Raw genomic sequence first — 227,067 nt, forward strand, 5'->3', positions numbered from 1 at the left:
TACCGCGAGAAGTTCGTGTCGGAGCTGTCCACCGGAACCCGGCGGATTGTCGATCTTGCCTGCCAGACAGTGGGCGCGCCCCGGGTGATCCTCTTCGACGAGCCCTCCTCGGGCATCGCCCAGCGGGAGGCGGAGGCACTCGGACCGATGCTGGAGCAGATCCGCGACAACACCGGCGCGAGTCTCCTGGTGATCGATCACGACATGGCGGTTCTGGCGTCGATCTGCGACCGGATGGTGGCCCTCGACCTCGGCGCCAAGGTGGCCGAGGGAGCAGTGGGCGATGTACTCGAGGATCCCGCGGTGATCGCCTCCTACCTCGGCGGGTCCCGCGCCGCCATCCAGCGATCCGACGGGGCGCGACCTGGCAGGGCACCGGAGGGCCGTGATCCCGATCTCGGCAGGGCGACATGACCAGGCTCGAGTCGATGCGGGAGCGAGCGGCCGCCACCACTACGGCGGCGCGCCGGTCGCTGGTGTGGATGCTCCTGGCCCGCCAGAGAGGGCCGGTGCGCGCCGTGCTGGCCTTGATCGTCCTGAACAGCATCTTGACCCTCATGATTGCCCAGGCGGTGGTGAACCTGGTGGACAACGGCATCGTCGACCAGGCCGCTCCCATCGGGCCCTATGTGTCCCATATCGCCAAGCTGGCCCTGCTGGCCTTAATCGTGGGTTTCGCCAGCCGCCAGATGACGGCCCGGATCGGCTATCAGCTGGAGTACGACCTTCGGGCCTGGCTCTACACCCGGGTGCAGTGGGCCGACCTCCGGATGCCCAAGCAGATGGCCACCGGGCAACTCGTCACCCGGTCGATGACCGACCTCAAGATGGTGCAGCGCATCATCCAGTTCCTGCCCTCCATCGTCACGCTGGTGCCGGCGACAATCGCCCTGCTGGTGTACCTCGCCTATCTCAGCCCTCCGCTGGCAGTGATCGCGTTTTTGGCGCTGCCCCTCAACCTGTGGTTCCTCTCCAAGTTCCGGGTGCGCCTGTGGGGGCTGAGCTGGGCGGAGTTGAACGAGCGGGCCGAGGTTGCCACCGCCATCGACGAGCCCGTCCGCGGGGTGCGGGTCATGCGGGCGTTCGGGCGCGAAGAGCACGAGCGGGAGCGACTGGGGGCCACGGCGCTGCGGGCCTACCGCTATTCGATGACCCGAGTCCGGCTGCTGGCCCGCTACGACATCTTGCTCAAGGCCGTACCCCTGCTCATCAACGCGCTGGTGCTGGTGGCCGGTGCTCAGCTCATCGCCGCCGATCAGCTGTCGGTGGGGGTGTTCCTCGTCACGTTCCAGGTGGCGGGGTACGTCATCGCCATCGCCCAGATACTCGACGAGCTGGCCAGCTCCTGGCAGTTCCTGCGCACCGCCCAGAGTCGGCTGGCCGAGGTGCTCTCGCTGGGCGCCCGGCCCACCGAGGGGCGGCCCGCCGCCAGCCGCTTCGAGTCGGTCGAGCTTCGCGACGCGAGGGTCTCCTTTGAAGGCACCCCGGTGATCGACCGCCTGTCGTTCGAGGCTCGTCCCGGCCAGCTCGTGGTGGTGAACGGGCCGCCCGGCTCCGGCAAGACCACGCTGGCCGGCTTGGTCGGCGGACTGGTCGAGCCGACGAGCGGGGAGGTGTTGCTCGACGGGCGGCCCCTCGGCGAGCTCGACGTCACCACCATCCGCACAATGGTGCGGATCGTGGCTGAGGATCCGGTGTTGTTCTCGGGGTCGCTTCGCCAGAACCTCGACCTCGGGGCGGCGTGGACGGTGTCCGACGACGAGATCAACGCCGCGCTGTACGCAGCGGGCGCCGACGACATCGTGGCCGGGATGCCCGACGGGCTGAGCACCCATGTGGGCGACCGGGGCCTCACGCTGTCGGGCGGGCAACGCCAGCGCCTGGCCCTGGCCCGGGCGCTGGTGGCCCGGCCCCGGGTGATCGTGCTCGACGACGCTTTGTCGGCGGTCAACCCCTCCCACGAGATGGAGATCATCCGGCGGGTTGCCCAGTTCCTGCCCGAAACCGCGATCGTGGCCATCACCCGGCGGCCCGGTCCCGCCACGATGGCCGACTCCGTCGTGCAGCTCGGCCGCCCCGGCGCGACCACCCCGCCTGCCCCCGCCGCCGCCCCCGCCGCCGCCCCCGAGCAACCGGGCACCGGCGAGGCAGCGTCGGAGCTGATGGACGTCGTGCACTCGCTTGAGGTGAGCGAGGAAGCGCCCATCGTCTCCGACGCCCAATGCCGGGTGGACGCCATGCCCCGGGTGCGGTGGCTGGTGGGGATCACCCTGTTCACCCTTCTGGCCGTGCTCATCCTGCTGGTGGTCAACTCCCTGGCCGGGCTCGGTCCCGAGATTCTCTTCGCCGAGGCCACCGATTCGGCCGTGGACGGCGAGACGAGGGCCATCTACGGGATCGGTCTCGCCGTGGTCGCCATCGGGGTCGTGTTCGCGGTCAGCGGCTACTTCGTGAGGGTGTTGTCGATGAAGATCGCCCAGTCGATCGGCTATTTGCTACGGCGCCGCATCTTCCACCGGCTCACCAATCTCGGCATCGACTTCTACGACAGCGAGCTGCCAGGCGAGGTGGCCACCCGGGTGGTCAACGACCTCGACACCATCCTCGGATTCGTGGGGGAGAGGCTGTTCCGGTTCATCTCCAGCCTGGGCCGCTTCACCGTGGGGATTGTGGTGGTGATCGTCCTCGTACCGCAGCTGACTCCCGTGATCATCGGCATCACCGCGTTGATCCTCGCCCTCACCGCCGGGCAGCTCTACCTGGGCATGCGGGCCTTCAATCGGGCCCGCGACGATCTCGGCCGCACTGTGGCCACGTTCGAGGAGCACTTCGCGGGGCGCAGCGAGCTGCGGGGCTGCGGGGCCGTCGACAAGGCGAATCGCCGGTTCGTGGAGGATGCCTGGGAGCTGCGCCAGAGCCGGCGGTGGGCGACCTCGATCGCCAACCTGTACTCGGAGCTCGTCGCGTTCATCACCCACGTCGGCGGGGCGCTCATCTTGTGGGGCGCGGGCCACGAGGTGCTGGCCGGCACGGTGGCGGTGGGCACCGCCCTGTCGGCCCGGTTGGTGGCCCAGCAGGCCCTTCAGCCCCTGTCGTACATGAGCTCGATCTACACCGAGCTTCTCGAGGCCCGGGTCTCCTGGAACCGCCTCGCCGAGCCGTTCGACACGCCGATCCTGCCCGCCGAACGGCCCGACGCGACCCAGGCGGGGCCTCTCGCTGGCGACGTGACCTTCGAGTCGGTCGCCTTTGCCTACCCGCACACCACCCGCCCCGTTCTCGACGACATCTCGTTCACGCTCCCCGCCGGCGCGGTGACCTGCCTCGTGGGGTTCACCGGCGCAGGGAAGTCGTCGATCACCAAGCTGCTCGCCCGGATCTACGACCCGACCGCAGGCCGGGTCCTCGCCGGCGGCGTCGACATCGCCGATTACGAATCGCGCTCCTACCGGCGGCGGCTCGGAATCGTCCCCCAGGACGCGTTCTTGTTCAAGGGGACCATCAGCTCCAACATCGCCTACTCGCGGCCCGACGCCTCACTCGATGAGATCGACCGGGCGGTGCGGGCCATCGGCGCCCACGATGTGCTCACCGCCCTCGACGGCGGCTACGAGCACCCCGTCGACGAGGAGGCCCGTAACCTCACCGCCGCGCAGCGCCAACTCGTGGCGCTGGCGCGGGTGTGGCTCGCCCGGCCCGACATCTTGGTGCTCGACGAGGCCACGTCCAGCCTCGACGGCCCGATGGAAGACCGGGTGCTGGAGGCGATCAGGGCCTTGGGGGTCACCACCCTCACCGTCACCCACCGCCAGAACGTGGCCCAGCACTCCGACCTGGCCATCGTGCTCGAGGCTGGCCGGGTAGTCGAGATCGGTTCCCCCGACGAGCTCATCGGGACCGGCAGCGCCTACGACCGCCTGTGGGCCGCGGTCGACGACGACAGCACGGAGGTCTCCGAAAAGGCGTGAGCCTCGCGGGCAGCTCGCTTAGCGCTCGTAGCTCGGCGGGGTGTCGTTGGGGGGAAGTTCGTAGAGGATGCCGATGGCCGCGTCCGGATCGAACACTCTCGGCTGCTGTTCGGTCCACTCGCCGACTGCGTAGCGGCGCCCGCCGTCGACCTTCATGTATTCGCCGACCCGAACGCTCCCGGTCGAAGATGTGCGCTCGAACGTGGGGTCCCACCACTTCTCGGTCATGTCGTCGTAACCGGTGTAATCGGTCCAGGGAAGCCGGCCATCGCCATAGGCTGCGCCTGGGCTGGTCACGCAGTCGCAGTAGGCCCCGAGCGACGGGGGCAGCGCGAAGCAGCCCTCGGTGAAGCTCTCGGGGGTGAGATCGGGTCCGGCCATGTGGAGGCACGCCATCGGCGGCTTCAAGGTCGAAAGGGAGAACCTCTCGGCCAGCGAGACCGGCTCTCGACCGTGGTGCCACTCGAACAACGCCGCCGGTGCGTTGGGCTGGTCGGCGACGCTCACCCCGATCGGACCCGGCCCGAAGGCGTGGGCCCACTGCTCCTGGTCGTAGCCGCGGGCGAAGAAGGCCGTGTCCTGGCCGCTGTAGCCGGTGATGATCCACTCTGGGAACCACTGCTGCTCGGTTGCCGCCGCGGTGATTGTCCTGGTGAACAGGTTGTCGGTCCCGGCGATCACTGTGGTGACGCCGGCATCCTTCATCCGGGCGGCGATCACCCGGGCTCGCTCCTGTCGCTGCGTGTTCTCGGCGCCCTCGTCGTAGCTCACCGCCTCCACGAGTTCGAAGCCGTTTTGGGCGGCCTGCTCTTCCATGAAGTCCCTGCTCCACCGGTCGGTGTAGATCATCCCGATCCGCCGGGGCTCGCCGATCATGTCATCGTCGCCGGCCCACTGCACTGGGTAATCGGCGACGCGCTTGCCGATGTACTCGGCCACGTGGAGCATTGTCACCCTGTCGTCAGCCAGGGCCGACCAGCGGAAGCCGGGCTGGTCCTGGGATTCCTGCCAGGAGACCCCCGTGCTCCAGACGATCACCCCTCGGGCCGCCATCTCGGCCTCGAAGATGGCCTTCCCCTCGCCGCTGGTGGTGGCGTCGGTGGCCAAAAACGGCTGGAAGTCATTCACGGCCCGGGTGGCGTCGGCCCTCTGGGCCACCTCGGTTGATCCGCTCGCATCGATGAACTCAAGTCGAACCTGGCGGCCCCAGAACTCGAAGTTCTGGTTGAAGATGTCGGCGCCGTCCAGCCAGCCGCGGGGGATGCTGCCAACGTCGTTGACAAACTCCGTCTGACCGGAGTCCACCCTCACCACCATGACGATCTCCTCGGCGGTGACGCCCGGGGCCGTGCTTCCGCCGTTGTCGGCACCCTCAGGCCACTCGAGCACGCACGGCGGGGCGTCCACGAGGGGAACCCGGATCCTCCCGGTCTCCGGGTCGCAGTGCGGGTTGGCCAGCGCTGCTTCGGACCCGATGCCCGGGAACTCGGGCTCGGGGGGCGCAGGCGGCGCAGTTGGCTCGGCGGCGGTGTCGCTGGATTCGGACTGGTCAGCGGTTGCTTCGGTGGTGTCGTCATCCATCGGTTCGTCGCCAGCGGGCTCGTCGGTCGCGGAGGGCGCGGTGTCGCCGGTGGCGTCGTCGCCAGCCGTCGGGGCGTCGTCCATCGGTTCGTCGTCAGCGACTTCTTCGGCCGCCGGGGGCGTGGTGTCGCCCGTGGCGTCGTCGCCGTCGCCGTCATCGGAGCCGCCGCCGGACACGACCAGCACGATGATCACGACGGCGGCCACCACCACGATGGCGATGTACCAGCGCAGGCGGCGCAGGAGGCTCTGTTGAGGCGCCGGTTCGGGAGTGTTTGCTGAATCAGTCATGAGGTGGGCTCCTCTCGGTGGCTCAAGGCAGTTCTAGATCTGTCACTCCTGCGGTGCGGTCGGCACAATCAGGTACTCGTCGAATCGGGTGATCCGCCCGTCGACGACCAGGGCCACCAGACACCCCGGTATCTCGATCGGGTTGCCCTCGGCGTTTGCCAGGCGGATCACGAACTGGCGCACGAAGCCTTGGTCGGTTACATGGCGGCGCACTTCGTCGAGCGTCATGTCAACGTTCTCGGCCTCCCACTTGGCCCCGGTGACCAGGGAGTCGACGGTGAGGTCCCGGCCTCCGAAGGAGCTGCTCCACCCCTCGAAGTCGGGGGCGAGGACCTCGCGGATGCCGTGTTCGTCCGCGGCGGCGTAGACGGCAAAAAACCGGTCGGCCACCGCTTCGATGCTGGCCTGGTCGGTCGTCATGACCCTCCCCGGGGTGATTGCTCACAGCGTAATTCCATGCCGGTCAGCTCGTCGTCGGCGCGCCAGTCGCCGAGGAGTTGGAGGAACTCGATGGTTCCCGGCCCCACGCCGTAGGGGCCGTTCTGGCTGTTCCGGGCCTGTCCCTCGTTGTTGTAGTACCCGGGGGTGCAGTCTTCGAAGAACCCGCGGTTGTTCGCCTGCCCGCGACACGCGTCTACCCAGGCCTCCTCGGCCTCGGCAGAGACCTCCACCGTCACCGCCCCGATCTCCCGGGCGCGGGCGACGATGTAGGAGAGGTGGATGGCCTGCTCGTCGAGTATGTGGGTGTAGTTCACGGTGTTGGCCGACTGGCCGATGGACATGAGGAAGAGGTTGGGGAAGCCGTGCATGTGCATGCCGTGCATCGTGCGAAGGCCGTCGGCCCACTTCTCCATGAGCGTCTCCCCCTGGCTGCCGATGATCTCAAATCCCCCTCGTTGCGACAGCGGGGTTCCAACCTCGAAGCCGCTGGCGTAGATCAGGCAGTCCACTTCGTACTCCCGATCACCGACCACGACACCCGTCGCTGTGATGCGGTCGACGCCCTTGCCCGCCGTGTCCACGAGGGTCACGTTCGGGCGATTGAACGCAGGGAGATAGTCGTTGTCGATGCAGGGCCGCTTGCAGAACTGCCGGTAGTAAGGCTTGAGGAGCTCGGCGGTCTCGGGGTCGTCCACCAGCTCATCCACCCGCGCCCTGACCTGCTCCATCTTCTGGAGGTCAGCCAGCTCGACGGCCCGCTGGATGCCCTCAGGCGACAGATCCACGCCGTCGCCGTCCCGAAAGAGCCTGACGAGATTGCCGATCAGGTCGGTCCAGCCATCGTCGACCAGATCCTCCTCCTGGGGGACGCCGGACACCAGGGCGTTGAAGTTCTCGCGGCGGTGCTGGTGCCAGCCCGGTGACAGCGACCGGGCCCATTCGGGGTCGGTCTCCGGGTTGTGCTTGATGTCGACCGACGAGGGGGTCCGCTGGAACACGTAGAGATGCTCCGCCCACTCGGCGATGTGGGGCACCACCTGCACCCCGCTCGCGCCGGTGCCGATCACCCCGACCCGCTTGCCGCTCAGACCGGTGAGATTGCCCTCCTGGTTTCCTCCGGTGTAGTCGAAGTCCCAGCGGCAGGTGTGGAACGAATGGCCCTCGAATTCCTCGATGCCGGGAATCCCCGGCAGCTTGGGCTTGCTCAGCTGGCCGAGCGCGAGGCACACGTACCGGGCTTTTATCTCATCGCCGCGGTCGGTCTCGACGGTCCAGCGAGAGGCGGCGCCGTCCCATCGCACCTCGGTGACCCGGGTTTGGAAGCAGGCGTCCCGGTAGAGGTCGAACTGACGGGCGATGGCGTGGCAGTGATCGAGGATCTCCTGGCCGTAGGAGTACTTGCGCTTCGGCACATAGCCCACCTCCTCCAGCAGGGGGAGGTAGATGTACGACTCCACATCGCAGGAAATGCCGGGGTAGCGGTTCCAGTACCAGGTTCCGCCGAAGTCGGACGCCGGTTCGACGAATCGGATGCTGTCGAGGCCCTGCTGGCGCAGCCGAGCCCCGGCCACCAGGCCGCCGAGGCCTCCGCCGACGACGAGGACCTCAACCTCGTCGTGGAGCGGCTCACGGGTGAATTCGGGGTCGGCCCAGGGATCGTCCATGTAGTGGGCGAACGACCCCTTGACCTGGATGTACTGGTCGGGGCCGTCGGGCCTCAGGCGCTTGTCGCGCTCGGTGCGGTACCGGTGCCGGATCTCGTCCAATTCCGGCAGAGGATGCGTCGGCTGATCATCGGTGATGCTCATCTGCTCCGTCCGCTATAGCCAACTTCTTAGTAATCTTGATACATTAGCAAGAGTCGAGACAAGGGGCAGGCCCGGTGGCACCCGATGCCGGGCCTCCAGGAGGTCGACCGATGAGCACTATCGCCAACGAACCCGGATATGGGGCCCGACCGGGCATGGAAGACGCGTTGTTCGAGGTGGGGCCGATGCGGTCGGACCCGGCCTCGGTGGCCGACTTGAGCCGACGCGTTCGGATCGCCCGGGAAGGTGCCGGCCAGAAGCGCTATCCGTTCCCGATCCCCAACGGCTGGTTCGTGGTGGAGGAGTGCCGCGAGCTTGCACCGGGTGAGCACAAGAACCTCTATGCCTTCGGCAAGGATCTCGTTTTGTTCCGGTCCGAGAGCGGCGAGGCCCGGCTCATGGACGCCTACTGCCCCCACCTAGGCGCCCATATCGGGGTGGGCGGCCGGGTCGACGGCGAAGGCATGCGGTGCCCGTTTCACGGCTGGCAATTCGACGGAGACGGCCGCTGTATCGACATCCCCTATGCCGAGGGCAAGGCGATTCCCGCCAAGGCCAGGGTGCGCACCTATCCGATCATCGAGCGCGACCAGATGATCTGGGCGTGGCACCACCTCGAGGGCGGCGAGCCGTTCTACGACGTGCCCTACTTCCCGGAATTCGAGGATCCCGACTGGCAGCCCTACCAGGTGCTCCGCTTCGAGGTGGCCACCATCGTCCAGGAATTCTCCGAGGGCGAGTTCGACGTCCAGCACTTCAAATACGTGCACGGCGCGCCCCCGCTGCCCAGCACCGACATGGTCGTCGAGGGGACCTACCGCAGCAACTCCAACGGCAGCTTTACCATCGAGAACTTCGGCCTCGGCTGCACCCTCATCTCGATTGGCGACTCGATACGCATCGGCCAGTCGCTCCTCCCCACCGACGAGGAGAACGTGCATATGACGTGGTGGTTCACCATGCCCAACTCGATGGGGGAGGCCGCCCTGTCGGGCCTCGTCGCCAGCTTCGCCGACGGCATCAGCCAGGACATCGTCATCTGGGAGAACAAGCGCTACGAGCCCAAGCCGCTGGTGACTGCCGTCGAGCGCAACATCCGCGTGGGCCGGCAATGGGCGCTCCAGTTCTACTCCGGACTCGACTCGTAGAACCGCGGCACAACCCGCGGCGGGCGGTGGTGAGAGGTTGATTCCAGCTAGTTATCCTCACGCCTGATGCCCCGGTCGCCCGAGCCCGCCCGAGAAGCACTCATAGCCGTCGCCGAGCGCCTGTTCGCCGAGCGAGGCGTCGACGCGGTGACGGTGCGTGACGTCGTGAAGGCAGCCGGGCAGCGCAACAGCTCGGCCGTGCAATATCACTTCGGCAACAAAGCCGGGCTCCTTCAGGCGATCCTGGAGCCGCACCAGACCCGCCTCGACGCTCGACGCGCCGAGATGCTCGACGAGCTCGGCGAGCGGCCGGGACTTGAGGCGCTCGTCGAGGCGCTCATTCGGCCCCTCGCCTCCCTTTTGGAAGACGAGTCGGGCCGCCACTACATCAGGATTCGGGCGCAGTTGGTTGGCGCGGCGAAACTTCCCAGCGACTCCGACCTGATACGAGACACGCTCACTGGCGCAGGAGACGGCGGGGCCTCCGCCGAGCCGAGACCCGGGATTCGTCGGGTGGCTCGCGCCCTCGTCGAATTGGTGGACGATACGCAGATTGCCGACCTCGGACACCGGCTGACGCTCACCGCGGTGCTATTGCTGCACGGACTCGCCGACTTCGCCCGTCGCCACCCCGACGCCACCCCGGCCGAGTGCAAGGACTTCACCGACATCCTCACCCGCAGTGTCATCGCAATCAACCTCCCCGACAACCGCACCCAAGACGTTGCATTGGCGCCCAACAGCACCCCAGCCCCCAGCTGACTCCCCGACTGGCGACAGAATGGTCAGTCGGGGATGGCGAGCGTGTCGCCGACGTTGATGGTGCCTGCCGCGGTGACCTCGGCATTGGTGCCGAAGCAGGCGAAGGGCCCGAAGTCGAACTCCTTGCGGGCGGTCGCGGCGAGCACTTGCAGCACACTCCTGGCTTGCTCGTAGCCCGGCTGGGCCAAGGTGGTCATCACGCAGCGGGGGGTGGCATCACCGATGCGAAGCTCCACGTCGCCGATCTTCGCGTCGAGATCTTTCCAGGCCAGATCGGCAAACCCCTCTGAACCGGTGTCGTCGTGAGCGTCGAGCACGACGTTGGGGCGAAATCGCTCGACACCGAGCTTGACGCCATCCAGTAGCGAGCCGAGGTGCGTCATCGACTGGTTGACGATGATGTGGACGGCAGAGGCGTCGACAAACGAGGTCTTCTCGGTGAGCGCGGCAACGGGCAGATCGACCTCCACATCGGAGAGGACGGTGCCGGGGATCTCCGGCCACTCACTGCCGTACGTCTCCTCGCGCCCCTCCTCCACTTCCGCCAACCGGACGGGTTCACCGAGCACTTCGGTCAACGCGGCATCAAGCTCACCGCTGCCCGCGGTGTACTCCCGACCGTCAGGGGCAGCCACGACCACGCGGCCATCAGCCTCTGCCCTTGCGCTCCATGAAAGGAGCTGCCCATAAGGTCGCGGCCGCTTGGCACTGACGATCTTGCCGGTCTCGATGTTGCGCACCGCCCAACGCCGATCCCCGACAATGGAGCTGGTGCGCAGCTCAAGGCTCTCAACCCGCTCCCCGCCCATCGACTTGACGGGATACCGCCACAACTCAGCAATGGAATAAGTAGTCATTCAGCGCCCACGGCAGGATTCGAACCTGCGACCTTGGACTTAGGAGGTCCCTGCTCTGTCCCGACTGAGCTACGTGGGCGGGTTGGCGGGCACACAACCCGCATTACTTTGAGAGACGAATTCTAGGTTGGCTAGAGCCTGACTGGGAGGGTGGGCCTTCTACCCCACCTCTTAGACGTAGTCCTCGTACTTGTCCAGGTGGCGGGTGGGGCGTTTGAGGGCGTCTTTGCGGAAGGGGTCGCCGAGCTCCATGGTGCACATGGCCTCGATGACGGTGGTGCGGCCGCCGTTCATCTGGGCGTCGATGGCCTTGGTGAGCGCGGGGCCCACCTCTTCGAGCTCGTTGACGCGAACGCCGTCGGCACCCATAGCCCGGGCTACTTCCGACCAGTCCTCGCCGCCGTCGAGCTCGCCGGCCACGAACCGGCGACCGTAGAAGTCCACCTGGTTCTTCTTCTCCGCGCCCCATTGGCGGTTGTGGAACACCACCGCGGTGATCGGGATGTTGTGGCGCACCGCGGTCATGGTCTCCACCATGCTCATAGCCCACGCCCCGTCGCCGGCGTAGGCCACCGCGGGCCGGTCCGGCGCGGCCTTCTTGGCCCCGATGACGGTGGGCAGCGCATAGCCGCAGTTGCCCCAGCTCATGGCGGCGAAGAACGACCGGGGCTCCTCGAAGCGCAGGTAGCTGTTGGCCACCGAGTTGATGTTGCCGATGTCGGTGGACACCATCACCCGCTCCGGCATGGCATTCTCCAGCTCGCGCAGCACTTGGCGGGGGTGCATCCAGTTGTAGTGCTCCTCGGTGGCCTGCTTGATCATGTCGACGCTGAAGTCGTCGGTCTCGTGGATCCAGTCGTCCAGCTCGGCCTCCCAATCGGCCTTGTCGGCCGCGATCTCGGCCGCCCGCTGGACCCGGGTGGCGTCGCACGCCAGCTCCCGGCCCTCCAGACGCTGGAGAAGCGCCGTGGCCGCGGCACCGGCGTCGCCGCAGATGCCCACGTCGATGCGCTTGACCAGCCCGAGCATCTTGTTGTCGGCGTCCACCTGGATGACCTTCGCCTCGTTGGGCCAGTAGTCCATGTCGTGTTGGGGCAGGGTGCCGAACGGGCCGAGCCGGGTGCCCAGCGCCAGCACCACATCGGCCCGGGAGATGAGGCGCATGGCCGCCTTGGAGCCCTGGTAGCCCAGAGGCCCGCACCACAGCGGATGCGACGCCGGGAAGGAGTCGTTGTGCAGATAGCTGTTGACCACCGGACAGCCCAAGCGCTCGGCCAGCGCCACCGTCTCGGCCATGGCGTTGCCCATCACCACCCCGCCGCCGGAGACCATCACCGGGAACGAGGCGTTGGCCAGCAGCTCGGCGGCCTCGTTCAAGGTGCGCTCGCCGCCCGGGCCCCGATCGAGCTGCTGTGGGGTGGGGATTTCCACGTCGATGTCGCCGTAGAAGCGGTCGCGGGGGATGTTGAGCTGCGTCGGCCCCATTTCCGACAGGGCCCGGTCGAAGCAGCGGGCGGTTAGCTCGGCCATGCGGTGCTCGTTGTTGACATGGCCCTGGTACTTGGTGAACTCCTCGAACATTGGGAGCTGGTTGGCCTCCTGGAAGCCGCCCAGGCCGATGCCCATGGTTCCGGTCTCGGGGGTGACAATAACCACGGGGCTGTGGGCCCAAAACGCGGCGGCGATGGCGGTCACGCAGTTGGAGATGCCCGGCCCGTTCTGGCCGATCACCACCCCGTGGCGACCGCTCACCCGGCTGAATCCGTCGGCCATGTGGGCCGCGCCCTGCTCGTGTACCACCGGCACCAGCTCGATGCCGGCCGGCTCGAAGATGTCCATGGCGTCCATGAACGCACTGCCCATGATGCCGAAGATGGTGTCGACGCCGTGGGCGACCATCGTCTCCACGAACGCTTCGCTAGGAGTCATGCGGGTCATGGCTCGTTCCTTTCGTATAGGGGAATCCTCCGTTGAATAAGAATCCGGGTGCAAGAGAGAGATCAGAGGGCATAGGCCGAAGGGGTGGGTTTGAGCGGGCGGGAGTACCACAGGGGCCGGCGCAAGCCGCCGGGGCCGGGGGCCGGGCGGGTCATGGCCAGCCACTCCTGGTAGGCCTCGCGGGCTTCGGCGGTGTCCACCACCACGTCGCCCGGAACGTCCCCTGGCTGGGCGGGCGTTACCCGCACCCGCTGGTGCCAGCACTGCATGCCCGACACCGGGTCGGGCTGCACACAGAACGTCAGGTTCTGGTGGACACCGGTATCGCTCCACCAGATCCGCTCGGTGTCGTCATCGGCGCTGGAATGGCGCTCCGGTTGGCCTCGACGGGTGAGCCGCCACAGCGTGCCGTCGTTGGTGATATCGGCGTCGCCCCCGGTCCACGACCCGCCTTTGCCCGGATCGAGGCGCCAGCGGCCCATGTGATGCGATGCCGCCACCACACCGGGTCGGATGCCCTCGGTGCGCCACGCCCCGATCACGAAGTGGCCGATGCGGGTGGTGATCCTCACCAGGCCGTTCATCTCGATGCCCAGAGCCTCGGCATCAGAGGGATGGATCCACAGCGGGTGGCGATGGCTGAGCTCCGACAGCCATTTGCTGTTGGCCGAGCGGGTGTGAATCAGAGTCGGGATGCGAAACGTCGGAATCAAGATGCGCTCGTCGCCGGAGAGGTCGAGGTTCTCCCAGTGCACGTGCGAAGGAATCCAAGTTGGGGTGGCGTATTCGGGCCAGCCCCAGTCGGCCAGCGTCTCCGAGTACAACTCCAGCTTGCGAGACGGCGTGGGAAAGCCCTCCTTGGGGGTGCCGTCCACCTGCACCGCCGGAGAGCCGTCCCCCAGACCGGCCAGCTCCAGAGCGGCCAGGTCTTCCGCCGAACCCGACCAGGTGCCGGGTGTGCCGGAGCGGCGGTACACGCCGGAGTCATCGAGATGGCAGCCATCCAGCTCGGCGGGGTCCACCTCCCGCTCGTAAGGTTGGTACATGTCGCCGTCGAGGGCATAGGCGCCCCGGTCGCGCATGAACTCCAACGGACTCTGACCGGCCGCTTCGGCGTCGTCAGCCAAGCCGGGCACGCCCGCGAACATGACCCCGTAGTACTCGTCCACGCTCATCGGCGTGCCGGGCCGCTCACTGCTCTCGAACCAGCGGCGGATGCCCATTGAGCCGTCGGGGTCGATACGCCACGACAGGTCGATCCAGAACTCGTTCTCCTCCCAAACCTCGCCCGGGTTGAACTCGTGAGTGCGCGACCCGCCGGTCACCCCGGTGCCCCGGATCTCGGCGAAGCGGCGCAGCACCGGCTGGCGAAACCCGATCCAGCGCCCGGCGTGGGTCTCGAAGCTGGCCACATCGTGGCGCTCGGCCCCCACCCCCATGGGCAGCACGTAGTCGGCGAACGTGGCCGTCTCCGACCAGGTGGGCGTGAGTGCCACGTGGCAGGCCACCTTGTCCGGATCCTTGAGCGCCTCCAGCCAGCTGAACCCGTCGGGGTTGGTCCACACCGGGTTGTACACCCGGCTGAAGTACACCTCGAGGCGACCTCGGCCCTCGGCCAGGAAATGGGGCAGCAGGATCGACATCTCGTGGTGGGCCAGCGGGTATTCCCGGGGCCAGCTCAGCTCGTTCCACTGCTCGAAGGGCGGCGCCCCCGCCGGGTGGGGTGCCTTGTACTTGTTCCAGCCGTTGCCGGTGGTGCCCCCCACAGTGCCCACCGAGCCGGTGAGCACGTTGAGGAAGAACAGGCACCGGGCCGTCTGCCAGCCACCCAGGTTGCCGGCGCCCGCAGCCCGCCAGTTGTGGGAGGCGAACTTGGTGGGATGGGCGCCGATGATCTCAGCGATCTCGATGACCTGGGCCGCGGGCACCCCGCAGACCCGCTCGGCCTCCTCAGGGGTGTAGGCGGCGTAGTCGTCAGCCAGGGCGGGGCCCACCGACTCAAACTCCACCGGCCGGTGGGGATGGCGCTCGCGCAGATAGACCTCCCAGTTGGTCCAGCGCCGCACGAAGTCGCGCTCCCAGGTGCCGTTGAGCACCAGCAGCCGGGCGATGGCCAGCAGCAAGAAGGGCTCGGTGCCCGGCCAGGCCGGCAGCCAGTAGTCGGCCTTCGAGCCGGTATTGGAGAGCCGGGGATCGACGCAGATGACGGTGGCCCCCTTGGATTGGGCCTCGACGATCCGCTGGGCGTGGGGGTTGAAGTAGTGGCCCGACTCCAGGTGCGACGAGATGAGGAATATCACCTCGGCGTTGGTGAAATCCGCCGACGGGCGGTCGTGTCCCATCCAGCTCTGGTAACCGACCCGGGCGTTGGAGCTGCACACGTTGGTGTGGCTGTTGTGGCCGTCCACCCCCCAGCACTGGAGCACCCGTTCGGCGAAGCCGTCCTCGCCAGGACGGCCCACGTGGTACATCACCTCGTCGTGGCGGCCTTCGGCGATGGCGGTGCGGATGCGGCCCCCGATGTCGTCCAGAGCCTCCTCCCAGCTCACCCGCTCCCACTGGCCCGATCCCCGCTCGCCGGCCCGGCGCAGCGGATACAGGATGCGCTCGTGATCGTCGATCTGGTTGAGGGTGGCCGGGCCTTTGGCGCAATTGCGGCCCCGACTGGCGGGATGCAGGGGGTTGCCCTCGATGCGGTCGATGCGACCGGTGGCATGGTTCACATGGCACACCAGCCCGCAGGCCGCCTCGCAGTTGAAACAGGTGGTGGGCACCAGGGTGTGACGGTGCTCCACCCGGCAGGGCCAGGCCTTGGCGTCGAGCGACACGGCGTCGTGCCACGTCTCGTGGGGCGGATAGCTGTGCAGTTCAGTCATCGGTCGACATTCACCTACGACAGCGGCACGGACTGGCCCGCCCGCACGAAGCTGTCCTCATAGCACCACATGCCCGCCACCGCGCAGATACCGGCCACCGCGGCCAGGACCGGCCCAGAATCAACGGCCAGGCTGACCGCAACCAGCACCGCCGGCACAACCAGCCCCAACGCCACCCCTCCGATCCAGAATTGCCGGGCGTATCGCCCCCGGGCCATGGCCGCCACTGCGGCTTCGACATGGGGCGTTCCCCGTCCCAAGAGCTCGGCGGCCACCAGCATCGCGGTGGCGAGCACCCCCGCCAGCAGCACCCACTGCACGGCGACAGGGGCGGGCCCGTCCACCGCCAGTTCCATCACCGCATAGCCCGCACCCCCGGCGACTACCGCTTGGGCCAACAGCGTGGGAAGAACCAGGGGCGACTGCCACAGATCGCGGCCCTCGCACTGGGCGAACAAGAAAGCGGTGTAGCCCGCGGTGGCCAACCCCAACAGCGCGGCGGGCGCAGCCAGCACTTGCAGCGCTCCCTCCGACTCCACCGCACCAGCCACAAACCACGCCGCGCTCACCGCGGCAAACCCGCCCAGCACGGCCGCGCCCTTCACCAGCCACGACCGGCGATTGCCCCGGGTGATCAGGTAATAGAACCTCTCCGGGCGCTTCAGATCCCCCACCAGCAGCACTGCGGTCAAAGCCAGGAACACCCCCGCCACCACCGGCGGTACCACACCCACCGCGGCCTGCTCGCCGCCATGGCCCAGCAGTACCAGCAGCGCGGCCACCATCATCATCCCCGCGGCCACCGCCTTGGTCACCAGATAGCTGGACACCTTTGCCTTCCACGTCATCTCATGGGCCGTGGTGTAGGCGGTGCGGGCCACTACCCCATCGCCGCCGAGATCGGCCGTCGGGTGCTGGGCGGTGGTGTCGGCCCAGATCATCCCGTCGTCGGCGATGGCGGTGCGCAGCGGGTCGAGCGACGCCGCGTCTGCTCCCCGGTAGTACACCTTGGGTTGCGTGTTCTGCTCTGGGGCCCGCACCGCGGTCTCGCTTCGAGCGATGAGCCCGGTCACCTCGTCGGCGGGATCGTCGAGGTCGGCCACTTTGATGGCGTGGGTGGGGCACACCACCACACAGCTCGGCTCAAGGCCCTGCTCGATGCGGTGGTTGCAGAAATTGCACTTGTTGGCCGTATTGGTGGCCGGATTGATGTAGATGGCGTCGTAGGGACAGGCGTTCATGCACCCCTTGCAGCCGATGCAGTTGTCGTCGTCGAAATCCACCACCCCGTTGTCGGCCCGGAACAGGGCGTTGGTGGGGCAGATGGAGATGCACGGCGCGTCGTCGCAGTGGTTGCAGCGCATCACCGAGAAGTGCCGGCCGACATCGGGAAACGTGCCGGTCTCGATGTACTTCACCCAAGTCCGATTAACCCCGATGGGCACATCGTGCTCGGCCTTGCACGCCACCGTGCAGGCGTGACACCCGATGCAGCTCTCGCTGTCGAGCAGGAACCCGAGTCGGGTCACCCGACGCCCTCGGCACTCATCTGGGGGTTGCCAGTCATCCCGTCACCTCGGCACTCATCTGGGGCTTGCGGGAGAGTCGCTGGATTCCGGCGCACAACAGCTGCACGAGGCGGTCGAAGGTGTCCTCGGGATCGTGGGGCAGGGGATGGCCGTCGCCTGATTCGAGATGGCTGAAACCGTGAAAAGCGCTGCGCAAGGCGCGGGCGGCATGCACGCGGTCCTCCTCGGTGAGGTCGTAGCCCCGCAGGGTTTGGCCCAATACGGCCAGCACCCACTCCACGGCCGCCTCCAACTCCTCGTCGCCGGCGCACGGATAGCGATCGGTGGCCGCGTAGATGCCGGGGTGGTCCCGAACCATCTGCCGCCAGGCGTGGCCGACCGCCGCCACCGAATCGTCGCCCGAGAGGCCTACCGCGGCATCAGCCAGCCGCTGGGCCAGGATCTCGCGTCCCTGCAGGCTGAGGCTGCGGAGGAGGTCATCGTAACCGCCGATGTGGCGATACAAGGCCGGCTGGCGCACGCCGAGCTCATCGGCAACCCGGGTAAGGGTCAGCCGATCCAGCCCTTCGCTGTCGGCGATTCTCGCCGCGGTGGCGATCACCTTGGCGCTATCCAGCGGCAGCCGCTGGGTGGATGGAGCTCCCTTGCGTTGAGTCATGGCTCCCGTCCTTCCGTGCCCATTCCCACTACCCAGGGGTAGATGGCAGGTAAGTTAGCAGCTATAGCGATTTTGTTAGAGCGTATTGACATCAGGGGCAGCCCTTCTCGGCCTGGCAGGCCGCTATCACGGCCACAGTGGCGATGTCGTCGGCGCTGCAACCTCGCGACAGGTCGTGGATCACCCGGGCGGTTCCCTGAAGCAGCGGACCGTACGCTCGGGCGCCGGCGAGCCGCTCGGTGATCTTGTAGGCGATGTTGCCCGAGTCGAGATCGGGAAACACGAACACGTTGGCTCGACCGGCCACCTCTGAGGCAGGTGCCTTGGCCGCCGCCACCTGCCGGTCCCAGGCCGCATCGAATTGCATCTCCCCGTCGACGGCCAGTGACGGCATCCGCTGGCGCACGATCTCGGTGGCCGTGCGAACCCGCTCCACTCGAGAGCCATCGGCACTCCCCTTGGTGGAGTACGAGAGCATGGCCACCCGAGCCCTCTCCCCCGCCAGCTGCTCATGGGTGGTTGCCGTCGAGATTGCGATGGAGGCGAGCTGGTCGGGGTCCGGATCGGGGACCACGCCGCAATCGCCGTAGGTGATCGGAGTCCCGTCGGGCAGTACCAACAGGAAGCAACTGCTAATGGTGTCGACTTCCGGTGCCAGGCCGATGCAGCTCAGGGCGGCCCTCACCACATCGGGCGTCGGTCGGCTCGCGCCCCCCACGCAGGCATCGGCCTCGCCGGCCGCCACCATGAGAGAGGCAACGTGGAGCGGGTCCCCCAGGTCGATCTTCTCGGCTCTCGGCGACGCCGCGGCCTGCGCCTGCACCGCTGGTGAGCAAAAGCTCGCCGGGTCGTCGAGAACCAGAGGATCGGCCAGGCCCTCCCGATCCAGGTAAAGGGCTGCGGCGCGGGCCCGCTCGTCGTCGCCGTCGGCCAATACCACCCGCTGTTTCGAGGCGCGCGCCTGTTGGCGCCACGACTCGGTGATGGGGACGTAGCCCGCGGCCGGTTCGGGACTGGTCAACCTTTGCCCCGCCAGGGGATGAGCCGCTTCTCAGCCATGCGCATGGCCACATCCATGCTCACCCCGAGGATGCTGATGAGGATGACAGCCGACAGCATCAAGTCGAGCAGGAAGAACTGCCGGGCTTTGAAGATGGTGAAGCCGAGACCGGCGCTGGATCCGAGCAGCTCGGCGGCCACCAGCGTGCCCCAGCACACCCCGATGGCCACCCGCAGCCCGGTGAATATCTCGGGCAGCGCGTTGGGCAGGATCACATGGCGCAGCACTTGGGCTTTGGACGCGCCCAGTGAGTAGGCGGCATGCACCTTGGTGGTGTTCACCGCCAGCACCCCGGAGCGGGCGGCGATGATCATGATCCAGACCGCCGCGAACAGCAGCAGGTTCACCTTGCCCTCTTCGCCGATGCCGAACCACACGATGAACAACGGGATCAGCGCCAGCGGCGGGATGGGCCGCAGCAGCTCCACGATGGGGTCGAAGATGCCCCGCCAGCGGCTGGAGAGGCCCATGGCCAGGCCGATGGGCACGCCGATGGCCACCCCCCAGAACAAGCCCTTGGCCAAGCGGCTGAAGCTCAGCCACAGGTGCTGCCACAGGGTGAATCCGCTGTAGCCGTTGCGGGCGAAGTCCCAGGTGGCGTCCCACACCTGGCCGGGGCTGGGAAGCACCGACTCACTGAGCCACTGTTCGTAGGAGCAGGCGGGAAGCCCGGGGAACTCCTCCGGATTGCCGGCTGCTCGGTCGCAGTCGCGCAGCAGGTCTCTTTGGCCGTAGCTCTCGTCGGCGGAGAGCCCGGCCCGAACCTCGTCGGCGTAGTCGTACCAGGCCTGGGGCAGGCCCCAGACCTTCGTGGATATGAACCACATAGCCAAGATCACGATCAGGCTGGCGATGGTCCACCGCAGCGCGCCGCTCACCTCGGCAGCGTCGCCGAAGGTCACCGTCTTGCGGGTGCTCTGGCCGGTCTTGCCCCGGAACAGCCAGTTGAAGGGCCAATTGGCCGTGCGGTTCTGCTGTTCGATGTTCTCTTTCACGGCGTGCCCACCCGGTCCCTCTACCATCAGGCACCTCCTCCCGTTCCCACTCCCGTGCCCATGATCTGTTCTTCCATCTCCCAGATCATCGTGAGGATCTCCTCACGGGTGTCGATGAACTCCTGAGACGTCTTCAGCTCCCGGGCATCGGCGGTCAGTGCTTCCTGAGCGAAGGGGAGGTCGTAGGTCCGCTCGATGCGACCGGGCCGCGGCGCCATCACGAAGAGCTGGTCGCCCAGATAGAGCGCCTCCTCCACGCTGTGGGTGACCAGCACGATGGTCTTGCCCGTCTCGTTCCACAGATTCAGCACCAGGCTCTGCATCTTCTCCCGGGTCAGCGCGTCCAGCGCGCCCAGGGGCTCGTCCATCAAGATGATCTTGGGATCGTTGGCCAAGCACCGGGCCAGCGCCACCCGCTGCTGCATCCCGCCGGACAGCTCGTACACGGCTTTGTCGCCGAAATCCTGGAGGCCGACGATGTTCAGCAGATCCTGCACCGCCTCGCGGGAGGCGGGTCGGGAGCGCCCGTTCATGCGAGCGCCGAAGCCCACGTTGTCGTTCACGCTCAGCCACTCGAACAGCGCCCCCCGCTGGAACACCATGCCCCGGTCTTGCCCAGGCCCGGTGATCGGATCGCTCCCCAGCTTGACGTCACCGGAGGTGGGGGCCAAGAAGCCGGCGATGATGTTGAGGAGTGTGGTCTTGCCACATCCCGACGGGCCCAGCAGGGTGAGCAGCCGGCCCGGCTCGAGGGTGAAGGTGACATCCTTGAGCGCCTCCACGCTGCCCCCGTCGGGCAGCTCGTACACCATGCCTAGCTCCTCCACCACCAGAGGGCTCTCGGTCTTGGACTCCCGGGCCACCTCCACCCTGGACGGGTCGAAGTACACCTCGGGGCGGGCCAGCGTGAACCACGCCCGGGCGATCACCAGCGCCGCCACCAACAGCCCCATGTAGGGAATGGAGGAGCCATTTCTCACCCATTCCTTCCGCCACAACTCAACAGCAGTGTCGTCATTCTGCATTCCGGCCAGCAGTACCGCGATGGCGACAGTGATGGCCAAAGCGAGCCATACGAACCACGCCGTGGCGGCCTGCCGGTCCTCGTCAGCCCGCCGATAGAGCATCAACAAGGCCAGCAGCACGGCACCGCCCAACAGCGCCACCACCGGTTGCCACGGCGACGCGGTGTCGCGGAACGACAGCACCACGCCCCCGATGAGGGCCACACCGGCCATGATCTGGCCGATCAGGATTGTGCCGTCACGGGGCAGCGCAGCCCGGTCAGCGGCTTTGAACCGGCGCGACGGGGTAATGAGCAGGTCGATGAGCATGCCCGCCACTCCGATAGCGGCTGCCCACCAGAACACTACCGAGAGCCAGTAAGCACCCCGAGCCACCACAAAAGTGAAACCGTTGTATACATCGGCCAGGCCATGAACAAACGAATCCATAACGTCCGCCTTTGGCGTAGAGGATCAACCCAGAAGGAACTTAGCTGCTCCGCGATGAGCACCCAGCGGGGGCGGGCATAGAGGGGGTTGTGCCCGCCCCCGCTGCCGGTGCTCAGTTGACGGCTTCGAGGAAGCTGGTGTCGACGAAGCTGTTGTAGCTGGGCAGTGCCGAGGCGATCTCGCCTTGTTCGACGAAGAAGTCCATCTGGTCCTTCATCACCTGCTGCACGGTCCCGCCGAGCCAGGCCGCAGACAACTGCACGTCCTTCTCGGGGAACGAGAAGGCGTCCAACAGCGCAATCGTCGGCGCCCGGTCCATGTCCGCGGCCCCCGCGATGGTGTCGATGAACGGCTCCCGGTCGTCGTTGTACGCCCGGTTGGCGTCCTCGGTCACCTGCAAGAAGCCCGTCAACAAGCTGGGATAGGTGTCGGCGAAGTCTCCGGTGGTGGAGATGATGTCGAACACGCGGATGCCGATGGCCTCCTGCTCCGACCCGGTCATCACCAGGTTGCCGCCGTTGGCGATCATCTGGTTCACCGCGCCGCCGAACGCGCACGCCATGGCCACCTCGCCCGAATCCAGCGCAGCCACCGCAGCCGGGCCGCCCTCAGACTGGATCAGCTCCACAGTGGCGGTATCCACCCCCAGGTGCTCGAGCATCTTCAACAGCTTGAAGTGCGTCACGTTGCCCAGCGGCGTGTAGATGCTCTCACCCGCCAGCGTCTCCGCCGCATTGGCCGCGGTGACCCCGAAGTCCGGGTGGGCCACGCAGTTGTCGGCGTCGGCATAGCTCACCGCCACACCGATCAGCACCAGATCAGACCCGCCGGTCACGAAGTTGGCGAACGGCGTCAGCCCCTGCGAATAGGAGATGTCGATATCACCGGCCTCCATCGCCTGGGCCATGTCGCCCCCAGAGGCGAACGGAATCCAGTTCACCTTCAAACCCAAAGCATCGTCATAGGTCTGCTCGGCCTGGGCCACCTGATTGGCCGTCGGCCACTCCAGGAAAAACGCCACATTCAACTCGTCGGGCTTCGCTCGGCCTTCGACGGCTTCAAGGAAGCTGGTGTCGACGAAGGCGTCGTAGCTGGCTAGTGCGGACTCGATTTCGCCTTGTTCGACGAAGAAGTCCATCTGCTCTTTCATCACCTGCTGCACGGTCCCGCCGAGCCAGGCCGCAGACAACTGCACGTCCTTCTCGGGGAACGAGAAGGCGTCCAATAGCGCAATCGTCGGCGCCCGGTCCATGTCCGCGGCCCCCGCGATGGTGTCGATGAAGGGCTCCCGGTCGTCGTTGTAGGCCACGTTGGCGTCCTCGGTCACCTGCAAGAAGCCGGTGATGATGTCGGGATGCTCGTCCGCAAATGTGCCGGTGGTGGAGATGATGTCGAACACGCGGATGCCGATGGCCTCCTGCTCCGACCCGGTCATCACCAGGTTGCCGCCGTTGGCGATCATCTGGTTCACCGCGCCGCCGAACGCGCACGCCATGGCCACCTCGCCCGAATCCAGCGCAGCCACCGCAGCTGGGCCGCCCTCAGACTGGATCAGCTCCACAGTGGCGGTATCCACCCCCAGGTGCTCGAGCATCTTCAACAGCTTGAAGTGCGTCACGTTGCCCAGCGGCGTGTAGATGCTCTCACCCGCCAGCGTCTCCGCCGCATTGGCCGCGGTGACCCCGAAGTCCGGGTGGGCCACGCAATTGTCGGCGTCGGCATAGCTCACCGCCACGCCCACAAGGACGAGGTCGGAGCCCCCGGTCACGAAGTTGGCGAACGGCGTCAGCCCCTGCGAATAGGAGATGTCGATATCACCGGCCTCCATCGCCTGGGCCATGTCGCCCCCAGAGGCGAACGGAATCCAGTTCACCTTCAAACCCAAAGCATCGTCATAGGTCTGCTCGGCCTGGGCCACCTGATTGGCCGTCGGCCACTCCAGGAAATAGGCCACGTTCAACTCATCGAGCATCATCTCCTCGGGCGCCGCAGGGGCCTCCGGAGCCTCAGTGGCAGCAGCCTCGTCGGGGGCAGCATCGTCGTCGTCATTGCCGCAGGCCGCAACAATCAATGCCATCACCATGAGCAATGCCAGTAGTCGCTTCATATTGGTTCCTCCATCTCGATGGATGTTTCTTGCCTCATTTCAAGGCCTTAAGCCAACCGCTCAAGCGGTTGAACACCTGGTCGACCCGGCTCAGCAGGTCATCGATCACTTCAGCGTCGGCCACCAGCGGCGGCGAGATCATCAGCATGGCGGCACCGCGGGAATCGGGGCGCACCAGCACCCGCGCCTCCTTCACAAGCCGGTCCAGCACTCCGCCGGGCAGCAGCGACGCGAACTCGGCCTCGGTCAGGTCGGTGCCGGTGTCCCGGTTGCGCATCAGCTCCACTGCGTAGAAGTAGCCCGTCCCCCTAACATCCTTCACGCAGGCGTGGGCCGACATCAGGTCGCGCAGCCCGGCAGCCAGGCGGACTTCGTTGTGCAGCACGTTGGCCAAGACTTTTTCGTCGCGCAGCGCCGTCATGTTGGCGGCGGCGACCGCAGTAGCCACGGGATGGCCGCCGAACGTGGACCCGTGGACATACATGGCCAAAGAGGAGTCCCACACTCGCTCCACTAGCGAGCCCCGCACCACGAGGCCGCCCAAGGGCACATAGGCGCTGGTGACCCCTTTGGCGAATGTGATCATGTCGGGCACCGCGCCGAAGCGCTCGCTGCCGAACCAATGGCCAAGACGGCCGAACGAGTTGATCACCTCATCGGCGCAGAGCAGCACGCCGTGGGTGTCGCAGATGCGGCGCAGTTCCTGCCAATAGCCCTCCGGCGGCACCAGCGCGCCGCGGCCGTTCTGCACCGGCTCGGCGATCACCATGGCCACGGTTTCGGGGCCCTCGGCCACGATCGCCTCCTCGATGGCGGTCACGCAGGGAAGCTCTGCGGCCGTTTGGCCCGGCTCGAGCAGACAGCCCAGCGTGTTGGGCACGTGTCGCACCAGTCCGGCCAGCATGGGCAGGAAGGGATCTCTCAGGTTGGGAATGCCGGTCAAGGAAAGGGCACCGAGCGAGGTCCCGTGGTAGGCCCAGTTGCGGGCGATCACCTTGTGGCGCTTCTCTTCGCCGTTGGCCAAGTGGTAGCAGCGGGCGAACTTGAGGGCCGACTCCACTGCCTCAGAGCCGGAATTCACAAAGAACACCCGGTCGAGATCTCCGGGAGCGACCGCGGCGATCATCGATGCGGCCTCAATGGACGCAGGGTGGGCGAAGCCCCAGTTGGAGTAGAACGCCAGCTTGTCCATCTGCTTGGCCGCCGCCGCGGTCAGATCGCTTCGACCGTGGCCGAGGTTGGTGCAGAACAAGCCGGCGAGCCCGTCGAGGTACTGGTTGCCGTCGGCGTCCCACACATAGCAGCCCTCGCCCCGGTCGATCACCACGAGATCGTCCGACCGCCAGGCGTCGCCCCGCGTGAAATGGGGGACTAGGTGGCGCCGAGCACGCTCGCGGTCATCAAGCATCTACCCCCCTCCCTGAGAGCCCCGGGACCCAATTGAGTTAGACGCTATACAAATGAGTTAGAGAGCGCAATAAATCTGCAAGAAGTTCTAATTATTAAGTTATGAGCTATGGACCTTGCAGCACCGATAATCCTTCTTGGAATCTGGGGTCGCGTCGGTAGGCTGAACGACGGTGGCCGAGAACGCTGTCGGGTTGCTGAATGAGGACGACGGCGTGGTCGTCGGCGGGCCTTGGATTGAGACCGAGCCCAAGGGGCGCGCCCTGGGGGCGGCCCGGGCACTGCTGGCCGGGATGGGGCTCATCATGGCGGGCAACGGCCTCCAGGGAGCGGTGCTGGGGGTGCGGGCTGAGAACGAGGGGTTCGGGCTGGCCGTCAGCGGCGCGGTCATGGCCGGCTACTTCGTGGGCTTTCTGCTCGGGGCCAGGCTGGCCGAGCACTTCCTGGGCGCGGTGGGCCATATTCGGGTGTTCGCGGCATTGGCCTCGGTGGCCTCCGCGGTATCCATCCTCCACCCGCTGTGGGTGAATCCGCCAGCGTGGGTGGTGCTGCGGGTGATCTTCGGGCTAGCGATGGCGGGGATCTACGTGACGGTGGAATCGTGGCTCAACGACATGGGCACCAACACCAATCGCGGTCGTGTGCTGGGCATGTACCTGGTGGTGACCATGGGCGGGTTGTCGGCCGGACAGCTCCTGCTCAACGGCGGTGACCCCGCAGATTTCGACCTCTATATCTTCTCCTCTGCGCTCATCTCGGTTGCATTGGTGCCCATCGCCCTGTCGGCTACCAGTGCACCTCCTCTGGTTGCGCCCGAACCCCTGCCGCTGCGCCACCTCATCGCGCTGGTGCCCTCCGGAGTGCTGACCAGCTTCTGCGCCGGCATCAGCCATGGCGCCCTACTCGGGGTGGGCGCGGTGTATGCAGCCAGTGAGGGGCTGCCCGCTTCGCGCATTGCGCTATTCCTGTCGGTGGCCACTATCGGGGCCATCGTGTTCACCTGGCCCATCGGGGCGATTTCTGATCGCATGTCCCGGCGAGTGGTCATCTTTGTGGTCGCGGCGGCGGCCGCGGGCATCGCGGGGATCATGGCCATGATCGAGCCTGGCTCGGGGCTATCGCTGGCCCTCATGTTCCTTTTCGGGGGCACCACCTTCCCCCTCTACTCCCTGGCCATCAGCCATACCGGCGACTGGGTTCCGTCCAATCAGCTAAACGGGGCCAGCGCGGGACTGGTACGAGTGACCGGAGTGGGTGCGGTGATCGGCCCCGTTGCGGCCGGGCTGGCCATGGCCCTCACCGTCCCGTGGGCCTTCTTCATCGTGCTGGTGGCGCCCCACGCGGTGATCACGATGTTCATCGGGTGGAGGATCGCAGCCCGCAAAGGCGTCCTCGTCAATGAGCAGACCAAGTTCGCGCCATGGCCGGTGCGAGCCTCGGCGATGGCCGTCAATCTGCTGCGCCGCCCCGTCCGGCCCATGAGGAAAAGCGGCCGGTCGGGAACCAGTCAATCGCCATAGCAATCCCCTATAGCTTATTTCATTAGGTTTCGATATCTTTCCTTTATGCCCACCGTGGGGATGGATGCCGAGGTGGCCTTTGAACTGGCCATCGACTACCAGGTTGCCGCCGACGAGATCGACCGGCGGCGCCAGCGATGGGCCGCGGTGGTGGCCGAGGTGGAGTATTGGCTGGGAGGCGAGCAGTATCCGGTGGAGCAGTCGCTAGGCGGGATCAGCCAGCAGCTTCGGATCGACTCCGGGGACATCGCCCAAAGAGCGCAGATGATTTTGCTGGGCCCTGAAGGGCTGAACTTGGCCCTGTGGGCCATCGAGATTCTGCGAGACACCCCCGAAGCGTGGGGCGGCGACCACATCGTGTCGCGGGGCGACTTGGAGGGCTTCGTCACCCGCACCGACGATCTGGGCGAGGCGGCCCGGATCCTACTCACCAATCGCAGCCTGTTCACCATGGTGGACACGGCCAAGAACAATCGCGACTACCTGTCCGACCCCACCGAGGGATTCCACGCCAGCGGCGGCGACGGGCACATCAGCCTCGACGACCTGGATGCCTTCGAGGCCAAGATGTCGGCCTACACCACCCTTTTACCCTATCTGGCCACCATCGACACTGCCGCCCAAGGCGATCCGTCCAAGGCCGACCGATTCTTGTCGAAGGCCGACTTCGAGGCCATCGCCGCCGATGTGAGCCTGCCGCCTGAGGTGCGGGAGGCGGCCGCCGCGGTCATCGCCCACGGGGCCTACCATCGAAAGGACGGCTTCGGCTGGGACGACGTGGGGTTCTGGGCCATGGAGGCCGCCGGGGTGCTGCCGGTGGTGGGCGAGATCGTCGACACCACCCGGGCGCTGTATGCGCTGAGCCAGGGCGACTGGAAGTCGGCGCTGATGTTCGCCGGGCGGGTGGCCATGCCCCTGGGGACGGGCAAGACGCTGAGCGCGGCCCGGGCGCTGGTGGAGATGGGCCGTCGCCGGGCGTTCAAGGAGATGCAGTACTACACCATCACTCAATCGGCGGAAAAGGCCAAGAAGAAGGTGTCCAAGACCGTCCGCAAGAAGGCGACCAACAAGGCCAAGGACACCTATCAAGACTGGCGGGACGACGCGCCAGCGGGATTCGAGTACCTGTCATCTGTGCCCCGCCCGTAGTCTTTGGGCATGGTCTCGGAGCTGTTCGACGCCGAGCGGTGGAAGCCGGTGGAGGGATTCGACCTGTCCGACGTGACCTATCACCGCGCCGTGAACCAGGCCACGGTGCGGATCGCCTTCGACCGCCCCGAGGTGCGCAACGCCTTCCGCCCCCACACGGTGGACGAGCTGTATCGCACGCTGGACCACGCCCGCATGACCCCCGATGTGGGCACCGTGCTGCTCACCGGCAACGGGCCGTCGCCGGTCGATGGCGGCTGGGCCTTCAGTTCCGGGGGCGACCAGCGCATCCGGGGAGCCGACGGCTACCAATACGCCAGCGGGGAGACGGCCGACACGGTGGACGATGCCCGCACCGGGCGCCTGCACATCCTGGAGGTGCAGCGGCTCATCCGGTTCATGCCCAAGGTGGTGATCGCGGTGGTGCCGGGGTGGGCGGCCGGCGGGGGCCACAGCCTGCACGTGGTGAGCGACATGACCCTGGCGTCGGCCGAACATGCCATGTTCAAGCAGACCGACGCCGATGTGGCCAGTTTCGACGGCGGCTTCGGCTCGGCCTATCTGGCCCGCCAGGTGGGCCAGAAGCGGGCCCGGGAGGTGTTCTTCGTGGGCAAGGCCTACACCGCGGCCGAGGCCTACGAGATGGGCATGGTCAACGCCGTGGTGCCCCACGCCGAGCTGGAGCAGGTGGCGCTGGAGTGGGCCGCGGCGGTGAACGCCAAGAGCCCCACTGCCCAGCGCATGCTGAAGTTCGCCTTCAACCTCATCGACGACGGACTGGTGGGCCAGCAGGTGTTCGCCGGGGAGGCCACCCGCCTGGCCTACGGCACCGACGAGGCCGCCGAGGGCCGGGACTCGTTCCTGGAGAAGCGCGACGCTGATTTCTCCCAGTTCCCCTATCACTTCTAGGTCAATTCAGTTCTCGCTCTAGGGTGCGGCCATGGCCGACTCCCCCGCCGCAGATCCCACCACCGACCCGAAGTTCGCTCCCCGGCCCGACTCGGGGTCGCTGGACGCCGCCCAGATGTTCGACCTTTCGGGGCGGGTAGCCATCGTCACCGGGGGCAGCCGGGGCATCGGCCTGTCCATCGCCCACGGCTTCGCCGCCCAAGGAGCCATGGTGGTGGTGGCCAGCCGCAAGGCCGACGCCTGCGACCGGGCTGTGGCCGAGATCACCGAGGCTGGCGGCGAAGCACTGGCCGTGCCCACCCACATGGGCGACCTCGACAGCGTGAACCAGCTGGCCGACGCCACCCTGGAGCACTTCGGCCAGATCGACATCCTGGTGAACAACGCGGCCAACCCGCTGGGCCTGCCCATGACCGACATCACCCCCGAAGCGTGGGAGAGCTCGTTCACCGTGAACCTGCGGGGACCGTTCTTCTTGTTCCAACGCTGTTTGCCGGCGCTGCTGGAATCCGACCACGCCTCGGTCATCAACGTGATCTCAGTGGGGGCCTACATACCGGCGGGCAACACCTCCATGTACTCGGCCGCCAAGGCCGGCCTGCTGTCGTTCACCCGGTCGATGGCCGGTGAGTACTCCCCCCACGGCGTGCGGGTGAACGCCATCGCCCCCGGCACCGTCGACACCACCATGACCCGCAACACCGGCCCCGAAGCCATGGCCCGCATGTCCGACCTCAGCCACATCGGCCGCATCGGCCACCCCGACGAACTAGTAGGCGCCGCCCTCCTCCTAGCCTCCGACGCCGGCAGCTACATAACCGGCCAATGCATAATCATCGACGGCGGCTTCATCCCCCCGCGCTAGCTAGCTGGGTGAGGAAATCGGGGAGGGAGTGCAGGGGGACGACCTCTCCTTTTTGGCGGCTTTGCCGGTCGGCGCCGCCGTAGACGACTGCTTTGGTCGAGATTTGGGGCAGTACTTGGGAAATCTGGTCGAGTGAGTCGAAGTAGTCGGAGGCGAAGGTGGCACCGGACTTGATCTCGATGGCGTCGATGCTCTCGGCGCTCTCCAACAGGAGATCGCACTCCAAACCTCGGGCATCCCGAAAGAACGACAGGTTCGATCTGAGCCCCCGGTTGTAGCGGTGCTTGAGAACCTCCATCACCACTGCGTTCTCAAACAGCTGTCCCCGCAGCGGGTGGGTGGCCAGTTGCTTCGACTGCTCGATCCCAATGAGATGGCTGGCCAGACCTACATCGTAGAAATACAGCTTTGGTGACTTGACCAAGCGCTTGCGGATGTTGGTGAAGAAGGGCGGCAGGCGGAAGACGACGTAGCTCGCCTCCAAGACCGTCATCCACTGGTTCGCCGTGGTGTGGGAGACCCCGGCGTCTGCCCCGAGAGAGGACAGGTTGACGATCTGGCCCACCCGACCAGCGCACAGCCGAACGAACTGCTGGAAGCTGGCCAAATTGCGGATCTCGCCGATCCGGCGCACGTCTCGCTCAACATACGTCTCGAAGTAATCGCCGAGCGCTTGACGCGGCTCGAGGCCTTGATCGTGGATTCGTGGGTAGAACCCGGAATACAAGATTTCGTCGACCTCGCCGCTCGCCCCCGTTTGGCTGCGCTCGGCCAGCGAGAACGGAAGCAGGCGGAGCAGCGCGGTGCGTCCGGCCAGTGACTGGCTAATGGCTTCCGAGAGTCTGAACTGCTCGCTGCCAGTCAGGACGAAGAGCCCGTTGTGTCCCCTGTCATCGGCTAATACCTGGAGATAGGACAAGAGATCAGGGGTGCGCTGGATCTCATCGAGAATGGCGCCCTCGCCGAACTGGGCGAGAAAGCCCACCGGATCATTCTGGGCATGCTCCCTTTGGTTGGGAGCCTCCATGTTCACGTACTCAAGATCAGGGAAGGCTGTTCGGCACAGCGTGGTCTTTCCCGATTGACGCGGGCCAGTAACCGTGACGAAGGGATATTGGTCGAACAGCCCCAGCAAAATCGGCGTGATCTCGCGCTCAATCACCTAAATAGGCTACCAGGGTAGCGACAATCTGCAAGTATCACTTTCAATTTGTACAGAATGGGGGGAGTTTTAGGCGACTTTGAAGAGGGTGGCGGCGTTGTCTCGCATGATTTGGCGCTGCTCTTCTTCGGGGCGGTTGGCGATGAGGGTGATGAAGGAGTTGGGGTCGGCGATGCCTTCGGGGTGGGGGTGGTCGGAGCCGAATAGGACCTGGGAGGCACCGATGCGCTCGACCAGGGCTTCCACGTCGTCCTCGGGGTAGGGGGACACGAAGCAGCACTGCTTGAAGATCTCGCTCATGCGCCCGGCCGGGCGGCCGGCGGGCCAGGGGCCGAAGCGGGCCATGCCCTTTTTCTTGTCCATCAAGGTGAGCAGGTAGTGGACCCAGTCGGATCCGTTCTCGATGCTCAAGAAGTTGAGGTTGGGGAATCGCTCGTGCATGTTGCCGTAGAGCAGCGCCCCGAACGTCTCCATGATGGGGCGGTCTCCGTGGAGGAAGGCCCACTGGAAGGCCGACATCTCCCGCACATTGGCCACCGGGTCGTCGCCCATTCGCACAGCCAGGTCGCCATAGCGCAGGTCGGAGATGTGGAACGCCACGGGAATCTGGGCCTCGTTGAGGCGGGCCCAGAACGGGTCGTAGTAGGGGGCGGCGATTGAACGGCCATCGCCGCCCCAGGGACAGGGGCGCAGGTGCACGATGCGGGCTCCGGCTTCGAGCACTCGGTCGAGTTCCTCGATGGCATGTTCTAGATCCAGCAACGACAACAGCGGCGGGGTGAACAGTCGATTCTGGTAGTCGTAGGCCCAGTCGTCCTCTAGCCAACGGTTGAAGGCCCGCAGGTTGGCGTAGGTCTGCTCGATGTCGTCCACCATGTACTCCTCTACCGAAACACCGAAGGTGGGGAGCAGGATGGCCCACTCCACGCCTTGGGAATCGAGCAGGTCGAGGCGGGCGTCGGGCCGCTTGTAGGCGGACAGCATGTTCTCTGCGGTGTAGGAGTCGCCCCAGCTCAGGTCGGGGTTGTCCCGCTTGGCCTTGAACATCTCGTACATGGAGCCGGGAGCGTTGGTCTTGTCGAACTTCACGTGCATGAAGTTGTAAGGCCGGTCCCCTACTTTGACTTCCCACTCCCCGTCGGCCTGCTGGGAAGCGGTGATGGCCTTTTCCCGATAGCGGTCTTCGATGTGGCGGCTGAAGCAGTCAGGCGCCTCGTAGTAGTGATTGTCGGAGTCGAACGTGCGGTAGCCGAGGTCGGCCATGGGGTTCAGCTTAGGTTCTGGGCGCGAATGACAGCCCAGCAGCTACTGGATGCCCAAGACCAGCAAGTCGATCGTTAACGCGACGGCGAAGTGGAGGGCGGCACCCAAGTAGACGGAGCCGGTTCTTAGGCTGAGGAAGCCGAGGACGGTGCCGGCGACTATGGAACCGAGGGCTTCGGCCAGGGGCTTTGTAAGGTGGATCATCACGTAGGGGATGAGGGCGATGAACACAGCCATGGCGCCGAAACGGCGAGCCAGGCCGTGGATGAGGACGCCGCGGAAGAAGAACTCCAGGGCCAGGAACTGCCCGGCGTACACCGCCTCCCAGATGTAGAAGCGGGGCCAGTACCCGATGCCGGGGGGCGGCTCGTAGAAGGGGTAGGTGTCCTGGAATTCGCCGTTGAAGCTGGCCGCCACCACGAATGGCAGCAGAACTAGGTAGAGGCCCAGATAGAGGGGAGCGTGGCGGCGGAGTTCGGGGCCGGCTTTGAGGCCGAGGTCCCGCAGGCGGGTGCGCAGCACATAGCGGGCCACCAGCACGGCGGGCACCACGTACACCACCCAGCGGAACAGGCCCCAGTACATGCGGCGGTTAAACCCGGCGTGCTCGGAAGCACTCAACGCTTCCTCGAAGCGGTTGGACAATCCGTCGAGGGCCACACCGTCGAGGGTGGCGGTGAGCCAGTCGGTGGTGGACGACAGCCCGCCGTAGCGGATGGCGATGACGGTGCCGATGGCCAGCAGGATGAGAGCAACCGCGTTGCGGTCCACCTCCCCCGGCGCTGGTGCCGCGGCTCGAATCCGGTCGCCGACCCCGCTCATCGGCCCAGACTCAGGGTCACGGGGTGAGGTACCACCCGCCGGAGATGTTGATCACCTGGCCGGTGATGTGGGCCGACTCGTCGCTGCACAAAAAGGCAATAGTGTTGGACACGTCCTCGGGCTCGCCGTGGCGGCGCAGCGGAGTCTCCTCTCGGAACGACTCGTAGTACTCGGCTTGGGCGTCCACCCACTTGGAGCGGATCAGGCCGGGGGCGACCGCGTTGACCCGGATGTTGTACGGACCGCCCTCGATGGCCGCTCCTCTTGTCACTTCATTGAGGGCGGCTTTGGCCGCGGCGTACGGCCCTTCCCTGCCGTTGCCCCCCAGGTAGGCGGCCACAGACGAAACGTTCACGATGCGCCCCCACTGGCGGTCCCGCATTGCCCCGATGGTGCGCCAGATCAGCCACCAGCAGGCGGTGAGGTCCACGCCGATGACCCAGTCCCAGTCCTCGGGCTTGTAGTCGAAGATGCTGCCCTGCACGTTGACCGCTGCGCTGTTCACCAAGATGTCAACCGACCCCATCTCGGCGTAGACCTCGTCCATGGTCTTGGCCATGTGCTCCCGATCACCGATGTCGGCAACCGCGGCCATCACCGGCACGTCATAGGCCTCCCGCAGGGCCTCGGCGGTCTCATGGGTACGACGCTCGTGGTTGTCCAGCACCACGATCCCGGCCCCATAGGAGGCCAGCGTCCGACAAGTGGTCGACCCAATGGCCGCCCCCGCCGCACCCGTGACCAGCGCGACCCGACCAGCAAACTCATTCTCCGCAGGCATGGGGCGATGGTAGCTATCCGACGAGGTCGCGGTTGTGGGCGTGGCGTTTGGCGGCGGCTACGGCGGCCATGGCTTCAGCGAAGCGGGTGAATGAGGGGAGATTGGCATCAAGGCAGGTTTGTTGGATGCGGGCGGCGGTTTCGGGCGGGGCGCAGTCGAGGTTGCGGAGCACCAAGCTCAGTCTGGTGTGAGGCCAGGCGCGGGCGGCGGTGGTCTCGATGATGGGGAACAGGCGCTCGATGCCGTCGCCGGCGTAGCTGAAGAAGGCCTGGACGTTGGAGTGGATCACCACGTCGGGGTAGGGCTGGGTCTCGAGGATGGGATCGAGGGCTTTGACCAGCACGTCGGGGTCGGAGACCGGGCCGAAGCCGATCTCGATGGGGTTGCGGATGCTGGTGCCCACTCCATAGCCCAAGTCCCTTACCGCCTGCTGGCCCTGGTCGCTGACCGGGGTGGTGACCAGGCCGGCCTGGTCGGCGGCGTCGGTGCCCAGCACAGATGCGCCTCCACCCACCCCCAGCACCAGGGTGTCGAGGTCGCCACTGATGTCGGCGTCGGTCCAGCGCTGGAGATAGGCGATGGCCGACAGCAGCTCCTCGAGAGTGCCGACGACGCTGACTCCGGTCGACGCGCTGATGGCATCCCAGATTCGGTGATCGGCCACTAAGGCCCCGGTGTGCGACACCGCCGCTCCCCCGCCCTGGGCGGTGCGGCCCCCCACCAACATCACCACCGGCTTGCGGCCCTTGGCCTTGTGGAGGGCGTCGTAAAGACGACGCCCGTCGCGGGGATCCTCCAGGTACAGGCCGATGATGGCGGTGTCGGGGTCGTCCACCAGCCACTCCAGCAATTCGCCGGGAGTGACGTCGATGCTGTTGCCGACAGTACACAGCTTGGTGTAGCGGATGCCCCGGATCGCCCCGCCCTTCACCATGTCGCCGGCCAGCCCGCCGCTCTGGGAGATCATGGCCACCCGGCCCACGTCCATGGGGGCGTTGCGCAAGAAGGTCTGCCGACCGGCCGGGGCGTAGGCCCCCAGGCAGTTAGGGCCGAGTACCCGCACCCCCGACTCCCGGGCCACCGCGCCAAGCGCCTCTTCCAGATCGGTGCCCTCCTCGCTGGCCTCCCGGAACCCGCCGCTGATGACGTGGACGAACTTGGCCTTGCCCGCCGCCCCCCTCACCAGATCAGCGCAGGCCGCAGCGGGCACCGCCCCCACCACGTAGTCCACATCGCCATCGATGTCGGCCACCGCGGGCACCGCGGGCACGCCGTCGATCTCCGACGCTTTGGGGTGGACGGCCCACAAGGTGCCCGGCCCCCAACCCAGCTCCTTGTACGCAGTCAGGAAGGTGTTGCCGAATCCGGGCCGACTGGTTGAGGCACCGGCCACCGCGATGCCCCGGGGGGCGAACAGCGGTCCGAAGTCGGTGGGCGGTGGCTCAGGGTGCGTCTCGTCCGGCGCATCCCGGGTGATGAGCCGGGCATCTACGGCGATGGCGCCATCGGGCCCAGCAATAACCGGGTTGCACTCCAGCTCAGCCAAGCGCTGGCCCAGCTGTTCGGCCACTCCATCGGGCCCGGCCACCGCCAGCAGCAACTCGACCAGTGAGTCAATGTCCACTGGCGGCTGCCCCCGGAATCCGCTCAGCAGCTCCGCGCCCTTGAACCCCCGCACCATTTCCCCCGCGTCAGCTCGGGAGATCGGAGCCAGACGCAGCACCACCTCATCGAGCACCTCCGTGAGCGTGCCGCCCAGGCCGAGGGCGACCACCGAGCCGAACGGGGGCCGGTCCACTACCCCGACCAGCAGCTCCACCCCAGCCGCGGCCTGCTCCTCCACCAGAAACCCGTCGAGCCGCACGCCCGCCGCTGCGGCCTCCGCAGCCATCGTCGAGGCCTCGTAGTCCAGCTCGTAGGGAGCCAGCCCCAAATGCACCGCCCCCACGTCCGACTTGTGCACAAGCCCACCGCCCCAGCCCTTGAGTACCAACGGCCCGGCCAATCCTTCAGCTTCCGCGGCCGCGGCCAGCACCGAAGGGTCGGCCACTACATCCGCGAAGGCCACGCTGACCCCCTTAGGAACCGCTACCCCCGCCGCCGCCAACTGCTCCTTGACCTCGGGCTCAGGAACAATCATCCCCAACACCGCAGCAGAATCCACCCGGATGGGATCATCCCGCGAGGGCGGGGGGTGGCCGGGTTCAGGGCGCCCGCCGCCCGCAGCGCCAGCGAGGACGGTGGGCTGGACCCGGACAGGACCCGCCGCCCGGACACTGCCAGAAACCCGGCGGGGCTTCTCGCCAGCAACGTCATAACAGGCGAGTAAACACCCGGCGGGCGGTACCCCCGAGAAGGTTGGCTGTGGCCTCTTCGCCCAGCCCCACCTCGCTCAACTGGCCGAGGGCGTGGCGGTGGCCCACGGTGGGGAAGCCGGTGCCCCACAGGCACTTACGCCGTCCGGCACCGTTCATGAACGCCACCAGTTCGCCCGACCAGTGGCGGGGCGGATACACCGACGTGCCCAGGTACACGTTGGGGAACTTGAGGGCCATGGCGATGCACTCGGTCACCCACGGCCAGCCGGTGTGGGAGAGCACGAAGCGCACATCGGGGAAGTAGAGGGCGGGTCGGTCGATGCTGATAGGCACCCCGCACTCGCTGGGCATGAGTCCGCCCGAGGTGCCGGTCTGCATCACGAACGGCACGTCGTGGACCGAGCACAGGGCGTAGTAGGGGTAGTAGTCGGCGTGGTCGAAGCGGCGGTCGAAGCTGTGGGTGTGGGTGTGCAGGCCCACGCACCACGGCCGCTCCAGCATGGCGGCGGCCTCTTCCACCCCGGCCATGCCGATGCGAGGATCAACCGACCACTGGCCGAAGAACCGACCGGGGTGGTCTTTGGCCAGCCGGTCTAAGTCATCGGGCTGGGCGGCCACCAGCTCGAAGTCGGTGGGCTCGGGATGGGCGGGCCGATGGGCGACAGGCAATATCACCGAAGCGATGCCCAGCTCGTCCATGCGGGCCACCATGGTGTCGGCGTCGCAGAAGGAGTCGGTGTCGTCGGTGCGGACCTTCACCGCAATGCCGGTGGCTTCCAGGGCCGCATTCCACACCTCGGCCTGCTCGGGGAAGAACCGGTTGCACCAGTAGTCGATTGCGCCGTCGGCCGGCACGGCAACGCTCATGGCCGCTCATCCTTGAACCGCACCAGCTTGGCCGCGCCGGAGGCCATGCCGGTGCGCTCGTCCAACTCGCCGGGACGCACCACCTCGGCGGTCATCCGCACACTCATGACCTCCTTGATCCGGTCCTCCACCCGCTCGGCCACCGCGCCGAACTCATCAGGCGAGGCGTCGCTAGCCACCATCACGATCATCTCGTCGCGGTTGTCGGCCCGAACCGCCCGGCAGAAGAAGTCCTCGGTCACCCCGGGCACGTCGCTGATCACGTCGCCGATGGCCTCGGGCCACACGTTTACGCCCCGCAGCTTGACCATGTTGTCGCCCCGCCCGGCGAACGGCCCCATCCGCCGCAGCCATGAGCCGCATTCGCACTGGCCCGGCGGATAGAGGAACGACAAGTCCATGATGTTGTAGCGGAATTGGGGCGAGCCGGTTTTGTAGATCTCGGTGATCACCAGCGCCCCCTGGGTGCCGTCGGGCACTTGCTCACCGCTCTCCACATCCACAACCTGCACCACGAAGCAGTCCTCGAAGATGTGGAGTTGGCCGTTGCGCAGCGGGCACTCGATGGCCACGTTCTGCACTTCGTGGAACCCGTAGGGCTGCGCTGGGGTCACCCCCCACACCTCCTTGACCCGCTCGGCGTCACCGATGTGGCCGCCGGGCAGGGCGCGGATGTTGAAGTCGGTCTTGGGGTCGAGGCCCATCTCCACCGCGGTCTCGGCCATCTTCAGCATGTAGTCGCCGGTGGTCAAGATGGCCGCCGCCCCGTACTCGTAGGCCAGCTCCACTTGCTTTCGGGTGGAGGTCACGTTGCCGGTTCCGGTGGTGAGTACCACGCAGTTGAGCCAGCGGTACAGCGCCTCGTCGAAGGCGTGGGCCCCGTTGTGGGTGGAATAGGCCCAGGCGTTGATCACCACGTCGCCGGGGCGAATCCCCTCGGCGTATAGCGCCCGGGCCATGGTGATAGCGCCCACCTCCCGGTCCCAGGCCGTATAGAGGGTGGGCCGGGACCGCCCGGTGGTCCCCCCCGACACGTACAGCCGCATGGGCTCGTTGCGGGCATCCTCCAGGCCGATGCTCTGATAGTCGCCCAGCGGGGGGTTCTCGTTGATAGAAGCCCGGATGTCGTCCACTGTGTAGGCCGGGGCCTTCCACAAGTCGTCGAGGGTCTGGAGCTGGTCGGGGTGAAAGCCGGCTGCCTCCCACCGTTTGCGGAAGAACGGCACCTGCCAGGCCCGATGGGCCCGGTCTTGGAGGCGCAGCAACTGCTTGCGGGCGATGGTGTCGGGGTCTTCGAAGAACGTGGTCTCGAAGTACTCGGGCGGGGGCGGGAACAGGCGCTGGATGGCCTCGTAGTCCAGCTCGTGCGGACGGCGCATCCCCGTGCTCATAGAACTGCCACGGTACCCGCGCCAGGGCCGGCAACGACAGGCGGCCAACCCCGCCGCTGCATGAAACCGCAGCCGCCAACTAGCGTTTCGACCGTGAAAGTCATCTCGGCCGATTGCCACATCAACGAGCCGCCCCACGTGTTCGAGCGGGTGCCCGAGGAGTACAAAGACCGCATTCCCCGCATGATGCCCGCTCCCGACGGGGGCGACGGATGGTCGTTCGACGGCGGGCCGCCCAAGCGCAGCTTCGGCATCGAGGCCATGGCCGGGGTGGCCAAGGAGGACTACAAGCTCTCGGGCATGAAGTTCGAGGAGATCATGCCGGGCAACTACGACGGCACCGCCCACTGCGCCGACATGGACATCGACGGGGTGTGGGGCTCGGTGGTGTATCCGGCCAACTCCATCTTCACCTACCTGGAGCCCGACCGGGGCCTGGCGGTGGCCTGCATGCGGAGCTACAACGACTGGGTGCTCGACGAGTTCCAGGGCGCGGCCCCCGACCGGCTGCGGGGCCTGCCCATGCTTCCCACTGAAGACGGCATGGACATCACCCTGGCCGAGGTCGACCGGGTGATGGAGAAGGGGGCCAAGGGTCTGTTTATCCCCGGCATGCCCACCCGCCCCTACAACGACTCGTACTACGAGCCGCTGTGGAAGGCGTGCTCGGAGCTGGATGTGCCGGTCACCTTCCACCGCACCTTCGGCGGCAAGCCGCCCGACTCCGACTGGGACGAGCTGGTGGAGCAGAACGTGTCGGTCCCCGGCATCGTCAACCGGTTCTTCAGCGCGGTGCGCCCCCTCACCTACATGATCTTCGCCGGCATATTCGACCGCCATCCCAACCTCAAGGTGGTGGCCGCCGAGGTGAACTACGGCTGGGTGCCGTTCTGGTACCAGACCATGGACGACGAGTTCCACACCCAGTCGGCCTGGTCCGACTCGCCCATCGAGCGCGAGCCCAGCAGCTACCTGGGCACCAACGTGTTCGTCACCGGCCTCGACGACCACAACGGCCACATGCAAATGGCCGGCGGGAACCAGACCCTGGTGAACATGTCCATGTGGTCGTCCGACTACCCCCACTCGGTGACCCTGTGGCCCGACAGCCGCAAGATCATCGCCGAGCTCGTCCAAAACATGACCGACCCCGACAAAGAAAAAGTCCTCTACGCCAACGCCGCCCGCGTCTACAAGTACAACTAACCCGCGCCCTCCCAGGGCCGAATACCGCCAGCCGCCTCGCTATTGGTGGCGGCGGTCTTCGAAGTCTTCGGGGAGGTCTATGGGGGGGTCGGGGAGTTTGGTGATGTCTCTGCTGGCCAGGAGGGCTTCGAAGCCCTCGGGGTCGGCGGCCCAGGAGGCGGCGTCGCCCATCATCACCTCGAAGAGTTCTACGCCGTCGGGGCCGGCGGTCAGTGGGCCTAGGGCGGCGCCGTGAGGGAGCTCTATGTGGGTGCCGGCGGGGCAGTGGACGTCGCCGCACATGAGATCGCCGCTCAGCACGTACATCACCTGGGGGGAGTGGTGGCCGTGGCGGTGCACGATCATGCCCGGGTCCCACCGGGCCCACATCGACAGGTACTGCTTGCCGTGGCTGCCGAAGGTGAACCACTTCTCCCACACCGACTTCTGACCGTCGGGGTGCATCTGGGTGCGGACCTGCTGGGTCTTCAGGTCTTCGTCGTCGAGGTGGCGGAAGATGGGCTCCACGCCGGGGACATCATGGGGCGACGCCATCGCTCAGCCCACCCCGGCGGGAACCTTGGGTACGTAGCTCGATGGGTCGTACTCGTAGGTGGTGGCCTCGATGAACTCGTCGGGCAGGTAGCCGTCGGGGAACCGGTACAGATCGAGGGAGTTGTCCCACAGGATCTTGCGCTTGGAGTCGTCGGAGATCTTGGGCAGGTCCAAAAACGACTGCACCGCCTCCGGGTACTTGGAATCGGGGTGGGGGTAGTCGCTCTCCCACACGATCTTTTCGTCGCCCAACTCCTCGATCACGTGGTATACGAGGTACTCGTCGGGCTCCACCGAGATGAAGCAGTTGTCCTGGAAGTACTCCTGGGGCGACTTGGTGAGCCCCGGCTTCTCATAGTCTCCCGACAACTCGATGTGCTCCTCCATGCGCCACAGCCACCACGGCAGCCACGCGCAGTTGGCCTCCATGTAGGCCACCCGCAACCGGGGGAACCGTTCGAAGACCCCGTTGCAGATCATCGACAGCATGGCCATCTGGGCCTCGTGGGGGTGGCAGACGGTGTGCCACTCGGTGAACGTCTCAAACCGGTCGGCGCCGGCTGACGAACCGTTGTGGCCCATGAAGTCGTGGGTGGCGAACGCGCAGTCCAGGTCTTGGAGCAGCTCGTACATGGGGTCGTAGTAGGGGTCGCCCAGCATCCGGCGGTTGAACATGTTGGGCCGGGCGAAGAAGCACCGGGTGCCCAGATGGTCGTAGGCGTATTGGATCTCCTCCACCGCCCGATGCACGTCGTTCATCACCACCGGCCCCGAGGCGATGACCCGCCCGCCAGACATCTCCCGCATCTCCTGGCCCCAGCGGTTGTAGGCCCGGCACATGGCGGCCTGAAGCTCGGGATCTATGCCGTCGGACCAGAGGTCGTAACCGGGGCCGTAGATCACCATGAAGTCCATACCGTCCAGCGGCATGGCCTGGGCCACGGCGTCGCCGGGGAAGCCGTTGTCCACCACAGCCTGGCCGTATTTTTCCCGCATTACGTCGTAGGTCCAGTTCACCGCTTCCATGAAGTCGCCGTAGATGGTGACCCGGCTCTGGGTATAGCGGCCGTCCACGGTGGCCGGGCGGAACGCCTCCCGACCGGGGACCTCCTTCCAGCCCACCCGGTGCTGGAACTTCTGATCCAAGAACCGCTCCCACAGGTTCTTGGGCTCCACCACGTGCCCGTCGGCGTCAAAAACCTTGTACCCATGCCGCATATCCGGCTCTCCTCCACTGCTGCTGTTCGTGCGTTGGTCCGAAAAGAGTAGGTCAACCGGACGGAGGGTGGTAGCAGACGGCTTCCTGGGCGGAGCGCACCCAGTGGAGGTCGGTGTCGGGGGGACAGGGAGCGCCCAATGGAACCCACTCCACGAGCTTGCCGTCGTGGGGGTGGTCGCAGGGCACGGTGATGAGGTTGATGGTGGCGATGAGGAAGCAGTCACCGGACTCGGGGCGGGACTGGGAGACCGGCGCCGACGCCGTGATGGGGGCGTCGGGGTCGGAGTCGTCGATGGCCGATGTGGCCAAGAAGATCACGACAACCGCCACCGCGGCCAAGACGACCGCGGCCAGGCTGAGCCATCGCCAGCGGATGCCGACGACTTCCAGGGGCGGACTTGGAGGGGGCTCAGAAGACCGGGGGCTGGCCGCGGGACGGGGGGCGTTGGGCGGCGGACGCGAGGCCGCTGGGCGGGGCGGGCGGGGCGCGCTTCGGGCCAGACTCCGGTCGTAGGCGGCGCGGGATCGAATATCGCCCAAGACTTGCCAGGCCTCGTTGACGGCCCGCATCTGCTCGGCATCGCCCATGGGGCGGTCGGGGTGCCAGCGGCGGGCCTGGCGGAGATAGGCCCGCCGGATGGCATCGGGCTTGGCACCGGGGGACACGCCCAGAACGTCGTAGTGCGACCGCTCCGGCATGACCCCTCAGTCAATCATCCAAAACACTGAGAGAGGAGTAGGGGAACTTGGCACCCACGCCGCCGTCCACCAGCAGGGTGCGTCCGCTCACGTAGCTGGCCAGCGGCGACGACAAGAACAGCGCGGCCCCGGCGATGTCGGCGGGCAGGCCCATGCGGCCGATCGGCGCATTGCCGCTGGAGTGAGCTCGCTGGGCATCACTCAGCATGTCCATGATCCGGGGGGTGGCGATGGCGCCCGGCGCCACTGCATTGGCCCGAACCCCGTGGGGGCCCATCTCCACCGCCATCGACTTCACCCAGGCCATGAGCCCGGCCTTGGCCGCCCCGTAGGCGGCATGGTTGGGAGCGCCGTCCATCCCCGAGGCCGAGGCGATGAACACCATCGACCCCTCCCCGTTGGCCACCATGTGGCTGCCGAACACCTGGCCCAGCAGATAGGCGTGGCGCAGGTTGATGGCCATCTGGCGGTCCCACACCCCGTCGTCCATGTCCACGATGAAGCCCCACTCGGCCATGCCGATGATGTCCACCAGCCCGTACACCTGGCCCAACGCGGCCACCGAGTGGTCCAGCAGGCGCTCCACGTCGGCCCGCACGGTGGCGTCGCCCGACCACGGTGTGCCGCCCACCTCCTCGGCGATCTCGCCAGCCCGGTCACCGTCGATGTCCACGCACACCACCCGGGCGCCGCACTGCGCCAGCGCATGGCTGGTCTGGCGGCCCATGCCCTGCCCCGCTCCGACCACCACGAAGCCCCGGCCGTCGAGGCGCAGCAGATCGGGATAGTGGGGAACCGGGGAGCTGTCAGAGCTGGTCATGCCCCGACGCTATCCCCCTATAGGCGCACGCCCGCCATTGGCTCAGGCCCCTATCCGCCCAAGGAGCTCACCAGGGCGTTGAGAGGCCACAGGTCGGGGACCTTGACCGGCTCCGGGGCCGGGGGCAGCATGGCGTAGGCCTCCTCGCCGGGGTACACCAGGTTGTACTCCGAGCGGGCCAGGCGCTCGATCTCCTCGGGCTGCGTGAGCACCTCCATGCGATCGCGCAAGGCCTCGTTCTCTTCGTACAGGGCGTCCAACTCAGCCTGGACCTCGGCGATGGCAGCGCTCTGGTCCATGAACGTCCGGGTGGGGAACACGGCGTAGAACAGCGCGACAAGGATGACGAGCACGATCACCAGCGGGACCAAGGAGCGGCGCAGGGCGATCACTCCCCGGCCTCCGCGGCGGTCGCCAGCGCTTCTGCGCCCCGGTAGGCGGCGGCCTCTCCCAGCTCCTCCTCGATGCGCAGAAGCTGGTTGTACTTGGCCACCCGGTCGCTGCGAGCCGGTGCGCCGGTCTTGATCTGGCCACAGTTGGTGGCCACGGCCAAATCGGCGATGGTGGCGTCCTCGGTCTCGCCGGAGCGGTGCGACATCACCGAGGTGTAGCCGGAGGCGGTGGCCAGCTCCACGGCCTCCAAAGTCTGAGTCAGCGTGCCCACCTGGTTGACCTTCACCAAGATGGAGTTGGCCACGCCCAGCTCGATCCCTCGGGCCAGCCGCTCGGTGTTGGTGACGAACAGGTCGTCGCCCACCAGCTGCACTCTCCCGCCGAGGGCCTTGGTGAGCAGCGCCCAGCCGTCCCAGTCGTCCTCGGCCATCCCGTCCTCGATCGACACGATGGGGTAGGCGTCGCACAGCTCGGTCAGGTAGGCGGCCATCCCGGAGGAGTTCAGCGACCGGTCTTCTGAGGCCAGGCGGTACTCGCCATCGGCGAAGAACTCGGTGGAGGCCACATCCAGGGCCAGGGCCATGTCGTCGCCCGGGGTCAGCCCGGCAGCCTCGATGGCGTCCACCAGCACCGCCACCGCGGCCTCGTTGGAGTCCAAATCGGGGGCGAAGCCGCCCTCGTCGCCGATGCCGGCCGACAGTCCCTGCTCCACCAGCAGGCGGCGCAGGTGGTGGTAGGTCTCGGTCCCCCATTGCAGAGCCTCGCGGAACGACGCCGCCCCCACCGGCACCACCATGAACTCCTGGAGGTCGATGTTGTTGGCCGCATGAGCCCCGCCGTTGAGCACGTTCATCATGGGCACCGGCAGCACGTGGGCGTTGGCCCCGCCGACGTAGCGGAACAGCGACAGGCCGCTGTCGACGGCTGCGGCATGGGCCGCCGCCAACGACACGCCCAACACCGCGTTGGCTCCCAGGCGGCTGAGACCGTCGGTGCCGTCCAAGTCGATCATCGTCTGGTCGAGGCCGCGCTGATCAGCGGCGTCGAATCCGACCACGGCATCGGTGATCTCGTCGTTGACCGAGGCCACGGCACCGGCCACGCCCCGGCCCAGATACCGGTTGCCGCCGTCGCGCCGCTCCACCGCCTCATAGCGGCCGGTGGATGCGCCGGAAGGCACGATGGCCCGGCCGGATGCGCCGGACTTCACCATCACCTCAACCTCAACCGTAGGGTTACCCCTGGAGTCGAGAACCTCGCGGGCGACTATGCGTTTGATCGCGCTCAATTGCCGAATCTTTCAGGGTGTTCCTGGTCCATCGTCTGTTGCTGATGTGGCTGAAGTTGTAAAAATAGACGAAAAATTGCCGAATTACCAGAGACAACGGCAAATTACAATCAAGAAATTTCAGCAATGCGAATTTGGTCTCCGACGGCGTTTGCGAACACTCGGAGCTCTGATTCGGCATCCAAACCGGCTGCCTGAGCAGCCAAAACGGCATCATAGAGGCGTCCGGCCACCGTGGTGGTGTCCACATCGGGCTCCACTCCCACCGAGCGGGCCTTGTGGATCACCTTGTCGGCGAACAGCAGTGCGGGCAGCCCGGGAGGAATGCCGTCCATTACCGATGACCGCCCCTTCTGATCCCGCTTGATGGCCTCCCAGTTGGCCAGCACCTCCTCGGCATCTTCCACCTCGACCGGGTCGGAATCGGCGGGGCCGAACACGTGGGGATGGCGGGACTTGAGCTTGTCGTGAATGCCCTGGGCCACATCGGCCAGGGTGAACTGGCCGGCCTCAGCGGCCAGCACTGAGTGGAACACGATCTGATAGAGCAGATCGCCCAACTCCTCCTCCAGCTCCTCGTAGCCCGACACGCTCTCCGGGTCCACCCCGTCCAAGGCTTCCAGCACCTCGTAGGTCTCCTCCAGCAAGTGGCCCCGCAGCGACTGGTGGGTCTGCTCTTGGTCCCAGGGACAGCGGCGGCGCAGTTCAGTGGCCAGATCAGCGAACCGGGCCATTTCCTGGGCGATGGGCGCACCCAGCCCGGCCACATACAGCGAGGTGAGGTGGTCGGGCGCCACCGCATGGTCGAGGTCGGCCCAGGCCACCTCGAAGACGCGCTCCTCGGGCAGCCCCAGACGCTGCAACACCATCACCGGTTGGTTCACCTCCCCCGCTCCCGAGCGGTCGAAGGACGCCAGGGCAGCCAGCTTGATGTCGCTCAATACGTGGGCGGCGTCGCATTGGGCCACCAGCAGCGGCCCGCGCTCCCCGGCGGCGTCCACCGCGAAGCGGCGCCCGTCCACCAACCGAACCCCGGCCGCCAAGGGGTCGATGCCGAGCCGGTCCCACGCCAGATCGACGAACGACAGGCCGGCCAGCACCTCGATCTCCACCCCGGGCATCGACCGCAGCAGCTCCACCGTTCGCTCAGCCACCAGCGGGGATCCCGGCACGGCATAGAGCACATGGCCTTCGGCACCCCCGGCCTCCGCATCGGACGCCAAGCGGTCGGCGATGGCCCGGTAGACCTCTTCGAACGACGAGGCCCGGTCGTAGACCTCGTCGAACGACTCGGCCGGGTCCACCGCCGCCGCGGCGGGATGGCGGCGGGTGCGGACGAAGCGGCGGCTGGTCTGGCTGATGGCGTCGCGCACCGCCCCGGTGATGAGCTCGGGGCCAGCCGGTCCCAGACCAGCGACGATCACCTTGGCCATGGCGTCCTGCCTATCACGATGTCGCTGCCTCCCACATCGCCAACCCGATCACGAAGCCGCGGCCTCGGCAGGCTCGTCGTCGGGAACCAGATCGCGCAGGGCGGCGATCACGGTCTCGGTGGCCGCAGCGGCCGATCCCACCGGGAGGGTCAGCAGCCCGGCGGCCTCGTGATAGGTGGCTTGCGGGTAGAGGCGCTCCAGACGGACCCGGCGGCTGGGCCGGAGCCTCACCGGGTTGACCCGGGCCACCCATTTCGGACCGCCGAAGCCGGGGCCCTTCACCACCGCCACCTCCCGAACCCCGGTGCGCAGGCACTCGCACCGCAGCCGGGCCACCACCAGCAGCGTCAGGGCCACCTCGGGAATCGGCCCGTAGCGGTCGACCCATTCGGCGGCCACGTCGTCCACCTGCTCGGGGGCCTGGCAATCGGCCACCCGCCGGTAGGCCTCCAGCCGCAGCTCCTCTTTGGGCATGTAGTCGGCGGGGATGCCCGCAGCCTGGGGCACATCGATGCTGATCTCCACCGGCTCGGGCGGGGTCTCGCCCTTCAGCTCGGCCACTGCCTCTGTGACGAGCTGGCAGTACAGGTCGTAGCCCACCGCGGCGATGTGGCCCGACTGGCCGGTGCCCAGCATGTTGCCCGCGCCCCGGATCTCCAAGTCCCGCATGGCGATCTTGAACCCCGATCCCAGCTCGGTGGCCTCGCCGATGGTCTTGAGCCGCTCATAGGCCTCCTCGGTGATCACTCGCCCTTCGGGGGTGAACAGGTAGGCGTAGGCCCGCGCCCCGGCGCGGCCCACCCGGCCCCTGAGCTGGTGGAGCTGACCCAGTCCCAACAGATCGGCCCGGTCCACCACCAGGGTGTTCACGGTGGGCATATCGATGCCCGACTCGATGATGGTCGTACACACCAGCACGTCGTAGGCCCGCTCCCAGAAATCGATTACCACCTGCTCCAGGGTGCCCTCGTCCATCTGTCCGTGGGCCACCGCAATGCGGGCCTCGGGCACCAGCTCCCTCAGGTCGGCAGCCACGTGGTCGATGCTGGCCACTCGATTGTGAACGAAGAACACCTGGCCGTCTCGCAGCAGTTCCCGGCGGACGGCCTCGGCCACCGGGCGCTCGTCGTAGGCGCCCACATAGGTCAAGATGGGCTGGCGGTCGGCCGGCGGCGTGTGCAGGAGCGTGAGGTCGCGGATGCCGGTGAGGCTCATCTCCAGGGTCCGGGGAATGGGCGTGGCGGTCAGGGTGATCACGTCCACATCGGACTTGATCGACTTGATGGACTCCTTGTGGGTGACCCCGAAGCGCTGCTCCTCGTCCACCACCAGAAGCCCCAGATTCCGAAAGGCGACATCGTCGGACAAGAGGCGGTGGGTGCCGATCACCACGTCCACCGATCCGTCGGCCAACCCGTTCACCACCTTGCGGACCTGGCCGGGCGACAGGAACCGGCTCAGCGCCTCGACGCGTAGCGGATAGCCGGCGAACCGCTCGTTGAATGTCTGATAGTGCTGCTGGGCCAACAGCGTGGTGGGCACCAGCACCGCCGCCTGGGTGCCGTCCTGGACGGCCTTGAACACCGCCCGGATAGCCACCTCGGTCTTGCCGAAGCCCACATCGCCGCAGATCAGCCGATCCATGGGCAGGGGCTGCTCCATATCGGCCTTGACCTCGGTGATGGCCTTGTGCTGGTCGGGGGTGAGCTGGTAGCCGAAAGCCGACTCCATCTCGGTCTGCCAGGGTGTGTCGGGGGAGAACGCCCGACCGGCGGTAGTGATGCGGCGCTGGTACAGCACCACCAGCTCCTTGGCGATCTCGCTGACCGCGGAGCGCACTCCGCTCTTGGTCCGCTGCCAGTCGGCCCCGCCCATCTTGCTCAGCGTGGGCGACTCGCCCCCGGAGTAGCGCCGCACGGCGTCCACCTGGTCGGTGGGCACGTACAGCTTGTCGCCGCCCCGGTACTCCACCAACAGGTAGTCGCGGCTGACTCCGCCGATGGTCCGGTTGACCATGCCGCAGTAGCGGCCCACACCGTGATGGCGATGGACCACGTAGTCGCCCGCGGCCAGATCGTCGAGCTCGGCGGCCGACGACTGACGGAGGCGGCTGCGCCGGTGGGCCCGGCGACGACCGGTGAGGTCGGCTTCGCCCAGCACGGCCAGCCGGGAGTCGGGCAGCACAAAGCCCCGCTGGACGGGTGCCACCACCACGCACCCCCCGGAGTCAGAAGCGTCTCCGAGACCAGAACCCTGCTCAGTGCGAATCGGGAGATCCACGCCGTGCTCGCGCAACAAGGCCGTGGACCGGGAAGCCGATCCCGCCCCGTCGGCGGCCACCCGCACCCGGTAGCCCTCGGCCAACAGCCGGGACACCTGCGTCACCGGGGCCGAGGGATCACCGATGGCCGAGGCCCATCCAGCCACTGCAACCACCGGAGTGGACGGCCCGGCCGGCACCGCGGTCATGGTCCACACCGGCGACGCGCAGTCGGTCAGCAAGCGGTCGTAGTCCACGTGGAGCCGGGGAAACTCCTCCCCGGTCGCTCCCCAAGTCTGAGCCAGCGCTCTGGCCAGATCGGCTTCCTCAACAGCAATGTCGGCGGCCCGCTCCCGCAACCGCCCCGGCTCCAGCAGCACCACGAGGGCGTCAGCACCAAAACGGTCGGTGATGATCTCGTCGGTGTCGATCAGCCACGGCAGCCACGACTCCATCCCGTCGAAGAACTGGCCCTCGGCCAATCGCTCCCACTGCTCTCGGCCCCACGGGCTGGAGGCCACCAGCTTTTCCGCCGCGGCCCTCACTGCCGGCACCGGCCTCACCTCCCGAGCAGGGAATATCACCGCTTCTTCCCGCGGGTCGGTGGCCCGCTGGTCGGCCACCGAGAACTCGGTGAGCCTGTCCACCTCGTCGCCCCACAGGTCGATGCGCACCGGACTGTCGGCGGTGGACGGGAACACGTCGACTATGGAGCCCCGCACCGCGAACACCCCCCGGTGCTCCACCTGCACATCGCGCCGGTAGCCCCGGGCAGCCAGATCGGCCACCAGTCGCTCAAGATCGACGCGGTCACCTGACGCCACCTTCACCGGCTCGGCGTCTTCGGAACCGAACACCAGGCGCTGGAGCAGGGCCCGAACCGGGGCTACCAGCACCGGTGGACACCGAGACAGATCATGGAATTGCCAGATGGTCTGGCAGCGCCGTCCCATCGTCTCCACACCGGGGCTGACCCGCTCGAACGGCAGGGTTTCCCACGCCGGGAACAGGGCCGCTCCACCGTCGACCATGACCGACAGGTCGCCAGCCAACCGCTCGGCGTCGGCGGAGGTGGGGGTGGCCACCACCACCGGACGGCGGCCGCTCAGTTCGGCAATGGCGGCCAGCACCGCAGCTTGGCCCGATTCGGCTACTGCCAGTGAGGCGTCGCGTCGTCCGAGCACGTCGATTACCGCCGGCTCGGAGGCCAATAGTCGCCCAAGGCCGGCCAAGCCCGGACCGGCAGCAACCGCGGTGGCGGCCATCAGTTGAACCTGTTCATCATCGGCCAAACCTGCTCACAGTCAGTTGAACCTGTTCATGACGGCATCTACCGGGTCATCCAGCAGGGCCAGCGCGGCTTCGGCCGCCCGCTCCACCGCATCGTCCAGCAAATCCCGGTCGGCCCGGCCCGGCCGCTTCAGCACATAGTCGGCCCCGGCCTGGGGATTGGGGGGCTTGCCCACCCCGATGCGGATACGGGTGAATTCGGCGGTGCGGAGATGGGCTTTGATAGATGACAAGCCGTAGTGGCCCGCCAATCCCCCGCCGTGCTTCACCTTGATCCGTCCTGGGAGCAAATCAAGCTCGTCGTGGATCACCACCAGGCGATCCAAATGGTCGGCGATGCTCCAGCGGCGCACCAGCGCCCGCACCGCCTCACCAGACTTGTTCATGAACGTCTGGGGAAAGGCCAGCACTACCCGTTGGCCGTCCACCCTGATCTCGGTCACTAGCGCCGCTTCCCGGCTCTTGCCCAGCGACTGCCCGTGGCGGTGGGCCAGCAGCTCCACCACCTCGGCGCCCACGTTGTGGCGGGAACCCGCAAACTTGTCGCCGGGGTTGCCCAACCCCACAATCACGAGATCGGCCGGGGTGTCGGTGTACTTCTTGCGGGATCGCCAGCGGGAAGGCACGGCGACGGGCGCCGAACGGCTAGCTCTCGGCGTCTTCGGAGGCGTCAGCGTCGGCTTCGGCCTCTTCGTCGGCGTCCTCGCGAACAATCGGCTGGCCGTCTTCATCCAGCTCGACCTCGAGCTCTTCATCGACCTCGGGCTCTTCGATCTCGATGACCCGTATCGAAGTGCTGGCAACTAGCTCTTCGGGGTCGCCGGCCAGCTCCACGCCTTCAGGCAGTTCGAGGTCGCCGGCTCTCACCGTGTCGCCCATCACCATCTCGCTGATGTCGATCGACAGCTCGTTGGGAATGGCCTCGGGCTTGGCCAACACCCGGATGGTGAAGGCGGCCTGGTCCACCACCCCGTCTTCGTTGGTCACCGCGGTGGCTTCGCCCTCCAGCACCATCCGGACCTCCACCTCCACGGCGACGTCGGCATCCACCCGGATGAAGTCCACATGGATGACCTCGTTGCGCACAGGGTGGTGCTGCAACTCCTTGATCAGGCTGAGCTGGCGGTCGCCTTCCACGTCCAAGGTGAGCAGAGCGTTCAGGCCGGCTTCGGTGTTCAGGGCCGACCGCAGCTCGCGGGCGTCCACTGCTACCGATACCGACTCCCCGCCGAGTCCGTACACCACGCCGGGAACCCGCCCGGAACGGCGCAGCCGGCGAGACGGGCGGGTTCCCATCTCGCGTTGGGTATCGGTCTTCAAGATCAGCTCAGCCATAGCGCAACCAGAAATGTTACCGGGCCACCGACCTAAACGGCTAAGCCACTACGAGAGGTTCTTGCCGCCGAAGATCTCGGAGACGGAGGTGTCTTCGAACACGGCGTCGATGGCGTCGGCGATGATTCTGGCCACCGACAGCACCTCGATCTTGTCGATCTGCTTTTCGGGCGACAGGGGCAGGGTGTTGGTGATCACCACTTTGGAGATCACCGAGTTCTTGAGCCGGTCGATGGCCGGGCCGGAGAACACGCCGTGGGTGGTGGCGGCGACGATGTTGGCCGCTCCCCGGGCGGCCAGCGCGTCGGCCGCAGCCACGATGGTGCCCCCGGTGTCGATCATGTCGTCGATGAGCACGCAAGTGCGGCCCTCCACATCGCCCACCACCTCAACGACCTCCACCGCGTGCTTCACATCCTTGGCCCGGCGTTTGTGGACGATGGCCAGGTCGGCGTCCAGCTCGTTGGTGTAGCGCTCGGCCACCTTCACCCGGCCGGCGTCGGGTGACACGATCACCAGTTCGCCGTTGAAGTCCTTGAGATAGTCCACCAGCACCGGCATGGCGGTCAGGTGGTCCCAGGGGCCGTCGAAGAACCCCTGGATCTGCCCGGAGTGGAGATCGACGCTCAACATGCGGTTGGCCCCCGCGGTGCGGAAGGTGTTGGCCATCAGCTTGGCGGTGATGGGCTCGCGGCCGGCGGCTTTGCGGTCTTGGCGGCCATAGCCGTAGAAAGGGCACACCGCGGTGATGCGCTTGGCCGAGGCCCGCCGGGCGGCGTCCACCATGATGAGGTGCTCCATAACAGCGTCGTTGATGGAGGCGTCGCCGTGGGCGGTGTGGCTCTGGACGATGAATACGTCGGTGCCCCTCACCGACTCCTCGAACCGGCAGTGGATCTCGCCGTTGGCGAAGTCGGCGATGTTCGGCTCCACCAACTCCTCATCGAAGGCCTCGGCAATCTCAGCAGCCAGGTCGTGATTGGCCCGGCCCGAGATGATGGCCAGCTTCTTCTTGGTGACAAGTTCCATAGATTCAGTTTCCTTGAGTCGAAGCGGGCGGGATCTGAGCGCCAGGCTCCAGTGTGATGTACGCCCCCACTTGGGCATCGGCCCCGATTTCGGCATCGGTGGCCGACACCGCCTCTACCACTGCTCGGGGACCGACCACGCAATCCACCAAGTGGGTATGGGGGCCGATCACCGCACCTTCGCCAATCACCGTTTGACCTCTGAGCACCACGCCGGGGTGGATAACCACATCGGGGGTCAGCTTCACGCTGATGTCGATGTAGGCGCTGTGGGGAGCCATGATGCGCACCCCGGCGACCATCCAGTTGCGGTTGATGCGCTGGCGCATCTCCGCCTCGGCGAAGGCCAGCTGCTCCCGGTCGTCCACCCCTTGGGCCTCCGACTCGTCGATGGCAAAAGACCCCGAGTCGTGGCCCGCGGAGGTAAGCACTTCGACGGCGTCTGCGAGGCTGTACTCACGCCCCGAGTCGCTGCCGGCCAGCCGGCGCAGGGCCGGGGACAGCAGGCTGCGGCGGAAGCAGAAGAGCTCAGCGCGCCCTTCGGCAGCGGTGGCCACGGTGGCCGCCGACCCGGAGAGCCGGTGCTGGGCGGTCAGGCCCCGCAGCGTCTGGCCCTGGATGAGCGGCATGTCGGCCGAAACCACCAGCACGTCCTCGTCGTCGACATCGCTGTCCAGCGCCGCCAGGCCCAATGCGGCGGCATCGGCAGTGCCCCGCTGCACGGGCTGTTCGACGAAGTCGATCCGCAAGTCGAATGCCTCCTCGGTGACATGTTTGGCCACCTCTTCGGCGCCATAGCCCACCACCACGGTGATTTGGCGGGGGTTGGCCGCGACCAGGGCGTCGATGACGTGGAGCAGCATGGCGCGGCCGCACAGGTCGTGAAGGGGCTTGGGCCGCCCCGACCGCATGCGAACGCCCCGGCCCGCAGCCAAGACCACCGCAGACAGGGGCAGGAAATCAGTCGTCATGAGTTCAGCGGGTCAACCCGCTCTCGACATTCACGTCTGTATTTCTAGCGCGGCTGGCGAGGCAGGACTCGAACCTGCAACCTCCTGGTCCAAAGCCAGGCGTTCTGCCACTTGAACTACTCGCCAAAGAGCCCTTTGCTTTGCAGTCACCAGGCACCAATTTCAGGCTACTCCATGACTGCCGGGTGGGCTCTCGGGTTATTGATGAGGGCGCTCACCGGGCTAGCGTGGTCGCACCATGGGATCTTTGATCAAAAAGCGCCGCAAGCGGATGCGCAAGAAGAAGCACAAGAAGATGCTCAAGCGCACGCGTTTCCAGCGGAGAGCCCGCGGCAAGTAACTTTCGCCTTCTCGTTTCCAACGGCGGGCCCGGGGCAAGTAGCCCCCAGCTCTCACCCGCCGGCCGGGACGGTGCCCACCACGATGCGGTCCTCGCCGGGGTAGGCGCCCTCCACAAACCAGGTAGAGCCGCTGCCGGCCAGCCGCGCCGTCTGACCGGTGGCCCGCTCCAGCGCTCGGCGGTACTGGTCGAGGCGAGGTTCTACTTCCAGAGCAGCAGGCTCCAGATCGTTGCCGTTCGAACCCTTTGGACCCCCCATCTCGTCCCAGCAGCGGTACACCGCCGGCGTGGAGCAGCCGAACGGGGGCATGAGCAGGGTGAGCGTTCGAGGGATGTGCTCCAGCGGCTGTACGAGTTCGCCGATGCCCTGGATACGAGCCCGTCCGCCGACCAGGCAAAAGGGGACGTCAGCCCCCAGCTGGGCTGCCCCTTGGACATCGGTGTAGCCGGCCCAGCGGAGGATGGCGGCGGCGTCGGCCGACCCACCCCCCAGTCCGGCCCCCGTCGGAATCTGCTTGCTCACGGTTACCCGGGCGGTACGCCCCACCAAGGCCAGCGCTCGGGTGATGAGGTTGTCGTCGGGGTCAACCTCGCCGCCGCCCTCGATGACCACCCCGTGGCCCGCTTCGATCGACAGAGTGTCGGCCAGTTCGAGCGACACCATCTCCGCATCGATCAAGTGGTACCCGTCTGATCGCACGCCGGTGATGCGCAACGACAGCGTGAGCTTGGCCCGAGCCGTGAGCGTGGTCATCAAGACGAGGCTACGGCAGCCAACTCGGCCCAGTCGGCGAGGGTGAGCTGCTCGGGGCGGGCGGTGGGAGAGATGGTGGTTTGGGCGAAATGCTCGGGGGATACATGACCGTCCAGGGAGCGGCGCAGCATCTTGCGGCGCTGGCCGAAGGCGGTGCGGACGAGGAAGAACAAGCGGTCGGGGTCGGCGTCTACCGCCGGGGCTGGCAACCGCTCCAGCCGCACCACCGCGGAGGACACCCGTGGTCGGGGGTAGAACACCGTGGCGGGCACCGAGCGGACGATGCGGGCCTCGCACCAGTAGGCCACTTTGAGGGTGGGTATGCCGTAGGCCTTGGTGCCTACTGAGGCCACTAGGCGGTCAGCGACCTCCTTTTGGACCATGACGGTGAAGGTCTCGATGCGGGGCTCGCTGTCGAGCAGGTCCAAGAGCAGTGGGACGGCGATGTTGTAGGGCAGATTGGCCACCAGCGCCCACCGCTGGCCGGGGGCACCGAGCTTGGTCCGCCACTCAGTAGTGGTGGCATCGGCGTGGACGATTTCGATGTTGGGAGCTTCGGCGGTTTCGGCCAGCGGGGCCAGGATGTGGCGGTCGGCTTCGACGGCCAATACATGTTGGACCTCGGCAGCCAGCGCCCGGGTGAGGGAGCCGAGACCGGGGCCGATCTCCACCACTGATTGATCGGGAGCCAGCTCAGCAGCCCGGACCATCGCCGCGATGGTGTTGGGATCGACCACGAAGTTCTGGCCCATCGCCCGGCTCGGGGCCAGGCCGTGGCGGTCGAGCAGATCCCGCACCTGATTGCGGGTGAGGGTCACGCGTCGAGCCGGTAGAAGACGGCAGCGTTATCCCAGGTGTGCTCGGCCACCGTCTCGGGGGGCACACCATGGACTCGGGCTAAGGCCTCCCCCACCAGGGGAAGGTTGGCCGGCACGTTGGGCTTGCCTCGCAGCGGGACGGGGGCCAGATACGGCGAGTCGGTTTCCACCAGCAGGCGGTCGAGAGGGCACAGTTCAGCGGCGGCCCGCACATCGTCGGCGGAGGGGAAGCTCACGATCCCGCTAAACGACAGGTAGGCCCCCCTATCGAGCGCGGCCCGAGCCTGGTCAGGCCCGCCGGTGAAGCAGTGGAACACCGTGCGCTCGGGCACCCCGCCTTCATCCAGGATGGCGAAGGTGTCGTCCCATGCCTCCCGGGTGTGGATCACCAGCGGCATCCGGTGCCGGTGGGCCATCTCGATGTGGGCTGCGAACACCGCCTGCTGGTCGGCGGGGGGCGAGTGGTTGTAGTGGTAGTCGAGTCCGGACTCCCCCACCGCCACCACCCGGTCAGCTCCCAGCAGCTCCTCGATGCCGTCGATGCCGTGGCGGGCCTCGTGGGGGTGGACCCCTACCGTGGCCCACACCCGGTCGGAGGCTGCGGCCTTGGAGATCGCGGCGATTGAGGTGGCGACATCGGTGCCTATGTCGATCATGCGCTCCACCCCGGCATTGGATGCTTGGGTGACCGTGGCTTCGAGGGTGTCCGACTCCAAGTGGCAGTGGTTGTCGATCCAGCGCACCTTCAGCCCTTAAGTCGGGGAAACAGCGGATCGCCTCCGGCCACCGGCAGGCCACCGGGATACTGTCCCCACACCGCGGCTGCGGGAAGCCGCTGATCGAGAGGGGAGCCGTCGAGGCCCAGTCGGGTCCACGCTGCCTCACAAGAAGTGGGAATGGCCGGACTGGCCAGCACACACACGATGCGCAGAGCCTCGAGGGCGTTGCCCAGCACCGTGTTCACCAACGGCCCGGGGTCCATCTTCCACGGCTCGGTGGCCTGCAAGTACTCGTTGGTTTCGCGGATGAGGCGCCAAGTGGCCTCCAGGGCCACCGACGGCTGAAACCGGTCCCAGGCCGCGGCAGCATCGGCGTATACCTGGGCGGCGATGTCGGCCAGCGGGTGGTCGGGGTCGGGCGCAGGGCCGATCCCGTCGCACTTTTGGTGAACCAGCGTGGAGGAGCGCTGCAACAGGTTGCCGAAGTTGTTGGCCAGATCGGTGTTGTAGCGGTGCTGGAGGGCTTCGTGGCTGACCTCGCTGTCGGGGCCGAATGGCGTGTCCCGGAGCAGGGAGTAGCGGAAGCCGTCCACACCGAAGTCTCCGATGAGGTCGGTGGGCGAGATTTGGTTGAATGCCGACTTCGACATCTTCTCCCCCCCCACCAGCAGCCAGCCATGCACGTGGTAGTGGGGCAGGTCCTGCACTCCAGCGGCTAGGAGCATGGCCGGCCAGTAGACGCAATGGAAGCGGATGATGTCCTTGCCGAGCAGGTGGCGTACCGACGGCCACCATGCGGCAAACCGCTCATCGTCGTTCCCGTAACCGGCCGCGGTGGCGTAGTTGGTGAGCGCGTCGTACCACACATAGAACACGTGGCCCTCGGCCCAGGGCACGGGGATGCCCCAGTTGATGGAAGTGCGGGTGATGGATATGTCCCGCAAGCCGCCCCGAATGATCCCCAGGGCCTCGTTGCGGTAGCCCTCGGGGGTGATGTTCTGGGGGTTGGCCTCGAACCACTCCAGCAGCGGCTCCTCGAACTCGGAGAGCTTGAAGAAGTAGTTCTCCTCGGTCATGCGCTCTACCCGGCCCGACTCGACGTCGGATTCGGTTACGTCTTCTTCGGAGACATAAGCCTCGTCGGACACCGAGTACCAACCGTCGTAGACCGCCGAGTAGATGTAGCCGTTGTCGTAGGCCCGCTGCATGAGCGTCTGCACCGAGCGGTGGTGGCGGGCCTCGGTGGTGCGGATGAACTCGTCGTTGGCCACGCCGAGCTCGGCCCACGCCTCCCGGAAGCGCTGGCTAGTGCCGTCGGCCTGCTCCAGGGGGGATAGGCCGTTGGCCTCCGCCGCCCGCTGCACTTTGAGGCCGTGCTCGTCGGTGCCGGTCAAGTAGAAGACGTCGTCGCCCAGGAGCCGGTGCCAGCGGGAAACGGCGTCACCGTTCAAAACGGTGTAGGCGTGGCCGATGTGGGGCGCGTCGTTGACGTAGAAGATCGGGGTCGTCAGGAAGTAGCGCGACACCGCTTCACACTACTTTCCTCGGCTTGCTGATCCCGATGTGTTACTCCCCGAACATCTCCGCCGAGCGGCGGGCCATCTCGTCGGGGGACACATCCTCCACGTGGGTGGCTACGTGCCAGCGGTGGCCGAACGGGTCGACGAGCATGCCGCCGCGGTCGCCATAGAACTGGGTTTCCACCGGCCGCTCAGCGGTAGCGCCAGCAGCGACCGCTTTGGCGTAGGTGGCGTCGGCGTCTTCCACGTACACGCTGATAGTGACCGCGGTGCCTCCGATGGACTTCGGTCCGAGCACTCCCATCTCGGGGTACTCGTCGGACACCATGATGAGCCCGTCGCCGATGGCCACCTCGGCGTGGCCGATCATGCCGCCGGGCGCGGCAATCCGCATGCGCTCGGTGGCATCGAACACTTCGACCATGAAGTCGATGGCCGCAGCCGCGCCATTGACGCACAGATAGGGGGTGATCCGGGGATAGTCGTCGGGAATGGGCTTGACGTTGCTCATGGGGACTCTTTCGTCAACGGGCAGAAATGCGCGCGATCTTGAACCCGGTCAGTCTCTCAGACTGAGCTGATAGGCAGCACGCCGGGACACGCCGAGGTCGGCGGCCACCGCGGCAGCGGCATCCCGACGGGACAGCCCATCGGCCAGCAGCTCGTCCAGTGCCGCTCTAATCTGGGATTCAGAGGGCGGTGCAGGATCGGGGCAACCGGCCACCACCAGCACGTACTCCCCTCGGGGCTCAATGTCCTCGACCCTGGCAACGGCATCAGCCAAGGTTCCCCGCCAGATCTCCTCGTGCAGCTTGGTCTGCTCCCGCACAATGGCCACGACCCGATCTCTATCCAGGGCAGAGGCCAAGTCGCCCAAGGTGCGGGCCAGCCGGTGCGGCGCTTCGAACAGCACCATGGTGCGGGATTCCCGGGCTAACTCCTCGATGCGCTCGGCCCGCGGACGGCCCTTTTTGGGCAGAAACCCCTCGAAGCAGAAGCGCCCGGTGGGCAAGCCGCTCACCACCAGGGCAGCCAATGCGGCCGACGGCCCGGGCACGGCCTCCACCTCACCCCCGATCTTGAGGGCCGCTTTGACCACCTTGGCCCCCGGATCGGACACCGCCGGGGTACCGGCATCGGTAACCAGAGCCACCATGTTCCCGTCGACGAGCAGTTCGGCGATCTCGGCCGCACTGGCCTTCTCGGTGTGCTCGTTCACCACCAGCAAGCGGGGAGCGCTCACCCCGGCATGGGCCAGGAGTCGCCCGGTACGGCGGGTGTCCTCGCAAGCCACCACGTCAGCTTTGGCCAGCACCTCCACAGCGCGCGGGGACAAATCGCCCAGATTCCCGATTGGGGTGGCAACCAGAATCAGCCTTCCAGTCATGCTTCCTCCCCGGATGTATGAGTTTGTCTATCCCCTACCGCTGTCAGCAGTCTGCCTCACCTGAAGGCGATCGCCAGGTTTTATTCCCCATCGGGCGAACGATCCAGCTTCGGCCTCCAGCACGGCCCGAGCCCGCCACACCGGCAGACCCACTCGAAAACGGGCCATGGTGGCTGTTTTCAATACCACTAGATCGCGGTCCAGGTAGGCCACGTCGATGGGAAACCGCATACCCAGGGTGTGTACCGAGAACGCCGGTCGCAGCAGCAGGGCACGGTCAAACTCGTCGCGGCCCAACAGCCCCAAGGCCCGCTCCCGCCAGCCGGTGGCGAACTCCACGGTGGCCAGCACCCGGTCGTCGCAGACGAGCCACGCCATCCCTTGATTTTCCAACTCCGACGGAGATTGTTCAAGAGAGAGTTGTGGTTTCCAAGAGGATTTGGGCATCCACTAGACGTTGAAGCGGATCTCCATGACGTCGCCGTCGGCCACCAGATAGTCGCGGCCCTCGGTGCGCATCACGCCAAGCTCCTTGGCCTTGGTCCAACCACCCGCATCCAGCAGCTCTTGCCAGCCGATCACGTCGGCTCGGATGAAGCCCCGCTGGAAGTCGGTGTGGATGCGGCCCGCGGCTACCGGGGCGGTGGCCCCCAAGCGGAAGGTCCAGGCCCGGGTCTCCTTGTCGCCGGTGGTGAAGAAGGTCCGCAAGCCCAGCAGATCGTAGGCCGCATGGGTGAACCGGCCCAACGCCCCCTCCCCCAGTCCCAGGCCATCGAGCATCTCAGCCCGCTCCTCGGCGGGGAGCTGGGCGGCCTCGGCCTCGAGCTGCACGCACACCGCCATGACCCCGGCCCGACCGTCCAACTCGGCGGCCACTGGCTTGATCACCGAATCGGCCGTGTCGAGCTGATCTTCGCCGATGTTGACCACCGCCAGCACCGGGCGGTTGGTGAGCAGGAAGCTCTCCCGAAGATTGATCCGCTGTTCGGCCGTCAGGTCGCTGCGGTATATCGGGACGCCCTCTCCCAACACGTCGGCGGCGGCTTCCAGCGCGGCCACCTCACCAGCCAGCGACCGGTCTTGAACGGCGGATTTGCGCCGTTTGACCAGCCGATTCTCCACCGACTCCAAGTCGGCTAGCGTCAACTCGATCTCCAGCACCCGCAGGTGCTCCAGGGGGTCGGTGGGACCGGGCACGTCGGGATTGACAAAGGCCCGGAGGACGAACACCACTGCGTCCACTTCTCGGATGCCGGCAAGGAAGCGGTTGCCCAGCCCCTCGCCCCGGCTGGCCCCCTCCACCAGGCCCCCGATGTCGATGAATTGCACGCTGGCCGGTGTCACCGTGCGGGAGCCGCTGAGCTCGGCGATGGCGTCAAGGCGGGGGTCGACTACCTTGGCCACCCCCACGTTGGAATCGGTGGTGGCGAAGGCGTACGGAGCGGCCAGCACGTCCGACCCGATCAGGGCGTTGTAGAGGGAAGACTTGCCGGAGTTGGGCAATCCGACGAACCCGAAGCGCTCCACGGGTCGTTCACGCTACCTGGAGTCGGTAGTCTTTCTAGAGACGCGGAGGTTCGAATGTCGAAGCGCACCCAAAAACGCAAGGCCCGAGCGCGGCGCAAGAAGGCCAATCATGGGCGGAAGCCCAATGCCGGCCGCAACAGCTGATTCTCACCCTCCCTCTCCGCCCATCTCCTCGGGCATCTTGGTCTACGACGGCGACTGCGGGTTCTGCACGGCAACGGCCCGCTGGGTGGAACGCCGACTAAGCAACGACTGCCGGGTGATCCCCTCGCAGCAAGCCGATTTGGATGCCCTCGGCCTCACCGACGAGGCCGTGACCCGCTCGGCGTGGTGGATCTGCCCCGACGGCACCCGCTGGGACGACCACCGCAGCATCGCCGGCGCGCTCGGGGCCATGGGCGGCCCTTGGCCCGCAGTGGGCCGGCTCATGACATTGGGACCGATCAACCCGCTGGCCCGCGGTGTGTACCGCCTGGTGGCCAACAACCGCTACCGCATCCGCTGGCCGGGGGCTACAAGATGCGATCGTCGGTGAGATGGCCGTGGCGGGCGGCGACGTTTTCGAACTGGGGCGCTGAATCCCGCTCGTAGACCTGAGCGGCAGGGCCGCTGCGGTAGTTGAGAAAGCGATAGCCGGCGGGGCCGGCGGTGATGCGGTAGCGGACGTTGGCGGGAATGCACAGGATGGCCCCCGGTTCGGCCTCCAGCGATCCCAGAGAGATGCTGCCGTCGAGCAGATAGATGATCTCGTCCTGCGAGTGGTGGTGGGAAGGGCCTTGGCTAGGGGTGTCGCGCCCCACCTGAAGCAATGTCAGCGGGGTGGACTCCCAGGTGGAGTCGGAGAACCAGGTGGCGTGGGTGCCAGCCGGATCACCGCTGAAGCCCCAGCCGCGGGGACCGAACACATGCACGCCCCGTCCAAACACCCCCACCGGGGCCGTCGAGCCGAACCGGACGAGCTGGCAAACCCCGACCGAGGTGAGCACGGCTCGGGCCCCCTGCTCCACGATCACCGCGCCCCCGGGCGGACAGCAGCCCGCCCGTCGGCCGTCGGCCCTGTATTCGACGACATCGGTCTCGCCCGCAGCCACATACACCGCCTCGTCGCCGTCAGCCGGGGCCCACGTCAACCCGCCTCCTGGCTCCAAATCGAGCACTTCGATCCACAGGCTGTAGCCGTCGGGGCTGTGGCGACGCGAGGTTCCGCCAGCAATCGATTCGGCGACCACTTCGGCCAGCGGCGTCAGGCTCAGCTTGGCCATGCAACCATGGATCTACGCTGAGACCGCGGCGACCTCTTCGACTTGGAAGTCCTCGTACTCCTCGCCGGTGTCCACCCAGTCTTCGAACTCGATGACGTGGATCTCCTCGAACCGGCGCCGCAGCCAGCCATCGCCCGCATCGAGCAAGCCGAGCTTCTTGCAGTTGGGAACGATCTTGGAGAACAGGATGTTCTGGAACGGCTTCTGGTCGGCGGGCAGCGACAGGAAGTTCTCCACCATGGGCCGCACCGGCACCCCCATGCGCTCCCACACCTCTTGGGACAAGAACCGGTCGCGCATCCGCACCGCGGCCTCGAAGGCGAACTCCTGGCGCTCGCGCAACTCGGGCGTGGTCAGCTCGCTGTAGAACTCCTGGAGGCTGAGCACGCCGAAGGCCACGTGGCGGGCCTCATCGGCCATCACATAGCGGAGGAGCTTCTTGAGCAGGGGCTCGGGGGTGAGCTGGTACATGAAGCCGAAGGCGGCCAGGGCCAAGCCCTCCACCATGATCTGCATGCCCAGGTAGGTCATGTCCCAACGGCTGTCGTTGATGATGTCGTCGAGCAGCAGCTTGAGGTGGACGTTGATGGGATAGGAATCGCCCAGCTTTTCGTCGAGGTACTTGCCGAACACCTCCACATGGCGGGCCTCATCCACCACCTGGGTGGCGGCGTAGTACTTGGCGTCGATCCACGGGACGGTCTCGACGATCTTGGCCGTACACAGCAGCGCGCCCTGCTCGCCGTGGAGGAACTGGCTCATGCGCCACTTGAAGGTCTCCAGGGAGAACTCCCGCCACTCGGCCTCGCCCCAGTTGGCGGTGGGCAGATGGGGCCTGTCCTCGCGCTCAAACTCTGCCGAGAATTCGGATTCTGTGAATATGGAGAAGGCCTCGTAGGGATCGACCTCGATCGACCAGTCCAGGTCGGTTTGGGCGTTCCATTGCGACGTCTTGGCCTTCTCGTAGAGGCGCTCCAGCTTGGGCCGGGCCCCCTTGGCATAGTCCCAGGTGAACAGGGCGTCGCTGTTGTCTTGAACCGCGTGGATCACCGAGGTGACGTCGCTGTTTGTCCGCGAGATGTCGATGATGGTGTCGATGTCGTTGACGTCGGCGCGGCCCAAGATTTCCGCGTCGGTGCGAGCAGACGGAGCCATCTCTTCCTCCTCAGCCGCCCTTGGCTGATGCGGCTCTTTGAATGATACTCCCCACCGATCGGAATGGGACTTCGCTCACTCGAGCGAGTTGAGACCCTCGATAACCACACCGGCGGCTGCTCCCCCGTCCACCGGCAAATCGATGCCGGTGATATGGGATGCCTCGTCGGAAGCCAGGAACAGCGCCGCGGCGGCGATTGTCTCCAGAGGGACCTCACCGGGGATCCCCCGATTGGCCGAGTAGGCCGCGGTCTGGTCCATGAACGACATCATCTGGTCGAACCACTGGGAGTACATGGCCGGGTTGCCGCCCGCGGGGCACACGTTGTTGACCCGGATGCCCGACCGGCCCAATTCCAGGGCCGCGCAGCGCATCAGCCCCCCGAGGCCGAACTTGCTGGACCCATAGGCGGAAATCCCGTTCATGCCGATAAGCCCGTCGATGGAGCTGATATTGACGATCGAACCGCCCCCGGAAGCCCGCATCGGCCCGACCACCGCACGCATGCCCAAAAACGGCCCCACCAGGTTCACGTCCAGCACTTGGCGGTAGGCCTCGGCCGAGGTGCGCTCGATGGGCCCCATGTGCAAGATGGCGGCGTTGTTGACCAGCACGTCCACCTGGTCCATGCCGCTCACCACCTCGTCCCAGTGGGCCTCGTTGGTCACGTCGAGTTTGACGATTCCGTCCCCATCGGCAATGTCGGTGGCCACCACCGCTGCTCCTTCATCCCGGAACATCTGCGCGATCACCGACCCGGTACCCCGGGCCGCGCCGGTGACGATCGCTGTCTTTCCTTCAAGTCTCGACATGGCCCCAGCGTAGACACTTCGAGTCGTCAGTCCGACACTGTGGTTGTCACCGTGCTGGACTAGCCTCGTAAGTCCAATCACCGGCATCAGACGGAGGGGTTCAGATGCGCAAGAAATTCATGGCTTTGTTCGCCCTGCTGCTTTGCTTGGCCTTGGTGGCGGCGGGCTGCGGCAACGACGACGATACGGAATCGGCGCCGGCGCCCACCCAGGCACCGACTGAGGCGCCTCAACCCACTGAAGCACCGATGCCCGAGCCAACCGAGGCTCCGGCCCCTGAGCCCACTGAAGCGCCAGCCCCCGAGGCGCCATCCGGGGCTCTTATCAGCTTGGAAGAGGAATGCGCGGCTTGGGGTGGGATCCAGGCCCCCGATGGATTCCGAGTCAACATGGTCACCGATATCGGCAAGGTGGACGACGGCACGTTCAACCAGTTCGCCTATGAGGGCATGACTGGCGCGGCGGAGTGCTTCGGCATCGAGGACACCAGCGTGATCGAGACGGCTTCGGAGGCCGACTACGACGCCAACCTCAGCACCTCAGCCAGCGAGAACCCCGACGTGCTCATCACCGTGGGCTTCCTGCTCGGCACCGACACCATGGCGGCGGCCGACGAGAACCCCAACATCAACTACATCGGCATCGACCAGTGGCATCCCGAGTACCCGTCCAACTACGTAGGCGTGCTGTTCAACGAGCACGAGGGCGGCTTCATCGCCGGCGCCCTGGCCGCCTCGCTCAGCGAGTCGGGCGTGGTCGGCGTGGTGGCCGGACGCGAGGACGTGCCCCCGGTGGTGAAGTTCGTCAACGGCTACGAGGCCGGGGCCAAGTACATCAACCCCGATATCCAGGTGCTGTCGGTGTACAACGAGAGCTTCACCGATCCGGCCAAGGGTGCGTCTGACGCCCAGCAGTTCATCGGCGACGGCGCTGATGTGATCTTCGGCGCCGGCGGTCCCACCGGCTCAGGCGGAATCAAGGCCGCTGCTGAGGCCGGCGCGTGGGGCATCGGCGTGGACCAAGACGAGTACTACACCACCTTCAACGGCGGCACAGCGCCCGGTTCGGAGAACCTGGCCAGCTCGGCCATCAAGCGGGTGGACCTCTCGGTGTTCCGCAACATCGCCACCACCATCCAGGGCACCTTCGCCGGTGGGCCGTTCGTGCTGACCGCCGAGAACCTGGGCATCACCTACGCCCCATTCCACGACGCGGCAGTAAGCGCTGAGGCGGCCGCCAATGTGGAGATGGTGCGGGCCGGACTGGCCGACGGCAGCATCGACACCGGGGTGTGCGGCATCGACGGCCTGTTCCTGGGTGAGGGCTCACTCTGCGACTAACCGATCTCGCGATCGACAATTGAAAGGCGGCGGCTGAGCGAATTTCAGCCGCCGCCTTTCGCGAGCCGTTTCCGTCGTATGGCGTAGCCTGGTCTGCGCATGGCTCAGGCAAGCGGGGGCGCGGCACGTCCGGTGCTGGAGGTTGAGGGAATCACCAAGGCCTTCCCAGGGGTGATCGCCAACGACGACGTGAGCCTCACCCTCAACCAGGGCGAGATCCATTGCCTGCTGGGAGAGAACGGTGCGGGCAAGAGCACCCTGGTGAACATGGTGTTCGGGCTTTACCGGCCCGACCAGGGCACCATCAAGGTGCGGGGCGAAGAGGTGCACTTCGAAGACTCGGGTGATGCCATCGCCCGTGGTATCGGCATGGTCCACCAGCACTTCCAGCTCATACCAGTATTCACGGTGGCCGAGAACATCATCTTGGGCAACGAGGTCACCAAAGGAGCGTTCCTCGATCTGGACTCAGCCCGCCGCCAGATCGACAACCTGGCTCAGCGCTACGGGCTAGCCGTGGATCCCGACGCCACCGTGGGCGACCTGTCGGTGGGGGAACAACAGCGGGTGGAGCTGGTCAAAGCCCTGTTCCGCGATGCCGACATCCTGATCCTCGACGAGCCCACCGCGGTGCTCACCCCAGGCGAGGTGGACGACTTCTTCGGGGTGGTGGAGAGCCTCACCGGCCAGGGCAAGTCGATCATCTTCATCACCCACAAGCTGCGCGAGGTGCTGGCGGTGGCCGACCGCATCACCGTGCTGCGGGCTGGCCGGGTAGTGGGAACCGCCACCGCCGAAGGCGCCACCCAGCAGTCCCTGGCCAACTTGATGGTGGGCCGAGACGTGGTGTTCCGAGTGGACAAGGCCGAAGCCGATCCAGGGGCACCGGTGCTCCGGACCCAAGGCCTGCGGGTTGCCGACGACCGGGGAGTGGAAACGGTCAGCGGCTTCGACGTGGAGGTGAGAGCCGGTGAGATCTTCGGGATAGCCGGCGTGGAAGGCAACGGCCAGAGGGAGCTGGTGGAGGCCGTCTGCGGGATGCGCCCGACCGCCGGGGGGCGGGTGGAGATGCTCGGCCAGGAAACCACCGACTGGAGTCCCCGCAAGATCAACGAGCTCGGCGTCGCCCACGTGCCCGAGAACCGCAGCAAGCACGGAGTGGTGGCCCAGTACACCATCGCCGACAACCTGGTGTTGAACCGCTACCACCACCGCAAGTTCTCCCAGCGGGGGGTGCGCAACACCGCGGCCATCAACGCCGAAGCCCAAGAGCTGGTCGAGCAATTCGACGTCCGCACCCCCGGGGTTGATGCCGTCATCGACACCTTGTCGGGCGGCAACCAGCAGAAGGTGATCGTGGCCCGAGAGCTGACCGGCGACCTCAAGGCTCTGGTGGTGGCCCAGCCCACCCGAGGCCTCGATGTGGGCTCGATCGAGTTCATCCACCGCAAGATCATCGAGCTGCGCGACCGGGGAGTGGCAGTGCTTTTGGTGTCGGCCGAGTTGGACGAGATCCTGTCGCTGTCCGACCGGATCGGCGTGCTCTATCGAGGCCGGCTGGCCGGAACGGTGAACGCCGCCGACGCCACCCGGGAAGAACTCGGCCTGCTCATGGCCACGGGCTCTTCGGGAGGTCAGTCGTGAACGGGGTAGGCAACCTGAGCGCGGGAGGCCAGCGGTGAACGGCGCCCGAAACGCCAATGCCGGGATTGGGCGGGCGGCCGGCCAAATCCACCGCGTGCTCACCGAGGCGTGGCGGCTCCAGCCGCTGTACGTATCGCTCTACGCCATCTTGTTGTCGTTCGTGGTCGGCGGCGTGTTGATCTCCATCATCGGGGTGAACCCCTTCACCGCCTACTGGGCGCTGCTGCGGGGCATGGTGGGCGGGGATGACGAGATCGCGGGGTCGCTGGCCCGGTCGGTGCCGTTCATCGGGTCGGCCCTGGCTTTGGCCTTCGCCTTCCGAGCCGGGCTGTTCAACATCGGCGCCGAGGGACAGCTGCTGGCCGGCGGCATCACTGCGGCCTATGTGGGGGCGCTGTCGTGGATGTCGGACCTGCCCGGCATCGTGGCCATTCCGCTGATCCTCATCGCCGGCACGCTGGGGGGCGCCATCTGGGGCGGGATACCCGGCGTGCTGCGAACCAAGACCGGCGCCCACGAGGTGATCAGCACCATCATGCTCAACTCTTTGGTGTTGTTTGGGGTCCGCTGGATGGTGAACTCCCGCGACCCGGTGGTGCTGCGAGACACCGAGAGCACCGTTCCCCGCACCGATCCCATATCCGACACCGCGGTGCTGCCCGAACTAGTGGACAGCCAGCCCGTTCTCCACGTTGGACTGTTCGCCCTGGTGGGGATCTGTTTCGTGGTGGCCTTCGTACTCAAGCGCACCACGTTCGGGTTCGAGGTGGGCACCGTGGGATTGAACCCCCACGCCTCCCACTACGCCGGCATCAACGTAAACCGGGTGATCGTAGCCTCGATGGCCGCGTCCGGGGCGTTCGCCGGCCTGGCCGCCGCCTCGGAGATCTCGGGCACCAACGGCTTCTTCCAGCCGGGCACCTTCTTCCTGATGGGCTTTGACGGCATCGCCATCGCCCTTTTGGCCCGCACCAACCCGGTAGCCATCATCGCCGCGGCCCTGCTGTGGGGATCGATGCTGTCGGGGGCGCCGCTGATGCAGCAGGAAGCCGACGTGTCCATCGACGTGGTGCGGATCATCCAGGCCATGGTGCTGTTGTTCGTGGCCGCTGACGCCATCGTCCGCTACCTGTTCCGGGTGCGCGATCTCGACCAGAGCCCGTTCAAGGCCACCTCCATTGAGGGGGCGGTGTGACCACCGTGGAGCACGCCGCGGGCATGGCCCGAACTACGGGGCGCGCTCGGCTGGACCGCCAGACGATTACCGGGGTGGTGTTCGGGCTGTTGGGGGTGGCGCTGATCGCCGGGGTGGCCCCCGCCATCAGCAGCACCAGCCGCCGCTTCAACTTCGAACCGCCCCCCGACCCGGCGGGAATCGGATTCCATCCCCCGACGTGGGTGATCGCCATCGGCGTGCTGTTCCTGCTCACCGCCGCGCTGGGATTCACCCCGCCCGAGGCCCGGCGGTGGGCCAGCCCCGCCCGGCTCCTCAGCGCGCTGGCTCTGATCCCGCTGGTCCTGGTGCTCAGCCTGGCGCTTTCCGACAACCCCAGCACCAACATCGTCAACCTGTTCAATGAGTCGCTGGTGTTGGCCACACCGCTTGCCTTGGGATCGATGACCGGACTGTGGTGCGAGCGCTCGGGCATCATCAACATCGGCATCGAGGGCACCATGCTGGCCGGGGCCGGCATCGGCTACATGACCTACGCCACCATTGGAGATGCCCAGTCCACCTGGTGGCTGTGGTTCTCCATCCTCATCTCGGTGCTGGCCGGCGGGCTGGTGGCCGCCCTCCTCGCCGTGCTGTCCATCCGCTTCGGAGTGAACCAGATCGTGGGAGGGGTGGTGATCAACCTGTTCGCCCTAGGGCTGACCGGCTTCTTGCGCTCGGAGGTGATCGTCAAGAGCGGCATCACCACCGGGGTGGGAACCTCCGAGTTCGGCTTGCCGTTGCTGTCAAAGATCCCGGTGATCGGCGACCAGATCTTCCGAGGCCAGCCCATCTATTGGTTGATGTATGTGGTGGTAATCGGCACCTGGGTGGTCATGTTCCGCACGCCGTGGGGACTGCGGGTGCGCTCGTGCGGAGAGAACCCCCATGCGGCAGAGACGCTGGGTGTCAACGTGGTGAGGGTCCGCTACCAGTCGGTGATCCTGGGCGGGCTCATCGCCGGTCTGGCCGGTGCGTGGTTCTCGATGGAATCGCAAGCCCGTTTTGAGGACAACATGACCAACGCGGCGGGCTTCATCGCGTTGGCCGCCCTGATCTTCGGAAAATGGAACCCGTGGGGAGCGTTCGGCGGAGCGCTGCTGTTCGGCTTCTCCCGGGCGCTGGGCACCCGACTCCAGTTCTTGGGGGTGGAAGTGAGCGGCTTTGAGATTCCCAGCGAATTCCTCCAAGCCCTTCCGTTCATTGTCACGCTGGTGGTGGTGGCTGGTGCGGTGGGCCGGTCGATACCCCCGGCGGCGGCGGGCCAGCCCTTCCAGCGAAGCAAGTAGCCGGAACGAGGTCAGATGGGCACTGAGCAGGCGATTCCATGGAACGAGTTGTGGGCTGCCGCCCATAAAGCTTCCGCGGGCGCCTACGCCCCATATTCGAAGCTGTCGGTAGGGGCGGCTGGGCTGACCGACGACGGCCGGGTGGTAACCGGCTGCAACGTGGAGAACGCCTCTTATGGGCTGACCCTGTGCGCCGAGTGCGGCCTAGTGGGCGACCTGCACCGCACCGGCGGCGGACGGCTGGTGGCAGTGGCCGTGACCGACGGCGACGGGAACCCGCTCACACCGTGCGGACGCTGCCGCCAACTGCTCTACGAAGCGGGCGGGGCCAGCTGCCAGGTGAACGAGACCCACACCGTGGGCGATCTGCTGCCCGGTGCCTTTGGCCCCGACGATCTGCCGTGAATGCAAGCGCATGAGGCTTCGAGGCGAGGACGGATCGTGAATGCAGTCGATCTCATCGTCGCCAAGCGAGACGGCGGCGAGCTGAACGACGAGCAGATCGACTGGTTCATCGACGGAGTCACCTCGGGGTCAATCCCGGCTGAGCAGGCCGCCGCCCTGCTCATGGCCATCGTGTGGCGGGGCATGACCGCCCGGGAACTGGCCACCTGGACCGCAGCCATGATCAACAGCGGCCAGCGGCTGGATTTATCGAGTCTGGAGCGGCCCACGGTCGACAAGCACTCCACCGGCGGCGTGGGCGACAAGGTTTCGCTGGTGCTGTGTCCGCTGGTGGCGGCGTGTGGCGCAGCAGTGCCTCAGCTTTCCGGACGGGGCCTGGGCCATACGGGGGGCACACTCGACAAGATGGAGGCCATCGCCGGCTGGCGAGCCGCCCTGAGCGATGACGAGTTCCTGGCCCAGCTTCAGGAGGTGGGCGCGGTGATCGCCGCCGCTACCGCCGACCTTGCCCCAGCCGACCGGGTGCTGTACGCCCTGAGGGACGTGACCGGGACGGTGGCCTCGATCCCGCTGATCGCCAGTTCGATCATGTCCAAGAAGATCGCCGAGGGCACCAGCGGACTGGTGCTGGATGTGAAGTTCGGCTCAGGGGCGTTTTTGCCTGATCCGGCTATGGGCGAGGATCTGGCCCGAACCATGGTGGGATTGGGCCACGCCCACGGGGTGGACACCGCGGCGCTGCTCACCGACATGGACCAGCCGCTGGGCCTGGCCGCGGGCAACGCCCTCGAAGTGGCCGAGGCAGTCGAGACATTGGCCGGGGGCGGGCCCGCCGACTTGGTGGAGGTGACTCTGGCTTTGGCCCAAGAGATGGCGGCTATTGCAGGTCTGGACGCTGACCCCGCCGAGGTACTGGCCTCCGGCCGGGCGATGGACGTCTGGCAGAACATGGTGGCCGCCCAGGGCGGCGACCCCACCGCGCCTCTGCCCGCCGCGCCGACAGTGGACCACTGGACGGCCCCGACCAGCGGGGTGATCAACCGCATCGACGCGCTGGCCGTGGGAGTGGCCGCTTGGCGCTTGGGCGCGGGCCGAGCCCGCAAGGAAGACGACGTGTCTCCGGTTGCCGGGGTGCTTCTCCGCCGCGTCCACGGCGACCGAGTGACTGCCGGCGAGGTCATCGCCGAACTCCACACCGACGACCCCTCCTGCCTGTCCGCAGCCCACGAGGCCCTGTCGTCGGCCTTGACAATCGCCGACACCGCTCCTGAGCCTCGCCGCCTGATTGCCTCTCGGATTCCGTACGATTAGAGCAGTGATACATCCGACAACCGAAGAAGTAAGGGCCGCTCCCAAGGTGTTGCTGCACGATCACCTGGACGGCGGCCTGCGTCCGCAATCCGTGGTCGAGTTGGCGGCGGAGACCGGCTACGACAACCTGCCCACCACCGATGCCGATGATTTGGCCCGGTGGATGGTGCGAGGAGCCAGCCGCCTCGACCTCACCTTGTACTTGGAGACCTTTGCCCACACCGTGGGGGTCATGCAGACCCGCGAAGCCCTGGAGCGGGTAGCGGCCGAATGCGCCGAAGACCTGGACGACGACGGCGTGGTCTACGCCGAGGTCCGATTCGCTCCTGAGCTCCACACTGAAGCTGGGCTGAGCCTGGACGAGGTGGTGCAGGCGGTGGTGACCGGCTTCGAAGCAGGCAGCGCCAACCGGAATATCCGCATCGGCACGCTGCTCACCGCCATGCGCACCGCAGCCCGGTCACTGGAGATTGCGCAATTGGCCATACGCCACCGCGACCAAGGGGTGGTGGGCTTCGACATCGCCGGAGCCGAGGCCGGCAACCCGCCCACCCGCCACCTGGACGCTTTCCACCTAATCCAGCGGGAGAACTTCCACTTCACCATCCACGCCGGAGAGGCCTACGGCCCGCCGTCCATCTGGGAAGCAGTGCAGTACTGCGGCACCGAGCGCCTGGGTCACGGGGTCCGCATCGTGGACGACATCGACTTCGGCCCCGACGGCACCCCAAAGCTGGGCCGGCTGGCCGCCTACGTGCGAGATCGGCGCATCCCGCTGGAGCTATGCCCCACGTCCAACGTCCACACCGGAGCGGCGCCGTCCATCGCCGAGCACCCCATTAAGGTGCTGAGCGACCTGCGGTTCCGGGTCACGGTCAACACCGACAACCGGCTGATGAGCGCCACCTCCATGACCCAAGAAGTGATGCAGTTGGTGGACGAGTTCGGTTTTGGCTGGGCCGACATCCAGTGGCTGACCATCAACGCCATGAAGAGCGCCTTCATCCCCTTCGATGAGCGCCTTGAGATCATCAACAAGGTGGTCAAACCGGCCTACGGCTCCCTGGCATTGTGACCACGGCCCCTATCGACACCGTCGGCCTGGATGCCGACGACACCCTGTGGCACAACGAGTCGATATTCGCCGACTACGAAGAGCGGATGGCCGACCTCGTAGCCCGCTACCTGCCCGATGTGGACTTCCACGAACGGCTCATCGAGCTGGAGCGGCACAACGTGGCCATATTCGGCTACGGGATCAAGGGGTTCGTGCTGTCGATGATCGAGACCGCCATCGAGGCCACCGAGGGCCAGATCACCGCCCAAGAGATCCACACCATCGTGGGCTGGGCCAAGGAAATGCACGCCCACCCGGTGGAACTGCTAGACGGGGTAGCCGAGACCATCGAGGAGTTGGAGCACCGCTATCGCCTCGTGCTCATCACCAAGGGCGACCTGTGGAACCAGGAGACCAAGATCGCCGCCTCCGGGCTGGCCGACCACTTCGACGCCGTGGAGATCGTGGCCGAAAAAGACGAGGCTACCTACGCCCGCCTGCTAAACCGCCACAACATCGCCATCAACCGCTTCGTGATGGTGGGCAACTCCGTACGCTCCGACATCGAGCCCGTGGTCGCCCTCGGCGGACGCGGCGTCCACATCCCCTACCACCTCACCTGGGATCTAGAACACGCCACCATCTCCCCCCACAACAACTGGGTAGAGCTGTCCGACATCCGCCAACTCCCCTCCTGGCTGGCCGGTCAGTAGCAGACTCAGCCCGAGCGGTCGTCGAGTCGGTCGGTGCTGGGGTCGAAGGTGGGGAGTTGGTGTTGGACGGCGCCTTGGTGAGCGGCTAACTGCTCGTAGATCTGCGACTCAGCCTCTTCCCAGGTGGCGGCTCGGGGCGGGTCCAGGTCTCGGTTGTAGGGCTGGTCGAACACGATCACGGTTCGGCCCTCAGCTCGCAGAGCCTCGACGTTGTGAGGGGCGTCTTCGATGTAGACATGGGCGTCCACCGCCGATTTTCCGCCCACGAAGCACAGGTCGCGGTAGGGGATCTTGGCCTTGTCGAGCCACTCTGCGGTGTCGCCGGCGGCGATGGCGTGGTCCCAGTTTGTGTAAAGGCGGTGGGTGATGATGCGGATCCACACCCCGGCCTCCGATAGCCGCCACAGTGCTCGGGATGCGCCGGGCATGGGCGGTATGTCGGCCAGCATCCGATGCTCCGCTACCGCCCGACGGTGATACTTCTCAAAGTCGCCGTCCTCGAATCCCCATTCCTGGAAGCCCCAGCTGCACTCCAGAGTCAGCGACTCCTCGGGCACACCCTTCTCCTGGGCCACAATCTTGCGGAAAGCCAAGGTGTGCTGAGCGCACACTCCGTCGAGATCGACGCCGAGTACAAAAGGCCCCGCGCTCATCTTCCCTTGGGGTGCCAGACAGTCTTGGTCTCGCAGAAGGCGTCGATAAGGTACGGGCTTTGGGCGACCTCGTCGGCCCACTGCCGCTCAGCGGCTGATGCGCTCACCACTCGGGTGATAGTGGCCGCCGCTTGACGGGCCGCGTCGGCAGCCCCCTCGGCATCGCAGCCGGTGAGGTCCAGCGCATCGACCGCTACATGGCCTGCCAATGGGGAGACGAGCTCGTCGCGCCGACCAGTGAGGATGTTGACCACCCCAGAGGGGACGTCGCTCAGCGCCAGGGTCTCAGCCAAGGTGATAGCCACCAGCGGGCAGCGCTCGGAGGCCAGCACCACCGCGGTATTGCCCGACACGATCACCGGGGCCAGCCGGGACACCAGCGGCAATAGGGGCGGCTCGTCGGGGGCCACGATCCCTACCACGCCAGTGGGCTCGGGCACACTGAGGTTGAAGTAGGGGCCAGCCACCGGATTTGCTCCCCCCAGCACGGTGGCAAACTTGTCGGCCCAGCCGGCGTACCACACCCAGCGGTCGATGGCCGCGGTTGTCTCCTGGGCTGCGGCCTCGTCGGCACACCCATCACCCGCTCGAGCCACCTCCGCACAGAACTCATCTCGTCGGGACTCCATCACCTCGGCCACTCGGTACAGGATCTGACCCCGGTTGTAGGCCGTGCGCCCGGCCCAGCCTCCTTGAGCCGACCGGGCCGCCGCCACTGCATCTCTTACGTCTTTGCGGGACCCCTGAACCGCGTTGGCCAAGAACTCGCCCTCGGCACCGACCACCGGGTACGACCGACCCGACTCGGAGCGCTCGAACGCGCCGCCGATGAACTGCTTGTAGGTCTTGTTGACCAATAACCGAGTGCTCATGCCACCAGCTCCACATAGGGCAACAGCCCCGCCCGGCCACCCTCGCGGCCGTAGCCGCTCTCCCGGTAGCCGCCGAAGGGGCTAGCCGGGTCGAACCGGTTGAAGGTGTTGGCCCACACCACGCCAGCCTGCATCTGATCGGCCATCCACAAGATGCGCGACCCCTTCTCGGTCCAGATGCCGGCCGACAGCCCATACGGGGTGTTGTTGGCTTTGGCTACTGCCTCTTCGGCGGTGCGGAAGGTGAGCACCGACAGCACCGGCCCAAAGATCTCCTCTCGCGAAATACGGTGGGCGGTGGACACATTGGTGAACAGCGCGGGCGGATGGAAGAAGCCCCGCTCGGGCAGCACGCACTCCGGCGTGTACAACTCGGCCCCCTCGGCCACCCCGGAGGCCACCAGTTCTTGGATGCGGTCGAGCTGGGCTTGGGAGTTGATCGCCCCGATGTCGGTGTTCTTGTCCAGCGGATCCCCCACCCGCAGAGTGTCCATGCGCCGCTGGAGCTTGCCCACCACCGTGTCGGCCACCGTCTCCTGCACCAGCAGGCGGGATCCGGCGCAGCACACCTGGCCGCCGTTGAAGTAGATGCCGTTGACGATGCCCTCGGTCACCTGGTCGAGGGCGGCGTCGTCGAACACGATGTTGGCCGCCTTGCCCCCCAGCTCCAGGGTGAGGCGCTTGTCGGTCCCCGCCAACTCGGCACCGATCGCCCGACCCACTTCGGTGGAACCGGTGAACGCCACCTTGTCCACGCCGGGGTGGGCGACCAGCGCAGCCCCGGTGGCGTCGTCGCCGGTGACGATGTTGACCACGCCGGGAGGCAGCTCGGCGTCGCGCAGCACCTCGGCCAGCAGCAAAGCGGTCAGCGGAGTGGTGGGCGCCGGCTTGAGAACCGCGGTGTTCCCGCAGGCCAGCGCGGGAGCCAGCTTCCAGGCCGCCATCAGCAGGGGAAAGTTCCATGGGATGACCTGGGCGGCCACTCCCAACGGCGCGGCTCGGCGACCGCTGAAGGCGTAGTCGAGCTTGTCAGCCCAGCCGGCATAGTGGAAGAAGTGGGCCGCGGCCAGCGGGATGTCGAGATCCCGGGACTCCCGAATGGGCTTGCCCCCGTCCATGGTCTCCAAGACCGCGAACTCCCGAGCCCGCTCTTGCAGCAGCCGGGACACCCGGTACAGATATTTGGCCCGCTCAGCGCCGGACAGGTCGCGCCAGCCCCCTTCCCAGGCGGCACGGGCCGCGGCCACGGCCCGGTCCACATCGGCGGCATCGGCCACGCTGATCTCGGCCAGCGCCTCGCCAGTGGCCGGGTTTACGGTGGGTACCAACTGCCCAGCCGCGGGCTCCACCATCTCGCCCCCCACGAACAGGCCGTATTGCGAGGCCAAGCGCACCGGGGCGATCGATTCGGGAGCAGGCGCATACTCCAGGTCGAAATCACCCACGGGCGCCACCTCGTGTCCGGGAGATGAGCGATCAGTCAACGCTGAAATCCTCCCGCCGCTGGTAGCGGCCGTCGCGGAGCTTGGCCCGCTGCATGAGCACATCGTTGAGCAGGCTGGACGCTCCCAGCCGGAACCGCTCCGGGGTCAGCCATCCCTGACCCAGCGTTTCGCCCACGATCACCAGGTAATGCCAGGCCTGCTTAGCAGTGCGAATGCCCCCGGCCAGCTTCAATCCCACGGCCCTGCCCGTCTGCTCGGCCATGTCCCGGATGGCCTCGGCCATGCACAAAGCGGTGGGAGGGGTGGCCGCCACCCCGATCTTGCCCGTCGAGGTCTTGATGAAATCGGCTCCGGCCACCATGGCCAGCATGGAAGCCCGTCTGATCTGGTCGTACGACCCCAGCTCGCCGGTCTCCAAGATCACCTTGAGGTGGGCCGACCCGCAGGCTTGCTTGGCCGCGGCAATCTCGTCGTAGGCCTTCTGATACTGCCCGGACAGAAATGCCGAGCGGTTCAGCACGATGTCCACCTCGTCGGCCCCGGCGACCACCGCCCAGGCGATCTCGGCCAGCCGAGCCTCCAATGGAGCCAACCCAGCGGGGAATCCCCCGGCCACGCTGGCCACCGCCACCGAGCTGTCGGCCAGCGCCTCGGCAGCCACCGGCACCAACTCGGGGTACACGCACACCGCGGCCACCGGGGGCACCGACCAGTCGGCGGCGTCGGGGCGGCGGGCCCGGGCACACAGGGCCTGGACCCGCTCAGGGGTGTCGGCGCCCTCCAGCGTGGTGAGGTCCATCACCCGGATGGCCAAGTCGAGCGCCGCCGCCTTAGACGAGGTTTTGATCGACCGGGTACACAGCGCGGCGGCCCGCTGTTCCAGCCCCACCGCGTCCACCGGGGTGATGCGCACCCCGGCCACGGCATCGGCAGCCCCTGGCGGGGTCTCCACTGCCAGCAGATCGGTCACTCGCCCAAGGATAGGGGTGGCAGGCAACAGTGAGGCATTCGGCAAAAGCCCGCTACGGTGGGGCCGTGGACGTATCAGTCGTCGATCATCCCCTCGTTCAGGCCCGCTTGACCGCATTGCGCCGAGTCGATACTCCTTCACCGGAGTTCCGACGGGCATTGGGAGAACTGAGCGGGCTGTTGATCTACGAAGCCTTGCGAGATCTTCCCGCCACCGCCATCAGCGTCGACACGCCGCTGGCCCGCACCTCCGGTGTGCGTATCGACAATCCCCCGTTGCTCGTGCCGGTACTACGGGCCGGTCTGGGAATGCTGGACGCCGCTCGCGAGCTGTTGCCGGAGGCCGCCGTCGGTTTTCTGGGCGTGCGCCGCAACGAGGAAACGTTTCAGCCCGAGCCCTATCTCAACACCGTGCCCGACAATCTCGGCGGTCAGGCCGTGCTGGTTTTGGAGCCGATGCTGGCCACTGGCGGGTCGCTGGCCTACGTCTGTGGGCGCATGGCTGCCGCCGGGGCCGGGCAGATCACTGCGGTGTGCGTGCTGGCTGCCCCCGAAGGGGTGAAGGCACTGGAAGCCGCCGCCCCCGGAGTGCGACTGTTCGCCGCGGCCGTCGACGAGGGCCTCAACGAGCGGGCCTACATCGTGCCCGGCTTGGGAGATGCGGGCGACCGTCAATTCGGCGAGCTCTGAACTGCGCCGGCTGGCGAAGGATCAGCCGGGACCGCCCAGGTCGGTTTCGTAGGCGCTGTACACCACGTCGACCGCGTGGTGATTGAGCTGGTCTATCCGGTGGACGATGTCGGCCATCGACCGTTCCAGGGTGGAGTCGGGTTTCTGGGTGTGCAGACGATCGATCTGCTGTTGCACTGAGGCTTGGAGCTGAACCTGCTCAGTGCGAATCTTGTTCACTTGGGGCACCAGCCGAGGGGCCAGCTCGATGCAGTCGTCGAACAGCCCGAGGTCGCAATCCGAGCAGAATCCGGTAAGCGCCCGGCTGAGTTCTCCGAGCTGGTCTTCGAGGCGCTGCACCCAGTGGTCGAGATCCTTGGCGGGCATTCCCTCGGACAAGAGCGCTTGCAGGCCAACTCCTGCCCGGTTCAACTCAATGCGCCAGTCTGTTCTTTCCCCCATGGCGATCTCCTCGTCATCATGTGGGAACGACCACGCTGTCGCTCTTGCGTTTTGCTTGCGTTCGCTACTGCGCCCGCTCTTGCGTTCAGCCTCAGCTTAGGCCCGCTTTGTCAAGGCGCGCCAGAGGACTTTTGCGAATTCTGCGTGAACGCCTAATTGTGCCTAACGGGCAGAGGGGCGCAGGATTTCGCCGGGGTGGGCGTCCACGCCGCTTTGATCGGCCTCTCCGTCGCGGCGGATGGGGGTGCCGTTCACCAGCACGTGGGTGATCCCCACGGAGGCATCCGCGGTGAGCCGCTCGGCGTTGGCGGGGAAGTCTCGCACCCGGCGCAGTGGTCCGGGCGCCACGGTGTCGGGGTCGAACACCACCACGTCGGCATACGCCCCGTCCCGCAGATAACCCCGGTCCACCAGGTTGAACATGTCGGCCTGCACCGCGGAGAGCTTCCTCACTGCTTTCTCCATCGGCATGAGCTCGCGATCGCGTACCCAGTTGCCCAAGAAGTCGGTGGCCTGCGGCGCGTCGCACAACTGGCCCACGTGGGCGCCCGCGTCTGACAGTCCCAGCGTGCAGCCGTCCTGCTGCAACAGCATGGCCACCCCGTCGGGGTCGTCGTTGGCGATGATGCAACTGATCCGAGTGGTCAGGTCGTCGGACACTGCGGTGTCGAGCAGCACGTCGAGGGGGCGCACTCCCAGTTCCTCGGCCACATCGGTGAGCCGCTTCCCGACCAGCTCGGGCCGGGAAGCGGTCTCGGCGATCTGGAATGTCTCCCACCGCGGCCGCATAGCCTTCTGGTGCTTGAACGCCTCATCCGTCCGGTTGCGCCAGTCCTCGTCGTCATACGCCTTGAGCCGGGCGTCGTGGTCCTCGCTCATCAAGGCGGCGAACTCGGGATTCACGTTGAGGGTGAACGGATCGGTCATCACCATCTGGAAGGTGAGCGGGCGAGGAGTGACCTGGGGCCAAACCTCGATTCCCTTTTCCCACGCCTCCCGGTTCTTGGCCGCGCTCTTCTCATGGTTCCCATTGGGGAAGGTCAGCAGGGCGCCGTAGGTGAACGGCACGCCCACCTGGGGCTGCAACGCGTACATATCGTCGATGCCCACCTGCTCGCCGGGGGCAATCGACACCACGCCCCGGCGCTTTTGGCCGAGCACGCCAATGAGCGCTTCGAACTCTTCCCGAGTGGCGAATCGGCTGGGAATGGGCAGTCCGTCAGCCCCTCGGTGGGTCATGGCAAAGCTGGTGGCCAAGCCGGCCGCTCCGGCGTCGATGGCATCGGCCACCACCTCCACCATGCGGGCCACCTCCTCGTCGGTTGACGCCCGCTCGTAGGCCTCATCGCCGACCACGAATAGCCGCAGGGCGGTGTGGCCGATGTAGGCCCCGAAGTTGAGGGCGATGCCCCGCCGGGAGATGGAGTCCAGATACTCCGGGAACGTCTCGAAGTCCCAGGGGATGCCCTCAGCCAGGCTGTCCACGTTCATGTCCTCGACGTTTTCGAGCGTGCGAGCGATGAGATCTTGGTGGTTGGGCCGGGTGGGGGCGATGGAGAAGCCGCAGTTGCCGGCGATCACCGAGGTCACCCCGTGGTAGCACGACGGGGTGAGCGCCGGATCCCAGAACACTTGAGCGTCGTAGTGGGTGTGGATGTCGATGAAGCCGGGGGCCACCACCTGGCCGCTGGCATCAAGTTCCACCTTGCCCGACAGCCCCGAACCGATCTCGCTGATGCGGTCCCCGGTGATGGCGACATCGGCCTCCCGTCCCGGCTCGCCCGAGCCGTCCACCACGATTCCCCCACGGATGACGATGTCTGCACTCATGTGTTTGATTCTCCCACGCGAATCTCAAACGCGCCTGTTCGGGCTCCGGAATGCACCACTGCGCCCACGTCGATCACTCGGGGCCCCTGGCGGACCACTCGCAATGAAGCGGTTTGGCCGCGATACAGGCGACGGCTGCGCTCACCGTCGAAGGCCAGCAGACACGGTCCGTCCACTTTCACCGATGTGTCGAGACCCAGATACTCGCTTCGGGCCAGACCAACTGTGGCGAACCATCCGGGCGCCAGCGCGCCCCGCACCAGTCGGGCAGGGCTACGGCTCGGGGGCATGAACTCCAGCACCACTCCCCGTTCCTCATCGGGGGTGCAGGGCAACACCGTGCCCGCCAAGCCACTGAAGCCGATAGCGGCTGGGTCGGCACGGGTCAACACGCCAAGCATCATGGTCTCGGGTTCGAACAGCTCCAGAGAGCCCACATAAGGGTCATCCACCGCGATGGCATCGACGAGGGCCATGTCGGTTTCGGCGCCGGAGTCGCCACCGTGTACCTCAACCGCCACCACCTTGGCCCGGACCGAATGGGCAAAGAGATCCACTGCCCCGGTGGCGACCAACCCGGCAGCCATTCCAGCCACGGTGGGCTCCACATGGACGGGAAAGGCGTTGTTGGTTCCCGTGGAGAGCGGGATCAGCGGCGCGTCGGGCCACCCCAGCGCCAGCGCCCGGTTGGTACCGTCTCCCCCCAAGCTGACCACTGAGCCGCACCCCGCGTCCCGCATTGCCTGGGCCGCATCCGCGGAATCCCGCTCGTTGTGATGCAAAGGCAGATCAAGAAATTCCACTTTCAGGGGGAGCTGGAGGTTCTCGGTGGCCCGTCGGGTGATGGAGAAGGGATCGCGGGTCAACACCACCTGCTCGGTGCCCGACTCGGCGGCGCCGTGGATGATTCGGCGCAGAATGCTGACCTTGTCCTCAACGGTGGAAGAGCCCGCGCTGGTCAAAAGGCGCCGCACATCGCTACCTGAGCGCGGGTTCACCAGGATGCCGACAGTGGACACTTCTCCATGTTGTCAGCATCAGTTCAGAGAGTGGTCATTCGCGGTCCTCTGGACACGACGATGATCGTCCGTTTTTTGGGTTTTGTGGTCGGTTGCCTATTGTTGAGGGCCACTGGCAGTAGAGGAGGTGTCGCCATGCGCCGGGCACAAGTGTTGTTGATGGTGCTGATGTTGGCTGTGTTGGGCGCGGCCTGCGGTGGTGGAGGGGGAACGAGCTCGGAGGAACGCCCGATCGGCGTGGACTCCGACGAGTTGGCAACCCCCACCGTTGAGATTCCCGTCCCCACCCCGCCCCCGACCCCCACACCAACCTCGACCCCCGAGGCGTTCATCTACGTCGTGCGAGAGGGCGACACGCTGGGCAGCATCGCCGCCGAGTTCGGCATCACCTGGCAGGAGATCGACGCCGTCAACGAGTTGGAGAACCCCAACGTCTTGAGCATCGGCCAGCAGATCGAGATTCCCCAGGATGCCCCGGTCGTGCTCAACAGCGACGGAACCGTCCGCCCCGGCGAGCGCACGCACACCGTTGTACAGGGAGACACCCTGCTGGGGATCGCCCTCCAGTACGACAAAACGCTGGATGAGATCCTCGAGGCCAACAACATCACCGCAGCAAACCTGATCCAGGTCGGCCAAGAACTCATCATCCCGCCCGAAGAGGAAGCACCCGCGCCCTAACGCGCCACACCCCGGCACAACCGACCAACCTGTGGATATCCACAATTCCGGCATACCGCGCTTCTAGTGTGGGTTACATGGCCGTTCCGGCTCGTGCATGGCTTTTCGCGCCAAAGGCAAGGCGCAAGGCCACCATGTGGTGTCCTCGCTGCGACGTCACCTGGTGGGGCACGGAGCGCGACACCTGCTGGTCGTGTCATCAGCACACCGCCACCACCCCGGCCCCGACCGCCAACGTGCGCGTGCTGGCGGCCAGCACGGTCGGCGAGTCGTGAGCGCTGGGCTGGCCGTTCCCGCGTTCATCATCCTGGGTTGCGCCCTGCTGGCCGGCATCGTGGCCCTGGTGACCCGCAAGAAAAGAGCGCTGTGGGACATTTTCCCGGGTCCAGTTCCCGAGCCTGACCCTGGCTCTGCTGTGGGTGGGCCCGTGCTGTACAACGTCGGGGCTGAGTACTCCAAGCCAGAGGATGAACCAGACGACGATGATGCCGACAATGGAAGGCCGACCCTCGAGCTGGTCGACAACCTGTCGGAGGACGCTCCTGTCGTTGTCGACATTTCCCGGCCCGGCCCAGAGATTCTGGGCCAATGGCATCAGCGCTATGAGCAGACGGTGTCGGCCTGGATCGAGAACCACCAGAGAGTGTTGGCCGATATCAACGCCTCGGGACTCCAAGTCGATATGGGTAAGCGCGACGAGCTCCTGGCCGGACACGAAGAACTTGCCCCGAAGATGCGGGAGGCCATCGCCAGCCATCCCTCGCCGGTGATGAGGGCCGAGTTGAGCGCCCTGCACGTGGCTGGGGAGGCGACCGTGTTCGCGGTGATCAAGAGCGACTATGAGACGGCCCGTCGCCAGCACCTCGTGTACGTCCAGTACCGAGACGAATGGATCGAGCGGTTGCGCCAGTTCTCTGAATCGCCCATGAGCAACCTGCGGGCGCTCATGAACACCGACGAGTTCGAGCTGGAGGAGATACGCGCCGCGCTGGAGACCGCTCTGATCGAGATCGAGGAATCCGATGCAGTCGGGCCCGACTTCGAGGCCCCGATCGTGGTGAGAGAAGACCCAGACCCGGTTCCCGATGTGGACGAGCAGTCCGCCGAGACCCTTGAAGCCGCCGTCGGAACCCCCGACGACACCACCGACAGTCTCGAAGGCGGTCGCATCCGCCGCATCCGCCGCCGCCTCAGCAGATAATCCAGACCTCTTTAGTCAGGTATTGCCCTCAAGGGGGTAGGGTGGACACAATTCCTTCCATAAATCGCAGCAAAACAAGGAGCCGGAAATGGCCATTCAACTAGGGGACGTCGCCCCCGATTTCACCGCCGACACCACCGAGGGAACCATCTCCTTCCACGAGTGGAAAGGGGACTCTTGGGCGGTTCTTTTCTCCCATCCCAAAGACTTCACCCCGGTGTGCACCACCGAGCTGGGGTACACCGCCCGCCTGGCCGCGGAGTTCGCCGCCCGCAACGTGAAGGTCATCGGCCTCTCGTGCGACACGGTGGAGGACCACATTGCCTGGTCACAGGACATCGAGGACACCCAGGGCATCCGCCCGAACTTCCCGATGATCGGCGATGCCGACCGCGCCGTGGCCGACCTCTACGACATGATCCACCCCAACGCCAGCGACACCATGACGGTGCGCTCGGTGTTCGTGATCGGCCCCGACAACACGGTCAAGCTCACCATCACCTATCCGGCCAGCACCGGGCGGAACTTCGACGAGGTGCTGCGGGTCATCGACTCGCTCCAGCTCACCGCCGCCAAGAAGGTGGCCACGCCGGTGAACTGGCAGCACGGCGACGACGTGATCATCGTGCCCGCCCTTTCAAATGATGAGGCAGCGGAGTTGTTCCCCGGCGGCTGGGACGAGCAAAAGCCCTACCTTCGTGTAGTCTCCCAGCCGTAAGACCAGCCGACAAAGGTCCGGTTCTCATCGAACCGGTTCTCATCAAAGAGGTGCTGTTTACATGAGTGACGCGTCCACGCTGGCCACCGATGTCATGGCCGCCGCCCGCGCGGTGGGGGCAGTGAAGATCTACGGGTCGGGAGAGACCGAAGTCAGAGCCCTCGACGGGGTGGACATCACCTTCGAAAAGGGCAAGTTCACCGCCATCATGGGCCCCTCGGGCTCGGGCAAGTCCACGCTCATGCACTGCATGGCCGCACTCGACAATCTCACCGGTGGCCAGGCCTTCATCGGCGACACCGACCTGAGCACCCTCGATGACAAAGAGCTCACCATGTTGCGCCGCGATCGGTTGGGGTTCATCTTCCAGGCGTTCAACCTGGTGCCCACCCTGAACGCCATCGAGAACATCACCCTGCCCATGGATCTGGCCCGGCGTGAGCCCGATCAGGAGTGGGTCGACAGTGTGATCACCACCGTGGGACTGGGTGATCGGCTCACCCACCGGCCCAACGAGCTTTCGGGAGGCCAGCAACAGCGGGTGGCGGTGTCGAGAGCGCTGGCCAGCCAGCCGGAGATCATCTTTGCCGACGAGCCCACCGGCAACCTCGACTCCCGGTCGGGCAACGACGTGCTGAAGTTCATGCGCGAGGCGGTGGACGATCTGGGCCAGACCATCGTGATGGTCACCCACGACGCCAAGGCGGCATCGTTCGCCGACCGGACAGTGTTCTTGGCCGACGGCCTGCTCCAGGGCGAGATGCTCAACCCCACCGCCGATCAGATCCTCGACTACATGAAGATCCTGCAAGTGGGCCAGTTCGTCAAGGGGATACCAGAGGGGGCAACCATGGAAGAGGTCTTGGAATACATGAAGGACCTGGACGACTGAGCTAAGGCGCAGCCAGGTAACCCGAACTCGAAGTTCATGGCCCGGTAACCGGTCAATGACTCTCCTGCGATACAGCCTCCGAAGCATCGCCGGTGTCAAAGTTCGGTTCGCGCTCACCACCCTGGCGGTGATCATCGGCGTCGCTCTGACTGTGGGCGTGCTCATCGCCACCGACGGTCTCCGCGCCTCCCTCAACGATCTGTCGGGCCAGATTTACGAAAAGTACGACTTCACCGTTCGCGCCGCGTCCGATGTCGGCGATCGCAACGAAGGCGTGCCCCTCGTTGCGGTGTCGCTGAGCGAAGAGCTCATGGCGATCGACGGGGTGGAGGCAGTCACGGGATTGGCGCAGGAGTTCAACGTCGTGGCCATCGACGGCGACGGCAACGCCCTCGACCCCGGGGTGGGACGACAAATCGGATACGGCTGGCCCGAGAACGAAGCGCTTAGCACGATCTATGTCTACGACGACGGCGTCAGCCGCCGGCCTGTCGGGCCCGATGAATTCGCCATCGACCATTTCACCGGCCGGGAGAACAGCTTCGTCATCGGACAGCGCTACAAGGTGGCCACCCCTGGCGGCACCGATGAATACGAGTTGGTGGGGTACTTGTACTTCCTCGACCCTGAGACTCGCATAGCGCTTCAGACCGTTTCCTGGGACATGCCCACCACCCGGCAGCTTCTACACGACGGCGGCGGCTACGACCTCATCCACGGGAAGCTGTCGCCCGGGGCGTCGTTCGACGAAGTGGCCGCGGCCATCAACGCCAGGGTGGGCCCCGATATCGAGGTGATCTCCCAGCAGGACAACATCGACGAGAGCAACGCGGAGTTCGCCGGCAACATCGACCGCATCCAAAACCTCTTGCTGGCCTTCGCAGTCATCGTCTTGATCATCTCGGGGTTCATCACCTACAACACCTTCACCCTGGTCATGGGGCAGCGCATCAGGGAATTGGGGCTGCTGCGGGTACTGGGGGCCGAGCGGCGCCAAGTCGCCCAAGTCGTGGCGGTCGAAGCCCTGATCGTTGGGATCGTGGCCACCATCGCCGGGTTCGGACTCGGCATCTTGGTGGCTCTGGGCATCGCCGGCGCACTGAACAACGCCGGGGCTCACCTTCCCGCCATCGACATCATCATCGGCGGGTGGACCATCGCGGCCGCGGTGGTCATCGGCATCGGTGTGACCATGGTCACCGCCATCTGGCCGGCCATGCGGGCCCGCCGGGTGACGCCCATGGTGGCGCTGGCTGACGAGGCTGAGATCGATCCCTTCAACCGGCGGCGGGCCTTGGTCACCGGATTGACAGCCAGCGGGGTGGGGCTGATTCTGCTGCTGATCGGCCTGCTGTCCGACCTCTCCACCTCTCAGCTCCTGCTTCCGCTCGGGTTGGGGGCGCTGTTGATGCTTCTGGGGGTCAACATCGCCACGCCGGGGATCGCCCGGTCGATGTCGCTGTTCTTGGGTTGGCCAGCCGACCGGCTGTTCACCATCAACGGGCGATTGGCTCGGCTCAACGCGGCCCGCAACCCACGGCGCACCGCCACCACCGCCTCGGCGCTCATGATCGGCCTGGCCATGGTGTCGCTGGTTACCGTGCTGGGGACATCCTTCAAGCAAACCTTGACGAGCCAGCTCGAGGATTCGGTGGAGGCCGATTGGCTCGTCTGCGTCAACGAATGCAACACCGATCTGAGCACGTTCAGCACTGCGGTGGGCGCATTCAGCCAGGAGGCCACTCAGCGGATGTCTGAGATGCCCGAATTTGAATCGGTGATGGCCTTCCGATTCCGCCCCAACGGAGCGCGCCCTCCCGATGGCGAACAGCGCCGCCTGACCGCCACCGACCTCGATTCGTTCTCCACCCATGTCGATCCGGGTGTGGTCGCCGGAACCCTGGACCGCGCCGGCCCCGGCGATGTGCTCGTACACAACGACCTGGCCGACGACCTGGACATCGCCGTCGGAGACCAGCTGCTCCTCGAGTTCCCCGGCGAGCAGATGTCGACGTTTGAAGTGGTCGCCCTCCACAGCGAAGATTCGGTGGTCGGTCCGTTGGTGGTTGACTTCGGCGACTGGGACCAATTCATGGGCGGCACCCAAGACAACCTGGCAACGGCCATCACCGCTCCGGGGATCGGGAAGGACCAGGCTCGGTCCAGCCTGGAATCGGAACTCTCCGACTACCCCCAGGTCAACGTCAAGGACCGGGCCGAATACCGAGAGGGCAGAGCCACTGAGATCGACACGTTCCTGGTGATCATCAACGTGTTCTTGGTTCTCGCGCTGCTCATCGCGGTGGTGGGCATCGCCAACACCATGGCCCTGTCGATATTCGAGCGAACCCGGGAGGTGGGTCTCCTGCGGGCGATCGGCACGGCCAAGCGGCAGATCTGGGGAGCAATCTTCTTGGAGAGCGTCATCGTCGCCGTCTTCGGAGGACTGGTGGGCATCGCAACCGGCGTGGTGGCCGGCGCCATCGCGGCTGCCGCGCTCCCCAGCAGCGTCATCTCCACGGTCAGCGTGCCGTGGCCCACGCTGGTGATCTACCTGGTCGTGGCGGCGGTGGCCGGAATGCTGGCCGCCTTCTTCCCGGCCCGGCGAGCCAATCGCCTCAACGTGCTGGAAGCCATCGCTCACCAGTAATACTTACTCATCGGCCTCATCCGCTACGCCCTGAAGAGCATCGCCGGAACTCGCATCCGGTTCATGCTGACCACGCTGGCCGTTGTCGTGAGCGTGGGATTCACCGTGGGCGTGCTGGTGACTACCTCGGGGCTTCGCTCCACGTTCGACAATCTCTCTGCGGACATCTTCCAGGGCGTTGACCTGTCGGTGCGCCCCGAGCTGGCATTCGGCGACAGGGGCGAAAGCGGAACGCTGGTCGACCCCGAACTCCTCGATGACGTGCGGTCGGTGGACGGGGTGGCCGCCGCGGTGGGGACGGTGGTCGAGTTCAACGTGATTCCCATCACCGCCGACGGCGAGGCCCTGGAGCTGGTCGGCCCACCGCAGATCGGCATCGGCTGGCCCTCCGACGACTCCCTCGGAGCACTGGAAGTGTGGCCCGACGGCGTGAGTCGAGTCCCCGATGTGCCCGACGAATTCGCCTTGGACGCCGACACCGCCAACGACAACGGCTTCGAGGTGGGAGAGCGCTATCGGGTGTCTACTCCCGCCGGCACCGAATCGTTCACCTTGGTGGGGCTCTTCCGTTATGGCACCGGCGACAACGCCACCGCGGGCGCGCAGATGACGGCTTGGGACATCGAGACCGCCCGCGAGCTGCTGCACAACGGAGGGGGCTACGACAGCATCGACATCCGGCTTGAGCCCAACACCTCGCCGGAAGCGGCATCGGCGGCCGTCGCCACGGTGCTCGACGATGGCCTGGAGGTGGTAGCCAACGAGGAGCTGGTGCAAGAGCAGGCCGATCTGTTCGACGAGTTCATCGGCTTCTTCGAGTACTTCATGCTGGGATTCGCGGTGGTGATCCTGGTGGTGTCGGCCTTCATCATCTACAACACCTTCACCATCCTGGTGAGCCAGCGCACCCGGGAGCTGGGGCTGTTGCGGGCCTTGGGGGCCAGCGGCCGGCAGGTCACTGCCATCGTCGTCGGCGAGGCCATCGCCGTCGGGGTGGTGGCCAGCGCCGCCGGGCTCGGATTGGGCGTGCTGATTTCTCTCGGCATCCGAGCGCTGATCTCCAGCTTCGGTGCAGGCCTTCCCGACGCGCCCATCATCGTCGGCACCAATTCGATTCTGGCCGCAGTCTTGATCGGGGTAGGCGTGACCGCGGTGTCAGCCATTTGGCCCGCGCTGCGAGCCCGTCAGGTGACTCCGATGGCGGCGCTCACCGGCAATATGCCGCCCCGCCTCACCGAGGCGCACCGGTCTACGGGGCTGGAGAAGCTGCTCACCGCCTCCAGCGTGATCTTGGTGGCGTTCGGAATCGTCTGGGAGACGGCGCTGGTAATCATTGTCACTGCGCTGGCCGGCGCGGTGCTGGCCTTCGTCGGAGGACGCAACCTGCCCCAGCCGGTGGGCCAGGCCCGGGTGCTGGTGTTGGGTCTGGCCATGCTCATCGTGGCCGTGGTCGGAGACTTCTCGACCAGCTCGCTTTTGGCCCTTCTGGGCATGAGCGCGCTGTTGGTGTTCGTGGGGATGAACCTGGTCAGCCCGGCCTTTGCCGTGCCGGTCTCCCGAGTCTTGGGATGGCTGCCGGCCAAGATCTCCGAAGTCAGCGGACGGCTGGCTCGCCAGAATGCGGAGCGCAGCCCCCGGCGCACGGCCACCACCGCCTCGGCGCTCATGATCAGCCTGGCCTTGGTGTCCATGGTCTCGGTGCTGGGCCAATCGTTCAAGCAGACCCTGGACGACACCTTGGACCGCTCGGTGAAGTCCGACTGGCTCATCTGCCCGGGAAACTGCGACCCCACGGCGACGTTCAGCCCTCAAGCGACCCAGAGGATCAGCGAGCGCGATGAGGTGTCGTCAGTGCTGGCCCTCCGGTACAAGTTCGAGGGTATCCGCTCCCCGATTGACGGCGATATCGACGAAGTCGGGGCTGTCGAACTTGGTGCCGTCCCCTTGCACTTCGACCTCGACGTGGTGGAGGGGAGCTTTGACGGTGCCGGTGCTGGCAACGTTGCCCTGCACACTAACCAGGCTGAGGACCTGTCGGTTGGCGTTGGCGATCCGGTGGAGCTGGAGTTCTCTGACGGCCAGTCGGCGACCTTCGAGGTGGCGGCCGTCTTCGCCGACAACGCAGTCTTGGGCTCTTGGCTGATCGACACCGCCGATTGGGACCGCTACCTCACCGCCCAGGAGGACGCCTTCATCTCGGCTCTCACCGCCCCGGGCTACACCGCGGACCAGGCCCGGGAAGCACTCGAGCAGGCGATCCTGGCCTACCCCCAGCTCAACGTGCGCGACCAAGTGGAGTTCCAGGAGACCCAGGAGAGCCAGATCAACACGTTCTTGGGGGTGGTCAACGCCTTCTTGGCCATCTCCCTGATCGTCGCCCTCATGGGGGTGGCCAACACGCTGGCCCTCTCGGTGTTCGAGCGGACCCGGGAACTGGGCCTGCTGCGAGCGGTGGGAATGTCCCGGCGCCAGGCCCGGCGGATGATCCGCTGGGAGGGGGGCATCGTGGCCGTGTTCGGCGGGCTCATGGGCATCACCGTCGGGGTGCTGTTCGGCTGGGCCACAGTGGAGATCATCCCCGACAACTTCGTCTCGTCGTTCTCCATACCGTGGCTCACGCTCTCGATCTACTTGGTGATCGTGGCCGTCGCCGGTCTGCTGGCCGCTTCGATACCAGCCCGCCGCGCCAGCCGCCTCAACGTGCTCGAAGCCATCTCCTACGAATAGTCGGCCAGCGGCCACCAAAGCCCCGGTTACGCTGCGGGTGATGCAAGACACCGGCGAGTGGCAGGCGCTGGGCGCCCACCGAGAAGCACTCGACGGCGTCCACCTGCGGGATTTGTTCGAAGGAGACCGGCACCGGGGCGAGAGGCTCGTCGCCGAGACCGACGGACTGCTGCTGGACTTCTCCAAGAACCTCCTGACCGATGAGACGGTGGAGTTGCTGGCCGCCCTGGCCGACCGGGCCGGGCTGGGGCACCGAATTGAGGCCATGTTCGGTGGCGAGCCGGTGAACACCACCGAGAACCGCCCCGCGTGGCACGTCGCCCTGCGCCAACCCAACCCGCCCCCTGAAGTCCGCGCTGAATTCGATCACATGGCGGAATTCGCGGCTGAGGTCCGCAATGGCCACTGGCATGCGGTGGTGAACATCGGCATCGGCGGATCGGATCTGGGGCCGGCTGTGGCCACCGCCGCGCTAGGTGCCTACGCCGACACTGAATTGGATGTGCGCTTTCTGTCCAACATCGACGGTGCTCACTTCCGGGAGGTCACACAGGGGCTGGACCCAGCCCGGACCCTGTTCATCGTGGTGTCCAAGACGTTCACCACCACCGAGACCTTGACCAACGCCACCACTGCACGAGCCTGGGTCGCCGACGCGGTGGGTGAAGATGCCGCCAGCAGCCACTTTGCCGCGGTCACCGCCAGCCCAAATAAGGCCCAAGACTTCGGCATCGACGCCGAATCCGTCTTCGCCATGTGGGACTGGGTGGGCGGCCGCTACTCGTTGGCCTCGGCGGTGGGGCTCAGCCTCATGCTCGCCGTCGGTTCAGACGCCTTCAGCGAGATGCTGGCCGGGATGCACCAAATCGACGAGCACTTCCGCACCGCCCCGTGGGTCGAGAACCTCCCCGCCCTGCTGGGACTCATCGGAATCTGGAACCGCAACTTCTGGGGTTGGCCCACCTATGCCGTGCTCCCCTACTCACAGGAATTGGCGCTGTTCCCGGCCTACATCCAACAGCTCGACATGGAGAGCAGCGGCAAATCGGTGCAGGCCGACGGCACCCCAGTAAGCACCCCCACCGGCCCGGTGGTGTGGGGACAGCCGGGCACCAATGGCCAGCACGCCTTCCACCAGCTCTTGCACCAAGGCACCGACATCGTCCCGGTGGACTTCATCGGCTTCTGCCGCCCCAATCACTCCCACATCGGGCACCACGACCTGCTCATGGCCAACCTGTTCGCCCAAGCCGAGGCCCTGGCCTTCGGCGCCCCCGACGCTGGCGAACCCCACAGGAGCTTCCCCGGCAACCGGCCCAGCACCGTGCTCCTCGGCGACCAGCTCACTCCCCACTCGCTGGGCCAACTGGTAGCCCTCTACGAGCACAAAGTGTTCACCCAAGCCACCGTGTGGGGCATCAACCCCTTCGACCAATGGGGAGTCGAACTCGGCAAGACCCTGGCCTCTGGCATCGCGGCCGAACTCACCGGAACCGCCGCCCCCAACCCCACCCGCGACTCCTCCACCCAATCCCTCATCAACCGCTTTCTCGCCCACCGCTAGCTGGCAAAGGGGTGGCTTATGTAATCACCGCCGTATAGGGTGCTAGGTGGAGCTAGAGGGGATCGAACCCTCCCGGCCGGGTGTCAAGTCCTTCACCGGCCCGACCACGGGTAGCCCCATCGTGGAGAAAGCTCTGCTGTCTCCTAGGGCCGCACCGGGCCTGCAATGTAGGCCCGGTGCGGTCCAGCTCAGCATACATGGAAATGTACTGAGAGTGAATAGACAACCACGCGGGAGCTCGAGGATCGTCGGGCTGAGAGGGTGTCCGCTGGCACCGACCGCTGAACCTGATCCGGATAACGCCGGCGAAGGGAGATGATGATGAGCGAGAGCACCAACGGCAACGCGCCGAACCAGGAGGGCTTCTCACCTAGCGAAAAGCCTGCCCGGGAGAAGGTGTATGTGACCGGGGCCCGGCCTGATGTGCGGGTGCCGTTCACTCAGGTGAATTTGACCGAGCCGGAGCCGCCGTTCTTGCTGTACGACACCAGCGGTCCCGGTTCCAACCCCAATGTGGGGTTGCCACCGCTCCGGCTGGATTGGATTGTCGAGCGGGACGACACCACCGAGATCGAAGGACGGACTGCCGACCTGCGCGACGACGGTCGCCGGGCGGTGCGCGACGGCTCTGCCTCCGATCCGTTCCTGGGCGAGCGCCGCCCGGTGCTGCGGGCCAAGGGCGCGGCGGTGACCCAGATGGCCTACGCCCGCCGGGGGGAGATCACCCCGGAGATGGAGTTCATCGCCACTCGTGAGCGGCTCGACGCCGAGTTGGTGCGCTCTGAGGTGGCCCGGGGTCGGGCCATCATTCCGGCCAATGTGAACCATCCCGAGTCGGAGCCGATGATCATCGGCCGCAAGTTCTTGACCAAGGTCAACGCCAACATCGGCAACTCGGCGGTCACCTCGTCGATCGCCGAAGAGGTGGAAAAGATGACCTGGGCCACCAAATGGGGGGCCGACACGGTGATGGACCTGTCCACCGGCTCCGATATCCACACCACCCGGGAGTGGATCATCCGCAACTCGCCGGTGCCGATTGGCACCGTGCCCATTTATCAGGCCCTCGAGAAGACCAACGGCCAGCCCGAGGAGCTCACCTGGGAGATCTACCGGGACACGGTGATCGAACAGGCCGAGCAGGGGGTGGACTACATGACCGTCCACGCCGGAGTGCTGTTGCGCTATGTGCCGCTCACCGCCGAGCGCACCACCGGGATCGTCAGCCGGGGCGGCTCGATTCTGGCCGCCTGGTGCCTGGCCCATCACCAGGAGAACTTCCTCTACACCCACTACGACGAGCTGTGCGAGATCTTCGCGGCCTACGACGTGGCCTTCTCGCTGGGCGACGGACTGCGGCCGGGATCGATCGCCGATGCCAACGACACCGCCCAGATGGCCGAGCTCCAGACCCTGGGCGAGCTCACCGGGCGGGCCTGGGACCACGACGTGCAGGTGATGATCGAGGGGCCGGGCCACGTGCCGCTCAACAAGATCAAGGAGAATGTGACCCTGGAGCAGGAGTGGTGCCAAGACGCGCCCTTCTACACGTTGGGCCCGCTCACCACCGACGTGGCCCCGGGATACGACCACATCACCTCGGCCATCGGGGCGGCCAACATCGGCTGGTACGGCACCGCCATGCTCTGTTACGTGACCCCCAAGGAGCACTTGGGGCTGCCCAACCGGGCCGACGTGAAGGACGGGGTGATCGCCTACAAGATCGCGGCCCACGCCGCTGATGTGGCCAAAGGCCATCCGGGGGCCCAAGAGTGGGACGACGCCCTGTCGAAGGCCCGGTTCGAGTTCCGCTGGGCCGACCAGTTCAACCTGTCGCTCGATCCCGAGACGGCGCTGAAGTATCACGACGAGACCCTCCCGGCCGAACCGGCCAAGACCGCCCACTTCTGCTCCATGTGCGGACCGAAGTTCTGCTCCATGAAGATCACCCAGGACGTGCGCGACTTCGCCGCCCGCCAGGGGGTGGACGAGTCGGTGGCGCTCGAGCTGGGGATGAAGTCCAAGGCCGACGAGTTCCGGGACAAGGGCGCCGAGATCTACTCGGCCGGGTCGTGACCCTGCACCCAGATAGCTTACGTGGCCGTTATCGAGACCCTTCGAACCGGATCGATCCAATGACTCCACATGTCCCCAGACTGCACGTCATCGCCGACTGCGCTTCATTGGCCGACGAGGCCGTGCGAGGCGGAGCGCCCGCGGTGCAGGTGCGGATCAAAGGGTCGGGCGATGCCGCGGTGCTGGCGGAGTGCCAGCGCATCGTGGCCGCGGCCCACAGGTCTCAGGCCATGGTGATCGTGAACGACCGGGCCGACATTGCCCTGGCGGCTGGCGCCGACGGGGTTCACGGTGGCGCCGACGACCTGCCGGTGTCGGTGCTGCGCCGCCTGCTCGGCCCCGACCGACTGGTAGGGGGCACCGCCCGAGATCCCGAGACCGCCCTCCGCCACCAGGCCGACGGTGCCTCCTATGTGGGGGTGGGGCCGGTGTACGCCACCGCCACCAAAGACGGGCTGCCCGACCCTCTGGGGCCGGCCGGGGTGGAGAAGGTGGCCACCGCGGTGGACATCCCGGTGATCGCCATCGCCGGGATCACCGCTGCCCGGGTGCAGGAGATGTTGGATGCCGGCGCCCATGGTGTGGCGGTGATCGGCGCGGTGGCCCACGCCTCTGACCCGGCCGTAGCCACCGCCGAGCTGCTGGAGGCTCTCGGTGGCTGACGTGTCTTCCAAGCCTTACGTGCCCTCGCATCCCGACGTAATCGTCGTGGGAGGAGGCATCATCGGGCTGTCCGCGGCCTGGCAACTCCTTCGAGAGGGCGTCGAAGTGGCAGTGGTTGATCCCGCGCCGGGTACCGGAGCGAGCCACGCGGCCGCGGGGATGCTGGCCCCCATCCACGAGGCCTACTGGGGCGAGACCCACATCCTTCGACTGAACCTGGCCGCCAGCCAGGCGTGGCCGGCGTTCGCCGACTCTCTGGGCGTCGACGCCGTGGACTACCGCCGCAACGGGATGCTGATGGCGGCCTACGACGCCGACGACAAGGCGCTGCTCGACAACCTGGGCGACCTGCACGAGCAGGAGGGCTTGCCGGTGGAGCGGCTCCGCAACAGGGAATGCCGGTTCCGAGAACCGCTGCTCGCTCCCGGAGTCCGGGGCGGGGTGTACTCACCGCTTGACCATCAAGTGAACCCCCGACGAGTGGTGGCTGAATTGCTGAGACGGGTGCCCACCATCCCGGCATCGGTCACCGAGGTAGCTGGCAATCAGGTGGCGACCGACGACGGCCGAGTAATGGCCTGCCAGCAAGTGGTGGTAGCCGCAGGGGCGTGGACGGGACGGCTTCTGGGGGTGCCGATCCGGCCCATCAAGGGGCAGATCCTTCGCTTGAGCGGCCCCGAGGGGCTGTTGCAACTACCGGTGCGGGGGGTGGTGCGGGGGTCGAGCGTGTACGCGGTGCCCCGCAGCGACGGCGAGATCGTAGTGGGCGCCACCCAGGAGGAACAGGGCTTTGACACCCGAGTGACCGCGGGCGGCGTCTACGAGTTGCTCCGAGACGTGTTGGCCCTCTTGCCGGGACTGAGCGAGATCGACCTGGTGGAGACGTGGGCCGGCCTGCGCCCCGGCGCCCCCGACAATGCCCCGATCATCGGCACCGGCGACGACGGCATCGTGTACGCCACCGGCCACTACCGCAACGGCATCCTCACCGCGCCGATCACCGCCACTGCGGTGTCGGCGGTGGTACAGGGCCACGAACCGCCGGTTGACCTAGTGCCGTTCAGCCCCGGCCGGTTCGATGCCAAACCAGGAGGTCACACCCCAGACCCCGAACACCTCAGCGGGGTACCGGCATGATGGTCGTGGTGAACGGGGAAGCTCGAGACGTGCCGGCCAACTGCACGGTCGGAGCCCTTGCCCCCAACCAGCGAGGGGTTGCCGTAGCCGTGAATCGGGAAATCGTCCCTCGCAGCCGGTGGGGCCAGGCCCATTTGGCCGAGGGCGATCGGGTCGAGATCCTCGAAGCAGCCAAGGGGGGATAAGTGGGCGACTCGCACGAGCCCTTGGAGGGTAGGCCGTAATGGGCGACTCGTGGACCGTGGCCGAGCGGAGCTTCACTAGCCGGCTGATCACCGGCACCGGAGGGGCACCCAACCTGGCGGTGCTGGAGCGGGCCCTGGCCGCATCGGAGTGCGAGCTGGTCACGGTGGCGCTGCGGCGAGTGTCGCCCGAGGCCGCGGGCTCGGTGCTGGACGTGATCGACCGCTTGGGCCTAGAGGTGCTGCCCAACACCGCCGGATGCCACACCGCGGCCGACGCCGTGCTCACCGCCAAACTGGCCCGGGAGGCATTCGAAACCGACTGGGTGAAGCTGGAGGTGATCGCCGACGACATCACCCTTCTGCCCGAGGGCATCGAGTTGGTGGAGGCGGCCGAGACGCTGGTGGACGACGGCTTCACGGTGATGGCCTACACCAACGACGATCCGGTGCTGGCCCGCCGCCTCGAAGACCTAGGGTGCGCATCGGTCATGCCCCTTGGGGCGCCCATCGGATCGGGATTGGGCATCCGCAACCCCCACAACATCGAGATGATCGTGGAGCAGTCGTCGGTGCCGGTGGTGCTGGACGCGGGCATCGGCACAGCCTCTGACGCCGCGTTGGCCATGGAGTTGGGCTGCGACGCGGTGATGGTGGCGTCGGCCATCACTCGGGCCCGCGACCCTGAGCAGATGGCCATTGCCATGCGGCTGGCCACCGAGGCGGGGAGGCGGGCGCGACTGGCCGGTCGGATACCCAAGCGCTACCTCGCGGAAGCCTCGACCTCCACTCAGGGTCGTGCCCAGTTCTGACCACCGCCGGCCGTTTAGCCTGAAGCGGGCGCTGTCCTCCGAGCTGCTCGTGCTCAGCGATGTGGTGGTGGAAGCACCAGCGGTGATCTTTCGGGCCAAAGACCGCCCGCCGCAGATCAGGCGTCAGCTGGCCAAGGTGATGAGAGAGCAAACCGACTGCCTGATCCTGGCGTCGATGATCGATCCGGCGGCCGATGGGGTGCATTTGGCCGGATTCGACCGGTATCCCAAGGTGTACCAGGGCCTGGTCGGGCGGTCGTGCCACGGACTCGACGAGGTGCGCCAGGCCGAAATCGAGGGAGTGGATTACGTGACCCTCTCCCCCGTGTTCGAGACGGAGTCGAAGCCGGGCTACGGACCGCCGCTGGGGCTGGGCGGGCTGGGACGGATCGTCCGGCAGGCCCATGTTCCCATTTACGCACTTGGGGGGATCGACTTGGGCCGGGTCGCTGCCTGCCGGGATGCTGGGGCAGCTGGCGTGGCAGTGCAGGGGGCGGTGGCCCGCAGCCCCGATCCCCAGGGGACCATCGCCGCTCTGTTGGACGAGTGGCACTCGGGATGAATCCTCCCGTCGCGCTGAGCGTGGCGGGGTCGGACCCGTCTGGTGGCGCCGGCATCGCCGCTGACCTAGCCACATTCGCCGCCCTCGGCGTTCACGGAGCCGCGGCGATAACCGCGGTCACGGCCCAGAACACGGTGGGCGTGCAGGGAGTCCATCCCATTCCCGCTGACTTTGTCGCTCAGCAACTCGACTCGGTGCTCAACGACCTGCCGGTGAGAGCGGTGAAGACCGGCATGCTGGCCAACCGGGAGACCATCGCCGTGGTGGGCGAATACGCCGCCGACGGACGGCTCCCCAACCTGGTGGTCGACCCGGTCATGGTGTCGTCTACCGGTGCCCGCCTGCTGGACGCCGGGGCCGAGGCCCTCTACCTGGAGTTGCTCAAGTACGCCACTGTTGCCACTCCCAACACCCGGGAGGCCGCGGTGCTCCAGGAAGTGGCCGGTTTGGACGGAATGGGCGAATTGGGTTCGCTCTGTCCCGGCTGGCTGGTAGTCACCGGCGAAGCCACCGCCACCGACCGGGTGCATCACGACGGCGATTGGGCTGAGCTGACCGGAGATATTGTCGAAACAGGCAACGACCACGGGACGGGCTGTACGTTCTCTTCTGCGGTAGCCGCAGGTTTCGCCACGGGGTTAGAGCCGATGGATTCGATCGCGGCGGCCAAGGAGTTCGTGCGCCAGCGCATTGTCCGGTCGGCAAACTGGCAGATTGGGTCCGGCCGAGGGCCAGTGGCGCACCTTATGGGGCCAAAGTGATCAGCGTGAGGCCGTCGGCGATGGGAAGCATCACTTGGGCAGTGCGGGGGTCGGCGACCACGGATGCGTTGAATTCTCGAATGTGGGCGGTGCCGGGGTTCTCGTCGAGGTCGGCATCGGGGTCGGCCACCTGGCCACCCCACAGCACGTTGTCCACCAAGATGATTCCCTTGGGGCTGAGACGGCGCAGAATCTCCTCGTAGTAAGTCTTGTACGACTGCTTGTCGGCGTCGATGAAGGCCAAATCGATGGGAGGGTCATCGGGCAGAGCGGCCAGAGTCTCGGCTGCGGGGGCGATCACCACCTCGATGCTGTCGGCCACTCCGGCCCGCTCCCAGTACGGGCGGCCGATGTTCACCCACTCGTCGCTCACATCGCAGCACAGCAGCCGTCCCCCGGGAACGAGCCCTCGGGCGATGGACAGGGCGGAATAGCCGGTGAAGGTGCCCACCTCCACGGCGAAACGCACGTCGAGCAAGCGGGTGAGCAAGGTCATGAACGCGCCCTGTTCGGGGGCGATCTGCATTCCGGAAATACGGCCCAACTCGGCGGTGACGTCGATCAGTTCCTGGGCGATGGGGTCGATGCCCGCGCCGTGGGCCACCAGGTACTCCTGCACGTTGGTGCTGAGGCCGATGCCCTTGGGGTTCATTAGGCCCGCCCCAGCACTGAATTCACCTCGATGATGATGGCTCGCCGGTCGGCACCCCGGTCTTTCGCGGGGCTGTAGCGCTCGCCGTAGCGGGCCACGGCGTCAGCGCACTCATCAGGGTCGGCGGTGACGGTGGCGTGGCCTTCCAGGGTGACCCATCGGCCCCCGTCCACCTGGCATAACGCAGCCCGACCGCCCCCGGCCGCATCCAGCAGGCGCACCTTTTTGGCCCCGGCCCAGGTGATGATGCGGGCAGTGGCGGTGTCGGGATCCCACGTGAACCCCACCGGGGTCACATGGGGGGTGCCGTCGGGGCGCAGGACGGTGAGCGAGGCCAAATGGCGATCCCGGAGGAAGCTGTTCATCTCGTCGGTGAGGTTGCGGGGGTCGTGGGCCATCGGCTCATGCCTCCTTTGGGAGCAAGGGCTCGGGCAGCGGGCGGGCGTACACAACCACCAGACGCTGGGTGGCCCGGGTCACGGCCACGTACAGAGCTCGCATTCCCTTGGGGAGCTTCTGGCAGATGTCGGCTGGCTCCACCACGATGGCGGTGTCCACCTCAAGCCCCTTCACCAGCTCCACCGGCACGATGGTCACCCGGGATTCCAGACCCCTCTCATACACCAGACCGTGGTCGATGTCGGCAGAGGTGAGCGCCTCAGAGATGGCATCAGCCAGCGCGTTGTGACAGATCACCGCCAGGTTCCCGTTGGCCAACACGCTGAGCTCGGCCTTTACCTCGCCGACGACGGCGGCGGTCAGGCGGGCATGGCTGGGGTCGCCGTCTTGACCGTTGCCTTGGCCGTTGCCGGAGGGTGGGGCTTGATGGGCGACCACGGGCACGAACCGGGGAGGGCGGCCCTCGGTGCGGATCGATTGAGGCGGAACCAGACCGGGCATGGCGGCGTCGAGCACTTTGGCGGCCACGTCCATGATGGGCTCGGGCAGGCGATAGCCGATGGTCAACTCGGCAAAGCGGGGATCTTTGTCTCCGGGTAAGTGCTCGATCACGCTGTCCCAGGAGTCGTGCCCCCATGCCGAGGTGGCCTGGGCGATGTCGCCCACCACGGTCATCGACCCGTTGAGCGAGCGACGGCTGATCATTCGGAGCTGCATGGGCGACAGATCTTGGGCCTCGTCCACCACGATGTGGCCGTAGGTGCGGATCGAGTCCGCCTGTTTGTGGCCGGGACGGGGGCCAAGCAAGGCCAGAGCCTCATCCAGCAGGGGGGCATCGTCAGCCGTCCACACCACATCGGAGGCGTGGGCGGCTCGGGGGCGATACAGCAGATCGGTCTCCTCCGCAGTGAGCAGCGACCCGGCGGCAGAGCGGAGCAAGGCCGGAGAGCCGAACAGGTCGTGGAGAAGGTGAGCTGGGGTGAGCACCGGCCACATCCACTCCAAGGCCTCGCGCAGCTCGATGCTTCCGTGAAGCCGCTCACGCACCGTCTCGACGTCAGGACCGGGGCTGTTGGTGCGCGATGCGCTGTCAGTCAGGCACTGGTACATCTGCTCTTCGACAAATCGACGAGCCCGATTATGGGTGCGGAACCGTCTGCGGGCCTGGCGCACGATCTCTTCGCTCTGGGCAACGGTGAGCCGGAGACGGCGAAGGCCAAAGCCCACTGTCACGTCGGCGCGCAGCGGGCGCTGGCGATCCCGGCGGGCTCGGCGCAGCACCGAGATCATGCGCAGGTCACCCTTGATGCGGGACACCCCGGAGTCGTCCAGCCCTTTGACCCGGGTGCCGGGCAGCAGGTCGGCCAGCATCGAAACCTCCACACCGGCTTCGCCCAGCGAGGGCAGCACCTGCTCAATGTAGGTGAGGAACAGGCGGTTGGGGCCGAGTACCAGCATCCCCTGGCCTTCAAGGGGGAAGCGGTGGGTGTAGAGCAGATAGGCGGCACGGTGGAGGGCGGCCACCGTCTTGCCGGTGCCAGGACCGCCCTGCACCATCAACAAGCCGGGCAGCGGCGAGCGAATGATGGCGTCCTGTTCGACCTGGATGGTGGCAGCGGCGTCGGCGAGCCGACCGGTGCGCCCAGCTTCCAAACCGGCTCGAAGGGCGGCCTCCCCCACCAACGGCATCCGGCCCCGGCCGTTGGTTTCGCCGAAGTACTCGTCTTCCACCCCCAGCAGCTCCCGGCCCCGGGTGACGAAGTGGCGGCGCCGAGACAGGCCCATGGGGTCGCTGCCGGTGGCCCGGTAGAAGGCCTCGGCGGCCGGCGCCCGCCAATCGATGGTCACCGGCTCTTGATCGTCGTCCCACACCGCCACTCGGCCCACATAGAGCCGGTCGCCGCCTTGCTCGTCGGCCCAGTCGAGGCGGCCGAACACCAGCGAGGCGTCACCAATGTCGAGTGCGCTGAGCCGGGTGCTGATCGAATCCCAGATGATCTCCCGCTCGTAGCGGGCCTGATGGGTGCCCCCCGCGCCCACCTCCACCATGTCTTGCAGCGACAAAGCCCGCTCCCGGGCAGTTTCGAGGGCTTGGTGAGCCCGATCGATGTAAGTCTGCTCCGCGGTGTGATCGGGGTGAATCGGGATGCTCCTCAGACTGAGTTCAAAATCAGTGAACGTTCAAGTCTAGTACGAAATTGACCGGTTATGGCGTGACAGCCTCGCCGATCTCCTTGAGGGCGTCGCCGATGGCGGCACGGAGACGGCGGGCGAGTTGGGGAGGCAGATGGGCCACGAGCCCATAGCCAGCCTGGCCCACTTCCTCCACGGTGAGCACCACTCGAGGAGTGGCGTCTTCGTAGTCGTCGGCGATGGCCACCGCCCACGACACCGGGGAGAACTCGTCGTCGTCGCCGGGGGGAGGTCGAGGTCTTGCCCACCGCCAAACCCTATGAGGTCGAAGCTCAAGAGCTGCCCGATCCAGCCCCCAGGTCCCAAGCCTCCCAGTCTGATCGCACCGTCACCGGCCCCGCCGCCGATCCCTAACCCTGACCAACCGCGGCCACAGCCAGAGCGCCACCCCAACCCCAATCCCAGATCTAGCGCCAGCCCACAGTGCTTGGACCCATAGTCCGCCGAACTCACGAACAGGAACGGCGTACCACAACGCCATCGCGACCCCCACGGTAACCACGAAGAAAAACACGTAGTACCGCCACCCTTGAAAATCGTCCACCAGTCCAGAGACTAGCCAGGGCCAAGCCGCACCCGTCAGAGAAGAGATCGGCCTAGACGACGGCTAAGCGAGCGCCCGGCCCCGCCTGCCGCCGGTCCTAACGAGGTCGGCCCCACTGAAAAATGTCGAGATTCATATGTTGTGACTGTAAATAGATTATTTTTCATTGTTGACGAGATATTCCATGTAGATACTGTCACTAGTGTCGGTAGACTGGTGGGCATGGAATCTGGGACGTTGACCAGGGGAAACGCCAGCACTGGCGTGCATATTGAGGCGGTGGAGATCGCCGGGTTGGACGATGCTTCCCTGGATTTGCGATTGCGTCAGATAGGGCGAGCTCGCAATCAGTTGGACGGGTTCTTGGCTGAGGCGGTGGCGGAGAAGAAGCGGCGCACCAGCCCGTATGACACGGCCAACACACTGAAATCTGAACTCCGCCAGTCGGGCCAGCAGGCCCAGCGCACCATGCGCGACGCTGAGCAACTCGAATCGCTGGCGGCCACTCGGGGAGCGCTCTCTGACAGCCGGATCACCTCCGAGCACGCCCGCATCTTGGGAACTGCGGCACAAGCCGGGCCCCTGGACGAAGACAAAATGTTGGCCGCCGCCGAACATCAGACCCCTGAGCAGTTGCGGCGCACGGTGCGCGACCATCAAGACGAGCTGTCTGGCGACACAGACGGTGCCAAGCGGCTTGAGCGCCAACGGAGAAAACGCACCGCCAGCTTCACTGAGCAAGACGATGGCATGTGGCGGCTGTTCGCTCTGTTCGACCCGGTCGCCGCGCAGGGCATCCGGGCTGCGCTGAACCACAAGACCGATATGGCCTGGCACGCCACCGCCGGCCGCGAGCGGCTCGAAGCCCGCCACCGCCGGGCCGATGCCATCGCTCAGCTGCTGACTCGCACCACAGACGGAGAGGCCGAGCAGCCCCAGCCGACCAGCTTGTTGATCCTGGCCGACTACGACGCCATCGACCGTCAACTTGGCAATCCTCGGTTGGCTGATGGCAGCCCGTTGCCTCAAGACGAGTTCCGCAAGCTGGCCTGCGATGCCGAAATCCTCACCGGGATCTTCGATGCCGACTTGCAATGCCTCTCACTGGGACGCCAACGCCATCCCAGCCCCCAACTCCGAGCCGCCATTACCGCTCGGGACCAAGGCTGCATCGGCTGTCGAGCTGAACCCGAGTGGTGCGTCTCCCACCACATCATCCACTGGGAAGACGACGGCCCCACCCAATCTGACAACCTCGTGCAGCTCTGCCACGACTGTCACCACAAAGTCCACCACCGTAACTGGGACGTCGAACAACACCCCGATACCGGCCGCCCCTACCTACGACCCCCCTGGCAACAACCCCCCGAACCACCGCCCAGACGCTGATAATCCGCGCTCAAGCAGTCGCAGCCACGCTGATTGCATTGAAAAACTGGCCGCACACCCCGAAGCAGGCCTTATGGACACGCTTAGGAAGTCTCAGCCTCGCCGATTTCTTTGAGCGCGTCGCCGATGGCGGCCCGCAGGCGACGGGCTAGCGGTGGGGGCAGGTGGGCTACCAGGCCATAGCCGGCCTGGCCCACTTCCTCGATGGTGAGCACCACCCGAGGGGTGGCGTCTTCGTAGTCGTCGGCAATGGCCACCGCCCACGACACCGGGGAGAACTCGTCGTCGTCGCCGGGGGGGAGGTCGGCCGGGTCGAAGGGGTAATCGTCTATGGACCGGCGCACCGCATCGATAGTACTTGGGGCGCCGGTACCGGAGCGCCGGTATTGGGCGATAGCACCGCGAGCCTTGGTGATCGGTACCTTTTAGGCGTGGCCAACCGTGCTGCCATCACCAACGACGGCTTTCTGCGGGCCTGCCGCGGCCTGCCAGTCGAGCGGGTGCCGGTGTGGTTCATGCGCCAGGCAGGTCGCTCGCTTCCGGAGTATCGGGCCATGCGGGGGGAAGGGTCGATGCTGGACACCATCGCCCGCCCGGACGTAGCCACCGAGATCACCCTTCAGCCGGTGCGCCGCTACGGGGTGGACGCGGCCATCTTGTACTCCGACATCGTGGTGCCCACCCACGCCATCGGATTCGGGGTGGACATCGTGCCCGGGGTGGGGCCGGTGGTGGAGCACCCATTCCGCGAGGTCCGTGACCTCGATCGGCTACGCCCGCTCGACCCAGAAGCAGATACCCCCTACGTGCTGGAGACTGTCGGCAACCTGGTGGCAGAGCTGGATGTGCCGTTGATTGCCTTCGCCGGGGCGCCGTTCACCATGGCCTCCTATTTGGTGGAGGGGGGGCCGTCGCGCACGCACGCCCTCACCAAGCGGTTGATGCACAGCGAACCAGGATTGTGGGCCGCTCTGCTGGATCGCTTGGCCGACCTGGCCATCGCTTCCATCGGCTCGCAGCTCGACGCCGGGGCTTCCGCCTTCCAGCTCTTTGACTCGTGGGCCGGAGCGCTGGCCCCCGACGAGTACCGGCAGTTCGTGCTGCCCGCCAGCCAGCGAATTTTCTCCGAGCTGGGCAACCGGGGCGACGAGGCGCCAGGCATCCACTTCGGAGTGGGCACCGGCGAGCTGCTGGAACTGTTGGCCAAGGCCGGGGCCGACGTGGTGGGGGTGGACTGGCGAGTGCATCTGGACGACGCTCGAGAGCGGCTCGGCCCCGATGTGGCCGTGCAGGGCAACTTGGATCCCGCCGCGGTGCTGGCCCCGTGGCCGGTGGTGGCCGACCGGGCCACCGACGTGCTGGATCGCAACGCCGGACAGCCGGGTCACGTGTTCAACCTGGGCCACGGTGTGCTGCCCGAAACCGATCCCGAGACGCTGGAACGGGTGGTGGAGCTGGTACACGGATACAAGGCCGCTCCGTGAGAATCGCCGTTGTCGGGGCGGGGATCACCGGGTTGGCCGCGGGCTACGAGGCGGCCAAAGCTGGTGCTGAGGTGGTGGTGTATGAGGCCGCCGAGCGGGCGGGGGGGCGGATTCTCACCACCGAGTTGGCCGGTCAGCCGGTGGACGAGGGGGCGGATGCGTTCTTGGCCCGGGTGCCGTGGGCAGTGGAACTTTGCCAAGAGCTGGGGTTGGCGGGCGAGCTGGTGTCGCCGGCCCAGCGGGCGGCGTTTGTGTACTCCCGAGGGGAGCTGCGGGCGCTGCCTCAGCCCAACGTGCTGGGGGTACCGCTGGATTTCGACGCCTTGGCCGCCTCGGGAATTGTGTCTGATGGTGGGGTGGACCGGGCCCGCCAAGAACCTGACTTGGCCGGGTCGCCGCTGGTTGACGACGAGTCGGTGGGCAGTTTGGTGCGGCGGCGGCTGGGCGACGAAGTGGCCGACAGGCTGGTGGATCCGCTGGTCGGAGGCATCAACGCCTCATCGATCGACGACCTGAGCGTGGGAGCTGCCGTGCCTCAGTTGGCCGAAGCCGCGGCTCGGGGCCCCAGCTTGGTGCGGGAATTGAGCCGTCTGGCCGCGTCGTCGACCGCCGACCCCGAAGCGCCGGTGTTTTACTCCCTGCCCGACGGTGTGGGGCGATTGACCGATGAGTTGGTCAGCCGACTAGGCCAGCGGCTGCGGCTGTCGTCCCCGGTGACTGATCTGGGCGAGCTGGATGCCGACCAAGTGATCGTGACCCTCCCGGCAGACGTGGCCAGCGCGCTGGTTGCTCCGGTTTCGTCGGCTGCGGCCGATCTGTTGGGCGAGATTGACTACGCCTCGGTGGTGCTGGTGTCGCTGGCTTTCTGTGCCGCCGACGTAGATCACCCCATGGCGGGATCGGGCTATCTGGTGCCCGCGGTGGAGGGCCGGACCATTACCGCCTGCTCGTGGGCGTCGAGCAAATGGGCCCATGTGGGCTCGCACGACACAGTGGTGATGCGAGTGTCGGTTGGCCGCTATGGCGACGACCGGGCGTTGTCCTTCGACGACGATGCTCTGCTGGACGTGGTGCGGACCGACTTGGCGGCGACGATGGGCCTGGAGGCCGAGCCCCACACGGTGCGCATCAGCCGATGGGAGCGGTCGCTGCCCCAGTTCCGACCCGGCCATCTGGAGTTGGTGGCCGACATTAGACAGGTGCTGGCCCAAGACGCCCCCTGGTTGCAGGTAACCGGGGCGTGGGCACGGGGCCTGGGGGTACCGGCCTGCATCAACCAAGGCCGACAGGCGGCCCAGGCCGGCCTGACCGAGGGCGCAATCGTCAGATGAAGACCTGCGTCCGCGTGGCCGAAGGCGCAATCACCCGATGAGCCCGCGACTCGCCGTGTGGGCTCGCACCAGTGGGTGGACCGCGGCAGGCTCTTTGGCGGCGGGCGGGCTGGTGGCGCTTTCGATGCCTCCGTGGGGATGGTGGCCGCTGGCTTTGGTCGGATTGCTGGCATTCGAGCGCCTCATTGCCGACCAGCCGATTTGGGCCCGGGCGTGGCGGGGGTTTGGATTCGGGGCGGGCTGGCTGTTCCCGGCCACGCTCTGGATGGTCGACTTCACCCTGCCCGGCTATCTGGCGGTGTGTGTGGTGTTCTCCGCGCTATACGGCCTCGCCGGGGCGGCTTGTCCGCCAGGGCGCAGTCGATGGCTGGCGCTACCCGGCCTGTTTGTGCTGGCCGGAGCGATTCGCTGGCGGTGGCCGTTTGGGGGGGTGCCGCTGGCCACCCTGCCCATGAGCCAGGTGGATACTCCGTGGGCCACCACTGTGCGGGTGCTCGGACCGTTGCTGCTGGTGGGGGTGTGTGCGGCCATCGCCATGGTGCTGGCTGCCGCGCTCGATCGCCGCTGGCAGGCGGCAATGGCCTTGGCAGTGGTGGTGCTGGGGTTTTGGGGCTGGGCGGCTCTGGCCCCCCGGGGTTCGGCCACCGGCACCATCGACGTGGCCGTGGTGCAGGGAGGCGGCCCACAGCGGACCCGGGCGGTCAACACTGAGCCTGGGGTGGTGTTCGCGCGGCACCTCGAGGCCAGCCAACTGGTGCGGCAGCCGGTGGACTTGGTGGTGTGGCCCGAAGACGTGGTGGACGTGCATGGCCTGTTCTCCAACAGCCGGGAGCGCCTGCGGCTGGCTGAGCTGGCCCGCGAACTCAACACCACGCTGGTGGCCGGAGTGGTTGAGGACGTGTCGGACACCGAAGCGGCCAACTTCGCCGCGGTGTTCGCCCCCGACGGCACCCAGGTGGACCGTTACGACAAGGTCCGACTGGTGCCGTTCGGGGAGTACGTGCCGCTGCGGTCGTTGATCGAGCCGCTAGCCCCCGACTATCTGCCCGCCCGAGACATGCGCCGAGGTGACACCCCCGCGGTGGTGGACACCCCCGTGGGCCGCCTCGGGGTGTCCATTAGCTGGGAGATATTCTTCGAAGACCGGGCTCGAGACGCCATCGGCAACGGCGGCGAGGTGCTGTTGAACCCCACCAACGGGGCCAGCTATTGGCTCACCATCGTGCAGACCCAGCAAATCGCCAGCTCCCGGCTGCGGGCTTTGGAGGCCGGTCGCTGGGTAGTGCAGTCGGCCCCCACCGGGTTCAGCGCCTTCGTCGATCCCGACGGCAACGTCTACCAGCGCACCGCCGTCTCCGAGCGCAAGGTCATCCAAGCCGAAATCGAGCTCCGCACCGGCCAAACCCTCGCCACCCGCGCCGGCCCCTGGCCCATGATCGCCCTCGCTATGGCTGCCCTGCTGGCCGCCTGGGTAGCTCACTCAAGGACCACCACCTCTCCCCGCCGCCAATCCCGCTGATCAGACCTCCACCATCAGGGTGACGGGGCCGTCGTTGATCAACTCGACGGCCATCATGGCGCCGAAGGAGCCGGTGGCCACGGTGGCGCCGAGGGCGCGGAGTTCGACAACGAGGTCTTCGATCAGGGCGGCGGCTTGATCGGGGGCGGCGGCGCCCAGGAACGAGGGGCGGCGGCCCCGGCTGATATCGCCGTAGAGGGTGAACTGGCTCACAACCAGCAGTTCACCGCTGGTGTCGGCCACCGACAAGTTCATGTGCCCGTTCTCGTCGGTGAAGATGCGCAAGTTCCACAGCTTGCCGGCCATCTTCTTCACTGTGTCGGCGTCGTCATCGTGGGTCACGCCCACCAGACAGCACAGCCCAGGACCGATCTCCCCGATCACTTCGCCGTCTACCCGAACCCGGGCTTCGGCGGCCCGCTGCACCAGCGCTCGCACGGGGCCAAGATAGCGGTCAGCCAGAGCAGCTGAGCATTTGCCAAACCCACCGAATTCCGAAAGCCTTGTGGGGCTATGGTCTCGGCGGATCGCCCGCTCAAAATCGCCCTTTTGTCGTACCGGGGCAAGCCCCACTGCGGTGGGCAGGGAGTGTACGTCCACCATCTGAGCAAGGCGTTGACCGACCTCGGTCACCACGTGGAGGTGCTGAGCGGACAGCCCTATCCGGTGCTCGAAGATCGGGTGCCGCTGCACGAGCTCCCCAGCCTGGACATCTTCAACGACGCCTATCCGGGGCGGATGCCGGGGTTCTGGGAGATCAAGTCGTGGGCCGACGCCGCCGAGGTGGGTTCGTTCATGACCGGTGCCTTCTCGGAGCCGCTGGCGTTCTCTATCCGGGCGTGGCAGATGCTGCGCTCACGAGTGGGGGATTTCGACCTGGTCCACGACAACCAATCGCTGGGCTACGGGCTGCTGGCCATAGAACGGGACGGCTTGCCGGTGCTGGGCACCATCCACCATCCCATCACCGTCGACCGCCAACTGGAGCTCGAACACGCCCGAAGCCCGATAGAGCGGCTGGGCAAGCGGCGCTGGTATTCCTTCACCCGTATGCAGGCCCGGGTGGCCCGGCGCCTGCGGCGAATCATCACCGTGTCGGAGTCGTCGCGCGACGACATCGCCCGAGACCAGAAAGTGCCCCGCCGCCTGATGCACGTGGTGCCGGTGGGGGTGGACCCCGAGCAGTTCCGCCCGCTGCCCGGCATGGAACGCAATCCCGAGCAGATCATCACCACCGCCAGCGCGGATGTGCCCATGAAGGGCCTGCGCTACCTGTTGGAGGCAGTGGCCAAGCTGCGCACCGAGAGGGACGTTCGCCTGATCGTCATCGGCAAGCCCCGCGAAGGGGGCACCTCAGCCGAAGCCATCCACAATCTGGGCCTGAGCCAGGTGGTGGAGTTCATCTCCGGGGTGCCCGACGAGCGCATCGTGGAGCTGTACGCCACTAGCTCGGTGGCGGTGGTGCCGTCGCTCTACGAGGGGTTCTCGCTGCCGGCCATTGAGGCCATGTGCAGCGGCACGCCGCTTGTGGCCACCACGGGAGGAGCTCTGCCCGAAGTGGCCGGCCCTGACGGTGAAACGTGCGTGTCGGTGCCACCAGGCGACAGCGAGGCGCTGGCCGCGGCGCTGAGCAGAGTGCTGGACAATCCCGAAATGGCCGCCCGCATCGGAACGGCGGGACGGGAGCGGGTGATTGGCCGGTGGAGCTGGCGTCACACCGCCGACCAGACGGTGGAGCACTACCGGGCACTGCTCGACGAATGGCGGCCTGGCCGATAGGCACGAATACTCTCGGCGATTTCCAGTTCGATCATGCTGACCGTTGACTACAACCGCTTGGGCCTGAAGCCAGGCGAACGGCTGCTCGATTTGGGATGCGGGTTTGGGCGTCATGCTTATGAGGCCGCCCGGCAGGGCGCCCATGTGGTGGCCTGTGATCTGGCGTCGGCCGAACTGTCCGAGGTTCGGGCCACGTTCGCGGCCATGTCGGATGCTGGAGAGCAGTACCACGGAACGTGCCAAGCCGCCCAGGGTGATGCCACCCGCCTGCCGTTCCCCGACCAGTCGTTCGACCGGGTCATCGCCTCTGAGGTGCTGGAGCACGTGGACTCAGACGATCAGGCGCTGGCCGAGCTGACCCGGATTCTGCGCCCCGGCGGGGTGCTGGCGGTAACGGTGCCCACCTGGTTTCCCGAGAAGGTTTGCTGGGCGCTGTCGGATGAGTACCACGCCCCCAAGGCGGTGGGCGGCCATGTACGGATCTATCGGCGCAGCGAACTCCGGCGTCGGCTCCGACGGGCCGGGCTGGCCCCCTACTCGGGTCATCACGCCCACGCGCTGCACAGCCCCTATTGGTGGTTGCGGTGCGCGGTCGGCCCCAACCGCGACGACCACCGGCTGGTGACGGCTTATCGCCGGCTCTTGGAATGGGATATTGTTCGCCAACCAAGAATCACCCGAATAGCCGAACGGGTCCTGAGTCCAGTGCTGGGCAAGAGCCTGGTTCTTTATAGCCGGAAGCCAGGATCACAAAGTCCAAGGGAGAACGAGCTTGTCGTCGCCTGAATCCCAGAATCACAGGGAGACCGAACTTGCCGGGCCTTGCGTGGCCGGCGTTTTGTCGGCAACCGAGCTAGAGCAAACCGCCGACAGCATCGCCGATTGGCAGCTTCCCAACGGGATGATCCCCTGGTTCCCCGGCGGCCACGCCGACCCATGGAACCACGTGGAGGCGGCCATGGCATTGACCGTGATGGATCGCCGGATAGAAGCTGAGCGGGCCTACCAGTGGTTGGCGGATCATCAGCGCCCCGACGGCGCCTGGCACCAGTACTACGTGGCCGACGGCGTGGAACAAGACAAGCTCGATGCCAACTGCGTGGCCTACGTGGCCACTGGCGTATGGCACCACTACCTGTGTACCGGCGACCGGAGCTTCTTGGAGAGCATGTGGCCGGTGGTGGAGCGGGCGGTGGACTTCGTGCTTGATTTGCAGTTCCCCCGAGGAGAGATCCGCTGGGCCCGCCACGCCGACGGCACGCCGTGGTCGTTCGCCCTGCTGACCGGGTCGTCGAGTATCTGCCACAGCCTGCGAGCCGCCATCGCCACCGGCGAGGAGTTGGGCCACGAGCGGCCCGACTGGGAGCTGAGCGCCGCCCGGCTAGCCGATGTGATCCGAACCCAACCCGACGCCTTCGCCCCCAAGCACCGCTGGGCCATGGACTGGTACTACCCCGTTCTGGCCGGCGTGGTCACCGGCCAGGAGGGCCGCACCATGCTGGCTTCCCGCTTCGACACCTTTGTTATGGACGGCCTCGGAGTGCGCTGCGTGTCGGATCGGCCCTGGGTCACCGCGGCGGAGACCTGCGAGAGCCTTATGGCTCATCTCGGCGTGGGCCGAAGAGACATCGCCGCCGAGATGTTCGAGTGGGTGCAAAACCTGCGAGCCGACGACGGCTCCTACTTCACCGGCATGGTCCATCCTGAGCGGATCCACTTCCCCGCCGACGAGCGCACCTCCTACACCGCCGCCGCCGTCATCTTGGCCGCCGACGCCCTATCCGGCACCTCCCCCGCCTCCGCCCTCTTCTCCAACCACCGCACCCTCCCCGAGCTCATCACCATCGGCTGAGCGCTCTCCCACCGGGACGTCGCTACCATCGGCCCATGGGCGGGCTGCCGGAGGAGTCGTGGGCGTCGTCGGAGGCGACTCGCAAGTCGATGCAAGGCAACCGCAGCCGCGACACCAAACCGGAGTTGGCGGTTCGCTCGGCGGTGCATCGCCGGGGATTGCGTTATCGGGTGGCGGCCCGACCGCTGCCGGAGCTGCGGCGAACAGCCGATCTGGTGTTCCGCAAAGCCAAAATCGCAGTCTTCGTGGACGGCTGCTACTGGCACGGCTGCCCCGAGCACCACACCCAGCCCGCCACCAACCCCGAGTATTGGTCCAACAAGATCACCGGCAACATCGCGCGCGATCAAGACACCGACGCCCATCTCCAAGAGGCTGGCTGGACCGTCCTCCGCTTCTGGGAGCACGAAGACCCCGAAACCGTCGCCGATGCCGTCGAGCAAACCGTCCGAAGTGCCCTGGAACGAGGGATAAGGAACAGCTAGCAGCGGAAGCGGTGGGCGCGGGATTGGCGGCGGGTGGCGATTTGGGCGGCGCGTTGGTCGGGAGTCAAGCGGGTGGTGAAGTCGGGAAGATGGTTGTTGATCTCCGTGAAGGGGACTACTAGGCCCTCGGGGGTGGGCATGGTGGTACTGAGCACCCAGCGGAAAGTGATGAGGGCCTCGGGGCGGCCTTCGGTGTCGAGCCAGTTCTGCACGCCTGGGTCGTGATGGGCCACCACGATACGGAATCGGCCGTCGGGGTCCACCGCGATTTGGGCGTTGTTGAGGCTCACGGTGCGGTTGGCGAAGTCCAGTGACTCGAACCAGGCGTAGCTGTAAAGCATGAACGACCAGTACTGGGCGTTGGGCACGTCGCAGCTCACTACCAGGGCCTCGTCGGGCCCCAGTTCGTAGGAGCAGCCGCCGTAGCCGATGGCGTCGGCCCCACCGGGTACCGAGCGGGGGCCGTAGAACACGTTGGGCGGGGCGGCTCGGCGGCTGCGCTCCATCCACTGGTTCCAGAACACCAAGGCGTCCTCGGCCCAAGCCATGGCCCGGTCCAAGCCGTCGGCGAACTCGGCTGGGCCGAGCGGGGCGGGCTGCTGGCCTTCACTACCTACCCGCTCGATGAAGAACCGGCCCGGCTCGTCCACTCCCCAGTCCACGTTGTACTCCCGCACGGAGATGTGGTCGGTGTGCTCGTCGATGGGGAGCCAGTTGCCGTCGTGGGGAGTGGCACTAGCGATGAAGGTGAAACTGCCATCGGGATCCACCGCGAAGTCGTCGCTGGAGCGCTCGGCGGTGATGCCCAGACGATTCTGGTGCATCTCGCCGTGGGCGCTTTGGATCACGAACATGGCCCCCGGCGGCAGCCAACCGGTGATCCGATAGGAATGCTCGGCGCTCACGTGGGCCCGCCAGTAGGTGTTGTCCACGTTGGGACCGCCCCAGCGCATGACGTCGTCGTTGTGGCGGTACATGACCGGGAAGTCCCGGTCGGCAAACTCAACCTGCTCGATCCACCCCTGCATCAGCAGCCGGCCTAAGTGTCGATAACCCTCGGCCCGATCAGCCGCCTCCGCGGGAAAGTCGTCTTCCAGCAGCCGGTCACCCGCCGCTTTCAATCGATCGCAGAACTCCCGCCACGCTTCGCCTGATTCCAGCCTCTGTTCTTGATTCACGCCGTAACGGTAGTGAGGCGGCGGGAGGCCCGCTCGGCACGGAGCAGGTCAGATGCCGGGAGCGCAGCGAGTGAGGACTCTTAGAGAGCCGGTGGCGGGCTGCTCGTTGAAAGCACCGGAGTCCATGGCCCGGCAGTAGATCTCGTAGGGGGGGCGGCCGCCATCGGCGGGGTTGGGGAATACGTCGTGAATGGCCAAGCGGCCACCGACGGCCACATGGGGCACCCAACTCTCGTAGTCGGCGTGGGCGGGCTCGGCGCCGTGGCCGCCGTCGATGAACAAGAAGGCCAGCGGGGTGGACCAGTTTCGGGCAATGGCCACCGAGTCGCCCACCAACGCCACCACGCTCCCCTCCAGTCCGGCCTGGAACACGGTGCGGCGGAAATGGGGCAAGGTGTCGATCAGGCCGACGGCGGGGTCCACCAGGTCGGGTTCGTGCCACTCCCAGCCAGGCTGGTTCTCCTCCGACCCCCGGTGGTGGTCGAGGGCGAACAGCACCCGGCCCTGGGCTTGGGCGGCGTCGCCCAGATACACCGACGACTTGCCGCAATAGCTACCCACTTCCAGCAGCGGACCGTCAACTTCCAGATCGCAGGCCGCCCGGTGAAGGGCCAGCCCCTCATCGGGGGGCATGAACCCTCGGGCAGCTTCAGCGAACGCCCGCCGACTGGGTTCCATCGTCTTGGGTCTCAAGGCCCTTGTCAGCAGACCCTCCGTTGAGCGCTGGACCGAACAAGTACTGGTCGCACACCGCGTACTTCACCAACCACACCGTGCCGAAGGCGCCCACCGATGCCGCGGTGATGAACCAGCCGTTGTCGGTGGCGGCATCCACCAAGCCCACGGCCAGCGACGACAGGGCCAGCCCAGCCAGCGAGACCAGCCAGAAGGGCAGCACCACTCGGCCCCACTGAGTAGGGCCGCTGCTGTCCCACACCCACCCCCGGTACAGGAAATAGACGGGGATATTGGCGATCATGAAGGCAACCAGATTGGACACCAGCCCCGACCAGCCCAGCAGGTCGTAGCACACCCGCAGAATGGTCTGACCCAGTACCACCCCAACCGCCGATGTGCCGCAATAGCGCACTAAGCGGCGCCAGTTCTCCAAGACGTGAGCGCGGGCAGAGACCAGAAGCGACATGGGGAGAAACAAGCGTACCCCAGCCCCTCTCAAATCCGACCACTAGGCCATAAGGTTTGCCTAACTCTGACGGTAGGATCAGTCGGTCATGCAAGCAGAGGTAGATGCGCTCATCGAACTGCTGGATCTGGAGCCCATCGAGGAGGACATCTTCAGGGGAGTCAGCCCCCAAGAAGACCGACAGCGGGTGTTCGGCGGTCAGGTGGCCGGCCAAGCCCTCGTAGCGGCTACCCGCACAGTCGAAGACAGGGCAGTCCACAGCCTCCAGGCCTATTTCATCCGCCCCGGCGATGTGGCCGCACCCCTGGTGTATCTGGTGGAACGGGTGCGGGACGGCCGCTCGTTCACCACCCGCCGGGTGACCGCCATCCAGCACGGCCAGCCCATCTTCGCCATGTCGGCCTCCTTCCACAAACAAGAAGAGGGCTTCGAGCACCAAACCGACCTCCCCGCAGGCATCCCCGACCCCGAGGACCTAGAGCCGTACGTGTGGCCGGGCTTCCCGGTAGACGACCAAGGCCGAATGATCCGCCCGATTGAGCTGCGCTACGTGACCGGCTCGCCCGCAGAACGGGGTCAGAGCCGAGAGCCCCGCTTGCAGGTGTGGCTGCGGGCCACCGGCACGCTGCCCGAGAACCCAGTGCTGCACACCTGCATGTTCACCTACGCCAGCGACATGACAGTGCTGGATACCGCCACCAAGGCGCTGCCGGTGCGGGGCAACGAGATCGACATTCAAGCGGCCAGCCTGGACCACGCGATGTGGTTCCACCGCCCGCTGCGCATGGATGACTGGATCTTTTTGGACCAAGTGTCCCACTCGGCGTCTAACGCCCGGGGATTGGCGTGGGGCACGGCGTGGAACCGCACCGGCGAGCTGGTGGCCTCAGTGGTGCAAGAGGGATTGATCCGACCACTGCTAAAGCAACCATGAGTATCTACACCCGAATGGTGGCGGCGTTCGCCGCGGCCTGTCTGCTGGCCAGTGCCTGCGGGAGCGGCAACGACGATGTCGGCCAGCGTGATGCTGGTCCGGCAAGTATGTCCACGGCTGCGGCCACCGCTGGTGCAGCAGCCACCACGGCCCCTGCTCAACAATCAGGCGCCGACGCCCCCACCGTTGCCGGAGATCAGCCAGCAGACTCCCCTGCGACCGACCCGGCCCCCGACCAAGGCGAGGACGAACAAGCCGCGGTGACCGACCAGCCTGCAGAGGCAAACCTGGCGTTGACTCCGGTGGCGTCGCTTACCGATCCGATGGCGCTCATCGCCCGACCGGGCACCGGCGGCACCAGTGGAGACCTCTACGTGGCCACCCGGGAGGGCCAGGTGTGGCTCATGGGCGCTGACGGGGATGAACCTCCCGAGATGGTGCTGGATATCAGCGCCCAAACCAGTCCAGAGTGCGAAGAAGGACTGTTGGGCATCGCCTTCTCCCCTGACGGATCGAAGCTCTACGTGAGCTCGACCGACTTGGGGGGCGACAGCTTGATCGTGGAGTACCCCATGAGCGGGCAGTGGGTTCAGGGCGACCAGGGCCGGACGGTGCTGAGCGTCGACCAGCCGGCATGTAACCATAACGGCGGCCATATTGCCTTCGGACCCGACGGTTACTTGTGGATCGGATTTGGCGACGGCGGCGGCCGAGATGACATGTTCAACCAGGGCCAGGATCTGGACACCCTGCTGGCCACCATGGTCCGCATCGACCCCGAGGCCGACGGCGACTCGGATTACTCCATTCCCGCCGACAACCCGTTTGCCGACGGCGGGGGGCGAGCTGAGATCTGGGCCTACGGCGCCCGCAACCCGTGGCGGTTCTCGTTCGATCGAGACATCGGCGATCTGTGGATCGCCGATGTAGGACAAAACGAGTGGGAGGAGATCCACGTACTGCGGGCCGCCGACGGCTGGAAGCCAGGGGCCAACCTGGGATGGCCGCTTTTCGAAGGCCACGTGAGGTTTTCCGGCGCCGAGACTCCTGAAGACTTGGACTTCCCCATTCACGTGTACGACCACGACACCGGTTGCTCTATAACCGGCGGCCACGTGTACCGGGGCTCGGCCATACCCAGCCTGGTGGGCACCTATGTGTTCGGCGATTTCTGCCAAGGCCGCCTGTGGGGTCTCACGCTCGATGACCAAGGGCAGGCTACCCAGATAGAACTCGGCCTCTCCGTCGATCCGGTCACGCTGGTCTCCTTCGGCGAGGACGCGGCGGGCGAGTTGTACGTGTTGAGCTTCGACGACACGGTGTACGGGCTGGAACCGGAGGGATAGCCGCTTCCGTCCGACCCGGCACCTTTCCGCTCTGACAAGATCAGCATCGTGAAAATGAGCGGTGGGGAGGCTTTGGCCAAGTCATTGGGCCGAGAGGGAGTCGAGATCGTCTTCGGTATTCCCGGCATCCAGATATACGGAGTCGTCGCTGCGCTGCGTGACGAACCCGGCATCCAGTTGGTCGTCACCCGCCACGAGCAAGCCGCTACCTACATGGCCTACGGATACGCCCGAGCGTCGGGCAAGCCAGGGGTGGCCCTCGTCGTTCCTGGTGTGGGCGTGTATAACGCAGCAGCGGGACTGGCCACCGCCTACTCCCGCTCTCAGCCAGTATTGCTGATTGCCGGGCAAATCCCCCGGGATCAGATGGGCAAGAACCTCGGCGGCGTCCATGAGGTCGAGGACCAAATCGACATCGTGCGGCCCGTTACCAAATGGCGCCAGCAAGCCCTTGCGCCAAAAGCGATACCCGGGGCCGTTTCCGAGGCTTTCCGACAAATGCAGACCGGTCGTCCCCGCCCGGCGTATCTCGAAGTCCCGCCTGATGCTGCGGTGGAACGGGATGAAGTCGAATTGAGGGAACCCGTTCCTGTCTCACGGATCGTGCCTAGCCCTGAGCAGTTGAAAGAAGCTGCCTCTGCTATCGCGCGCTCTCGTCTACCCCTAATCGTTGCCGGTGGCGGAATAGCTCTGTCCGGCGCAGAGCAGGCGCTCCTCGAGCTGGTCGAAGCCACAAACATCCCAGTGGTGACGTCGGGCGGTGGAAAGGGCGCCATCCCCGACAGCCATCCTCTGTGCTACGGCTCATGCGTCAGCCCCGGCGGTGAGCGACACGAGATGAATCAGCTGCTGGACGTTATGAAAACCGCCGATGTCGTAGTCGGGATCGGAACCCGCTTTTCCCTGGGCAACCCCGCCGGGGAGTCATCGACGCTCGTGAACATCAACATCGACGACTTCGACCTCACCCGGATTCAAGACAACACGATTCCATTGCGCGGCGACGCCAAAGCAACCATCAACTCTCTCTTGCCACTTCTGGTTGAAGCCGGGTGTCGAGACCGCCCGTCCCCTGCTCAAGCCGTGTCCGCCGCCCGACGTCTGATCGCCTACTACGACATCAGAGACAACGAACCCCAGTACCCCATCTTGGAAGCAATCAGACGGGGGACTCCCGAAGACGCATACACCGTGTGGGATGTCACCCAATTCGGTTTCTATTCCCGAACCCATTGGCAGGTGAACCACCCGAACACCTACATCGACTCTGGGTACTCGTTCAATTTGGGCTTTGCATTCCCGTCAGCGCTGGGAGCAAAACTGGCCAAACCAGATCACCCAGTGGTGTGCTTCGCTGGGGATGGCAGCTTCATGTTCAACTCATCTGAGTTGTCAACCGCCATCAAATACGGAATCAACGTCACCACCGTCATCTTCAGAGATGACGCCTACGGCAACGTGGCCCGCGACCTAGACGATTTTTTCGACGGCTCCTACGGAACCGACCTCACCAACCCCGACTTCGTGAAGTTCGCCGAATCGTTCGGCGCCATTGGCATGAGGGCAGACGACCCCATGGACCTTGAAACCTTGATTCCTACTGCGCTCGAACAGCAGGCACCAGTGGTCATCGACGTCCCCATCGGCCACATTCCTCTACCCCGCCCCAAGCAGATCGAACATGTACCCAAGCTGCCCTGGACCCATCCTCAGGAGGGGCTGATCTCGTTCGAAAGCTGAACTGCCGAGCGGCAGACCTAGCCGGATTCGTACCAGCCGGAGGCGATGTGGATGTCGTCTCGTTTGACGATCCAAGTGTGCTTGGTCTCCCAATCTCCGCTTTGGGGGTTGAGATAGGTGTAATCCACCCACTTGCCGGTCTCGGTGGCCGTCACCATCTCATCAGCGGCAGCCAGGCCCTCGGGGGTGGCACCGAGAATCTCGTGGAGGGTCTGCCCCACATTGTCGGGAACCGTGGGATGGGCCAGCACCACGCCGTCGAGGTCGAAGGCGAACCCGTACCATTGACCGTCCACGCTAGGGGGGTCGGTGCTGTCGGGAGAATGCAAGTGCTCGATCAGGGCGCTGCGTCCGTTGGACTCATAGAACCAAATGGCGTCTTCGACGAAGGCCCTGGTGTAAGAGCCAGGCTCGGCTTTGGTGGCCGGAGGAACGGGGAAGGAATCCTCGTACCAGCCGGAGCCGAAGATCAGGTCGTCCTGGCGTTTGGCCCAAGTGTGCTTGGTACCGCCGGTGTCGGTTAGGGGGTTGTAGAACACGTAGTCCACCCAGTGGCCTGACTCGGGCGATCCCTTCAGCAGGGGGCCGTAGGCGTGACCGGTGATGTCCACCCGCTGGCTTGAGTTGGCGCCCACCCGCGAGGGAATGGTGGCGTGGGCCACGGTAATGCCCGAGTTGGCATCCATAATGAACACGTACCACTGGTCGTCGGCGCCGGCTTCGTTGTTGTAGTAGTCGATGGTGGCTTGCCGGCCGGTCTCTTGGTATCGGTCTACGGCCTGCTGCACATACCACTTGGTGAACGCGTCCCGCTCGGTCTTGGGCGGTGGCACTGTCTCTCCACCATCGTCATCATTGCCGCACGCCGCGGCCACCAGACCGAAAACCAGCAACAGCGCCAGCACAGTGAGACTCACGCGTCCGTAGCTGTCGCTCATGCGCTTGGTCATGTTCTTCCTTTCCAAAATGGCTGGTTCAGGCTACCAGTGAGGTTCTCAGCACCAACGCTGGAAGAGTTAGTGGGCGTGAAGGGGGAGGTTTAGCCAGGCGTCGTCGGCGAGGTTGAGGAGGGGCTCGGGGTAGATGCCGAAGGCCAGGGTGAACAACACCACGATGGCGACGGCCACCGCCGGGCCGCGAGGAATGCGGAGTCGGGGAGCGTCGGGGTCGGCGGCCTCCAGGAACATGGCCACCACAATCCGCAAGTACAAGAAGGCGGCCACCACTGCGGCCAGCATGGCGATAACCGCCAACCAGAAGGAGCGGGCGTCCACCGCGGCGGTAATCACCTCGAACTTGGCCCAGAATCCCGCGGTGAACGGGATACCAGCCTGCGACAGCAACAGCACGGTGAAGGCGGTGGCCAGAAGCGGGCGGCGGGCAGCCAGGCCGCGCAGGTTGTCGATGCCGGTGCCCTCGTCGCCCGGGCTGCTCACCACGGTGATCACCGCGAAGCTGCCGATGGCCATGGCGGCGTAGGCAGCCAGGTAGAACAGCACGCTAGCCACGCCGTCATCGGTGGCAGCCTGCACGCCAACCAGGATGAACCCGGCGTGGCTGATTGAGGAGTAAGCCAGAATGCGCTTTACGTCGGTCTGGACGATGGCCAGCAGCGACCCCACCGCCAAGCTGGCGATGGCCAAGCCAAACACCACCGGCTGCCAGTCGTCGGCCACTCCCAAGAACCCGCCGAAGAACACCCGGAGCAGGGCGGCGAATCCAGCGGCCTTCACCCCGGCCGCCATATACGACACCACCGGCGACGGTGCCCCCTGGTACACGTCGGGGGTCCAAGCGTGGAATGGCACCGCGGCCACCTTGAACCCGAATCCCACCAACAGCATTCCCATCCCGGCCAGCAGCAGGCCGTTGTCGCTCAGGTTGTTGTCCCTCAGGACGTTCTCGATGCCGGCCAGGTTGAGCGACCCGGTGGCCCCGTACACCAAGGCGATGCCGTAGAGCAGGAACGCCGACGCAAAGGCGCCCAGCACAAAGTATTTGATTCCCGCTTCCTGCGACTCGGCCCGCCGCAAGTGCATGGCCACCAGCACGTACACCGCCAGCGACAGAATCTCCAGGCCCAAAAACAGCACGATGAGGTTGTTGGCCGAGGCCATGGTGATGCCACCGGCGGCCGACAGCATCAACAACACGTAGAAGGCGGGGCCGTCGAGGCTCTCCCGGTGCAAGAAGCCATCGGCCACCAACGCGGTCAGTACCACAGAGCAGGCCAGCAGCACGATGATGAACACCGAGAACTGGTCCACGCCGATCGACCCGGCGATAGTCGAGGATTCTCCCTCTTGGTCAACCCGTATCCACACCGGAATGGCAGTGGCCAGCACTGCGAGCCCGGCGGCCGCTGTCCAGGCCGATGCGAACCACCCCGGCAGCCAGCGACCGGCCACCGACACGATGGTCAACAGCACCACCGCGGCCCCCGCCATCACTATGTGGGGGATCAGAGGCAGCCACTGGATGTCGGGGATGTTCGCTTGGGCGAGCGAATTGGCTTCAGCGAGGACGGGGAGCATCAGTGGCCCTCCTCCTCGTGGCCGTGGTCAGACTTGAGCTTGCGGAGTTCCTCAAAGCTGCCTTCGGGCCGATCACCCACGGTGGGCGATTCAATTCCCTCGACTTCCTCCATGTGTTCGATCAACGCGTTGACGGAGGGCTCCATTCGCTCGATCACCGGCTTGGGATACACCCCTAAGAACACGATGAGCCCCACCAGCGGCACCATCACCAGCTTTTCCTGCCAGTTGAGGTCGGGCATTGACCGGTTGGCGTCGTCGGGGGTGCCGTGGAACACCCGCTGGTAGGCCCACAGCAGATACAGCGCGGCCAGGATGACCCCGGCGGCGGCCACCACCGCCCACCAGCGGTGGGCCACGAACGCCCCGGCCAGGATCAAGAACTCGCCCACAAAGCCGTTGAGGCCGGGCAGGCCCACCGACGACAGCATCACCACGGTGAACACCGCGGCCAGCACCGGGGCGGCCTTCTGGAGTCCGATCATCTCGGAGATCTGCCGGGTGTGGCGGCGCTCGTAGATGAACCCCACCAGCAAGAACAGCGCCCCGGTGGACAAGCCGTGGTTGACCATCTGGAGCAGCCCGCCCTCGATGCCCTCGGTGTTGATGGAGAAGATGCCCAGCACGATGAACCCGAGGTGGGCCACCGAGGAATAAGCCACCAGGCGTTTCAGGTCGCGCTGCATGGTGGCCACCACCGCGCCGTAGAGAATGCCGATCACCCCCAGGGTGAACAGCAGCGGGGCAAAGTACTGAGACGCCTCGGGAAACAGGTACAGGCCGAAGCGAACCAGCCCGTAAGTGCCCAACTTGAGGAGCACCCCGGCCAGGATCACCGACCCGGCGGTGGGGGCCTCGGTGTGGGCATCGGGCAGCCAAGTATGCACCGGGAAGAGCGGTACCTTCACGGCGAAGGCCAGCACGAACGACAGAAAGATCCAGCGAGCAGTGATAGTGGGCAGCGCCCCTGCGTCTTCGGCCAGCTCCAGCAGGTTGAATGTGACCGCCCCGCCGGTCTCTCGGGCGGTGAGCACCGCCAGGGCCAGCATCCCCACCAGCATGAGAGCCGAGCCCAGCATGGTGAACAGGAAGAACTTGGTGGCGGCATACTTGCGATTCTCGTGGCCCCACTTTCCGATGAGGAAGTACATGGGGATAAGCACGACCTCGAAGAACAAGAAGAACAGCACCAGATCCAGGGCCAGGAACACCCCCAGACAGCCAGTTTCCAGCACCAGCATCCAGATGTAGTAGGCCTTGGCGTCGTGGGGCGGGTCGCAGGCCACGATGGCGATGGGGAAGAGCAGTCCAGTGAGCACCACCAAGAACAGCGAGATGCCGTCCACCCCGACGTGCCAGGAGATGCCAGCCGAGCCGATCCACTCGGTGAGCTGGGTGAACTGGAAGTCGCCGTCGTTCTTGTCAAAGGCGGCCATCAGCCACAGGGTGAGCGCCCCGGTGGCCGCCGAGGTGGCCACCGCCACCGGCTTGAGCACCTCCGAGCGGGAGGGGGCGATCAATGCGACCGCCGCCGCGCCCACCAAGGGCAGGAAGATAATGGCGGGCAAGGCCATCGAGCCGCCCATCAGAACCCCGCCCTCGAGATGAACCAGGCCAGCAGCGCCACCGCGCCGATGGCGATGCCCAGGGCGTAGCTGCGTACCAAGCCGGATTGCGACACCCTCAGCCGGGAACCGGCCCGACGGATCAGGGTGCCGGTACCGTTGACCGCGCCGTCCACCACCTGCTCATCGAACTGGGTGGTGCGCTCGAACGCCCGGCGACCGGGGCCGCCCATGAAATCGGTGACGATCTCGTCGATGCGCCAGGCCCGGGCCAGGAAGGGGTGCTCGATGCGGGCGGGGTCGATCCGGCGGCGGATGTACACCACAGCCCCAGCCGACACCCCGCCCAGACTTCCGACAATGGCCACGAGGGCCAATATCCACTGGGTGCCCCCGCCGAACGGAAGATGGCCGTCGTTGCCGAACAGTGACGGCTTGAGCCAGTTGCCCAAGAAGTGGACATCGGAGGCGAACGGCAGGTTGATCACCCCGGCCACCATGGCCAACCCGGCCAGCACCACCAGCGGAATGGTCATGGTCCACGGCGATTCGTGGGGATGACGGTGGGGCGGGCCGGTTTCGATCGCAGATTCGACTTCCTCATCAGCCTCAGCTTCAACTTGAGTCTCAGCTTCAACCCAGCGGGGCGGGCCGAAGAAGGTCATTAGCACCAGTCGGGTCATGTAGAAGGCGGTGAGGATGGCGGTGGCCAACAGCAGCACCCACAACACTTTGTTCTCGCCGTAGGCGTAGGCCAGGATCTCGTCTTTCGACCAGAAGCCGGAGAACGGTGGTACGCCGGCGATGGCCAGCCAGCCGGCCACGAAGGTCATCGAGGTGATGGGGAGCAGCCGGGCCAGACCCCCGTAGCGGCGGATGTCCTGGTCGCCGTCCATCCCGTGGATGACTGAGCCGGCCCCCAGGAACAGCAGCGCCTTGAAGAAGGCGTGGGTGACCATGTGGAAGATGGCGGCCACGTAGGCACCTGAGCCCACGGCCACGAACATGAAGCCGAGCTGGCTGACGGTGGAGTAGGCCAGCACTTTCTTGATGTCGTTCTGGGCCACCGCGATGGTGGCGGCCATCAGCGCGGTGCCCAGGCCCACCCACATGATGAGGTCGGGCACCCAACCGTGGGCCTCGGCGATGATCGGGCTCATGCGGGTGAGCAGGTACACCCCGGCGGTGACCATGGTGGCGGCGTGGATGAGGGCCGACACCGGGGTAGGGCCGGCCATGGCGTCGGGCAGCCAGATGTGCAGCGGGAACTGGGCCGACTTGCCCGCCGCGCCCACCAACAGCAGCACCACGATGGCCGACGCGGTGCCCGCGGCCACGCCATGGGATTCGACTTCGAAGAAGATCTCCCCGTACTGGAGCGACCCGAAGGTCAAGAATGCCAGGAGCATGGCCACCAGAAAGCCCCAGTCGCCCACCCGGTTGGTGACGAACGCCTTCTTGCCAGCCGAGGCGTTGGCCTCGTCGGTGAACCAGAACGAGATCAGCAGGTAGGAGCAGGCCCCCACTCCCTCCCAACCCAGGAAGGTGAGCAGCAGGTTGTCGCCCAGCACCAGCATGAGCATGGAGAAGGCGAACAGGTTGAGGTAGATGAAGAACTTGGAGAAGCCCTCGTCTCCGTGCATGTAGCCAATGGAATACAGGTGGATGAGAGCCCCGACCCCGGTCACGAACAGGGCCATGGTCATGGACAGCGGGTCGGCCAGAAAGCCGATGTCCACCGCCAGCTTCCCGGCCGGCACCCACTCGAACAGGGTGACCACCGTCTCCCGCTCGTCGCCTTCGTGGCCCACCAGCCCGATAAACACCAGCAGCGTGGCCACAAACGATCCGCCCATCATGGCGGTGGCCAGCCAACCGGCCCGAGGCTCGCCCAGGCGGCGGCCCAGGGCCATCAACATGAGCACCCCGGCCAGCGGGAAGGCGGGGATCAGCCAGACGAGGTCAACGAGCGTGCTCATGACTGCGCTATCCCCTCAGCGCCGATAGGTCGTCGGCGGTGGCTCGGGGGCGGCGGCGGTTGATGGCCACCACGATGGCCAGGCCCACCACCACCTCGGCGGCGGCCACCACCAGCACGAAGAACACCGACACCTGCCCGCCGATGTCGTTGAGCTCCCGCCCGAAGGTGATGAAGGTGAGGTTGACGGCGTTGAGCATCAGCTCCACGCACATGAACATGATCAGCGGGTTGCGCCGCACCAATAGCCCCACCGCGCCGATGGTGAACAGCCCGGCGGCCAGGATCAGATACCAGGAGGCGGTGACCATCAGTCGTCCCCCGCGGTTTCCGGCCCCGGCGCATCATCGCTGCGGGCCATACGGCGGGACATGACCACCGCGCCCACCACCGAGATGGTGAGCAGGGCGGCGGTGGCCTCAAAGGCGTACACGTAGTCGGTGAACAAGACGTCGGCGATCTGGTGCAGGTTGGAGTATTGGTCGGTGATATCCAGCGTCAAGACCTTGGTGTGGCCCACTAGGCCGATGTCGCTGGTCACCAAGAAAGCCACGGCCAGCCCGAAGGTGCCCAGGCCAACCAAGGCGGCCAGCGCGCGCTGGCCGGTTATGGGCTCCACCGACAGGTCTTCGAGCCGGTCGACACCCAACAGCATGATCACAAACAAGAACAGCACCACGATGGCGCCGGCGTAGACGATGATCTGCACCGCGGCCAGGAAGTGGGCATCCAGGTTGAGGAACAGCACGGCTATGCCGAACAGGGTTCCCACCAGGCTCAACGCGGCGTGAACCGGGTTGCGGGCCAGCACCACGCCCAGCGCCCCGGCCAATACGATGGCCGCGCACACGATGAAGACCGCGGTCTCCATCAGTGGTGGCCTCCGTGGTCGTCGTCATGGTGCTGGCTGTGGTCCTCGGCGGCATCGTCGGCCTCATCATCTGCCGACTGGCCCCGCTCAGGTGATCGGATGCCGTACCCCAGCTCGCCCGACCAGGCCACCTTGCCCTCGTAGGCAGCTTGTCCTGAAGGCGATGTAGCCCGTACCCACGCCGAGGTGTGCTCGTCGTCGCCGGGTTGCCAGTGCTCCCAGGGAAGCTGCTGGGGCCTACCGTCGTCGGCCACCACCAGCTCGTCTTTGGTGTAGATGGCGTCGGACCGGTTGGTGAACGAGAACTCGAACAGCTTCGATTCGGTGATGGCCTCGGTGGGGCAGGCCTCCACGCACAGGTCGCAGTGGATGCACCGCAGGTAGTTGATCTCGTACACGTAGCCGAAGCGCTCGCCGGGCGACACGGGATCGTCGGGCGGGTTGTCGGCCCCCCGCACATAGATGCAGCGAGCAGGGCAGACGCCGGCGCACAGCTCGCACCCGATGCACTTCTCCATGCCGTCCTCGTAGCGGTTGAGCACATGGCGGCCGTGGAAGCGCTCGGGCTTGGGACGCTTCTCGTCGGGGTACTGGGTGGTGACCACCCGGCCCGTTTCAGTGCCCTTGAGCAGCTTGCGCAGGGTGATAGCGAATCCTTGGAGGTATCCCATCAGGCGAAACCTCCGTGAGGATCGAGTTCTCGGCGTTGGCGGGCAGCCCGCAAGGCCAGGGCCAGCAGCCCGGCCAGGGCGGCCATGATGGCCAGCATCACGATCACCGCCGCGCCCCGGTTCCAGCCCCGGTCGCCGGCCACGTCATAGGAGGCCAGCACCAGCAGCCAGCCCAGCGACAGGGGGATGAGCAGCTTCCAGCCCAAGTCCATGAGCTGGTCGTAGCGGAAGCGGGGCAGCGTGGCCCGCAGCCACACAAAGGAGAACAGGAAAAGCATCAGCTTGATGAAGAACCACAGCAGCCCCGACAGCCAGCCCACCGTGGTGAAGTCGGGGCCGTTGGGGCCGCCCAAGAACAGCGTCACCACGATGGCCGACATGGTGATGGTGTTCATGAACTCGGCCAGGTAGAACAGGGCAAACCGGATAGAGCTGTATTCGGTGTGGAAGCCGCCGACCAGTTCCTGCTCGGCCTCCACCAAGTCGAACGGGGGCCGGTTCAGCTCGGCGGTGGCCGCGATCAGAAAGATCACCATGGGCACCACCCAGGTGACCCACAGGTTCCAGTTCCACACCGACTGCTCGGCCACGATCTGGTTGGTGGACAAGCTGCCCGACTTCAACAGCACCGCAGCCAGCGACAGGCCCAGGGCGGCCTCATACGACACCATCTGGGCCGAGGCCCGCACCGATGCCAACAGCGGGTACTTGGAGCCCGACGACCAGCCGGCCAGCATGACCCCGTAGACGGCCACCGACGACATGGCCAGCACCAGCAGGATCCCCACCGGCGGATCGGACACCTGCAAGAGGGTCTCATGGCCAAACAGTGAAACCCGGCCATTGCCACCGCTGAAGTCGCCTCCCACCGGCACCACGGCGAACACCAAGAAGGCGGGCACCAGCGACAGGTAGGGGGCCAGCTTGAAGACGAACCGGTCGGACTGCTCGGGGACGAGGTCTTCTTTGAAGAACAGCTTGATGCCGTCGGCCAGCGTCTGGAAGATGCCGAACGGCCCGGCCAGGTTGGGGCCGATGCGGTTCTGCATGTCGCTGATGAGCTTGCGCTCAAACCAGATCATCAACATGACGGCCACCAACAACACGGCAAAGGCCACCCCCACCTTAAGCAGGGTGATGAGCACTTCGGCCCAGCCCACCCCGCCGATATACAAGGGGTCGAGGCCGAAAACACTCGGGCCCAAGGCAGCGGTCATCGGGTTTGGATCCTCAAATCGGTGACCACGGCATCGGGATCGACGAGGTCTCGCACGTCCAGATCGGGGTAGTTGTAGCCGAAGGCCGCGGTGCCTCGGGGGACGCCGGGATCGGCCACCACCGGCATGTCCATCTCCCCCACGCTGGAGATCACCTGCACGTCAGTGCCCACGTCGACGCCGACCCGCGAGAAGTCGTAGGGGTTCACCGCGAGGACGGCGGCGGGGGCCAACCCGGCCAGGGAGGAAGCGTGCTGGACCAGCGTGCCCCGGTCGTACATGCGCCGGGTCGCCACCAGCCGCAGGCTGTAGGCATCCACCGGGGGCACCGGGGTGGTGTCCTCGGGCGGGTTGAAGGCAATTGAGCTGTGGGCGGCCACTACCCCGTCGTCAGAGGCCTCAATGGCTTCCATAGACAGGTTCTGGTGCGACGGAGCCACTCGGGTGATCTCGTCCCACACTTCCTCGGGAGAGCCGAAACCGAAATCAGCACCGAGTTGGCGGGCCAGCTCGGCGGCGATGGCCCAGTCGGCCCGAGCAGTGCCGGGCGGGGTGACGATCTGGCGCTGGCAGGTGATCCGCCCCTCGAGGTTGGTGTGGGTGCCCCGCCGCTCGGCAAATCCGGCGGCAGGAAACACGATGTGGGCCCGAACCGTAGACGGGTTCATGAACAGATCGGAGGCGACGATGGTTCCCACCCGGCTGAGGGCTTCATCGGCCAGCGTTCGATTGGGGAAATCACCCAGTGGATCGGCGCCCAGCAGGACCAGCACGTCGATCTGGCCATCGGCGGCGGCTTGCAGGATGCCGCGGGCGTCGGCACCTGAAGTTGAGGGCACCGAGCCCCACGACTCGGCCAGCGCCGGCCCGCCGTCGTCCAAGGTGATCCGACCGGGCAGCAGGCCGGGGGCCATGCCCATGTCGAGCGCCCCCAGCACGTTGCCCCGGTGCAGCGCGGGCAAGAACGCGATGCCCGGCCGTCCGCCGGCACTCAGCAGACTGGCAAACCGAACCAGCTCGGCCGCGGCGGCAACGGTGAAGTCGGCCGACTCGGCCAGCGAGGGGCGGCCCACGATCACGGTGATCGGCTTGTCGGCCCGGTCGGCAATGGCCGTGGCGGCGGCCGCCACGTCGTCGGCAGGGGCGCCGCCGATGTCGCCTTCGGGTCCGGCCTCGATGTCTCCCCCCATCAAGGCGGCGGCCACGGCTGCGGCCTCACCGGGGCGATGGTGCAGCCGGAATGCGGCCAGATGACTCAGACCGCTGGCCCGGGGGGTCAGCTCAATGAGCTGCACGCCGTCGTTGATGATGGCGTGACGGAGCCGCAGATAGAGGGTGCCCTGCTCTTCTTTGGGATCGGGGGCCAGCAGAATGACGGTGCCACCGGGGGTGCAGGCCCGGTTGATGGTGGCCCGGGGCAGGCTGAGCACGGCGTCCGCGGGCAGGCCGTCGTCGAGCTGGGCGTCGACGTGGTCGGTGCCGATGACCCCCTTGGCCAGCCGAGCCCACGCGTACTGGTCCTCGTTGGTCAGCCGAGCCCCGCCCAACACGGCCACCGATTGGGGGCCCTTGTCGGCCACCGCTGCCTTGATGGCGTCAGCGGCCAGGTTGAGGGCTTGGCTCCAGGAGGTCTCCACCAGCTCGCTGCCACCGGGGTCGATTCGGCCCAGCGGGGTGCCCCGCACCAGGGGCGTGTGCAGCCGCAGCTCGCTGGCGGTGGCCTCAAACGCGAATCGGTCTTTGTCGGTGAGCCAGCCCCAGTTCACCGCGTCGCTGTCCACGCCCTGGTAGCGCAGTACCTGATCGCGGGAGGCCTGCACCACCACCCGGTCGCCCATCGGGTTGGGGTAGGTGGACTCCACCTCGGTGAGATCCCAGGGGCGGGCCTTGAACCGATAGGGCACCGCGGTGAGCGCACCCACCGGGCAGATCTGCACGGTGTTGCCGCTGAAGTAGGAGGAGAAGGGCAGATCGGGGAAGGTGTTCACCTGGGTTTGGTCGCCCCGGTCTTGGAAGGTGATGAGCGGGTCGCCGGCCACCTCGTCGGCGAATCGGGTGCAGCGGTCGCACAGGATGCAGCGCTCCCGATCCAGATACACCAGATCGTTGACCGGGATGGGCTTCTCGAAGTGGCGTTTCTCTTCGACGAACCGGCTCTCACCGGGACCGTAGGCCATGGTCTGGTCTTGGAGAGGGCATTCACCGCCCTTGTCGCACACCGGGCAGTCGAGGGGATGGTTCAACAGCAGAAACTCCAGCACGCCGTCTTGGGCTTTGCGGGTTTGGTCGGAGGTGGTGTCCACCACCATGCCCTCGCTCACCGCCACCATGCAGGAGGGTTGCAGGGCGGGGCCTCGCCCGGTGTCGATGTCCACGATGCACATGCGGCACATGCCCACCGAGTTCATGCGGGGGTGGTAGCAAAAGTGGGGGATGTACACCCCGGCCCGCTCGGCGGCAGCGATTACCCACTCGCCGGGTTCGGCCTCCACGGGTTGGCCGTTGACGGTGATGTTGACCACGGTCTCTTGCTCGCTCACGATGCCACCCCCGAGACGGTCACCGCGGTGGCCGGCAGATAGGCCTCGAACTCGCTGCGGAACCGCTCCAGGGCGGAGGCGATGGGCGAGACGGCCGACGGTCCCAGCGGGCAGATGGTGGTTTGGCGGGGCGGCCAATGGATGCCGGGGCTGATGTTGTCGCACACGTCCATGAGCAGGTCCAGATCCTGGGGGCGGCCTTGGCCGGCCAGGATGCGGCTGAGGATCTTCTCCAGCCAGGAGGTTCCCTCTCGGCACGGGGTGCACTTGCCGCAGGATTCCCGGGCGAAGAACCGCACCACGTTGTGGCAGGCCTTGACCACGTCGGTGGTGTCGTCCATGACCACGATGGCACCCGAGCCGAGCATGGAGCCGGCCTGATCCACCGTGGTCTTCTCCAGGGGCAGGTCGAGGTGCTCTTCGAAGAACCACGGTGCCGAGGCCCCGCCGGGGATGAACGTCTTGAGAGTACGGCCAGGGCGCATGCCGCCGGCGTAGCGGGGGTCGAAGATGATGTCCCGGAAGGTGGTGGTGCCGAAGGGCACCTCGAACACCCCGGGAGAGACCACGTGGCCCGACACCGCGAACACCCGGGTGCCGGTGGAGCTGTCAGCCCCCATGTCGGCAAAGGCCGCCCCGCCGTTGGACACGATCCACGGCAAATTGGCCAGGGTCTCCACGTTGTTGACGATGGTGGGCTTGCCGTAGAGGCCGATGGACGCCGGGAAATAGGGCGGCTTCAACCGGGGCATCCCCCGGTTGCCCTCCAGGCTTTCGATAAGGGCGGTCTCCTCTCCCACGATGTAGGCCCCCGCCCCCCAATGGAGGGTGATGTCTACCGAGAAATCCTGGGCACCGAGCACGTTGCGGCCCACGTAACCCGCCTCATAGGCCTCGTTGAGGGCGGCGGCCAACCGTTCTTGGGCATGGGCCATCTCCCCTCGCACATAGAGGAAGCACTGCGACAGGCCGAGGGCGTAGCAGGCGATCAGACAGCCCTCGATGAGCTGGTGGGGGTCGCGCTCCATGAGGAGGCGGTCTTTGTAGGTGCCGGGCTCGGACTCGTCGCCGTTTACCACCAGATAGCGGGGCCACACTCCCGGCGGGCAGAACCCCCATTTGACCCCGGCGGGAAACCCGGCGCCGCCCCGCCCCAGCAGGCTGGCGGTGCGAACCTCGCCGTGGACGTCGGCGGGGGCCATCTCCAGCGCCAGCCGCAACCCGGCATAGCCGCCGGTGCGCTCGTAGCCGGCCAGGGTGTGGCCGTCTTCGATGTCGAAGCGGGAGGTGATGATCCGCAAGTCGGAGGGGGCGGGCGCATTCATGAGCCAGCTCCGTTCTCAGAGGGGTTGCGGGCCATCCAGGCGGGCTCGCCTTGGCCGTCGGGGGGCGACACCCCGGCCCGGCGTTCGTCGCTGATGTGCTGGCGAACCTTGGCCAGTTGGCCGTGGGGAGCGACTTTGGCGGTTCCGTCGCGCAACTCCGACACCAGTTGGTCGAAGTCCTCGGAGGTGACCCGGTTGCGGTAGCGGTAGTTGACCTGGAGACAGGGCGCCTCGGTGCAGGCGGCGATGCACTCCACGGCTTCCAGGGTGATCTTGCCGTCGTCGGTGGTCCCGCCGGGCCTCACCCCCAAGGTGGCCTCGGCGTGGTGGATCAGGTCGGACGAGCCCAGTAGGTGGCAGGAGATGCCGTTGCAGATGTTGACCATGTACTCGCCCACCGGCTCCCGCTTGAGCATCTCGTAGAAGCTGCACGTGCCCATCACCTCGGCGGGAGTGACGCCCACCAGTTCGGCGATGTGGGCCATGGCGTCCTCGGTGACGTAACCGTCTTGTTCTTGGGCCACGTGCAGCAGGGGAATGAGCGCAGAGCGGGGAACCGGATACCGGGCAATGATCTCCTGGGCGATCATGAGATTGTTGGCGTTGAGGCGGGCCATGGCTAGCGGTCCACCTCCCCCATGATGGGATCGACCGAGGAGATGATGGCCACCGCGTCGGCCACCATGCCGCCTCGCATCAGGTGGGGCAGGGTTTGCAGGTTCACGAAGCTCGGGCCGCGGATGTGCATGCGATAGGGCACCGCGGAGCCGTCCGACACCATGTAGCAGCCCAGCTCGCCCCGGGGGGACTCCACCGCGGCGTACACCTCGCCGGCGGGCACCTTGAATCCCTCGGTGAAGATCTTGAAGTGATGGATCAAGGCCTCCATCGACTCGTCGATGCGGGCGCGGGGCGGCGGGGTGACCTTTTTGTCCTGCACGCGGTAGTCGCCGGAGGGCATCTGGTCGAGGATCTGGGCCAGGATGCGGATGGACTCCCTGATCTCGTTCAGCCGGATGGCGTAGCGGTCGAAGCAGTCGCCGTAGGTGCCCACCACCACGTCGAAGTCCACCTGGTCGTAGGCCAGATAGGGCATGTCGCGGCGCAGGTCCCAGGCGTATCCGGTGGAGCGGAGTATGGGCCCGGTGACCCCCAAGGCCAGGCACTCGGCGGTGTTGATGACCCCCACGCCCTGCAACCGCTCCCGGTAGATGGGCTGGCCGGTGAGCAGGGTGTCGAACTCCTTGAGCCGGGCGGGCAGGGCGTCGATCAGGGTGAGGACCTCGTCGCGCCAGCCGTCGGGCAGGTCGGCGGCCACACCGCCGGGCCGGATGTAGTTGTGGTTCATCCGCAGGCCGGTGATGGTCTCTAGCAGGCGAAGGGCCTCCTCCCGCTCCCGCCAGCCGTAGAGCATCATCGACACCGCGCCGATGTCCATGCCGTTGGTGGCCTGGAACAGCAGATGGGAGCTGATGCGGTTCAGCTCGCACATCAGCATCCTGATCCAGGTGGCCCGGGGGGGAAGCTCCAAGCCCAGCAGCGCCTCGGTGGCCATCGAGAAGGCCAGTTCGCTGAACAGCGGGGAGGCGTAGTCCATGCGGGTGACGTTGGTGGGGCCTTGGAGGTAGGTGAGGGTCTCGGCGGTCTTCTCCATGCCGGTGTGGAGGTAGCCGATGACCGGCTTGGACCGCATCACGGTCTCCCCCTCCATCTCCAGCATGAGCCGCAGCACGCCGTGGGTGCTGGGGTGCTGGGGCCCCATGTTCATGATCATGCTGGTGTCGCTGGTGCCAGCTTCGGCCTCCAGGCGCTCACCATCGTCCTCGCTGATGCGAAGCACGGCGCTGTCGTCCCGGCGTCGCACGGCCTCGTCGGTGGCCATCTCCACCGTGGTGTCTGCGGTGCTCATCTCGTCGCCTTGAACTGGACAGGTATTTGCCCGACAGAGAAGTCCTTCCGCAGCGGATGGCCTTCCCAGTCGGGGGGCATGAGGATGCGGCTAGGGTCGGGGTGGCCTTCGAAGACGATGCCGAACATGTCAGCCACTTCCCGCTCCAAGGCCTCGGTGCCGGGATACAGGTCGAACAGGGTGGGAACAGTGGGATCGTCGGCTGGCACCTGAACCCTCAGCCTGGTGCGACCCGGCGCGGTGTGGGAGATGAGGGTGACCACCAGCTCGAAGCGCTCTGGGGTCACTTCGGGGGGCAGGTCGGTGCGACCGGGGTGCTCCAGATAATCCACCGCAGTCACGTCGAGGGCCGACGCATAGCCCTCATCGCGCAAGCCGCTCACCGTCTCGATGAGCTGTTCGCGGGGCACATGCAGCACCGAGTCGCTCATGTACGAATGACCACGCCCGTCGAACTTTGGCCGTCGCGCTGGTCGACGGTGAGGTTGGCCCCCGCCCCGGTCTCGTCCCGGCGACGGGTGATCTCCCCGCTGGTGATCTTGTCGTGGAGGGTCAAGATGGCGTGCATGAGGGTTTCCGGGCCCGGTGGGCAGCCGGGGGCGTAGACATCCACCGGCACGATCTGGTCCACTCCCTGCACGATGGCGTAGTTGTTGAACATGCCGCCGCTGGAGGCGCACACCCCCATGGAGATCACCCACTTGGGCTCCATCATCTGGTCGTAAATGCGGCGCAGGATGGGGGCCATCTTCTGGGAGACCCGGCCGGCCACGATCATCAGGTCGGCTTGGCGGGGAGAGGCCCGAAACACCTCCATGCCGTAGCGGGCCAAGTCGTAGTGGGCGCCGCCGGTGGCCATCATCTCGATGGCGCAACAGGCCAAGCCGAAGGTGGCCGGCCAGCAGCTCCGGGCCCGGGACCACTTGACCAGATCCTCGAGCTTTCCGGTCACGAAGTTGTGATCGACCCCTTCGAGCCCCTGATCGATGACGGCCTTGGGATCACCCAGCAAAGGCAGCTTCATGCTGCCTCCTCCGGGGCACTTCTGCCGTCCAAACCCACTCGGCGGATGGTGGTGTCGCTGGTGCGGCGAGCCGACACCTGCGGGTCACGCCGCCAGATGGGGCGGGACGGCCCCCAATCGAGGGCGCCGTTGCCGATGAGGTAGACGAACGACTCGAACACCGCGAGGGCGAATATCCCCATGGCCACCAATCCGAACAGCCCCAGATCCCGATAGGAAACTGCCCAGGGGTACAGGAAGATGATCTCGATGTCGAAGACGATGAAGATCATGGCGATGAGGAAGAACCGGACCCCGAACCGCTCCGGGGCGTCGGTGCTCTCCTCCACCCCGCACTCGTAAGGGGCCAGCTTGGCCTTGGTCTGGCGCCGGGGAGCCAGCAGCCGGGAGGCGCCGAAGCTCAAGGCGGCGAACAGCACGGCCAAGACTCCGAGGGCGAAGATCGGCAGGTACTGGCCGGTCATCGCGGACTACCCCCCCAATACGATCATGGGGCCGCGCCCTCGCCCTCCAGGCGACGGCGGACTTCCAGGTCGCGGGTGTGAAGCATCAGCAGCGACGCCAAGAACAACAGTCCGGAGCCGATGGTCACCAGAATACCGGGCAGGCGGAACCGGCCCAGGTTGCGCCGCATAAGCACGGAGATGACGGGCTCGTCGGGGTCGACCTCAGTGGGAGACGGCGCCTGGCCGGCCACCGGCTCCTTGTAGATCGACCGCTGGACCTGCACCACCGTGTAGTTGGTGGGGTGGCGCGGCATAGCGCTGGTGATGACCTTGTTGCTGACCCGCTCCCACACCCCATTGTTGAGCCGCTTTGGCTTGCCTCCCTGCTGGTAGGCATTCAGCACCACGAAGGTGTTGCTCTGATCGTCGGTCTCGGCAAAGCCCAGATCGGCCTCGGCGAGATAATCGCTGGCCGCGGTGATGGCCTCTCCCGCGGCCTGGGTGGTCTGAAGGTTCCAGTCGCCCAGTTCCAGCCAGCCTCGACTCTGGGCATTCTCGATGAGGTCGGGAGCGACGCCCTTTAGTTCGCTCAGGGTCAGGTCTTCGTTGCGGATGCGCTGTTCTGCGGCCAAGCGCTGCACCTCGCATTCCAAATGCTCTTCCTTTACCGAGGTTCCGTTGAGGCTCTTCTCAAACTCGCACTCTGGAGACTCCCCGGAATCGACCGTCAAGAGCTTGCGGGGGTCGTCTTCAGCCAAGGGGTCGTTGAAGGCGGAGAGCTCGGTTCGGATGGCGGCCTCGTCGACGGAATCCAGCTCATCCTGTTGGGTGGTGCTGCCCAGATCGCGGACGATCTGAATGGCCTTGGGCAGGCAGTCTTGGGCACCCAAGGTGGCGCAGTTCACCGGGTTGGGCAGATCGTCGAGAATCTCGGGGGACGGGTTGCCCTCGTCCTCGGTCACCGATGGGTTGCCGATATGGATGGCCTGGACTTCCCAGGTAGGCCGGGCCCCTTGGAGGCCGATGCCGTACAGCGACCAGATGAACGCCATCATCACCGTCCACCCGAAGATGGCCGAAATGGCGATGAGCGTTCCGAGGCGGAAGCCGGTGTTGGTGGAGATGATGAGCCACACCGACCCCATGAGGATGGCCGAGCCCAATAGCACCGTGAGCAGGCCGCGGATCTCGTTGTCGAACGAGATGGCCCCCAGGGCGCTCACTGCGGAGAATACTGAGGCCATGCTCACGACCCTTGCTCAGCTTCGGCCGCTGGCTGGTTGAAGCGTTCCGACCGCTCGTAAGCCACGATGTCGGCGATGTCCTCGTCGCTCAGCATGCCCGGTCGGTCGCTGCCGTCTTCCAAGATGCAGAAACCATGGATGGGACTGCGCTCACTGGAGTCCCTATCACCAACGCACTCCCCGAAAGCCGGCATCTGGCCCCCGCCGTCGCCCTGGCCGAAATTGCCGTAGCCCACCCCTTCTTGGGAACCGATGGTGACGAAGCCCTCATGACCCTCGGCGGTGTCGAACTGTCGAAGGGTGGCACCGTTGGTGAGGTTGGGCCCAAACGCCCCCCCTCCGGGAATGTATTCGGGAATCAAGTTGCCCAGCCGAGCAATCACTGCGGCTTCTTCCTCAGAATCCTTCAACAAAACCACCGGACCTGCACCCCGTTCTTCTTCGGGTCCAGTGAACCGCCACGAGTCCCGCGGCGTGTGACACCGGGCACAGCCGTAAACCCCGTTGTTGAACAACAGCTCTCCTCGGTCGGGTGATGCCAGATCGCGTATGTACTGCTCGCTGGTTTCCTGGAGCTTTTGTTCTACTGTGACGAGCGCCATCGCGGCTGTTTCGATAGCAGCCTCGTCCTCGCCTGCATATCTCGTCGCGACTTTAACCCCAATACGAGCCCGAATATGTCGCCACTTCAGATCCGGGTTGGCATCCAACACGTCATCGCGCACCTGGTCGATGAGGCCAGCCATCACTTCTTCTTTAACTTCCCCGGGGTCGAGCTGGATGCTTTGGATGTACTGGATCAGCTCGTCTACCTGCTGGGTGGTGAGCGGGCCGCCGCCGGGGGCGCCCCAGGCCTGCATGGGGGTGGGCGGGCGGCCGTAGTTGAGAATGTGGCGCACCTCTTCTTCGGAGAAGCGGTACAGCGTGGTGGTGAGCGCGGGAACCTCCCACTCGACAGCGGCAATGAAGTTGCCGCTGTCGTCAGTAATAGAAGTTGCCGTGGTGCCGCCCAGGCCACCGCCGCCGTGACAGCTTGCACATCGCTCCTCGAACTGCTCACCACCCCGGCTGGTGAACTGCCGACGGGAGTCCTCCAAGTACCCCTGTTGGCGTCCGGGCTCTCCCAGCCAATACAGGGGCAGGGCCACACCGATAATCACCAGGGTGACCAGGCCGCTGACCAAGGCCAAGTCGAGCTTGGAGGTTTCCAACTCCTCGTCGCTCAGATAGGGCTTGCGGTTGGGAGCCAGATCCACCTCTGAGCCCTTTTCCCTCCGGCCAGCCCACAACACGTTGTAGATGAGGTAGATGGCGAAGCCCACGATGGCGACCACGGCTATGGCCATGCCCAGATTGCGCTGGGTTGAGGCGGCAAACAGGTGCATCAGTGCGATGCTCCCCCAAGACAGCTCGGCCCTTCAGGCTCCTGGCCAGTGGTGTTCACCCCGATGGGCGGACCCTGGATAACGGTGCCGGTGCGAATGATGAACTCGCCTCGGGAATTCACCGACATGGCAAACCGGTCCATGCCCCGGGGGGCCGGTCCGCCCCGCTTCTCGCCCACCTGGTTGTAGCGGGATCCGTGACAGGGACACTCGAACCACTGCGAGGTCTCACACTGCGGTACCCGGCAGCCCAGGTGGGGGCATTTCTGGAACAGGGCCACCAGGCCCGCCTCCATACCGACCAGCTCGGGAGCGCTGTAGGTAGCTTGCGCCTTGGGCAGGGCCGCCGCGGGGAATTCCGTCACCCAGGCGCGGGCATTGGGCAGGTACAAGAAGCCGTTCTCGTCTCGAATCCTCTGCTTGATGTCGTCGATCAAGCCCTCGTTCACATCAGCGCCGAAGCCAGTGACGAACGGCGGCCACAGAAACGCCACGCAAGCCGCGCCGAAACCGGTAAGGCTGAAGCCCATCATGGCCACCGTGCTGCGGTTCAAGAACTGGCGGCGGCTCACCCCGACGGCGTCAGGATCGGGCGGGGTCCACTCCTCCACCGATGCATCGGCGGCCTCCACCAACTCGGTACCCGCGGTCTGCCGGGCCAGCACCGCAGCCCGCTCCACCTCTCGTCCGGTGGGGGTGTCGACTGCTCCGGCAGAATCGTCGATGTCTACCCGGCCCCGGTCCCGCCGGCGGGTCTCCCGAGTGAGTCGCCCTTCGGCCGCCATGGTCTCCCGGCGTCGGGCCGCGCCGATCAACACGATCACTGCGGCCACCACGATGATCGGTATGGCGATGGAGAGTGCGACACCCATAGTCAGTCCCTAAAGATCGAAGAAGAGGCCGACTTCCCACGGGAAGACGAAGTTGAATCCGGGGCCTCGGAAGAACGAGCCGATGAGCACCAGGATCGCCCAGAACATCAGGTGGATGGTCATGAGCGAGATGGCGAACTTGCGATCTTCGGGCTTCTTGTTGGGGTTGCGGTCGACGTAGGGGGCCAGGATCAGCAGGAACAGCGCGATTCCGGGGATGGTCACTCCCGCCACCATCGGGTGGAACATGGTGAGCAGCTCCTGGAGGCCGAGGAAATACCACGGGGCCTTCGAGGGGTTGGGCGTCTCGTTGAAGTTGGCCAGCTCCAGCAGCGGGGCGTTCACGAAGATGGAGAAGATCAGGGTGAAGGCGGTGAAGATCAGCGCGGCCACGAACTCCACCACCAGCAGGTGCGGCCACACGTGGACCTTGTCGGTGGGGGTGGCCTTGACGTCCTGGATGGAGCCCGACTTGACCACGGTGAGCAGCCGCTGGGTGCCCCCGCCGGGGCCGGTGGGCTCGGGCTGAGCCGGACCGGCGGGCATCGGCGCAGTGGCCACCGCGGCGGCCGCAGGAGCAGCACCGCCGGCCGCGGCCTGATCGCGGGCCGACTTCGACCGGTCGAGCAAGTGGTCGGGGATCTTGGGGCCGCCCGAGTCGCCCTCGCCGGCGGGTTCGGACGACGCCGCGCCAGAGGATTCGGGCGCGGCCTCGCCTCCGCCGCCCGTTTGGGCTTCGGCGCGCTCACGGGCCTCTTGGGCTCGCTTCAGGAGGTGTTCGGGGACTTCCGCCATGGGCTCTCGGATCGGGCCAGAAGCGTCGTTGCGACGTCGCTTCTAGAGCGGCCCGGAAATACCTCCGTCCTTTCTTACTCGCCAGAAGTGGATGGCCATGAATATGACGATCACAAAGGGCAGCATCAGCACGTGCAGCACATACCAGCGCAGCAGCGTGTCGGTGCCGATCTCCACGCTTCCGAGTAGCACGAAGCGCACTTGATCGCCGAATACCGGGGTGAACCCCATCATGTTGGTTCCCACCGTCACCGCCCACAGGGCCAGCTGGTCCCAGGGGAGCAGATAGCCGGTGAACGACAGCAGCAGGGTGAGGGTCAGCAAGATGACGCCGATGACCCAGTTGAACTCTCGTGGTGGCTTGTAGGCCCCGTGGTAGAAGACCCGGGCCATGTGCAAGAACACCGTGATGACCATGAGGTGGGCGGCCCATCGGTGCATGTTGCGCACCAGCAGCCCGAAGGCGACCGAGGTTTGGAGGACGTAGATGTCATCCCAGGCCTGCGTCGCGGTGGGCCGGTAGAAGAACATCAAGAAGATGCCGGTCACGGTGAGAAGAATGAACAAGAAGAAGCTGAGACCGCCCAAGCACAGGGTGTAGCTGACCTTCACCGCGTGGCGCTTCACCTTCACCGGGTGGAGGTGGTACAGCACGCTGTTCATGATCACGTAGCTGCGGTTCCTGGGGCTGTCGCTGTAGCCCTTGCGGAAGATCGACCCCGGGCGGAAGATGGACGACCAGGCCTGCGAACCCTGCATGTCGCTCATCATTTGGCTCGCGGCCTGCTTGGCTCGCTCGCTTGCCGGTGGTCTGGGCTGCTTTGCCACGTTGCTCCTGAGTCCTCTTATCCGTTCCGGGCCTAAGTTCTAGGTCAACCGCATGCCGTAGCCGTAGCCGTAGCTGGTCATTCGCTGATGGGGATCGCCATCGCCTCCGGGGTCGCCCAGTCGGCCCAGGGTGATCACCCCCGTGGGGCACCGGTCCACGCACAAGGCGCAGCGGGTGCAGGCGTCCTCGTCGATGGTGAAGATCACATGGTCGCTGGGGTCGACGCCGGGCTGCTCGGCACCCACCGCCACGTCGACCGCCTCGGGAGTGACCATGTGGATGCACTTCCACGGGCAGATGTCCACGCATCCCTCGCACATGATGCACTCGGACTGATCGATGTGGATGAACTGCTTGGGCTTGACCTTGCTCTGGAGGTAGTCGTTGTCCACCTCGACCAGCACGTAGTCGTCGCGGAACTCCGGCATGGGGGGGTTGGCATCACTGCTGGCCATCAGCTTGTCGCCCCCTCTCTCACGATCGGTCGCCCATACTCGGACTTCTCCACCTCGACCGGAGCGGTCTTGCCCCGGTTCTGCCACACCATCCAGCCGGCAATGTTCCCGGCCAACGCCAAACCGTAGATCAACACCGCCACCACATCGCGCAATATCAGGTAGGGCAGGTCGAAGGGCAGAGCCCAGGAGATGATGCCCTGATTGCCCACGTAGTAGCCCTCAATCAAGCGGTCTTTGCGCCAGCCCAATTCGCTGTCGGCGTACACCAGCCACTGGTGGGGCACCACGCCATAGATCCAGAACAGCAGGAAGAAGACCAACGCGGCGCCAAACATGGCCTCGCCCCAGGTGTGGTACTTGCCCACCGGGCGGCGACGGGCGTACTCCAGGAAGGCAACGATGCCCAACACGCTGACCACCAAGGAGGCGGTGAGAGCCACATTGAAGTAAGGCGCGCCCAAGCCTTCGTCGTACTGGTGGACGGCGATGAAGGCCCACAGCGCCAAGTAGAGGACGAAGCATCCTCCGAGGGCCATGTAGAACTTGGTGACGGCGATGTCTATGGGCCTCTGCGCGGCCACGATCCTCCCCTCGTGGGTGCGGTCGCGATTGATAGTAGTAGCCCCACCCTGCACTTCTACACATCAAAGTGACCGCTCCTCACCCCCCGTTTTGGCCGACCAAAGCCACTGCGAGCAATGGTTAGGCCGCTAGCGTCAGGCGGGCCTAATGTGGCACGGGGCTGGCTGAGGTGCCGGCTGGGAGTCATACCGGAGGAGCGTTGGTAGAAGTACCCGAGCATCTGCTGAAACGATCGGCAGATCGTCGCCGGGATCTCGGCGCGACCACGGGCGATGAACCGGCGGCAGAGGTACCGCCATCGGAGACCAGCGCCGCTCCCGCGGTGGCTCAAACCGAGGTGCCGGCGGCCGCGGCGGGACCTTCTTTGCCCGAGCTTCCCGATCTGGAACCGGAGCCCGAGCCCCAACCCGAACCGGTCAAGCCGTGGGTTCAAGCCGCACTCGCCCGCAAGAAGATCCCAGTGTGGGCCGTGCCCGTGCTCATCTTCCTGCCGTTCTGGGCCATCATCTTCGCCGGCACACTGGAGTCCCCGCCGCGGGACAGCGAGATCATCGCTCTGGGCCGGGAGGTCTACGAGGGCGACGGCGGCTGCTCCGGCTGTCACGGCGCCGAGGGCGGCGGCGGAGTCGGCCCGGCGTTAAGCGACGGTGAGGTTATTGAAGGATTCAATGACTGGAAGGACCATGTCATCTGGATCGTCAACGGCTCGCCCCCAGAAGCAGGGGGGGTCTACAACGACGCGGGGGACGAGTCCGAAGGGGGCATGCCCTCCTTTGGGGAAGATTTGAGCGCCCGGGAGATCTTGGCGGTGGTCTACTTTGAGCGGGTCGAGATTGGTGGCGCCGAGGAACTCGGGGATGAAGAAGAGTTGGCCGGCTTGCACGAGCTTGAAGAGCTCTTCGAAGCTGAAGAAGTCATCACCGAGGATTTGGAGTTTGAAATCGGGGGGACCTTCGGCAGCACGTTGGACGGCTTCCTGGAAGAGGCCGGGATCGGAGCAAGCTGAGCTCGCGCCGTGACCTGCTGGTCATCGGCGGCGGTCCCGCGGGGGCAGCCACCGCCTACTGGGCGGCCCGCCACGGCCTCGACGTGGTGGTGGTTGAGCGCAAGGAGTTTCCCCGCGACAAGACCTGCGGTGACGGGCTGACCCCTCGGGCGGTCAAATCTCTGTGCGACATGGGCTTGGGCGACGAGCTCACCCGCTACCACCGCTACGGGGGCCTGCGGGCCGTGGCCCACAAGCGCACCATGGAGCTAGCCTGGCCCCAGCACCCGGTGTTTCCCGACTACGGCTATGTGGTGCGACGGCGGGAACTCGACCAGATGGTGGCCGACCACGCGGTGGCCGCCGGGGCCGAGATGCTGCTGGGCACTGAGGCCACCCAGCCGGTCCTGGTCAACGGGCTGCTGGACGGGGCTGAGGTAGTGAACAAGTCCACCGGCCGCGCCTGCCAAATCCAAGCCCGCTATGTGGCAGTGGCTGACGGGGCCAACTCCCGGTTCGGCCGGGCTCTGGGAACAGCCCGAGACCGGGCATACCCCCAGGGCATGGCCATCCGCACCTATTTCGAGAGTCCGCTGCACGACACGCCGTGGATCGAGAGCGCGCTGGACATGAGGGACCGCAACGGGAACTCGCTGCCCGGCTACGGCTGGATCTTCCCGCTGGGCAACGGTTGCGTGAACGTGGGCGTCGGGCTGTTGTCCACCTTCCGTGACTACACCTCGGTGAACACCTCTCATTTGATGCGGGAGTTTGCGGCCACCCTGCCCGGCTATTGGGAGATCGATCCCGACCGGCCGCTCATGGAGCCAGTGGGAGGGCGCCTGCCCATGGCCGGGTCGGTCAACCCAAAGGTGGGGCCGAACTATCTGGTGGTGGGGGACGCGGCCGGCTCGGTGAATCCGTTCAACGGCGAGGGCATCGACTACTCCTACGAGACCGGGAAGATGGCCGCCGACCTGGTGGCCGAAGCCATCGCTACCGGCGACGGCGGGGTGATCTGGCAGTACCCGAAGCTGCTGGAGGAGAACTACGGGGCTTATTTCCGGGTGGCCCGGATATTCGCCCGGCTGATCGGAAAGCCCGCGCTGCTGCGGGAACTCACCCGTATCGGCATGCAGTCTCGCCCCGCCATGGAGTGGGCCCTGCGGATCATGGCCAATCTCATGGACCCCGACGACCCCGGGCCGGCCGAGTACATCTACAAGGCGGCCGCCCGGGCCACCATGGCCGCGTCGCCCTAAAGACTGGCCCGTCCGCTTACCGCCCCACCGCGGCAGCGAACGCCTCCACCGTGGTGTCGATGTGGTCGTCGGTGTGGGCCAAGCTGGGGAACAGAGCCTCGTAGGGCCCGGGGGCGAATGCCACCCCGGCGTCGAGGAGGGCGTGGAACACCCGGGGATAGACGCTGTTTTCGGCAGCGGCCTTGGCTTGGTCGAACTCGGAGGGCGCGTCGGCGCAGAAGAACACCCCGAGCAACGACCCCACCCGGGGCACGGTGCAGGCAGCTCCCGCCGCGGTGGCCGCCGCGCTCATGCCGTCGGCTAATCGGGCCGCGGTGTCGGTGAGGGTGCGGTAGGCGTCGGGGGTGAGCTGCTTCAGGGTGGCCAAACCGGCCGCGGTGGCCAAGGGATTGCCCGACAGGGTTCCGGCTTGGTACACGCCGCCCAGCGGAGCGAGGTACTCCATGAGATCGGCTCGCCCGCCGAACACGCCGATGGGCAAGCCGCCGCCCACCACCTTGCCGAAACACCACAGGTCGGGGGCCACCCCGAACCACTCGGTGGCTCCGCCGGGGGCCAACCGGAAGCCGGTGATGACCTCGTCGAACACCAGCAGGGCACCGGCCCGGTCGCAGGCGGCTCTCAGCCCTTCCAGGAAGCCGGGAACCGGGGCCACCACCCCCATGTTGGCTGCCACCGGCTCCACCACCACCGCAGCCACCTTGTCGTCCACCGCGGGAACCTGGTTGTAGGGGGCCACCACGGTGTCGGCCACCGCTCCGGGGGTGACGCCAGCCGAATCGGCCAGCCCTTGATTGGCCACCCCGCTGCCCCCGGCGGCCAGCAAAGCGTCGCTGTGACCGTGGTAGCAGCCGGCGAACTTGATGATCTTGGTGCGACCGGTGGCCCCCCGAGCCAACCGGATGGCGGCCATGGCCGCCTCAGTGCCGCTGGAAGTGAGCCGGGTCCAAGCCATTCCCGGCACCCGGTCGCACAGCAACTCGGCCAGCAGCACCTCGCGCTCGGTGGGCGCCCCGTAGCTGGTGCCATCCGCGGCGGCCTTGGCCACCGCTTCGGTCACTGCGGGATGAGCATGGCCCAATATGCCGGGTCCATAGCTCTGCACGTAGTCGATGTAGCGGCGACCCTCCACATCCCACACGTAGGGCCCCTCGGCCCGAGCCACGAAGTACGGGGTTCCGCCCACCGAACGGAACGAGCGCACCGGCGAGTTGACCCCGCCGGGAATCACCCGTTGCGCCCGCTCGAACAACCCCCGATTGGTGACCATGCCCGCGATCCTAGGGTTTGAGTTCTTCCATTTCGGCAGCGGGAACCCGGTGGGTCTCAGCGGGCGAAGAAGGCTTCGAGGGCGGCGATCAGGCCGTCGACGGTGTGCTCGGCGGCTTCCACTGTCACCTTCAGCCCTCGGTTGCGGGCGGTGGCCGTAGTGATGGGGCCGATGGTGGCCACCACTTCGGGCACCGCGTCGGCGCCGTAGGCGTCCACGAAATTGGTGACAGTGGACGACGATGTGAAGGTGATGACCTCGGCATCGGCCAGCAGGGCCGCCGCGTCGGGATCGGGTGCCGGTGCCACAGTTCGGTAGGCGGGAACCACGTCCACATCCCAGCCCGCGGCGGCCAGACCATCGGGCAGCACGTCGCGGGCGGTTTCGGCCCGGGGGATGAGCACTCGTCCCGGCCCGCCGGGCCCAACCTCTTCAGACAGAGCCTCTAGGAGGGCCTCGGCCACGTACTGGTCGGGGACGAGGTCGGCAACCACGTTGCGCTCGGCCAGCGCCGCGGCGGTGCCCGGGCCGATGGCGGCCACCCGCACTCCCCCCAGGCTGCGGGCATCCCGCATGTGCTCGAAGAACTGGCCCACCCCGGTGGGCGAGGTGAGCACCACCCAGTCGTAGTGGCCGACCTCGGCCGCGGCCCGAGCGAGGCGGTCGACGTCCTCGGGGGGCTCAAAGGCGATGGCCGGCAGTTCGATGGCCTCTGCCCCCCGTTGCCGAAGATCAGCGGCCAGCGCGGCGGCTTGAGGCCGCGCCCGGGTCACGACGATGCGGCGGCCGAACAGGGGTCGATTCTCGTACCAGGCCAGATCGGAGGCCGCCACCTCGCCGATGACGATGGTGGCCGGCGGTTGGGGATCGAGGTCGGCCAGGGTGGCCAGGGTGGCCCGCAGCGTGCGCTGGTTGGGGCGGGTGCCCCACTGCACCGCAGCCGCCGGGGTGTCGGGATCCATGCCCCCTGCGATGATCCGATCGCAGATGGCGCGGCAGCGGGCCGCGCCCATGAGCACCACCACCGTTCCCCCTAGGGCGGCAACCGCCTCCCAGTTGACCGACCCCTCCCCCTTTGCCGGGTCCTCGTGGCCGGTAACCACGGTGAAGGAGGTGGAGGAATACCGCATGGTCACAGGAATCCCGGCATAGGCGGGAACGGCCACCGCCGAGGTGATCCCGGGTACGACCTCGAAGGCGACGCCGGCGGCGGCCAGCGCGGCGGCCTCCTCACCGCCGCGGGCGAACACGAAAGGGTCGCCTCCTTTGAGCCGCACCACCTGCTGCCCAGCCTGGCCCCGAGCCACCAGCAAGGCGTTGATGTCCTCTTGGGAGGTGCGGGGCCCGCCGGGTTGTTTGCCCACCGAGATGCGCTCGGCCTCCGCCGGAGCCAAGTCGAGCAAGGTAGCCACCGAGAGCCGGTCATAGACCACCACATCGGCAGTGGCCAGCACCTCTGCCCCTCGCAGGGTCAAGAGCGCGGGATCCCCCGGCCCTGCACCAACCAGATAAACGGTCACCAGGCCACCGTATCGAGCAACTGGCGGGCCAAGCGCTGCCCCAAGGCCTCCCCGTCTTCTCCTTCGCCCACCGCGGTGTGGCACCGGCCGTCGGGACCGTCGGCCAGCACCGCTCGCATGGCCAGCGTGGAACCCTGGATGTGGGCGTGGGCGCCGGCAGGCAGCGTGCAGTCGCCGCCCAGGGTAGCCAAGAAGGCCCGCTCGGCATCGACCACCCGACGGGTGGTGGAATCTTCAATGGCGGCCAGCAAGGCGCGGACTTTGTGGTCGTCTTCTCGGCACTCCACCGCCAGGGCGCCTTGGCCCACTTGGGGCACCATGGTCTCGCAGTCCAGTACGTCGACCACCGGCGGGTGCTCGCCCAGGCGTTCCAGTGCAGCCTGGGCAATCACCACCGCGTCGTAGTGGGCGGCTTTGGCCAGCCGGGTGCCGATGTTGCCCCGCAGTTCGGCGAATCGCAGATCGGGACGGATCTCCCGCAGCTGGACTCGGCGGCGAGCTGAACCGGTGGCCACCAATGCGCCTTCGGGCAGATCGGCCAAGCGGCAGCCGACCAGCGCGTCTCGGGGATCGGCCCGGAGGGGCACCGCGGCAATCACCAGCCCGTCGGGGGTGGCTGCCGGCAGATCCTTGGCCGAGTGGACGGCTATGTCGGCTCGGCCGTCGAGCACTGCGGCTTGAACTTCTTTGACGAAAACTCCTTTGCCGCCGATGGCCGAAATGGGCTCGTCGGCCAACTGGTCGCCGGCGGTGGTGACCAGAATCGGCTGGACCGAGGCGGCGCTTCCCAGCAGTTCGGCGATGTGAGCGGTCTGCCAGCGGGCCAAGGCGCTCCCCCGGGTGGCGGCGCGCAACATGAGGGAAAGCTTAGAGATCGAAGAGGTCCCGGAGTGCTTCGGCCAGGCGGTCGCCGCGCGGCGATCCGGCGGCGTCTTTCAGCCTCACGGTGGGCTCATGCAGGAGCTTGCCCACCAGACCCCGAGTGGCCGCTTCCACCGCTTCTCGCTCGGCCGGGGACAGCCCACCCGCATGGCGGTCCAGCTCCTCTTTGCGCAGAATCTCCGCCCGAGTCCGGAATGCGGCGATCAAAGGGGCCGCTTCGCGGGCCGAGCTGTGGTCCAGATAGCGGTTCAGTTCGTCGTCGATGATGCCCCGCACCCGGTCCAACTCGGCGCGGCGCTCTCGCAGTCCCCGATCAGCGAAGGCCCGCAGATCATCCATGTCCAGCAGGGTCACCCCGTCCAGATCGCCCGCCGCGGGATCCACATCGCGGGGCACCGCGACGTCCACTATCAAAAGCGGGCGGTGGGCCCGTTCAGCCATGATCTCGGCCACGTCGCAATGCTCCAGAATCATCGACGATGCACCGGTGGATGTGAGCAGGACGTCCACTACCGCCAACTCGGCGGACATCTCGTGGAGGCCCACTGCACGACCTCCGATCCGCTGTGCCAATTCCTCGGCCCGACCGGTGGTGCGATTGGCCACCACAACTTCGGCCGCCTCGCTCTTGGCCAGGCTGGCAGCCATGCCTTCACCCATGTCCCCGGCCCCCAGCACCATCAGCCGGCGGCCGGCCAAACCGCCTAGCCGCTCGGTGGCCAAGGCCACCGCCGCCTGGGAGACCGAGGTGATATGACGGGATATGCCGGTCTCGGTACGGGCTCGCTTGCCCACCTCGGCGGCGTGCCGGAAGAGGTTGTTCAGCGACGAGCCGCTGGTGCCCTCCAACCGCGCGGTTTCCCATGCGCTCTTGACCTGCCCTTGGATCTCATTCTCTCCGAGCACGGCTGAGTCCAAGCCGCAGGCCACCGAGAAAAGGTGCGACACGGCGTCGGCCTCATAGTGGGCATAGAGCGCATCGCTGAACTGCTCGGGGGGCACATGGGCGGTCTCGGAGAGGAAATCCCGCGCATTCTGGAAGGCTCCGTGGAAGGTCTCGGCAAAGACGTAAACCTCGATGCGATTACAAGTGGACAGCACGACCGCCTCGGAAACATGCTCTCGACCGATCAGGTCGGCCAGTGCCTTGGGCAGGGAGGACTCATCGATGGTCATCTGCTCGAGAAGGCCGAGCGGTGCCGAGCGGTGGTTGAGGCCTATCGCCAGTACAGACACGTTTTGCCAGACTCTCGCCTACATCAGGGTGTTGTCGACCAAGTGGTCGATCTTTGCTTGCGCTTGTCCGGTTTCGCCGGAGCGGATCAACTCCAGCATCCCCGAATCCATTACATCTTGCCAAGCCAGACCCTCGGTGTGCACCCCCGCCGACTGAATACGCTCCCGCGCCTCGCTGAGCAGGCATAACAGGGTCTCGTATTCGGGGCCGATCTCGTCTTGCAGGCGCTGGCGGAGCCAGCGTGACAACGCCGGACTGTGCCCTCCCGTCGAGCAGGTCACCAGCAGCGATCCTCGGCGCAATCTGCTGGGAAGGGTGAACGAGCAGTGATCGGGATCGTCCGCGCTGTTTACCCACACTCCGGCCGCCTCGCCATCGCGGTAGACCTCGGCATTGACCTCGGCATGTCCGGTGGCCACCACTACCAGTCGGTAGCCCTCGACGTCGCCCGAGCGGTAGGGGCGGCGATCGACGGTGACGCCGGGTCGGGCCTCCAATTCAGGAATCACGTCGGGGGCGACCACGTCTACCTGCGCTCCGGCTTCCAGCAGTCCATCGGCCTTGTTCAACGCCACCTGCCCTCCTCCCACAACCAGGCAGCGATGGCCGAGAACCCGAAGGTTCACCGGGTAGAGGATCTCATCGATGGGCATGGCCGACTACCGAGCGAGCACGAACAATTGAATAGCCGCCGCGATGAGGATGGCCAACAACAAGATGGCGATGGCGATGGTTGTTCCGGGTCTCATGCCAGTTCATCCGATCGTTTGGGTTGCAGTTGGACCGGGATGGCCGGAGCGGGTCCGCCGGATTCAACGGTGATGGAGTCTCCCTCCACACAGCTCAACTCCAGAGCAGCTGATCCCCGGTTGACGGCGACGGCCACCAGGCCGTACGAGTCTACCAGCACCCCCAATTCGCCACTCCCCAGGTCGCTGAAGCTGTTGACCCGCCGGGCGTTGCGACCGATGTCGCCGGCAGTGAGCCGCAGGGTGGCCCCCAAAGGATCCATCTCGGCGGGGTCCAGGTTGAGCTGCAAGTTGCCAAACCGGTCGATCCACAGCACTTCGGAATGAATGGTCTCGCCGTCAGTCCGGCTGACCGGCACCACGCCAGGAGTAAGGGAATGCACCGGGATCGGAGTCCCCAGTTCACTGAGGTCGGTGCCCAAACACAGATGGGCCGCCGCGGGGGCGAACACATCGCGGCCGGCGAACGTCGGGCCGGCAGAAGGCAGGTGATAGTGCTCGGCGGTGAGTTCGACTGCTTGAGTGGCGCCGCCGACCATGGCCACGGCCGGGGCCAGCAGACCGTTGTCGGGCCCGACCAGCACCGAGGTGCCATCGCCCACTTCCACCGCCACCGCTCGGCGATCACTGCCCACCCCAGGGTCGACCACCGCCAGCACAACGCCGGGCACCAGGTACTGGGCGCTGCGGGCGAGAGCCAGGCCCCCTGCCCTGACATCGTGCGGGGCAACGTCGTGGGTGATGTCCACCACGACAACCTCGGGAGCGATCGAGCGGATGACCGACTTCACCACCCCGACGAACTCATCGCTCAACCCGTAATCAGACAGGAACGAGATGGTGTCGTACCGCAACGTCATCGCTTGGCCAACGCTTTGTTGGAGCCAAGAGGGAGTGGCAGTGTCAGCCTGCCTGGGTATAGCGACTGGCCAAGTAGCGGTCGACGTCGCCCTCGTGCAATCGGTACGACTTGCCGATCCTCACAGCAGGAAGGTCTCGGGCCTTGATCAGCCGATAGACCGTCATCGTTGAGACTCTCATGAGGGCGGCAACCTCCGCCACGGTCATGAGTTTTTCCCGCCCTTCTGGCTTTGCCATGCCAACACACCCCTGACTCCGCTGTGCGTCGCTCACCTTATGCGGCACTGCTAGCTGCGTGCCACCCCGCTTGGACATGAGCAGGAAATGCCTGCGTAACCCCCGTTTGTTTTCTCAGCTACCACCCAGTTCGCGACTGCGCTGGGTGGCTGCGGCCACGGCGGCGATGAACGCAGAGGTCGCCCCGCGGGCTTCCAACTCGGCGATACCCCGAGCGGTGGTGCCCCCCGGTGAGGTAACCGCAGCCCGCAGGTCGGCGGGGGGCTCTCCCGACTCGACCAACAGCCGGGCCGCTCCCAAAAGGGTCTGGCGGGTGAGGGCATCGGCCATGTCGGGGGAAAGACCGACCTCTTCTCCGGCGGCCATCAAAGTCTCCGCCAGCCAGAACACATACGCAGGCCCCGAACCGGACAGCCCGGTGACCGCGTCGAGCATCGGCTCTTCGCACACCACGACCGTGCCCACCGCTTCGAGTATGCCGCTGGCCCACTCAAGATCATCATCGGTGGCATGACGGCCCGCAGCAATGGCCGCCGCTCCGGCACCCACCAGCGCGGGGGTGTTGGGCATGGCCCGGATCACTCGAGCACCGTGACCGAGAGATGCTTCAAGGGCCGCGGTAGTCACACCGGCCGCGATGCTGAGCACTCGGCCCACTCCAGCCGCCTTGAGGCTGCTCGCAGCGGAGGCGGCATCGTCGGGTTTGACCGCGAGAACAGCATCAGCCTGTTCGAGGGTCTGGTTGGTTACCGCCACGCCGCTGAAGCGGTCGGCCAATTCTGCTCGTCGTTCAGAAATCTTTTCTACGACGGCCAGGTCGCCCGGCTGAGCCCATCCGCCGGCCAGCAAGCCGCCGAGCAAGGCCTCGCCCATGCGGCCCCCGCCGATGAGTTGCAGTCGAAGTGCCACCTCACTGCTATAGCAGGCCGGAGCCCTTCTCATCGGGCAAAAACTCCGGCCGGTGGGGAGGACTTCCCCGATCACCCCCACCGACCAGGAGCGCTACACGGAGAACTTATGCCTTACTTACATTGAAATCAACTAAAATTAGTGGAAAAGTGCTAATTCTTGAACCGGGTCTGGTAGCCAATGCGCATGCAGGGGCGGAACCACCGCTCTGAGTAGGCATAGAACGAGCCCAAGAGCCGGTCGATCTCTGTTTCCGTCACTGTGTGGGCCGGTAGTTCGGCAACCAAGAACACGGCATCCTCCACGCCGATGGCAAAGCGCAACCCGGTCAGCTCGCGGTTGCGGCGCAGCAGGTATTCGTACAGCCGCCCCTCGTTCTCCTCCGGTGCGGGCATGAAGTGGCACTCGCAGTGCAGCTGACGCTGGCCGAGCGTAAACCACACGGTCGAAACCGTCTTCTCCTCTCCTGTCATTCGCACATACCACCGGCGCTGGCCGGGTTCGCCTCGGTCCACGGTGAGCACGGTCGGGTTGGTTCGGAGCTGGTCGTCCAACCAGGCATCGATGTCTGATTCCAACGCGGCCAGTTCCTCGGCCCGCAGAATCATGTGCAATCGACAGGCACGCGAGACTGGGCCCTGCGATAGGTGGCTCGCAGAGAACGAGCCATGGCCGCCCAGGAAAACGATCGAGCCCAATCGGCCGCATCCATGGCCATTGCAGCAGCAAGCAGCGGATTGTCGATTAACGCCGTCGCCTGGGCAGCGAATGCCTCAGGAGTGGCCTCGTCCACCAGGAATCCGGTGCGGCCGTGGTCCACTACCGAGCGCAAGCCTCCCACCGGAGCGGCAACCACCGGGGTCCCGCTGGCCGCAGCCTCGAGGGCCACCAACCCGAAGGACTCGCTGCGACTGGGAACCAGGACAACGTCCGCAGCCCGATAGTAGGTGGACAGCCAGTGGTGGGGACGGGGTGGAACCAGCGTCACCCGACCTCCCAAGCCCAGCGCCTGGATGCGATCTCGCAGACGCCGATATTCGACTTCACCCTCGATGCCGCTGGGTCCGCCGACCACCAGCAGGCGAGCATCCTCTCGCTCCAAGAGGGCCAACGTCTCCACCGCCACCAGGGGTCGCTTCAGCGGCTGGATCCGGCCCACAAACAGCAGAACCGGTCCGCCGCCCAAGCCGAGGGCGGCACGGGCGCCTTCCCGATCACCGGGAGAGAACAGCGCATGCTCTACTCCCGGCGGGGCTAGCTCAATCCGCTCCAGCGGGGCATCGTAGAATCTCTGAAGCTGCTGGGCCTCCGGCTCGCAGGAAGCGATGACCATGTCGGCACAGCCGATCACCTCGGTCTCTGCCTGGGCCCGCTGCTCCGACTCAGGGTCGCCGGTGGCCGCCTTCACCCGGGCCAGCGTGTGGAAGGTCACGGCCAGCGGCACCCCCACCGCATGCTTGACTCGGTGACCAGCAAGGCCGGACAGCCAGTAGTTGGCGTGGATCACATCGGGTTGCCCGTTTCGGCGGAAGTCAGCCAACACGCCGGCGGCGAACTCGTCCACCACCCCGAAGAGGTCCTCCTTGCCCAAATCCACGGGACCGGCGTCAATATGGACCACGGTCACCCCTGGCTCAATGGCGACTTCTTCGGGCAGCCCGTTCTGGGCGCGGCGCACATACACCCGACATTCGCTGCCCGCGTGGGCCAACGCCGCGGCCATCTCCCGTACGTAGACGTTCATTCCGCCGCTGTCGCCCACGCCCGGCTGCGTCAGCGGAGACGTGTGCAGCGACAAGATGGCCACGCTCTGGGTCATGGCCCCACGCTCCGGTTCGAGGCGAAATTGCCCAGCAAGCAAAGAACTGGCATGGCCAATAGAGGCTACCCGCCGGAGACGGGGGGCAACACAGCCACCTCGTCGCCGTCGGCTACCGGCTCAGATCCGGTGACCGGCTCTCCATTGAGCCATACCCGGCAGATCTGAAGCTGCTCGGCGAACGCCGCGCCGTAGCGATCCACCGCAGCGGCGAGCACTTGGTCCACGGTGGCACCGGGGACTTCGTCTCGTCCGATGCCGGCCGCCTCCCTGACGTGTGCGAACAGGCGCAGCGTGGCCATGGGCGAAAGTGTACGGGAATCCTGGGGTACAGCCACGGTCGGCAGAGCACCGGCCATTACCTTCCTGAGCTCGGTACAAGAGGCCCTCAAGCTGCTGCCACAGTCAGAGTGGGAGCAGCCATTACCGTGAACGCCGTGGCTCGTCTGCTGCTGATCCGACACGGGCAGTCGGAATGGAACGCGTTGCGGCGCTGGCAAGGCCAGGCTGATCCCCCGCTGTCGGAGCTGGGTCGCCAGCAGGCGGCTGCGGCGGCGACCCGCCTCGAGCCGATCGACGTGGTGGCGACCTCCACCTTGCAGCGATCCCGGGTCAGCGCGGAGATCATCTCCGAGATCATGGGCTGCGATCCGCCGATCCCGGTACCTGAGCTGATCGAGCGGGATGTGAGGGAGTTCTCAGGCTTGACGCGAGAGCAGATCGAGGAGCAGTTCCCTGGATTTCTGGAAGACGGTCGCCGGCCAGCGGGCTGGGAGCAAGACGATGCCCTGCTTGACCGGGTCTTAGCCGGCCTCAAGCGGCTGGCTGCTCTGGTGGGCAACCGGACCGCGGTGGTGGTCACCCACGGTGGGGTGATCTACTCGCTGGAAGACTATTTGGGCTGCCAGCCGGGGCGGGTCACCAACATGAGTGGCCGGTGGGTGACCTTGGCCAATGGCCAGATGGTGCCCGGTGAGCGAGTCCACCCCCTTGATGGAGTGGATATTCAGATCCCCCCGGCTGACCTGCTCTAGCTGCGTATCAGCTCTGCGCAGCGCTGGAGCACGGGGCGCTGATCGATGCTGCCGTCAGCCTCGGCTGCTTGAATCCGAAGGCGCAAGGCATCAAGGTCGTCGAGTTCGGCGAGCACCGACTCCACATCGATCAGCTCGCTCTCCACGTCGCCCAGCAGGCCTTCCCAAGTTTCCACCGCGGCGAATATTACCGACCACGCCAAAGGGACTGGGCGATACAGTGACGGCGGGCCGCTAGCTCATCAGGTAGAGCAGGAGACTTTTAATCTCAAGGTGCTGGGTTCGAGTCCCAGGCGGCCTACAAGACTCACATCGATCTTCCTACTACGCTGAGGGGCTATGCGACGCTTTATTGCTCTGTTCGCCATACTGGCTCTGTTGACCGCGGCATGCGGAAGCGGCGATGACTCCGCCGAGGAGGCCACACCTGAGCCCACCGCCGCCGAAGAGCCGGCACCGATGTCCACCCCGATGCCCGCAGACGACACTCCCGCCGTCGAAGAGCCCGAAGTTGACGAACCTGAGCCAGTAACCGAGGTCGAGCCCACGCCGGCACCCGAAGTAGAGCCCACGCCGATCCTCGTGTCGACGGCTGAACCGCTGGAGCGGCCCGAGCCCGTTGACCTCAGCAATCCGGCGTTCAGCGGTGCGGACAAGCTCACCACCGCGGGGCTCGGCTCACTCTTCTTCGGCATGAACCCCGATGTGGCGGCCGAAGCAGTCTCCACCATTTGGACCGGTGGCACCGAGGACGGCACCCCCCGCTGCTACCTGCTGGCCCCGGCCAATGGGCCCGACGGCGTGGTGTTCACGGTGTTCAACAGCAGCATCGAGCGGGCGGACATCACCAACCCGAGCATCACCACCCGGTCGGGAGCCGGCGTGGGCAGCACCGAGGCGCAACTCCACGAGCTGTTCGGGGAGCGACTGGTGGTCTCCCCCTATGCCGACGGCAGCGGCAACTCCATCCAATACGTCCCGGTTGACGAACCGGACGTTGACTACCGGGTGATCTTCGAGACCGACGGCACGTCGGTGACCTCCATGCGGGCCGGCCGGCTGCCCACTGTGGCCCCCGCCGAACCCTGCACCTGATCTCGATAGAGCTGGTTCAACTCCTTAGAACCCTGCACCTGATCTCGATAGAGCTAGTCCAGCTCTTCGGGCATCAGCACGAATTCGGGGTACGCCTCGATTCCGAGCTCGGCGACGTCTTGGCCCATGCGCTCGACGTCGGCTGACACACGCAAGCCCATCACCAGATCCAGCACCTTCCACACCAGCAGCGATGCGATGAACACGAAGGCTCCGATGGACACGATGCCCAACAGCTGAATATGGAATCGACCGCCGGCGGCGATGGTGACCGCCAGGGTTCCCCAAATACCGGCGATGAGGTGGGCGGGAATGGCGCCGACTACATCGTCGACCTTGACCATCTCCAGCACCTTGATGCCGATGGTGCAGAGCAGACCGCCGATGGCGCCGATGATCATCGCCCACCAGTGATCCACCATGGTGGGGCCGGCGGTGATGGCAACGAGTCCGGCAATGGCCCCGTTCAGGCCGGCAAAGAGGTCGATCCTCCCCAAGATCGAGCGGGAGACGGCCAAGGCGGCAATCACGCCGGCCGCGGCGGCCAGATTGGTGTTGACCAGCACGATGGTCATCGCCACCGCATCTTTTGGGGTGCCCAGAGCAAGCTGGGAGCCGCCATTGAACCCGAACCAGCCGAGCCACAGGATGAACACGCCCAGCGTCACCACCAACACGTTGGAGGGCGGAGTCGACTTCACGCTCCCGTCTTTTTTGAACTTGCCCAGGCGGGGACCCACTACCAGCACTCCGGCCAGGGCGGCCCACCCGCCGGTGCCATGGACGATGGTGGAACCGGCGAAGTCCTCGAAGCCCTTCTCGTCGAGCCAACCGCCTCCCCAGGTCCAGGAGCCCACGATGGGATAGATGAATGCGGTCAAGACGAGGGTGAAGGCGAAGAACGACCACATCTTGATGCGCTCGGCAATAGCCCCCGACACGATGGAAGCGGCGGTCGCCACGAAAACCATCTGGAAGAACCAGTCGGACATCACGGCGTATTTGTTGTCCACCACACTGCCGACGGCGCTCGCATCCCCGTCTAACAGAGCTTTCTCGGCGCCCGACGGCCCGTAGAGGAAATCGAAGGTGCCGATCACGTCCCCCACGTCGACGTACATGATGTTGTAGCCGATGATGAAATAGGCCAGGCCAGCGATGGAATAGATGCCGATGTTCTTGAGGCAGATCATGGAGGCGTTCTTGGTGCGGACCGCGCCGGACTCCAGCATTGTGAAGCCCGCACACATCCACATCACCAATGCACCCCAGATCAAGAACGCAAAGGTGTTAAATACAAATTGATCTGGCAGCTCGACCATCGTTTCAGCTTAGAGGAAAGACACTGAGGGCCGCCGTATGTCGGTGAGCGCTCGTAACACCGAATAGGCAGTGACCGCGCTGGTCCGGGGGTTGTCCGGAGAGGCGGCGTTCTCGAATGACAGCTCATAGGTCCCGGCCACCCCCGAGGCGGTCACCACATGGCGTACCCGGGTGGCTGCCGGATCGCCCACCATCTGTACCCGAACTCCGTCGAATCCCACGGTGGCCAGCGACAGGGTGGCGGTCACGTTGGCCGACTCTGGAAATAGGGCGCAGGCTTGTCGGGCCGGGCCGTCAAACACCGTGATCGGCTCGGAGCCGCTGGCCAGGGCATCCAGCACGGTCTCATCCATCCACGGGCGGCTCAGCGCCGCAGCGGGCTTAGTGCTGGTGATGGCCACTTCGTCCAACGGCCCGAAGAGCATGGCCGCCCGCAGGATGTCGAACCCGCCGATGGCACCGGTACACAGGAACAAGCGCCCACCCTCTGCCTTCTTCAACTCGGCTGCGAGGTCTTCGTCGGCGAGGGCACCGATGCTCACCACCACCAGATCGATGCCCGACTCCCTTACCGCCACCCCGTGCTCGCGGAGTGCCCCATGGCCGGCCGCTTCAACGACGACATCTGACCGGGACAGCAGCGAACCAAGATCGTCCACCCGCAAGGGGTGGTCGACAACGAGATCGAAAACCGCAGTCAACTCGGCCCCTTCGACTGCCCCTTGCGCCAACTCGCGGGCCACCACCGAACCGATGGCCCCGCAGCCGATCAGTCCGACTCGCAGCACCGAGTCAGGATATCCCCCACGCTCCCATTGACATTGCTCTCCTCCCATGGCGCGCTCGATTGGTACCCTCAGGACATGGGCCGGACAAGCATGGCAGGCTGAGAATCGTGAACGGCGACGTGCGAGTCAAGTTGCCTGCGGCACAGGGATATGCCCGCATGGCAGAGATCGCCGCCGAGCATGCCGCCACCCATCAGGGATTCCCCCCCGATGAAGTCGCCGATCTCAGCCAAGCCATCAAAGAGGCGGTGCTGCTGCTGTTGGATCCGGAATTGCCCGACGGGTCAATGGCATTCGATTACCAGAGCAAAGCCGGAATTGTGACCGTTGAAGCCCAAATCGAGCAGCGGGGAAGGAAGCCCATCCCCCATGATCGGATCGATCGGTTCGAATCCACCGCGGGCTCGCTGGTGGACTCTTGGAAGCTCGACCCCGACGAGCATCGCCTGTGGCTGCAAAAGTCGGCCAACTCCAACTCCACCTAGCTCACACGCCGGTGGAGCCGAATCCTCCCGAGCCCCGAGAGGTCGGGGGCAACTCTTTGACTTCGACAAAATTGGCCTGCTCCACCTTCTGGAGCACGAGCTGGGCGATCCGATCACCGCGGCGCACGGTGAACGGCTCGGCCGGGTCGGTGTTCACCAGCAGCACCTTCAACTCGCCTCGATAGCCGGAATCGATCAGCCCCGGCGTGTTCAAACAGGTGACCCCATGGCGCAGCGCCAACCCGCTTCGGGGCTGCACAAACCCGGCATATCCCTCGGGGATGGCAATGAACGTGCCGGTGGGCACCAGGCCTCGACCACCTCCCGGGGCCAGCTCAACGTCTTCGCTGGCCACCAGGTCGGCCCCAGCATCGCCTTCGGTGGCGTAGCGGGGAAACGGCAGGTCAGGACGGCTGCGGACAATGGGGATCTCCAACACGGCGGTGACACTACCTGGCCTGAGCAGAGACTTCTCCCGATCTGAGCGATTACCCGCCGACTCAGGTTTTTCAGACCCCAACCTCTAGGGTCAACTCAAGATGCTGGCTTGGATGGACTTGGAGATGACGGGGTTAGACCCGGCCACTGACGTGATCGTGGAGATCGCCACGCTCATCACCGATGACAACCTGGAACTGGTGGCAGAAGGCCCTGACCTGGTGGTTTCAGCCTCCCCTGAGGCATTGGCCTCGATGCAAGACGTAGTAGTGGAGATGCACACCAAAAGCGGGCTGCTAGATCAGATCAAAGCATCCACGCTCAGCTTGGAAGCTGCGGGCGAGATGACCCTGGCCTTCCTCAAAGAGCACATCGACAAACCCCGCACCGTGCCGCTGTGCGGCAACTCCATCGGAGTCGATCGCCGCTTCTTGGCTGCCCAGCTTCCCGAGGTGGAGCACTTCTTGCACTACCGCTCCATCGACGTCTCCACCATCAAGGAACTGGCTCGGCGGTGGAACTCCAAGGCATTTCAGCAGGCGCCCAAGAAGGCCAAGGGCCATCGGGCCCTCGACGACATCCGCGAGAGCCTCGATGAGCTCCGCCACTACCGCGAACAGTTTTTTGCAATTCCCACGGAGGCTGGTGGATGACCGAGCGGCCTCGCAAGCAGGAACAGGAGGAAGCCACCACCGAGATCACTGAGGTAGCTCCCGGTGTGCTCCGCACAATGTTGCCAATCAACCTGCCAGGGTTAGGCCATGTGAACTGCTACATGATGGAAGACGAACGGGGCGTCGCAGTAGTCGACCCCGGCCTTCCCGGCCCCGAATCTTGGAGCGCCCTGGTCGACCGGCTTGACCGGGCCGGCTACAAGGTGGGGGACGTACACACCGCCATCATCACCCACTCCCACTTCGACCATTTCGGCGGTGCCGAGCGGCTTCGAGAAGAGGCCGGAGCCGATATCTTGACCCACGAGAGCTTTCGCCCGATCTGGGATCGCCGCGAGACCACAGAAACCCACGATGCCGAGGACAATGCCACCGATGAGGAGATCTTTGAGCGAATCGAGGAGAGCTTCCGCTCGTTCACCCCGTGGGGAACCGAGAGGACTCCGCCCAGCCGGGAGTACATCCAGCGGTTCCGAGCCAAGGACAACCTCCACGCTCGCTGGTTCCAGACCCCCAAGCCGTCGGTAAAGGTTGTAGACAGCCAAGTGGTTCGCTTCGCCCGCCGGGACTGGGTGGCGCTGCACACCCCGGGTCACACCGGCGATCATCTCTGCCTCTACGATCCTGAGCACGGCGCGGTGTTCTCCGGCGACCACGTGCTGCCCACCATCACGCCGCACATCGCTGGGCGCAGCGACACCGATGACTCTCTGGCCGAGTTCTTCGACTCGCTGGACCGTATGAAGACGCTGGATGGGGCCACCGTGGCCCTGCCCGCTCACGGACACCCGTTTTCCGATATAGGGGCCAGAGCAGATCACATCTGCGACCACCATCACGAGCGGTTGAATGTGCTTCGCCATGCCAGCAGCCAGTTGGGATGCGCCACCGTGGAGGAGTTCATGCGGGTGCTGTTCAGCGAGCGGGCCTGGGGCGACATGGCCGCCAGTGAGACCTTCGCCCACCTGGTGCATCTCAAGGTGATCGGCGAGGCCCGCCAAGACGTCACCCCCGACGGGCTGACGACGTTCGAAATCAAGCCCGGGCTGTAGTAGTCGGTTCTGAGAGCAAATTGATCGGGAAATAAATTGACATCGCGCTCAATACACTGTTGAGTAGTGGTCATGTTCGCCAGGAGCTATCTCGCCGTCGGCTGCTCAAGCCGCGCCGCGCGCGTAGCGATGGCTGACATGGCCCAAATTCACCAGAGCTATTGGCCGGCCAACCCCACACCGTGTGTGTTTGGTCACAAGACTGCCGGCACAAGGCCTCGGGGAGGATCCACGTAGAGCACCTACAAGGATCAAATACCTACCGAGGCCGCCGGAAAAATCCGGCGGCCTTTTCAGTTTGTAACCACCACCCAACCAACCAATTGAAAGCACCTAACCGAAGACCCCCGAAAGGAGAGAAACATGGAGGCCCTGCTCTTTGAAAACGCACCGTGGCGCTTGGAGGCCGCGTGCCGCACCATCGACGCCTCGCTTGGGGAGATCTTCTTCTCCGACGAGCTCCAGAACATCTCCCGGGCCAAGGCCATCTGCGCCGAGTGCCCGGTAATGGCCGAGTGCCTGGAAGGCGCCATCGCTCGCCGCGAGCCGTGGGGCGTGTGGGGCGGCCAGCTGTTCCGCAACGGCAAGGTGCTGACCAGCAAGCGTCGTCGGGGTCGCCCGGCCAAGGTGCCCCGTCCCGAGGACGAGTTTGTCCAGGTGCCGGTGCCCGTACACCTGCGTGAGCGGCTCCGTTCGGCTTGATGGCCGGTTTGGCCTGATGGCCAGGCGGAACCGCCCGCTGGCCACAGCAAGGCAGATCGTCGCTGCGGCGCTGATCGTCATCGTCGCCGGCTCCTGTGGATCGGGAGCCGGCGACGATGTCCAAGCGACAGAAATCGAGTTCGAGCTGCTCAACGAGGGCACCGCCACCGTTGGCGATTTCCTCGACCGTCCGGTGGTGCTCAACTTCTTCGCTTCCTGGTGTCCACCGTGCATAACGGAGATGCCCGCGCTGGAGTCCGTCCAACAGCAGCGGGCCGACATCGCCTTCGTCGGCCTGGCCTACAACGACACCCCCACACGAGCCCGAGAGATCGTGGCCGACACCGGGGTGACCTATCCCACCGGCATAGACCCCGGCTCGGCCATCGGGAATGCCTATGGGATTCAAAACATGCCCACCACGCTGTTCATCACCCCTGACGGCGAGGTCGCCTATCGGCACATCGGCGGCCTGACCGCCGACCAGATCACCGAACACATAGACACGCATCTAACCCCGTAACCTTCAGGTTGTGTTCGACCTCGACCTGGCGGTTCCGTTCGGCGCTGGTCTAGTGGCCGCAGTCAACCCGTGCGGGTTCGCCATGCTGCCGGCCTATTTGGCCTACTTCCTGGGCATCGGCAGCCAAGACCAGTCCACCGACACCGGCCGCAACGTCCTTCGAGGATTGCTGGTCGGGCTCACCCTCACTGCTGGCTTTGTGGCCTTCTTCGGCATCATCGGCGCGCTCACCTCGTCGCTCATCTCCACTTCGACGATTGCCGACCGGGGCCCGTGGATCACGCTGGTGATCAGCGGGCTCATGGTGGTGCTGGGCATCGCCATGCTGGCCGGCTTCGAGCCCAAGATATCCGTGCCCCGGCTGTCCAAAGGGGGCGACAGCCAGGGGCTTCTCTCCATGTTCTTGTTCGGGGTCTCTTATGCCGTGGTGTCGCTGGGATGTGCCAGCCCGGTGTTCTTCGGCAGCGTGAGCGGCTCGTTCAGCACCGACGGCGTGTGGGAGGGCACCGTGCGATTCTTGGCCTACGCCCTCGGGATGGGGCTGGTCATCACCTTTTTGACTTTGGCCGTGGCCATGGGACGCTCCGGGGTCACCGCTCACATGCGCCGCCTGCTACCCCACATCAACAAAATCTCGGGAGGCTTCCTGGTGGTGGCCGGTGTGGTGCTCGGGTTCTACGGCTGGTGGGAAGTCCAAGTGCTCCTGCGCGACGACTTCGAGGCCAACAACCCGTTTGTGGAGGCCTCCAACCGGGTGTCCCTCCGATTGGAGAACTGGATCATCGACGTGGGCGGCAACCGCTTCGGCCTGGCCACCGCGTTCTTGGTGCTGGCCGTGCTGCTATGGGCGTTCCGCCGCAGCATCCCCCGACCCTGGCTGGCCGCGGTTTCTCTCGTTGTGACCGTGGGCTACGCCTTGTCGGAGGCAATCCAATACCAGGGCGACCTGTTGGCGCTGCCGATCGCGCGAACCATCGCAGCAATCCCCGAGCGAGTGGGCAATTGGTTCACCGAGCCAGGTCGGTGGCCGGTGCTGTGGGAGGTACTGCTCGCGGTGATCGTGGGCATTGTGCTGTGGATCCGTCTTCGGCCCCGGAGCGACCCCGGGCCGCCTCTGGCCGAGAGCGGTGGCGCATAGCTTGTCGCTTGCACCCCGGGACGCAATTGCTGTCGGAATAGGCGGGCTGGCCGGGGCGGGCACGCGCTGGGCGCTGGTCGAGGCGCTGCCGGCCACCGACATTTGGCCCTGGGGGGTGCTGGCCGTCAACCTGGCCGGCTGTCTGGTGCTCGGCTATCTGGCCGCCGCCGCTTGGTCGGCCCGGGCCGAGCTGCCGATGACCCTCGGACTGGGAACCGGCTTCTGCGGCAGCCTGACCACGTTCTCGGCGCTGACCGTGGATGTGGCCAACATGGCCCGCGACGGCGACTGGGGATTCGCCGCCGGCTATCTGGCCCTCTCCGTGTTGGGCGGGGTGGCACTGGCCGTCGTCGGCGCCGCGCTTCGCAAAACCCAAGTGAGGCAAGCCCAGTGACCGCCCTCGGATTCGTCGTGCTGGCGGTGGCCGGAACACTGCTTCGAGCTGCCACCGCCCAGCGCTTCAATGCGCCGACCTGGCCGTGGGGCACCCTCGGGGTAAACGTGCTCGGCAGCTTCGCCTTGGGGCTTCTGGCTGGCAGCGGCAACCCGGTTCTAACCGCAGTGGGGATCGGCGGCCTCGGCTCGCTGACCACGTTGTCGACCCTTGCTGTCGAGCTAACCTCCCTCCCCCGCTCCCGAGCCATCGCCTACGCCGCTGCCACCCTCGTTATCGGCCTCGCCGCAGCCGCCGCGGGGCTGGCCATCTCGGATTAGCGACTTGCATCAGAGAACGTCGCGGCCGAGGTAGGGGCGCAGCACCTCGGGGATCACCACTGAGCCGTTGGGCTGGCGGTGGGTTTCGACCAGGGCGGCCCACACCCGGGGGACGGCGAGAGCGGAGCCGTTGAGGGTGTGGAGGATGCGGGTGCCCTTTCCTTCGGTGGGGCGGTAGCGGAGGTTGGCTCGGCGGGCCTGGTAGTCGGAGTACCACGAGACCGACGACACCTCCAGCCACTGGTCGGCGCCGGGGGCGTACACCTCCACGTCCCACGACCGGTGGTGGGCCTGGCCCAAATCGCCGGTGCAGATGTCCACGATGCGGTAGGCCAAGCCCAGATCGGCCACCGCCGCCTCGGCCCGTTCCAGGATCTCGGCGTGAATGGCGGGGGCCTGGTCGGGGGTGGCGTACGCCAAGATCTCCACCTTGTCGAACTCGTGGACCCGCAGCAGACCCCGGGTGTCTCGCCCCGCGGCGCCGGCCTCTCGGCGATAGCAGGATGTGTGGGCCATCATCCTCATGGGCAGGTCGGCTTCGTCGAGGATCTCGCCGGAGGCCAGCGAAGTGAGCGGTACTTCGGCGGTGGGAATGGCCCACAGGTCGTCCCGCTCCAACCAGTAGGCGTCATCGGCAAACTTGGGGAGCTGGCCGGTGCTCACCATGACCTCGCTGTGGACCAGGGTGGGCGGGCGGATCTCCTCGTAGCGGTCGGCGTTGCGATCGAGCCCGAATTGGACCATGGCCCGAGCCAGGGAAGCCCCCGGACCCCGGAGCATGGCGAACATCGAGCCCGACAGCTTGGCCGCGCGCTCCATGTCCAACCAGCCGGCCTCCACTGCGAACTCCCAATGGGGGATCCGCTGGTGCTCGCCGTAGGAATCGGGGTCGAAGTTCTCCACCCGCAGTACCGGGTTGTCAGTCTCATCAACCCCGTCAGGAGCATCAGCGGCCGGCAGGTTGGGGATGTGCAGCAGCAGAGCGTGGATTTCGTCGGCTACTGCTTCGGCCTCGGCGGCCAGGGCTTTCTGCTGCTCGCCCAGCTTGCGGCTCTCGGCCGCGGCTTCATCGGCCTCGCCGTCGCGGCCATCGCGCTTGAGCTGGCCGACCTGCTGGGACAGCTCCTTGACCTCATGGCGCATCGCATCGCGCTCGGTGGTGAGATGGCGGTGGCGCTCATCCAGGGCAGCCACCTGCTCGAGCTCCGACAGGTCGATCCCCCGGCGGGCCAACGCAGACTGCACCGCGTGGTAGTCGGTGCGTACCAGACGCAGATCGATCATCGAGACCCGTTAGTGGAGTTGGAGCCGTTGGAGCCGGAAGTGGCCGGAACCCGGGTGTCAGCGGCGATAGGCCCCGAGGGAATCGCGGTCACCACCCGCATTTGGGTGTTGGCCCGCTGCTGGACACCGGCCCAGCGGAAGAAGAGCACCCCGATCCACGTCCACAGATACATGCCGCCCACCACCTTCATGATCAGCCCGGCGGCTTGCTGATCAGTCTGAAGGCCGATGCCCCACAAGCGCACGTCGTGGTCGTACGCGCTGTACACCGCCCCTTGGGCAAATGTCAGGAATCCGCCGGGCACGGTGGGCACCACCGACATCAAGAACAGGTAGACCATCTTGCCGGTAGGGCGCATGTGCAGCTCGGGGATGGGGCCGCACACCGGCAGCCACATCAGCATCGCCGAGCCGAACAGCAGCAGGTGGACGAAGTAGTGCAGCGCGCCGCTCTCCACCGAGGTGTTGACCACCCAGGGGATGTGGCTCACCGCCACCATGAAGTTGAACAAGATCCCGGCGGCCACCGGGCGGGCCAGCCGCTGCACCCAGACCCCCACGCTGCCGTCGCCGCTGAGCGCCAGCCGAGCCAGCCATTCGGGAATCGCCGCCCACAGCAGCGGGGGCACCACCAAGGTGATGAGCAGGTGCTGGACCATGTGGACCGAGTACAGGTACTCCTCGGAGATATCGTGCATCGGCCAGTCGCTGGCCACCCACAGCAACACCATCGCCCCGACAAAGGCCAGCTTGTGATAGCGGGTGAAGGGGGCCTCGTCGGCTGGAGCGGCTTTGGGGGCGATGATCCGGGCTGCGTACCAGGCCATGGCGATGGCGGCCAGCAGGATGATCCAGACCTCGGCGTGGGGCTGGTACCGCCAGATATCGGTGTCGGCCGCGAAGACCACGACGGCCAGTCCGTCTACCAGAAGCGGAATGCGGTCAACATGACCATGTATACCGCCATGGCCAGTATCAGACCGAACACAAATAATCGCCAGAAGATCGGAGCGTCGAACTTCAGGTGCATGAAGAAGGCCACCACCAAAAAGAACTTCAGCAGCATCATGATCACGAGCATGATGATGATGGCGGTGTCGCCCCACCCGTGCACCGTCTCGAAGTAGGTGAACACCTCGAACGCGGTGAGCAAAGCGAGGTAGATGGCCACCTTGATATAGAGCCAGTTCGATGGATGGGCGTGACCGCCCGCGGACGCGTGCTGCTCGGACGCGTGGGCCGTGTCTTGGGAATCGGGAGTGACGGTGGCCATTGCGAATCCTATTGCGGGAAGAGGTACACGATCGTGAAGATCACGATCCAAACGATATCGACAAAGTGCCAGTACAAGCCGATGATTTCCACGGTCTCGGCTCGCTCCGGACCCAGGTTGCCCCGTAGCGACATCACGAACAGCGACATGAGCATGATGATGCCGATGGTGACGTGGGCGCCGTGGAAGCCGGTCAGGGCGTAGAAGGCCGAGCCGAACAGGTTGGTGGTGAACCCGAGGCCCTCGCTGTAGAAGGCGGTGAACTCGTACACCTGCCCGGCCACGAAGGTGGCCCCTAGCGCGGCGGTGGTGGCCAGCCAGATGCGGTTGCCCCGCAGATCGCCCCGGGCGATCGACGACACCGCGAACACCATGGTCAGCGAGCTCATCAACAGCACGAATGAGCTGACCGAGGTGAACGGGATGTCGAATACATCCTCGGGACCGGGGCCCCGGGCGATGCGCCCCTTGTTGAACATGTAAGTGGAGATGAGCCCGCCGAACAGCAGGCACTCCGACCCCAGGAACACCCACATGGCCAGCTTCTCGTTGGAGAGGCCGGTGCTGGTGTGGTGCTCCTCGGTATGAGCGGGGGTCTCAGCGGTCATCGTCTCAGCCAACGCTCGCAGCCTCCTCGGTCTCAGCCGACGCCGACTCGCCGTTGCCGCTGGGCCCGCCGTTGCTGTCGGGGTCGCCATGGTCGTCGTCATCGTCATGGTGGTCGTCGTGGTGGCCAGCGGCATCGGGATCGTCGGCCGGCTCCAGAATCCAGCCGTAGATGGCCCCCACCAAGAAAATCAGCCCGGCGGCGGCCAGCCAGAGGTTGTAGATGAGGCCGTAGCCCACCAGCAGGATGCCCCCGCCCAAAACGATGGGCCAGTACGACGGGGACGGCAGGTGAACGTTGGTGTTGCTGCCGTCGTGGGCAACTTCTTCGGCGGTCGCGGCCCTCACAATCCGGCCGCTCTCGTCTTTGCCGTACTTGCGGTGCCAGAAATGGTCAAGGCGATCCACCTCGATGTCCTCATCGAAGTTGTGCTCGGGCACCGGGGAGGCGGTCATCCATTCCAGCCCCCGGGCATCCCACGGGTCGGGGCCCACGTCGGGTCGACCGGCCCGCCGCCAATTCCGGGTGCTCACGTACACATTCCAGAAGAACATGGCCACGCCGACGGCGATGACAAAGGCTCCGATGGTGGCCACCATGTTCCACAGCGCGAAGCCCTCATCGGCTCGGTAGGTGGCGATGCGCCGGGACATGCCCTGCAAGCCGAGGATGTGCATGGGTCCGAACGTGAAGTTGAACCCGATGAGCATCACCCAGAAGCTGGCCTTGCCCCACGCTTCGCTGAGCTTGTAGCCGAACGCCTTGGGCCACCAGTAGTAGAAGCCGCCGAACAGCCCGAGCAGCGCCCCGCCGAAGATCACATAGTGGAAGTGGGCCACGATGTAATAGGTGTCGGTCTGCTGGGTGTCGGACGGCGCGATGGAGTGGGTCACCCCCGAGAGCCCGCCGATGGTGAACATCGACACCACGCCCACGGCGTAGAGCATGGGGGTGGTAAATCGCAATCGACCCCGGTACATGGTGGCCAGCCAGTTGAGGATCTTCACCCCGGTGGGCACGGCGATGAACATGGTTGACACCGAGAACGCGGCCACCGAAAGCGGTCCCACACCGGAGGTGAACATGTGGTGGGCCCACACGCCCCAGCCCATGAAGCCGATGGCGATGCCGGAGGCAACCATGAAGTGGTAGCCGAACAGCGGCTTGCGGGAGAACGTGGGGATGATCTCCGACACGATCCCGAAAGCGGGCAGGATCAGGATGTACACCTCGGGGTGGCCGAATATCCAGAACAGGTGCTGCCATAGCAGCGGATCGGCCCCGGCCTCCACGTTGAAGAAGTTGGCGTCCCACAGCCGGTCGAACATCAACAGGAACAGGGCCACGGTGATGACCGGGAGGGCGAACAGCAACAGGAACTGGGTGATGAGCAGCATCCAGGTGAGCACCGGCATCCGGAAGAAGCTCATCCCCGGCGTTCGCATATTCAAGACAGTGACAATCAAATTGATGGCGCTGACCAGCGAGGCAATGCCGAGTATCTGCAAACCCACTGCATAGAAGTCGATGCCCTTGGAGGGTGAGAAGAGCAGGCCGGTGTTGGGGGCGTAGGCGAACCAGCCGCCGTCGGGGGCGTTCTGGAACCAGCCGCCGACCAGGATCGAGGAGGTGAGCAGCAGACCGCCGGCTAGGAAGCACCAGAAGCTGAAGGCGTTGAGACGGGGGAAGGCCACGTCTCGGGCCCCCACTTGCAGGGGAAGCAGGTAGTTGGCGAAGGCGGCGGCCATGGGCATGATCACCAGGAACACCATGGTCACGCCGTGCATGGTGAACACGCCGTTGTAGGTGCCGGCCCCGATCACCGATCCGTTGGGGGTGGCGAGTTGGAGCCGGATGAACAGGGCTTCGGCGCCGCCGACGAGGAAGAAGAACAGGGCGGCCGCGCCGTACATGATGCCGATGCGCTTGTGGTCGACGGTGAATAGCCAGCTCCTCCAGCCCTCGCTGCCCTGGGGCCGGGTGAAGATGCCGAGCGGGCGATGGGCAATGGCCGGACCCGCTGGCAGCGCGAGGGTCTCCTCGGGGGCGGTGATCGTGCGGTCGGTGATGGTCATCGGCTCTTCGCAATCACAATCAGTCGAGGGTGGACAGGAAGGCAACGACATTGTCGATGTCTTCGGGGCTCAAGCCGGGAAATGCGAGCATGCCCCGTTTGTCGGCGGCATCGGCTGGTTTGCGCTCGGGGGCGTTGGAGATCCAAGCCTCCAACTCGCCCCGGTTGAGCGTCCCCTTTTCGGCCAGTTCCAGATACGGGATATGGTCGCCGGCATCCAAATAGAGATCGAACGCCGACCCGGCGAACGTACCCCGGGTCATCAGGTGGGTCAGGTTGGGAGCGGCCCCGGCCACCAGGGTCTCTTGATCCAAGTAAGAACCTGCGTTGCCGCCGTTGAATTCGCCGTAGATATTCCAACTATCAAGCTCTCCGCCCCTGCTAGTGAGCCCGACAATGACGTGACAGCTCGCGCATTGAGTTTCAAAAGTATCCAAACCCTTTGCTGCGTAGGTACCTTCGGCCGGAGCAGTCGCAGCCGTCCTCTGATTGTTCTTCCACTGGGCGAATTCTGCCGGCGGCAGGGCCACGGCCACCATCTTCATGTAGCCGTGCGACAGTCCGCAGAACTCCGTACACTGCCCGCGAAAGCGGCCGGGCTCCTCGGCTTGGATCACCCAGTCGTGGGAGCGGCCAGGCACGGCGTCGCGTTTGCCGTTCAGCTTGGGGATCCAGAAGGAGTGGATCACGTCGCGCGATTTGATGTCCAGGGCGATGTCCACTCCGACGGGGATGACCAGTTCGTTGGCGGTTACGAAGTCGGGCGGGGAGTCGGTGTCGCCGTCCAGGTGGTACTGGTACTCCCACCACCACTGCTGGCCGATCACGGTGACCACCACATCCTCGTCGGAAGCCTTCACGTCGTCGAGCGCGAACAGAGCCACCAGCGTGAACACCGAGATGACGGCCAACAGGATGGTCGGCACAATGGTCCAGGCGATCTCGAGGCGGTTGTTGCCGTGGGTCTGTTCGGGGAACTCTTCGTCGTCGTAGTAGCCGAACTCGCCATCGCCGGTATCAGAGCCCGACACCCGATAGCGCCACCACAGGGCCAGCACCGCGCCTTGGATAAGAAAGAACACCACACCGGCCACGATGAAGATGGGGTTGATGAGTTCGGCGATGTCCCGTCCCTGACGGCCGACCGGCGACAGGGTGGAGAGCGGGTGGTCTTTGTCGGCCACGATGGCGACCACGATCAGGGCGATGGTGCCGGCGATTATCAGCAGGCTCGACAGCCATACCAGGCCCCTGGCTTGCCGGCTCATTGGGCACCGCCCCTCATTGGTCTCGGCGCCATCACTAGTGGTCTCCGTCTTCTGCTGCGGGTTCCCCGTGCTCGGCCGCAGGTGCCTTGTGGTGGAAGTCGCGCGACCCCATCGCTCCGGTGACCACACCGGCGATCAGCACGCCGACACATATCACAGCCACGGTGCCGGCGATCACCGACCGGCTGATATTGGGGCCGACGGCGAATACCACGGCGATCAAGAAGATCACGGTGGCCACCACTCCGGCCACCATCACCGCGCTGAACTGGGAGACGGTCAACAGCACCCGGGACAGGGCCAGCACCAGCACCGCCACACCGAGCGCCGCGGTCACCGGATACTCGATCGGCCGCATGATGCGGTTGCGCAGATTGCGGTTGACCACCGGATCGGCGGTGGCCCGGTCGGCCCACGCCGTGAGCATCCACTCGAAAATCGCCGCCCCCACGATCACCAGACCGATCACGAAGATGGTGGCGTGGGTGACCAGCCCCACAATCATGGCCCCCACCCCGAAGGCGGCCACTGCCGGCCAGTAGTTGGCCTCCAGGTCGGCCTGCGGCTCGGGAGTCTTGCCATCGTCCATCAACTCGCCCACCGACTCGGCGTCGGCGTCGCGGAAGGCCACCAAGAACAGGGCCACCAACGCCGAGAGCACCGCGAAGCCCATCAGCACCACATAGCCGACGTGATCGCCGATGCCCCCCTTGTAGCCCAGGCTGAGCACGCCCACCCAGGTCTCCACGTTGAGCACCGCGAAATACTCGGTTTCGCCCGCGCTGCCGCTAGCCACGCCGTAGACGGCGGCGGCGGCCACCGCGGCGAGGGTGAAGCCGAAGAACAAACGGAAGCCGGGCGTGAACACCAGGGCCTACTTCAGCACGAAGATCGCCGTCCAGATGACGACATAGACGAATACAACGGCGTACCAATAGATGGACGCGGCCACGAACCCGTCGGTTTGGCGGCTGCTGTACTGGCCAGCCAACGCCCGAAAGGCCATGAGGAGCAGGAACACCAGGCCGATGGCGATCATGGCCAGATGCGACCCCGAGATGGTGTAGATCAACACGGCGGCGATCGACTCGTCGGCCACCAGGCCCATCTGGGTGTACTGGAACGAAGTGGTGATAACCACCGACAGGCCGAACAGCGTGGTCAGCGCGGTGGCCATGATGGCGTGGGGGCGGTCGTCCCGGGCGATGGAGTACACCGCCCACTGCATGGTGACCACCGACATGAGCATGGTCCACGCCGCCACCGTGGGCTGGGTGAGCTGGATGTTGGCCCCCGACGGGATCCACTCCCCGCCACCGGAGAGCGCATCGGCCCGCTCCCGCAGGTACACCCCCAGCAGGGCGGCGAAGTACATGAGCGACGCGGCGGTGCCGAACACGGTGCCCACCAGCAGGGTGCGCTGGCGAGGCAGCGGAGCGGCCAGAGGCGTCCCGACAGCGATATCGGCCATCAGGCATCCTCCCCTTGGTCGGTCTCGGTCGAGGCGGGCAACGTCAAGCTGCGGGTTACATTCAGCGCCACCAACGCCAAGCCGCCCAGCACGGCGATGTAGCCGATCAACCCGATCACGTTCAGAGCCTCCACAAAACCGAGGGCATCGATATCCCCAATGCGACCGGTGTGGTACGGCCGAGCCGGCTGGTCGAAGAATCCGCTCAGCGCATCGGTGGCCCCCACAAGGATCGACCCTCCGGCCAGCGGCAGCACCGACAAGAAACCCAACGGAGCATTGAGACGGCGGCCCAGCAGTCGCGGCGCCCAGTGGAAGAGACCGGCCACCGCGGCCAGCAGCCCGCCCAGCACCGCGAAGTTCATCATCCCGGTGACCAGGCTGGAGCCCTCCAAGTCGTCCATGGCGTCGAAGAATCCCCGCCAGATGTCGCCATCGGCCTCCCGCAGCACGCCCAATGCGGGTTCGGCCACCCGCAGCACGCCGGCCGCCGCTGCCGCCGTCAACAGGGCTCCGGAGACGACGACCAAGGCGAACTGCGGAGTGATCTGGGGGCGCTGCCCGGCGGAATAGGCGTTGAACGCCAGCCATCCGCCATAGGCCACCACCATCAGGGCGACCGCCAAGGAGAACGCGGTGAACAGCACCTCGCTGGTCACGACATGGGCGTCGTTGGCCAGCGGGTCGGCGCTGTCGAAGAAGCTCTGCACCCAGGCGCCGAAGGACAAGAACCCGAAGGCCCCCACGATGAAAGCCATGGGCTCGAACATCTTGGGGCTGCTGCGGTGGGCAGAGGTGAAGACCTCGGCCACGATGCCGAGCAGCGGGATCGTCCACGCGTACACCTGGGGAGCGTCGAACGCCCACGCCACCATCTCGAACGGCGCATCTCCGCCGCCGAAGCGCAGGGCGTCGGCCCCCCGCATGTCCACCCAGGAGACAACCAGGTTGGCCAGCAGCACCGGCAGGGAGAACAGCCACACTCCGGTGGCCACCAGCATGGACCACGAGAACGCGGGCACCTGGAGTAGATCCATCCCCGCGGGGCGCTGGGTCACCAGGGTGGCGAAGACCACGCCGGAACCGACCAGCAAACCCAGCCCGATCATGCCCAGCGACAGCACGGTGAGCTCCACCGACTGCCCTCGGGCGGCGTCGGCTTCGAACGAGCCCAGACCGCCGTAGGAGAAGGTGGCCGCGATATGGGCGATGGCCCCCACCAGCCAGGTCCAGAACGCCGCGGCGGCCGCTCGGGGGAAGGCCACCGAAGAGGCGCCGAGCTGCCGGGGGATCACCACGGTGGCCAACCCCAGGAACAACGGCACCAGCCCGCACAGGATCAGCGTGGTCCGGTACAGGCCGAACATCTGGAAGAGTTCGTTGGCGTTGGAGAAGACGCCGAAGCCCCCGTCGATATCGGCTTGCTCGATCCCGATCAGCATCCCGAGCGCGAGGGCGAGCCCCGAGAGGAGCAAGGAGAAGACCACATACATCTGGCCGATGGTCAGGTGATCGCCAGTGCTCAGGATTCGAGCCAAGCCGGTGGGCGGGGTCCACTGGGGGGCCGACGACTGGGTCGCCGGCCTCACGTCGTCGCCTGCCGCGACCGATTCTGCTTCTGGCCTCGTTTCGGTGAGAGTCATCGTGCTCCACGAAGGCGGGTGTGCGTCGGAACTTTACACATCGCCCAGAACGTTTCTTGCATCAGACAACTCTGCCCAATGGGCATCTGGGGTCGGCGGAAATCTGCGTTAAACACCGGTGCGGACCACCTGGTCGACTGCCATCGCGGCGAACAGCAGGGTGATGTAGGTGATGGAGTAGGAGAACAGCCGCATCGCCGAGGCGGTCGCCTGGGTGCGCAGCACTTGGACGGCGTAGAACAAGAACACCGCGCCCAGCACCGAGGCGCTCACCAAGTACACCAGCCCCATCTCGGCCACCGCGCTGAACAGCACCGACAACCCCCACAGAACCACGGTGTAGCCGATCATCCGCACCGCAGTGGTGCGGGTGCTGGCCACCGCCGGCAGCATGGGCACGTTTGCCGCCCGGTAGTCGTCCCGATAGCGGATGGCCAGGGCCCAGAAGTGGGGTGGCGTCCAATAGAAGATCACGCCGAACAGCACCAAGGGTGCCCAGTCGAGGCTGTTGGTCACCGCCGACCAGCCCACCAAGACCGGAACGGCGCCGGCGGCCCCGCCGATGATGATGTTGCGGGTAGAGGTGCGCTTGAGCCACAGCGTGTACACGAACACGTAGAACGCGGTGGCCGACACGGCCAGCACCGCGCTGAGCAGGTTCACGAACCCCCAGAGCCAGACGAAGGCCAGAACCTCCAAGACAATGGCGAAGACCAGCGCCCGACGGGGGGCGATCTCCCCGGTCGCCAGGGGGCGGTTCTTGGTGCGCTCCATCAGCCGGTCGATGTCGCGGTCCACGTACATGTTGATGGCATTGGCCCCTCCGGCGGCCAACGTGCCGCCGACGACGGTGGCCACCATCAGCCACACCGAGGGGATGCCCCGGTCGGCCACCACCATGGTGGGCACCGTGGTCACCAGCAGCAGTTCGATGATGCGGGGCTTGGTGAGGGCAACGTAGGCCCGTACCGAGCGCGTCCGATCGCGAGGAGACAGCTGGGCAACACCCATGACCAGCCAAGAGTACGGTTTCGGCGCTGGGCAGGCCAAGGTATCGGCAAGGGGTCGATGTCCTTGTCACCGGCCTGCGAAAACACCGGTTCGGGATGACTGCCTGTCATAGGCGACCCGTACAATTCGGAGCGTGATCAAACCCCGGGTTTCCCCCGCTGCCTATCGCAAGATCACCGTTTGGGCATTGGCCCTTTTGGCGTTGATCATTGTGAGCGGAGGCGCGGTCCGGCTCACCGGCTCGGGGTTGGGCTGCCCCGACTGGCCGGCGTGTGACAACGACCAGCTGGTCGCCCCGCTGGAGACCCACGCCATGATCGAGTTCATCAACCGGCTCATCACCGGTCTGGTATCGGCCATTGTCATCGCCGCCGTGTTGGGCTCCCACTGGCGGGTGCCGCGGCGAGCTGATCTGGTGTGGCTGTCGTGGGGTTTGGTGGCCGGAGTGCTGGCCCAGATCGTGCTGGGTGGCCTGGTTGTGCTGTACGAACTGCCCCCGGCGCTGGTGATCGGCCACTTCTTGCTGTCGATGGTGCTGCTGTGGAACGCGGTGGTGCTGCTGTGGCGGGCCTCGGAAAACGACCAGCACCAAAGCGAGCCGAGACCCCGCCCCCATTGGCTGGGAAACGGGGTGGTGGCGCTCACCTCGGTGGTGATCGTGACCGGCACCATTGTCACCGGCGCGGGGCCGCACAGCGGCGATGAGGATGCCGAGCGCATCGATGTGGCCGTGAGAGACGTGGCCCAGATTCATGGGAGCACGGTGGTGGCGCTGCTGGTTGTGCTGGCCGGAATGGTGTGGTGGCTTCGGCAGCGGGGCGCTCCCGAGCAAGCCCAGTTGTGGGGCCGGACCGTGTTGGGCGTGGCCCTGGCCCAGGGTCTCATCGGCTATGTCCAGTACTTCACCGGCGTGCCAGTGCTGCTGGTGGGCGCGCACATCGCGGGCGCCGCCCTACTGTGGATTGCCACCGTGTTCTTCTGGCTCAATGCGAGGGGTCCGCTGGTGCGGGCCGAGGCCGAAATCGCCCAGGCGGTTCCGGCATGACTCCCCCAGCCCCCGTCGAGATTGCCCCGTCGGAGGTAAGGCAGCCCGCCGATGACACCGATGTACGGCCCGACCGGCCGTGGAAAGTGATCGTGTGGAATGACCCCATCAATCTGATGTCGTATGTGACCTTCGTGTTCCAAAAGCTGTTCGGCTACAGCAAGGAGAAGGCCACGCAGTTGATGCTGGACGTGCATTACAAGGGCCGGGCCGTGGTGTCCGACGGACCCAAAGAGAAGGCGGAGATGGACGTCTTCCGACTGCATGAGCACGGCCTGTGGGCCACCATGGAGCACGACGACTGATGTTCGCCCTATCCGACGGACCCGCCTCGGTGTCTAGGCGCACTTTGAGGACGAGAATCTGATGGCGCCGCGGCAGCCGATAGTGCCCATCGGGGACGGGACGTACAGCCTGGACTTGCGGGACGAGGAACGAGCGCTCATCGCCGCCATCGTGCCTGATCTGCGGGGGCTGCTGGCCGACGACCCGGGCGACGAGATGCTGACCCGCCTGTTCCCCACCGCTCGGCCCGATGATCCCGAAGCCGAGGCCGAGTACCGAGAGCTGGTGCGTGACGATCTGGTGTCGAAGCGGCTGGCCCGCCTGGACATAGTGGCCGAGTTGGCCGAGGCCACCGTCTTGGATCAAGAGCAGTTGGCCGCCTGGATGGGGGCGGTCAACGACATCCGGTTGGTGCTGGGCACGCGCCTGGAAGTGACCGAGGACGACGAGTACGACGACGATCCGGAAAGCGACGACCCCGAAGCGGTGGCCCGGTCGGCCTACTGGTACCTGGGCTGGCTACTGGAGCATCTGGTGGAGGCGTCGGCCTCCGAGCTGTAGCTGCTTACTCCTCGACGGCCCGGGTCGCCGGTTCGCCTTGGCCGGCTCGGGCGATCTCCGAGAGGGAGGCCATGGCGTTGGTGAGGCCGCTGGTGTCGAGGGGCAAGAAGATCTTGGTGGCGTTGCCGTCGGCCACGCTCTTCAGTGCTTCCAGATAGCGGATGGCAATGAGGTCGGGAGTGGGGTCGCCGGTGTGGATGGCGCCGAAAATCAGCTCAATGGCATTGGCCTCACCGGAGGCCACGGTCTCGAACTGGTAGCGCTCGGCGTCGGCCACCCGCTTGATGGCCTCGGCCTCGCCCTCGGCTTCCAGAATCTGGCTTTGCTTGAGACCTTCTGAGCGCAAGATGGCTGAGCGCTTGTCGCCCTCGGCTTCGGTGACGATGGCCCGGCGGTCGCGCTCGGCCTTCATCTGGCGGTGCATGGCCTCGGTCACATCGGGCGGCGGCTCAATGCGCTGGATCTCTACTCTCACCACCCGAGTGCCCCACTTGTCGGTGGCGTCGTCGAGGATCTGGCGCAGCTTGCCGTTGATCAGCTCTCGGGAGGTGAGGGCAGCATCGAGGTCGAGGTCGCCGACCACGTTACGCAGGTTGGTCTGGGCCAGCTTGGTGACCGCGAGCTGGAAGTTGCCCACGTTGTACTTGAGCTTCACCGGGTCGGTGGCCTCGAAGAAGATCACCGCGTCCACCGTGACCACCACGTTGTCCTTGGTGATGACCTCCTGGGGAGGCACGTCGATGACCCGCTCTCTCATGTCGACCTTGCTGATGCGCTGCACGAACGGGAGGATCCACCGCAGGCCCGAGTCCACCGTGCGCTGATAGCGGCCCAGCATCTCGATGAGGCCCCGCTCATAGGGGCGGATGATGCGGATTCCCAGCGCGGCGATCAGGATGAGCGCTAACGCGATGACGATGAATAGGGCGACCACGGCTTCCATGACTGCTACCTAGCTTTCTGTGCTCTCTGTTGTTTGCTCTTGGGGAGCGGGAACGACCACCAAACGGGTGCCATCGATGTCGGTGACCATGACCCGGGTGTCGACTTCAATGGGCTCGGCGGAAATTGCCCGCCACTCCTCGCCCCCGATTCTCACCATACCGGTCATCTCGTCGTCGTCCACCCGCTCGATGATCTTGCCATGGGCGTCGATGAGCCGCTTGGCCCCCACTCGGGGCTGCTTGTCGTCGTCCAGACGGCGGACGAACCGGCGTAAGTAGACGAAGCTGACTGCGCTCCCCAGGAAAAAGACCAGCCACTGCCAGAGGATGTGGGCGTCCACCCAGGCCAGCACCGCGGCCGCGGCGGCACCGATGGCGAAGGGGAGCAGGAAGAACCCGGCAGTGAACACCTCGGCCAGGGAGAAGACCACCGCGGAACATGTCCACAGCCAGCGCCAGACCTCGTTCTCCACCTCGTGCTCCTTTCGCGGTAGGGATCATGGTATCTGTTTTTCAATGCGGTTCCGTCAAGGAGGGCTGCTAACGTAAATCGGCCCTCGCGGGTCGAGAGCCCCCATCGTCCAGCGGCCTAGGACGCCGCCCTTTCAAGGCGGTAACACGGGTTCGAATCCCGTTGGGGGTGCAACGTTCGGCGCTTCGTTTTGTAACGGGTGGCGACAAATCTGCCCTCCGGGGCAGCGACAACAAGGTCCCGTGGTGCAGTTTGGAGTGCACGCCGGCCTGTCAAGCCGGAGGTCGCGGGTTCAAATCCCGTCGGGACCGCACAACAGAACATGGTCGGGTAGCTCAGTTGGCAGAGCGTCCGCCTGAAAAGCGGAAGGTCACCGGATCGACGCCGGTCCCGACCACCACCCACCCCCCAAACGGCCCGGAGCGAAGCCCAACCCCGCTCCGGGCCGTGCCCTTTGCGTGGTGCCCGTCTGTCAGCCGTAGTGGGTGGCGACGTTTTCGGGGTAGCTGCGGGAGAAGTAGTTCCAGAGCTGCTCGCCGTAGGTGGAGGGGCGGTAGGAGCTGGACATGTCGGCCACGCCGGCCTCGGTCTCGGAGATGCTGGCCATGAAGCCGGCGCTGTGGTGGTGGGGGCTGGCGGCCACCGCGGCGGCAAAGCGGTCGTGCAGGGGCAGCGGGGCCAGGGCGACGTCCAGCGACGGGCCGTGGAAGTAGCCCGCTGAATAGCGCTCTTCGGTGGTGATCACCTGGTGGGCGGTGGCCACCAGATAGTTGCCGGTCATGGCCTGGAGCGTCTCGCCCAGGTTGATCACGTACGACCCATCCACTGAAGGCACGTCGATCCACTGGCCGTCCTGGTTCTGCACCTGCAGCCCGGCGGTGGGTCCGGGGTCGAGCACGGTCAAAAACCCGGTGTCTCGGTGGGCGTTGACCCCGGCCGCGCCTTCGGGAGTGGGGGGATAGTGGATGAATTTGGCCAGCGACATGGTTTGAGCGCCAAAGAACCGCTCCAGGTAATCCTCCCCCAGCCCCAGCCCCACCGACAGCGCCCCCAAGAGGCGGTTGGCCAAGCCCCCCAGCTCGTCGAACCACTGGTTGGTGAGCTCTTGGTGGCCGGGCAGGAGCCCATCGGGCAGCCACTGGTTGGGACCCAAAAGCCGCAGGTAATCGGGCTCGACGTCTTTGGGCTCGGTGGGCCACTCGGTCCACCAGTCGATCTGCTCCCGGATGTCGGGGCGGTTGTTGGTGTATTCGGCCCCCTCCGGCTCCCAGCCCCGGAAGTGGCGGGAGCGCCGCTTGTCGATCAACTTCTTCTGCTCTTCGGAAAAGGCGAAGAACTTCCGCAGCATGGCGAAGATGTTGTCGCTCAGGTCGTCGGAGACCCCGTGGTTCACCACCAATAGGAAGCCGACCTCATGGCAGATCCGACACAGCTCCTCGGCCAGGGCCTCGCGCTCGGCCCTGGTTCCCGACAGAGGGCCGAGATCCACCACGGGGATCTGATCGAACGCGGCCGGAGCGGTCATGTTGTTCAGCGTAGTGGTCATATCTGAGGCCCCCAGAATGAGATCAGCCGAACTCCCCGCCCGCGAACCAGTTGTCGAATGCGGGGCGCATGGCCACATCGATGAGCTCGATCCGCAGGCCGGTGGTGGGGGGAACCAGAAAGGCGAACCCCTGAAGCCCACCGTCTTCGCTGGCCCCGCCGTAGATCAGCTCGCACCCCCCAGCTTGGAGCGCGGCGATATCGGCGTGGAGGTCTTCGGTCCAATAGCCCATGTGGTTTAGACCGCCGTAGAGGTCGAAATCCCAGAACGACCCTTTCGGGCCGGCGGCCAGCTCGATCTGCACCGGGCCTTCCACCGTGTAGGAGAATTGCACGCTGGTGGACACCACCTCGCCCTCCACCAGCAGATCCAGGTCTAGGGATTGCAAGGAGTGCCAAGTGAGCCCGGTGGCGGCCGAGATATGGGCCATGGACTCCTCGACGTCCGCCACCACGATGCCGGTATGGAATGGGTCGGTTATCAAAGCCATAGGTGATCCACTCTGCGCTTAGCCGGTGGGATGGGCCTCCAGGTGGCGCTGGCCTTGGCGGCGCATGAGGGTCCAGGTCTGCTCTAGGTAGCCAGCCTGGTCGTCCACCAGCTTCTTCAGCCCGAGCCGTAAGTGCTCGGGAATCTCGGGGGCGTCGGTGGGCTCAAGGATCACGTCGAGCTGGGCCTGGTCTTCCAGGGTGGCGTGAAGGGCGGCGGCCCGGGCCAGGGTGGGTCCCACGCAGATGGCCCCATGCCAGGGGATGATCACGGTGTGGTTGGTCTCGATGGCCGGCCCGATGGACTCGAAGCGGTCGTCGGGGCTGAGCACCTGGTCGTCGTGGAAGATGCAGCACAGGTTGTGGCGCATCTTCAACGGGCGGGCCAAGGAGGCCAGCGCGGTGATCCATCGGCCGTGACTATGAACGATGGCGTTCACTTCGTTGCGGTTCTGATACACCCCGGCATGGAACTCGAAGCCCAGGCTCACCTCCCGGTTGCCCTCCAGCAGGTTGCCCTCGTAGTCGAGCTTCATTACGTCGTCGGCGGTGATCTCGCCCAGCGTCCGGTCGAAGGCGTTGATCCAGAAGGCGTCCTCGCCGGGTACCCGCACGCTGACATGGCCGCCGATGCCGGTGTCGCACCCCCTCACGGTCAGGGCCCGACAAGCCAACACAATGTCGTTCACAATCTCTCTGGCTTCGCTCTCGGAGGTGCTCATGCCCCCTAGAGTACGGCATCAATGGAACAGCGCCAGTGTGAAACCTCGGGGGCGGCTGATTGCGGCCCCAATCGAGGGCAGCCTCAATGACGACCGTGGTAGTGCTGGGGGCCGGAGCGCTGGGATCGGTGTACGGCGCATGGTTCGCCGAAGCAGGTGCCGATGTGACCCTGGTGGCCCGACCGGCCCACGCCGAAGCGGTGAATCGGAGCGGGCTGAGGATCGACGACCAGCCTCCGGTCGCCGTTCGAGCGATCGCCGACCCAGCCGAAGCGGGCGACTGCGACATTCTGCTGTTGGCCAGCAAGGCGTTCGACAACGCTGAGCTGTTGGGCGGCTATCGGGGTTCGGCGCAAGCGGCTTTTTCCGTCCAGAACGGGGTGCGCCAAGCCGAGCCGCTGTCGGCCCGATTCGGAGCCGCCGCAGTGGGCTGTGTGTCGTTGGTGGGCGGCACGCTGGGCGAGCCCGGCCACGCTTCTCACTCCTTTGACGGCCCCACCTTGCTGGGCGACCTGCCGAGGACCACACCGGGCACGGCGGCGGCCATCGCCGCGGCCTTGCCGGGACGCAAGCTGGAGGTCCACGACGACATCGCCCCCGCGCTGTGGTCCAAAGGGGTGCTGGCCGCCGCGGCCATGGGGGTGGTGGGCTTGACTCGGCTGGTGTACCACCGGATTTTCTTGTTGCCCGAGACCCGTGACGTGTTCTTCGACCTGGCTTGCGAGGGAGCGGCCATCGCCGCGGCGGAGGGCGTGGAGCTGATCGACGGGCACGGGCCATTCCAAATACGGGCGCTTACCCAGGAAAGCCGGGCTGAGGCCCATCGGCGGCTCCAAGCCGTGGGTGAGGGCATGGAGGCGGCCGGGGAGACCAAGGTTCGGGTGTCCATCTTGCAGAGCATCGACCGGGGGCGGCCCTTCGAATTGCAGGCGGTGTTCGGCGACCTGGTGGCGATCGCCGACGGCCACCGACTCGAGGTGCCCACCCTGCGGGCCGTCACCCGGCTGCTGGCCGCGGCAATGTCCGGAGGATGACGGGACGATGAAGCTGCGTGAGCTGAGCCGGATGCTGGCCCGGGCCCCCAAGGGGGCTGCCCGGTGGCACACCTACAACGATTTCCGGGAGGAGGCCCGACGGCGCCTGCCCAAGATGGTGTTCGACTTTGTGGAGGGCGGCGCCGAGGGCGAGTTGACCATCGCCGCCAACCGGTCTGCCATCGACAAAGTGGATCTGGCCCCGAGCTATCTGGTGGACGTGGCCGACCGAGAAGTGTCCACCACCGTGCTGGGCCAACCGGTTTCGCTGCCGTTTCTGCTTGCGCCCGCTGGCTTGGCCACGCTGGTCCACCGCGACGGCGAGCTGGCCGCGGCCCGGGCGGCTGCCGCCGCGGGCACGGTGTTCGCAGTGAGCACCGGATCGGGCTATTCGCTGGAAGACATCGCGGCGGCCGCCCCCGACGGCCGGCGGTGGTTCCAGCTCTATCTATGGAAGAGCCCCGAGGTGGTGCGATCGCTGGTGAGCCGAGCCCGAGACGCGGGCTACGAGGCACTGGTGCTGACCGTGGACGTGCCGGTGGTGGGCAAGCGGGAGCGCGACCTCCGCAATGGGATGTCGCTTCCCCCTCGCATCCGGTGGAACAGCGCGCTGGACACCGCCCGGCGGCTGCGGTGGCTGCGCCAACTGGTGACCGGCCCCGACATCACCTTCGGCAGCCTGGTGGAGTTGGGCATCGGCGACGATGCCAGTGCCATCGGCGCCTACGTCGACCGAGAGCTAGCCGACCCGTCCCGCACCTGGGACGACCTGGGGTGGCTGCGGCGGGAGTGGGACGGACCGCTGCTTATCAAAGGGGTGACCACGGTGGCCGACGCCGAGGCCGCGGTGAACTGGGGCGCCGACGGGGTGATTGTGTCGAACCACGGCGGACGCCAGCTCGACTCGGTGCCGGGAGCCTTCGCCGTGCTCCCACAGATCGCCGAGGCGGTGGGCGACAGAGCCGAGGTACTGGTGGACGGCGGATGCCAGCGGGGATCCGATGTGGTGAAGGCCCGGGCCCTGGGCGCCCAAGCTGCGATGGGTGGCCGAAGCTGGTTCTGGGGATTGGCGGTAGCCGGCGAGGCCGGGGTGGCCCGCATGCTCGACATCTACCGCAACGACATCGACCGCACGTTGGCCCTGGTAGGCCGCCCCCGTTTCGACGACATCGGCCCCGATCTGGTGGCGAAATAAGCCAGCGGACTTCTGGCACTTGCCACCGCCAAGAACCTCCTCGCCCACCCCGACCTCCAAGCCTCCTACCTCGGCACCGCCGAACAGTAGGCGCAACTCCACGCGGCCAGTACTCCTAGGTCATCCCGCCCGCGCGGCGGGCGCGATGGGAATCTTGTCGATTGCCCTTCCGGGATACGTGCTGTTGCGCTAGCATGTTGCCTGCCGCTTTGTAGGGGGTACTTAATCCGATAACTCGGATTCGGACCAGGGCATGCGGATTTCATTACAGGCTCTGCGCTGATTGGCGCCAAGGCCTGGGGAAATCTGAAGGAGCCACTGGTGCGAAATAGCCCTCGGCCCCACCCCTGCGGGTTGGGTTCTGCGACAGGTGCCCGAGCCCCCAAATCCAAGAGCATGACCGGCTGCCGAGTGGCCCGGCTCGTTGGTGTCATTGCCTTGGCGGCGGTTGCATCGTCGTGCCTGCCTGTAGGGAAGGCGTCAACGGAGATGCACACGTCAGCCATATCCGAGGACGGCCTGGCCAGCGGTTCCAGTTCGGCCTCGTCGATTGTCGGGGCAGTGGCGACGACACGAGGAGGTCCTTCAGCGTCTGGGGCTGGACTGGCACCTGTCGGATTCGATCAAGAGGGCAGCCGCAACGCCTCGGCCGATTCCATCGCTGTGCCGACCGCAACCCCGGCCCCCACAGCGGTGCCAGGGCGCGTTTGGCTGGTGCCAGATGACGAGCAGGCGGCAACGTTGGCGGCCCACGGCCACCAGATCGGCAACACGGTGATCGTCGCCACCGGCGACCTCCGGGCCCTTTCCCCGCAGGCCATGAAGACGATCCGCGACGCCTCAGATGTGGTGCTGGCTCCAGGCCTCAGCGACGACGCACCGTGGCAGCTGGAGGCGATCCGCCGGGACCGTCAGCTTCCCGGGGGCGGCCTGCTCATGTTCGATGCCGGCTTCGATCGCCGAATGGTGGCCGTCTACGGCCACCCGTCGACATCGAGCCTTGGCGTGCTGGGTGAACAGGGTCCCGAGGAGGGCGTCGAGCGCCTCCAATCCATCGCCGAGGGATACGACGCCGACGGTTCAGTGATCTTGCCCGCCTTCGAGATCATCACCACCGTTGCATCGGCCAGCGCGGGCAGCGACGGGGACTATTCGGCGATGACCGCCCGGGATGTGATCAGGCCATGGATTGAGACCGCGGCCGCCAACGACATGTACGTGGTGCTGGACCTCCAGTCGGGACGAAGCGACTTTTTGACGCAGGCGAAAGTCTACGAGGAATTCCTCCGCCTTCCCCACGTGGGTCTGGCCCTCGATCCGGAGTGGAGGCTCAAGCCCCACCAGGTACACCTAGAGCAGATCGGCACGGTGGACGCGGCCGAGATCAACCGGGTCGTGGAATGGCTGGCCGGAGTGGTCCGGGAGGAAGCCCTGCCCCAGAAGCTGCTGATCCTCCACCAATTCCGCTACTCCATGATCACCAACCGCGAAGCCATCGAGACTCCCCCCGAGCTGGCGGTTCTCATCCACATGGACGGCCAAGGCTCCATGCAAGCCAAATACAACACTTGGAACGCCCTGACCACCATGGCCGACGCCGACCAGTTCCATTGGGGCTGGAAGAACTTCTACGACGAAGACTCCCCCATGGCCACCCCAGAACAAGTCCTAGACCTCACCCCCAACTCGGTGTTCGTGTCCTTCCAATAGGGGTTCAGTCGCTGAAGCCAGTGCCATGGGCGTCGGCGATGGCGGTGAGGATGGTGCCGGGGGTGCGGGCGTCGCCGATGACTTGGACTTTGAGGCCGGCACTGGCGAGATCGGTGGATAGGGGGTCGTAGGGGTGTTTGGCCACGGTGAGGGTGAGGTCGGCCTCGGGCGGAGCGTCGACTTTGGTTTGGATATTGACGTTGAGGGCTTGGAGGCGCTCCAAGGCAGGTTGGACTACCAGGTCGAGCAGGGCGTTGGCGGCTATGCGGCGGCCGGGAGTGGTCGCCGTTACGACTAGGCCCTGGGTGGCCAGCCACTCGGCGAGTCCGAGGGCTTCGTAGCCGCCGAAGCGGTCGTCGACCACGGCGGTGGCGCCCTTTGGCATTGTGCTGATGTCGGGGAGTTCGCCGCCGATGGCACCGGTGGCCACAACTACGAGGTCGGGGCGGGCAGCGGCAATTGCCTCGACATCAGCGGCTTGGCTTAGCCGCACATCGACGCCGAGTCGGTTTAACTCTCGCTCTTGCCAGTCGCAGATGTCGCCCAGCAAGCTCCGGGTGGGCAGCTTCTGGGCTTGCCGGACGGCGCCGCCCAAGCAAGCGCGGGCCTCGAACAACACCACATCGTGACCCTGGATAGCAGCCAAGCGGGCGGCTTCCATGCCACCGGGTCCGCCGCCCACCACAGCCACCCTTCGGGGCTGGGCGCTGGGCTGGAGCGGGGACAGGTCCAGTTCACGGCCCACTGCGGGGTTGACCGCGCACGACAGGCGGCCCCGGTTGAGGCCGCCGACGCAGCCGTCGTTGCCGGCGATGCAGGGGCGGACCTCGGCCTCTCGGCCGTCGATGCTCTTGGCCACCAGGTCGGGGTCGGCGATGTGGGCTCGGGTGAGGCCCACCATGTCGGCCACTCCTTCGGCGATCAATTGGTCGGCCTCGGCCAGGGTGCGGAACCGGCCAGTGACGATGGCGGGCAGATCCACAGCAGCCACCACCGGAGCAGCGGCCTCCAACTCGTAGCCGGGCGGCTCGTGCATCCCGCCCATGATCTTGTGGGGCCGAAGGCAGCTTCCGTAGGTGAGGTTCACGTAGTCGATGAGGCCGTCGTCAGCCAGCACCCTCACCAACTCGGCACAGTCGTGCTCGGTGACTCCCCCGTCGCCCACCGCCTCTGATCCAACCCGTACTCCCAGCGGCATCTCGAGGCCAACCGCTGTCCGCACCGCGCCAACAACCTCTCGAGCCATACGGATGCGGTTCTCCCACGGGCCGCCGTATTCGTCGGTGCGCTGATTGGTGGCTGGCGACATGAACTGCTGGAGCAGGTAGCCGTGGGCGATGTGGACCTCCACCCCATGGACACCCCCCTCGACGCTCCACCGGGCCGCTTGGGCGAACGCATCAGTGAGCTCGGCGATGTCATCGGCAGTCATGGCCTTGGCCGGGCGGCGGATGCTGGGACCGGCCATCTCCGACGCCGACCACGGGGGGCCACCATCGGCGGTCACCCCCTCGTAGCCCAGATGGCCAAGCTGCTGGAACACCGTCATGTTGTAGGGCCCCAGCCGAGCCATCAGCCGCCGGTAGTCGTCCACCACCGACGCATCGTGCAGCCACAGCGTGCCCATGTCGGTGGGATGCACGGATGCCGCCTCCAAGATGGTGAGCCCACACCCGCCCGCGGCCCGGGCCTCGTGGTAGGCGATCAGCTCGTCGGTTATCCGCCCTTGGCCGATGTTGGTGCCGTGCGCAGTACGCACCACCCGGTTCTTGATCTCCAGCCCATTGATCTCAATCGGCACCAGAACGTGCTTGTAGCTCATTGCCTCAACCTGGGGAACCCGTCAGCGAGCTTGGCTGTCATGCGGCCATTGGTCAAGAGACAACGTCGCCCACTCGGTTGGCCCGGGCGAAGCAGGCGGCTGCTGCTGCGCTGCCTAGGGCCATCACCAGCCAGGCCCAGGTGTAGGTGCCGAGCCAGTCCACCAGCGCGCCGAAACTCACCGGAGTGGCCAGCGCGCCCATGTAGTAGCCGGTCATCGTGACGCCAGTGGCCCGGGCCACGGCCTGAGGTGCCCGGTCGACCACCGCGGCGTGCATGATCCCAATGGCCGCCAACTGGACGATGAAGCCAATAAACAGCCCGATGGTCGCCACGGCCACCCCAAACGTCAGACCGCTCATGGTCACCAGAATGGACGCGGTCAACACCGAGCACAGCCCGACAATGAGGGGTACCCGTCGAGTTCGCCCGAGATAGTCGGCCCGCAATGCGGTCAGCGACATGCAAACCGCGCCGAGACCGGCCGCTATCCCGGCGATAGCGCCTGCCACCGGTTTGGAGGTGCCCAGCCCCTCGTCCAAGTACGGCACGGCCCAAGAAAACAGCGGCTGCGAGGAGCCCACCAAGAAGAAGGCCGATACGGCAAACCACCAGAATCCATGGGGAAGGACCGATCCTTGGCGCGACGACCGCAGACGAGAAGAGCGAATATCGGGAATGACGGCTGACGCGATGAGCGCGCTAATGGCGGCGATGGTGCCGCCGATCATGAGGATGAGGTTCCAACTCCAGCGGTCGGACGCCCAGGGCACCAAGACTGCGCTCATAAACGCCATCGTCGGCACTCCCGACGTCTTGGCCGACAACGCCAGCGTGCGGCGGTTTTCCGGCACTGCGGCGGCTACCGCCTCATTGGTGGCCGCGTTGGTTAGGGCGTAGCCGAAACCGGCGAACACTGCGGCCCCGATCAAAGCGGCATAGCTATCGAGAAGAGCCGCGGACCAAGCAGCCACCGCCACGATCAATTGATCGGCAATCACCGCAGTGCGGGTTCCGATCTTCTCGGTGATGCGAGCTCCGATGATCGATCCCAAACCGGTGCAGCCGAAGTGCAGGCTCACCAGCAGCCCGACCTGGGCCCGGGAAATGCCGAGGTCATCGCGCACCGCAGCAACGAAATAGCCGGGGAAAAAGCCCAGGCTTGACCCGATGCCCAGCGCCAGCATGCTGGCCGCCACCACCGCCGGGCCTCGGCCAGTTCCCGGTTGTGCGCTCACGCGCTTCCCCCACCCAACACTTCGGGCGACGTTACTGGGCGGCATAAGTGGCCTCGTGGTTGAGCAACCATCGACTGCCAGTCGGCCCGGTACGCTCCACTGGTGGACTTGTCACCCCCAGCGGTGGGACAAGCGGTGGCCGAGGTGTTCGACGGGGTTGACGCTGTGCCCCGAGTCGAACGCCTAGACCGGGGGTTCTCGTGGGTGACGCTCGCGGTGGACGACGTAATCGTGCGGGTGGCGCCTCAGGGCGGCTCGCTCGACCCTTACGACCCGGAGGTGGAGGCGGCCAACCTCCGCCGAGTGGAAGGGGTGGTGCCTGCGCCGGCAGTGCTGGCCGTGCAACCCGACGCCGACAACCCCATCGGCCGACCGTTCGGCGTCCACACCCGGATGCCGGGCGGAGTGTTGCGGCTCGACGACGTGACCGAGCAGCGTTCGAAGTACATCGCGGCCGCGGCCCAGGCGCTGGGCAAGCTGCATGATCTGACCGCACCCATGACGGTGGCCGAGGCCTTCGACGCCGAGTTGAGTCACACCGAGGCCGTCTACCGGCGGGCTGCTCCCAACCGCCACCCCGAATTTGAGGCCGCTTTGGATTGGCTGCGATCGCACCGCCCCGACTGCGACGACCCCGCAGTCTGGTGCCACGGCGACTTTCGATTCGCCAACCTGAGCTGGATCGGACCGGGCGAATTAGGCGGCATTCTGGATTGGGAGCGGGCCTGGCCCGGCGACCCCATGTGCGATGTGGCCTTCACCCGCCGCTTCTCCGGCTGGTGCAGCATCGAAGACTCCACCGATTACGGTCGCCCGCTCGACCAGGAGCGGCTGGAATATGCCGCCCGATTCGAACGAGTCCGCTCCTTCACCGCATCAATGCGGGCCATCCGAGCCTGGCTCGACGGCCGCTCCCACGACCCCCGGCTGCTAACCATCGGCCGCCGCGGGGAGGAGGCCATGCAGACAGAACTGGCCTGGGCCGCGGATTAGCTAGCCCCGGCCCAAGATCATGGTGTTGTGGTATTGGGCGCCGGAGCCGGCACCACTGACAAGAGCGACTTCGGCGTCGGGGACTTGGCTGGGGCCGGCGGTGCCGCGGAGCTGCCTCACTGCTTCGACGATCTTGAGGGTGGGGCCGCCCCAGCCGATGTGGCTGTAGCTGAGCAGGCCGCCGTCGGTGTTGAGGGGATGGCGGCCGTCGATGCCGATGCCCGCGTCCCACAGGTAGTCGGCCCCCTCGCCTTCGGTGCACAGGCCCAGCATCTCGAATTGGCGTACCACCTCGTAGGTGTTGATGTCGTAGAGCTCGAACACGTCCACTTCTTGGGGGCTCAACTCGGCTAGCTCGAACGCCCGCCGGGCGGCGTCGGCCCCCAGATTCCACACCTCGTCGTAGCGGGGCGGGTTCACGTACTGCTGACGGTGCCATTCTGCGCCCCCGCCCAGAATGGCCACCGGCGGCTGGGCAAGGTCCCGGGCCCGCTCAGCGGTGGTGATCACCATGGCCGCGGCCCCCTCGGTGGCCAAGCAGAGATCGAGCAGGCAGAACGGTTCGGCCACTATGGGAGAGGCCAGCACATCGGCCGCGGTGTAGGGGCCCCGACCAGCCATCACCGCGGCCGGATTGGCCGACCCGGCGTTGCGGATGGCGGCGGCGATGGCGGCCATCTGTTCGGGGTCGGGGGCGAAACGGTGCCGGTACACCTGAGCCACTAGGGCGAACTGGGCCGCGGTGAGCGATCCCCAGCAGGCGATGAACTCGTTGTCGGGCCGGGTGTAGTCGGCCACCGCCGACCCGCCCATGACCCCGGCCTGGCCGCCGAACACCAGCGCTGTCTCGCACAAACCGGCGGCCACCGCGGCGGCGGCGTCCAGCGCACCGGGCACTCCCTGAGGGTAGGTATCGCACACCCAGCGCAGCGGCTGGCCGAATACCTCGGCCCAGTCGGCGGAGCCGGGCTGGAAGACGGTTCCTCCTGGTCCGGGCCAGCGGGCGGCCACCCCGTCGATATCAGCCACGCCCAGCCCGGCATCATCGAGGGCAGCCAACGCGGCCCGAAGGGAGACCTCCGCCGAGGTGGTGTCGAGCTGGCGGGCCATCTCGGTGGCCGCCACCCCGACGATGGCCACTCGGTGCAGCGGATGGGCGCCGCTCACACCCTCCGGCCCTCTCCCCAATAGCGGGCTCGCAGCTCCTCCTTGGCGATCTTTCCGACTGCGTTCTTGGGCAGCGAATCGGTGAACTCCACCCGCTCGGGGATCTTGATGGAGGTCAGCTCCGACTGGCGGCACCACAGCCGCAGCTCTTGGTCGTCGGCCGACGCCCCCTGCTTGAGGGCCACCACGGCCACGATGGCCTCGCCCCACTCGGGGTCGGGCACGCCGATCACCGACGCCTCCAGCACAGCGGGGTGGCGGTACAGCACGTTCTCGATCTCGGTGGGGGCGATGTTGAGCCCGCCGCGGATGATGAGGTTCTTCATCCGGTCGACGATGTAGATGAAGCCCTCGTCGTCAATCTCGGCCACGTCGCCGCTGTGCATCCACCCGTCTCGCAGCGCCTCGGCGGTGCGCTCGGGGTCTCGGAAGTAGCCCTTCATCACATGGGGACCGCCGAAGATGACCTCACCCCGCTCGCCTACCGCGACGTCCCGGCCGTCGGGGTCCACCACTCGAACGTCCACCGCGTACGACGGCTGCCCGCATGACGAGAGCAGTTCGGGCCGCTCCTGCAAGCCCCGCACATGGTCTTCCTTGCGCAAGATGGTGCCGATGGAGGCGATCTCGGCCATGCCGTAGAGCTGGTTGAACACCGGGCCGAAGCGCTCCACCAACTCGGCCAGGCGGTCAGGAGAGATGGGCGAGGAGCCGTACCCCAGCGTGCGCAGCGACCCCAGCTTGTGGTCATCGGCCCGCTCCAAGCGGTCGAGCAGGCGCATGAGCTGGGTGGGCACCAGGAACGAGTGGCTGACTCCATGGTCTTCCACCAGGCGGGCGTAGCGCACCGGATCGAAGTTGCGGCTGTCGACAAACCCCTGGGCCGCGCCGATGATCAAGCACGGCAGGATGGTGATGTTCACGCTGGAGTTGTGGGGAATCTGGATGAGGTAGCGGCTGTGGCGGTCGATCTCGTATTCCAGGCAGGCCACGGTGGCGTGCTGGAGCACCCGGGCGTGGTCGAAGTGGACCCCCTTGGGCCGCCCTGTGGTGCCGCTGGTGTACACGATGCAGAAGTCGTCTTTGGGGCGGATCTGATGCAGCGTGTCGGGGGGCGCCGCCGAGGCGGAGTCGATCAGGGTGTTGAGGTCGCGGTCGATGTCGATCACCGGCAGGTCGAATCCTTCGAGCTGGTCGCGGTGCTCGGTGTCGGTGATGGCAAGGGTCGGGTCGGCGTTGTCGAACACCTGTTCCAGCTCCACCGGGCCAAGTCGGAAGTTGAGCCCCACATAGCACCCACCGGCCTTGGTGATCCCCCCGAGCACTTCCACCACCTCAGGGCGGTTGGCCACCAGCAGTGCCACCCGGTCGCCCTTGCCCAGGCGATGGGCTTCCAGCAGGGCATTGGCGATGCGGTTGGTGCGCTCGTCGAGCTGGCGGTTGGTCAACTCCCGCTCTCCGAAGATGGCGGGATCGCCGGGATGGCGGGCCGCGTTGCGGGCGAAGGCCAATCCGACGTTCACTGGGCGGCCTTGTCAGGGGCGAACGCCGGAAGTCGATGGCCGTCGGGGCCGGTGATGAAGCGCACGCTCACCGCCATACCGATCTCCACGTGATCGGGATCGCAGTCCACGATCCAAGTGAGCAGGTGCCACCCCTCCTCCACATCCACGTCGGCCATCACATACGGGGCGGTGAACGCCGGGGTGGGTGGACGGTGGACGGTGGTGTGGCTGTATACCTGGCCCCGGCCACTGCTGGGCTGATAATCCCAGTTGGTGCTCTGGCAGTAGGGGCAGGCGAACTGGGGGACGAAGAAGCTCTTACCGCACTCTGCACACACCGGTCGAACCAACTCGCCCCGGTCGACCGCGGCCCAGAATTCCCCGGTCAGCGGGCGTAGACTCCGGTCCTCAAGCTCGCCAGTCAACCCCTCCATCGGTGATCTGCCAATCAGAACAACACGGGGTATGTGCCCCACCAGACCCGGGCGATGTTGGGGTCTTGCTGGGGGGGATTGTCGGGGTCGCTCTCGGCGCCACGCACCAGCAGGCCCCGCAGGATCAGCGCCACCGTGCCCAGCAGGATGGGCGCCCCGGTGTTCTCGTCGGCGGGCACACCGCCGTCGAGCTCCATGCCGATGCAGGCATGGCGTCCTCCGCCGAAGGTGTGTCCCCAGCGGGGCACGTCGTCGCGGATCGAGCGGAGCGGGTTGAAGCTGTCGGCGTCGTCCCCAAACACCTCGGTGTCCCGGTTGGCCGACCACAGGTCGAACACCGCGAAGTCTCCCACCGCCATCTCGGTGCCGTCGCGCAGGGTGACCGGCTCCACCGCCTCCCGGCGGGCCACCGGGCTGGCCGGGTGCAGCCGCATGGACTCATGCACGCACTGCTGGAGGAACACCGAATCCTCGATCATTCGGGCGCGGTCGTCGGGGTTGTCGTCGAACCATCCGAATGCGCCGTGAACGGCGTGGGTGGTGGCTGCCCCCGTCGAGTGCATCCCGGCCAGCATGTAGAAGGCCACCTCCCGTCGGACCACGTCGCGGGGCAGATCCAAGGAGTCCTGGTTCCGGACCAGCACGGTTAGCACGTCGCGGGGCAAGTCATCCTCGGCGATCTCGCCGGCGACGAATCGCTCGAAGAGCTCGGTGCGGCGGTCCAGCGACGGGGCGAAGAACTCCTCGTCCCAGCGCTCTAGCGCCTCGGCCACTTCGGCCCTCAACTCCTCGGGATCCCGGGTGCTGTGGACCGCAGTGGCCCCTTCGCTGAACTTGACCGCGTAGGAGAACAGCCGATCGGTCTCTTCCGCCGTGCCCTCCGAGTAGTCCACCCCAGCGGCGGCGGCGGTGAGGTTGACCACGATGCGCCGGGCCAAGGGCACCACGTCACCCCGCCCATCGGCGGCGGCTGGGTCCAGCACCGCGTCCACCGCAAGCGGGAGCAGATCCCGCTCGTAGTGCTCGAACGTCTCCCGGCGGAACAGCCGATTCTCCAGCCGGCGGCGACGGCGGTGCTCGTCTCCCCAAAGGGTGAGCAGGGTGTCGGCCATGATCACCCCTGCGGCGTCGTAAAGGGCCTGCTTCAGGCCCTTTTGCCGATAGCCGTCGCGAACGTCGTCGAATCGGGTAAGGGTGAACTCTGCCATCGGGGTTTGTCTCCTTGGGTCAGGTCGGGTGGATCAGCCTTATTCGTCGACGCCGTCGATCGACGCAGGGCGGGGCATTCCGGCCAGCACGGTCGAGACCACACCGCCGTCCACCACCAGATTGTGGCCGTTGACGTATTCGGCGTCTTCCGAGCACAGCCACATCACTGCTTTGGCAATGTCATCGGCGGTGCCCAGGCGTTGGCTGGGGGTTCGGGCCGAGCGGGTGGCTCGCACTTCCGGGTCGGCCAGGACGGGCGCCGACATGCCGTCGTCGATGATGCCGGGGGCCACTGAGTTCACTCGAATGCCGGCTGGACCCCATTCGATGGCCATCTGCCGGGTGAGCTGGATCACCGCAGCCTTGGTGGGGCTGTAGGCCCCGGAATTAGGACCGGGAGCGATGCCGTTTATGGAGGCGATGTTGACGATCGACCCTCGGCGGCCCTCAGCGATCATCCGGCGGGCCACCGCTCGACCGCACACGAACGGGCCGGTGAGGTTCACGTCCACCACCGCCCGCCAATCGTCCTCCGAATGGTCGACCAGCGGGGTGAACCGCACGATGCCCGCGTTGTTGACCAGCGCATCGGGGGTGCCGAAGGCATCCAGCGCGGCTTCAACAGCGCTGGAGTCGGTGCTGGACGCAACCAGGGACTCTGCATCAGCAAGCGACTGGGCGATCTGCTCGGCGGCGTCGGCATTGATGTCCAGCACCCCCACCCGGTAGCCGCCCGACGCCGCCTGTCGGGCGATCTCAGCTCCAATGCCGTGTCCAGCCCCGGTCACAATGATCGATTTCGTCACGAGCGCAAACCTTAGTGGTCGGCCTTCGGGTTAGCGGAGGTTGCCATTCACAGCCGCCACCGCAGCTACTCCAGCAGGTTGCCGTTGGCGTCGAACACCTGGATGGCCCGGGAGGGGCAGTTGCGAGCCGCCCGGAGGAGCTGCTGATCGGTGAGATTCCCTACGGTGGGCAGCACGGTGGCCAATTCGTCGTCGTCGAAGGCGAATGCCGCGGGATAGTCGGCCACGCACCTTCCCGAGCTCATGCACTCTTCCTGGTCGATCTCCACCCGGTAGGCCATGGCATGACCCTAGACCCCGGCGCTGCTGCCGATAAGTTTGCAGGTCGATGAAGCCCATCGACGGTATGTCCATCCTGATCACCGGGGGCGGTTCGGGCATCGGCGCGGGAGCGGCCGAGCACTTGGCCAGCCAGGGGGCGCGGGTGACCATCACCGGCCGCCGTCAGGACAGGGTGGAGGCGATGGCATCTGCCATGGGAGACCAGGGTCGAGCCGTAGCCGGGGATGTGACGATGGCCGCCGACCGCACGGCGATGATCGAGGCCGCGGTGGAGCACGGCGGCGGGCTGGACGCCCTGATCAGCAACGCGGGGAACATGTACCGCGGCCCGGTGGACGAATTGGACGAGCAGGCCCTGCTCGACGTGTTCCACACCAATGTGGTCGCGGGGATGATGCTGGTGGGCGAGGCGCTACCCCACCTGCGGGCGCGCCAGGGATGCGTCGTGTTCGTGGGGTCGGTCCACACGCAGCGGGCCTTTCCCGGCGTGGCCCCCTACGCCGCCACCAAGGGGGCGCTGGAGGCGCTCACCGGGGTGCTGGCCGCAGAGCTGGGCCCCCAGGGAGTGCGGGTGGGCTGCGTGCGGCCCGGCGCCGTGTTCACCGAGATCAACCAGCGGGCCGGGCTGATGGGCGACGACGAGGCCAAAGCCCGGCTGGAAGGGCTGGGGCCGGCCCACGCCTTGGGCCGCATCGGCACGGTCACCGAGGTCGCCGAGGCCTTCGAGTACTTGGTGCGGGCCGAATGGGCCACCGGCTCGGTTCTCACGGTGGATGGCGGGTTGAGCCTCGGCATCACCAACGCTTGACTTATGCGCGACCGTTTGGCTGTGGTTCGGGACCACTTGGCCGCGGTCCACTCCGGCGATCCCGAGGCCATGGCCGCCGACTACGCCGAAGATGCAGTGCTGGTGCGGGATGTGACTTACCACGGCCGCGACGCCATTGCCGACTACTTCACCACCGTCCCGGAGCGGCTGGGCGATGGCCGGGTGAAGTTCGCGGAGCCTCGGATGGAGGGCGCATTGGTGACGGTGGCCTGGACGCTGGTGGGCGGCCCCGGCGACGGGACATCGGGCATTGACTGCTTCGAGGTGGTTGACGGCATGATCGTCTGCCAGACCGTGACCCTCGACGGCGGTGACTTCTGATGTTCGACGAGATCTACGACGTGGTGGTCGTGGGATTCGGCGCCGCGGGCACCGCTGCCGCCATCACCGCTTGTGATGCCGGCGCTTCGGTGGTGCTGGTGGAGAAGAGCCCCGAGCACCGCCATACCCCCTCAACCCGGATGTCGGGGGGCATGGTGATGACGGTGACCGATGTGGATGCCGGAGCCCGCTACCTGGATGTCTGCGCGTCGGGCATGGTGCCCTACGACGTGACCCGCGCCTGGGCTGAGCGGGCCGCGGGCCTTTCGGAGTGGTTCGAGGACGTCATCGGCGGTTTGGACATGGTGGCATCGGCCGGGGCCGAGCATCCCGGTTTCGAGGGTGCCGAGGCGATTGTGGCTGTGCAGCCCGGCGGGGTGGCCGAGAGGCTGGCCGCCGCGGCCGGAGCCGGTCCCCGATTCTTCGAAGGCCTGGCTGCCGCCGTGGCTCGACGAGACATCCCCATCCGGTGGGACACCGCGGCGTCTCGGCTGATCCAAGATGCCGATGGCCGGGTGACTGGGTTGACTGCCACCCGCAGCGGCCAATCGATTGCTTTGGGCGCCCGTCGAGGCGTAGTGCTGGCCTGCGGTGGGTACGAGTTCGACGAAGACCTCAAGCGGGACCACCTGCGAACCTATCCAGTCCACTTCTATGGCAACCCCAACAACACCGGCGACGGAGTGCGCATGGCCGCCGGGGTCGGAGCCTCCATGTGGCACATGAACCAGATGATCGGCCGGGCGATTGGCCACTTCGACCACGACGGAAAGCCGCTGAATTTCATCATCGGCATCGATCCTCCCGGCTATGTGATCTGCGACCAAGCCGGAAACCGATTCGCCAACGAGCACCATCAAGCGCTGCTGCGCCACGACTTCTACTACGACCTGCTGGCCTACGACCCGGCCACCAACACCTACCCCCGTGTTCCCTGCTATTGGTTCTTCGATGAATCCCGGCGTCGGGCCGGGCCGCTCACCTACACCCACTTCGGGGCGGTGGCCGTGGGACTCTACGACTGGAGCGACGACAACGCCGCCGAGATCGAGCAGGGCTGGATCGTTCCGGGGGCCACCATCGCGGAGGCGGCTGTCGCTGCGGGCATGACCGAAGAGGCCGCCCAGCAGGCGGCTGCCACCGTGGACGCCTACAACCGATCGTGTCGCAACGGCGAGCCCGATCCGTGGGAGCGCCCGCCCGACACCATGATCCCCATCGAGGAGCCGCCCTACTACTGCGTGGTGCTGTGGCCCGGTGGGTCGAACACCACCGGCGGACCTCGTCGGGACCGCCACGGCCGCATACTGGATGCCTTCGGCGACCCGATTGCCGGCCTGTACGGGGCCGGGGAACTCGGCCAGGCCTCCGGCTTGCTCTACCCCAGTGACGGATCAAACCTGTCCGAAGCCCTCTGCTTCGGCCAGATCGCCGTTGAACACGCCCTCAGCGGCTGATCACTGCTGCCCGTTGGCAACAACCTGGCCGGCGACGCGGCCCAGCGTTAGGGCGGCGGTGATCTTCACCCCGCCCAGGCCGATGGCGGGGCTGACTCCGCCTACACAGTCGCCTACTGCGTAGAGGCCGGGAATGGCATCGCCGAACACGTCGAGAACCTGCATGTTGGCGTTTACCCGGAAGCCGCCAGCAGGGAAGTTGATGCCCACCACCATGGGGGCGGCCCATAGCGGCGGTTCGACGATGCCGGTTCGAGGCTCACCGAAGATCACCCGGCCGAAGTCGGGATCGCGGTCAGTGCCTGACTGCACCATCTGATTCCAGCGGGCCAGCGTCTCGGTCAAACCGTCGGCGTCGCACCCTATTGCCCCGGCCAGATCGGCGGGGGTGGCCCCCGAAACCGCCGGCGCGGGCATCTCGGCCACCAGTTGGGCCTTTTCTTGGGCGATGCGATTGTCGAACACGTACCAGGCCTGCTGGTCAGGTTGGGCCTCTAGCGCCTCGACCCGGTCGTCGTAGGGTCCGGCCTCATCGTGGAAGCGGTGGCCGTGCCCGTTCACCGCGATGGAGTCTTCCACCAGGGCGGATCCCACCATGACCAGCGGGGGGATCATGGTCATGTTGATCAGGTCGCCCCCTACCGCCAGGCCCATGATGTGGCCGTCGCCTCGGCAGAACTCCGTACCCAGGTAGGGGGTAGACGCCTGGGCCTCAGGCTGGAACCGAGACCGCAGGTCGGGGTTGGCCTGATACCCGCCTGAGGCAAGGATGACTCCGTTGGCTGCTCCAAAGCGCCGACAGGTATCGGAGGCCACTCCCGAGACCCGATCGCCGTCTTGCAGCAAGCGCACCGCCCGAGTCTTGTAGCGAACCTCCACCCCGGCATCAGCCAAGGCCGACTCGAAGCACGCGGTGAACATGGCCGTGTCGGCCACGCTCACCATTCGGTCCACGGTGTGCTGCACGGGCCGGGGCAGAAACCGGTCGAATCGAAAGCCCAGCTCGATGAGCTCCCGGTAGGTGGCGGCTGAGTCCTCGGCGTAGCGCCGGGCCAAGTCCACGTCGAATATCAGCCCGTAGCGGTCCTTCTGCCGGTCGATCTCGGCCTGCATGTCGGCCAAGTACCGCTCGGGGCTGTCCTCAGCGCCGATGCTGACTTGCATGTCGAAGTCGGCGAAAGCCACATAGCCGGTGGAGCGAGCAGCGTTGCCCCCGAGCTGCTTGTCGGCCTCCAATAGAACCACCGAGGCGCCGTCCCGAGCGGCGGCTAGGGCAGCCGCTGAGCCCCCCGGGCCTCCTCCCACGACGACAACATCGAAGGTATCCATTGCACTTTTAAGGCTATCGGCGGTTTGCCAATTAGCGGTCGGTGGCGGCGGGAAAGTCGGCGCCAGCCAGCCAGTTAAGAAAGTCCTGGCGGCGGTTCGCGTCCACCAGCTCTACGCGCTGGCGGGTGGCGGGGAGCCAGTGGTAGGTGAAGCCCAGCGGGCGCCCGTCGGAAGCCTCATAGGAGGCCAGGGGCTCATAGCCGGCATCGGCCAGGCGCTGGGCGTCGACCACCAGGTCGTGGCTCCAGTAGCCCAGATGGTGGACTCCGCCCGCAGTAGATGGATCCCACACGGTGCCGGGAGCTGCCCTGATCAACTCGATGTGGGGCGGCCCAGCCGTGGAGTAGGTGAACTGGAACTCGGCCAGCACCACCCCGTTGGGCTGGCGCACCATGAACTCCCGGTCTTGCACGGGCCCCCATTCAAAGCCGTGGACGGCGGTCCACTCAGCCATGGCCGCTTTGAGGTCGGTGACCACAACGCCGAAGTGGTAGAAGTCGTCGAGGGGCACGAGCCCCGCCAGCGACTGGGATGTTGAATCAGGCATGGCCGTGCCACCCTCCGTCGGTGAATAGAACTTCGCCCGTCACATAAGACGCCTTCTCGCTGAGCAGAAACGAGATGACCTCGGCGATCTCATCGGGCTCGGCTACCCGGCCCATCGGCACCCGGGCGTCCAGCCAGGCGGCCTGCTCGGGGTCGCCCAGCCGCTCTGCGGTCATAGGGCTGCGCACCGGCCCCGGCGCCACCGCGTTGACCCGCACTCCCAGCGGCGCAGCCTCCACCGCGGCTGCCCGGGTGAGCGCCGACACCGCTCCCTTTGAGGCCACGTAGTGGGCTTGATTGGGCACCGCGATTTCGGCGTTCACCGACGAAACGTTGACGATGGCTCCGGCGCTGTCGGTCTTGTGGCGGCGCAAGAACCCCCGAATGCCCAGCCACGTGCCAACCACATTCACCCGCAAATGGCGTTCAAAGTCATCTAACTCAGTATCCACAATCGAGCTGCGGCTGCGGATGCCAGCACAGTTCACCAACCCGGCCAGCGGACCGGCATCGTCCAACACCTGATCCCAGGCAGCCTCATCGGTCACGTCGAGGAGTACCACGCCGTCGGCGGCCGTCACATCGGCGGCCACAACATCCCAGTCAGCGTCAGCCAGCACTCCACAGGTAGCCGCGCCGATGCCCGACGCCCCGCCGGTCACCAGCACTCGACCCGGCATCAGTGGCCCAGATACGAACGAACCAGGTCGTGGGAGGCCCGCAGCTCGGCCGAAGGCCCGCTGATGTCGTTGTTGCCGGTGCGCAGCACGTAGGTGCGGTCGGATACCTCCAGCACCCCGGCGTTCTGCTCGACCAACAAGAAAGTAGTGCCGCCTTCGTCCCGCAGGTCCACCACCAACTCGAACAACTGGTCCACCAGGTTGGGGGCCAAGCCGAAAGAAAGCTCGTCGATCATCAGAAGCTTGGGCCGAGTGATCATGGCACGGGCCAAAGCCAGCATCTGCTGCTGTCCACCCGACAGCGAGGATGCCTGCTCGCCGATCTTCTCGGCCAGCGCGGGCAGCAGGTCTAAGAGGCGGTCGCGGTCGCGGCGAATTGCCGCCGCGCCGTCCGAGCGCAGCCCCAGGCCCAACTCCATGTTCTCTTTGACTGACAGGTTCTGGAAAATGCCCCGGCCTTCGGGCAGGTGGCCGAGGCCCCGCATGGCCCGGCGCTCGATGGCCAGGCTGCCCAAGTTCTCTCCGTCGAGCACCACCGATCCCGACCAGGTGTCCAGCACTCCGGAGATGGCCCGCAGCAGGGTGGTTTTGCCCGCCCCGTTGGCCCCCAACACCGACACGATTTCGCCCTCTTCCACCGACAGCGAGACGCCGTGCAGCACTTCGAGACGGCCGTAGCCCGAAACCAGATCATTGATCTCGAGCAGCATCAGGACGACTCCCCCTTCTCGGGGCCGTCGTCTTCGGTCCACACCTCTTCCAGTGTGCTCTCCTCTTCGACATGGTCGATGTGATGGTGCTCCGACAGCGGCCCCTCCACCTCGTGAATCTCGCCGCCTTCCTCAGCCTCAAAACCATGGCCCAAGTAGGCCTCGATCACCGCGGGATCGGTGGTGACATGCTCTGGGCTGCCCTCGGAGATGATCTCGCCAAAGTGCAGCACGCTGATCTTGGGGCAAAGGCTGGTCACCAGTTGCAGGTCGTGCTCGATGATGATCACGCACAGGTCGCGCTCGGCTTGGATCTCCCGCAAACCCCGCAGCAACACCGTCACGTCGTCGGCGCCCAATCCGGCAGCGGGCTCATCAAGTAACACCACGGTAGGGTCGGCCACCAACGCCCGGGCCACCTCCACCAGCTTCTGCGAACCCAACGACAGCGCTCCGGCCTCTTCGTGGGCCAAGTCGGCCAAACCGAAGCGGTCAAGCATGTCCATGCAGATCTGGCGGGCCTCGGTCTCCTCCCGACGCTGCTGGGGCAAGAGCAACAACTCGGCAAAGTGCCCCCAGCGGAACAGATGGTGACGGCCCAGCAGGGTGTTCTCCATCACGGTGGCGTCGAGAATGAGCCGAGGGGCTTGGAACGTGCGCCCGATGCCCGCCTTGACCCGCTGGGTGCGGGACATGTGCAGCACATCCTCGCCGTGCAAGCGGACCGCGCCCTGGTTGCTGCGAACGTAGCCGGAGACGACGTTGAACACCGTGGTCTTGCCTGCCCCGTTGGGCCCGATGAGCCCGTTGAACCCGGGGGTGAATTGCAGATCAACCCCTTGGAGGACTTGGTTTCCACCAAAGGCCACGTTCAGGTTCTCGACGGCCAGCGATGCAAGAGCACCTGAGGGTTCGGCACCCGGCGGAGAGGCTTCTACGACGCTCATACCTGCTCCATGAAGGATTTACTCAATCTCTCCAGTCTTCGCTGGAGGTCTTTGACCCACCGGCTGTCGCGAAGGCGCTTCGGGAGTGAAGCAATACCGCTGGGAAGAATTAGGACTGCCAACATCAGTATGATACCCAGGATCAAGAACAACAGCTTCTGGGTGTCTAGAAGTTTTTGACGGATAAAGACAAAGAATATGGCACCAATAAGGGGGGCCCATTTGTAGCCAAGACCTCCAGCAATAAGTACCACCAGCAGGAAGACCAGCATGTTGGTCCTAAATGCAGCAGGTTGGGCAAAGGAAGTATTCTGCGCCCACATCGCACCTGCAAGAGCTGCTGCAAATGCAGACAGGCCAAAGGCGACGAGCTTGTAATAGGTGGAGGAAATACCAATTGGTCCGGTAGCAATGTCAATATCGCGTACCGCTTTGAGTGTGCGACCCAGTCTCCGCTTTGTGAGAATCGTATACGCAACCATCATGACGAATAATGCACCTAATGAAAGAACATAATAACTCTCTACACGATCCAAGCCAGGAATTCTAAACTGCGGCACTTGCTTGCCGGTGCCACCATTAGTCTTGAGTCCACTCCAGACCTTTTCATCAAGACTAATGATCTTGATGATGAGTTCTCCCAAGGCCAGTGTCGCAATGGCAAGGAAGAAACCTTTTAGCCTCGCCGCCGGAAATCCAACAACGATTCCAACGATTGCCGCCGCCACACATACCACCGGAAGTGAGAGAAAAAACGGCCAATCATAGCCAACCTGAGCTTCCCTCACGCCGCTGGGAGCAGAAAGCACAGTCGTACCGTAGGCACCGATAGCAAATAGGCCGGCGACTGCTAGCCCTAAGGTGCCAGAGTAACCGACAAGAAGATTAAAGCCTACAGCAGCAGCGCCGTAGGCGAAGACATAGGCAAGGTTTCCTCGTCCTAAGTTGTCGCTAGTGTCAAAGACTCCGGTCCAGCCAAAAATGTGAATCCATGGCAGAAATCCCAGGAAAAGAAATATGCCAAGAGTGGTCAATTGTTCCCGATACCGGGCAATACCTGTGGATGTGGGCGGATACAGAGGACGGGGAGAAGCAGTTGGAACCGCCATCACCTACACCTCTCGAGTCCGAGCTGTGCGGCTGAAGCCACCCGGCGCCACCAGCAGCACGACCACGACCACCAACAGAGCGATGGTGGGCTGCAAGCTCGTGCTGATCTGGCCTCCGGCGAGTGCTTCTCCCACTCCGATGAGCAGGCCCCCGGCAAACGTTCCCCCCAGAGAGACGAACCCTCCCAGTACCGCAGCGATGAACCCCTTGATGATGAGTCCATGAGCACTCCCCAGTTCCAGCACTGTGGAACTGGTATTGAGGATCATGGCTGCGCCGGCCACAAATGTGCCTATAGCCCAGGCGATGAGCGAGACAGCGCCAGCGTTGATGCCCAGCATTCGGGCGGTGGGACCGTCTTCCGCAATGGCCCGCATCCGCACCCCCCACTTGGATCGGAAGTACAGAGCCAATCCGATAGCGATGGCCAGGCCAACTGAGATGGTGACCACTTGGTCCCACCCGATTTGGGTGCTGCCGATATCGAAGACCTCTCCCGACCATGGAGCCTCGAAACGCTGAGGGGTAGCCCCCCAGACGATCTCAATGACTGCCCCAAGCGCGAAAGTCAACCCAATGGTCAGCAGCAGCAGTGGAAAATGATCCACCTTGATGAGGGGCTGGACCCAAGAGCGAAGCATCCAATAGGTGAGGACAGCGGTGATCAGGGCCAAGATCACCGCTACTCCCAACGGGAATCCCTCATCGGTGACCGGGAACCAGTCGAAGAACGTGGGCAGTCCCTCTTCGTTCAGGAAGTCAATGCTGACATAGCCCAGCCCGAGGGCGGCGCATACCGCCAATGGCTGGTTGGACAGCCCAGTCAGAGGGCGAACCAGAAGGAACTGCGTGACAGCCCCAAAGAGAGCAGCAAAGGCCAAGCCGATCACGATGGCCAACCAGAACGGCCAGCCTACGCCTCCCTTATCCGGGTCGGTAGACAGGAACCATGACATATAGGCGGCCACCAAGCCCATCTCCGCGGTGGCGAAGTTGGGGACATCGGTCGACTTCATGATGACCACGATGGCCAGGCCAATGAGGCTGTAGCTCGAACCGTTGTCCAAGCCTTCCACGATCTGCTGGAGGAGTTGATCCACCTGTTATCCCCCCGAGGTGAACGGTCCGGGGCCGGCGCTCACCGGCCCCGGATCGTCAATCGAGTTAGCTGGTCGGCGCCTGGAAGGATCGGACCTGGGTCCAGCTTTCTGTGGCGGCATCGTACCGGGCCATGCCCGCACCCGATGCGCAGCTGTGCCCGCCGGGCAGCGGGCCGCAGGCCACTGGCGGGATGGAGGGCACCAGGATCGGGTCGCCCGCCAACGCCTCAGCGGTAGCGTGGAAATTCTCATAGGAGTAGTCGCCGTCCAGCCGGTCAAACAGCTCGAAGAACGCCGTAGCTATCGAGTAGGTCTGGAGGCTGAAATTGGGAGCGCCACCCTCTTTGCCAGGACCGTCGTAGGCGTCCCACAGCCCACGCCAGTGCTGGACGAACTCGTCGTCACCGTCGGGCAACGCCACCTGAAGGGCGCCGAGGTAGCCGTCTGCAGCCTCGGGGTTGGCCAAGCCCACAGTGTTCTGGCCACCAGCACCGGAGGAACCGGCATCAGAGCACACTAGGGCGTCGAACCCGGCCTCATGGAACCTGTTGAGCACCAAGCCGTTCTGGGCGTTGTCCAGAGCTGTCAGCACTGCTTCTGCCCCAGAGTCGATCACGGCCAGCACTGCCGGGCCGACCGCGTCGGAAAGCACCTCGACCTCTTCTTGGGCCGTGATCTCCATGCCGTTGATCGGTGCCTGCGCGTCGATGGCGTTGAACGCCTCAACCCCCAATTCGTTGTCCTGACCTATGGCGGCAACTTTGGTCACGCCCTGCTCGGCGAAGTAGTCGATGCAGATTCGGCCCTGCTCGGTGCGGGTCGGGTTGGTGAGGTACACCTCTTGGATGTCCTGGTCGGCGGGCGACACCGGACCCCACAGCGGCGTACCAGCAGCCTCGATGTCGGGATAGGTGGACGGGATGGCCTGTGAGCCCGCGGTGCCCACAAAGGCCCACACGTTGTCCTGCTCGATCAGCTTGCGGACGTTGGTGACCATCTGCTCGATCTCGAAGCGGTCATCTGCCCAGGCCAGCTCGAAGGTGCAGCCATCGATCCCGCCAGCGGCGTTGACCTCGTCGACCGCCATTTGGATGCCAGCCAACAGGCCCTCGCCAGCCACGGCAGCCCGGCCGCTGAACGGCTGGGAAGTACCGATGGTGATCACGCCGTTCTCTTTGTCCACGCCTCGCATGTCGCCTTCGGTAGCAAAGCCGCAGCTGCCTTCAGCGGCACCGTCGTCATCGTCGTTGCCGCATGCGGCCGCTAACAGGGCTACTGCGAACAGCAGCGCCAGAACCTTTAAGAGCTTGGACATGGAAACCCCTCCGTTTCGTTGGACGTGCACTGATCGGACGTACACAAGTTCGGGACTCTAACAGAGAATTTTCTGTGACAAAATGCCGGAGATGGCAGAAATCACCGTGACCACGTTCGCCGAAGCCCGGGAGTGCTATCGGAACAAGAACCTCCGCCAAGCGCTTTATGACGCGGGCGAGGTGATCATGAGCGATGTGGTGGTGAACCTCCACGGCGACGAACACCGGGACCGACGCCGGCTGGAGAACCGGCTTTTTCGGCGTGACACCTTCACGCTGTACGAACAGGACCTGTTCCCGCCCATCATCGAATCGACGCTGGCCCCCCACTTGGCCGAGGGCAAGGCCGAACTGGTCAAGCTCGGCCACCAGCTGATGATGAACCTGGCCGCGTTCACCGCCGGGGTGGACCGGCCCCAGGGCACCCCGGAGGAGACTTTTCGGCTCTATGACTACCTGACCAAGTTCATCGAGGGGGCCACGCTGGCCCACTACACCGGCGACAAGGAGGCCAAGGTGGTTGAGATCGAGGCTGCGCTCGAAGCATTCGACGCCGAATTCCTCACTCCCGGCATGAATCGCCGCCAAGCGCTGCTCGACCAGTTTGAGGCCGGAGAGACCGATGTCGCCGAGCTGCCCAAAGACGTGCTGATGGTGCTGATGCACAACCAAGACCGACTGGAGCTGAGTCATGAGACCATCCGGCGGGAGATCGCCTTCTACATGCTGGCCGGGGCCCACACCTCGGCCACCGCCTTCAACCGGGTAGTACACAACATCTTCGGCTGGCTGGCCGATCACCCCGAAGACGAGAACCGGGTGCGCGACGACCGTTTGTTCATGCAGCGCTGCACCCACGAGACCATCCGCCTCCAGCCCTCCAGCCACACCGGCATGCGCTGGGCATTGACCGACATCGATTTGTCCAGCGGCGTACACATCGCCAAAGGCGACCGGGTCACGCTGGATCTCCTGTCCGTGAACCGGGATCCCTCAGTGTTCGGCGACGATGCCGCCGACTTCAATCCCGACCGCACCCTGCCCGAGGGAATTGCCCCGTGGGGGCTGAGCTTCGGTCAGGGCATGCACGCCTGCATCGGCCAAGACCTGGCCGCCGGCGTCACATTCATGGACGGCGACGACGTGGACGCCCATCTGTTCGGCCTGGTGCCAGCAGCGGTGCAGACCCTGTTCGACCACGGCTGCCGCCCCGACCCCGACGACCCGCCCGAGATGGACGCCTCCACCACCCGCCCCTACTTCGGCCGCTACCCGGTGGTGTTCACTCCCTAAACATCTGGTGGTGTGCCCCCGGGCCAGAAGGGTCGTCTACACGCCTAGAACGCCTCGAATCCCGTCGTCGATGGCGGCGACAAGGGCAGCGGGAAGCTGCCCCACGCGATCGGTCAGCCAGGACCGGTCTACCAACTCCAGCCCGAGCGGCACCGCGACGGAGTCCGTTGGCAGGCCCGTGGCCGATGAGGTGAGCAGCACATTGCCGGCGAGGCCCGCTCGTTCGAGGTTCGAGGTCAACGGCACAACATGCGTCTGCCAGATATCCACGCTGAGAACATCGTTTGATGACACAACGACACACGGTCGTCGCTTGTCGAGATCGGCCCAATACACCGCGCCGCGCGCTACCACGGTGCAGAGCGCTCCATCCGCTCACCCACGGCCAGCGCGTCCTGCTCGCTCAAGCGCTCCCCATCCGCCAACGCGGCATCTGCCACCAGTTGCTGGGCAAATGTCAGAGTCGAGCAAGCCGAGTGGCGCCGGAGCTGTTCGGTCACCCACCTTGAGAACGGCACGTCAAGGCTGTCGATGATGGGCACAACGTCATCTGGCACACTGATCGTTTTATTGGGCATGTACGTATTATACGTACATAAGCATTGCCCGCAACCCCCAGCGCCTCAATCTCAAGCTCTAGTCGATCAGGTCGCTGGTGAGGATTTGGGCGGCCCAGTTGGCCACTTTCTCGCCGGTGATGGGGGAGCGGGTGGGCCAGGGGCGGTCCAGATCGACGAGTTCGCCGCGGCTGATCACGGTGCGGAGGTTGGCCCTGTTGGCCAGCACGGTGACGTCGGCGGCCGGGTTTCCGTCTACCACCAGCACGTCGGCGGCCATTCCGGGAGCCAGAGTGCCCACCTCGCCCTCCATGCGCAGGGCGATGGCCCCGTTGGCAGTGGCGCAGGCGATGGCCTGAAGCGGGCTCAGCCCGACCGATTCCACCAGCACCTCCATCTCCCGGGCATGCCAGTGGCCATAGGGGGTGAGGGCGAACCCCGACTCCGACCCGCACAAGAGCGGCACCCCGGCGTCGTGGGCCTTGGCCATCATCTTGGCGGTGGCCTCGATCTCGCCCCGGAACACGTCCTGCATGCCGGCCCCGGCGCCCACCAGGTGGCCGTAGTCGGCCAGGTTGGCCAGGAAGGTGAAGGTGGGCATGAGGGCGGCGCCGGCATCGATCACCGCCTCGAGGCCAGCGTCGTCCATGAACGAGGCGTGCAGGATGAGGTCGACCCCGGCCTCGGCGCAGGCCCGGGTGCTGTCCGCTGAACGGGCGTGGGCCATCACGGGGGTTTCAAGTTCATGGGCGGTGTCGCACACCGCTTTCAGCTCCTCGGGCTTCCAGGCCAAAAGCTCGCCCTTGTGGCGGGGGATGGATCCGGTGGCGTGGATCTTGATCCAATCGGCCCCGTACTTGATGTGGCGGCGGGTCATCTGGATCATCTCGTCGACGGTGGTCACCACCTGGGCGTAGCCCACCACCCCGGTGTCGGGGATGAGCCGCCCGGCGGTGCCGCCCACCGCAGTAACCAGCGCTTGCACGCCGGTGGCCATGCGGGGGCCCTCCACCACGCCAGCGTCCACCGCATCACGCAGCGACGGGCCCATAGAGAACAGGGTGTCGGGATCGCAGAATCCGGTGACCCCGGCCATCAGCAGCTTCTGGAGATTCTGGGCGGCGATCAGCGCGGCCAGGGTGTGGTCGCGGTGGAAGAACAGCTCATCGTTGGACTGCACGTCGTCGAAGGTGCAATGGACATGGGCGTCGATCAGACCGGGCATGACGGTGCATCCGGAGGCGTCGATGACTATGGCGCCGGGCTGATTGGCGCCTGCATCGGAGCCGACAGCGGCAATGCGGTCGCCTTCCAGCAGCACCGAGGCGTCGGGTTGGGGTGGGGAACCGGTGCCGTCGATCACCGTTCCCCCGGTGATCAGGATGGGCGTCGGCTCAGACATCGAACTCAGTCCCCTTCAGTCCCCCAGCAGGGCCGCGGCGGCGTCCTTGACGGACATGCCCACCTCAACGCCTCGGTCGCGGGCCGGCTGGTTGCACGCGCTGATGATCCCCTCATCGTACGCCTTGAAAGCATCGCCCACCGGGGCACTCCACGCATCGCAGCACGCACCGGCCAGTCCGTGGGCCTCGGTGATGGCCAACCCGGCGATGCCAGCGTCGTTCTTGCTGCGGCCCCCGTCGGAGCAGATGAAGCCGTGGGGACTCACCTCCAGCAGGAAATCCGCTCCGCTGCGCCCAGTGTGGCCCGCAGTGACCAGCACGTTGCGGGAGTCCTCGGGCAAGGCGAACACGATGGAGTCGGTAACCACGATCTGGCGACCGCTGTCGGTAGTGGCCTTGACCTCGCGGCGGATCTTGGTGCCCTCGTCCACCTCGCCGGGATCGTTGTTCAACAACAGCTTGGCTGCCTCGGACACCGCCATCCCCTCGACGACCCCGCAGCGCTCGGCGTAGATGTTGAGCCGGGAGATGACCCCGGTCTCGTACAGGTCGAGTCCGTTGCCCAGCTCGGCGCTCATCCCGTCGGCGGTGGCCGCGGGAACGCCGAGGGCCTCCAAGAACCACAGCCCGGAGATGCCCGCGCCGTCTTTTCCGATGCAGCCGTCGTGGCCGATGACCCCCTTCGGCCGGTGGGGGGCCATGAGCCGGGCGGGCAGCACGCCGAGATACGAAGACGGCACCACCACATCGGTGTCCCGATTGCGGGCGTCCACATACCGGGCCGAGTCCATGGTCACGATCCGGCGGTCGCCGTCGGTGTAGACCACCTCTTGGGGGTGGTCTTCTTCGTTGGCCAGCAGTGGGGCTTCTTCAGGCACGATTCGACGTTACTCCTTGCTTTCTCCCGGTCTGTCCTCTCCAGTCTGTTGCCCCTACAGCCCGGTGCGGCCGGCTTCTCGGATCATGGGGGCGTAGTCGGCGAAACCGGGGGCGTCGGGGCGGGCGCCGGTGGTGAACCCGGCGTCGGTGGCCAGGGTGTGGCCGCTGGTGTAGCCCGACTCGTCGGAGGCCAGCCACAGGGCGGCGTTGGCCACGTCGGTGGCCAGGCCGGGGCGACCGATCAGCGGGGAGCTGGCAGTGAGCTCGGCCAGCGCGCCGTCCATGTTGGTGTGGTCGCCGGTATGGGCGAAGGCCACCATCGGGGTGGCCATGGACGCAGGGGCGATGCAATTCACCCGGATGCCGAAGCGGCACAGCTCGGCGGCGGCGTTCTTGGTCAGGCCGACCACGGCGTGCTTGGCGGCGGCGTAGGCGTGGGGACCGAGGCCGCCCATCACCCCGGCGGTGCTCGACATGGAGATGATCGAGCCCGTCATCCGGGGCTTCATCACCCGGGCGGCGTGCTTGACGCCGTAGAACACCCCGTGGAGCAGGACGTCGATGCTGGCGTGCCATTCGTCGGCCGGGGTGGTGTCAACGGGCCCGACGGCGCCGACGATGCCGGCGTTGTTGTACATCACGTCCAACTGGCCGAACTCGGCCACCGCGGCGTCCACCAGGCCGGCCAAATCGTCTTCGGAGGTCACGTCGCAGTGGAAGTAGGCGGCGCCATCACCCAGTGAATCGGCCAGCGCCTGTCCGGCGGCGTCCTGGATGTCGCCTATGGCCACCTTGGCGCCCTCTTCGGCGAATCGCTCAGCCGCGGCCCGGCCGATACCGCTGGACGCCCCCGTGATGGCCGCCACCCGTCCGTCAAGTCGTCCGCTCATCGTTGCCTCCTGTGAATCGACTGCGCCCGGCACCGTAACCTGAGCGGCCTATGGAGACCAGATCAGAAGACAGCCAAACCCTCGACGTGGATCGAATCCAAGACCTCTTGGACCGCGAAGCCATCCGCCACATCCAGATTCGGTACGCCTGGAGCCTGGACAACCACAACTGGGAGGCGCTCAAGGAGATCTTCTTGCCCGACGCGGTGGCCGACTACCGGGGCGAGCGGTTCGAGGGGCTCGAGGCCATCGTGGCCAAGTGCGCCTCCTCGCTGGAGCCAGCCGACGCCAGCCAGCACCTCAACGGCTGCCACTGGGCCCAGATCGACGGCGACAAGGCCATCGCCGGGTGCTACTTCATCGCCACCAAGTACATCGCGGATGTCCCCGGCGGCGACACCTTCATCGTGGGCGGCAAGTACATCGACCAGATGGTCCGCACCCCCGACGGCTGGCGCATCGCCCACCGCCTCCTAGAGCAGACCTTCCTAGACGGCAACCCCGAAGTAGAAACCATCTCCCAAACCCGCTGGGCCACCCGCCAGCAGGATGGCGGCTAGCAGCTAGAGCCGGAGTAGGCGGGTGGCGTTGGTGTTGAGGGTTTGGGCTAGGTGGGTGACCTCGGGGCCGGTGCCTCGGTCCCAGCCGCCGAAGTTGGTGCCGTAGACCAGGCGGTCGGTGCCGTATTGCTCGAGGGCCAGGGTGAGCTCGGCGTCGCCGGTGATGTGGCAGTCGAACCACAGGCGGCTGAGGGCACGGTCGAAGGCGCCGGGTTCCTTGATCCATTCGGGGGAGGCGGGGCGGCGCTCGGCCAGCTTGCGGAGCTTGGACAGGATGACCGGGGTGGTGCCGCCGCCGTGGGACAGGCACAGGTCGAGGTCGGGGTGGCGCTCGGTGACCCCGCCGAACACCAGGGTGGCCACCGCCACCGTCTCCTCATAGGAGTACTCCAGCACCAGATCGAGGTCCCAGCGACGCAGCCGGGGATCGAGCAGCGGGCCGTCGATGCCCGACTGGGTGGGGTGCAAGAAGTGGGGCACATTGAGCTCAGTACACAGCGACCAGAGCTGATCCAGGGCCGGATCATCCAGCGGGGTGCCGAATTCGGTGCCGGTGTAGCCGGCCAGCAGGCCCAGCTCCCCTACCGCCCGCTCTAACTCAACACAGGCCGCGTCGACGTCCTGCATGGGCAGCGCGGCCAATCCGACGAAGCGGTCGGGGTGAGTAGCCACCGCGGCGGCCAGGTCGTCGTTGTGGCGGCGGCAGAAGTCGATGGCCAGCTGCGGCTCGATGAAGTGCAGGTAGGTCAGCGGGTTGGGCGACAGAGCCTGCACCGAGATGCCCTGGGCGTCCATGGCCTCCAAGCGCATGTCCAGGTCGATGAACAGCGATCCCCGGTAGGCCACCCCGTCAAGCTGGTAGCCCCCCACCCGGAACCAGGGGGTGCCGTCGTCGTGGGCGCCGATCTCGGGGCCGCACGGCCCGGCCGCACCCATCGTGCCCTCCAACACGATGTGGGCATGGACATCAATAAGACCTGTCATATCAGTCCGCGTCCCTCACATCGGTCCGCCGCAGGGCGGCGAATCACAGCCTCAACGGCCTTCCATGATCCCGTCGGCACCGGGCAGCCACGAGGCGACACCGGATATGGGGATGGCACACACCACCGCCTCGGTGATCTCAGCCTCGGCGGCCCCGGCGTTGCGGGCGCCGTTGGCGTGGATGTTCACGAATCGACTGGAGAACTCCGCTGCGTTGATGGTGCACAACAGCAACTCCACGTGCTTGGCGTCGAGCTTGTTCTCGGCCAGCGACCACTGCCGCATGAGCACATAGCCCTCCAGAGCCCGAGGGGCGTTGTCGGCCATCACCTCGATGTAGTCGGGCACAAACCCGAAGTAGCTCTGGAAGTAGTCCAGTGCGGCCTGCCGGTCGAGCGCGAAGTCGGGGATCGGCTCAGTGGACTGCTCGGCAATGGTGCCAAATGCCTGGTCGATGGCCCGAGCGAAGGCGTTGTAGGTGGCCTCGCCCCGGGAGATGAGCACGGCCAGCGACGCGCCTCGGGCGTCGCTCAGGGTGAGCCCCAGCTCGCGGGATCGGACCAGCTCGCGAACAGCCAGCTCCGGCTGGACCCTCACCGACGCCGCACACGCCATGTACAGCGCCTTGGCCCAAGCCGGGCAAGCGCCGTCGCGGTCGGTCACATCGCGAATCCGGGCATAGCCCTCGGCGAACTTGGGAGAGATGGCGGCCAACTCGCCGCCAGCCAGAGCAGGGCTGCCCAGATCGCTGTGGACCGCGTTGTTGGACGTGGCTTGCATGGTCATGGATTGCTACCTCCGTATGCGTTGTGAAACTTACAAGGCGAGCGTCGGGCAGGTCAGAGTTTGGACACTTCGCCCCCGTCGATCACGAAGCACGACCCGGTGACGAATCCGGACGCCTCCGATGCCAGATAACACACCAGCGGTCCGAGCTCATCGGGCTGGCCCATACGGCGGACCGGGATCTTGCGCAGCCGCGCAGCCAGGGTGTCGGGATTGCCCAGCACCGCGGCCTGGGCGTCGGTTTCGAACGCACCGGGGGCGATCACGTTCACCCGGATGTCGTAGCGGGCCCACTCTCCGGCCAAGGCCTCGGTGAGCCGCAGCAGCCCGCCCTTGGAGGCCGAGTAGGCGGCCAGCGTTGGCTTGCCCTTGAGCCCCGATGTGGAGGCCACGTTGATGACCGAGCCGGGCTGGCCGGCGTCGATCCAGTGGGAAGCGGCCCGTCGGGCCAGCGCAGCCGGAGCGGCCAGATTCACGGCCAGCACTTCGTCGAACACGTCGTCGGGCTGGTCGACAAACTTGGCTGCGGGGGCGATACCCGCGTTGTTTACCACCGAGTCGAGGCGGCCGAACCGCGCAATGGCCTCGTCCACCAGGCCGGCCACCGCGGCCCGGTTCCGCATGTCGCACGGCACCGCGGCCACGCTGTCGCCCAGCTCGCTGGCCAGCGCTTCCAGAGCGTCAGCTGAGCGGGCTGCGGCCACCACTCGGGCGCCCTCGGCCACCATGGCCCGCACCGCGGCCTCCCCCAGCCCCCGGCTGGCCCCGGTCACCACCGTCACATGGCCGTCCAAGCCCCAGTCCACCGCCATGCCTCTACTCCTCGTCCGCCCGATCGGCCACTTCGTCGCACAGCCGGGTGGCGATGCCCAGCCGCAGCACCTCGGAGGCCCCCTCGTAGATCCGCATAGGCCGGGCTTGTCGGTAGTAGCGCTCTATATCGGAACCCCTGATGAGCCCCCATCGGCCCATCACCTGCACGCAGCGGTCCACCACCCGACTGGCGGCCTCGGTGGCGGCCAGCTTGGCCAGCGACGACCGGTCGAGGTGGGCCGATGGATCCTCGCGGGCAGCCTCGGCGGTGGCGTAGGCCAGCAGCCGGGTGGACTCCAGTTCGGCCCAGGAGTCGGCCAGCAGCCCCGCCACCGGCCCTAGCCGCACCAGCGGTCGTCCGAACTGCTCGCGTGTGGCGGCGTGGTTGGCGGCGCAGGTCAACGCCCCGTCCATGAGGCCGATGGCGGCTCCGGCCACCGAGATGCGGAACACCGACAGGGTGGCCAGCACATGTCGGAATCCCGCGCCGGGCTCTCCCAGGCGGGCGGAGGCGGGTAGGCGCACACGGTCGAAAGTCACCTCGCCCAGCACGTGGGGGGCGATGATCTCCGGGGAGGGCTCGATCGATACGCCGGGGGCATCGGCAGGCACCAGCACCAGCGAGAACCTGTCCTCCTCTTTGGCCATGGTGGTGTAGAAGCCGGCCGCTCCCCCGTTGGAGATGAACGACTTGGTTCCGTTCAGCTCCACCTCGTCGCCGTTCGCCATCAGCGTGGTCTCGATGCCCCGCAGATCGGATCCGGCTACTGGCTCGGTGAGGGCCAAGGCGGCCAGCACCTCGGCATTGGCCACTTTGGGCAACCACTCCTCCCGCTGCTCGTCGGTGCCGGCCACCGCGATGGCGTAGCTGCCGATGCCCTGAAGGGCGAACAGCGAATCCAAGTGCGACGAGGCCCGCATCAACGCCTCCCGGGCCACGCACACCGCCAGCGGGTCCACCCGCTCGTGGCGACCGCCGTAGGCCGCCGGCACCATCAACGAGCACAGGTCGCTGCTGCGCAGCACATCCAATGTGGGCTGGTGGACGTGGCTGCACTCATCGGCCTCCGCGGCGAACCCCTCCACTTGGCGGGCCACCGCCCGGGCCTCCTGCTGGATGGCCAGGATGTCAGGGCCAAGCTCGAACGCCATACGATGCTGGACAGTATGCGGTACGGGGAAAGGACACCACCGTGAGCGACATCATCGTGGAGCGAAACGACCGAGTCGTCTGGCTGCGGCTGAATCGGCCCGAGCGGCTGAACTCCTATGACCGCAACACGATCGACGAGATCATCGCCGCGTTCCGGGAGCACGTCGACGCCGGTGTGGTGGTGATCACCGGACAGGGGCGGGCGTTCTGCGCCGGGGGCTACCTGGCCAATTTGGCTGAGGCGAACTTCTATGAGCTGCGGACGATGTTCTACGGCTCATTGGAGCTGTTCGACGCCATCCGCAATGCCCCCATGCCGGTGATCGCCGCGGTGAACGGCCCGGCCTTCGGGGGCGGCAACGAGCTGGTGGTGGCCTGCGACTTCGCCATCGCCGCGGAATCGGCCGAGTTAGGCCAGACCGGGGTCAAGGTGGGCAGCGCCCCAGTGCTGGGGGGCACCAATCTGCTGGCCATGACCATCGGGGAGAAGCGGGCCAAAGAGGTGGCCTTCCTGTGCCGCAAGTACACCGCAGAGCAAGCCTGCGAGATGGGGTGGATCAACGCGGTGGTGCCCGACGATGAGCTGGAAGACGAAGTGGGGCGCTGGTGTGAAGAGCTGCTGAAGATGAGCCCCCGCTACCTGGAGGCGGCCAAGATCAGCTCCAACGTGTACTGGAACCAGCTTCGAGACAACATGGCCTCGGGACTGGGGATGCTGGCCCAGGCCATCGGGTCGCCCGACATGATCGAGGGGGCGACAGCGTTCATGGAGAAGCGCCGCCCGGAGTTCCCTCCCAGAACCGCCCGATGAGCGCAGAAACCGACAAGCAGACCGAGGTGCTGGCCTCGGCCCGGGGCCGGGTGATGTGCATGGACTCGGCCTACGACGTGGACGAGGCCAACCGGGACCGGGATGTGTGCGTCAACTCGTCGTATTGCGGCGTGCTGCCCGCCCGATTCATCGCCGAGCACCGGCCCCGGGCGGCCATCGGCATGGACTGTGGGATCGGGCCGGAGGGCTCGGCCATCGCCGGGTTGTGGTACCTGGAGGCCCTGGGCATTCCCGCCGCGGTGGCTGATGTGATGACCGCTCACTTGGGTGACGGGGTGCATCTCTATGAACATGGCGTGGTCAGCTTCGTCAACCAGCTGGCCCTGGACTGCGGCGTGACGGCGGGCATGGCGGTGCGTGATGCCGCCGCCGCGCTGCTGGACAACGACCCGGTGGCTGCCGCGGCGGCGGAGATCACCAACCGCACGGTGATGGAGACCGCCCCCGACGGCCGCTGCGTGGTGGCGGCCGACTCCATCGCCTTCGGCACCAACGAGGACACCGACCGCAACGTGCTGGTCACCGCCGGCCACACCGGCCGCTCGGCGGTGCCCTACCTGCGCCGGTGCCGACCGTTCGGGTTCATCTGCTCCGACGGCGGCCGGGGCATGGACGACTCGGGCATGGCCGGGCTCACTATCGTGGAGGCCGACGGCCTGGCCGGCGCCACCGTGGACGCCCGCCGAGCCCGCATGGGCAGCGGCCTGTCCCACTACCACGACGGCATCATCTCCGCCGCCAACTCCCTGGCCACCGGTGCCGGCGTGGAGATCGGCATGCCCTGTCCCCAAGCCGCCAGCCTGCTCTTGAACCGAGCAGTGGCCTAGCATGACGAGCCGGTGACCACCGACTTGCGAACAGCACCCCGATGACCGTCCTAGCCGCAGCCGACTTGCTGGCACAGTCGTCTGACGAATCGATCATCGACGAGGCCCTGACCGTGTCCGACTGGGTGCAGGCCGGGATCATCGTGGCGGCCTCAATCGTGGTGTCGGTGCTAGTCGCCCGCCTGGTGCGAAGAGTGCTGGTCCACGTGGTGGGACCGGGCTTCGCCGCAATCGTGACCGCACGGCTGGTCGGCTATCTCCTTTTCCTGATCGGCCTGTTCTACGCGCTTACCAGCCTGGGTGTGCAGGTCGGACCGCTGATCGGCGCCATCGGGCTGGGCGGCTTGGTCCTGGCGTTGGCCTTGCAGAAGCTGGTGGAGAACTTCTTCTCCGGGCTGATCCTTCAGGCCCGCCGGCCCTTCAAGGTGGGCGATACGGTGCTGCTGGGCGACCATCTGGGCGTCGCCACCGACATCGACTCCCGCACCACCGTGCTGCGCGGCCTCGACGGATCGGCGGTGCGGGTTCCCAACAGCGAGGTGGCCGCCGGGCCCATCGTCAACCTCACCAACGAGACGTTGCGACGCAGCGAGCTGGAAGTAGGCGTGGCCTATGACACCAACCTGCAAGCAGCCACGCAGTGCCTGACCGAGGCGCTCGAACAGGTAGAGCGGGTGAGCGCTGAGCCGCCCGCACAGGCGCTGTTGACCCGCTTCGGATCGTCAAGCATCGACTTCACCCTGTACTACTGGCACGCCAGTGATGTGCCCACCGAGTTGGCCACCCGCCACGACGTGATCCTGTCGGTCCACCAGAGCTTCGCCGCCGCGGGCATAACCATCGCCTTCCCCCAGGTTGTGGTGTGGTCGGGCGACGGCGAGGACGACCAGCCCTACCAGGGCCGCGCCGGGATTATCACGGCGGGTCCGACACCGGGCACCCAGTCGAACATGCCCCCTGCTTTGGTCCGCCAACTCTCCCGGTGGCGGGTCCGCTCCGGCATCCTGCGCCGTTTCAACCCCGGCGACTAACTCCGCCCAAGCCGCGAACAATGCTGGTTGTGACTGATTTGGATCGAACGTTTTGGGGGCTGGATTGCGTTGCCCCCACCGCTCATTTGGAGGCATTGGCCGAGCTTGAGGCGGCCGGGCATGTCGTACTGGCGGCAACCGGTCGACGGTTGCGGAACATCGGCCGTCTGTTCGAGTTGAACAGTCTCCGATTGCCCGCAGTCGCCCTCGACGGATCGATCGGAATGGACTTCGCCACCAAAGAGCGCTTCCACCGCATCGCCTTCGACCCCGCTGCCCTGTCTGAGCTATTGGACATTCTCGACACCCACGGCATCCGCCCCTGCCTCTACATCGACGACCGTGGCCAGCCCGACGGCGATGTGGTGCTCCCCGAGAACCCAACCAGCGAACCCACCCATTTGGAGTTCCTCGAAGAAGACCTCAACCCCACCCTCAGTCCCAAAGACGTGGAGTCCGATGTACTGGAGCTGGTATTGACCGGCCTCCCCTCAGACCTCGCTCACCTGGCGGCCAAAGAGGTCCATTCAAGGTCGCTAGGAGTCGCCCGCGTCGACGAGCCCGACCCCCTCTACGGAGGAAGCCGCCTGACAGTGTCACCCCCCGGGATATCCAAGGTCTCAGGAGTAGAGGCCTTCTGCCAATGGAAAGGACACAAGTTCGACTTCGCCGCCATCGGCGACGGCGTAAACGACCTCGAACTACTAGAAGCCGCCTCCATCAGCATCGCAATCGCCGGCAGCCACGCCAGCCAAGCCACCACCCCCCACCACCTCATCCCTCCCCCCGAACAATCCGGCTGGGCCACTGTCCCAGGGCTCGTCCGTTGAGGCAACCAGCCACTTGGCTCACTTCAGGAAATAGACGCCTTAAGCTCGGCGGGCTGCTTCCTTGGCACTTGCAATGATCACAGTTGCGTGGTCCTTGGCAAAACGCGCCACTGCTACCAGGCTCACTTTGTCGCTGACCTTGTAGGCGAGAACGCCGGCGGTCACACCGACCAAGAGCGCTACTCCGGCTGAGGCGCCCGCTGAGCCAGCCACTGCGATGGCGGCCAGGCTGGCCCCGGAAGTCGCCGCGCCCTTGAAGCTCCCGTCAATCATCTCGGCGAATTCATCAGCGCTACTTGCCTTGTTGTAGGCCCGGGCCATGGCCACCACAGAGACCACCATCAGCAGGGGGTTGGCGCTGACTGCGGCCGACGTACCGATGACCGAGGCAAGCCTGGCGAATTCTTCGGTGTCGGCGCGGTTCCACCGATAGATCACCGACACCACTCCGATTGCGCCGCCAAGGAGGTCGGCTGCGTCATAGGTGTTCAGCTCGTAAAACCAGGCCTTGGGAATCCCGAACTTCGATTCCAACGCCGTAGCCACCGAATCGAAAGTGGACTTGTCCCACGTCGCCAGCGGCAGGCCTCGAGGCGTGGACGCATCTCGCAGCAGTGCCTTGATCGTTCCCAGCGCCTCCTGCACCACGGTGTCGTCAGCCGATACCCCCCTGGCAGCCCGAGCCGCCCCGGCGATGGTATGGCCCCCATCAAACAGCCGGTGATAGCTGCCACCCAGACCAGAGCGCAGCGCGGGATCCAGATAGTTGGCGTCCATCGCCTTGTCATAGACCGTCGGAGCCCCTTTAACTGCCGCGGCCGCCAATCGGTTGAGATCCCCCGACAAATCACTAGCCACCAAAGCCTGCGCCGCTGACATAACCTGCCCAACCCGCTCCTTCGTCCCATCAATCGCCGCCCTACCCCCAACCCGAACCCTCCAACCCGCCACCATCCCCACCCCAGCAACCTTCGCCAATGCTCGCCTACCGCCAGTCGCTGCTACGCCACGTAGCTTCCTCGCCTTCAATCGCCAACCGCCTACTAGTGCAGACGCCTATAGGATCCTGTTGACTCTTGCATGAACTTCCCCGGCGTCACGGGCAAACTCATCAGCCGTCCGATTCATCACTCTGGACGAGCCCAAATGTCACAAACCTGCCGTGCCAACCATTCCCCACGCTCTTGAATGGCATTCTCGTTCCATTCATTTGACCAAGAAACACCTGCGGGAACAACTGCTTCGTGTGTCAGCATCTTGTTTAGGTGTAGATTTGAATGCTTCGCCAACTCCAGACTCTTTTTTGACCATGCTGAATTCGATAAGGCAGGATTTAGCTTGTCATTTACTAATGTCAAATTCCCAAGTGTATGCAAGAGAACATTTCGCTCATCACGGCTGAATCGGTTGCCTTCCAATGGCCAATCTTCCTGCGCCCACGAAACGGGGAGGAGATGCTCAATAGTAAGGTCTCGCGGACACCGAGATTCCGCTTTGCTATTTGTATCACACAAACGATCCTCAACTGCTTCAAGAACCAGCCTTAGACGTGCGCGACTTAGTTGGAAATACAGCGGACGTTCTAGAATTGCGGATTGGAGATCAGTGTCCTCCGGCCAAGCAGTATTGACGGCTTTTGCATCTGAGAGAATCTCTCCAATTATTGCAGGAACATCTTCCCCCTTGTGTTTCTTGACCTCCCGAAGAAGTGGATGAAGGAAGTTTTGATATCCTTGTGTACTTCGGCGACAGATCATTCTGCGCATAAACCAACTCTCAAGGAGGCGAACTGAATCCTCGAGCTGACTTCGGTTGATGCCCGATTTGTCGCTGAACAGCCACAACAATACAGGAGTTAAGACACGCAGTTGCGAGACTTGCCATCGGTAGAAGAAGTCATTGATTGTCCGATCTTCGTGCAAGGACTCCTCCAGAGATTTGAAGACTCCGGCAAAATCGGAAATGCTGGACGCAACTTCTTGCACTCCAAGATCATGTTCCGTAAGTAGCCTGCGATATTCGTCAAACACCCTTTGAGCACTCACTTCACGTGTGAGGTTCATCCCAAGCCAATAGAAGAGGAAAGCGTCTAGTCGAGGCCAGCTGATACGACCAAGTGTGACTTCTTGACGCCACCAATCGTCTTCAAAATTCTTCCAATGGTTGAAATGAAGAGCTTCAACGTCTAGACCGACACTCTGCGCCTGACTAAGCAGGTGGTTCTTGACCAGGTCGGAAGCCAGTAGTGGTGTACCCCGGGCATTTAGGGTTTCAAAAATGGCTTGCGCATTGTCCTTCTCAGATAGGTCTATGACCACTAGATGCAGGCCGCTCCTAATTGCATTCACAAGTGCTGCGAACCTCTCTGCAATCGATTGCTGCGAATCTTCGTCTTGTGCCCAGTTGCAAGCAGAAGACTTGAAGAACGCGTGAGCCTGAGCTATTGAGTTGTCTTTGAGGTCTTCCGGCACCGTGTCGTAGTCTGTCATAGCGAGGCGAAAAACTAGTTGGTCTGCGTTCGTTGGCCAGACCTTGAATTGGTCGTCGCCTGCAAAAATATCGTCATCATTGAGTACTATTTTTCGCAACTTTTTGCTTTCGATATTTGCACCTTCGACTTCTCTGATCGCTTCCTCTACTGCATCGGCAAGTAGTTGTAGCGTGGTAAGGCGTTGTTGTCCGTCAATTACGTCACGTATTTCAAGGGTGCCCACAGGGTTAGACTGTTGGCGAACTACGACTGCTCCTAGAAAATGAGGGGCCGGGTGTACGCCGTTGTCTAGCTCAGATTGGGCAAGCGCGGTGACGTCTTCCCACAATGGTTCCCATTGCCGTTCACGATCCCAGACATAAGGACGCTGATATAGAGGAACCCGGAATTGGACATCTAATCCAAAAATCTTATGCAGCGGTAGGATGCTTACGTCCATGTCGACCTCCATGAGACACACTGATGCTTACCATTGAAACCAACCTCCCCGCCACTTCCAGTCTGTGGGCAACGTGACCCGTAGATGGAGTCAGAAAGTCGCCGTTGCCTGGTCGAGTCACCTGCTGAGGTCCATTTTCTTCTACTTCCGGAGCTTCTTCGACGCCATAGATTCCTCATGCCCAGCCTGGGGCCGCCCTTTTCGCGAGAACGGAGGGAGGTCTGTTGGCTCCTGCGTCGCGGTAGGTCATTGAATTAGGGAGAGGCCATCCTGCTCAAGCGCCACTGGATGAGGAGGTGGACTAGGTGAGTGCGAGCCAAGTGATGAGGTGGACGTCTTCATCTCGGACTTCGGGGAGGGGGGTGGGGGGTGTGTAGGGCTGTAGGCCTAGGTGTTGGATGGTGTTGAGGATGTTTTGGGCTTGTTGGGTGGGGTCTTCGGAGTTGTTGATGGCGGCTTGGAGGGTGCGAATGGTGCGTTCGGGGTAGGGGGCGTTGATGGTGTCTATGGCACGGTCGAGGTCTTCTTGGGTGAGGTCGGGGGGTGGGTGCTCTCTGAGGATGTCGGCGGCGCGGCGGAGGCGAGGGGGGATTTTGGGTTCTAGGTTGGCTTTGTCGGACATGACATTCCACTGGGTCACGATGTCGTCTCTTGCTGTTTCCCAGGCGGTGAAGGCGCCTTGGATGGTGGCGTCGTCCAGTTGGCGATCGGTGCCGAAGCCATCTGGAGGGCGGGCTTTGTGGAGGCAGGCCAGGGTTTCGTCGACCACGGGGCTATCGGTGTCGGAGCCGGTTTCGACAAAGCGGAATAGGGGTTTGGGGTGGTCGCCTATTCGGGCGCAGAAGATGTAGCCGGGTCGGCCATCGGGGCTTGTTACTGCCATGCCTGAGCCGGAGCCCCAGGGGAGGGACTTGATCTGGCTGGCCAGGTCGGAGTCTTCCAGGGCTTGGCGCAGTTCTTGGCGGAACTCCTCGCCTGACAACACGCCTTGAGCAGTACCACCTCTTTCGAACAGCTCGGCGTCTTCGTTGCGGAGTCGGGCGATCTCCTCTTTGGTCTCAGTGAAGTTGATCTCTACTTGAGCAACTTGGTCAGGCAGCACCTCGCCAACGCCGATGCTGGCGGCGGCCTGGGCGATCTTCCTGTGCAGCCGTTCTTCAAGACCGAGCAGGTCATCGAGGCGATCATCGGGAAACACGCACCGCAGGAACACCTCGGTGTGATGAGAGCCGATGCGGTCAATGCGACCGTGGCGCTGCACCAGCCGCATCGGGTTCCAGGGCAGGTCGTAGTTGATGATGTGACGGGCCTGTTGGAGGTTCACCCCCTCGGCCAGCACGTCGGTGGCCACCACGATGTCGAACAGGTCGTCATCGGCCCCCTGGGGGGCGTCGGTGGTTTTGGGAGCGAACCCCCACAGCACTCGCTCCTTGCTCCCGGAGCCGGAGTTGCCCGCCAGCGACGCGATACGGCCCCTATAGGGAGCCAGACGCTCGTCGGTTTCAACCGTGGTAACCAGATGCTCCAATACCCAATCGACGGTGTCGGCGTAGTAGCTGAAGATCAACACCTTGCGCCGGTCGCGCACATCGTCGGGACCGATCCCCTCAGCAGCGGCATCGGCGGAGATCTGGGCCAGCTCTTCAACCAAGGCGGTCAGGTTGGGATCGTCGGGACGGGTGACGGTGCGGGCTTCGGCAGCGAATGACCTCAGGAGGGCCCGGTCTCGGTCCACGTACTCCCGCAGATGTTCGAGGTCGTACTCGGCGGCGTCATCGGACACCCCGACGATGCCTCCTAGGAAGGTGTCGACCTGGTCTTCGTCCATCTCGTCGGAGTCGGTGGCGATCCAGTCGGCCAAAGCGTCGCCAGTGGCTACCCGGCCGTTGTCGAGTAGCGACAGAAAGGCGTCGTGGCTCTTGGCCATCCGCTCACAGGTCTCAGCAAAGGCATACGGCGATGACTCGAACCGCTTCAGCAATCCAGATCGCAACAGCCCGGCGAGCTGTTTCTCATAAGCATCTTCCTGGTGGTCTAAACGGAACTGCGATGGCGAATATCGAGCCATGGTGAGCACCCGGGGATCTTCGACACCGGCGTCGGGATCGAGCGCGTGGGCGAACCGGTCGAAGAAGCCGGGCATCACCTCGTCGAGGTTGTAGTCCACCTTGTGGACCCGGGGAGTAGGGAAGACGATCTGCTGTTCCTGCCCGCCGACCTTGATGGTGTCGTTGGGGTAGAACCGCTTGACGAACGAACGGGTTCGGCGCACTGCTACCGCGTCCAACACGTCAAACAGGTGCTCGGGGGTGAGGTCGTCGGGGTTGAGGGCCATCGCATTGGCGAAATGGTCGCGCAGCGAGCGGATGCCAGCATCGGCAAACACAGCGTCGTTGCGCAGGAAGTAGCCCAGCAGGTGATACAAGTCCCACAAGCTGTTGTTCACCGGGGTGGCGGTGAGCATCACCAGCTCCTTGGGCGGCGAACCGGCCAACAGCTGGCGCAGTGCGTGGGCCCGCTGGGTGGCGGGGTTGCGGAGATTGTGGGCCTCGTCGATCACCACCATGGCGTATTCGTTGATGCCAGCTCTCAGCTTGATGGCAGTTTTGTGCTCGGGGTTTAGACGACTGTCGGCCATCAGCTCCTCGTAGGACACAAGCTCCACCGCCAACATGTGCTCATGGATGAACGCCGTCCACGGCCCGTCGCGAAGCGTGGCTGGGGTGATCACCAACACCCGCTGACGGCGATCTTGCACCGCCTCCCGGATCAACTCCCCAGCCAAGAACGTCTTGCCCAAGCCGACTTCATCGGCAATCAGCACCCCGTTGCGCTCATCCAAGATGCGTCTGGCCCGCCACAGCCCGTCGGACTGGAAATTGGTGAGGTGGATTTGCGGCGCGCCCTCGGCGGCCGCCTCGGCTTCCAATTCCTCGCCGTAGAACTCCCACAGCATCCGGAGATACACGAGCCAAGGGGAGTGAGGCTCAAACCGGGCCTCGAACAGCGAAGCCAAGTCGTATTCCTCGGCCTCGGCCCACAGCTCCTCGAACCAGTCGCGCACCTGGCCCACCACATGGGGCGCGTAGTTGCCCAGGTTCAGCTCCAAGTTGGTAGCCAACCCCGCATAGGTGAAGTTGGACGACCCGGCCACCACCCCGTGGGAGCGGTCCCCCACCAAGAAGGCCTTGCCGTGCAGGAACCGCCCTTCCAGGCGGCGCACTTGAACATTCTCCGAGCGCAGCCACTTCACCAGCCGGCGGGTAGAAGCATCGACCTCAAACGTGAAGCCCAAGTGGTCTCGCTCAACCACAAGGTTCTGCTCGTGGCCCTCAAGCGCCTGGCGCAGCCGAGCCCGGATCGCCCGCTGGGGATTAGCCGATTCAGTCTTTAGCGCCCGTCGGCGGCTTTCGGGTGGAGTCGGCTCGGCTCCCAGCAACAGTCGCACGCCAGTGACCTGATCCAACGAATCGGCTAGCAGCGAGTATCCACCCACGTTGAAATAGGCAGTGGCAACGTCCAAGCAGGCCCCGCCAACGAATCCAGTGGCGGCATGGGAAATGAACCCGTTCAGCGCCCCCGCCACCGTTTCCTGGCCCCGGTTAACGGCCAACTCCGGCTTCTCAACTGCGGTCATGCCACCTCCGTGCCAACCCTCGAATTAAAAGGGGTTGCAATAGCATGAAAGTCCTGTAGGGTAGGGGGCGTGGAAGAGATGGCACCCGTGGAGGTCGAGAAGGGAAATTCCGCTGGTGATGAACCGGTGCCGCCCCATCTTCGGCCTCTGGAGGAAAAGCTGGCTGCAATCGCCGAGTTCAGGAAATTCTGCGATGAGAACATCGGCTCAGGCGACGACATCACGTCTGCGTACCTCGAGGAACGGGCAGCCCTGAGGGAGATATACCCCAACACCCTGGTTGACTTAGGGCGCGCCGGGATTATCAAAATGCGGGTATTCCGCGAAGACGGATCGTCGTACTTCTTGCCTGACGGCGAAGAGGCGGATTCCTGAAATCGAATCGTCCGCCTGTCGTCCTCGACGCATGGCCGATCGTGCGCTACGCGAACGGGGAACCTGCGATCGTGAGGGAACTGGAGGGACTGCTCGGAGAGCCGGCTTCCATCATCGTCTGCAGTATCAATCTGGGTGAGGTCCACTACACACTGGCCCGCCACAGAGGATTCGCGACCGCGGACAGCATCTGGGACTTCTTCTGCGCGAGCGCCCAAGTCGAAGCACCCACTTTGGAGGTGACCCGCAGCGCCGCAAGGCTGGTGGTCACTAGCCGCATCCCGTGGGCTGATGCTCATGCTGCGGCCACGGCCATGGCCCACGGGGGCGTGGTGTGGGCGGGAGACAAGCACCTGAACAAGCCCGGGCCCTGGAAACGGCGGGACCTGCGCAAACTCGGCATGTCCCCTCGGGGAAGCCACAAGGAGTAGTAGAGCGCCGCTCACCTAGCGAGCCTTCTGAAGTGGGCGAGGACGGCGGCGTGATGCTCGGAGTAGTCGACGGCCTCGCTGAAGGTCTCGTAGACCACGGCTAAATCGTCTTCGTCGAGGCCATAGAGGTGGGCGACGCATGCGTCGAGCTCGCAGATGAGGTCCTGTATGACCGCCTCGTCATTGGCCGACCCCACCGGCACCCCCACCTCCGCCGCCCACTCAGCAAATCGCTCGTCCACTGCGGCGAGGCGACCGGCGATTTCGACTACACGGTCCCGGACAGGATGACCTTCGCCGGGATCAGGGACAGACAGCTGGTTGAACTGTCCGAAGGACATGACCAATTCGATTGTGCGCCGAGACTGCCAATCACAGGGAATAGAACTCAGCACCCCCAGCACATAGGTCTCATCTGCCATGGTTCCTTCGATCTGAAGCAAGTAGGGGGCCTTGTGCACCAATACTCGGCCGCCTGGAATTAGCGCAGTAATGAGCGTGCGCGTATCTGTTGATCGGGCTACATCCCTGAATGCGATCCGGGGATTCAAACAGGGCAGCGTTGCAGGATCATCAGCAACTGATTCGTCTTGCTCAGCAAACGCAGACGACCGGGTGCGGCGTTGCGAGAGCCGCTTCTCCTGAAGATGGGCGATCATGGACTGAGCATCCGCGCTGTCGTAGTAGACACCTGTGTCCGGCTCCCAGAGATTGAACGAGGTGCCTTTGTAAACCGGCCAGATCTTGTTGAACTCAGACGCGACGTCTTCAGTTCCATGAGTCCCCGATTCGGCGGAAGCAGGTGAGGACGGCATCGCGTCGTTCATCCCACTGTCCCGGTCGTCCGAATGTGTCGTACACCACCGTGATGTCGTCCTCGTCTAGGCCGTAGAGATAGGCGACACAGGCGTCTAATTCGGCTAGCAGCCAAGCCCCCCCCCCCCCTCAACAGTGCCGACAGGCACACCTACTTCAGCGGCCCACCCAGAGAACCGATCGTCTTGGGCAGCTAGTAGGGCAGCGATTTCTGCTACTCGGTTGCGAACGGGATGTCCTTCACCGGGGTCAGGAATCGACAGCTGATTGAACTGTCCGAATGACATGACCAATTCGACAGTCCGCCGAGCCTGCCAATCACAGGGCATAGAGCTGAGTACCCCCAATACATATGCCTCGTCGGTGGCGGTTCCTTCGATCTGCAGCAAATAGGGCGCCTTATGCACAATGACCCGTTCGCCAGGGACAAGTGCCGCGATGATCGTCCGGGTATTGGTCGGGTTCGTCACATCTCTAAAGGCAATCCGCGGATGCCGACACGGGAGAGTTGCGGGGTCGTTGGAAATTTCCTCACTTTGCTCCGCAAAGGCAGACGACCGGATCCGGCGTTGTGAGAGCCGCTTCTCGTGAAGATGGGCGATCATGCTCTGGCCATCCGCGCTGTCGTAATAGACCCCAGTGTCCGGCTCCCAGAGGTTGAACGATGTGCCCTTGTAGACAGGCCAAATGTCAGTCATCGGAGATGTCCCCGATCCGGTTGGCAGCGGCGCCATCGTCGTTCACGAACCTGCTCCGGTCGTGGGTGGCGTCGAATTCTCGGACTGGGCGGAAGCGCCATCGTCGTTCACGAACCTGCTCCGGTCGTGGGTCGCGTGGAACTCGGCCACTGCTCGGAAGCGCCACGTCCGTCGTCGTTCCAGAACCGGTGGCGGTCGTTGGTCGCGTTGAGGTCGCCCTGTACTGGTCGGAAGCGCCAGTTCCGTGGCTTTCCGAGAGAGAGAGAGAGAGAGAGAGAGAGAGAGATTCGGCGGGATCAGGCAGGTCGGCGCCGTCGAAGCGGGGGTGGTGTTTGATCTTGCGCCAGACGCGAAAGGCGGGTCGTGTCGGTATTTGGGGGAAGGCCGCGGTGTTCGACCATTGGGTGAACTCCGATACCGGCACAAGTTCCGGCTTTCCGTCCACCATGGTGCGGAAATGGGCCGGCGAACTCGCCGGTCCGGGATAGATGGCTACATGCGGCTCATCGGGGTCGCCCTCAAAGCCACCCCCGAGGCTCGGCTCGGGGGCTGAGCTTGCGGACGGCAACGAGCGCGACGGTGTAGCGGCCGTCGACCCCGTCGAACGCCCACTGCTTGGTGTTGAGGCAGGTGACGACGGAGAAGACCGGGTGACCGCCACCAGTGCCACCGTGTAGGAGTTGTGGACCCCCTCGAACACCCAGCCCTTGTGGTTGATGACCGTGGCCACCGATAGCCGCATCGGGCTGGGTAACCCCCCCCCCCCCAGCGCTTGATTTCGTCGACAATAGGAGCGCCGACGATCTCGGTACGCCAGTTGGCCATGCCAGCGTCAGATACTGCGGACCGGGGCAGCACCATTCCGATCTTGCCCCCGTCACGGCACAGGGCGAGGTTGGCCCAGGAGAACGCTTTGTAGAGGTCGGTTTGGCCTGATCCGAGGTTCGGGAACGTCGCTCGCAGCACCAGTTTCAGAGCTTCGGCCCGCTCCCTCTCGCCTTCGAACTCTTCAGCCAGATCTGGCCGCTGTGCCTCCAGGGCATCAATGCGGGCTCGCCGCTTCGCCACCGGCAGCGACCTGACGCCCGGTAGGTGCATCCCCCACCAGACTTCCCGGTCCACCACTACCTTCTCCCATGGGGGATTGCCCAGCAGGCAGTCGAAGCCGCTTCGCTCGGTTCGAGCAAACACTTCTGGCCACACGGTCGGATAGTGGACCGGGGTCATTCGCTCCACCGCGGCACGCACGGCTGGTTGTTCGGCTAGGGCGGCCACCTTCTCTGGGCTGAAGTCGAAGTCCTTGTGTATTTCAATGACCCCCGCCCGCACTGCGGTGGCCACATCGAAAACGGCTTCGGCCGGCAAGACAGCCTCACGGGTCTGGGCATGGGCAGTTCGGGCTGCTTCGATCTCGGCCTTGTCTGCGTCATTGAGCCGTCCGAGTCGAGCCAAGGGTGCTTGGCAGGCTTCCAAGAGACTCTCCAACTGATGGACAAACAGCGATGCCCCGTCTTTGCTCCCCTTCGGCGCAACCGCTACGGCCGCATCATCCACCGACGCCACCCCCGTGAGGCTGTCGCCTTGGACCAGGTTGTGGTCTAGGAACGAGAGAGGGAGGCCGGGGACGAAGGTGTGGACCCAGATGGCGAGGCGGGCGAGTTCCACGGCGACACGGTTCTTGTCAACGCCGTAGACGCAGTGGCGGGCCACTTGGCGACGCAGCAGGGAGCCGGATTCGATCGGCACGCCGTCGGCCAGGTCGCCTAGGGCTTCGAGAGCGGTGGTGCGCAAACGGTTCAACTCTGCGGTCACCGCGGCTACGGGGTGGAGGGTGAGCCAAGCCGACAGGCGGGCCTCGATGCGGTCGACGGCGGCCACCAAGAAGTGGGCAGAGCCCATGGCGATGTCGGCGCAGCGGAAGTCGAAGAACGCCTCGGCCACCGCAGCGTCGTCTCCTCCCTCTCGAAGTTCGTCAAGTCGGGCGATGTGGTCGTCGAGGGCGGGCTCCAATGCGTTGTCGAGCAGGTGCTCGACGGCGAACGGCTTAGTGAAGTAGGAGCCGGTGGCCTTGCGTACCCCGGAGCGGTTGTGGAAGTACACCACACCGGCCTCCACCACTACGTCATCGTCGTCGACCGCGGGCACGTACTGCTCTTTGCCCTTGATGGTCTTGATGGTGAGGTCGTCTTGGGCCACAGACAGCTTCGACTCCAGTAGGCCCTCGTAGATGGTGCCGAACTCCCGCACGGACAGCGACCGGAAGTCCACCGGCCCCACCCCCTCGGGACTCTGGTCCACCAGCACCGAGGAGAGAGCGGGACCGAACTCGGCGTTCGTGAGGCTGATGTGGGCGATTGCTGCTCCCGATGGGCTCACCACGAGATCAGCGGAGAACAAGCCGCCGTTGTAGGCAGGCACGCCCCAGTCGGCATTGCCGTGGTTGACGGCGTCCCACAGCTGGTTCACGTCGTCCCACAGATCGGTGGCCTGCTCGTCATATTCGGCACGGCCCAGGTGGCGATCATCGGCCAGCAGCCGGGCTATGTGTGACAGCGAGTGGTCGGCGTAGCGCCCGTTGGTGCGATAGGGCAACAGGTCTTTGTCCTCGGCATAGGCCACGAACAGCAGCCGGAACAGAATCACCATCACCTGCTCGTAGGCATCGGCTAGGTCGCTCTCGCCCAAGTCGTCTCCGTGTCGATCACGGGACAGCCGGGCGGCTACCGCTTTGGCCAGCGCCGGGACCGTCTGGTGGTACACCCGCTCTCGCAGCCGCACGGCCAACTCGGCAACGAAATCGGCCGAGTGCTCGAGAATCTCGTCGAGGGTGCCCTCGTCGGCCAGCGCGTCGGCCGAGAACAGCAGGTGCAGGTAGCCGGCCAGCTCGTTGGGAACCAGCGACAGGTTCAACTCCACGAAGGTCTCGGCCCGGCCCTTGCGACCCACGCCGGTATCGGGGCGAGCGGCGTAGAGGCGGATCTCCGATGACCGGGTGAGAATCACCCAGTCCACCCGGTGCTGGTCGGCCAAAGCCAGAGCTCTTGACACCGGGGAGGTGTTGTCGAACCGGTTAGAGGGCGCCTCGAAGGGCTCGTCCTCATCGCAGAACACGGCCACCGCATGATTGCGGCCGTCGATGGTGAGCATGGAGGCGTTGGTGGCCAGCGTCTCGATGTGAAAACCCAAGCCCTCGACCAGTCGTCGGCCCCGACGCCCCAGAAGCGCCAGTGACTTGTGGCTGGCGGTCGGCCAGTCTGTTCGATCCGGTACGCCAGCCCTGAGTTCTTGGGTGGCCAACAGGCCCACGTTGCGGAGCCCGGGGAAGGGTGATTCCAGCTCGGGCATGGCCGCCAACAGGAACCGGGTGGCAGCGTGGTGGTTGGGCTCGCTCAGCGCCACCTCGGCCAGACGCTCGGCCTGCGACACTTCGAGGTCGTGGTGGACCACCGGTGGCTCCCCCACCGGACCGCACAGAGAAACCCGCTGGCCCTCAGCAGTGGGATAGAACGCCACCAGCAATACCGGGCTGGCCCGCCCGGCCCGCCGCTTCGACCATCCATCACGGAGTTCTGCTGCCCTGGGCTTGCCTGACGCTCGAACCAGCGTCACCTCCAACCCGCTGGGAGCATCTTGAACGAACACCCCCGCCGGTGTCAGTGATGACGGAAACCCGGATGGCGCCGACCAAGAGGTGGGATCCCGGTCTACGAGGAAGTCGTCCATCTACCAGGCCTTGCCGCTGCCCGAATTGTCTCTAGAGATCGCAATGTAATGACGACATTGTGTAGCAGATACAAGTCTGATGTGAGCCACTGAGATGCTGTCACTGGCGTCAGTAGACTTATTACATGGAATCTGGGACTTTGACCAGGGGAAATGCAAAGACTGGCGTGCACGTCCATGCAGTAGACGTGGCCGGGCTGGACGACGCTTCTCTGGATTTGCGGCTGCGTCAGATTGGGCGGGCTCGCAATCAGTTGGACGGGTTCTTGGCCGAGGTTGTCGCGGAGAAGAAACGGCGCACGAGCCCTTATGACACCGCCAATGCCCTGAAGTCTGAGTTGCGCCAGTCGGGCCAGCAGGCTCAGCGAACCATGCGCGACGCCGAGCAGCTTGAATCGCTGCCGACTACTCGGGGGGCGCTGGCCGACAGCCGGATCACCACCGAGCACGCCCGCATTCTCGGCGCGGCTTCTCAGACAGGCCCGCTGGACGAGGAGAAGATGGTGGCCGCTGCTGAGACGCAGACCCCTGAGCAGCTGCGGCGCACGGTGCGCGATCACCAAGACGAACTCGCCGGCGACGCTGAGGGCGCCAAGCGCCTAGAGCGCCAGCAGAAGGCCCGCATGGCCAGCTTCACCGAGCAAGACGACGGCATGTGGCGCCTGTTCGCTTTGTTCGACCCCATCACCGCCCAGCGCATCCGGGCCGCGCTCAACCACAAGACCGACATGGCGTGGCACGCCACCACCGGTCGAGAGCGCCTTGACGCCCGCCATCGCCGGGCCGATGCCATCGCTGAACTGCTGACCCGAACCACAGACGGCGAAGCCGGACAACCCCAGCCCACCAGCCTGCTGATCCTCGCTGACTACGACGCCATCGACCGCCAACTCGGCAACCCCCGCCTGGCCGACGGCACCCCGATTCCCCAAGGCGAATTCCGCAAGCTGGCCTGCGATGCCGAGATCCTCACCGGAATCTTCGACGCCGACCTGCAATGCCTCTCACTGGGCCGCCAACGCCACCCCAGCCCCCAGCTCAGAGCCGCCATCACCGCCCG

The 227,067-nt window shown here is 65.8% G+C and carries 218 protein-coding genes, 6 tRNA genes, 1 pseudogene and 1 riboswitch (2 of these 226 cut by a window edge); of the genes and pseudogenes, 81 read left to right on the forward strand and 144 right to left on the reverse strand.

What is annotated here, in order from left to right:
- Both ACOGI7_RS11315 and ACOGI7_RS11320 read left to right on the forward strand, forming a co-directional pair.
- Nucleotides 1-414, forward strand: the end of a protein-coding gene (locus tag ACOGI7_RS11315; protein ID WP_419848867.1) for an ABC transporter permease subunit. The gene continues 3,453 nt to the left of window position 1, outside the view; 414 of the gene's 3,867 nt are visible here — the last part of the coding sequence; the start codon falls outside the window, past its left edge; its stop codon occupies nt 412-414.
- Nucleotides 411-3,968, forward strand: a complete 3,558-nt coding sequence (locus ACOGI7_RS11320; RefSeq protein ID WP_419848868.1) for an ABC transporter ATP-binding protein — start codon at nt 411-413, stop codon at nt 3,966-3,968. The genes ACOGI7_RS11315 and ACOGI7_RS11320 overlap by 4 nt, the downstream gene beginning before the upstream one ends.
- Before the next feature lie 18 nt (nt 3,969-3,986).
- Here ACOGI7_RS11320 and ACOGI7_RS11325 read toward each other — a convergent pair whose 3' ends face one another.
- Genes ACOGI7_RS11325 through ACOGI7_RS11335 form a run of 3 tightly spaced genes read right to left on the reverse strand, consistent with a single transcriptional unit; the run spans nt 3,987 to nt 8,089 of the window.
- On the reverse strand, nt 3,987-5,840 hold the full coding sequence (locus ACOGI7_RS11325) for a hypothetical protein (RefSeq protein WP_419848869.1): 1,854 nt from the start codon (nt 5,838-5,840) through the stop codon (nt 3,987-3,989).
- A 42-nt stretch (nt 5,841-5,882) separates the two neighbouring features.
- The gene (locus ACOGI7_RS11330) at nt 5,883-6,260 is read right to left on the reverse strand and encodes a hypothetical protein (RefSeq protein WP_419848870.1); all 378 of its coding nucleotides are present in this window, start codon (nt 6,258-6,260) and stop codon (nt 5,883-5,885) included.
- Nucleotides 6,257-8,089 carry a flavin-containing monooxygenase gene (locus ACOGI7_RS11335; RefSeq protein ID WP_419848871.1) on the reverse strand — a complete coding sequence of 611 codons (1,833 nt, stop codon included), beginning with the start codon at nt 8,087-8,089 and terminating at the stop codon, nt 6,257-6,259. Before ACOGI7_RS11335 ends, ACOGI7_RS11330 begins: the two co-directional genes overlap by 4 nt.
- 110 nt (nt 8,090-8,199) lie before the next feature.
- Between ACOGI7_RS11335 and ACOGI7_RS11340 the strand changes: the two genes are divergently transcribed.
- Together ACOGI7_RS11340 and ACOGI7_RS11345 are read left to right on the forward strand one after the other, a co-directional pair.
- Entirely contained in the window at nt 8,200-9,237 is a 1,038-nt protein-coding gene (locus tag ACOGI7_RS11340) for a Rieske 2Fe-2S domain-containing protein (RefSeq protein ID WP_419848872.1), read from the forward strand.
- Between the two features lie 66 nt (nt 9,238-9,303).
- On the forward strand, nt 9,304-9,999 hold the full coding sequence (locus ACOGI7_RS11345) for a TetR/AcrR family transcriptional regulator (protein ID WP_419848873.1): 696 nt from the start codon (nt 9,304-9,306) through the stop codon (nt 9,997-9,999).
- Between the two features lie 23 nt (nt 10,000-10,022).
- On the opposite strand, the gene ACOGI7_RS11350 is transcribed toward ACOGI7_RS11345, so the two are convergent.
- The 11 genes from ACOGI7_RS11350 to ACOGI7_RS11400 all read right to left on the reverse strand — a co-directional run bounded on the left by ACOGI7_RS11350 (nt 10,023) and on the right by ACOGI7_RS11400 (nt 24,881).
- Nucleotides 10,023-10,856 carry an MOSC domain-containing protein gene (locus ACOGI7_RS11350; RefSeq protein WP_419848874.1) on the reverse strand — a complete coding sequence of 278 codons (834 nt, stop codon included), beginning with the start codon at nt 10,854-10,856 and terminating at the stop codon, nt 10,023-10,025.
- Between the two features lie 4 nt (nt 10,857-10,860).
- Nucleotides 10,861-10,935: transfer RNA gene (locus ACOGI7_RS11355), tRNA-Arg, on the reverse strand.
- A gap of 92 nt (nt 10,936-11,027) precedes the next feature.
- Nucleotides 11,028-12,794 (reverse strand): sulfoacetaldehyde acetyltransferase, encoded by a 1,767-nt coding sequence (gene xsc / locus ACOGI7_RS11360; protein WP_419848875.1) that lies wholly within the window; start codon nt 12,792-12,794, stop codon nt 11,028-11,030.
- A 62-nt stretch (nt 12,795-12,856) separates the two neighbouring features.
- Entirely contained in the window at nt 12,857-15,670 is a 2,814-nt protein-coding gene (locus ACOGI7_RS11365) for a molybdopterin-dependent oxidoreductase (protein ID WP_419848876.1), read from the reverse strand.
- 14 nt (nt 15,671-15,684) lie between these two features.
- Nucleotides 15,685-17,199: a 4Fe-4S dicluster domain-containing protein gene (locus tag ACOGI7_RS11370; RefSeq protein WP_419848877.1), complete on the reverse strand. Its 1,515-nt coding sequence runs from the start codon at nt 17,197-17,199 to the stop codon at nt 15,685-15,687.
- Nucleotides 17,200-17,233: 34 nt separating this feature from the next.
- Nucleotides 17,234-17,857: a TetR/AcrR family transcriptional regulator gene (locus ACOGI7_RS11375; protein ID WP_419848878.1), complete on the reverse strand. Its 624-nt coding sequence runs from the start codon at nt 17,855-17,857 to the stop codon at nt 17,234-17,236.
- Between the two features lie 91 nt (nt 17,858-17,948).
- The gene (locus tag ACOGI7_RS11380) at nt 17,949-18,878 is read right to left on the reverse strand and encodes a phosphate acyltransferase (RefSeq protein WP_419848879.1); all 930 of its coding nucleotides are present in this window, start codon (nt 18,876-18,878) and stop codon (nt 17,949-17,951) included.
- Complete coding sequence (locus ACOGI7_RS11385) at nt 18,875-19,939, reverse strand: ABC transporter permease (protein WP_419848880.1); 1,065 nt, start codon at nt 19,937-19,939, stop codon at nt 18,875-18,877. Before ACOGI7_RS11385 ends, ACOGI7_RS11380 begins: the two co-directional genes overlap by 4 nt.
- Nucleotides 19,939-20,724, reverse strand: a complete 786-nt coding sequence (locus tag ACOGI7_RS11390; RefSeq protein WP_419851501.1) for an ATP-binding cassette domain-containing protein — start codon at nt 20,722-20,724, stop codon at nt 19,939-19,941. Before ACOGI7_RS11390 ends, ACOGI7_RS11385 begins: the two co-directional genes overlap by 1 nt.
- A gap of 754 nt (nt 20,725-21,478) precedes the next feature.
- The gene (locus tag ACOGI7_RS11395; RefSeq protein ID WP_419848881.1) at nt 21,479-23,473 is read right to left on the reverse strand and encodes an ABC transporter substrate-binding protein; all 1,995 of its coding nucleotides are present in this window, start codon (nt 23,471-23,473) and stop codon (nt 21,479-21,481) included.
- Nucleotides 23,474-23,507: 34 nt separating this feature from the next.
- Entirely contained in the window at nt 23,508-24,881 is a 1,374-nt protein-coding gene (locus tag ACOGI7_RS11400) for an aspartate aminotransferase family protein (RefSeq protein WP_419848882.1), read from the reverse strand.
- A 172-nt stretch (nt 24,882-25,053) separates the two neighbouring features.
- On the opposite strand from ACOGI7_RS11400, the gene ACOGI7_RS11405 reads away from it, so the two are divergent.
- From ACOGI7_RS11405 to ACOGI7_RS11420, 4 genes are all read left to right on the forward strand, one after another.
- Nucleotides 25,054-26,400 carry an MFS transporter gene (locus ACOGI7_RS11405; RefSeq protein WP_419848883.1) on the forward strand — a complete coding sequence of 449 codons (1,347 nt, stop codon included), beginning with the start codon at nt 25,054-25,056 and terminating at the stop codon, nt 26,398-26,400.
- A 45-nt stretch (nt 26,401-26,445) separates the two neighbouring features.
- Complete coding sequence (locus ACOGI7_RS11410) at nt 26,446-27,549, forward strand: hypothetical protein (RefSeq protein ID WP_419848884.1); 1,104 nt, start codon at nt 26,446-26,448, stop codon at nt 27,547-27,549.
- Between the two features lie 9 nt (nt 27,550-27,558).
- Complete coding sequence (locus ACOGI7_RS11415; RefSeq protein ID WP_419848885.1) at nt 27,559-28,458, forward strand: 1,4-dihydroxy-2-naphthoyl-CoA synthase; 900 nt, start codon at nt 27,559-27,561, stop codon at nt 28,456-28,458.
- Between the two features lie 115 nt (nt 28,459-28,573).
- Nucleotides 28,574-29,323: an SDR family NAD(P)-dependent oxidoreductase gene (locus ACOGI7_RS11420; protein WP_419851502.1), complete on the forward strand. Its 750-nt coding sequence runs from the start codon at nt 28,574-28,576 to the stop codon at nt 29,321-29,323.
- On the opposite strand, the gene ACOGI7_RS11425 is transcribed toward ACOGI7_RS11420, so the two are convergent.
- From ACOGI7_RS11425 to ACOGI7_RS11455, 7 genes are all read right to left on the reverse strand, one after another.
- The gene (locus ACOGI7_RS11425) at nt 29,307-30,485 is read right to left on the reverse strand and encodes an ATP-binding protein (RefSeq protein ID WP_419848886.1); all 1,179 of its coding nucleotides are present in this window, start codon (nt 30,483-30,485) and stop codon (nt 29,307-29,309) included. The genes ACOGI7_RS11420 and ACOGI7_RS11425 overlap by 17 nt on opposite strands.
- Nucleotides 30,486-30,554: 69 nt before the next feature.
- On the reverse strand, nt 30,555-31,748 hold the full coding sequence (locus ACOGI7_RS11430) for an amidohydrolase family protein (RefSeq protein WP_419848887.1): 1,194 nt from the start codon (nt 31,746-31,748) through the stop codon (nt 30,555-30,557).
- Nucleotides 31,749-31,790: 42 nt separating this feature from the next.
- On the reverse strand, nt 31,791-32,570 hold the full coding sequence (locus ACOGI7_RS11435) for a CPBP family intramembrane glutamic endopeptidase (RefSeq protein WP_419848888.1): 780 nt from the start codon (nt 32,568-32,570) through the stop codon (nt 31,791-31,793).
- Between the two features lie 16 nt (nt 32,571-32,586).
- Complete coding sequence (locus ACOGI7_RS11440; RefSeq protein WP_419848889.1) at nt 32,587-33,351, reverse strand: SDR family NAD(P)-dependent oxidoreductase; 765 nt, start codon at nt 33,349-33,351, stop codon at nt 32,587-32,589.
- 13 nt (nt 33,352-33,364) lie between these two features.
- The gene (locus ACOGI7_RS11445; protein WP_419848890.1) at nt 33,365-35,515 is read right to left on the reverse strand and encodes an acetate--CoA ligase family protein; all 2,151 of its coding nucleotides are present in this window, start codon (nt 35,513-35,515) and stop codon (nt 33,365-33,367) included.
- 148 nt (nt 35,516-35,663) lie between these two features.
- A complete protein-coding gene (locus tag ACOGI7_RS11450; protein WP_419848891.1) occupies nt 35,664-36,536 on the reverse strand; it encodes an amidohydrolase family protein in 873 nt (290 codons plus the stop codon).
- Complete coding sequence (locus tag ACOGI7_RS11455; protein ID WP_419848892.1) at nt 36,533-37,927, reverse strand: phenylacetate--CoA ligase family protein; 1,395 nt, start codon at nt 37,925-37,927, stop codon at nt 36,533-36,535. The genes ACOGI7_RS11450 and ACOGI7_RS11455 overlap by 4 nt, the downstream gene beginning before the upstream one ends.
- 93 nt (nt 37,928-38,020) lie before the next feature.
- Between ACOGI7_RS11455 and ACOGI7_RS11460 the strand changes: the two genes are divergently transcribed.
- Nucleotides 38,021-39,133, forward strand: coding sequence for an amidohydrolase family protein (locus ACOGI7_RS11460; protein ID WP_419848893.1), 1,113 nt, complete (start codon nt 38,021-38,023; stop codon nt 39,131-39,133).
- Between the two features lie 39 nt (nt 39,134-39,172).
- Here the strand turns inward: ACOGI7_RS11460 and ACOGI7_RS11465 are convergent, their stop codons facing one another.
- The 13 genes from ACOGI7_RS11465 to ACOGI7_RS11525 form a co-directional block, all read right to left on the reverse strand.
- Nucleotides 39,173-39,667 carry a hypothetical protein gene (locus ACOGI7_RS11465; protein ID WP_419848894.1) on the reverse strand — a complete coding sequence of 165 codons (495 nt, stop codon included), beginning with the start codon at nt 39,665-39,667 and terminating at the stop codon, nt 39,173-39,175.
- Between the two features lie 3 nt (nt 39,668-39,670).
- The gene (locus ACOGI7_RS11470) at nt 39,671-40,885 is read right to left on the reverse strand and encodes an amidohydrolase family protein (protein WP_419848895.1); all 1,215 of its coding nucleotides are present in this window, start codon (nt 40,883-40,885) and stop codon (nt 39,671-39,673) included.
- A gap of 52 nt (nt 40,886-40,937) precedes the next feature.
- A complete protein-coding gene (locus ACOGI7_RS11475) occupies nt 40,938-41,585 on the reverse strand; it encodes a J domain-containing protein (protein ID WP_419848896.1) in 648 nt (215 codons plus the stop codon).
- Nucleotides 41,586-41,595: 10 nt separating this feature from the next.
- Nucleotides 41,596-42,405 carry an SDR family NAD(P)-dependent oxidoreductase gene (locus tag ACOGI7_RS11480; RefSeq protein WP_419848897.1) on the reverse strand — a complete coding sequence of 270 codons (810 nt, stop codon included), beginning with the start codon at nt 42,403-42,405 and terminating at the stop codon, nt 41,596-41,598.
- A 50-nt stretch (nt 42,406-42,455) separates the two neighbouring features.
- Nucleotides 42,456-42,797 carry an FtsB family cell division protein gene (locus ACOGI7_RS11485; RefSeq protein WP_419848898.1) on the reverse strand — a complete coding sequence of 114 codons (342 nt, stop codon included), beginning with the start codon at nt 42,795-42,797 and terminating at the stop codon, nt 42,456-42,458.
- On the reverse strand, nt 42,794-44,086 hold the full coding sequence (gene eno, locus ACOGI7_RS11490; RefSeq protein ID WP_419848899.1) for a phosphopyruvate hydratase: 1,293 nt from the start codon (nt 44,084-44,086) through the stop codon (nt 42,794-42,796). The genes ACOGI7_RS11485 and eno overlap by 4 nt, the downstream gene beginning before the upstream one ends.
- 110 nt (nt 44,087-44,196) lie before the next feature.
- Nucleotides 44,197-45,519: a MazG nucleotide pyrophosphohydrolase domain-containing protein gene (locus tag ACOGI7_RS11495; protein ID WP_419848900.1), complete on the reverse strand. Its 1,323-nt coding sequence runs from the start codon at nt 45,517-45,519 to the stop codon at nt 44,197-44,199.
- A gap of 48 nt (nt 45,520-45,567) precedes the next feature.
- Nucleotides 45,568-49,044 carry a transcription-repair coupling factor gene (mfd, locus tag ACOGI7_RS11500; protein ID WP_419848901.1) on the reverse strand — a complete coding sequence of 1,159 codons (3,477 nt, stop codon included), beginning with the start codon at nt 49,042-49,044 and terminating at the stop codon, nt 45,568-45,570.
- Nucleotides 49,045-49,083: 39 nt separating this feature from the next.
- Entirely contained in the window at nt 49,084-49,695 is a 612-nt protein-coding gene (pth, locus tag ACOGI7_RS11505) for an aminoacyl-tRNA hydrolase (protein WP_419848902.1), read from the reverse strand.
- 19 nt (nt 49,696-49,714) lie between these two features.
- Nucleotides 49,715-50,404 carry a 50S ribosomal protein L25 gene (locus ACOGI7_RS11510; RefSeq protein WP_419848903.1) on the reverse strand — a complete coding sequence of 230 codons (690 nt, stop codon included), beginning with the start codon at nt 50,402-50,404 and terminating at the stop codon, nt 49,715-49,717.
- Nucleotides 50,405-50,452: 48 nt separating this feature from the next.
- Nucleotides 50,453-51,433, reverse strand: a complete 981-nt coding sequence (locus tag ACOGI7_RS11515) for a ribose-phosphate diphosphokinase (RefSeq protein ID WP_419848904.1) — start codon at nt 51,431-51,433, stop codon at nt 50,453-50,455.
- Nucleotides 51,434-51,437: 4 nt separating this feature from the next.
- Nucleotides 51,438-52,403: an NTP transferase domain-containing protein gene (locus ACOGI7_RS11520; protein ID WP_419848905.1), complete on the reverse strand. Its 966-nt coding sequence runs from the start codon at nt 52,401-52,403 to the stop codon at nt 51,438-51,440.
- Between the two features lie 53 nt (nt 52,404-52,456).
- A tRNA-Gln gene (locus ACOGI7_RS11525) sits at nt 52,457-52,529 on the reverse strand.
- Between the two features lie 112 nt (nt 52,530-52,641).
- Between ACOGI7_RS11525 and ACOGI7_RS11530 the strand changes: the two genes are divergently transcribed.
- Nucleotides 52,642-52,743, forward strand: coding sequence for a 30S ribosomal protein bS22 (locus ACOGI7_RS11530; protein ID WP_419847603.1), 102 nt, complete (start codon nt 52,642-52,644; stop codon nt 52,741-52,743).
- Nucleotides 52,744-52,795: 52 nt separating this feature from the next.
- Here the strand turns inward: ACOGI7_RS11530 and ACOGI7_RS11535 are convergent, their stop codons facing one another.
- The 8 genes from ACOGI7_RS11535 to ychF form a co-directional block, all read right to left on the reverse strand.
- Nucleotides 52,796-53,497: a 4-(cytidine 5'-diphospho)-2-C-methyl-D-erythritol kinase gene (locus ACOGI7_RS11535; protein ID WP_419848906.1), complete on the reverse strand. Its 702-nt coding sequence runs from the start codon at nt 53,495-53,497 to the stop codon at nt 52,796-52,798.
- Nucleotides 53,497-54,315 (reverse strand): 16S rRNA (adenine(1518)-N(6)/adenine(1519)-N(6))-dimethyltransferase RsmA, encoded by an 819-nt coding sequence (rsmA, locus tag ACOGI7_RS11540; protein ID WP_419848907.1) that lies wholly within the window; start codon nt 54,313-54,315, stop codon nt 53,497-53,499. Before rsmA ends, ACOGI7_RS11535 begins: the two co-directional genes overlap by 1 nt.
- A complete protein-coding gene (locus tag ACOGI7_RS11545; protein WP_419848908.1) occupies nt 54,312-55,058 on the reverse strand; it encodes a TatD family hydrolase in 747 nt (248 codons plus the stop codon). Before ACOGI7_RS11545 ends, rsmA begins: the two co-directional genes overlap by 4 nt.
- Before the next feature lie 2 nt (nt 55,059-55,060).
- Nucleotides 55,061-56,560 (reverse strand): methionine--tRNA ligase, encoded by a 1,500-nt coding sequence (gene metG, locus ACOGI7_RS11550; protein WP_419848909.1) that lies wholly within the window; start codon nt 56,558-56,560, stop codon nt 55,061-55,063.
- Nucleotides 56,561-56,600: 40 nt separating this feature from the next.
- Complete coding sequence (locus tag ACOGI7_RS11555) at nt 56,601-57,065, reverse strand: VOC family protein (RefSeq protein ID WP_419848910.1); 465 nt, start codon at nt 57,063-57,065, stop codon at nt 56,601-56,603.
- Between the two features lie 48 nt (nt 57,066-57,113).
- Nucleotides 57,114-57,941, reverse strand: a complete 828-nt coding sequence (gene rsmI / locus ACOGI7_RS11560) for a 16S rRNA (cytidine(1402)-2'-O)-methyltransferase (RefSeq protein WP_419848911.1) — start codon at nt 57,939-57,941, stop codon at nt 57,114-57,116.
- A 27-nt stretch (nt 57,942-57,968) separates the two neighbouring features.
- Entirely contained in the window at nt 57,969-58,319 is a 351-nt protein-coding gene (locus tag ACOGI7_RS11565; RefSeq protein WP_419848912.1) for a DUF192 domain-containing protein, read from the reverse strand.
- A gap of 72 nt (nt 58,320-58,391) precedes the next feature.
- Entirely contained in the window at nt 58,392-59,468 is a 1,077-nt protein-coding gene (gene ychF / locus ACOGI7_RS11570; protein ID WP_419848913.1) for a redox-regulated ATPase YchF, read from the reverse strand.
- Nucleotides 59,469-59,592: 124 nt separating this feature from the next.
- Here ychF and ACOGI7_RS11575 point away from each other — a divergent pair, with 124 nt between their 5' ends.
- Nucleotides 59,593-60,003, forward strand: coding sequence for a thiol-disulfide oxidoreductase DCC family protein (locus tag ACOGI7_RS11575; protein ID WP_419848914.1), 411 nt, complete (start codon nt 59,593-59,595; stop codon nt 60,001-60,003).
- On the opposite strand, the gene ACOGI7_RS11580 is transcribed toward ACOGI7_RS11575, so the two are convergent.
- The 3 genes from ACOGI7_RS11580 to ACOGI7_RS11590 form a co-directional block, all read right to left on the reverse strand.
- Entirely contained in the window at nt 59,981-60,730 is a 750-nt protein-coding gene (locus ACOGI7_RS11580; protein WP_419848915.1) for a hypothetical protein, read from the reverse strand. The genes ACOGI7_RS11575 and ACOGI7_RS11580 overlap by 23 nt on opposite strands.
- A gap of 12 nt (nt 60,731-60,742) precedes the next feature.
- A complete protein-coding gene (locus ACOGI7_RS11585) occupies nt 60,743-61,885 on the reverse strand; it encodes a ferritin-like domain-containing protein (RefSeq protein WP_419848916.1) in 1,143 nt (380 codons plus the stop codon).
- A 75-nt stretch (nt 61,886-61,960) separates the two neighbouring features.
- Entirely contained in the window at nt 61,961-62,698 is a 738-nt protein-coding gene (locus ACOGI7_RS11590) for an SDR family NAD(P)-dependent oxidoreductase (RefSeq protein WP_419848917.1), read from the reverse strand.
- Between the two features lie 104 nt (nt 62,699-62,802).
- On the opposite strand from ACOGI7_RS11590, the gene ACOGI7_RS11595 reads away from it, so the two are divergent.
- The 8 genes from ACOGI7_RS11595 (at nt 62,803) to ACOGI7_RS11630 (ending at nt 71,670) form a co-directional block, all read left to right on the forward strand.
- Nucleotides 62,803-64,038 carry a BMP family ABC transporter substrate-binding protein gene (locus ACOGI7_RS11595; protein WP_419848918.1) on the forward strand — a complete coding sequence of 412 codons (1,236 nt, stop codon included), beginning with the start codon at nt 62,803-62,805 and terminating at the stop codon, nt 64,036-64,038.
- 99 nt (nt 64,039-64,137) lie between these two features.
- Entirely contained in the window at nt 64,138-65,682 is a 1,545-nt protein-coding gene (locus tag ACOGI7_RS11600; RefSeq protein ID WP_419848919.1) for an ABC transporter ATP-binding protein, read from the forward strand.
- Between the two features lie 34 nt (nt 65,683-65,716).
- The gene (locus ACOGI7_RS11605; RefSeq protein ID WP_419848920.1) at nt 65,717-66,877 is read left to right on the forward strand and encodes an ABC transporter permease; all 1,161 of its coding nucleotides are present in this window, start codon (nt 65,717-65,719) and stop codon (nt 66,875-66,877) included.
- Entirely contained in the window at nt 66,874-68,184 is a 1,311-nt protein-coding gene (locus ACOGI7_RS11610) for an ABC transporter permease (RefSeq protein ID WP_419848921.1), read from the forward strand. Before ACOGI7_RS11605 ends, ACOGI7_RS11610 begins: the two co-directional genes overlap by 4 nt.
- Nucleotides 68,185-68,199: 15 nt before the next feature.
- Nucleotides 68,200-68,589: a cytidine deaminase gene (locus tag ACOGI7_RS11615; RefSeq protein ID WP_419848922.1), complete on the forward strand. Its 390-nt coding sequence runs from the start codon at nt 68,200-68,202 to the stop codon at nt 68,587-68,589.
- A 36-nt stretch (nt 68,590-68,625) separates the two neighbouring features.
- Entirely contained in the window at nt 68,626-69,900 is a 1,275-nt protein-coding gene (locus ACOGI7_RS11620; protein WP_419848923.1) for a thymidine phosphorylase, read from the forward strand.
- A 4-nt stretch (nt 69,901-69,904) separates the two neighbouring features.
- On the forward strand, nt 69,905-70,975 hold the full coding sequence (locus tag ACOGI7_RS11625) for an adenosine deaminase (protein WP_419848924.1): 1,071 nt from the start codon (nt 69,905-69,907) through the stop codon (nt 70,973-70,975).
- Nucleotides 70,972-71,670: an HAD family hydrolase gene (locus ACOGI7_RS11630; protein WP_419848925.1), complete on the forward strand. Its 699-nt coding sequence runs from the start codon at nt 70,972-70,974 to the stop codon at nt 71,668-71,670. The genes ACOGI7_RS11625 and ACOGI7_RS11630 overlap by 4 nt, the downstream gene beginning before the upstream one ends.
- Before the next feature lie 5 nt (nt 71,671-71,675).
- Here ACOGI7_RS11630 and ACOGI7_RS11635 read toward each other — a convergent pair whose 3' ends face one another.
- From ACOGI7_RS11635 to deoC, 4 genes are read right to left on the reverse strand one after another with little or no spacing between them, the layout of a single operon-like run.
- A complete protein-coding gene (locus tag ACOGI7_RS11635) occupies nt 71,676-72,323 on the reverse strand; it encodes a 5' nucleotidase, NT5C type (RefSeq protein ID WP_419848926.1) in 648 nt (215 codons plus the stop codon).
- The gene (locus ACOGI7_RS11640; RefSeq protein WP_419848927.1) at nt 72,320-73,195 is read right to left on the reverse strand and encodes an aldehyde dehydrogenase family protein; all 876 of its coding nucleotides are present in this window, start codon (nt 73,193-73,195) and stop codon (nt 72,320-72,322) included. The genes ACOGI7_RS11635 and ACOGI7_RS11640 overlap by 4 nt, the downstream gene beginning before the upstream one ends.
- Entirely contained in the window at nt 73,192-74,742 is a 1,551-nt protein-coding gene (locus ACOGI7_RS11645; protein WP_419848928.1) for an aldehyde dehydrogenase family protein, read from the reverse strand. The genes ACOGI7_RS11640 and ACOGI7_RS11645 overlap by 4 nt, the downstream gene beginning before the upstream one ends.
- On the reverse strand, nt 74,672-75,592 hold the full coding sequence (deoC, locus tag ACOGI7_RS11650; protein WP_419851503.1) for a deoxyribose-phosphate aldolase: 921 nt from the start codon (nt 75,590-75,592) through the stop codon (nt 74,672-74,674). Before deoC ends, ACOGI7_RS11645 begins: the two co-directional genes overlap by 71 nt.
- 83 nt (nt 75,593-75,675) lie before the next feature.
- On the opposite strand from deoC, the gene upp reads away from it, so the two are divergent.
- Nucleotides 75,676-76,299, forward strand: a complete 624-nt coding sequence (gene upp / locus ACOGI7_RS11655; RefSeq protein ID WP_419848929.1) for a uracil phosphoribosyltransferase — start codon at nt 75,676-75,678, stop codon at nt 76,297-76,299.
- A gap of 21 nt (nt 76,300-76,320) precedes the next feature.
- Here the strand turns inward: upp and ACOGI7_RS11660 are convergent, their stop codons facing one another.
- The 3 genes from ACOGI7_RS11660 to ACOGI7_RS11670 all read right to left on the reverse strand — a co-directional run bounded on the left by ACOGI7_RS11660 (nt 76,321) and on the right by ACOGI7_RS11670 (nt 79,589).
- Entirely contained in the window at nt 76,321-76,740 is a 420-nt protein-coding gene (locus tag ACOGI7_RS11660) for a hypothetical protein (RefSeq protein ID WP_419848930.1), read from the reverse strand.
- A gap of 162 nt (nt 76,741-76,902) precedes the next feature.
- On the reverse strand, nt 76,903-78,570 hold the full coding sequence (locus tag ACOGI7_RS11665; protein WP_419848931.1) for an N-acyl-D-amino-acid deacylase family protein: 1,668 nt from the start codon (nt 78,568-78,570) through the stop codon (nt 76,903-76,905).
- Complete coding sequence (locus tag ACOGI7_RS11670) at nt 78,567-79,589, reverse strand: NAD(+)/NADH kinase (RefSeq protein WP_419848932.1); 1,023 nt, start codon at nt 79,587-79,589, stop codon at nt 78,567-78,569. Before ACOGI7_RS11670 ends, ACOGI7_RS11665 begins: the two co-directional genes overlap by 4 nt.
- Before the next feature lie 135 nt (nt 79,590-79,724).
- On the opposite strand from ACOGI7_RS11670, the gene ACOGI7_RS11675 reads away from it, so the two are divergent.
- The 15 genes from ACOGI7_RS11675 (at nt 79,725) to thiD (ending at nt 96,215) form a co-directional block, all read left to right on the forward strand.
- A complete protein-coding gene (locus ACOGI7_RS11675; protein ID WP_419848933.1) occupies nt 79,725-80,270 on the forward strand; it encodes a LysM peptidoglycan-binding domain-containing protein in 546 nt (181 codons plus the stop codon).
- Nucleotides 80,271-80,404: 134 nt separating this feature from the next.
- Entirely contained in the window at nt 80,405-80,545 is a 141-nt protein-coding gene (locus ACOGI7_RS11680) for a hypothetical protein (RefSeq protein WP_419848934.1), read from the forward strand.
- The gene (locus tag ACOGI7_RS11685; protein ID WP_419848935.1) at nt 80,542-81,471 is read left to right on the forward strand and encodes a hypothetical protein; all 930 of its coding nucleotides are present in this window, start codon (nt 80,542-80,544) and stop codon (nt 81,469-81,471) included. The genes ACOGI7_RS11680 and ACOGI7_RS11685 overlap by 4 nt, the downstream gene beginning before the upstream one ends.
- Before the next feature lie 88 nt (nt 81,472-81,559).
- The gene (locus ACOGI7_RS11690; protein ID WP_419848936.1) at nt 81,560-82,189 is read left to right on the forward strand and encodes a peroxiredoxin; all 630 of its coding nucleotides are present in this window, start codon (nt 81,560-81,562) and stop codon (nt 82,187-82,189) included.
- 61 nt (nt 82,190-82,250) lie between these two features.
- Nucleotides 82,251-83,081, forward strand: coding sequence for an ABC transporter ATP-binding protein (locus ACOGI7_RS11695; RefSeq protein ID WP_419848937.1), 831 nt, complete (start codon nt 82,251-82,253; stop codon nt 83,079-83,081).
- Between the two features lie 55 nt (nt 83,082-83,136).
- The gene (locus ACOGI7_RS11700; RefSeq protein WP_419848938.1) at nt 83,137-85,731 is read left to right on the forward strand and encodes an FtsX-like permease family protein; all 2,595 of its coding nucleotides are present in this window, start codon (nt 83,137-83,139) and stop codon (nt 85,729-85,731) included.
- A 63-nt stretch (nt 85,732-85,794) separates the two neighbouring features.
- Complete coding sequence (locus tag ACOGI7_RS11705; protein ID WP_419848939.1) at nt 85,795-88,458, forward strand: ABC transporter permease; 2,664 nt, start codon at nt 85,795-85,797, stop codon at nt 88,456-88,458.
- Nucleotides 88,459-88,498: 40 nt separating this feature from the next.
- Nucleotides 88,499-90,022: a glucose-6-phosphate isomerase gene (gene pgi / locus ACOGI7_RS11710; RefSeq protein WP_419848940.1), complete on the forward strand. Its 1,524-nt coding sequence runs from the start codon at nt 88,499-88,501 to the stop codon at nt 90,020-90,022.
- A gap of 220 nt (nt 90,023-90,242) precedes the next feature.
- Nucleotides 90,243-90,353: riboswitch (TPP riboswitch) on the forward strand.
- Nucleotides 90,344-92,098 carry a phosphomethylpyrimidine synthase ThiC gene (gene thiC, locus ACOGI7_RS11715; RefSeq protein ID WP_419848941.1) on the forward strand — a complete coding sequence of 585 codons (1,755 nt, stop codon included), beginning with the start codon at nt 90,344-90,346 and terminating at the stop codon, nt 92,096-92,098. Its footprint overlaps the riboswitch before it by 10 nt.
- A gap of 59 nt (nt 92,099-92,157) precedes the next feature.
- Nucleotides 92,158-92,760 carry a thiamine phosphate synthase gene (thiE, locus tag ACOGI7_RS11720; RefSeq protein ID WP_419848942.1) on the forward strand — a complete coding sequence of 201 codons (603 nt, stop codon included), beginning with the start codon at nt 92,158-92,160 and terminating at the stop codon, nt 92,758-92,760.
- Nucleotides 92,753-93,898, forward strand: a complete 1,146-nt coding sequence (gene thiO, locus ACOGI7_RS11725) for a glycine oxidase ThiO (RefSeq protein ID WP_419848943.1) — start codon at nt 92,753-92,755, stop codon at nt 93,896-93,898. The genes thiE and thiO overlap by 8 nt, the downstream gene beginning before the upstream one ends.
- A complete protein-coding gene (gene thiS / locus ACOGI7_RS11730) occupies nt 93,895-94,083 on the forward strand; it encodes a sulfur carrier protein ThiS (protein WP_419848944.1) in 189 nt (62 codons plus the stop codon). Before thiO ends, thiS begins: the two co-directional genes overlap by 4 nt.
- 38 nt (nt 94,084-94,121) lie before the next feature.
- A complete protein-coding gene (locus tag ACOGI7_RS11735) occupies nt 94,122-94,892 on the forward strand; it encodes a thiazole synthase (protein ID WP_419848945.1) in 771 nt (256 codons plus the stop codon).
- Nucleotides 94,879-95,454, forward strand: coding sequence for a thiamine phosphate synthase (locus ACOGI7_RS11740; protein WP_419848946.1), 576 nt, complete (start codon nt 94,879-94,881; stop codon nt 95,452-95,454). The genes ACOGI7_RS11735 and ACOGI7_RS11740 overlap by 14 nt, the downstream gene beginning before the upstream one ends.
- Nucleotides 95,451-96,215 carry a bifunctional hydroxymethylpyrimidine kinase/phosphomethylpyrimidine kinase gene (gene thiD / locus ACOGI7_RS11745; RefSeq protein WP_419848947.1) on the forward strand — a complete coding sequence of 255 codons (765 nt, stop codon included), beginning with the start codon at nt 95,451-95,453 and terminating at the stop codon, nt 96,213-96,215. The genes ACOGI7_RS11740 and thiD overlap by 4 nt, the downstream gene beginning before the upstream one ends.
- Here thiD and ACOGI7_RS11750 read toward each other — a convergent pair.
- From ACOGI7_RS11750 to ACOGI7_RS11765, 4 genes are all read right to left on the reverse strand, one after another.
- On the reverse strand, nt 96,199-96,867 hold the full coding sequence (locus ACOGI7_RS11750; RefSeq protein ID WP_419848948.1) for an O-methyltransferase: 669 nt from the start codon (nt 96,865-96,867) through the stop codon (nt 96,199-96,201). The two genes, thiD and ACOGI7_RS11750, sit on opposite strands and share 17 nt — an antisense overlap.
- Entirely contained in the window at nt 96,867-97,265 is a 399-nt protein-coding gene (locus ACOGI7_RS11755) for a TIGR03618 family F420-dependent PPOX class oxidoreductase (RefSeq protein WP_419848949.1), read from the reverse strand. Before ACOGI7_RS11755 ends, ACOGI7_RS11750 begins: the two co-directional genes overlap by 1 nt.
- Before the next feature lie 4 nt (nt 97,266-97,269).
- Entirely contained in the window at nt 97,270-99,330 is a 2,061-nt protein-coding gene (locus ACOGI7_RS11760) for a HelD family protein (protein ID WP_419848950.1), read from the reverse strand.
- Nucleotides 99,331-99,472: 142 nt separating this feature from the next.
- The gene (locus ACOGI7_RS11765; protein ID WP_419848951.1) at nt 99,473-99,658 is read right to left on the reverse strand and encodes a hypothetical protein; all 186 of its coding nucleotides are present in this window, start codon (nt 99,656-99,658) and stop codon (nt 99,473-99,475) included.
- A gap of 567 nt (nt 99,659-100,225) precedes the next feature.
- Between ACOGI7_RS11765 and ACOGI7_RS11770 the strand changes: the two genes are divergently transcribed.
- Nucleotides 100,226-101,392 (forward strand): HNH endonuclease, encoded by a 1,167-nt coding sequence (locus tag ACOGI7_RS11770; RefSeq protein ID WP_419848952.1) that lies wholly within the window; start codon nt 100,226-100,228, stop codon nt 101,390-101,392.
- A gap of 83 nt (nt 101,393-101,475) precedes the next feature.
- On the opposite strand, the gene ACOGI7_RS11775 is transcribed toward ACOGI7_RS11770, so the two are convergent.
- Nucleotides 101,476-101,736 (reverse strand): hypothetical protein, encoded by a 261-nt coding sequence (locus tag ACOGI7_RS11775; RefSeq protein ID WP_419848953.1) that lies wholly within the window; start codon nt 101,734-101,736, stop codon nt 101,476-101,478.
- Between the two features lie 87 nt (nt 101,737-101,823).
- Here ACOGI7_RS11775 and hemE point away from each other — a divergent pair, with 87 nt between their 5' ends.
- Genes hemE through lnt form a run of 3 tightly spaced genes read left to right on the forward strand, consistent with a single transcriptional unit; the run spans nt 101,824 to nt 105,726 of the window.
- The gene (hemE, locus tag ACOGI7_RS11780) at nt 101,824-102,876 is read left to right on the forward strand and encodes a uroporphyrinogen decarboxylase (RefSeq protein WP_419848954.1); all 1,053 of its coding nucleotides are present in this window, start codon (nt 101,824-101,826) and stop codon (nt 102,874-102,876) included.
- Nucleotides 102,873-104,207 carry a protoporphyrinogen oxidase gene (gene hemG / locus ACOGI7_RS11785; RefSeq protein ID WP_419848955.1) on the forward strand — a complete coding sequence of 445 codons (1,335 nt, stop codon included), beginning with the start codon at nt 102,873-102,875 and terminating at the stop codon, nt 104,205-104,207. Before hemE ends, hemG begins: the two co-directional genes overlap by 4 nt.
- Before the next feature lie 37 nt (nt 104,208-104,244).
- Nucleotides 104,245-105,726: an apolipoprotein N-acyltransferase gene (lnt, locus tag ACOGI7_RS11790; protein WP_419848956.1), complete on the forward strand. Its 1,482-nt coding sequence runs from the start codon at nt 104,245-104,247 to the stop codon at nt 105,724-105,726.
- Here lnt and dtd read toward each other — a convergent pair whose 3' ends face one another.
- Nucleotides 105,727-106,164, reverse strand: a complete 438-nt coding sequence (gene dtd, locus ACOGI7_RS11795) for a D-aminoacyl-tRNA deacylase (protein WP_419848957.1) — start codon at nt 106,162-106,164, stop codon at nt 105,727-105,729.
- Between the two features lie 75 nt (nt 106,165-106,239).
- On the opposite strand from dtd, the gene ACOGI7_RS11800 reads away from it, so the two are divergent.
- Genes ACOGI7_RS11800 through ACOGI7_RS11815 form a run of 4 tightly spaced genes read left to right on the forward strand, consistent with a single transcriptional unit; the run spans nt 106,240 to nt 109,842 of the window.
- The gene (locus ACOGI7_RS11800; protein ID WP_419848958.1) at nt 106,240-107,505 is read left to right on the forward strand and encodes a glycosyltransferase family 4 protein; all 1,266 of its coding nucleotides are present in this window, start codon (nt 106,240-106,242) and stop codon (nt 107,503-107,505) included.
- Nucleotides 107,506-107,538: 33 nt separating this feature from the next.
- Nucleotides 107,539-108,291 (forward strand): class I SAM-dependent methyltransferase, encoded by a 753-nt coding sequence (locus ACOGI7_RS11805; RefSeq protein WP_419848959.1) that lies wholly within the window; start codon nt 107,539-107,541, stop codon nt 108,289-108,291.
- A 40-nt stretch (nt 108,292-108,331) separates the two neighbouring features.
- Nucleotides 108,332-109,357, forward strand: coding sequence for a prenyltransferase (locus ACOGI7_RS11810; RefSeq protein WP_419848960.1), 1,026 nt, complete (start codon nt 108,332-108,334; stop codon nt 109,355-109,357).
- A gap of 35 nt (nt 109,358-109,392) precedes the next feature.
- A complete protein-coding gene (locus ACOGI7_RS11815; RefSeq protein ID WP_419848961.1) occupies nt 109,393-109,842 on the forward strand; it encodes a very short patch repair endonuclease in 450 nt (149 codons plus the stop codon).
- Here ACOGI7_RS11815 and ACOGI7_RS11820 read toward each other — a convergent pair.
- The 3 genes from ACOGI7_RS11820 to ACOGI7_RS11830 are packed head-to-tail and all read right to left on the reverse strand — an operon-like array spanning nt 109,839 to nt 112,164.
- Nucleotides 109,839-111,020, reverse strand: coding sequence for a DUF1214 domain-containing protein (locus ACOGI7_RS11820; RefSeq protein WP_419848962.1), 1,182 nt, complete (start codon nt 111,018-111,020; stop codon nt 109,839-109,841). The two genes, ACOGI7_RS11815 and ACOGI7_RS11820, sit on opposite strands and share 4 nt — an antisense overlap.
- 48 nt (nt 111,021-111,068) lie before the next feature.
- Nucleotides 111,069-111,653: a class I SAM-dependent methyltransferase gene (locus ACOGI7_RS11825; RefSeq protein WP_419848963.1), complete on the reverse strand. Its 585-nt coding sequence runs from the start codon at nt 111,651-111,653 to the stop codon at nt 111,069-111,071.
- A 16-nt stretch (nt 111,654-111,669) separates the two neighbouring features.
- Nucleotides 111,670-112,164, reverse strand: a complete 495-nt coding sequence (locus ACOGI7_RS11830) for a GtrA family protein (RefSeq protein WP_419848964.1) — start codon at nt 112,162-112,164, stop codon at nt 111,670-111,672.
- An 88-nt stretch (nt 112,165-112,252) separates the two neighbouring features.
- Between ACOGI7_RS11830 and ACOGI7_RS11835 the strand changes: the two genes are divergently transcribed.
- The 3 genes from ACOGI7_RS11835 to ACOGI7_RS11845 are packed head-to-tail and all read left to right on the forward strand — an operon-like array spanning nt 112,253 to nt 116,184.
- Nucleotides 112,253-113,098 (forward strand): acyl-CoA thioesterase, encoded by an 846-nt coding sequence (locus ACOGI7_RS11835; protein ID WP_419848965.1) that lies wholly within the window; start codon nt 112,253-112,255, stop codon nt 113,096-113,098.
- The gene (locus tag ACOGI7_RS11840; protein ID WP_419848966.1) at nt 113,095-114,444 is read left to right on the forward strand and encodes a PQQ-dependent sugar dehydrogenase; all 1,350 of its coding nucleotides are present in this window, start codon (nt 113,095-113,097) and stop codon (nt 114,442-114,444) included. The genes ACOGI7_RS11835 and ACOGI7_RS11840 overlap by 4 nt, the downstream gene beginning before the upstream one ends.
- A 54-nt stretch (nt 114,445-114,498) precedes the next feature.
- Nucleotides 114,499-116,184, forward strand: coding sequence for a thiamine pyrophosphate-binding protein (locus tag ACOGI7_RS11845; RefSeq protein WP_419848967.1), 1,686 nt, complete (start codon nt 114,499-114,501; stop codon nt 116,182-116,184).
- Between the two features lie 17 nt (nt 116,185-116,201).
- On the opposite strand, the gene ACOGI7_RS11850 is transcribed toward ACOGI7_RS11845, so the two are convergent.
- The 22 genes and pseudogenes from ACOGI7_RS11850 to ACOGI7_RS11955 form a co-directional block, all read right to left on the reverse strand.
- A complete protein-coding gene (locus tag ACOGI7_RS11850) occupies nt 116,202-117,134 on the reverse strand; it encodes a cache domain-containing protein (protein ID WP_419848968.1) in 933 nt (310 codons plus the stop codon).
- A gap of 66 nt (nt 117,135-117,200) precedes the next feature.
- On the reverse strand, nt 117,201-118,718 hold the full coding sequence (locus tag ACOGI7_RS11855; protein WP_419848969.1) for an NADH-quinone oxidoreductase subunit N: 1,518 nt from the start codon (nt 118,716-118,718) through the stop codon (nt 117,201-117,203).
- A complete protein-coding gene (locus ACOGI7_RS11860; RefSeq protein WP_419848970.1) occupies nt 118,718-120,304 on the reverse strand; it encodes an NADH-quinone oxidoreductase subunit M in 1,587 nt (528 codons plus the stop codon). The genes ACOGI7_RS11855 and ACOGI7_RS11860 overlap by 1 nt, the downstream gene beginning before the upstream one ends.
- Entirely contained in the window at nt 120,304-122,262 is a 1,959-nt protein-coding gene (nuoL, locus tag ACOGI7_RS11865; protein WP_419848971.1) for an NADH-quinone oxidoreductase subunit L, read from the reverse strand. The genes ACOGI7_RS11860 and nuoL overlap by 1 nt, the downstream gene beginning before the upstream one ends.
- A gap of 7 nt (nt 122,263-122,269) precedes the next feature.
- The gene (gene nuoK, locus ACOGI7_RS11870; RefSeq protein ID WP_419848972.1) at nt 122,270-122,572 is read right to left on the reverse strand and encodes an NADH-quinone oxidoreductase subunit NuoK; all 303 of its coding nucleotides are present in this window, start codon (nt 122,570-122,572) and stop codon (nt 122,270-122,272) included.
- Nucleotides 122,572-123,132, reverse strand: coding sequence for an NADH-quinone oxidoreductase subunit J (locus ACOGI7_RS11875; protein ID WP_419848973.1), 561 nt, complete (start codon nt 123,130-123,132; stop codon nt 122,572-122,574). The genes nuoK and ACOGI7_RS11875 overlap by 1 nt, the downstream gene beginning before the upstream one ends.
- Complete coding sequence (nuoI, locus tag ACOGI7_RS11880) at nt 123,132-123,803, reverse strand: NADH-quinone oxidoreductase subunit NuoI (RefSeq protein ID WP_419848974.1); 672 nt, start codon at nt 123,801-123,803, stop codon at nt 123,132-123,134. Before nuoI ends, ACOGI7_RS11875 begins: the two co-directional genes overlap by 1 nt.
- Nucleotides 123,803-125,020: an NADH-quinone oxidoreductase subunit NuoH gene (gene nuoH / locus ACOGI7_RS11885; RefSeq protein WP_419848975.1), complete on the reverse strand. Its 1,218-nt coding sequence runs from the start codon at nt 125,018-125,020 to the stop codon at nt 123,803-123,805. Before nuoH ends, nuoI begins: the two co-directional genes overlap by 1 nt.
- Nucleotides 125,017-127,560 (reverse strand): molybdopterin-dependent oxidoreductase, encoded by a 2,544-nt coding sequence (locus ACOGI7_RS11890; protein ID WP_419848976.1) that lies wholly within the window; start codon nt 127,558-127,560, stop codon nt 125,017-125,019. Before ACOGI7_RS11890 ends, nuoH begins: the two co-directional genes overlap by 4 nt.
- A complete protein-coding gene (gene nuoF / locus ACOGI7_RS11895; protein WP_419848977.1) occupies nt 127,557-128,885 on the reverse strand; it encodes an NADH-quinone oxidoreductase subunit NuoF in 1,329 nt (442 codons plus the stop codon). Before nuoF ends, ACOGI7_RS11890 begins: the two co-directional genes overlap by 4 nt.
- Nucleotides 128,882-129,502, reverse strand: a complete 621-nt coding sequence (gene nuoE, locus ACOGI7_RS11900) for an NADH-quinone oxidoreductase subunit NuoE (RefSeq protein ID WP_419848978.1) — start codon at nt 129,500-129,502, stop codon at nt 128,882-128,884. Before nuoE ends, nuoF begins: the two co-directional genes overlap by 4 nt.
- 2 nt (nt 129,503-129,504) lie before the next feature.
- A complete protein-coding gene (locus ACOGI7_RS11905) occupies nt 129,505-130,794 on the reverse strand; it encodes an NADH-quinone oxidoreductase subunit D (RefSeq protein ID WP_419848979.1) in 1,290 nt (429 codons plus the stop codon).
- Nucleotides 130,791-131,225 (reverse strand): NADH-quinone oxidoreductase subunit C, encoded by a 435-nt coding sequence (locus ACOGI7_RS11910; protein WP_419848980.1) that lies wholly within the window; start codon nt 131,223-131,225, stop codon nt 130,791-130,793. Before ACOGI7_RS11910 ends, ACOGI7_RS11905 begins: the two co-directional genes overlap by 4 nt.
- A 56-nt stretch (nt 131,226-131,281) precedes the next feature.
- Nucleotides 131,282-131,746 (reverse strand): annotated as a pseudogene (locus ACOGI7_RS11915) (NADH-quinone oxidoreductase subunit B); the annotation flags it as partial.
- Between the two features lie 68 nt (nt 131,747-131,814).
- Complete coding sequence (locus tag ACOGI7_RS11920) at nt 131,815-132,282, reverse strand: NADH-quinone oxidoreductase subunit A (RefSeq protein ID WP_419848981.1); 468 nt, start codon at nt 132,280-132,282, stop codon at nt 131,815-131,817.
- A gap of 23 nt (nt 132,283-132,305) precedes the next feature.
- A complete protein-coding gene (locus ACOGI7_RS11925; RefSeq protein ID WP_419848982.1) occupies nt 132,306-133,508 on the reverse strand; it encodes a hypothetical protein in 1,203 nt (400 codons plus the stop codon).
- Between the two features lie 2 nt (nt 133,509-133,510).
- Entirely contained in the window at nt 133,511-134,893 is a 1,383-nt protein-coding gene (locus tag ACOGI7_RS11930; protein WP_419848983.1) for a c-type cytochrome, read from the reverse strand.
- On the reverse strand, nt 134,893-135,765 hold the full coding sequence (locus ACOGI7_RS11935) for a ubiquinol-cytochrome c reductase iron-sulfur subunit (RefSeq protein ID WP_419848984.1): 873 nt from the start codon (nt 135,763-135,765) through the stop codon (nt 134,893-134,895). Before ACOGI7_RS11935 ends, ACOGI7_RS11930 begins: the two co-directional genes overlap by 1 nt.
- Nucleotides 135,766-135,774: 9 nt before the next feature.
- Nucleotides 135,775-136,560, reverse strand: a complete 786-nt coding sequence (locus ACOGI7_RS11940) for a menaquinol-cytochrome c reductase cytochrome b subunit (protein ID WP_419848985.1) — start codon at nt 136,558-136,560, stop codon at nt 135,775-135,777.
- 42 nt (nt 136,561-136,602) lie between these two features.
- Nucleotides 136,603-137,319 (reverse strand): selenite/tellurite reduction operon b-type cytochrome ExtP, encoded by a 717-nt coding sequence (extP, locus tag ACOGI7_RS11945; protein WP_419848986.1) that lies wholly within the window; start codon nt 137,317-137,319, stop codon nt 136,603-136,605.
- Nucleotides 137,320-137,427: 108 nt separating this feature from the next.
- On the reverse strand, nt 137,428-137,844 hold the full coding sequence (locus ACOGI7_RS11950) for an NADH-quinone oxidoreductase subunit I (RefSeq protein WP_419848987.1): 417 nt from the start codon (nt 137,842-137,844) through the stop codon (nt 137,428-137,430).
- Nucleotides 137,844-138,428, reverse strand: coding sequence for a hypothetical protein (locus ACOGI7_RS11955; RefSeq protein WP_419848988.1), 585 nt, complete (start codon nt 138,426-138,428; stop codon nt 137,844-137,846). Before ACOGI7_RS11955 ends, ACOGI7_RS11950 begins: the two co-directional genes overlap by 1 nt.
- Before the next feature lie 170 nt (nt 138,429-138,598).
- Here ACOGI7_RS11955 and ACOGI7_RS11960 point away from each other — a divergent pair, with 170 nt between their 5' ends.
- Complete coding sequence (locus tag ACOGI7_RS11960) at nt 138,599-139,435, forward strand: c-type cytochrome (RefSeq protein WP_419848989.1); 837 nt, start codon at nt 138,599-138,601, stop codon at nt 139,433-139,435.
- Nucleotides 139,436-139,458: 23 nt separating this feature from the next.
- Entirely contained in the window at nt 139,459-140,676 is a 1,218-nt protein-coding gene (locus ACOGI7_RS11965; protein ID WP_419851504.1) for a geranylgeranyl reductase family protein, read from the forward strand.
- A 16-nt stretch (nt 140,677-140,692) separates the two neighbouring features.
- Here ACOGI7_RS11965 and hemL read toward each other — a convergent pair whose 3' ends face one another.
- From hemL to ACOGI7_RS12020, 11 genes are all read right to left on the reverse strand, one after another.
- Nucleotides 140,693-141,946 carry a glutamate-1-semialdehyde 2,1-aminomutase gene (hemL, locus tag ACOGI7_RS11970; RefSeq protein ID WP_419848990.1) on the reverse strand — a complete coding sequence of 418 codons (1,254 nt, stop codon included), beginning with the start codon at nt 141,944-141,946 and terminating at the stop codon, nt 140,693-140,695.
- A gap of 56 nt (nt 141,947-142,002) precedes the next feature.
- The gene (gene cobA, locus ACOGI7_RS11975; protein WP_419848991.1) at nt 142,003-143,466 is read right to left on the reverse strand and encodes a uroporphyrinogen-III C-methyltransferase; all 1,464 of its coding nucleotides are present in this window, start codon (nt 143,464-143,466) and stop codon (nt 142,003-142,005) included.
- Nucleotides 143,463-144,323 carry a hydroxymethylbilane synthase gene (gene hemC, locus ACOGI7_RS11980; protein WP_419848992.1) on the reverse strand — a complete coding sequence of 287 codons (861 nt, stop codon included), beginning with the start codon at nt 144,321-144,323 and terminating at the stop codon, nt 143,463-143,465. Before hemC ends, cobA begins: the two co-directional genes overlap by 4 nt.
- Nucleotides 144,324-144,333: 10 nt before the next feature.
- Nucleotides 144,334-145,584: a glutamyl-tRNA reductase gene (locus ACOGI7_RS11985; protein ID WP_419848993.1), complete on the reverse strand. Its 1,251-nt coding sequence runs from the start codon at nt 145,582-145,584 to the stop codon at nt 144,334-144,336.
- An 18-nt stretch (nt 145,585-145,602) separates the two neighbouring features.
- Nucleotides 145,603-146,238 carry a precorrin-2 dehydrogenase/sirohydrochlorin ferrochelatase family protein gene (locus ACOGI7_RS11990; protein ID WP_419848994.1) on the reverse strand — a complete coding sequence of 212 codons (636 nt, stop codon included), beginning with the start codon at nt 146,236-146,238 and terminating at the stop codon, nt 145,603-145,605.
- Between the two features lie 92 nt (nt 146,239-146,330).
- Nucleotides 146,331-147,194: an SAM hydrolase/SAM-dependent halogenase family protein gene (locus ACOGI7_RS11995; RefSeq protein WP_419848995.1), complete on the reverse strand. Its 864-nt coding sequence runs from the start codon at nt 147,192-147,194 to the stop codon at nt 146,331-146,333.
- A gap of 43 nt (nt 147,195-147,237) precedes the next feature.
- Nucleotides 147,238-147,432: a helix-turn-helix domain-containing protein gene (locus ACOGI7_RS12000; protein ID WP_419848996.1), complete on the reverse strand. Its 195-nt coding sequence runs from the start codon at nt 147,430-147,432 to the stop codon at nt 147,238-147,240.
- 114 nt (nt 147,433-147,546) lie between these two features.
- A complete protein-coding gene (gene proC, locus ACOGI7_RS12005) occupies nt 147,547-148,341 on the reverse strand; it encodes a pyrroline-5-carboxylate reductase (RefSeq protein WP_419848997.1) in 795 nt (264 codons plus the stop codon).
- Between the two features lie 152 nt (nt 148,342-148,493).
- A complete protein-coding gene (locus tag ACOGI7_RS12010) occupies nt 148,494-148,949 on the reverse strand; it encodes a YbjN domain-containing protein (protein WP_419851505.1) in 456 nt (151 codons plus the stop codon).
- Nucleotides 148,946-150,160, reverse strand: a complete 1,215-nt coding sequence (locus ACOGI7_RS12015; RefSeq protein WP_419848998.1) for a glycosyltransferase — start codon at nt 150,158-150,160, stop codon at nt 148,946-148,948. Before ACOGI7_RS12015 ends, ACOGI7_RS12010 begins: the two co-directional genes overlap by 4 nt.
- 65 nt (nt 150,161-150,225) lie before the next feature.
- Complete coding sequence (locus tag ACOGI7_RS12020) at nt 150,226-150,462, reverse strand: MoaD/ThiS family protein (protein ID WP_419848999.1); 237 nt, start codon at nt 150,460-150,462, stop codon at nt 150,226-150,228.
- Between the two features lie 135 nt (nt 150,463-150,597).
- On the opposite strand from ACOGI7_RS12020, the gene ACOGI7_RS12025 reads away from it, so the two are divergent.
- On the forward strand, nt 150,598-151,194 hold the full coding sequence (locus ACOGI7_RS12025) for a histidine phosphatase family protein (protein ID WP_419849000.1): 597 nt from the start codon (nt 150,598-150,600) through the stop codon (nt 151,192-151,194).
- Here ACOGI7_RS12025 and ACOGI7_RS12030 read toward each other — a convergent pair.
- A complete protein-coding gene (locus tag ACOGI7_RS12030) occupies nt 151,191-151,370 on the reverse strand; it encodes a hypothetical protein (protein WP_419849001.1) in 180 nt (59 codons plus the stop codon). The genes ACOGI7_RS12025 and ACOGI7_RS12030 overlap by 4 nt on opposite strands.
- Before the next feature lie 52 nt (nt 151,371-151,422).
- On the opposite strand from ACOGI7_RS12030, the gene ACOGI7_RS12035 reads away from it, so the two are divergent.
- Together ACOGI7_RS12035 and ACOGI7_RS12040 are read left to right on the forward strand one after the other, a co-directional pair.
- Nucleotides 151,423-151,495, forward strand: a tRNA-Lys gene (locus ACOGI7_RS12035).
- A gap of 38 nt (nt 151,496-151,533) precedes the next feature.
- Nucleotides 151,534-152,289: a hypothetical protein gene (locus tag ACOGI7_RS12040; protein WP_419849002.1), complete on the forward strand. Its 756-nt coding sequence runs from the start codon at nt 151,534-151,536 to the stop codon at nt 152,287-152,289.
- 53 nt (nt 152,290-152,342) lie between these two features.
- Here ACOGI7_RS12040 and ACOGI7_RS12045 read toward each other — a convergent pair whose 3' ends face one another.
- Both ACOGI7_RS12045 and ACOGI7_RS12050 read right to left on the reverse strand, forming a co-directional pair.
- The gene (locus tag ACOGI7_RS12045) at nt 152,343-153,611 is read right to left on the reverse strand and encodes an ammonium transporter (RefSeq protein WP_419849003.1); all 1,269 of its coding nucleotides are present in this window, start codon (nt 153,609-153,611) and stop codon (nt 152,343-152,345) included.
- Nucleotides 153,612-153,620: 9 nt separating this feature from the next.
- Nucleotides 153,621-154,400 (reverse strand): aspartate dehydrogenase, encoded by a 780-nt coding sequence (locus tag ACOGI7_RS12050; protein WP_419849004.1) that lies wholly within the window; start codon nt 154,398-154,400, stop codon nt 153,621-153,623.
- 107 nt (nt 154,401-154,507) lie between these two features.
- Here ACOGI7_RS12050 and ACOGI7_RS12055 point away from each other — a divergent pair, with 107 nt between their 5' ends.
- Nucleotides 154,508-154,885 carry a hypothetical protein gene (locus tag ACOGI7_RS12055; RefSeq protein WP_419849005.1) on the forward strand — a complete coding sequence of 126 codons (378 nt, stop codon included), beginning with the start codon at nt 154,508-154,510 and terminating at the stop codon, nt 154,883-154,885.
- 1 nt (nt 154,886) lies between these two features.
- Here ACOGI7_RS12055 and dut read toward each other — a convergent pair whose 3' ends face one another.
- Entirely contained in the window at nt 154,887-155,324 is a 438-nt protein-coding gene (gene dut / locus ACOGI7_RS12060) for a dUTP diphosphatase (protein ID WP_419849006.1), read from the reverse strand.
- Between the two features lie 100 nt (nt 155,325-155,424).
- Here dut and orn point away from each other — a divergent pair, with 100 nt between their 5' ends.
- The 7 genes from orn (at nt 155,425) to ACOGI7_RS12095 (ending at nt 160,126) form a co-directional block, all read left to right on the forward strand.
- Nucleotides 155,425-155,976 carry an oligoribonuclease gene (gene orn / locus ACOGI7_RS12065; RefSeq protein ID WP_419849007.1) on the forward strand — a complete coding sequence of 184 codons (552 nt, stop codon included), beginning with the start codon at nt 155,425-155,427 and terminating at the stop codon, nt 155,974-155,976.
- The gene (locus tag ACOGI7_RS12070) at nt 155,973-157,049 is read left to right on the forward strand and encodes an MBL fold metallo-hydrolase (protein WP_419849008.1); all 1,077 of its coding nucleotides are present in this window, start codon (nt 155,973-155,975) and stop codon (nt 157,047-157,049) included. Before orn ends, ACOGI7_RS12070 begins: the two co-directional genes overlap by 4 nt.
- Nucleotides 157,050-157,412: 363 nt before the next feature.
- Entirely contained in the window at nt 157,413-157,751 is a 339-nt protein-coding gene (locus ACOGI7_RS12075; protein WP_419849009.1) for a WhiB family transcriptional regulator, read from the forward strand.
- A gap of 16 nt (nt 157,752-157,767) precedes the next feature.
- On the forward strand, nt 157,768-158,274 hold the full coding sequence (locus tag ACOGI7_RS12080) for a TlpA family protein disulfide reductase (RefSeq protein ID WP_419849010.1): 507 nt from the start codon (nt 157,768-157,770) through the stop codon (nt 158,272-158,274).
- A 10-nt stretch (nt 158,275-158,284) separates the two neighbouring features.
- A complete protein-coding gene (locus tag ACOGI7_RS12085) occupies nt 158,285-159,412 on the forward strand; it encodes a cytochrome c biogenesis CcdA family protein (protein WP_419849011.1) in 1,128 nt (375 codons plus the stop codon).
- 1 nt (nt 159,413) lies between these two features.
- Nucleotides 159,414-159,806, forward strand: coding sequence for a fluoride efflux transporter FluC (locus ACOGI7_RS12090; RefSeq protein ID WP_419849012.1), 393 nt, complete (start codon nt 159,414-159,416; stop codon nt 159,804-159,806).
- Complete coding sequence (locus tag ACOGI7_RS12095) at nt 159,803-160,126, forward strand: fluoride efflux transporter FluC (RefSeq protein WP_419849013.1); 324 nt, start codon at nt 159,803-159,805, stop codon at nt 160,124-160,126. Before ACOGI7_RS12090 ends, ACOGI7_RS12095 begins: the two co-directional genes overlap by 4 nt.
- A gap of 9 nt (nt 160,127-160,135) precedes the next feature.
- Here the strand turns inward: ACOGI7_RS12095 and serS are convergent, their stop codons facing one another.
- From serS to ACOGI7_RS12145, 10 genes are all read right to left on the reverse strand, one after another.
- Nucleotides 160,136-161,410 (reverse strand): serine--tRNA ligase, encoded by a 1,275-nt coding sequence (gene serS, locus ACOGI7_RS12100; RefSeq protein WP_419849014.1) that lies wholly within the window; start codon nt 161,408-161,410, stop codon nt 160,136-160,138.
- The gene (locus ACOGI7_RS12105; RefSeq protein ID WP_419849015.1) at nt 161,407-162,318 is read right to left on the reverse strand and encodes a cytochrome c oxidase assembly protein; all 912 of its coding nucleotides are present in this window, start codon (nt 162,316-162,318) and stop codon (nt 161,407-161,409) included. The genes serS and ACOGI7_RS12105 overlap by 4 nt, the downstream gene beginning before the upstream one ends.
- Before the next feature lie 14 nt (nt 162,319-162,332).
- Nucleotides 162,333-162,683, reverse strand: a complete 351-nt coding sequence (locus ACOGI7_RS12110) for a cytochrome C oxidase subunit IV family protein (protein WP_419849016.1) — start codon at nt 162,681-162,683, stop codon at nt 162,333-162,335.
- An 8-nt stretch (nt 162,684-162,691) separates the two neighbouring features.
- Nucleotides 162,692-163,291 (reverse strand): cytochrome c oxidase subunit 3, encoded by a 600-nt coding sequence (locus ACOGI7_RS12115; RefSeq protein ID WP_419849017.1) that lies wholly within the window; start codon nt 163,289-163,291, stop codon nt 162,692-162,694.
- Nucleotides 163,292-163,295: 4 nt separating this feature from the next.
- Entirely contained in the window at nt 163,296-165,365 is a 2,070-nt protein-coding gene (gene ctaD, locus ACOGI7_RS12120; protein ID WP_419849018.1) for a cytochrome c oxidase subunit I, read from the reverse strand.
- 19 nt (nt 165,366-165,384) lie between these two features.
- Nucleotides 165,385-166,632: a cytochrome c oxidase subunit II gene (gene coxB, locus ACOGI7_RS12125; RefSeq protein ID WP_419849019.1), complete on the reverse strand. Its 1,248-nt coding sequence runs from the start codon at nt 166,630-166,632 to the stop codon at nt 165,385-165,387.
- A gap of 34 nt (nt 166,633-166,666) precedes the next feature.
- On the reverse strand, nt 166,667-167,500 hold the full coding sequence (locus ACOGI7_RS12130) for a hypothetical protein (protein ID WP_419849020.1): 834 nt from the start codon (nt 167,498-167,500) through the stop codon (nt 166,667-166,669).
- A gap of 6 nt (nt 167,501-167,506) precedes the next feature.
- The gene (locus ACOGI7_RS12135) at nt 167,507-168,103 is read right to left on the reverse strand and encodes a cytochrome c oxidase subunit 3 (protein WP_419849021.1); all 597 of its coding nucleotides are present in this window, start codon (nt 168,101-168,103) and stop codon (nt 167,507-167,509) included.
- Nucleotides 168,103-169,746 carry a cbb3-type cytochrome c oxidase subunit I gene (locus ACOGI7_RS12140; protein ID WP_419849022.1) on the reverse strand — a complete coding sequence of 548 codons (1,644 nt, stop codon included), beginning with the start codon at nt 169,744-169,746 and terminating at the stop codon, nt 168,103-168,105. The genes ACOGI7_RS12135 and ACOGI7_RS12140 overlap by 1 nt, the downstream gene beginning before the upstream one ends.
- Nucleotides 169,747-169,854: 108 nt before the next feature.
- Nucleotides 169,855-170,757, reverse strand: a complete 903-nt coding sequence (locus ACOGI7_RS12145; RefSeq protein WP_419849023.1) for a heme o synthase — start codon at nt 170,755-170,757, stop codon at nt 169,855-169,857.
- 133 nt (nt 170,758-170,890) lie between these two features.
- Between ACOGI7_RS12145 and ACOGI7_RS12150 the strand changes: the two genes are divergently transcribed.
- From ACOGI7_RS12150 to ACOGI7_RS12160, 3 genes are all read left to right on the forward strand, one after another.
- On the forward strand, nt 170,891-171,802 hold the full coding sequence (locus tag ACOGI7_RS12150) for a COX15/CtaA family protein (RefSeq protein ID WP_419849024.1): 912 nt from the start codon (nt 170,891-170,893) through the stop codon (nt 171,800-171,802).
- Nucleotides 171,799-172,107, forward strand: coding sequence for an ATP-dependent Clp protease adapter ClpS (clpS, locus tag ACOGI7_RS12155; RefSeq protein ID WP_419849025.1), 309 nt, complete (start codon nt 171,799-171,801; stop codon nt 172,105-172,107). The genes ACOGI7_RS12150 and clpS overlap by 4 nt, the downstream gene beginning before the upstream one ends.
- Nucleotides 172,108-172,168: 61 nt before the next feature.
- Entirely contained in the window at nt 172,169-172,648 is a 480-nt protein-coding gene (locus ACOGI7_RS12160; RefSeq protein WP_419849026.1) for a DUF2017 family protein, read from the forward strand.
- 4 nt (nt 172,649-172,652) lie between these two features.
- Here the strand turns inward: ACOGI7_RS12160 and ACOGI7_RS12165 are convergent, their stop codons facing one another.
- Nucleotides 172,653-173,591: an SPFH domain-containing protein gene (locus ACOGI7_RS12165; protein ID WP_419849027.1), complete on the reverse strand. Its 939-nt coding sequence runs from the start codon at nt 173,589-173,591 to the stop codon at nt 172,653-172,655.
- A 9-nt stretch (nt 173,592-173,600) separates the two neighbouring features.
- Nucleotides 173,601-174,065: an NfeD family protein gene (locus tag ACOGI7_RS12170; RefSeq protein ID WP_419849028.1), complete on the reverse strand. Its 465-nt coding sequence runs from the start codon at nt 174,063-174,065 to the stop codon at nt 173,601-173,603.
- Nucleotides 174,066-174,162: 97 nt separating this feature from the next.
- Here ACOGI7_RS12170 and ACOGI7_RS12175 point away from each other — a divergent pair.
- From ACOGI7_RS12175 to ACOGI7_RS12185, 3 genes are all read left to right on the forward strand, one after another.
- A tRNA-Glu gene (locus ACOGI7_RS12175) sits at nt 174,163-174,235 on the forward strand.
- 65 nt (nt 174,236-174,300) lie between these two features.
- Nucleotides 174,301-174,375, forward strand: a tRNA-Asp gene (locus ACOGI7_RS12180).
- Nucleotides 174,376-174,388: 13 nt separating this feature from the next.
- Nucleotides 174,389-174,464, forward strand: a tRNA-Phe gene (locus ACOGI7_RS12185).
- A 72-nt stretch (nt 174,465-174,536) separates the two neighbouring features.
- Here the strand turns inward: ACOGI7_RS12185 and ACOGI7_RS12190 are convergent.
- From ACOGI7_RS12190 to ACOGI7_RS12200, 3 genes are read right to left on the reverse strand one after another with little or no spacing between them, the layout of a single operon-like run.
- A complete protein-coding gene (locus tag ACOGI7_RS12190) occupies nt 174,537-175,589 on the reverse strand; it encodes an isopenicillin N synthase family dioxygenase (RefSeq protein ID WP_419849029.1) in 1,053 nt (350 codons plus the stop codon).
- Between the two features lie 43 nt (nt 175,590-175,632).
- A complete protein-coding gene (locus tag ACOGI7_RS12195) occupies nt 175,633-176,100 on the reverse strand; it encodes a VOC family protein (protein ID WP_419849030.1) in 468 nt (155 codons plus the stop codon).
- 18 nt (nt 176,101-176,118) lie between these two features.
- On the reverse strand, nt 176,119-176,820 hold the full coding sequence (locus tag ACOGI7_RS12200; protein ID WP_419849031.1) for a class II aldolase/adducin family protein: 702 nt from the start codon (nt 176,818-176,820) through the stop codon (nt 176,119-176,121).
- Between the two features lie 86 nt (nt 176,821-176,906).
- On the opposite strand from ACOGI7_RS12200, the gene ACOGI7_RS12205 reads away from it, so the two are divergent.
- The 3 genes from ACOGI7_RS12205 to ACOGI7_RS12215 all read left to right on the forward strand — a co-directional run bounded on the left by ACOGI7_RS12205 (nt 176,907) and on the right by ACOGI7_RS12215 (nt 180,759).
- Nucleotides 176,907-177,854: a ketopantoate reductase family protein gene (locus tag ACOGI7_RS12205; protein WP_419849032.1), complete on the forward strand. Its 948-nt coding sequence runs from the start codon at nt 176,907-176,909 to the stop codon at nt 177,852-177,854.
- Between the two features lie 7 nt (nt 177,855-177,861).
- Nucleotides 177,862-179,049, forward strand: a complete 1,188-nt coding sequence (locus ACOGI7_RS12210; protein WP_419849033.1) for an alpha-hydroxy acid oxidase — start codon at nt 177,862-177,864, stop codon at nt 179,047-179,049.
- 489 nt (nt 179,050-179,538) lie between these two features.
- Nucleotides 179,539-180,759, forward strand: a complete 1,221-nt coding sequence (locus tag ACOGI7_RS12215; RefSeq protein WP_419849034.1) for a hypothetical protein — start codon at nt 179,539-179,541, stop codon at nt 180,757-180,759.
- A 4-nt stretch (nt 180,760-180,763) separates the two neighbouring features.
- Here ACOGI7_RS12215 and ACOGI7_RS12220 read toward each other — a convergent pair whose 3' ends face one another.
- Both ACOGI7_RS12220 and ACOGI7_RS12225 read right to left on the reverse strand, forming a co-directional pair.
- Nucleotides 180,764-182,581 carry an FAD-dependent oxidoreductase gene (locus ACOGI7_RS12220; RefSeq protein WP_419849035.1) on the reverse strand — a complete coding sequence of 606 codons (1,818 nt, stop codon included), beginning with the start codon at nt 182,579-182,581 and terminating at the stop codon, nt 180,764-180,766.
- A gap of 52 nt (nt 182,582-182,633) precedes the next feature.
- Complete coding sequence (locus ACOGI7_RS12225) at nt 182,634-183,818, reverse strand: MFS transporter (protein ID WP_419849036.1); 1,185 nt, start codon at nt 183,816-183,818, stop codon at nt 182,634-182,636.
- Nucleotides 183,819-183,920: 102 nt separating this feature from the next.
- Here ACOGI7_RS12225 and ACOGI7_RS12230 point away from each other — a divergent pair, with 102 nt between their 5' ends.
- Complete coding sequence (locus ACOGI7_RS12230) at nt 183,921-184,811, forward strand: phosphotransferase family protein (protein ID WP_419849037.1); 891 nt, start codon at nt 183,921-183,923, stop codon at nt 184,809-184,811.
- Here the strand turns inward: ACOGI7_RS12230 and ACOGI7_RS12235 are convergent, their stop codons facing one another.
- The 6 genes from ACOGI7_RS12235 to ACOGI7_RS12260 all read right to left on the reverse strand — a co-directional run bounded on the left by ACOGI7_RS12235 (nt 184,812) and on the right by ACOGI7_RS12260 (nt 190,213).
- The gene (locus ACOGI7_RS12235) at nt 184,812-185,978 is read right to left on the reverse strand and encodes a thiolase family protein (RefSeq protein ID WP_419849038.1); all 1,167 of its coding nucleotides are present in this window, start codon (nt 185,976-185,978) and stop codon (nt 184,812-184,814) included.
- Entirely contained in the window at nt 185,975-187,501 is a 1,527-nt protein-coding gene (locus ACOGI7_RS12240) for a class I adenylate-forming enzyme family protein (protein ID WP_419849039.1), read from the reverse strand. The genes ACOGI7_RS12235 and ACOGI7_RS12240 overlap by 4 nt, the downstream gene beginning before the upstream one ends.
- The gene (locus ACOGI7_RS12245) at nt 187,498-187,917 is read right to left on the reverse strand and encodes a Zn-ribbon domain-containing OB-fold protein (protein ID WP_419849040.1); all 420 of its coding nucleotides are present in this window, start codon (nt 187,915-187,917) and stop codon (nt 187,498-187,500) included. Before ACOGI7_RS12245 ends, ACOGI7_RS12240 begins: the two co-directional genes overlap by 4 nt.
- Nucleotides 187,918-187,931: 14 nt before the next feature.
- Nucleotides 187,932-189,125, reverse strand: coding sequence for a cytochrome P450 (locus ACOGI7_RS12250; RefSeq protein WP_419849041.1), 1,194 nt, complete (start codon nt 189,123-189,125; stop codon nt 187,932-187,934).
- A 39-nt stretch (nt 189,126-189,164) separates the two neighbouring features.
- On the reverse strand, nt 189,165-189,932 hold the full coding sequence (locus ACOGI7_RS12255) for an SDR family NAD(P)-dependent oxidoreductase (RefSeq protein ID WP_419849042.1): 768 nt from the start codon (nt 189,930-189,932) through the stop codon (nt 189,165-189,167).
- 65 nt (nt 189,933-189,997) lie between these two features.
- Nucleotides 189,998-190,213 carry a ferredoxin gene (locus ACOGI7_RS12260; protein ID WP_419849043.1) on the reverse strand — a complete coding sequence of 72 codons (216 nt, stop codon included), beginning with the start codon at nt 190,211-190,213 and terminating at the stop codon, nt 189,998-190,000.
- 47 nt (nt 190,214-190,260) lie between these two features.
- Here ACOGI7_RS12260 and ACOGI7_RS12265 point away from each other — a divergent pair, with 47 nt between their 5' ends.
- From ACOGI7_RS12265 to ACOGI7_RS12275, 3 genes are read left to right on the forward strand one after another with little or no spacing between them, the layout of a single operon-like run.
- Nucleotides 190,261-191,022, forward strand: coding sequence for an SDR family NAD(P)-dependent oxidoreductase (locus ACOGI7_RS12265; RefSeq protein WP_419849044.1), 762 nt, complete (start codon nt 190,261-190,263; stop codon nt 191,020-191,022).
- A 3-nt stretch (nt 191,023-191,025) separates the two neighbouring features.
- The gene (locus ACOGI7_RS12270; RefSeq protein ID WP_419849045.1) at nt 191,026-191,364 is read left to right on the forward strand and encodes a nuclear transport factor 2 family protein; all 339 of its coding nucleotides are present in this window, start codon (nt 191,026-191,028) and stop codon (nt 191,362-191,364) included.
- Nucleotides 191,364-192,821, forward strand: a complete 1,458-nt coding sequence (locus ACOGI7_RS12275) for an FAD-dependent oxidoreductase (RefSeq protein ID WP_419849046.1) — start codon at nt 191,364-191,366, stop codon at nt 192,819-192,821. Before ACOGI7_RS12270 ends, ACOGI7_RS12275 begins: the two co-directional genes overlap by 1 nt.
- Here the strand turns inward: ACOGI7_RS12275 and ACOGI7_RS12280 are convergent, their stop codons facing one another.
- From ACOGI7_RS12280 to ACOGI7_RS12315, 8 genes are all read right to left on the reverse strand, one after another.
- A complete protein-coding gene (locus ACOGI7_RS12280) occupies nt 192,822-194,150 on the reverse strand; it encodes an FAD-dependent oxidoreductase (RefSeq protein WP_419849047.1) in 1,329 nt (442 codons plus the stop codon). It abuts the gene before it with no gap.
- A gap of 31 nt (nt 194,151-194,181) precedes the next feature.
- Nucleotides 194,182-194,697, reverse strand: coding sequence for a VOC family protein (locus ACOGI7_RS12285; protein WP_419849048.1), 516 nt, complete (start codon nt 194,695-194,697; stop codon nt 194,182-194,184).
- Nucleotides 194,690-195,376 (reverse strand): SDR family NAD(P)-dependent oxidoreductase, encoded by a 687-nt coding sequence (locus tag ACOGI7_RS12290; RefSeq protein WP_419849049.1) that lies wholly within the window; start codon nt 195,374-195,376, stop codon nt 194,690-194,692. The genes ACOGI7_RS12285 and ACOGI7_RS12290 overlap by 8 nt, the downstream gene beginning before the upstream one ends.
- Nucleotides 195,376-196,086 carry an ABC transporter ATP-binding protein gene (locus tag ACOGI7_RS12295; RefSeq protein ID WP_419849050.1) on the reverse strand — a complete coding sequence of 237 codons (711 nt, stop codon included), beginning with the start codon at nt 196,084-196,086 and terminating at the stop codon, nt 195,376-195,378. The genes ACOGI7_RS12290 and ACOGI7_RS12295 overlap by 1 nt, the downstream gene beginning before the upstream one ends.
- Nucleotides 196,086-197,033, reverse strand: coding sequence for an ABC transporter ATP-binding protein (locus tag ACOGI7_RS12300; protein ID WP_419849051.1), 948 nt, complete (start codon nt 197,031-197,033; stop codon nt 196,086-196,088). Before ACOGI7_RS12300 ends, ACOGI7_RS12295 begins: the two co-directional genes overlap by 1 nt.
- On the reverse strand, nt 197,030-198,142 hold the full coding sequence (locus ACOGI7_RS12305; RefSeq protein WP_419849052.1) for a branched-chain amino acid ABC transporter permease: 1,113 nt from the start codon (nt 198,140-198,142) through the stop codon (nt 197,030-197,032). The genes ACOGI7_RS12300 and ACOGI7_RS12305 overlap by 4 nt, the downstream gene beginning before the upstream one ends.
- A 3-nt stretch (nt 198,143-198,145) precedes the next feature.
- Nucleotides 198,146-199,243: a branched-chain amino acid ABC transporter permease gene (locus ACOGI7_RS12310; RefSeq protein WP_419849053.1), complete on the reverse strand. Its 1,098-nt coding sequence runs from the start codon at nt 199,241-199,243 to the stop codon at nt 198,146-198,148.
- 64 nt (nt 199,244-199,307) lie between these two features.
- Nucleotides 199,308-200,558, reverse strand: a complete 1,251-nt coding sequence (locus ACOGI7_RS12315) for an ABC transporter substrate-binding protein (protein WP_419849054.1) — start codon at nt 200,556-200,558, stop codon at nt 199,308-199,310.
- 91 nt (nt 200,559-200,649) lie between these two features.
- On the opposite strand from ACOGI7_RS12315, the gene ACOGI7_RS12320 reads away from it, so the two are divergent.
- On the forward strand, nt 200,650-201,852 hold the full coding sequence (locus tag ACOGI7_RS12320; RefSeq protein WP_419849055.1) for a cytochrome P450: 1,203 nt from the start codon (nt 200,650-200,652) through the stop codon (nt 201,850-201,852).
- A 36-nt stretch (nt 201,853-201,888) separates the two neighbouring features.
- Here the strand turns inward: ACOGI7_RS12320 and ACOGI7_RS12325 are convergent, their stop codons facing one another.
- The 5 genes from ACOGI7_RS12325 to ACOGI7_RS12345 are packed head-to-tail and all read right to left on the reverse strand — an operon-like array spanning nt 201,889 to nt 205,581.
- Entirely contained in the window at nt 201,889-202,206 is a 318-nt protein-coding gene (locus tag ACOGI7_RS12325; protein ID WP_419849056.1) for a type II toxin-antitoxin system PemK/MazF family toxin, read from the reverse strand.
- On the reverse strand, nt 202,200-202,430 hold the full coding sequence (locus tag ACOGI7_RS12330) for a hypothetical protein (RefSeq protein WP_419849057.1): 231 nt from the start codon (nt 202,428-202,430) through the stop codon (nt 202,200-202,202). The genes ACOGI7_RS12325 and ACOGI7_RS12330 overlap by 7 nt, the downstream gene beginning before the upstream one ends.
- A gap of 58 nt (nt 202,431-202,488) precedes the next feature.
- Nucleotides 202,489-203,811: an amidohydrolase family protein gene (locus ACOGI7_RS12335; protein WP_419849058.1), complete on the reverse strand. Its 1,323-nt coding sequence runs from the start codon at nt 203,809-203,811 to the stop codon at nt 202,489-202,491.
- Between the two features lie 15 nt (nt 203,812-203,826).
- Nucleotides 203,827-204,690, reverse strand: coding sequence for a hypothetical protein (locus ACOGI7_RS12340; protein WP_419849059.1), 864 nt, complete (start codon nt 204,688-204,690; stop codon nt 203,827-203,829).
- A 54-nt stretch (nt 204,691-204,744) separates the two neighbouring features.
- On the reverse strand, nt 204,745-205,581 hold the full coding sequence (locus ACOGI7_RS12345; RefSeq protein WP_419849060.1) for an SDR family oxidoreductase: 837 nt from the start codon (nt 205,579-205,581) through the stop codon (nt 204,745-204,747).
- 50 nt (nt 205,582-205,631) lie between these two features.
- Between ACOGI7_RS12345 and ACOGI7_RS12350 the strand changes: the two genes are divergently transcribed.
- Nucleotides 205,632-206,141 carry a nuclear transport factor 2 family protein gene (locus ACOGI7_RS12350; protein ID WP_419849061.1) on the forward strand — a complete coding sequence of 170 codons (510 nt, stop codon included), beginning with the start codon at nt 205,632-205,634 and terminating at the stop codon, nt 206,139-206,141.
- Nucleotides 206,142-206,144: 3 nt separating this feature from the next.
- On the opposite strand, the gene ACOGI7_RS12355 is transcribed toward ACOGI7_RS12350, so the two are convergent.
- The 4 genes from ACOGI7_RS12355 to ACOGI7_RS12370 are packed head-to-tail and all read right to left on the reverse strand — an operon-like array spanning nt 206,145 to nt 209,876.
- Nucleotides 206,145-207,125, reverse strand: a complete 981-nt coding sequence (locus tag ACOGI7_RS12355) for an amidohydrolase family protein (protein ID WP_419849062.1) — start codon at nt 207,123-207,125, stop codon at nt 206,145-206,147.
- Nucleotides 207,126-207,176: 51 nt separating this feature from the next.
- Nucleotides 207,177-207,911, reverse strand: coding sequence for a carboxymuconolactone decarboxylase family protein (locus ACOGI7_RS12360; protein WP_419849063.1), 735 nt, complete (start codon nt 207,909-207,911; stop codon nt 207,177-207,179).
- Nucleotides 207,912-207,964: 53 nt separating this feature from the next.
- Nucleotides 207,965-208,723 carry an SDR family NAD(P)-dependent oxidoreductase gene (locus tag ACOGI7_RS12365; protein ID WP_419849064.1) on the reverse strand — a complete coding sequence of 253 codons (759 nt, stop codon included), beginning with the start codon at nt 208,721-208,723 and terminating at the stop codon, nt 207,965-207,967.
- Between the two features lie 4 nt (nt 208,724-208,727).
- Entirely contained in the window at nt 208,728-209,876 is a 1,149-nt protein-coding gene (locus ACOGI7_RS12370) for an acyl-CoA dehydrogenase family protein (protein WP_419849065.1), read from the reverse strand.
- Between the two features lie 50 nt (nt 209,877-209,926).
- On the opposite strand from ACOGI7_RS12370, the gene ACOGI7_RS12375 reads away from it, so the two are divergent.
- The 4 genes from ACOGI7_RS12375 to ACOGI7_RS12390 are packed head-to-tail and all read left to right on the forward strand — an operon-like array spanning nt 209,927 to nt 213,397.
- Complete coding sequence (locus tag ACOGI7_RS12375) at nt 209,927-210,688, forward strand: enoyl-CoA hydratase/isomerase family protein (RefSeq protein ID WP_419851506.1); 762 nt, start codon at nt 209,927-209,929, stop codon at nt 210,686-210,688.
- Nucleotides 210,685-211,536: a hypothetical protein gene (locus ACOGI7_RS12380; RefSeq protein ID WP_419849066.1), complete on the forward strand. Its 852-nt coding sequence runs from the start codon at nt 210,685-210,687 to the stop codon at nt 211,534-211,536. The genes ACOGI7_RS12375 and ACOGI7_RS12380 overlap by 4 nt, the downstream gene beginning before the upstream one ends.
- A 41-nt stretch (nt 211,537-211,577) precedes the next feature.
- On the forward strand, nt 211,578-212,567 hold the full coding sequence (locus ACOGI7_RS12385) for a mechanosensitive ion channel family protein (RefSeq protein WP_419849067.1): 990 nt from the start codon (nt 211,578-211,580) through the stop codon (nt 212,565-212,567).
- Nucleotides 212,568-212,596: 29 nt separating this feature from the next.
- Nucleotides 212,597-213,397 (forward strand): HAD hydrolase family protein, encoded by an 801-nt coding sequence (locus ACOGI7_RS12390; protein WP_419849068.1) that lies wholly within the window; start codon nt 212,597-212,599, stop codon nt 213,395-213,397.
- A 39-nt stretch (nt 213,398-213,436) separates the two neighbouring features.
- Here ACOGI7_RS12390 and ACOGI7_RS12395 read toward each other — a convergent pair whose 3' ends face one another.
- The 3 genes from ACOGI7_RS12395 to ACOGI7_RS12405 all read right to left on the reverse strand — a co-directional run bounded on the left by ACOGI7_RS12395 (nt 213,437) and on the right by ACOGI7_RS12405 (nt 219,964).
- Nucleotides 213,437-214,174, reverse strand: coding sequence for a hypothetical protein (locus ACOGI7_RS12395; protein WP_419849069.1), 738 nt, complete (start codon nt 214,172-214,174; stop codon nt 213,437-213,439).
- Nucleotides 214,175-214,524: 350 nt separating this feature from the next.
- On the reverse strand, nt 214,525-216,339 hold the full coding sequence (locus ACOGI7_RS12400) for a DUF262 domain-containing protein (protein ID WP_419849070.1): 1,815 nt from the start codon (nt 216,337-216,339) through the stop codon (nt 214,525-214,527).
- Nucleotides 216,340-216,628: 289 nt separating this feature from the next.
- A complete protein-coding gene (locus tag ACOGI7_RS12405; protein WP_419849071.1) occupies nt 216,629-219,964 on the reverse strand; it encodes an SNF2-related protein in 3,336 nt (1,111 codons plus the stop codon).
- A gap of 69 nt (nt 219,965-220,033) precedes the next feature.
- On the opposite strand from ACOGI7_RS12405, the gene ACOGI7_RS12410 reads away from it, so the two are divergent.
- Entirely contained in the window at nt 220,034-220,339 is a 306-nt protein-coding gene (locus ACOGI7_RS12410) for a hypothetical protein (protein WP_419849072.1), read from the forward strand.
- Nucleotides 220,336-220,770: a PIN domain-containing protein gene (locus ACOGI7_RS12415; RefSeq protein ID WP_419851507.1), complete on the forward strand. Its 435-nt coding sequence runs from the start codon at nt 220,336-220,338 to the stop codon at nt 220,768-220,770. Before ACOGI7_RS12410 ends, ACOGI7_RS12415 begins: the two co-directional genes overlap by 4 nt.
- 11 nt (nt 220,771-220,781) lie before the next feature.
- On the opposite strand, the gene ACOGI7_RS12420 is transcribed toward ACOGI7_RS12415, so the two are convergent.
- From ACOGI7_RS12420 to ACOGI7_RS12430, 3 genes are all read right to left on the reverse strand, one after another.
- Nucleotides 220,782-221,597: a hypothetical protein gene (locus ACOGI7_RS12420; protein WP_419849073.1), complete on the reverse strand. Its 816-nt coding sequence runs from the start codon at nt 221,595-221,597 to the stop codon at nt 220,782-220,784.
- Between the two features lie 93 nt (nt 221,598-221,690).
- Nucleotides 221,691-222,284 carry a hypothetical protein gene (locus ACOGI7_RS12425; RefSeq protein WP_419849074.1) on the reverse strand — a complete coding sequence of 198 codons (594 nt, stop codon included), beginning with the start codon at nt 222,282-222,284 and terminating at the stop codon, nt 221,691-221,693.
- 492 nt (nt 222,285-222,776) lie between these two features.
- Nucleotides 222,777-226,007, reverse strand: a complete 3,231-nt coding sequence (locus tag ACOGI7_RS12430; RefSeq protein ID WP_419849075.1) for a hypothetical protein — start codon at nt 226,005-226,007, stop codon at nt 222,777-222,779.
- A 125-nt stretch (nt 226,008-226,132) separates the two neighbouring features.
- Here ACOGI7_RS12430 and ACOGI7_RS12435 point away from each other — a divergent pair, with 125 nt between their 5' ends.
- Nucleotides 226,133-227,067, forward strand: the 5' portion of a protein-coding gene (locus ACOGI7_RS12435; RefSeq protein WP_419849076.1) for an HNH endonuclease. Its footprint extends 232 nt past the window's final position; only the first 935 of its 1,167 coding nucleotides appear in the window; the start codon lies at nt 226,133-226,135; its stop codon lies off the right edge, out of view.

Source organism: Candidatus Poriferisocius sp. (assembly GCF_965204145.1).
Classification (GTDB): Bacteria; Actinomycetota; Acidimicrobiia; order Acidimicrobiales; family Bin134; genus Poriferisocius.

Bases quoted from the DNA above. Each gene is read 5' to 3' on its own strand.
- ACOGI7_RS11320 (WP_419848868.1), top strand. From the start codon at position 411: ATGACCAGGCTCGAGTCGATGCGGGAGCGAGCGGCCGCCACCACTACG.
- ACOGI7_RS11325 (WP_419848869.1), bottom strand. From the start codon at position 5,840: ATGACTGATTCAGCAAACACTCCCGAACCGGCGCCTCAACAGAGCCTC.
- ACOGI7_RS11330 (WP_419848870.1), bottom strand. From the start codon at position 6,260: ATGACGACCGACCAGGCCAGCATCGAAGCGGTGGCCGACCGGTTTTTT.
- ACOGI7_RS11335 (WP_419848871.1), bottom strand. From the start codon at position 8,089: ATGAGCATCACCGATGATCAGCCGACGCATCCTCTGCCGGAATTGGAC.
- ACOGI7_RS11340 (WP_419848872.1), top strand. From the start codon at position 8,200: ATGAGCACTATCGCCAACGAACCCGGATATGGGGCCCGACCGGGCATG.
- ACOGI7_RS11345 (WP_419848873.1), top strand. From the start codon at position 9,304: ATGCCCCGGTCGCCCGAGCCCGCCCGAGAAGCACTCATAGCCGTCGCC.
- ACOGI7_RS11350 (WP_419848874.1), bottom strand. From the start codon at position 10,856: ATGACTACTTATTCCATTGCTGAGTTGTGGCGGTATCCCGTCAAGTCG.
- xsc (WP_419848875.1), bottom strand. From the start codon at position 12,794: ATGACCCGCATGACTCCTAGCGAAGCGTTCGTGGAGACGATGGTCGCC.
- ACOGI7_RS11365 (WP_419848876.1), bottom strand. From the start codon at position 15,670: ATGACTGAACTGCACAGCTATCCGCCCCACGAGACGTGGCACGACGCC.
- ACOGI7_RS11375 (WP_419848878.1), bottom strand. From the start codon at position 17,857: ATGACTCAACGCAAGGGAGCTCCATCCACCCAGCGGCTGCCGCTGGAT.
- ACOGI7_RS11385 (WP_419848880.1), bottom strand. From the start codon at position 19,939: ATGGTAGAGGGACCGGGTGGGCACGCCGTGAAAGAGAACATCGAACAG.
- ACOGI7_RS11390 (WP_419851501.1), bottom strand. From the start codon at position 20,724: ATGGTGTACGAGCTGCCCGACGGGGGCAGCGTGGAGGCGCTCAAGGAT.
- ACOGI7_RS11395 (WP_419848881.1), bottom strand. From the start codon at position 23,473: ATGAAGCGACTACTGGCATTGCTCATGGTGATGGCATTGATTGTTGCG.
- ACOGI7_RS11400 (WP_419848882.1), bottom strand. From the start codon at position 24,881: ATGCTTGATGACCGCGAGCGTGCTCGGCGCCACCTAGTCCCCCATTTC.
- ACOGI7_RS11410 (WP_419848884.1), top strand. From the start codon at position 26,446: ATGCCCACCGTGGGGATGGATGCCGAGGTGGCCTTTGAACTGGCCATC.
- ACOGI7_RS11415 (WP_419848885.1), top strand. From the start codon at position 27,559: ATGGTCTCGGAGCTGTTCGACGCCGAGCGGTGGAAGCCGGTGGAGGGA.
- ACOGI7_RS11420 (WP_419851502.1), top strand. From the start codon at position 28,574: ATGTTCGACCTTTCGGGGCGGGTAGCCATCGTCACCGGGGGCAGCCGG.
- ACOGI7_RS11430 (WP_419848887.1), bottom strand. From the start codon at position 31,748: ATGGCCGACCTCGGCTACCGCACGTTCGACTCCGACAATCACTACTAC.
- ACOGI7_RS11435 (WP_419848888.1), bottom strand. From the start codon at position 32,570: ATGAGCGGGGTCGGCGACCGGATTCGAGCCGCGGCACCAGCGCCGGGG.
- ACOGI7_RS11440 (WP_419848889.1), bottom strand. From the start codon at position 33,351: ATGCCTGCGGAGAATGAGTTTGCTGGTCGGGTCGCGCTGGTCACGGGT.
- ACOGI7_RS11450 (WP_419848891.1), bottom strand. From the start codon at position 36,536: ATGAGCGTTGCCGTGCCGGCCGACGGCGCAATCGACTACTGGTGCAAC.
- ACOGI7_RS11455 (WP_419848892.1), bottom strand. From the start codon at position 37,927: ATGAGCACGGGGATGCGCCGTCCGCACGAGCTGGACTACGAGGCCATC.
- ACOGI7_RS11465 (WP_419848894.1), bottom strand. From the start codon at position 39,667: ATGGCGTCGCCCCATGATGTCCCCGGCGTGGAGCCCATCTTCCGCCAC.
- ACOGI7_RS11470 (WP_419848895.1), bottom strand. From the start codon at position 40,885: ATGCGGCATGGGTACAAGGTTTTTGACGCCGACGGGCACGTGGTGGAG.
- ACOGI7_RS11475 (WP_419848896.1), bottom strand. From the start codon at position 41,585: ATGCCGGAGCGGTCGCACTACGACGTTCTGGGCGTGTCCCCCGGTGCC.
- ACOGI7_RS11480 (WP_419848897.1), bottom strand. From the start codon at position 42,405: ATGACCAGCTCTGACAGCTCCCCGGTTCCCCACTATCCCGATCTGCTG.
- ACOGI7_RS11495 (WP_419848900.1), bottom strand. From the start codon at position 45,519: ATGGCCAAGGTGATCGTCGCTGGTCTGGGACCGGCTGGCCCCGAGCTC.
- mfd (WP_419848901.1), bottom strand. From the start codon at position 49,044: ATGGCCGCCACCGCGGTTGCTGCCGGTCCGGGCTTGGCCGGCCTTGGG.
- ACOGI7_RS11510 (WP_419848903.1), bottom strand. From the start codon at position 50,404: ATGGCTGAGCTGATCTTGAAGACCGATACCCAACGCGAGATGGGAACC.
- ACOGI7_RS11515 (WP_419848904.1), bottom strand. From the start codon at position 51,433: ATGGAACTTGTCACCAAGAAGAAGCTGGCCATCATCTCGGGCCGGGCC.
- ACOGI7_RS11520 (WP_419848905.1), bottom strand. From the start codon at position 52,403: ATGACGACTGATTTCCTGCCCCTGTCTGCGGTGGTCTTGGCTGCGGGC.
- ACOGI7_RS11530 (WP_419847603.1), top strand. From the start codon at position 52,642: ATGGGATCTTTGATCAAAAAGCGCCGCAAGCGGATGCGCAAGAAGAAG.
- ACOGI7_RS11535 (WP_419848906.1), bottom strand. From the start codon at position 53,497: ATGACCACGCTCACGGCTCGGGCCAAGCTCACGCTGTCGTTGCGCATC.
- ACOGI7_RS11555 (WP_419848910.1), bottom strand. From the start codon at position 57,065: ATGAGCAACGTCAAGCCCATTCCCGACGACTATCCCCGGATCACCCCC.
- rsmI (WP_419848911.1), bottom strand. From the start codon at position 57,941: ATGACTGGAAGGCTGATTCTGGTTGCCACCCCAATCGGGAATCTGGGC.
- ACOGI7_RS11565 (WP_419848912.1), bottom strand. From the start codon at position 58,319: ATGGCGTGGCTCGTCTGCGACGACCGGGTGCTGGCCACCGTGGAGTTC.
- ACOGI7_RS11575 (WP_419848914.1), top strand. From the start codon at position 59,593: ATGCCGGCCGCAACAGCTGATTCTCACCCTCCCTCTCCGCCCATCTCC.
- ACOGI7_RS11580 (WP_419848915.1), bottom strand. From the start codon at position 60,730: ATGGCCAAGCTGAGCCTGACGCCGCTGGCCGAAGTGGTCGCCGAATCG.
- ACOGI7_RS11585 (WP_419848916.1), bottom strand. From the start codon at position 61,885: ATGGCTCCGTCTGCTCGCACCGACGCGGAAATCTTGGGCCGCGCCGAC.
- ACOGI7_RS11590 (WP_419848917.1), bottom strand. From the start codon at position 62,698: ATGTCGAGACTTGAAGGAAAGACAGCGATCGTCACCGGCGCGGCCCGG.
- ACOGI7_RS11595 (WP_419848918.1), top strand. From the start codon at position 62,803: ATGCGCAAGAAATTCATGGCTTTGTTCGCCCTGCTGCTTTGCTTGGCC.
- ACOGI7_RS11600 (WP_419848919.1), top strand. From the start codon at position 64,138: ATGGCTCAGGCAAGCGGGGGCGCGGCACGTCCGGTGCTGGAGGTTGAG.
- ACOGI7_RS11615 (WP_419848922.1), top strand. From the start codon at position 68,200: ATGGGCACTGAGCAGGCGATTCCATGGAACGAGTTGTGGGCTGCCGCC.
- ACOGI7_RS11635 (WP_419848926.1), bottom strand. From the start codon at position 72,323: ATGAGCGCGGGGCCTTTTGTACTCGGCGTCGATCTCGACGGAGTGTGC.
- ACOGI7_RS11640 (WP_419848927.1), bottom strand. From the start codon at position 73,195: ATGAGCACTCGGTTATTGGTCAACAAGACCTACAAGCAGTTCATCGGC.
- ACOGI7_RS11645 (WP_419848928.1), bottom strand. From the start codon at position 74,742: ATGTGCTCATGCAGCGGGCCAAGCTCCGCGACGGCCGCTACCAGCGGC.
- ACOGI7_RS11660 (WP_419848930.1), bottom strand. From the start codon at position 76,740: ATGGGGGAAAGAACAGACTGGCGCATTGAGTTGAACCGGGCAGGAGTT.
- ACOGI7_RS11665 (WP_419848931.1), bottom strand. From the start codon at position 78,570: ATGAGTGCAGACATCGTCATCCGTGGGGGAATCGTGGTGGACGGCTCG.
- ACOGI7_RS11675 (WP_419848933.1), top strand. From the start codon at position 79,725: ATGCGCCGGGCACAAGTGTTGTTGATGGTGCTGATGTTGGCTGTGTTG.
- ACOGI7_RS11680 (WP_419848934.1), top strand. From the start codon at position 80,405: ATGTGGTGTCCTCGCTGCGACGTCACCTGGTGGGGCACGGAGCGCGAC.
- ACOGI7_RS11690 (WP_419848936.1), top strand. From the start codon at position 81,560: ATGGCCATTCAACTAGGGGACGTCGCCCCCGATTTCACCGCCGACACC.
- ACOGI7_RS11695 (WP_419848937.1), top strand. From the start codon at position 82,251: ATGAGTGACGCGTCCACGCTGGCCACCGATGTCATGGCCGCCGCCCGC.
- ACOGI7_RS11700 (WP_419848938.1), top strand. From the start codon at position 83,137: ATGACTCTCCTGCGATACAGCCTCCGAAGCATCGCCGGTGTCAAAGTT.
- ACOGI7_RS11705 (WP_419848939.1), top strand. From the start codon at position 85,795: ATGCTGACCACGCTGGCCGTTGTCGTGAGCGTGGGATTCACCGTGGGC.
- pgi (WP_419848940.1), top strand. From the start codon at position 88,499: ATGCAAGACACCGGCGAGTGGCAGGCGCTGGGCGCCCACCGAGAAGCA.
- thiC (WP_419848941.1), top strand. From the start codon at position 90,344: ATGAGCGAGAGCACCAACGGCAACGCGCCGAACCAGGAGGGCTTCTCA.
- thiE (WP_419848942.1), top strand. From the start codon at position 92,158: ATGACTCCACATGTCCCCAGACTGCACGTCATCGCCGACTGCGCTTCA.
- thiS (WP_419848944.1), top strand. From the start codon at position 93,895: ATGATGGTCGTGGTGAACGGGGAAGCTCGAGACGTGCCGGCCAACTGC.
- ACOGI7_RS11735 (WP_419848945.1), top strand. From the start codon at position 94,122: ATGGGCGACTCGTGGACCGTGGCCGAGCGGAGCTTCACTAGCCGGCTG.
- thiD (WP_419848947.1), top strand. From the start codon at position 95,451: ATGAATCCTCCCGTCGCGCTGAGCGTGGCGGGGTCGGACCCGTCTGGT.
- ACOGI7_RS11750 (WP_419848948.1), bottom strand. From the start codon at position 96,867: ATGAACCCCAAGGGCATCGGCCTCAGCACCAACGTGCAGGAGTACCTG.
- ACOGI7_RS11755 (WP_419848949.1), bottom strand. From the start codon at position 97,265: ATGGCCCACGACCCCCGCAACCTCACCGACGAGATGAACAGCTTCCTC.
- ACOGI7_RS11770 (WP_419848952.1), top strand. From the start codon at position 100,226: ATGGAATCTGGGACGTTGACCAGGGGAAACGCCAGCACTGGCGTGCAT.
- lnt (WP_419848956.1), top strand. From the start codon at position 104,245: ATGAGCCCGCGACTCGCCGTGTGGGCTCGCACCAGTGGGTGGACCGCG.
- ACOGI7_RS11800 (WP_419848958.1), top strand. From the start codon at position 106,240: ATGGTCTCGGCGGATCGCCCGCTCAAAATCGCCCTTTTGTCGTACCGG.
- ACOGI7_RS11805 (WP_419848959.1), top strand. From the start codon at position 107,539: ATGCTGACCGTTGACTACAACCGCTTGGGCCTGAAGCCAGGCGAACGG.
- ACOGI7_RS11815 (WP_419848961.1), top strand. From the start codon at position 109,393: ATGGGCGGGCTGCCGGAGGAGTCGTGGGCGTCGTCGGAGGCGACTCGC.
- ACOGI7_RS11825 (WP_419848963.1), bottom strand. From the start codon at position 111,653: ATGCCCCCCGATGAGGGGCTGGCCCTTCACCGGGCGGCCTGCGATCTG.
- ACOGI7_RS11830 (WP_419848964.1), bottom strand. From the start codon at position 112,164: ATGTCGCTTCTGGTCTCTGCCCGCGCTCACGTCTTGGAGAACTGGCGC.
- ACOGI7_RS11835 (WP_419848965.1), top strand. From the start codon at position 112,253: ATGCAAGCAGAGGTAGATGCGCTCATCGAACTGCTGGATCTGGAGCCC.
- ACOGI7_RS11840 (WP_419848966.1), top strand. From the start codon at position 113,095: ATGAGTATCTACACCCGAATGGTGGCGGCGTTCGCCGCGGCCTGTCTG.
- ACOGI7_RS11845 (WP_419848967.1), top strand. From the start codon at position 114,499: ATGAGCGGTGGGGAGGCTTTGGCCAAGTCATTGGGCCGAGAGGGAGTC.
- ACOGI7_RS11850 (WP_419848968.1), bottom strand. From the start codon at position 117,134: ATGACCAAGCGCATGAGCGACAGCTACGGACGCGTGAGTCTCACTGTG.
- ACOGI7_RS11855 (WP_419848969.1), bottom strand. From the start codon at position 118,718: ATGCTCCCCGTCCTCGCTGAAGCCAATTCGCTCGCCCAAGCGAACATC.
- ACOGI7_RS11860 (WP_419848970.1), bottom strand. From the start codon at position 120,304: ATGGGCGGCTCGATGGCCTTGCCCGCCATTATCTTCCTGCCCTTGGTG.
- nuoL (WP_419848971.1), bottom strand. From the start codon at position 122,262: ATGAGCACGCTCGTTGACCTCGTCTGGCTGATCCCCGCCTTCCCGCTG.
- nuoK (WP_419848972.1), bottom strand. From the start codon at position 122,572: ATGGTCACCGCCTCCTGGTATCTGATCCTGGCCGCCGGGCTGTTCACC.
- ACOGI7_RS11875 (WP_419848973.1), bottom strand. From the start codon at position 123,132: ATGGAGACCGCGGTCTTCATCGTGTGCGCGGCCATCGTATTGGCCGGG.
- nuoI (WP_419848974.1), bottom strand. From the start codon at position 123,803: ATGGGATACCTCCAAGGATTCGCTATCACCCTGCGCAAGCTGCTCAAG.
- nuoH (WP_419848975.1), bottom strand. From the start codon at position 125,020: ATGACCGCTGCCTTGGGCCCGAGTGTTTTCGGCCTCGACCCCTTGTAT.
- nuoF (WP_419848977.1), bottom strand. From the start codon at position 128,885: ATGAATGCGCCCGCCCCCTCCGACTTGCGGATCATCACCTCCCGCTTC.
- nuoE (WP_419848978.1), bottom strand. From the start codon at position 129,502: ATGGCCCGCCTCAACGCCAACAATCTCATGATCGCCCAGGAGATCATT.
- ACOGI7_RS11905 (WP_419848979.1), bottom strand. From the start codon at position 130,794: ATGAGCACCGCAGACACCACGGTGGAGATGGCCACCGACGAGGCCGTG.
- ACOGI7_RS11910 (WP_419848980.1), bottom strand. From the start codon at position 131,225: ATGAGCGACTCGGTGCTGCATGTGCCCCGCGAACAGCTCATCGAGACG.
- ACOGI7_RS11920 (WP_419848981.1), bottom strand. From the start codon at position 132,282: ATGACCGGCCAGTACCTGCCGATCTTCGCCCTCGGAGTCTTGGCCGTG.
- ACOGI7_RS11925 (WP_419848982.1), bottom strand. From the start codon at position 133,508: ATGGCCTCAGTATTCTCCGCAGTGAGCGCCCTGGGGGCCATCTCGTTC.
- ACOGI7_RS11930 (WP_419848983.1), bottom strand. From the start codon at position 134,893: ATGCACCTGTTTGCCGCCTCAACCCAGCGCAATCTGGGCATGGCCATA.
- ACOGI7_RS11935 (WP_419848984.1), bottom strand. From the start codon at position 135,765: ATGGGTGTCGCACTCTCCATCGCCATACCGATCATCGTGGTGGCCGCA.
- ACOGI7_RS11940 (WP_419848985.1), bottom strand. From the start codon at position 136,560: ATGGCGGAAGTCCCCGAACACCTCCTGAAGCGAGCCCAAGAGGCCCGT.
- extP (WP_419848986.1), bottom strand. From the start codon at position 137,319: ATGCAGGGTTCGCAGGCCTGGTCGTCCATCTTCCGCCCGGGGTCGATC.
- ACOGI7_RS11950 (WP_419848987.1), bottom strand. From the start codon at position 137,844: ATGGCCAGCAGTGATGCCAACCCCCCCATGCCGGAGTTCCGCGACGAC.
- hemL (WP_419848990.1), bottom strand. From the start codon at position 141,946: ATGGTCACCAATCGGGGGTTGTTCGAGCGGGCGCAACGGGTGATTCCC.
- hemC (WP_419848992.1), bottom strand. From the start codon at position 144,323: ATGTTGCGCGCCGCCACCCGGGGGAGCGCCTTGGCCCGCTGGCAGACC.
- ACOGI7_RS11990 (WP_419848994.1), bottom strand. From the start codon at position 146,238: ATGCCCATCGATGAGATCCTCTACCCGGTGAACCTTCGGGTTCTCGGC.
- ACOGI7_RS11995 (WP_419848995.1), bottom strand. From the start codon at position 147,194: ATGACGTTGCGGTACGACACCATCTCGTTCCTGTCTGATTACGGGTTG.
- ACOGI7_RS12000 (WP_419848996.1), bottom strand. From the start codon at position 147,432: ATGGCAAAGCCAGAAGGGCGGGAAAAACTCATGACCGTGGCGGAGGTT.
- ACOGI7_RS12010 (WP_419851505.1), bottom strand. From the start codon at position 148,949: ATGATTCTGCGGGCCGAGGAACTGGCCGCGTTGGAATCAGACATCGAT.
- ACOGI7_RS12015 (WP_419848998.1), bottom strand. From the start codon at position 150,160: ATGACCCAGAGCGTGGCCATCTTGTCGCTGCACACGTCTCCGCTGACG.
- ACOGI7_RS12020 (WP_419848999.1), bottom strand. From the start codon at position 150,462: ATGGCCACGCTGCGCCTGTTCGCACACGTCAGGGAGGCGGCCGGCATC.
- ACOGI7_RS12040 (WP_419849002.1), top strand. From the start codon at position 151,534: ATGCGACGCTTTATTGCTCTGTTCGCCATACTGGCTCTGTTGACCGCG.
- ACOGI7_RS12045 (WP_419849003.1), bottom strand. From the start codon at position 153,611: ATGGTCGAGCTGCCAGATCAATTTGTATTTAACACCTTTGCGTTCTTG.
- orn (WP_419849007.1), top strand. From the start codon at position 155,425: ATGCTGGCTTGGATGGACTTGGAGATGACGGGGTTAGACCCGGCCACT.
- ACOGI7_RS12070 (WP_419849008.1), top strand. From the start codon at position 155,973: ATGACCGAGCGGCCTCGCAAGCAGGAACAGGAGGAAGCCACCACCGAG.
- ACOGI7_RS12075 (WP_419849009.1), top strand. From the start codon at position 157,413: ATGGAGGCCCTGCTCTTTGAAAACGCACCGTGGCGCTTGGAGGCCGCG.
- ACOGI7_RS12080 (WP_419849010.1), top strand. From the start codon at position 157,768: ATGGCCAGGCGGAACCGCCCGCTGGCCACAGCAAGGCAGATCGTCGCT.
- serS (WP_419849014.1), bottom strand. From the start codon at position 161,410: ATGATCGATCTGCGTCTGGTACGCACCGACTACCACGCGGTGCAGTCT.
- ACOGI7_RS12110 (WP_419849016.1), bottom strand. From the start codon at position 162,683: ATGGCCACCGTCACTCCCGATTCCCAAGACACGGCCCACGCGTCCGAG.
- ACOGI7_RS12115 (WP_419849017.1), bottom strand. From the start codon at position 163,291: ATGACCGCTGAGACCCCCGCTCATACCGAGGAGCACCACACCAGCACC.
- ctaD (WP_419849018.1), bottom strand. From the start codon at position 165,365: ATGACCATCACCGACCGCACGATCACCGCCCCCGAGGAGACCCTCGCG.
- coxB (WP_419849019.1), bottom strand. From the start codon at position 166,632: ATGAGCCGGCAAGCCAGGGGCCTGGTATGGCTGTCGAGCCTGCTGATA.
- ACOGI7_RS12135 (WP_419849021.1), bottom strand. From the start codon at position 168,103: ATGGCCGATATCGCTGTCGGGACGCCTCTGGCCGCTCCGCTGCCTCGC.
- ACOGI7_RS12140 (WP_419849022.1), bottom strand. From the start codon at position 169,746: ATGACTCTCACCGAAACGAGGCCAGAAGCAGAATCGGTCGCGGCAGGC.
- ACOGI7_RS12145 (WP_419849023.1), bottom strand. From the start codon at position 170,757: ATGGGTGTTGCCCAGCTGTCTCCTCGCGATCGGACGCGCTCGGTACGG.
- clpS (WP_419849025.1), top strand. From the start codon at position 171,799: ATGACTCCCCCAGCCCCCGTCGAGATTGCCCCGTCGGAGGTAAGGCAG.
- ACOGI7_RS12160 (WP_419849026.1), top strand. From the start codon at position 172,169: ATGGCGCCGCGGCAGCCGATAGTGCCCATCGGGGACGGGACGTACAGC.
- ACOGI7_RS12165 (WP_419849027.1), bottom strand. From the start codon at position 173,591: ATGGAAGCCGTGGTCGCCCTATTCATCGTCATCGCGTTAGCGCTCATC.
- ACOGI7_RS12190 (WP_419849029.1), bottom strand. From the start codon at position 175,589: ATGACCGCTCCGGCCGCGTTCGATCAGATCCCCGTGGTGGATCTCGGC.
- ACOGI7_RS12195 (WP_419849030.1), bottom strand. From the start codon at position 176,100: ATGGCTTTGATAACCGACCCATTCCATACCGGCATCGTGGTGGCGGAC.
- ACOGI7_RS12200 (WP_419849031.1), bottom strand. From the start codon at position 176,820: ATGAGCACCTCCGAGAGCGAAGCCAGAGAGATTGTGAACGACATTGTG.
- ACOGI7_RS12205 (WP_419849032.1), top strand. From the start codon at position 176,907: ATGACGACCGTGGTAGTGCTGGGGGCCGGAGCGCTGGGATCGGTGTAC.
- ACOGI7_RS12210 (WP_419849033.1), top strand. From the start codon at position 177,862: ATGAAGCTGCGTGAGCTGAGCCGGATGCTGGCCCGGGCCCCCAAGGGG.
- ACOGI7_RS12215 (WP_419849034.1), top strand. From the start codon at position 179,539: ATGCACACGTCAGCCATATCCGAGGACGGCCTGGCCAGCGGTTCCAGT.
- ACOGI7_RS12220 (WP_419849035.1), bottom strand. From the start codon at position 182,581: ATGAGCTACAAGCACGTTCTGGTGCCGATTGAGATCAATGGGCTGGAG.
- ACOGI7_RS12245 (WP_419849040.1), bottom strand. From the start codon at position 187,917: ATGGAGGGGTTGACTGGCGAGCTTGAGGACCGGAGTCTACGCCCGCTG.
- ACOGI7_RS12250 (WP_419849041.1), bottom strand. From the start codon at position 189,125: ATGGCAGAGTTCACCCTTACCCGATTCGACGACGTTCGCGACGGCTAT.
- ACOGI7_RS12260 (WP_419849043.1), bottom strand. From the start codon at position 190,213: ATGGCCTACCGGGTGGAGATCGACCAGGAAGAGTGCATGAGCTCGGGA.
- ACOGI7_RS12265 (WP_419849044.1), top strand. From the start codon at position 190,261: ATGAAGCCCATCGACGGTATGTCCATCCTGATCACCGGGGGCGGTTCG.
- ACOGI7_RS12270 (WP_419849045.1), top strand. From the start codon at position 191,026: ATGCGCGACCGTTTGGCTGTGGTTCGGGACCACTTGGCCGCGGTCCAC.
- ACOGI7_RS12275 (WP_419849046.1), top strand. From the start codon at position 191,364: ATGTTCGACGAGATCTACGACGTGGTGGTCGTGGGATTCGGCGCCGCG.
- ACOGI7_RS12280 (WP_419849047.1), bottom strand. From the start codon at position 194,150: ATGGATACCTTCGATGTTGTCGTCGTGGGAGGAGGCCCGGGGGGCTCA.
- ACOGI7_RS12285 (WP_419849048.1), bottom strand. From the start codon at position 194,697: ATGCCTGATTCAACATCCCAGTCGCTGGCGGGGCTCGTGCCCCTCGAC.
- ACOGI7_RS12290 (WP_419849049.1), bottom strand. From the start codon at position 195,376: ATGCCGGGTCGAGTGCTGGTGACCGGCGGGGCGTCGGGCATCGGCGCG.
- ACOGI7_RS12295 (WP_419849050.1), bottom strand. From the start codon at position 196,086: ATGCTGCTCGAGATCAATGATCTGGTTTCGGGCTACGGCCGTCTCGAA.
- ACOGI7_RS12300 (WP_419849051.1), bottom strand. From the start codon at position 197,033: ATGAGCGTCGTAGAAGCCTCTCCGCCGGGTGCCGAACCCTCAGGTGCT.
- ACOGI7_RS12305 (WP_419849052.1), bottom strand. From the start codon at position 198,142: ATGGCGGTTCCAACTGCTTCTCCCCGTCCTCTGTATCCGCCCACATCC.
- ACOGI7_RS12315 (WP_419849054.1), bottom strand. From the start codon at position 200,558: ATGTCCAAGCTCTTAAAGGTTCTGGCGCTGCTGTTCGCAGTAGCCCTG.
- ACOGI7_RS12320 (WP_419849055.1), top strand. From the start codon at position 200,650: ATGGCAGAAATCACCGTGACCACGTTCGCCGAAGCCCGGGAGTGCTAT.
- ACOGI7_RS12330 (WP_419849057.1), bottom strand. From the start codon at position 202,430: ATGCCCAATAAAACGATCAGTGTGCCAGATGACGTTGTGCCCATCATC.
- ACOGI7_RS12335 (WP_419849058.1), bottom strand. From the start codon at position 203,811: ATGTCTGAGCCGACGCCCATCCTGATCACCGGGGGAACGGTGATCGAC.
- ACOGI7_RS12345 (WP_419849060.1), bottom strand. From the start codon at position 205,581: ATGAGCGGACGACTTGACGGACGGGTGGCGGCCATCACGGGGGCGTCC.
- ACOGI7_RS12350 (WP_419849061.1), top strand. From the start codon at position 205,632: ATGGAGACCAGATCAGAAGACAGCCAAACCCTCGACGTGGATCGAATC.
- ACOGI7_RS12355 (WP_419849062.1), bottom strand. From the start codon at position 207,125: ATGACAGGTCTTATTGATGTCCATGCCCACATCGTGTTGGAGGGCACG.
- ACOGI7_RS12360 (WP_419849063.1), bottom strand. From the start codon at position 207,911: ATGACCATGCAAGCCACGTCCAACAACGCGGTCCACAGCGATCTGGGC.
- ACOGI7_RS12365 (WP_419849064.1), bottom strand. From the start codon at position 208,723: ATGGCGGTGGACTGGGGCTTGGACGGCCATGTGACGGTGGTGACCGGG.
- ACOGI7_RS12370 (WP_419849065.1), bottom strand. From the start codon at position 209,876: ATGGCGTTCGAGCTTGGCCCTGACATCCTGGCCATCCAGCAGGAGGCC.
- ACOGI7_RS12380 (WP_419849066.1), top strand. From the start codon at position 210,685: ATGAGCGCAGAAACCGACAAGCAGACCGAGGTGCTGGCCTCGGCCCGG.
- ACOGI7_RS12385 (WP_419849067.1), top strand. From the start codon at position 211,578: ATGACCGTCCTAGCCGCAGCCGACTTGCTGGCACAGTCGTCTGACGAA.
- ACOGI7_RS12395 (WP_419849069.1), bottom strand. From the start codon at position 214,174: ATGGACGCCAACTATCTGGATCCCGCGCTGCGCTCTGGTCTGGGTGGC.
- ACOGI7_RS12400 (WP_419849070.1), bottom strand. From the start codon at position 216,339: ATGGAGGTCGACATGGACGTAAGCATCCTACCGCTGCATAAGATTTTT.
- ACOGI7_RS12405 (WP_419849071.1), bottom strand. From the start codon at position 219,964: ATGACCGCAGTTGAGAAGCCGGAGTTGGCCGTTAACCGGGGCCAGGAA.
- ACOGI7_RS12420 (WP_419849073.1), bottom strand. From the start codon at position 221,597: ATGAACGACGCGATGCCGTCCTCACCTGCTTCCGCCGAATCGGGGACT.
- ACOGI7_RS12425 (WP_419849074.1), bottom strand. From the start codon at position 222,284: ATGACTGACATTTGGCCTGTCTACAAGGGCACATCGTTCAACCTCTGG.
- ACOGI7_RS12430 (WP_419849075.1), bottom strand. From the start codon at position 226,007: ATGGACGACTTCCTCGTAGACCGGGATCCCACCTCTTGGTCGGCGCCA.